The organism is Bradyrhizobium sp. JR4.1, from assembly GCF_040548605.1.
In the GTDB taxonomy this organism is placed as follows: Bacteria; Pseudomonadota; Alphaproteobacteria; order Rhizobiales; family Xanthobacteraceae; genus Bradyrhizobium; species Bradyrhizobium canariense.
In genome coordinates this window covers 747,906-975,553 of the sequence record NZ_JBEPRY010000001.1, presented here as the reverse complement: position 1 = coordinate 975,553, position 227,648 = coordinate 747,906, and the positions used below count along the sequence as shown (strand labels likewise).

Here is a 227,648-nt window from a genome sequence, read left to right as displayed (position 1 = left end):
GCACCACGGCCGAGGCCGTCGCACGCCGGCTCGGCATCGCCGATGTCGAGGCCGAGGTGCTGCCGGATCAGAAGAGCGCGGTGGTGACAAAGTTGCAGAAGGCCGGCCGCAGCGTCGCGATGGCCGGCGACGGCGTCAACGACGCGCCGGCGCTGGCCGCAGCCGAAGTCGGCATCGCCATGGGCACCGGCACGGACGTGGCGATGGAGAGCGCCGGCGTCACGCTGCTGAAGGGCGATCTCACCGGCATCGTGCGGGCGCGAAAACTGTCGCAGGCGACGATGAGCAACATCCGGCAAAACCTGTTCTTCGCCTTCATCTACAACGCCGCCGGCATTCCGATCGCGGCCGGCATCCTCTATCCGACCTTCGGCGTGCTGCTCTCGCCGATCATCGCCGCGGCCGCGATGGCGCTGTCCTCGGTCAGCGTCGTTGGAAATGCGCTGCGGCTGCGGGCAACGCGGCTGTGAGCGAGCGCCCTCTCTCTCGCACCGTTCACGAAACGAGGTAAGATGCGCGTAGCCCGGATGGAGCGGAGCGAAATCCGGGATCTGTCCACGTATCGAAGCCGCCACGGATTGCGCTTCGCTCCATCCGGGCTACCACATCATCGCCGAACGCGGCGTGCGTTATGGCCGCGTGGTGATGATCCCGACGGGGACAGCAAGCAGGCGAAGGCACGGAAGCAGGCGCACCGGCATGAGTAGATTTGCCGCGCAGGCGGTGCGTTCCCCTCTCCCCTTGTGGGAGAGGGTGGCTCGCCGCGAAGCGGCGAGACGGGTGAGGGGTATGTGTCCGCGACTACTCCTCTTCGAGCTCGCGGAGAGCCACCCCTCATCCGGCGCTTCGCGCCACCTTCTCCCACAAGGGGAGAAGGGAAGAGCGTTCCACCCTGCGGATTTAAGCCGCCTTCGCCGCGCTCCCACCCGGCAATCCCGCCCGGGCGAGGCCGCCGTAGAGCTGCTCATTCGGCATTTCCTCGCGCAGGATCCTGCGCACCGCGATCAATTTCTCCAAATCGATGCCGGTCGCAAAGCCCTTGCTCTCGCACAGGAACACGAGATCCTCGAACACGACATTGCCGGTCGCGCCGGGAGCGAAGGGGCAGCCGCCGAGGCCGCCGAGCGAGCCGTCGAGGATACGCGCGCCTTCGTCGAGCGCCGCGGCCGCGTTCGCGATGCCCATGCCGCGGGTGTCGTGGAGATGGATGCAGATCGGCTTTGACCCCGCGAGCTTCACCGCGGCGCGCGTCAGCTCCGCCACCTGCTTCGGCCCGGCATAGCCGACGGTGTCGGCGATGCCGACGAAATCGACACCGGCCTCCAGGCATTTGTCGACCAGCCGCAGCACTTCTGCAGGGTCGACCGCCCCGGTGATCGAGCAGCCCAGCGCCATCGAGATCGCCGCGTTGACCAGCGGCTTGTGGCTGGTGCCATCGCGCATCTCGCACAGGCGTTTCAGATTGGCGATCGCGGACTCGCGCGAGCGGTGCGCATTGGCCTGGCTGTGCTCTTCCGTTGCCGAGACCACGGAGGCGATTTCGCCGACGCCGGATTCCAGCGCCTCGTTCACGCCGCGTTCGTTGAGCGCAAGCGCGATGCCATGCGCGCCGGGCAATGAAGCGACGGTCGCGACGACGTCGCGAACATCGACGAATTGCGGAAACGTCTTTGCCGGCAGGAACGAGCCGACCTCGAAATGCCGCACACCGGCGGCATATTCCTCGCGCACCCAGCGTTGCTTGGCTTCGGTCGACGGAATTTTCTTCACGAGCTGGAGCCCGTCGCGCAGGCCGACTTCGCGCAGGCTGACGCGTTCTGCGGGGTAAATCTCCTGAATCCGGCTCATGCGCGCCTCCCTGTTGTTTTTGACGTGGCGTCTTCATTTTCGGTGTTGATCTCGGCGCGAACGGTCGCGGTGTCGCCCCCGAGCGGCGCGACCCTCAGGCCTTCGCCGATATGGCTGCCGTTCCACTCGATCGGCAGCGCCGGCACCCGGAACGGCTTGCCGTCGGCGGTGACATTGTTGACGAGGCCGCCCGGCCGCAGCACATGCGGATCGGTGAAGAGATCCTCGGGCCGGTTGATCGGAGAAAAGCAGATGTTGAGCGCATCGAGCCTCTGCGACAGTCTTGCCACGTCCCACTGCCTGATGATCCCGGCCGCGCGCGGAATGATCCGCGCACGCGCCAGAATGCGATCGGTCGTGGTGCGCAAGGCGGGATCATCGAGGAATTCAGTCAGGCCGAACTCGCGGCAAAAGCTCTGCCAATGGCCTTCGGTGACGACGCCGATGAAGATGCGCTCGCCGCCGGCGGTCTCGAAGATGTCGTAGATCGGCCACGCATGCTCGCGCTCCGGCATCGAGCGCGGCTTGTTGCCGGTCATCTCGTATTCGACCATGTGCTGGGCAACCAGAAACAGGCAGTTCTCGAACAGGCCGATGCGGATGTCGGCGCCGTCGCGTTGTCCCCCGCGCTTCTGATAGAGCGCAGCGAGGATCGCGATCACACCGAACATGCCGCCCATGATGTCGTTGGCGGACGAGCCGACACGCTGGGGCTTTTCGCTGGTGCCGGTCATGGCGGCAAGCCCCGCCATCATCTGCACGACCTCGTCGAGCGCGGGGCGGTGCTCGTAGGGACCGGAGAGGAAACCCTTGTGGCCGGCGATGATCAGCTCCGGATGCCGGCGGCGCAGTTCGTCGGCGCCAAGCCCCTGCTTCGCGAGCTGGCCGTCGCGAAAATTCTCCAGGAACACGTCGGCCGTCGCCAGCAGCCGGTGCATGGTGTCGAGATCCTCAGGCTTCTCGAAATCCAGCACCACGCTGCGCTTGCCGCGGTTGAACAACGGGAAGAAAGCGGTGCCCATGCCTCCCAGGCTCCGGGTCTTGTCGCCCGCGGGCGGCTCGACCTTGATCACGTCGGCTCCGAGCTGCGCCAGGATCATGCCGCAGGTCGGGCCCATGACCATGTGGGTCATCTCGATGACGCGCACGCCTGCAAGCGGCAATCCGGCCACCGATTCTTCCGTCGCCATATGCGCCTGTTCCTTTGCCCGGCTGGTTCCGCTTGTTGTCAAGCGGGTTGGTGAAGCAACGGTCTTGCCGAATTCATCGTGGCTTCGTTGATGCGGGCGGTCAATCCGGCCATAAGCGGTGCCGCCGATCTCCCTTGCCGAAGTGGCCCGGGGTGTCTACCTCTCGCGGGTGATTTCGTGAGAGGTACTCCCATGCTGGATGCCGCCGTCAAGGCGCTGTCGCAAATGATCTCGCCGCCGATGCGCTCGATCCTGTGGCGGTCGATCGGCGTCGCACTGGTGCTGATCATCGTGCTGGCGATCGGCTTGCAGCGGCTCCTGAGCTGGTTTGCGACCTATGGCGAGGCCTGGCTGGAAGGCCTGCTCGGTCCGGGCTGGCACTCATCGCTCGAGGTGTTGTCCTGGATCATTTCGATCGCCGCGGGCTTCGGCGTCGTGTTCGGGGCTGTGTTCCTGATGCCCGCCATCACCTCGCTGGTGGCGAGCCTGTTCGTCGACGACGTCGCCGACATCGTCGAGCGCGAGCACTATCCGGCGGAGCGGCCGGGCGTCGCGCTGCCGTTCAGCCAGGCGATCTACGAGGGCGTCAAGACCGCGCTGCTGACGATCCTGGTCTACCTGATCGCGTTGCCGCTGGTGCTGTTCGCCGGCGCCGGTTTCCTGGTCTTCTTCCTCGCCACGGCCTGGCTGCTCGGCCGCGAATATTTCGAGCTCGCGGCGATGCGGTTTCGCTCGCCGGAGGAAGCCAAGGCGATGCGGCGCGACAATGCCGCGACCATCTTCACCGCGGGCCTGTTCATCGCAGCCTTCGTCTCGATCCCGATCGTCAATCTGGCGACGCCGATCTTCGCCATGGCCTTCATGGTCCACATGCATAAGCGGCTCTCAGGCCCGCGGCCCGAGCTGATCGAGCCGGCGCGACAGATGCGGTGAGGGGACGCTCCCTCTCCCGCTTGCGGGAGAGGTGACCAACCCCGTCGCGCGATCGGGCGAACCAACCATCGTCGCATTCAGGCGACCTTCACTCCGCATCTGCGCAACAGCATCCTGGCGAAGCCGAACGGCGCCGGCGTGAACGGGCCGGGCGGGGCACGGGTAACAAGCGCGACGACGCCGAGCGCGGCCATCGCCACCCAGAAGCACAGCCAGAAGCCGTCGATATAGGCGAGCACATTGGCCTCGCGCTGGACGAAGCCCGCGAGCGTACCGACCGCGCGTGCCTGTGCCGAGCCGGCACCATGGGCCGCAAAATGGTCGGCGAGCTGTTTCAGCATGCGGACCACATCGACGTCGCCGACGCCGAGATTCTGGCCGAGATAGAAGGAATGGATCTGCTCGCGGACGCGCAGCCACGTCCCCATCAACGCCACGCCGATCTCGGCACCGCCGAGCCGCATGATCTGGATATAGGCGGCAAACGAGGTCGCACGGCTCGGATCGGAATTGGACAGCAGCGTGATGATCAGCGGCAGCAAGGTCAACGACTGCCCGATCGCCTGGAGCAGCACGATGCCGGCGAAATCCTCACGCGCCCAATCATGACTGAGCTGCGTGCCCCAGAGATTGGCGGCGGCGAAGCAGGCAAATCCCACGACCACCACTGTCCGCGTATCGAAATGCCGCAGCAGCCAGATCGAGAGCGGCACCAGCACGAACATCGGCAACGCGCCGTAGGTGAGCAGCAGCAAGCCACTCTGCTCCGGCCTGAGCAGGGCGATGGTGGCGAGGAAGTTCGGCACCAGCGACGCGTTGGACAGGCTGGTCAGCGTGTAGAGCAGGATCAGGACCAGCCCCAGGCCGATATTGCGCGAGAACAGGACGTTCACATGCGCCCAAGGCTGCCGCACCAGGGATTCGTTGACGAGAAAACCCGCGACCAGCACCGCGCCGGCAATGATCAACGCCATCACGGTCCCCGATCCCAGCCAGTCCAGCCGATTGCCCTGGTCGAGCCCGGCATAGATCATCGAGACGCCGGCGCCGAGCAGCAGCATGCCACCCCAATCGGCCTCGCGCAGCAAAGCGCGATTCACCGGTTCGTTCGGCGTGCCCCAATAAACCATCAGGCCCATCAGGGGCGCGATCAGCACGCTCTGCCAGTACAGCCATTGCCAGCCGAGATGGTCGACATAGAAGCCGACCAGCGCGCTCGAGGTATCCAGCGCGAAGCCGACGCGGATCGAATAGATCGAGATCGCTGGGAGCCACCAGCGGATCGGCAAATTGCGGAACACGATCATCAACGTCGCCGGCACGAAGGTGCCGAGCAGGAGGCCATGCACGACGCTGAGCGCGAGCAATGTCGGATAGTCGTGCACGAACGGGATGATCAGCGAGACCGCGGCATAGACGAGGCTCGGGATACCGAGCACGCGGCGCAGGCCGAACACGGTGGCAAGCCAGGCCACCGCGGGCGCGATGAAGATCTGCGAGCCGATGCCTGCTGTGGAGAGCCAGGCGCCCTCGTCGAACGAGAGCGAGAACGCGCCGCGCAGGTCCGGCAGGCCTATTGTGGTCAGGCGGCTGTCGAAATTGGCGAGGAACGAGCCGAGCAGCACCGCCGCCACCGCAAACAAGGGCTGCGGCGCGACGCCGCCGCGCGAGAGCGGTCCGCGACTGGAATCGTCATTTTCCGCCATTGCCGGCCTTGGTGTCGATGCTGGTGACGACCGACATGCCCGGCACCAGCCGCGCCAGCAGTGGCTGGTTGTCGTCGAACTGGATGCGCACGGGAATGCGCTGCACGACTTTGGTGAAGTTACCGGTTGCGTTGTCCGGCGGCAGCAGCGCGACCTGCGCGCCGGTCGCGGGCGCAATGCGCTCGACCCTGCCGCGCAGCTTCTCGCGCGGGAAACTGTCGACAGTGATCTCGACTGGCTGGCCCGGTGCGACGTGCGTCAGCTGGGTCTCCTTGTAGTTCGCGATCACGTAGACCTTCGGCAACGGCACAACGTTGATGAGATTGGTGCCGATGTTGACGTAGTCGCCAGGCTGGACCTGCCGCTCGCCGACGACGCCGTCGAACGGTGCCGATATCTTGGTGTAGCCGAGCTTGAGCTTCGCACTCGCCAGTGTTGCCTTGGTCGCTTCGAGATCGGCGGCGCGCTGCTTCCTGGTGCCTTGCAGGACCTCGAGCTGGTGCTGCTGGGCCGCGATCACGGCGCGGCTCGCGCGCACATCGGCCTGCGCCTTGGCATAGCCTGCGACCGCCTGCTCGAACCGCTGCCGCGTGCCGGATTCGGTCTGCGACAGCGACTGCTGGCGCTCCTGCTCCTGCCGCGCCTCGACCTCCACGGCTTCGGCCGAGAGCCGCGCGGCCTGCGCCTGTGCAATCGTCGCATATTGCAGCTCGATCTGATTGGCCAGATTGTCGAGCACGGCTTGCGCGGCGGCGACCGCCGCTTCGGACTGCGCGACTTGCGCCTCATAGTCGGCAGGATCGATCTGGATCATGAGATCGCCGGCCTTGACGCGTTGGAAATCGGTGACCCCGACGGTCAGCACTTCGCCGGAGACGCGACTGGCAAGCCGCGTCAGCTCGGCCCGCACATAGGCGTCGTTGGTGGTCTGGACCGCCGAATTGCCGACCCATTCGTCGAAGCGCTGCGTTGCCAGCGCGACGAAGCCGAGCGCGACGATCACCGCGAACAGCGGAATCGCGAGCCGGCTCCACAGTGAACTCGCCGGTCGCTGCGTTGGCTTCGGTGGCGGCGCCGGTGTAGCAGGAGGTGGTGACGGCGAGATTTGTTCCTGCTGACTCACGCTAGACTCCAAAAACCACTTTCCCGAACGCTATTTTCAGACCGTCTTTTCCGGCCACCGGCAGAGATCGTTGATCAGGCAAACCTCGCAGCGCGGCTTGCGCGCGAGGCAAGTATAGCGGCCATGCAGGATCAGCCAATGATGGGCATGCAGCATGAACTCGGCCGGGATCACCTTTTCGAGACCGAGCTCGACCTCCAGCGGCGTCTTGCCCGGCGCAAGTCCGGTCCGGTTGCCGACGCGGAAGACATGCGTGTCGACCGCCATGGTGTGCTCGCCGTAGGCCATGTTGAGCACGACATTGGCGGTCTTGCGCCCGGCGCCCGGCAGCGACTCGATCCCGGCGCGCGTGCGCGGCACCTCGCCGCCGAATTCGCTGAGCAGCTTCGCGGACAGCGCAATGACGTTCCTGGCCTTGGTGCGGTAGAGGCCGATGGTCTTGATGTACTCACGCAGGCGCTCTTCGCCGAGGTCGAGCATCTTCTGCGGCGTGTCGGCGATCGCAAACAGCGCGCGCGTCGCCTTGTTGACGCCGGCGTCAGTCGCCTGTGCCGACAGCACCACGGCGACCAGCAGCGTGAACGGATTGACGTGCTCGAGCTCGCCTTTCGGCTCCGGGTTGGCCTTGCGGAAACGGCTGAAGACCTCGTGCACCTCGGGCGGCGTCCAGGGTTTCATGGCCTTGAGGGATTTCTTGCCGGGGACCTTGGGCTTCGCGGCGGCCGCCTTCGCCTTTTTCTTCGGCACGGACGTTTTGCGCGGGGCCGTCTTGCGGGTGATTTTCGCCATGATCGGGATATACTGAGGGACGATGAGCACAGGCAACGAAATTGAGCGCGAACGATCGGGAAGCGAGGCCGAGCCTCAGATCTTTTCCGCGCGCCTGACGCCGCACCGCTCGCTGAACCGCACCGGCTTCCTCGCGGTGATGCTGTTCCTGAGCGCCGTCAGCTTCGTCACCGGCCTCGTCTTCCTGATGATGGGCGCGTGGCCGGTGTTCGGTTTCTTCGGCCTCGACGTGCTGGTGATCTGGTGGGCCTTCAAGGCCAATTTCCGCGCGGCGCGGGCCAGCGAGGAGATCGTGGTCACGCCATCTGAATTACGCGTGCGGCGCATCAGCCAGCACGGCCAAATCGTCGAGTGGACCTTCAATCCGCTCTGGGTCCGGCTGGACATGGAAATCGACGAGGATTTTGGCATCGAGCACCTCTATCTGATCTCGCGAGGTCACCAGATCCAGATCGCCCGCTTCCTCGGACCGGATGAAAAAACAAGTTTTTACAAGGGTTTGGTTGAGGCATTAAATGCCGCCAGGCGCGGTCCGACCTACAATCCGGTGACCTGATTTGCGGATCGGAAATCGGGTGGTTTCGCACCCTGCCCTCTCCTACATTTGTCGTCATGATGACACTCGCGATACATGACCAGCGCCTGGCCGGGCCGGGCTCCCAGAACGCCGCGATGCGCGACTATGATTCCGTGCGCCGGGCGATCGCCTTCATTTCGGAAAACTGGCGCGCGCAGCCGACCATCGAGGCGATGGCGGATGCGGCCGGCGTCACCCCGGACGAACTGCACCATTTGTTCCGCCGCTGGGCCTCGATCACGCCGAAGGCGTTTATGCAGGCGCTCACGCTCGATCACGCCAAGGGCTTGCTCAGGGATTCCGCGAGCATCCTCGATGCGGCGCTCGACTCGGGCCTGTCGGGTCCGGGGCGCTTGCACGATCTCTTCGTCACGCACGAAGCGATGTCGCCGGGCGAATGGAAGAACGGCGGCGCGGGGCTGATCTTGCGCTATGGCTTTCATCACTCGCCGTTCGGCGCTGCGATCGTGATCGCGACCGATCGCGGATTATCGGGACTTGCTTTCGCCGATCCCGGTGAGGAACAGGTGGCGCTTGCCGATATGACGCGGCGATGGCGGAACGCAACTTACGTCGAGGATCACGAAGGCACCGCACCGCTGGCGCAGCGCATCTTCGACACAAAGCTCTGGCGGCCGGACCAGCCGCTGCGCGTGGTGATGATCGGCACCGATTTCGAGGTCCGGGTGTGGGAGACGTTGCTGAAGATCCCGATGGGCCGCGCGGTGTCCTATTCGGACATCGCCTGCAACATCAACAGCCCGAAAGCCTCACGCGCCGTCGGCGCCGCCGTCGGCAAGAACCCCGTGTCCTTTGTCGTGCCCTGCCACCGCGCTCTCGGCAAGAGCGGTACGCTCACCGGCTACCACTGGGGCATCACCCGCAAGCAGGCGATGCTGGGCTGGGAGGCCGGGCAGCTGGGGATGCAGTAAGACTGTCATCGGCAAAGTTTCGTAGGGTGGGCAAAGGCACGCACTTCGCGCGCCGTGCCCACCATCGTTCCGCAATCGCTGCTGCATGGTGGGCACGCTACGCTTTGCCCACCCTACAATTCTGCGTGCTTAGCGCGGCCTAGCCGCCCCTCATCTTTACCCCGCCAGATCCAGCTTCGAGGCCACCGTCGAATCCGCATTGAGACGGTAGATGATCGGCACGCCGGTGGCGAGCTCGCGCTTCAAAATGCCTTCGGGCGAGAGCTTTTCCAGCACCATGATCAGCGCGCGCAGCGAATTGCCGTGGGCGGCGACCAATGTGCGCTTGCCGTTGAGCACGCCGGGCAGGATCTCCTGCACGTAATAGGGCAATGCGCGCGCGAGCGTGTCCTTCAGGCTTTCACCGCCGGGCGGTGGCACGTCGTAGGAGCGGCGCCAGATCAGCACCTGGTCCTCGCCCCATTTCTTGCGGGCGTCGTCCTTGTTGAGCCCCGAGAGATCGCCATAGTCGCGCTCGTTCAGCGCGAGGTTCTTCGTCGTCGGCAGGCCCTTCTGGTCGAGCTCGCCGAGAATGAGATCGAGCGTGTGCTGTGCGCGCGTCAACACCGAGGTGTAGGCGACGTCGAACACGAGGCCCTGCGCCTTCAGCTTGCGGCCGGCTTCCGAGGCTTCCTTCACGCCGAGCTCGGTGAGATCAGGGTCCTTCCAGCCCGTGAACAGGTTCTTCAGATTCCATTCGCTCTGACCGTGCCGCACCAGCACGAGAAGACGTTCGCTCATTGATTGCTTTCCGTTTAGTTCAAATGTCAGACAGGCCGAGCACGTCGGCCATGGAATAGTGCCCCGGCTTCTTGCCGTGCGCCCAGAGCGCGGCCTTCAGCGCGCCGTGGGCGAACAGCATGCGATCCTCCGCGTGATGCGACAGCGTCAGGCGTTCGAACGGGCCGAGGAAGCTCACGCTGTGATCGCCGGCCGCGGTGCCGCCGCGCAACGACGCAAAGCCGATATCGCCGGGCTTGCGCGCGCCGGTGATGCCGTCGCGGCCGCGATCTGCATGCTCGTCGAGCGCGATGCCGCGGCCGGTCGCCGCCGCCTGGCCCAGCATCAGCGCCGTGCCCGAGGGCGCATCGATCTTCATGCGGTGATGGGTTTCGACGATCTCGATGTCGAAGCTCTCGTCGAGCGCCTTGGCGACGCGCTTGACCACGGCGGCGAGCAGATTGACACCCAGGCTCATATTGCCGGACTGCACCACGACGGCGCGGTTGGTGACGCTCTTGATCACGGCGTTGTCGGAGCCCGACAGGCCGGTCGTTCCGACCACGTGCACGAGGCCGCGCTCGGCGGCGATCGCGACATTGGCCAGCGTCGCCGCCGGCACGGTGAAATCCAGAATGCCGTCGGCGTCCTTCGACAATGCCCAGAGATCGCCGGACAGTTTGACGCCATTGGCCGGCAGGCCTGCGAGCACGCCGGCATCCTTGCCGAGCAGCTCCGATCCCGGCGCCTCCAGCGCACCGGCCAGCACCGCGCCTTTGGTCTCGGCAATCGCCCGAGTCAGCGCCCGGCCCATCCGGCCGCCGGCTCCAGCAACGATCAAGCGCATGTCGGACATGGTGCGATCCTCTCGCGGTTGTTGTAGCGGGGGGATGCAGTTCCGGCAACCAAGGGGGATTGGGGGCAGGCGGGCTTCCACCCTCCCCTGGAGCGCGGTCGCTTGCGGCCATCCTTCGAGACGCCCGCCTACGGCGGGCCCTCAGGATGAGGTTGGAATCCGTGGCAACAAATTCGACGGGCGCCGATACTGCTTAGCCTCATCCTGAGGAGACCGCGGAGCGGTCGTCTCGAAGGACGAGGCGCGCGCAGACCCAGCCTCAGCCGTCCGACGGCTGCGGGCCGTCATAGCCCTCGATGATGATGAGGTCGGCGACGGAGTGCGGCTGGCGCACCTTGATGTTGGCCTGGTATTCCGGCGAGTTGTAGCAAGCGATCGCGGTCTCGTAGTCCGGGAATTCGATCACGACGTTGCGGGTGCGGCTGGCGCCTTCGACCGTGGTGAACTTGCCCGCGCGGACGACGAAGCGGCCACCCCATTTCTTGAAGATCGGACCATTGGCGACGGCATAGGGCTTGTAGCCCTCGTCACTGCTCACGTCGACGCGTCCGATCCAGTAGCCTTTTGCCATTGTTCTTCTCCCTGTGTTGTTGGGCTTCTATTTGAGCATGATCTGATCGGAAAACCGCTGCACACTTTGCGCTAACGCGGCCCTTCGGGTCCGGATCATGCTCCGAGTGCCTCGGCGATCTCGCTCTGGATCGCCTCCGCGATCGCCTTGGGGTCCGTGGCTTCCACCACCGGCCGCCCGACGACGAGATAGTCCGCGCCGGCCGCAATCGCGCGGCCCGGCGTCATGATGCGTTTCTGATCGCCGCTCGCCGCGCCCGCCGGCCGGATGCCGGGGGTGACGAGGCTCATCTGGTGGCCGACGATCTTGCGCAAGGCTCCAACTTCCTCGGGCGACGACACCAGCCCGTCGATGCCGAGCACCTGCGCCTGCTGGGCGCGCGCTTCGACGAGCTCGGAGACGCCGAGCCGGAAGCCTGCCGCGTGCAGATCGTCCTCGTTGTAGGAGGTCAGAACAGTGACGGCGAGGATCTTCAGGTTCGAGCTGCCGCGACCTTCGACGGCACCTTTCATGGTCTGCGGATAAGCGTGCACGGTGAGGAAGGTCGCGCCGAGCCTGGTGATGCTGTCGACGCCCTGCGCCACGGTGTTGCCGATGTCGTGCAGCTTGAGATCGAGAAAGACCTTCTTGCCCTTGTCGGCGAGCTTGCCCACCAGCGGCAAGCCGCCGGCATAAGCCAGCCGATAGCCGATCTTGTAGAAGGTGACGCTGTCGCCGAGCCGGTTGACCATCGCTTCCGCGGCGTCAACGCCGGGCAGATCGAGCGCGACGATCAGGCGGTCTTTCGGGGCGATCTCGGCTGGCGTCATGTCACCTCACATCATGCGTTGGGAAAAATCGATCAACTGCCGCACCAGGTCCTTCAACGCGGCGATATCGCCCTCGTGCTTCAGCCTGTCCATATCGTCATAGGCCTGGTCGGCAAAGGCGAGCGTCAGCTGGCTGGCAATCACATTGGCGTGGCAGGAGGTCAGGATCAGACGCAACGCTTGCAGCGCGCGAGCCGCGCCGAGCCGGCTCTGCGAGGCGCCGGCGAGCGCGAAGACGCGGTTGCGGAACACCTCGCCGCGCGGCTCGTGCAGCTCATGCACGCGACTGACCCAGTCGATCGCGTTCTTCAGCAGCGGCGGCACCGAGGCATTGTATTCGGGCGAGACGATCAGCACGCCATGATGCGCGCCGATCATGCGCTTGAGATTGATCGCGTGCTTGGGCACACCGGACTTGGCCTGCAGGTCGCCGTCATAGATCGGCAGCGGAAAATCGGCGAGCGAGACGCGGGTGACGTCGACGCCGGCCTGGTCGAATGCATAGGCGGCGACCGCTGCCAGCTTCGCATTGTGCGAGCCGGTGCGCAGGGAGCCGGGAATGATCAGAATTTTCGGTGCGGACATCCGCTTCCATGCGTTCGGCGAAACGAGCCCGCCACGCAAACAGCAATGCCGGCGGAATTAGTCCTTGCGATACACCCAGACGCGGGCCGGCGGAAGGTTCATCCAGATCCGTTCGGAGGCCTCTGTGGACACGCCGGGCAGCGATTTCGGAATCGGCGGCACCACCGCGTAGGTGAACTGGACGAAGGGCGCACCGGGCGCCAGGGCCGTGAAGGCGTCGCGGATCAGCCGCAGCCGCGTCAGCATCGGTTTTGTAACCAGCGGCAGGCCCGAGACGACCGCGGAGGCCGGCGCGCTCAGCACGTTCCACAGCGTGTCGCGCAGGCGATAGGCATCGCCCTGCACCACCTTGGCCTGCGGATAGCGGTCGCGCAGCAGGGCGCAGAAGCCCGGATTGTATTCGACGAGGACGAGACGCTTCTGGTCGACGCCGCGCTCGACCAGGGCCGAGGTGATGGCGCCGGTGCCGGGGCCGAGCTCAACCACCGGTGCGTCCGAATTGACGTCGACGTAATGGGCCATGGTCCGGGCCAGCAGCTTGCCCGACGGCATCACCGCACCCATGTGGAGGGGCTTTTCGATCCATGACCGGAGAAAACGCACCTCGTCATCGAGACGGGGCTTCTTCAACGCACGCGCGGACGATGGCAATGGCATGTCGGGACCGGCCGGGACCGCGTGACCGCGGCGTGTCAGAAAATGGTCATAAAGACGTATAGGCCGAAGGCGGCACGGTCAAGACGCGTCAACTCGCCCGATTACCGAAGAAATCCTTGACCTTGGTGAAGAAACCCTCGGATTCCGGCTGGGTGTTGCCGGAGGAGAGCTTGTCGAACTCGGCCAGCAATTCCTGCTGCTTTTTGGTGAGGTTCTGCGGGGTCTCGACCACGACCTGAACGTACATGTCGCCCATTTGGCGCGAGCGCAGCACCGGCATGCCTTTTGATGCGATGCGGAATCGGCGGCTGGACTGGGTCCCGGCTGGGACCTTCACCTTGGTCTTGCCCTTCTCGATGGTCGGCACCTCGAACTCGCCACCAAGCGCCGCCGTTACCATCGAGATCGGCACACGACAATGCAGATCGGCGCCGTCGCGCTGGAAGAACTGGTGCTGGGCCAGCGACAGGAAGATGTAGAGGTCGCCGGGCGGGCCGCCGCGGACCCCGGCCTCGCCCTCGCCGGCGAGCCTGATCCTGGTGCCGTCCTCGACTCCAGGGGGAATGTTGACCGACAGATTCCGCTCGCGGGTGACGCGCCCCTGACCCGAGCAGGACGGGCAGGCGTCCTCGATCATCTGGCCGCGCCCCTGGCAGCCCGGACAGGTCCGCTCCAGCGTGAAGAAGCCTTGCGACTGCCGTACGCGTCCGGCGCCGCCGCAGGTCGAGCAGGTCTTCGGCTTGGTGCCGGCCTTGGCCCCGATGCCCGAACAGGCTTCGCAAGTGACCGAGACCGGAATCTCGATCTGCGCGGTCTTGCCGCCAAAAGCTTCCTCGAGCGTGATTTCCATGTTGTAGCGAAGGTCGGCGCCGCGCTCGCGGCCGCCACGGCCGCCGCGCTGTCCGGCCATGCCGAACAAATCTTCGAAAATGTCGGAAAAGGAGGAGGCGAAGCCCGCGCCGAAACCGGCGCCGCCACCGCCGCCCTGCTCGAAGGCGGCATGGCCGTAACGGTCATAGGCGGCGCGCTTGTCCTTGTCTTTCAGGACCTCGTAGGCCTCGTTGATTTCCTTGAACTTGACTTCGCTGGTGTTGTCCCCGGGATTACGGTCGGGGTGAAACTTCATCGCCAGCTTGCGGAACGACGATTTCAGGACGGAATCGTCGGCATCGCGTTCGACTTCGAGGGTTTCGTAGTAGCAGCGCTTGGTGGACGTGGACATGATGAGCTCAGTCTATCCGATCGCGATTCAAGTCGGAGCGAAGCAACGTCGCCATGCAACGATATAGGCAGCCTTCCGCCTCGCGACAGAGGATTGCATGGCAGTGTTCAGAATAACGGCTGGGAATTGATCGATCGTAACGGGCCCAAATTTAAAGCCTTGGTCCGTCGAGCCCGACACGATGGCCTCCCCCGCGAGGGAGGAGGCCGTTGGCGCGTGTGGGGTCCAAGCCGTCCGCATCATCACCCTCGCGGGGTTCAGGCGGACTTCTTGTTGGTCTTGTCGTCGTCGACTTCGGTGAATTCCGCGTCGACGACGTCGTCCTTGGCCGCGTCCTTCTTGGCGTCGGCCTCGGCCTGCTGCTTGTACATGGCCTCGCCGAGCTTCATCGATGCCTGGGCCAGCGTTTGGGTCTTGGCCTTGATCGCTTCGGCATCGTCGCCCTTCAGCGCTTCCTTGAGGTCGCTGACGGCATCCTCGATGGCGCGGCGCTCAGTCTCGGCGACCTTCGAACCGTGCTCGGCCAGTGCCTTCTCGGTCGAATGCACAAGTCCGTCCGCGTCGTTCTTGGCAGTCACGGCCTCGCGGCGCTTCTTGTCCGCCTCAGCATTGGCCTCGGCGTCCTTGACCATCTTCTCGATGTCGGCTTCCGACAGACCGCCAGAGGCCTGGATGCGGATCTGCTGCTCCTTGGACGTGGCCTTGTCCTTGGCCGAGACGTTGACGATGCCGTTGGCGTCGATGTCGAAGGTCACCTCGATCTGCGGCATGCCGCGCGGAGCCGGCGGAATGCCCATCAGGTCGAACTGGCCGAGCATCTTGTTGTCGGCCGCCATTTCACGCTCGCCCTGGAAGACGCGGATGGTGACCGCGTTCTGGCTGTCCTCGGCGGTCGAGAACACCTGGCTCTTCTTGGTCGGGATCGTGGTGTTGCGGTCGATGATGCGGGTGAACACGCCGCCCAGCGTCTCGATGCCCAGCGACAGCGGGGTCACGTCGAGCAGCAGCACGTCCTTGACGTCGCCCTGGAGCACGCCGGCCTGGATCGCGGCGCCGATCGCCACGACTTCGTCCGGGTTGACGCCCTTGTGCGGCTCCTTGCCGAACAGTTGCTTCACGACTTCCTGGACCTTCGGCATGCGGGACATGCCGCCGACCAGCACCACTTCGCCGATCTCGGCGGCGGTGAGGCCGGCATCCTTCAGCGCCTTGCGGCAGGGCTCGACGGTCTTCTGGACGAGGTCATCGACCAGCGCCTCGAACTTGGCGCGGGTGAGCTTCATCGTCAGATGCTTCGGGCCGGTCTGGTCCGCGGTGATGAAGGGCAGGTTGATCTCGGTCTGCGTCGTCGACGACAGCTCGATCTTGGCCTTTTCAGCGGCTTCCTTCAGGCGCTGCAACGCGAGCTTGTCGTTGCGCAGGTTGATGCCCTGCTCCTTCTGGAATTCGTCGGCGAGATAGCCGACGAGGCGCATGTCGAAGTCTTCGCCGCCGAGGAAGGTGTCGCCGTTGGTCGACTTCACCTCGAACACGCCGTCGCCGATTTCGAGAATCGAGATATCGAACGTGCCGCCGCCGAGATCGTACACGGCGATCGTGCCGGCCTTGGTCTTGTCGAGGCCGTAGGCGAGCGCGGCCGCGGTCGGCTCGTTGATGATGCGCAGCACTTCAAGGCCGGCGATCTTGCCGGCGTCCTTGGTCGCCTGGCGCTGGGCGTCGTTGAAGTAGGCGGGCACGGTGATGACGGCCTGGTCGACCTTCTGGCCCAGATGGGCTTCCGCGGTCTCCTTCATCTTCTGCAAGATGAACGCCGAGACCTGCGAGGGCGAGTAGGTCTGGCCGTCGGCCTCGACCCAGGCGTCGCCGTTGGAAGCCTTCACGATCTTGTACGGAACGAGCTTCTTGTCCTTCTCGACCATCGGGTCGTCGTAGCGGCGGCCGATCAGGCGCTTCACTGCGAAGAACGTGCGCTCGGGATTGGTGACCGCCTGGCGCTTGGCCGGCTGGCCGACGAGGCGCTCACCGTCGTCCGTCACGGCGACGATCGAAGGCGTCGTGCGCATGCCTTCGGAATTCTCGATGACTTTGGCGTTCTTGCCATCCATTACGGCGACGCACGAATTCGTGGTACCGAGGTCGATCCCGATGACCTTTCCCATGGTCCTATATCCTTGTTTTTGCGGCAGGCTGGCTGGGCCCAGAAGGCACCCGAACCGAAACCCCCTAAGATCAAACATTCGCGATATTGCGATGGTTGGGGGTCATATAGGAGGGGGGGAGGTGCCTGCAAGGACCGAACGCAAGTTTCGGCCGTGAAAACATTGGGTTTTGGAAGAACATATCCGGGCTGCACCGCCCTTGCGGGTGAGGAAATATTAACAGGTCCCGCGATCGGCCCGCATCCGTCACAGCATCCCGCCCCGCCCTGTTGCGGCCAGACCAAAACCGCTAAAAGGCGGGCAGCCGGCCGGGCTCGTCATCAGGCCGCCTCGCGCGACAAAACGGCCGGCCGGCCACCATCGAACGGCCTCAATGTGAACCAATCAGAGTGCCCATGAAGCTGATCCGCCCCCTCGCCGCGCTCGTCCTCCTCGTCGCCTCTGCGCTTCCGGCTCTGGCTGCCGACGCCGTTTTCCCACCTGGCTTGCGCCTCGGCATGGTGCCATTGGTCGGCCTTAACACGGCCAAGACTTTTCCCGGCTTCGAGAGCGAGGACGGCAGCGTCAAGGTGCTGATCACAGAGCTGCCGCCGGCGGCCTATGGCGAGGTCGTGAGCGCCTTCAACTCCAATCCGGCCGGAGCCAACGGCGTCAAGCAGGACAAGATCGAGACGCCCGCGGGACTTGCCTATTTCACCACCGAGAGCGGCAAGGCCGGCGAGACCCCGGTGCGGCGCTATTCGATGATCGTGCCGGGCGCCGGCTTCTCCGGCTATGTCGCGGTGCAGATTCCCGAGAATGCGGTCAAGATCTACACCGACGAGGCGGTGCGGCAGATGTTTGCGAGCGTCGTCACCCGCAAGCAGGTCTCGGCCGACGAGCAGATCGCGCTGATGCCGTTCAAGATCACCGATCTCGCCGACTTCAAGGACGTTCGCACGCTGGCGCCGGGCTCGAGCATCATCCTGGCCGACGGCGACGAGAGCTCCGGCTATGAATCGAAGCCGTTCATCATCCTCGGCGTGATCGGCGCCACCCCGCAAGCCGCCGACGACCGCGCCCGCTTCGCCCAGGAGGCGGCGCTCCAGATCCCCGGCGTGCGCGAGTCGCGCGTCACCATGTCCGAGCCGATCCGCATCAGCGGCCAGCAGGGGTTCGAGACCCGGATCGACGGCGTCAGCGGCAAGGACAAGACGCCGGTGACCGTGGTGCAGTGGATCCGCTTCAGCAGCGGCGGCGCCTCGCTGCGCATCATCGCCAGCGCCCCGCGCGAGCAATGGCCGACTGCCTTCACCCGCTTCCGCGCGGTCCGCGACGGCATCCAGCCAAAGGGCTAGCAGCATCTGCGCATGAGATGCGCTCCCTCCCCCGCTTGCGGGGGGCTGGGGAGAGGGTGTCGCCGCAAGGGGACAATCCCCCAGAGGATAGAACCCTCACCCGCCGCGCTCTACGAGCGCAGCGACCTCTCCCGCAAGCGGGCGAGGTGCACCGAACCCGCGGCTCAAGCCCAACGACTCACCAAAGCCGGCTGCATTTTCGGGCTTCTGTTCGTATACGAACGGAACTAGGCTCCCCTTCCGTTGAGTTCATCCTGGAGGGAGGCGAATGATGCTGGATCGGCGACAAGTCTTGGCAGCGCTCGGGACGAGCGCGCTCGTGGCGCTCGCGCCAACCGCAATTCTGGCAGCGGCATCGATCAAGCCGGACGATGCATCCGCGCTGCTCGTGATCGACGTGCAGAACTGCTTCCTGCCCGGCGGCAGCCTCGCCGTGAAGGAAGGCGAGCAGGTGGTGCCCGTCATCAACAAGATCTCGAAAGCATTTTCGAACGTGGTGATGACGCAGGACTGGCACACGCAAGGCCATGTTTCCTTTGCGTCAGTCCACGCCGGGAAGAAGCCGTTCGAGACCGTCGATCTTCCCTACGGCAAGCAGGTGCTGTGGCCGGACCATTGCGTGCAGGGCACCGATGGCGCCGCGCTGTCGAAAGACCTTGCGATCCCGCAGGCCGAGCTCATCATCCGCAAGGGTTTTCACAAGGACGTCGACAGCTATTCGGCCTTCCTCGAAGCCGACGGCAAGACCTCGACCGGCCTTGCCGGCTATCTTAAGGCCCGCAAGATCAAGCGCGTCTTCGTAGTCGGGCTGGCGACGGATTTCTGCGTGGCCTGGACCGCGCTCGACGCGCGCAAGGCGGGCTTCGAGGTCTATGTGGTGGAAGACGCCTGCCGCGGCATCGACAATCAGGGTTCGCTCGCAAAAGCCTGGGCCGACATGGCCAAGGCCGGCGTGAAGCGGATTCAGTCCGCAGATATCGCCGCGAGCGCGTAAGAGACGCAACCGAACTGCCAGACCCTCATCCTGAGGAGCGCGCTTCTTGGCGCGCGTCTCGAAGGATGAAGGCCCCCGCTGCAGCAGCTCGGCCTGCATGGTTCGAGACGGCGCTGACGCGCCTCCTCACCATGAGGATCGATCAGTTCGCAGCGCCGTTCGGCTCGTTGCTGTTGGCGGGCGCGGCCTTGGCGCCGCCCTTGGCGACACCGACCAAGGCGGGACGCAGCACGCGCTCGCCGATGGTGTAGCCGGCCTGCATGACCTGCACGACGGTGCCCGCGGGTACCGACGCATCGGGCACCTCGAACATCGCCTGCTGGAAGTTCGGGTCGAACTTCTGGCCCAAGGGATCGAACTTCTTCACGCCGTGTTTTTCCAGCGCGCTCAGTAGCGAGCGCTCGGTCAGTTCGACGCCCTCGATCAGCGAGGCGAGGCCTGCATCGGCCGCCGCACGGGCTTCGGCCGGAACGGCATCGAGCGCGCGCTGGAGGTTGTCGGCGATGTCGAGCACGTCGCGGGCAAAGCCCGTGACGCCGTAGAGCTTGGAGTCAGCGACCTCCTTGGCGGTGCGCTTGCGCAGATTCTCCATCTCGGCCAGCGTCCGCAGCATGCGGTCGCGCGCCTCGGCGGCTTCCTTCTGCAGGAGCTCGACCGAGCCCGGCTCGGGATCGTCGGGCATGATGTAGGGTTTTGACACCACGGGCTCGCCGGCCGCAGCACTCGTGTCTTCGGGTTGCCGGTCTCGATCGGTCATCGGCTCTCTTTTCGCATTCGTCTCAGGGGGTTTCTGGCCCGCATATCGTGCTTCGGACGCCGAAAATCAAGCGCCCGTGATCGGGAGAGACGCAGGTCAGCCCCCCAGGAGCCGGCTGACGATGCGGGCAGCATAGTCCACGGTCGGGATCACACGGGCATAATTCAGCCGCGTCGGCCCGATCACGCCCAAAACGCCGACGATATGGCCGGCGGCATCCCGATAGGGCGAGATGATGGTGGACGAGCCCGACAGCGAGAACAGCTTGTTCTCACTGCCGATAAAGATCCGCACGCCTTCCGCAGTCTCGGCCCGCCCGAGCAGGTCGATGACCCCGCGCTTGGTCTCGAGATCGTCGAACAGCAGGCGAACGCGCTCGAGATCCTCCAGCGCATGCAAATCCTCGAGCAGATTGGCGTGGCCGCGGACGATGAGCTGGCGGTCCTCGTTCTCGCCGCCGGACCAGCTGGCGATGCCGGCCGAGATCACCTTGTGCGTCAGCTGATCGAGCTCGGTGCGCGCCTCTCCGAGCGCGGTTTCGAGCTCCAGCCGGGCCTCGGCCAGGGTCCGGCCCCGGATACGGGCATTGAGGAAGTTCCCGGCTTCGGTCAACGCCGAGGATGGAACCCCCGGTGGCAGCGTCAACACGCGGTTTTCGACCTGCCCGTCCTCGCCGACCAGGATCACCAATGCCTTTTCCGGTTCCAAGCGGACGAATTCGATATGTTTCAGCCGCGCATTGGATTTCGGCGTCAGCACGACGGCGGCTGCGCGGGTCAGGCCGGAGAGCCGCGTCAATGCCTCTTCGAGCGCAGCCTCCACCGATTGCGCGTGGCCGACGGAGGTCAACTGGCTCTGAATCGCCTGCCGTTCGCTGTCATTGAGATCGCCGACCTGCATCAGGGCATCGACGAAGAACCGCAGGCCGAGTTCCGTCGGCAACCGGCCGGCGGAGGTGTGCGGGGCGTAGATCAAGCCGAGCTGTTCCAGGTCGGCCATGACGTTGCGGACCGACGCGGGCGACAGCGGCATGGCGATCAGGCGCGAAATATTGCGTGAGCCCACCGGCTCCCCGGTCGCGAGATAGCTTTCGACGATTTGACGAAAGATGTCGCGAGAACGCTCGTTGAGCTGGGCGAGGCCCGCGCGCGGCGCGATCAGATGGATCGGATCGTGATGGGCCACAGACCGTAACTCCTCTCAGATACAGCTAATTTGTCTATCCCTGGGGCTTCTGACAAGCGTGGCGTTCGCGGATTGAAAATCCGGGGTGAATAAGGCCTCGATCTTCCCCCTTGCCGCCCACCCTCACCCAACCTACAAGCACCGCCAACAGCCCTTTTTCGAGAGTTTTGGAGGATTTCCCATGCGGCCAAGCCGCCGTGCGCCCGACGAATTGCGCCCCGTGACGCTGGAGCGCGGCGTGGTCAAATATGCGGAAGGCTCGTGCCTGGTGAAATTCGGCGACACCCACGTGCTGGTCACCGCCACGCTGGAAGACCGCCTGCCGCCATGGCTCAAGGGCCAGGGCCGCGGCTGGGTCACCGCCGAATACGGCATGCTGCCGCGCGCGACCTCGGAACGCACCCGCCGCGAGGCCTCCGCCGGAAAGCAGAGCGGCCGCACCGTCGAAATTCAGCGCCTGATCGGCCGCTCGCTTCGCACCATCATCAATCTCGAAGCACTCGGTGAGCGCCAGATCACGGTCGATTGCGACGTCCTCCAGGCCGACGGCGGCACCCGCACGGCCTCGATCACCGGTGCCTGGGTCGCGCTCGCCGATTGCGTCAGCTGGATGAAGGCGCGCAACATGGTCAAGGCCAACGTGTTGCGCGACAACGTCGCCGCGATCTCCTGCGGCATCTACAAGGGCACGCCCGTGCTCGACCTCGACTATGCCGAGGACTCCGAAGCCGATACCGACGCCAATTTCGTCATGACGGGCGATGGCCGCATCATCGAAGTCCAGGGCACCGCGGAACGCGAGCCGTTCACGGAAGCCGAGTTCCTGGCGTTGATGGCGCTTGCGCGCAAGGGCGTCGCGCGTCTCGTGGACTTGCAGAAACTGGCGGTAGCGTAGTCAATAGGCCGATGCATCGCCGAATCACCGGAAAGCTGGTCATCGCGACCCATAATCCCGGCAAGCTCGCCGAGATGAAGGAGCTGCTCGCGCCTTACGGCATCGATGCGGTGTCGGCCGGCGAGCTCGGCCTTGCCGAGCCGGACGAGACCGGAAACGATTTCCGCAGCAACGCCGCGATCAAGGCAATCGCGGCAGCGCAGGCGACGAAGCTTCCGTCTTTCGCCGATGATTCCGGCATCGTGGTCGACGCGCTCGACGGCGCGCCCGGCATCTACTCGGCGCGCTGGGCCGGGCCGAACAAGGATTTTGCCGCGGCGATGGCGCAGATCGAACGGCTGTTGCAGGAGCGCGGCGCGACCACGCCCGCCAAGCGCAAGGCCCATTTCGTTTCCGCGCTGTGCGTTGCATGGCCCGACGATCATCTCGAAGAGGTCGAGGCGCGCGTCGACGGCACGCTGGTGTGGCCGCCGCGCGGCACCGCCGGCTTTGGCTACGACCCGATATTTTTGCCCGACGGCCACAGCCGCACCTTCGGCGAAATGGAAAGCATCGAGAAGCACGGCCTGCCGCCGCTCGGTCTTGGCCTGTCGCACCGTGCCCGCGCCTTCGTGAAACTGGCGGAGATCTGCCTTGAGCCGCGCTAAGGAAGCCTTCGGCGTCTACGTGCACTGGCCGTTCTGCCTGTCGAAGTGCCCCTATTGCGACTTCAACAGTCATGTCCGTCACGCCGCGATCGACGAAGCGCGTTTTGCGTCAGCATTCGCGCGTGAGATCGCGACGACCGCCGAGCGCTCGCCCGGCCGCGAAGTCACCTCGATCTTTCTCGGCGGCGGCACGCCCTCGCTCATGCAGCCTGCAACCGTCGGCGCTGTGCTCGACGCCATCGGCAAGCACTGGACTGTAGCGAAAGACGTTGAAGTCACGCTGGAGGCAAACCCGACCAGCGTCGAGGCCACGCGCTTCGCCGGTTATCGCGCCGCCGGCGTCAATCGCGTCTCGCTCGGCGTGCAGGCGCTCGACGATGCCTCGCTGAAAGCGCTCGGCCGCATGCACAGCGCGCGCGAGGCCCTCGATGCCGTCGCCATCGCGCGCCGCTCGTTCGATCGTTATTCGTTCGACCTGATCTACGCCCGTCCCGACCAGACGCCGGCGATGTGGGCCGATGAATTGCGTCTCGCGATCGGCGAGGCGGCCGAGCATCTGTCGCTCTATCAATTGACGATCGAAGAAGGCACGCCGTTCTTCGGCCTGCATCAAGCCGGCAAGCTGAAGACGCCGGATGAAGCGGTCGCACGCGCGCTCTACGACGTCACACAGGAAACCTGCGACAAGCTCGGCCTGCCCGCCTACGAGATTTCAAATCACGCGCGGCGGGGCGCCGAGTGCCGGCACAATCTGGTCTACTGGCGCGGCGAGGAATATGCCGGCATCGGCCCCGGTGCCCATGGCCGGCTCGACATCGACGGCATCAGGCACGCGACCGCTACCGAGAAGCGTCCCGAAGCCTGGGTGATGCGGGTCGAGACCAACGGGCACGGCGTCGTCACCGACGATCTCCTCAACAGCGAAGAGCGCGCCGACGAATTTTTGCTGATGGGGTTGCGCCTCGTCGAGGGCATCGACCCCGAGCGCTACCGCGCGCTGTCAGGCCGCTCGCTCGATCCCAAGCGCATCACGCTGCTGCGCGAAGAAGGCGCGATCACGGTGGATGCAACGGGACGGCTGCGCGTGACCAGCAGCGGTTTTCCGGTGCTGGACGCGGTGGTCGCGGATCTGGCGGCGTAGCGAGCTGTCGTAGGGTGGGCAAAGCGAAGCGTGCCCACCATTTTTACCACATGTGCAGAAAGATGGTGGGCACGGCGCGCAAAGCGCGCCTTTGCCCACCCTACGGCACCGTCATCTTGAACTACGCCCCAAAACTCTTCGGCGAGCCCGCCACGGCCACGCCGCCGCCCGTCGTGACCTTCATCACCGCGAGGCCGCGCTCGTTGGTGCCGTCGGCGCGGAAGCGGAACAGGCCGTCAATGCCGGCAAAGCCGGACGGATTGGTGAGCACGTCGGATGAGAAGCGCGTCGTGCCTTGCGTGCGCGCCAGCGCGGCGACCAGGGCGACGGCGTCATAGGCGAGCGTCGCGGTGCGCACGGGCTCCGCGCCATATTTGGTGCGATAGCGGCCGGAGAAGGCGCGGAAGCCGGCCGGGTCCGGCGCGGCGTAGAGGCCGCCTTGCAAGCTGGAGCTGGCATAGACGCGCGGACTGTCCCACAGGCCAGTACCGAGCAGCTGGATATTGCGCAGATTCGCCCCCGCCGCGCTCATCGCATCGGCGACCGCGACGACGGCATCGCCATCATCGGCGATGAACAGCGCATCGGCGCTGCCGAGCTGCTGCGCCACGGTCCGGGCCGGCGTGGCGCGATCGGCGCCGTATTTCTCGAACGCGACGATGCGCCCGCCGCGGCGCGGCACCGCCGCCTTCACCGCGGCCTCGACCACGTTGCCATAAGCATTGTCGGGCACGAGCACAGCGACGGAGCGCTTTCCGATGCTGGCGGAATATTCGACGATGCGGTTGACGTCGGACTCCGGCAGGAAGCTCAGCAGATAGACACCGCGGCCGGCAATGCTGGAATCGGTCGAGAACGCCATCACCGGGATCCCGCGCGTGCGCGCGATCTGCGCCACCGCAGGCACCGATTGCGCGAACAGCGGCCCCAGGATGATCTCGGCGCCCTCGTCCACCGCCTGCTGCGCACTGGCCTGCGCGCCCTGCGGGCTGCCATTGTCGTCCTTGATCAGGAGCTGGATGTTGGGATTCTGGAACTCGGCCAGCGCCATCTCGGCGGCGTTGCGCATCGACTGCGCGGCGAGGCCGGCATTGCCGGATGCCGAGAGCGGCAGGATCACGGCAACCTTCACCCCGCCGGTGCCGGCGGTCGTCGCCTGTTGCGGCGGGCCGGCCGGCTGGGCCGGAGGCGGGGAGGAGCTGCTGAACGGATTGGAGAACTGGCTCAGGCTCTGCTGCACGCCGGCGCAGGCCGACAGCAGCGGCGCGCCGAGCAACAGACCGAGCGCGCTTCGCCGGGTCGCCCCTGACATCAGGGGCCCCTGAACGGGAGACTCCTCCGAAAAGGAGGATCTGGGATCACGTGGGCCCGTCATGACAGTTTCTCTTCCGACCGACCGTCGCCAGCCGGTCACGACATTCTTTCCACGACACCGGCCATGGATTCAGGCATATTGTCGGCAAATAGTTAACTCAAACAAAAGGATAATGCCCGCTTAACGCGGCTTCCTCTCAAGTTCTGGCTAGCTGTCCGCCGTCCGTCACCCAGCATCAAGGCGGCGTTTCCGCCACGAATATGGCGCTGACGCTTCATTCCCTGCGGTATGTGATGCCGAATGGATCACATTCCAGTCCTTTGTCGCCCCTTGCCCAGGCACGATCTTTTTTCGGGGACCGGTTCCCAGCTCCGGGGATCATGCCTAAGTTCGTTTGATTATGCGCGCAAAGCCGTCCCCGATAAATACACCCGAGATGACGGAGCCCGCCTCGCGCGGTTTCTCCATCGACGCCCATCGGCTTGTCGCGCCGAAGGCCGCGCCGGGCCTGCACCTGGTCGCGACCCCCATCGGCAATCTCGGCGACATCACGCTGCGGGCGCTGCAGACCCTCGCCGGGGTCGATGTCATCGCCTGCGAGGACACCCGAATCACGCGGCGTCTGACCGAGCGCTACGATATCTCCGCGCAGCTCAAACAATATCACGAGCATAATGCGGAAGCGGCCCGCCCAAAAATCCTGGAGCGGCTTTCGCAGGGTGGCTCGATCGCGCTGGTGTCGGATGCCGGCACGCCGCTGATCTCGGACCCCGGCTACAAGCTGGTGCGCGAGGTCTGCGCCGCCGGCCACGCGGTCTACGCGCTCCCCGGTCCGTCCTCGGTGCTGGCGGCGCTGTCGGTCGCCGCGCTGCCGACCGACCGCTTCTTTTTCGAAGGGTTTTTGCCGGCCAAATCGGCGGCGCGACGATCTCGCCTGACTGAGCTTGCGCGCATCGATGCGACGCTGGTGATGTTCGATTCCGGCAACCGCGTGCAGGACACGCTCGCCGAGCTTGCCGAGATCATGGGGAGCCGCGAAGCCGCGATCTGCCGCGAGCTGACGAAACTGCACGAGCAGATTTCGCGCGCCACGTTGCGTGAGCTCGCGCGCGGCGCCGACACGCTGGAGACGCGCGGAGAATTCGTGCTGGTGATCGCTCCGCCTGCGGCGGATGCCGAGATGCTGACATCGGATGCGCTCGACGGTGTCCTGCGCGAGCAGCTCGCCGCGAACAGCGTCAAGGATGCGGTGGCGCATGCGGTCGCGCTCTCGGGCCGGCCGCGCCGCGAGGTCTATGCCCGCGCGCTCGAGCTTGCCAAGGAGTTGCGGGGCGGCGATGGCGAAGGCTGAGGTCCCGACGGAACCGAAAATCGCCTCGCCCGAGCGCGTCGCCGCGTTTCGCACCGGCATCTCCGCGGAAAGCCGCGCCGCGGCCTATCTCATGGCCAAGGGCTATCGCATCCTCGCCAAACGCTACCGCACGCCGCATGGCGAGATCGACATCGTGGCGCGCCGCCGCAATTTGATCGCCTTCGTCGAGGTCAAGGCGCGCGCGACGCTGGACGACGCCGCCTTCGCGGTGACGCCGCGCCAGCAGCAGCGCATCATCGATGCCGCGCAAGGCTGGCTCGTCGCGCATCCCGAGCATGCGGAATTTGAAATGCGATTCGATGCCATGCTGATTGCGCCGCGGTCACTTCCACGCCATGTGTTGGCGGCATTCGACGCCTCGACCTGAAAGGCAGACCATGAAACTGAACGTCGCCGTCCAGATGGACCCCATCGCCCGCATCAACATCAAGGGCGATTCCACCTTTGCGCTGCTCCTGGAGGCGCAGAAGCGCGGCCACGGCCTGTCCTATTACACGCCCGACAAGCTCTCGATGGTCGGCGAGGAGATCGTCGCTCCGGTTCAGCTCCTCACCGTGCGCGACGAGCCCGGCAATCATTTCACCCTGGGCGAACCCAGGCGCGAGGCGCTCAACGGCTTCGACGTGGTGCTGCTCCGCCAGGATCCGCCGTTCGACCTCGCCTATATCACCTCGACGCACCTTCTCGAACGCATCCATCCGAAGACGCTCGTCGTCAACGACCCCGCCTCGGTGCGCAACGCGCCGGAAAAGCTGTTCGTGATGAACTTCCCGCAGCTGATGCCGCCGACGCTGATCTCGCGCGACCTCGACGAGATCAACGCGTTTCGCGACAAGCATGGCGCCGTCGTGATGAAGCCCTTGCACGGCCATGGCGGCGCGGCGGTGTTCCGCGTGATGCCGCAGGACATGAATTTCGGCTCGCTGTTCGACATGTTCTCGGTGACCTTCAAGGAAGCCTGGGTGATCCAGCAGTTCATCCCCGAGGTCAAGCACGGCGACAAGCGCATCATCCTGATCAACGGCGAGTTCGCCGGCGCGGTGAATCGCGTGCCGGCCGCCGACGACCTCCGCTCCAACATGGTGCGCGGCGGCGCAGCGCAGGAGACCGAGCTTACGCCGCGCGAGCGCGAGATCTGCGCCACCGTGGGCCCGGCGCTGCGCGAGCGCGGGCTGTTGTTCGTCGGCATCGACGTCATCAACGGCAATCTCACCGAGATCAACGTGACCTCGCCGACCGGCATCCGCGCCATCGCGCGGCTCGGCGGACCGGACGTTGCCGCAAAGCTCTGGGACGTGATCGAGCAGAAGCGGGCGAGGTAGGCATCGGCTTGTAGCCTCAATGTCGTCCTGGCTTTCGCCAGGACGACAGCGGTGATGTGGCGCGTTGCTTCCATCTCACTGCATGCCGGCACCAAGCATCACCCCACCCATCACTAACCACCCATTCACCACGACGCGGCGGCGCATCGTTCGAATGCATGGGCCGCGACTGCGTGAAACTACGGGGCCAGTGGCCGACCGGCTAACGCGACGTTCACCATCTGCCGAAAGACCACAGCGCGGCCGTCGATCACATTCGGCCTCGCAACACCGCTTATACTTTTACTGCCTACTCATCGACACGGGGAACCCGCCAGGTGCGGTTCGAGTGCCCCGCGTAAGAGTAGAAGCGTATGAACACCGCACGCATTGTCGTTCTCGTCATCGCACTGGGCGCCGGCGGCGTCGCTGCGTATCTGGCGAGCGGCTATGACAACAAGCCCGCGCCCGTTCTTCCTGTCGCCGAAAAGCTGCCGACGGTCGAGGTCCTGGTCGCCAAGAACGACATCCAGCTCGGTCAGGCCGTAAAGCCCGAGGACCTGCAATGGCAGGTCTGGCCGGCGGCGACCGCGAGCAGCGCCTTCATCCGCCGCGACAACAGGCCCGAGGCGCAGATCCAGATCGCAGGCTCGATCGCACGCGTGCCGTTGATGCAGGGCGAGCCGATCCGCGAGCAGAAGCTGGTCAAGGCCGACGGCTCCGGCTTCATGGCCGCGATCCTGCCGTCGGGCATGCGCGCGGTCTCCACCGAGATTTCAGCCGAGACTGCCGCCGGCGGCTTCATCCTGCCGAATGACCGCGTCGACATCGTGCTGACCCGCCGCTTGAAGAATCCTGACGGGGCCGGCGGTAACGACCTCATCCTGTCCGAAGCGATCCTGACCAATATCCGCGTGCTCGCGATCGACCAGGCGCCGAAGGAAAAGGACGGCCAGAACGCCGTCGTCGGCAGGACCGTCACGCTCGAGCTCAAACCCGACCAGGTCGCCGCGCTATCGGCAGCGCGCCAGGGCGGCACGCTGACACTCGCGCTGCGCAGCATCGTCGATGCCAACTCGGTCGACAGTACGCCCGAGGACCAGGCGAGCAAGCGGTCCGCCGGGATCAACGTGATCCGCTACGGCGTACAGGCGCGGCAACTGACGTCACAGAAGTGATGGGGACATGATGAACTACGGGGATGATCGGACGGGCATGCGCATTCGGGGGAATTGCGCGCGCTCGTTCTGGACGGGGACGATGCTGATCCTGGGGCTCCTCGCAGCCCCCGATGTCGTCAGCGCTGCAGAAGCGCCGGTCGGCGACCAGGCGCCGATGCAGGCAGCGGATCTCGATGTGTCGCCGGTCGGGACGATCGTGCCGGCGAAGACGCGCTTCCTGTCGCTCGGCGTCGGCAAGTCCGCCGTCATCGACCTGCCGCGCGACGTCAAGGACGTGCTGGTCGCCGATCCCAAGATCGCCAATGCCGTGATCCGCTCGGCCCAACGCGCCTATATCATCGGCGGACAGGTCGGCCAGACCAACGTCGTGTTCTTCGCTGCCGACGGCCAGCAGGTGGCCGCCTACGACATCGCGGTGAAGCGCGATCTCAACGGCATGCGCACGGCGCTGCGTCAGGCGCTGCCGGGCGTGCAGATCGAAGGCGTCGGCGACAGCGTGATGCTGACCGGCTCGGTGTCTAGCCCGGTCGAGGCCCAGCAGGCCGGCGACGTCGCCGCCAAACTGGTCGGCGGCTCCGAGAAGGTGGTCAACAACATCGTCGTGCGCGGCCGCGACCAGGTGATGCTCAAGGTCGTCGTCGGCGAAGTGCGCCGCGATATCGTCAAGCAGCTGGGCGTCGATCTCAGTGCCAGCCTGAACGCCGGCACCGCGGTGGTGAACTTCAACAATTCCAACCCGTTCTCGGTCAGCGGCGGACCGATCGTCAGCAACAACGGATTAGGTGTGGCCGGCATCACCAAGGGCTTCGCGACCGTCAGCGCCACGATGCGCGCGATGGAAAGCGCCGGTGTCATGCGCACGCTCGCCGAGCCGAGCCTGACCGCGATCTCCGGCGAATCCGCCACCTTCATCGCCGGCGGCGAATTCCCCATTCCGTCGGGCTACGCCTGCGATCCCGTCACCCACGTTTGTACCACCCAGATCACCTACAAGAAGTTCGGCATCTCCCTGAACTTTACCCCCGTCGTACTGAGCGAGGGCCGGATCAGCCTGCGCGTGATGACCGAGGTGTCGGAGCTGTCGAACCAGAGCGCCATCACGGTGACCCAGGCGCTGTCCTCGAGCTCGAGCAACTCGATCACCATCCCCTCGATCCAGACCCGCCGCGCCGAAACGACGCTGGAAATTCCCTCGGGCGGTTCGATGGCGATGGCCGGCCTGATCCAGCAGCAGACCAAACAGGCGATCAACGGCCTGCCTGGCGTCGACCAGGTGCCGATCATCGGTGCGCTGTTCCGCAGCCAGGACTTCGTCAACAACGAGACCGAGCTGATGGTGATCGTGACGCCCTATGTGGTGCGCGCGGTGGCTCAGAAGGAACTGTCCCGGCCCGACGACGGCTTCGCGCCGGCCTCTGACGCCCAGACGGCGCTGCTCGGCCGCATGAACCGCCTCTATGGCATCGCGCGCCGCGTCGATCCGATCGCGGGCACGCCCGGTGATTTCGGCTTCATCATCGACTGATGACGAACGGACGACTTGGGGCAAGCGGCAGAGACGGGCGAGAGACGGGGCACGAGGGGATGAAGCGATGACGAAGACCATGGCCGATCGACGTCGCAGGTTGAGCGTCGCGCTGGCGCTGACGGGGCTCTCCGTCATGTTGGGCGCCTGCAACACCACCGGCGAGATCGTCACCCAGACGGTGCCGACCGACTATCGCCAGCGTCACCCGATCGCGGTCGAGGAAGCCAAGAAGTCGATCGTGATCTTCGTCGGCAAGGCTCGCGGCGGCCTCTCGGCCGCGCAGCACGCGGACGTCGCCGGCATTGCCCGGGACTGGGTGCGCGAAGGCACCGGCTCGGTGGTCGTCGACGTCCCCGCCAACGCCGCGAATTCGCGGGCGGCGGCAGCGACCTATCACGAGATCCGTTCCGTGCTCGCATCCGTCGGCGTGCCCTCGCGTGCCATCGTCCAGCATCCCTATCGGCCGGAGGATCCCGGACTACTGCCCACCATCCGCCTGAGCTATTCCCGGATCGCCGCAGTCGCCGGCCCCTGCGGGCTGTGGCCGGAAGATATCGGCCCCTCCATCCTCGACCCCGGCTACAACGAGAACCAGCCTTATTTCAATCTGGGCTGCGCCAGCCAGCGCAACCTCGCGGCAATGATCGACAATCCAGCCGACCTCGAGCAGCCGCGGTCCGAGACGCCAGCCTATAACGCACGGCGTGACATCGCCTTCGAGCGCTATCGCAAGGGCATGCCGATCGCGACCACCAATTCAGACGCCGACAAGGCCAAACTCAGCGATACAGGCAGATGACACGCGTCCACGACGAAGAAGCGGACGATCCGCAGCACCCCGAGGAACACATTGCGCCGGTTCCTCGCATCTCCGTGCAAGCCTTTTGCGAGACCGAGCAGACGCTCGCCGCGGTGACCGCGGCCGGGCAGGATCGCCGTCTCGCCAAGGCGCATCTCACCGCCAAGGACGGCGGCCTCGCTGCGGCCATCGAAGTCTATGAAACGATGCCGACGCCGAACGTCATCGTGATCGAATCCGACGGCACGCGCGACATTCTCGAGGGCCTCGACGACCTCGCCGGTGTCTGCGATCCCGGCACTCGTGTGGTGGTGATCGGCAATCCCAGCGACACCGCGCCCTATCGCGAGCTGGTCCGCCGCGGCGTCAACGACTATGTGGTGGGACCGGTCGAAACGCTCGACGTCGTCCGCTCGATCTGCAGCCTGTTCTCGGCGTCCGAAACCATCATCACCGGCCGCGTCATCGCGGTGGTCGGCGCCAAGGGCGGTGTCGGTGCCTCTACCGTCGCGCACAATGTGGCCTGGACCATCGCCCGCGACCTCGCGCTCGATTCCGTCGTGATCGATCTCGACCTCGCCTTCGGCACCGCGGGCCTCGACTACAATCAGGACCCGGTGCAGGGCATCGCCAATGCGGTGCTGTCGCAGGATCGGCCGGACACGGCCCTGATGGAGCGTCTGCTCTCCAAATGCACCGAGCGTCTCAGCCTGCTTGCTGCGCCTGCCACCCTTGACCGCGTCTACGATTTCGGCGCGGAGGCCTTCGATGCGGTGTTCGACACGCTGCGCATGACGACGCCCTGCATCGTGCTCGACGTTCCCCACCAATGGTCGGGTTGGACGCGGCGTGCGCTGGTCAACGCGGACGACATCGTGATCGTGGCCGAGCCCGATCTTGCGAACCTGCGCAACACCAAGAACATGCTGAACGTGTTGAAGGCGGCGCGGCCGAACGACCGGCCACCGCTCTACTGCATCAACCAGGTCGGCATGCCCAAGCGGGCGGAGATCGAGGTCAAGGCATTCGCCAAGACCATGGAGAGCCAGCCGATCGCGGTGATCCCGTTCGATTCAAAGCTGTTCTCGACCGCGGCCAACAACGGCCAGATGATCGCGGAGGTCTCCAAGAGCCACCGCACCACCGAGCTGTTCCAGAACATGGCGAACCGCCTCGCCGGGCGCGGCGAGGTGAAGAAGCCGAAGCGCTCGCTGCTCGGGCCGCTGCTGAAGAAGCTGAAGGGCAGGTCGGGGCGCGCGTCAGCCCCGCATCGCAAGGCGTCGTAGGGACAAGAGCTGAGCTCTCTCCGTTCCCTCCCCCCTTGTGGGGGAGGGGCAGGGAGGGGGTGCTACACGGGGACTCTTTCCGTCGCGCACCCATTCGATGCATCGTCACCAATCAGCACTTTTTCCTGGGCTACCCCTCTCCCTAGCCCTCCCCCACAAGGGGGGAGGGAACGCACCTCCCTCGGTGCGCTCGGCGAGGCTCAATCTGTCGAGCTCAGGAATGAGCGGGTTACTTCTCCGCCCGCTGCTGCTTCTTCACCAGCAACTGCCGCAGCGCTGTGACTTTTGCCGCCGCTTGATCCGGCGGCAGGTCCGCCTTCACGATGGTTTCGGCCTCGGCCTGCTTTCCTTCCAGTCCCAGCACGAGCGCGAGATTGGCGCGCACCCGGAGATCGGCGGGATTGCGCTCGTGCGCGCGGCGCATCGTTTCCTCTGCCCGCGGCAGATTGTTCTGCAGCATGTAGGACAGTCCGAGATTGGACAGCACCGACGGTTCGTCCGGCACGATTTTCAGTGCGGCGGCGTAGTATTGCTGCGCCTCCTCGTTGCGACCGAGCTGATCGAGCGCGGCGCCCTGCGCCGACAGGATATGCCAGTCGGGATCCTCGGGCGAATGCGCGCGACCGAGGACGTCGAACGCCTGCTGGAAACTGCCGCTGTCGGCGAGCGCGCGGCCATAGCCGGCGAGCAGCGCCTTGTTGCTGGAATGGGCGAGCACGGCCTGCTCCAGCACCGCGAGCGCCTGCGCGCGCTGGCCGGTCTGGCGCAACGCCTTGCCATATTCGAGCGCGACGTTGGGATCGCCAGGCTTGGCACGATAGCGCTCGCGCAGCGCGTCCATGTCCGGCCTCACGTCTGGCTTGGCCTCGGCCCTGACAGCCGAGTCCGACTTTCCGCCGAGCGCGCCGGTGATGTCCTCGATGCCGGTGGTCTGACAGCCGCCCAGGGCCAGGATCAGAAGCGCGGAAAACAGATATCTCGCCGGAGGAGAGGCGACGGACAAACGCTTGGACATACTCTGATCACTCGGCGACTGATCAGAGATGCTTACCGATTAACGCTAAAGTCCCGTTAAGGCGGGGCGCTTCCGAAAGCTCAGTCGGTGAATTCAGCGCCGAACTCGCAGCCGATGCGCCAGCGCAGGCGGCACTGCCGGGAATAGTCGGGCGCGAAGATGATGGTGAATTGCGGCGGCACTTCCAGAAATTCCGCCACCACTTTCACGCCGCCATCCGAAATATCCGTGATCGTGCAGTCCCGCGGCAGCGAACCCGCGCCAAAATGAATCTTGGCGAGCCGCGTGCACATCCGTCGTTCGCTTCTCCGGCGATTTGCAAGCATCTGAATTGTTCACCCGTTAGACCACGGCCCATCCCGCAGCCTAGGAGTAGCGGACATTCGTTGGAATGTGCTGAGCAGAGCAGCTTGCATTCGAGGCGTAGTGTCTTCGACGTGTTTACGATCGGTTAGGGCCTTCCGGCCCTCTCGACCCGTTCCCGTATTGTTCTTGCAAGAACTGGCCCGCTCTGCTACCCCTAATTGTGCAAAAGGGCAGGCTGGTTCGGGCATGGTTCAGCGGGTTTCTACCGTCGCCTTTGAGGGGATCGAGGCCCGTGCGGTCGACGTGCAGGTGCAGGTCGCGCCCGGTCTGCCGGCCTTCGCGATCGTCGGTCTCCCGGACAAGGCGGTGTCGGAGGCGCGCGAGCGGGTCCGCTCGGCGCTGATCGCCTCTGGGCTGGCGCTGCCGGCGCGCAGGATCACCGTCAATCTCGCGCCCGCCGATCTGCCCAAGGAGGGCAGCCATTATGACCTGCCGATCGCGCTCGGGCTGATGGGGGCGATCGGCGCGATCCCCCCGGATGCGCTGACCGGCTTCACGGTTCTGGGCGAGCTTGGCCTCGACGGATCGATCGCACCGGTGGCCGGTGTCCTTCCCGCCGCGATCGGCGCCAATGTGCGCGAGGAGGGGCTGATCTGTCCGGCGGCTTGCGGCTCGGAAGCGGCATGGGCGAGCCCGGACATCCAGATCATCGCCGCAAGTTCGCTGATCCAGATCGCCAACCATTTCAAGGGAACGCAGGTGCTGTCGCGGCCGGTGCCGAAGGTACACGAAGCCGCCGCCTCGCCGCTCGACCTGCGCGACATCAAGGGCCAGGAGAGCGCCAAGCGGGCGCTGGAGATCGCGGCCGCCGGCGGTCATCACCTGCTCATGATCGGCGCGCCCGGCGCCGGCAAATCGATGCTGGCGGCACGCCTGCCCTCGATCCTGCCGCCGCTGTCACCGGGCGAGTTGCTCGAAGTCTCGATGATCGCCTCTGTCGCCGGCGAGATCGAGGGCGGCGCACTGACGGCGCGGCGGCCGTTTCGATCGCCGCATCATTCCGCCAGCATGGCCGCGCTCACTGGCGGCGGCATGCGCGCACGGCCAGGCGAGATCTCCCTCGCGCATCAGGGCGTGCTGTTCCTCGACGAGCTCCCCGAATTCGATCCGCGCGTGCTGGATTCGCTGCGCCAGCCGCTGGAGAACGGCGAGGTCTCGGTGTCCCGCGCCAATCACCGCGTCACCTATCCCGCACGCTTCATGCTGGTCGCGGCGATGAATCCGTGCCGCTGCGGCAATGCGTTCGAGCCCGGCTATGCCTGCAAGCGCGGCCGCATCGATCGCTGCACCGGCGACTACCAGGCCCGCATCTCGGGGCCGCTGATGGACCGTATCGACCTGCGCATCGAGGTTCCCGCCGTGACCGCGGCCGATTTGATCCTGCCGCCGCCGGCGGAGGGCTCGGCCGAAGTCGCCGCGCGCGTGGCCGCCGCGCGTGACATCCAGCTCGCGCGCTACGCGGACGCCGGCCTGCCGAAGGTTCGCACCAATGCCGAAGCGCCGGCCTCGGTGCTGGAGGAGATCGCCAAGCCGGATGCGCAAGGCCAGAAGCTGCTGCGCGACGCCGCCGAGACCATGCGGCTGTCGGCGCGCGGCTATCACCGCGTGCTGCGGGTGGCGCGCACGCTGGCCGATCTCGATCGTGCCGACAAGATCGGCCGGCTGCATCTGGCCGAAGCGCTGTCCTACCGCGCACTCGCGGAGGATGTGCGCCAGTTGGCCTGAGCAATGCGCCGCCGCAGCTTTCTCGACAACATCACCATGCCCGAGATTGAACCATGACCGACGTCAATGCCTGCACCATCAGATTTGTCCGCCCGTCCCAATATGCCGATCGGCTGAGGTCGTACGAGTTGTGGGTCAACGGGACCAGCGTTGGGAAGCTTGCGCGCAATGACGCGTTGGAGGTCACGCTGCCGGCCGGTGCCTGCACGATCGAGGCGACCATTGATTGGGGCAGGAGCCAGCCGCTCATCGTTCGCACCACGCCTGGCCAAATCGTCGAGATTGAGGTCAGGAACAGGTGGGGCGCCTGGGCAGCGCTGTGGGCGATCAGCTTCGGCAAGAACAGCTATTTGGTTCTCACTGAAGTCGAGCGAAAAACGAATAGAAGCGCTTAACCGACTGAGATTCTCATCCCCAGATACCGGCATCAACCCGGCGGTAACGAGTTTCCTTTACGCTCTGCAAACCATAAGGCCCATCAGTTCCCCGTACAGGGCCTGGCGAGTAGCGTGTCATGTTGCGTTTCAAGATCCTGGCCTCGGTTGTTCCCCTGTTGGCGGCCGCGGTGTTCGCGCGCAGCGAGATCGGATCGGTCTCGCATCCCTGCATCGCCCTCGGCGACACCTCGGTCGAGCTGACGTCGCTGTTCTGGACCGCCGGCGTGCATGTCGCCTTCACCGACGATCCCGCGCGCGCCACGGTGCGGGTTCAGATCACCGAGGATGCGGACGCTGCCGATTTCGCCGTTGTCGACGACGGCCCCGGTTCGGAATCGGAGTCCTGTCAGGCCAACCCTTCGACTCGCCTGATCTCGATTGCCGCACAGCCCGTCGACGGCGGTCAGGTGGTCTATCTCTCCACCGAGGGGCCGGCGGATTACCGGGTCTATGTGCGCTCGAAAACCTTCTCGCAGCGCGAGGCGGCGGCGCTGATCGTCGGCGCCCGCGGCGGCCACCGCCATCTCCAGGCGGCCTCGCTTTGAGCCGCCTCGCTTTGCGCCGTTAACGTCTCGTCAACCCTGTTTGGAGGCGGTCGCAGGGCCTCAAACTGTTCGCAAGGTCGGCGGCACATCGTCGTTTACAGCGAGCACAGGTTTTTACGAAAAGAGTCGGGTCGGTGGCGATGGATCGGACGTTCCGGATCAAGGTGCGCATGCGTCGCTTCAGGCGACAGTACCCACGAATCGCCTTCGCGATCCGCTCCTTCATGATCTTCTCGGCGACCTTCGGCGGCGCCTATGGGTTTGTCTCCGGCAGCCGGTCCGAGACGTCCGGCTACGATCCCAATGCGTTTGCGATCGGCGTCAGCTTCCTGTTCGCGCTCGCCTGCCTCGGCCTCGCCACGCTGAGCATGCGCCTGCGCTTCGTCAACAAGCGGATGCGTGCGCTGGCTGCCCACAACGAAACGCTGATCGACCGCAATTGGGAGCTGAAGGAGGCCGAGGAGCGCGCTCGCAGCCTGTTCGAACAGCAGGGCGATCTGATCGTGCTGCGCGACACAGGCGGCCGCATCACCTTCGCCAACGACGCCTATTGCGCGCTTGCCGCACAGGCGCGCGGCGCGCTGGTCGGCACGCGCTTTGATTTCGACGTGCTGGAGCAGGGCGACAGCGCCCGCGAGAGCAACGGCACGCGGATTCACGACCAGAAGATCGCAACTCCGCTCGGCGCGCGCTGGATCGCCTGGCGCGAAGGCTATGTCCGCCTCGACGCCGGCCAGCCCGCCGAATTGCAGAGCGTCGGACGCGACGTCACCGACCGCACCGAGACCGAGCGGGCGCTGTCCGAGGCCCGCGATCAGGCCGACGCCGCCAACCGGGCCAAATCGCGCTTCCTGGCGATGGCGTCGCACGAGATCCGCACGCCGCTCAACGGCATCATCGGTATGGGCGGGCTGCTGCTCGACACCACGCTGACGCCGGAGCAGTCGACCTACGCCAGGGCCGTGAAGACCTCCGGCGAAGCGCTGATGGCGCTGATCGAGGAGTTGCTCGACTATTCTAAGATCGAGGCCGGCAAGCTCGATCTCGAGCAGCGTCCCTTCGCGCTCTCGGCCCTGATCGAGGACATCACCGAGCTGCTCGCGCCGCGCGCGCAGGCGAAACAGCTCGAGATCGCCGCTTATGTCGACGAGCGGCTGCCGCTCGAAGTGGTCGGCGACGCCGCGCGGCTGCGCCAGGTGCTGCTCAACCTCGCCGGCAACGCCATCAAGTTCACGGCGAGCGGCGGCGTCGCGCTGATCGTCGAGCCCGGCATCTGGCCGAACGAAATCAGCTTTCTGGTGCGCGACACCGGGATCGGCATCGCAGCCGACGCGCAACAGCGCATCTTCCGCGAATTCGAGCAGGCCGACGAACGCGTCGCCCGCACCTATGGCGGCACCGGCCTCGGTCTCGCCATCAGCGAGCGCATCGTCAAGCGCATGGGCGGCCGCATCACGCTCACGAGCGAGCCGGGCAAGGGTTCCACCTTCGAGGTCGCGGTACCGCTGGCGTCATCCCCTGTCGGCACGAAAGAAACGGCGTTCCCGAGTCCCGACCTCACAGGCAAGTCGATCCTGCTGATTGCCGACGGCATCGAGGCGTCACTGATTGCGCGGCGGCTGGAGCGCTGGGGCGGCCAGACCTGCATGGTGACGGACGCCGCGGTGGCGGAAGCGCTGCTGCCGGAACGCTCATGGCATTCGGTGCTCATCGATCGCGCGCTCGGCGCTGCCATTGCCGACCGCCTCGGCGAAGCCGCACGCAGCCATGCGACGCAACGCCTCGTGCTGCTGACGTCCGGCTCGCGCCACGAGAAAATCTCGCCGGCCTTCACCGGCTTCCTGGTGAAGCCGCTGCGCGCGGCCTCACTCGCCGCACGCCTCGCGCTGCCCCCGGAGGTCGCCTCGCCCGATCTCGCGCCGGAGCCATCTGCCCCATCCACCGGCGCGGTACCGGCGAAAGGCCTCTCGGTTCTCGTCGCCGAGGACAACGAGATCAATGCGCTGTTGATGCGCTCGCTACTGACGAAACTCGGTCACCGCGTCATCATCGCGATCAATGGCGAGGCCGCGCTGGAATCCTGGCTCGGCGCGTCCTCGGCCGGCACGCCCTATGATCTCGTGCTGATGGACATCCAGATGCCGCAGCTCGACGGCATCGAAACGACAAAACGCATCCGTGCGCATGAGGCGGCCAAAGGCGGCCACCACACGCCGATCCTCGCGCTCACCGCCAATACGCTGGTGGAAGATCGCTACGCCTGCTTTGAAGCGGGCATGAACGGGTTTCTGATCAAGCCGCTCGATCGCGAGAAGCTGGAAGAGGCGCTGGCCGGACTGGCGGCGGCGCGGCAGCTGACGGTTTGATCCGGATTCCATAGGAACCCGATCTCGGACGGCAATCGACAATTGAAATCGAGCGCTTCGCGCGTCACCATCCTCTGGGGCATTTTAAGCAGAGGATTTCGCATGAACATGCTTTGCCGCCTCGCCTTCGTGATCCTTCTCTGTGGTTCCACTCAAGCCACCGCGGCCGATAGCTCGCAACTGATCGCCTCGCTCAAGCAAGGCGGTTACGTGTTGGTGTTTCGCCACACGGCCACCGACGACAGCCAAAAGGATGTCTACCCTTTCAAGTTCGACGACATGAGCGCCCAGCGTCAGCTCAGTGAAAAGGGCCGCGACATGGCGCGCCAGATCGGGACGGCCATCAAGGAACTCGCGATCCCGATCGGCGATGTCTACACCAGCAAGCTGAACCGCGCGATCGAGGCGGGCAGACTGATCTCCGGTCGCGAGCTCAAGCCAGTCGACGCGTTGACGGACAGCAGCAACGCGAGTGCGTCGGGCATGGCAAATCCGACCGGTGCAAATGCAAAAGCGGGCCAGGCCGTGCGGCAGCTCGTCGATGCGCCGCCCAAGGCGGGCACCAACACCGTCCTGGTCACCCACAAGACCAACATCGCCGATGCCTTCGGCAAGGATGCCGGGGACGTGCAGGAAGGCGAAGCTTTCGTCTACCGGGCAAGCACCACCGGTGCGGCGGCTTTCGCAGGGCGCATCAAGCCTGCGGATTGGATCGCGAAGGCCGGCAAGTGAGCCGCTTGCCGGCGACGCACGTCAGCTTGGGTGCGGCGCAGGCTGGGCGCCCAGCATCGCAGCGCGCTCCGGCGGGATGAACCGTTATGCGGCGTGAGCAGCAAACCGCGGCGCGGACAGCTTGGCCGTCGGCGCTGGCGTGCCCTTGAATTTGGTGTCTGCCTGGGCCGCGCGCTTGCAATGCGGACACACGAAAAGATGCGCGATGATCGGAGTCGGCTCGTCCGCCAGCAGTTCGGAACGGAACCACTTCATCTCGATATGGCAGTCCGGGCAGGTCGGTGCTTCCAGCTGCTCGGCGGCGTTTCTGAGACGATCAACCATGGGTCCCTCGCGTTTACGAAGGTCATAGCGGAATACCCTTTGCCGGTCTGCAACAAAAGACACTCTGCGCGCGGGCTAGACTCGTCGACCGCAGCGATTACAGCCTGCGCAGCGCCACGCTCGCCACCGTGTGGTCGGCGCCCTTCTTCAGAATCAGGGTCGCGCGGGGGCGGGTCGGCAGGATGTTGTCCTCGAGATTTGCGAGGTTGGTGCGTTCCCAGATCGCGATCGCGGTGGCGGTGGCTTCCTCGTCCGACAACAGCGCGTAGCGGTTGAAGTAGGATTTTGGATTGGTGAACGCGGTGTCGCGCAGCGACAGGAAGCGCCTGATGTACCACTGCCGCAGCGCGGCCTCGTCGGCGTCGATATAGACCGAGAAATCGAAGAAGTCGGACACCACGGGCACGGCCTTGCCGTCACGCGGCAGTTTGCCGGTCTGCAGCACGTTGACGCCCTCGACGATCAGGATGTCGGGCTGGTCGATCTCGGCCCACTGGTTCGGCACGATGTCGTAGGTCAAATGCGAATAGACCGGCGCGCGCACATGGCGGCGGCCGGCCTTGATGTCGGAGAGGAAGCTGAGCAGCAGCGGCAGGTCGTAGCTTTCCGGAAAACCCTTCTTCTGCATGATGCCCTGCCGCTCCAGCACGGCGTTGGGATACAGAAATCCGTCGGTGGTGATCAGCTCGACTTTTGGACGCGGCGACCAGCGCGCCAGCAGCGCCTGAAGCACGCGGGCCGTGGTGGATTTTCCAACCGCGACCGAACCGGCGACGCCGATGATGTAGGGCATCTTGCGGTCGCGGATGTTGAGGAACTGGCGCTCCGCGTAATAAAGCCGCTGCATCGCATCGACATAGATCGACAGCAGGCGCGACAGCGGCAGGTAGATGTCCTCGACCTCCTGCAAGTCGAGGCGGTCGTGCAGCGAGCGCAGCCGGTCGAACTCGCCCGGCTCCAGCGTCATCGGCGTGTCGTCGCGCAGTCGCGACCACTCCTCACGCGTATAGACGCGGTAAGGATTATACTGCTGCTCGGGTGCGCGGATATCCATGACGCGACTCTCCACCTCGGCTAGCTGCCGCCCTTGCGCGACGCCTTTTCTTCCAACCCTGACATATTGGTCCGCTTGTCCAATGCGGCCTCGACCTCTTCCAGCTTTACGCCGCGGGCCTTGAGCAGCACAAGGAAATGATAGAGCAGGTCGGCGCCTTCGGCGATCAGATGCGCGCGATCGTTTTCGACTGCTGCGATTACGGTTTCGACTGCTTCCTCACCGAACTTCTTGGCGCAATGTTCGGCGCCCTTGTCGAGGAGCTTGCGGGTATAGGACGCCTCGCCACCCGCTGCCGCGCGGGCGTCGATGGTCTCGGCCAGATCGTGGATCGTGAAACGCGGCATACAAATACCCGGAAAACGCGCCTTGGCCGGTATTGGCTGTCTATCCGGCGGGATAAGCCGGTTCCTGCCGATGATGTAGCATTTTTAGGGATGGGAGTCGTCAGGCATCGAGGCGCATGGGCAGCCCGCGCCGGGACATGTGCTCCTTAGCTTCGCGGATGGTGAATTCCCCGAAATGGAAGATCGAGGCGGCCAGCACGGCGGTGGCGTGGCCGTCGCGAATACCGTCGACGAGGTGGTCGAGATTGCCGACGCCGCCCGAGGCGATCACGGGAACGGGAATGCTGTCGGCGATCGCCCGGGTCAGCGGGATGTCAAAACCCTGCCTGGTGCCGTCGCGGTCCATCGAGGTGAGCAGGATTTCACCGGCGCCGAGCGAGACCACCTCCTGGGCGTATTCGATCGCGTCGATCCCCGTCGAGTTGCGGCCGCCATGGGTGAAGATTTCCCAGCGCTCTCCGCCACCGGCGCGCTTGACCCGCTTGGCGTCGATCGCGACCACCACGCACTGCCCGCCGAATTTTTCGGCAGCTTCCTTGACGAACTCGCGCCGCGACACCGCGGCGCTGTTGATCGAGACCTTGTCGGCGCCCGCGCGCAGGAGGGTCTTGATGTCGTTGACCTCACGCACGCCGCCGCCCACGGTGACGGGCATGAAGCAGGCTTCCGCGGTGCGCCGGACCACGTCCAGCATGATGCCGCGATTCTCATGGGTCGCGGTGATGTCGAGGAAAGTGAGCTCGTCGGCGCCGGCAGCGTCGTAGGCGATCGCCGCTTCGACGGGGTCACCGGCATCACGCAGGTCGACGAAGTTGACGCCCTTGACGACCCGGCCGTCCTTGACGTCGAGGCAGGGGATCACGCGCACCTTGAACATCGGATGTCTCCTAGGCCGCGGCGCGGATCAGGGTGAGGGCGGCTGAGGGATCGAGCCGGCCATCGTAAAGCGCGCGACCGGCGATCGCGCCGGCGAGCTTTTTCGCGCGCGGCGTCAGCATCGCCTTGACGTCCTCGATCGAGGCGAGGCCGCCGGAGGCGATCACGGGAATCGAAATCGCATCCGCCAGCGCAATGGTCGCATCGAGATTCAGGCCCTTGAGCAGGCCGTCGCGCGCGATGTCGGTGAAGATGATGGCGGCGACGCCGGCATCCTCGAACCGTTGCGCGATCTCCAGCACCGTCACCTGCGAGGTCTCGGCCCAGCCTTCGACCGCGACCTTGCCGTCACGTGCGTCGAGCCCGACCGCGACGCGGCCGGGGAATTTTTTTGCAGCCGCCTTCACCAATTCGGGGTCGCGCACCGCGGCGGTGCCGATGATGACACGGGTGACGCCCTTTTCGAGCCAGGCTTCCACGGTCGCGAGATCGCGAATGCCGCCACCGAGCTGCACCGGAATCGTGATCGTCTTCAGCATCGTCTCGACCGCCTGCGCATTCACGGGCTTGCCGGCAAACGCGCCGTCGAGATCGACGACGTGGAGATACTCAAAGCCCTGCGCGACGAAGCTCTCGGCCTGCGCGGCGGGATTGAGGTTGAACACGGTCGCGCGCGCCATGTCGCCCTGTTCGAGGCGCACGCATTGGCCGTTCTTGAGGTCGATCGCAGGAAAGAGAATCATGATTGAGCCAGGATTTTTCTGCGCGCACGGTGCGCTCCCTCCCCCCTTGTGGGGGAGGGCTGGGGAGAGGGGTAAGCCACGGGCACCACCGTTGCGGCTACCCCCCTCCCGAATGCTTCGCATTCGACCTCCCCCACAAGGGGGGAGGTAACAAGAGCAGCGGCCATCACGGTTTCCATCGCAAGAAGTTCGAGATCAGGGCCAGACCAAAGCGCTGGCTCTTCTCGGGGTGAAACTGCGTCCCGATCGCCGTGTCCTTGCCGACGATCGCGGTGACGGGCCCGCCGTAATCGGCGCGCGCAAGCACGTCCGCCTCGTTGGCGGCTTTGAGGTGGTAGGAGTGCACGAAATAGGCGTGCTGGCCCTTGGGGCCGAGCGGCAGCCCGTCCAGCACCGGATGCTCGCGCAGCACATCGAGCGTATTCCAACCCATGTGCGGGATCTTGAGGCTCTCGTCGCGCGGCGTGATCTTCTCGACGTCGCCGCCGATCCAGTTCAGGCCTTGCGTGATCACGTGCTCTTTGCCGCGGGTGGCGAACAGCTGCATGCCGACGCAGATGCCGAACATCGGCCGCGCCTTGACGCGCACCGCCTCGGTGATCGCCTCGACCATGCCGTTGACGGCATCGAGCCCACGCCGGCAATCGGCGAAGGCGCCGACGCCCGGCAGCACCAGGCGGTCGGCGCCGTAGGCCTGGTCCGGATCGCTGGTGACGAACACCTTTTGCGGATTGTCCATGCTGCGCGCGGCGCGCTCGAACGCCTTGGCGGCCGAATGCAGATTGCCGGAACCGTAATCGATGATGGCGACGCTCATCTTGACCCTCCCGGTTCTGGAAACAAACCAATGATGCCACCGGCCGGCATCGGCGGCGGGTTGGAGAATTGCTGACCCGGCACGTTGCGGGTCGGCGGCGGGCCGCCGCGATCGACGGCCCATTGATCGTTGACGATGCCGCGCTGCTTTTGGCTCCAGCGCTCGAAGAAACGGCGCTCGGCGGTGTCCTCGTCGTCGGAAATCACAACGTCGAGCTGCCGCCATTTGCCGCGCGACAGCGTCCAGCGGCGCAGGCTCGAGGCCTCGAATCCCATCAGCAGCGCGACGATGATGTCGGCGAAGAAGATCGACGAACGGCCGACGCCGAGGCTGGACAGCCCGACGTTGAACGCGGCAACGAAGATCACCCAACCGATCAGCGCCAGCCACAGCCGATTCCACAGCAGCCAGAGCGGGCCGAAGATCATCGCCCAGAAATGGAAGCCGTCGCGCACGAAGACGAACTTGTCGGTCGCGCGCAGATCCGCTCCGGCAGGGGAGGGAGCATGAACTGTGTAGACGGACATGGCGATGCCCCGTTCCCAAGAATTCAGTGATACCGCAAACGGCGCGTGCCGCGGGCCGAAAGATGTCAGCCGCCGAGCGAGCCCTTGGTGGACGGGATTTCGCCCACCGCCTTCGGATCGATCGCGACGGCGGTGCGCAGCGCCCGTGCCAGACCCTTGAAGCAGGACTCGGCGATATGGTGGCTGTTATCGCCATATAGGGTCTCGACGTGAAGAGTCACGCCGGCGTTCATGGCAAAGGCCTGGAACCACTCGCGCACCAGCTCGGTGTCGAACTCGCCGATCTTGTCGCGAGGGAAGTCGGCCTTGAACACCAGGAAAGGGCGGCCCGAGATGTCGATGACCACGCGTGACAGCGTCTCGTCCATGGGCATGTGCACGCCAGCATAGCGGGTGATGCCCGCCATGTTGCCGAGCGCCTGCTTAATGGCCTGGCCGAGCGCGATGCCGGTGTCTTCGGTGGTATGGTGATGATCAATGTGCAAATCGCCGACCGCCTTGACCGTGAGGTCGATGCGGGAATGGCGGGCGAGGAGATCGAGCATATGGTCGAAAAAGCCGATGCCGGTCGCGATATTGGACACGCCGGTGCCATCGAGGTTCACGGTGACCTCGATGTCGGTTTCCTTGGTCTTGCGCTTGATCGTCGCGGTGCGCATCAAAACTAGCTTTCATCCTCGTTCGGGGCCGAAAACGCCGGTCTTTTAACAGCCAAATGACGCCTTCGCTACTGCGGGAACGGCTGGCCGGGCCTCTACTTCTGCCTATGGTGAGCGAAATTGGTCCCGGGGCGGCCCGTTGTGCCCCCGCTCCCGACCGCCTAAATCAGCCCGGACAATGAGGATCATTCATGCAGGACTCCCCAAACAGCTCGCCGGGCTGGCACGGCACCACGATTTTGACGGTCCGCAAGGGCGGCACGGTGGTGGTCGGCGGCGACGGCCAGGTCTCGATCGGCCAGACCGTGATCAAGCACAACGCCAGGAAGGTCCGGAAACTCGGCAAGGGCGACGTCATCGGCGGCTTTGCCGGCGCAACGGCCGACGCCTTCACGCTGTTCGAGCGCTTGGAAGCCAAACTCGAGCAATATCCGGGGCAATTGACCCGGGCCGCCGTCGAGCTCGCCAAGGACTGGCGCACCGACCGTTATTTGCGACGGCTGGAGGCCATGATGATCGTTGCCGACAAGGACGTCTCCCTGGTGCTGACAGGCACCGGCGACGTGCTGGAGCCCGAAGCCGGCGTCATGGCGATCGGCTCGGGCGGGAATTACGCGCTGGCGGCGGCCCGCGCCCTGCTCGACACCGACAAGGACGCCGAGACCATCGTCCGCCGCTCCCTCGATATCGCCGCCGACATCTGCGTCTACACCAACCGCAATGTCACCGTCGAAGCGCTGTCCGCCGGGTAGGGCCTATCTGTGGCTGGACAATGTAGCTCCGGACTGGCTGCAACCTCACCCGCTTGCGGGAGAGGTCGCGCCGAAGGCGCGGGTGAGGGCTCTGTCCTCTTGGGGGCTGTCCCATTGCGGACGCACCCTCTCCCCAACCCTCTCCCGTAGACGGGAGAGGGAGCGCAGCACCGCTAGATGACCCTCGCCTACACCTTCCGCCCGATGACCGCGGCCGATCTGCCGTTGATCCGGCGATGGCTCCGCGAGGTACATGTGCGGGAATGGTGGGGCGATCCGGACGAGCAGTTCGCGCTCGTGAGCGGCGATCTTGATGAGCCGGCAATGGACCAGTTCATCGTGTTGGCCGGCGACAAGCCGTTCGGCTATCTTCAATGCTACCGCCTGACAGCCTGGAATACGGGTCTTGGGCCGCAACCGGAGGCCACCCGTGGCATCGACCAGTTCATCGGCGAAAGTGACATGATCGGGCGCGGGCACGGTTCGACATTCATCCGCCAGTTCGCCGAGGAGCAGTTGCGGCAAGGGCTGCCCCGCATCGTCACTGATCCTGATCCGCTCAACGCGCGCGCCGTGCGTGCCTATGAGAAGGCCGGCTTTGTCCCCGACCGCATGGTCGAGACGCCCGACGGAGCGGCGCTGCTGATGGTGCGCGAGCCATGACGCTGGCAACCACGCATGAGAGCAGGGCCGCGTTTCCACCGCTCGCCTGGGTCGGCATCGCGCTGCTGCTGCTGGCGACGCAGGCCTCGATCCTGCTCGCGATGGGACGGGTGCCGATCTGCACCTGCGGTTACGTCAAGCTGTGGCATGGCGTGGTGAGCAGCTCGGAAAATTCGCAGCACATCGCCGACTGGTACAGTTTCTCGCACATCCTGCACGGCTTCCTGTTCTATGGACTGACCTGGCTGCTGTTCGCGCGGCTGCCGTTCGTGTCGCTGTCCTGGCCCGCGCGCCTGATCGTCGCGATGCTGATCGAGGGTGCCTGGGAGATCGTCGAGAACTCGCCGTTCATCATCGAACGCTACCGCGCCGGCACGATCTCGCTGGATTATTTCGGCGACAGCATCGTCAATTCGGTTTCTGACAATTTGTCCATGATGCTGGGCTTCCTCGCCGCGCGCCTGCTGCCTGTATCGGTGACCGTCCTGCTCGGGCTCGCCTTTGAAATCATGCTGGCGCTGCATATTCGCGACAATCTGACGCTCAATATCCTGATGCTGATCCACCCGGTCGAGGCCGTGAAACAATGGCAATCGGGTCCGCCGATCATCTGATGGCAAAAAAGCGGCTTGTCCCGTCCCGCATCTGATCCTAGCTAAGGTCCCATGACAGACTTCTCCCCCCGCGAAATCGTTTCCGAACTCGACCGTTTCATCGTCGGCCAGGCCGATGCCAAGCGCGCCGTCTCGATCGCGCTGCGCAACCGCTGGCGGCGGCAGCAGCTCGAAGGCTCCTTGCGCGAAGAAGTGCTGCCGAAGAACATCCTGATGATCGGCCCGACCGGCGTCGGCAAGACCGAGATCGCGCGGCGGCTCGCCAAGCTCGCCAACGCGCCGTTCCTGAAGGTCGAGGCGACGAAATTCACCGAGGTCGGCTATGTCGGGCGCGACGTCGAGCAGATCGTGCGCGATCTCGTCGAGGTCGCGATCGCCCAGGTCCGCGAGCGCAAGCGCAAAGACGTGCAGGCACGTGCGCAGCTCGCCGCCGAGGAGCGCGTGCTCGATGCGCTGGTCGGCGCCAATTCCAGCGCGGCGACGCGGGACTCCTTCCGCAAGAAGCTGCGCGCGGGCGAGCTCAACGACAAGGAGATCGAGATCGAGACGCAAGGCGGCGGCAGCGGCTTTCCGATGTTCGAGATCCCGGGCATGCCTGGCGCGCAGATGGGCGCGGTTTCGATCGGCGACATCTTCGGCAAGCTCGGCGGACGCAGCAAGACGCGGCGGCTGACGGTGGAGAGCTCGCACGAGATCCTCATCAACGAGGAATCCGACAAGCTGCTCGACAGCGATCAGTTGACGATGGAGGCGATCAGCGCGGTCGAGAACAACGGCATCGTGTTCCTGGACGAGATCGACAAGATCTGCGCCCGCGAAGGCCGCGCCGGCGGCGACGTCTCGCGCGAGGGCGTGCAGCGCGACCTGCTGCCGCTGATCGAGGGCACCACGGTCTCGACCAAGCACGGCGCGGTGAAGACCGACCACATCCTGTTCATTGCCTCCGGCGCCTTCCATGTCGCCAAGCCGTCCGACCTGTTGCCGGAATTGCAGGGCCGCCTGCCGATCCGCGTCGAGTTGCAGGCGTTGACCCGTGACGACATGCGCCGCATCCTGACCGAGCCCGAGGCCTCGCTGATCAAGCAATATGTTGCGTTGATGCAGACCGAGGGCGTCACGCTCGACATCACCGACAACGCCATCGACGCACTTGCGGACGTCGCGGTCGCCGTGAATTCCACCGTCGAGAACATCGGCGCGCGGCGGCTGCAGACCGTGATGGAGCGGGTGCTGGACGAGATCTCCTTCACCGCCCCCGACCGCAGCGGTGAGACCGTCAGGGTCGACGCCGATTTCGTCCAGAAGCACGTCGGCGACCTCGCCAAGAACGCGGATTTGAGCCGGTTCATTTTGTAATTCCGGGCGGCCGCGCTATGGATGCGGCGTGACCGCACGCATCCTGCAAAACCCCTGGCGCGTCCTGCTCGCGATCAACGCGGCGGTCATCGTCGGCGTCTTCGTTCACAAGATCCAGCTGCCGCCTTACGTCCCCTACATCCACCTCCTCGTCGACTATCATTTCGGCTTCATCAAGCGCGCGCTGATCGGGGCGATCGTCGCGCTGTTCACCGACAAGGTGCCGGTATGGCTGGTGTTCGCGCTCGGCGGCGCGACATGGCTGGTGACGCTGGGACTGTACGCAAGACTATTTCAGAAGACGTTCGGCTTCACCACGAAGACATTGCCGCTGTTCGTCTTCATCGCGGGCTCGCCGTTCTTCCTCAAGAACTTCATGCACACGCTCGGCCATTTCGACATCTATGGCTGCGCGCTGGCGATCATCCTGCTGCTGGTGCCGGCCGGCTCGCTGCTGTTCGTGGCGCTGGCTGCGCTGTTCTCGATCGTTCTCGTCCTGATCCACCACATCCATCTCCTGATGTATGTGCCGACGATCATCACCATCGTCGTGATCAGGCACTATCTGACGCAGGGCTGCGATCGCACCAATGTCGCGTTCGGCGTCGTTGCCCTGCTTGCCGTCTCCACGCTGTTCTTCGCCGCGCAGTTTTGGGGAACGATGCCGATCGCGGAGGCGGATTTCGTTGCCTACCTGAAGAGCCGGATGGCCGATCCGTCGCGGACCGATATGTTGCAGTTTGCCTACATCTGGTATCAGCCGCTGACGAAGGAGATTTCCGACACCTGGGGCCGCCTGCCCCACAACATCCTTGGCGTGCCCGTGTTCTTGCTGCTGATCTGGCTGCACATACCGCTGTGGCGTTATTTTGCAAACCTTATCGGCGCGCTGGCAAACGACACGCATCGCCGTCTTGTGATCGCGGCGCTTGCCGGCGTCAGCCTCGCCTGCCTCGTGATGTTCGCGATGGTGTTCGACTATTCGCGCTGGATCTCGAACTGGGCGGTCTGCATGTTCCTGATCCTGCACGCGGTGAAGATGCTGCCCGCCGCACGCGAGACGCCGCTGATTCGGGCGGAGGATCAGAAGACGAATATCTTCGGCCTGATCCTTACGCTGATCCCGCGCGTCGGAATCGTCCGGCCGTTTTAGACGGTGAAGCTCGATCTTCGTCTTATCTCAGCGCTTGCGCTCGGGTCCGCAGACCGTGCCCTGCTCGACCATCGCGTCGATCTCGGACCTGGAGTAGCCGAACTCGCCCAGCACCTCGGCGGCGTGCTGGCTGAATTTCGGCGGCAGGCGACGTAGGCTCGGCTTGCTGCGATCGAGCCGGATCGGGGATGCCACGCCCTTGTACCAATCCTTCTCGATGATATCGCCGCGCGCGATCGTGTGCGGGTTGGTCAACGCTTGGTCGATCCTCTGCACGGGGCCTGCGGGCAGGCCCGCAGCGAGCAGGCGATTGCACAGCGGCTCGGCCTCGTGCTGGCTGAACACGGCGGCGAGCTCGGCCCGCAGCGCCTCGCGATTGGCGATGCGGTCCTTGTTGCGCGCAAAGCGCGGATCGGTGCCGAGCTCGGGCTTGCCGATCTCCTTGGCGAGCTTGCGGAAGGTGCCGTCATTACCGACGCCGATGAAGATGTTGTCGGTCTTGGTCGGGAAGATCGCATAGGGCACGAGGTTGGGATGCTCGTTGCCGGTGAGCGCCGGCGGCTTGCCATGCATGAAATAATTCGCGGTGTGCGGATGCATGATGGCAAGGCCGGTCTCGTACAGCGTGGTCTCCAGGAACTGGCCCTGGCCCGAGCGCTGCCGCTCCGACAACGCCATCAAGATGCCGATCGCCGCATAGAGGCCGGTGCCGATGTCGACCAGCGGCACGCCGATCCGCATCGGCCCGCTCTCGGGCGAGCCGGTCGCCGCGATCATGCCGGTCATGGCCTGGATGATGGCGTCATAGCCGGGATTGCCGCCGCGGGGACCGTCGGCGCCGAAGCCGCAGATCCGGCAATGCACGAGGCGCGGAAATTTTTCGCGCAGCACCTCGTTGCCGATGCCCCATTTCTCCAGCGTGCCCGGCTTGAAATTCTCGATCAGGACGTCGGCGCTCTCCAGCATCTTGAGCAGCACGGTCCGGCCGCCCTCGGAGGCGAGATCGAGACCGATCGAGCGCTTGTTGCGGTTGATGCCGATGAAATAGGCTGCGTCTTCGTCGTGGAAGGGAGGGCCCCAGTCGCGCACCTCGTCGCCTGCGGGCGGCTCGACCTTGATCACGTCGGCGCCATGGTCGGCGAGGATCTGGGTGCAATAGGGCCCGCCGAGCACGCGCGTGAGATCGATGACGCGCAGGCCGCTCATTGCGCCCGTGGCGGCTCCAGAACTGGCGGCTTCAGTCATGCCTTCGCGTCCCCTGTGTCGATGTGATCACAGGCCTAACGAGGTTCGTCCGAGCCGGCAATGGCTTCCCGCGTAGGGCGTCATGCAGGCGGTCGCCGCAATCCCGCGGGATGGCAAATCAAGGGAAGCGGCTGGCCTGAGAGGGATCCCGGGTCAGCCGCTTCACCGAACCGATCAGACGACCGTCAGGCGAACGTCGACATTGCCGCGCGTCGCGTTGGAATACGGGCACACCTGGTGCGCCTTCTCGACCAGCGCCTCGGCTTCCGCGCGGGCGAGGCCCGGCAACGAGACGGCAAGGTCGATGTCGAGACCGAAGCCGCCGGCCGCGCGCGGGCCGATGCCGACGGTCGAGGTCACGGAGGCGTCGGCCGGAACCTTGGGGCCGCCCTGCGAAGACACGAACTTCATCGCGCCGATGAAGCAGGCGGCATAGCCCGCCGCAAACAGCTGCTCGGGATTGTTGCCCGCGCCGCCTCCGCCGCCGAGCTCCTTCGGCGTGGTGAGCTTGACGTCGAGCGCGCCGTCGAGGGTCGCAGCATGGCCGTCGCGGCCGCCGGTGGCCTTTGCGCTGGTCTTGTAGAGGACGTTCACTGACATTTTCGTCTCCCTGTGTGTTCGGGTGGGGTGCGATCCTTATTGCAAACAATTAGATTGCGCGCAATTGAAATTATGGCGCCTCACATTTAATTGTTCGCAATTGAATGTGGCGACGGCCGGCCCCAGAATGGAAGCAAGTCCTGTGAGATTCTCCATGCCCCGGAAACATTCGGCAGCGGACGCGCCGCTGCGCCTCGACAACCAGATCTGCTTCGCGGTCTATTCGGCCGCGCACGCCTTCAACCGCGTCTACAAGCCGCTGCTGGACCGGCTCGGCCTGACCTATCCGCAATATCTGGTGATGCTGGTACTGTGGGAGCGCGACGACGTGCCGGTCAAGGACATCGGCGAAAAGCTGCACCTGGATTCGGGCACGCTGACGCCGCTGCTCAAGCGGCTGGAGGCGGCCCACCTTGTCAAGCGCACGCGCTCGAGCGAAGACGAACGTCAGGTGCTGATCGCGTTGACGCCGCAGGGCCAGGCCCTGAAGGACAAGGCGCGCGCCGTGCCGCAATCGATCCTGGCGGCGTCGGACTGCTCGGTCTCGGAACTGGTCGCGATGAAGGATGAAATCGTGGCGTTGCGCGATCGGTTGAACGCGGTGATCGGGGAGTAGGGGAAGAGGTGCGCTCTTAGGACAGCCGCTTCTTTGTGAAGGCCCGGCCGGAGTGAGACTTCAGGTACGCTTCAAAAGCGAGCGCTTTGTACTTGTCACGGAAGGCGCAGTACCAGATCAGCTTCCAAGGCTTGAACTTGGCGGTGTGGGTGGATTTGCCAGCATTGTGCTCTGGAATCCGGCGCTTCAGATTTTCCGTGGCCCCAACGTATTCCTGCTCGGGAAATTCGATGCTGCGGAGGATGTAGACGTACCACATTGACGATTATCGCCTGGGCAGCCGCTGCGTGGGAATCTCACCAGTCCGTCTTCGCCCTTCGGGCTTCGCCGGACACCACGCTTCGCCCTTCGGGCTTCGCCGGACACCACGCTTCGCCCTTCGGGCTGTGCGCGGCTGCGCCACGCGTAGCCCGAAGGGCGAAGCGTGGTGGAGCCAGGCGGGATCGAACCGCCGACCTCTTGCATGCCATGCAAGCGCTCTCCCAGCTGAGCTATGGCCCCTTAACCGTCCGACGCGCCTTGGGCGACGCGTCGGGAAAGACCCAGAACCACAGTTCTGGAATTATCTCAAGTCTCTTCGTCACCGCCGACATCACCAATGATGTCGGTGACGTCCTCATCGCCCTCTTCGTCGTCGGCGATAAAGGTCGAATCATCGTCGTCATCGTCCTCGATGGTCTCATCGACTTCGATGTCGTCCTCGGATTCGGGCACGACGGCCTTGACCTTGCCGGTGTTCTCCTCGGCATCGGCCTCCTCGAGCGAGACCTCCTCGACCTCCGCCGGCTCCGGCGTGGCGTCGGCGGCAGCGGCTGCGTGGCGGGCTTCGGCGCCGCGGGGCGCGCGCGCCGGCGCGATGGGCGCGATCGGCACGACTTCTCCGGTATAGGGCGAGATCACCGGATTCTTGTTGAGGTCATAGAACTTTTTGCCCGTGGTCGGGCAAATACGTTTAGTTCCGAGTTCGGACTTGGCCACGGCAGAGGAATCCTGGAAATGTCTGAAAAGCGGTGCTTCACTTGGCTAGTTGGCGGCCCGCTGTCAATAGCGCATTACGGGAGAACGACATGCCCGTGACGGCGGGGAGACCGTGTGGTACCTGCCCCGCGAGTCCCGCAGGGACGTTTCGGGCCTATCCAAGGACACAAACTTGACCGATTCCGACAAGCCGACGCCGCTCCAGTCGCGCGCCAGCGGTCCCCTGACCGGGAAAGTACGGGTGCCCGGAGACAAGTCGATCTCCCACCGTGCCCTCATCCTCGGCGCGCTCGCGGTCGGAGAGACACGGATTTCGGGCCTCCTGGAGGGCGAGGACGTCCTTAACACCGCCAAATCCATGCAGGCGCTTGGCGCCAGGGTCGAGCGCACCGGAGATTTCGCCTGGAAAGTCGACGGCGTGGGTGTCGCAGGCTTCGCGGAGCCCAAAGCGCCGCTGGATTTCGGCAACTCCGGCACCGGCTGCCGGCTCGTCATGGGCGCCGTCGCCGGCTGCCCGATCTCTGCGATTTTCGACGGCGATGCCTCGCTGCGCACCCGGCCCATGCGCCGGATTCTGGACCCGCTGGAAAAGATGGGCGCGAAGGTCGTCGCCGGCGGCGAGGGCGGCCGTCTGCCGTTGACGGTCCAGGGTGCGCGCGATCCGCTGCCGATCACCTACAAGACCCCGGTCGCCTCGGCGCAGATCAAATCCGCCGTGCTGCTCGCGGGCCTGGCCGCGCCCGGCATCACCACGGTCATCGAGACCGAGGCCAGCCGCGACCACACCGAGCTGATGCTCAAGCATTTCGGCGCCGAGATCACCTCGGTGCGGGAAGGTCAGCACGGCCGCCGTATCACGCTCGTGGGGCAGCCGGAGTTACATGGCGCCAATGTCGTCGTGCCCGCCGATCCCTCATCGGCGGCGTTCCCCATCGTTGCCGCGCTGATCGTCGAAGGTTCCGAAATCGTTCTGTCCGACGTCATGACCAATCCGCTGCGCACCGGTCTTTTCACCACGCTGCGCGAAATGGGTGCCTCGATTGAGGAAAGTGAAGTTCGCAGCGACGCCGGCGAGCCGATGGCGAAGCTGCGCGTACGCGCCTCGAAATTGCGCGGTGTCGAGGTGCCGCCGGAGCGCGCACCGTCGATGATCGACGAATATCTGGTGCTGGCGGTGGCGGCCGCCTTCGCCGAGGGCACGACCATCATGCGCGGCCTCCAGGAGCTGCGCGTCAAGGAATCCGACCGTCTTGAAGCCACCGCCGCCATGCTCCGCGTCAACGGCGTCAAGGTCGAGGTCTCCGGCGACGATTTGATCGTCGAAGGCCGCGGCCACGTTCCCGGCGGCGGCGTTGTGGCCACCCACATGGACCATCGCATCGCGATGTCCGCGCTGGTGATGGGCTGCGCGTCCGACCAGCCGGTGACCGTCGACGACACCGCCTTCATTGCCACCAGTTTTCCGGATTTCATTCCGATGATGCGTTCGCTTGGGGCCGATTTTTCATGATCATCGCCATCGACGGGCCCGCGGCGTCGGGCAAGGGCACGCTCGGCAAGCGCCTCGCCCACCATTACGGCTACCGTCATCTTGATACCGGCGTGATCTATCGCGCGGTGGCCTATTCCCTGATGCAGTCCGGTCATGATCTCCGGGACGAGGCGGCGGCGGTCGCTGCGGCGCTGGAACTCGATCCCGAGAAGTTCGGCAATCCCGCCCTGAAGACCCAGAAGGCCGGCGAGGGCGCCTCCATCGTCTCGGCGATCCCAAGGGTGCGCGAAGCCCTGATCAGTTTTCAGCGGCAATTCGCCGCCGATCCGCCGGGCGCCGTGCTCGATGGGCGGGATATTGGAACCGTGATCTGCCCCCATGCCGACGTGAAGATCTTCGTCGTCGCCGACCCCAAAGTCCGCGCCCGCCGCCGGACCATGGAGGCCAAGGCGAGGGGTGAGGAGGCCGATGAGGCCGCCGTACTCGCCGACATCATCCAGCGCGACGAACGCGACAAGAACCGGGCGATCGCGCCCCTGAAGCCGGCCGCGGATGCTTACTTGCTAGATAACTCCCAACTGGATATAGAAGGCGGCGTCCGGGCCGCCATCGACATTATCGAGGCCGTCCGAGCGGGCCGGTCGCGGGGTTAAGCCGCTGCCGTCATTGGAGGAAGCGCCCGCTCCCGCTCTTTGAGGTCGATACTCTCGGTCCCTGCTTGGGGCCGACGCGATCCAGGCTCCGGACAAAAGATTTCCACGTATCGTACGCGCGGGCCTCAGCCGGCCCGCTTCCGCTGTTCCGCCCTCCAGGTCGGAGCAGCGAGCGGTCGCTCGAAGGTTCTGCGGACCTTCCGACACTGCGCGTACGATGCGCCCAAGAACCCAACGGCCGGCATGACATCCGCAACTGGAGAACAAATGGCTTCGACTTCTGCTGATACCTATAGCCCGTCGCGCGACGATTTCGCCGCGATGCTCGACGAGTCCTTCGCAGGCGGCAACCTGCAGGAAAGCTCAGTCATCAAGGGCAAGGTTGTTGCAATCGAAAAGGACATGGCCGTCATCGACGTCGGCCTGAAGACCGAGGGCCGCGTTGCCCTCCGCGAATTTTCCGGCCCCGGCCGTGACAGCGAGCTCAAGGTCGGCGACGAGGTGGAAGTGTTCCTCGACCGGATCGAGAACGCCCTCGGCGAAGCCGTGCTGTCGCGCGACAAGGCGCGCCGCGAAGAGAGCTGGGGCAAGCTCGAGAAGGCCTTCCAGAACAACGAGAAGGTCAACGGCGTCATCTTCAACCAGGTCAAGGGCGGCTTCACCGTCGACCTCGACGGTGCCGTGGCCTTCCTGCCGCGTTCGCAGGTCGACATCCGTCCGATCCGCGACGTTGCGCCGCTGATGAACAACTCGCAGCCGTTCCAGATCCTCAAGATGGACCGCCGCCGCGGCAACATCGTCGTGTCCCGCCGCACGGTTCTCGAAGAGACCCGCGCCGAGCAGCGCCAGGAGCTGGTGCAGAACCTCGAAGAGGGTCAGGTCATCGACGGCGTGGTCAAGAACATCACCGATTACGGTGCGTTCGTTGATCTCGGCGGCATCGACGGTCTGCTGCACGTCACCGATATCGCGTGGCGCCGCGTCAACCATCCGACCGAGGTGCTCTCGATCGGCCAGACCGTGAAGGTCAAGATCATCAAGATCAACCACGAGACGCACCGCATCTCGCTGGGCATGAAGCAGCTGTTGGACGATCCGTGGCAGGGCATCGAAGCCAAGTACCCGCTGGGTGCCCGCTTCACCGGTCGCGTCACCAACATCACCGACTACGGCGCGTTCGTCGAGCTCGAGCCGGGCATCGAAGGCCTGATCCACGTCTCCGAGATGTCGTGGACCAAGAAGAACATGCACCCCGGCAAGATCGTTTCGACCTCGCAGGAAGTCGAAGTGCAGGTGCTCGAAGTCGATTCCGTCAAGCGCCGCATCTCGCTCGGCCTCAAGCAGACCATGCGCAACCCGTGGGAGGTCTTCGTCGAAGGTCACCCGACCGGTTCGACGGTCGAGGGCGAAGTCAAGAACAAGACCGAGTTCGGTCTGTTCCTGGGCCTCGAGGGCGACGTCGACGGCATGGTCCATCTCTCCGACCTCGACTGGAAGCAGCCGGGCGAGCAGGTGATCGACAACTACAAGAAGGGCGACATGGTGAAGGCCGTGGTGCTCGATGTGGACGTCGAGAAGGAGCGCATCTCGCTTGGCATCAAGCAGCTCGAAGGCGACCCCTTCGCCGAGCCGGGCGATGTCAAGAAGGGCGCTGTCGTGACCTGCGAAGTGATCGACGTGAAGGAGAGCGGCATCGAGGTGAAGATCACCGGTACCGACTTCACCACGTTCGTGAAGCGCTCGGAGCTCGCCCGTGACCGCAACGATCAGCGCGCCGAACGCTTTGCCGTCGGCGAGAAGGTCGATGCCCGCGTGATCCAGTTCGACAAGAAGGCCCGCAAGGTCCAGGTGTCGATCAAGGCCCTCGAAGTCGCCGAAGAGAAGGAAGCCATCGCGCAGTACGGCTCCTCCGATTCGGGGGCGACGCTCGGCGACATCCTCGGCACCGCGCTCAAGAACCGCGACACCAAGTAAGCGAAACGCAGGTTTCGCTGCATCAAAGCCCCGGCGCAAGCCGGGGCTTTTTTGTTGTTGAGGTCGTAGCCCGGATGGAGCGAAGCGCAATCCGGGAAAGCCTCTCCGTGAGGCGAGAACCCCGGATTACGTTTGCGCTCCATCCGGGCTACGCCGCTACCGGCCTTGTTTTCTTCTAATTGCGCCGCAATTGATGTATCCAGATAAGCCAATGGTCACGCTGCGACGGCACAACGCGCCCGGCCTTTCATCTGGAGATACTGAGATGTCGCTCGATTCGGACATCATCGTCGATCGCCGCAGGATCCGCCGCAAGCTGACGTTCTGGCGCGTCTTGGCCGCGCTGATCGCGATCGCGGCGATCGCTGGCTTCGCACTGGTCGCGACGCCGGGTGCGCGCGGCACGTTCGCGTCCGCCGGCTCGATCGCGCGGGTCCAGATCGACGGCCTGATCCGCAGCGATTCCGATCGCACGCAGGCGCTCGAGCGGCTGGAGAATTCGCAGGCTGCTGCCGTCATCGTCCACATCAACTCGCCGGGCGGCACCACCGCCGGCTCCGAGCAGCTCTACGATTCCCTTGTGAGTCTGAAGGCGAAGAAGCCTCTCGTCGTGGTCGTCGAAGGCCTCGCCGCCTCCGGCGGCTACATCACCGCGATCGCCAGCGATCACATCATCGCCCAGCAGAGCTCGCTGGTCGGCTCGATCGGCGTGCTGTTCCAGTTTCCGAACGTCTCGGAGCTGTTGAAGACCGTCGGCGTCAAGGTCGAGGAGGTAAAGTCCACGCCGCTGAAGGCCGCGCCCAACGGTTTTGAGCCAACCAGCCCCGAGGCACGGGCGGCGCTCGATGCGCTGGTGAAGGATTCCTATGCCTGGTTCAAGGGATTGGTGAAGGACCGGCGTGGCATGGATGACACGCAGCTCGAGAAAGTGGTTGATGGCCGTGTCTTCACCGGACGCCAGGCGATCGACCTCAAGCTGATCGACCAGATTGGCGACGAGAAGACTGCCGTGACCTGGCTGGTCGAGCAGAAGGGCGTCAAGAAGGGACTCTCCGTGCGCGATTACAAGCTGCAGCCGCGCTTCAGCGATCTGCCGTTCCTCAAGACGGCGGCCGCAGTGACGCTGGAAGCACTGGGTTTAGGCTCGATTGCGCATCAAATCGGACAAACCGGCGTCGCACAGGCGGTCGATCGGCTCGGAATGGATGGAATGCTCGCCTTGTGGCAGCCGGCGGCGTCGAACTGACGGAACCGGGCGAGCCCCGGAGGTTTTTCCCGTTCGGCGCGTGCAGGGCCAGCCTGCTTTTTTGGCATTTGTCACGTATTTTCACGACGCTCAACCTTCATTTAGCGTCTTGACAGATCACGGTATTTTCACGGAAATGGTCGTCCGCACGCTCCCGGGTCCTATCTCTCGATGATCAAATCCGAACTTGTTCAGCGTATCGCCGAGCACAACCCGCATCTGTACCAGCGGGATGTCGAGAACATTGTGAATGCGATTCTCGAAGAGATCGTAGCGGCTCTCGCGCGCGGTGACCGCGTCGAGTTGCGCGGCTTCGGTGCCTTCTCGGTCAAGCATCGCCCTGCACGCGCAGGGCGCAATCCGCGCACCGGCGCCCATGTGCCTGTCGATCAGAAGAGCGTTCCGTTCTTCAAGACCGGCAAGGAAATGCGCGAACGGCTGAATCGCGACCATCCGGATCCAGGCGCGCCAGACTGAGGTCCACCTCAGGGTTTCCGGCGGTCGCCACCGATGCGGCCGCAACTTTGATTCAAGGCGAGCGAGCCGAGATGCGAAAATTCCTGACCGCGCTGGTCGTGATTCCGCTGGGCCTGATCCTGATGATCTTTGCCGTCGCCAACCGGCATTTCGTCACGGTCTCGTTCGATCCCTTCGTGTCCAACGACCCGTCATTCTCGGTCACGCTGCCGCTGTTCCTGCTCCTGATCGTGGTGGCCGCGCTCGGGGTTCTCGCGGGCGGTTGTGCCGTCTGGTTCGGCCAGCGGCACTGGCGGCGTGCGGCGCGCCGGCATGACGCGGATGCCCGGGCCGCGCGAGGCGAGCTGGCAGATCTGCGGGCCCAGGCGGCCGCAGCAAGGCCCGAGTCCCAGCGCCTCCCCGTTCCCTCCGGGGTGGGGCTTTACGGGCCCGTCGGGCGAGACAAGCAGCGCGCGACGTTGTAGAAGCGGCCGCGACCGAAAAGCCCGTTTTCCGGCCGCGGACCTGCGGCCTCCATTTGCTTTGAGCCCATATCCGTCGAGAACATGTCCCTGCTCGTCAAAATCTGCGGCCTGTCCACGCCCGAGACGCTCGAAACGGCGCTCGAGGCGGGTGCCGACATGGTGGGCTTTGTGTTCTTCCCGCCGTCCCCGCGGCATTTGTCGCTGGAAGCCGGCCGGGGGCTCGGCCGGCAGGTGAAGCGGCGCGCGCTCAAGGTCGCCCTCACCGTCGATGCCGACGACGCCACGCTCGACAACATCATGGACGCGCTGTCGCCGGACATTTTCCAGCTTCATGGCACGGAAAGCGTGGCCCGGCTGCGCGACATCAAGCAGCGGTTCGGTCGCCCGGTGATGAAGGTCGTGCCGGTCGCAACGTCAGCCGATCTCGCCGTGCTGCCCGGCTACGCAGAGGTGGCCGAACGCATCCTGTTCGATGCGCGCGCGCCGAAGGACGCGACGCGGCCGGGCGGCCTCGGTGCACCGTTCGATTGGCATCTGCTCGGAAACCTGGAGCTGAACGTGCCGTATATGGTTTCGGGCGGGCTAGATGCAGGGAACGTCGCCGAAGCCGTTCGCGTCACCCGCGCCGGTGGTGTGGACGTCTCCTCCGGTGTCGAGAGCGCCCCGGGCGTGAAGGATCCCGGGATGATCAAGGCCTTCATTCGCGCCGCGCGCGCAAGCCAAGATGCAAATCAAGAGTTGAGCGTCCGATGAATGTTGTAAAACCCAATTCCTATCGCAGCGGCCCCGACGAGCGCGGCCATTTCGGCATATTCGGCGGACGCTTCGTTGCCGAAACCCTGATGCCGCTGATCCTCGATCTGGAGAAAGCCTACACCGATGCCAAGGCCGATCCGGCCTTCCAGATCGAGATGAACGGCTATCTCAAGAATTACGTCGGCCGGCCCTCGCCGCTTTATTTTGCCGAGCGTCTGACCGAACATCTCGGCGGCGCCAAAATCTATCTCAAGCGCGAAGAGCTCAACCACACCGGCTCGCACAAGGTGAACAACGTGCTCGGCCAGATCATGCTGGCGCGGCGGATGGGCAAGAAGCGCATCATCGCCGAGACCGGTGCCGGCCAGCACGGTGTCGCCACCGCGACGCTGTGCGCGCGCTTCGGCCTGGAATGTATCGTCTATATGGGCGCCGTCGACGTCGAGCGGCAGCAGCCCAACGTCATCCGCATGGAGATGCTGGGCGCAACGGTGGTCCCGGTGCAGTCGGGCACGCGCACGCTGAAGGACGCCATGAACGAGGCGCTGCGCGATTGGGTCACCAACGTGCACAACACGTTCTACTGCATCGGCACGGTCGCAGGGCCCCATCCCTATCCGACGCTGGTGCGCGACTTCCAGTCGATCATCGGCAATGAGACCAAGGTGCAGATGCAGGAGATCGAAGGCCGCCTGCCGGATTCGCTGGTCGCCTGCATCGGCGGCGGCTCCAACGCGATGGGCCTGTTTCATCCGTTCCTTGACGATTCCTCGGTCGAGATCTTCGGCGTCGAAGCTGCGGGCCACGGGCTGACGCAACTGCATGCGGCATCGATCGCGGGCGGCCGTCCCGGCGTGCTGCACGGCAACCGCACCTATCTCCTGATGGACGCGGACGGCCAGATCCAGGACGCGCATTCGATCTCCGCCGGCCTCGACTATCCCGGCATCGGCCCCGAGCACTCCTGGCTGCACGAGATCGGCCGCGTGAACTATCTCTCCGCGACCGACGACGAGGCGCTCGCAGCGTTCCAGCTGCTGTCAAAGCTGGAAGGCATCATCCCCGCGCTCGAACCGGCACATGCCATCGCCAAGGTGATGGAGCTCGCGCCGAAGCGGACAAAAGATCACCTGATGGTCGTCAACCTCTCCGGCCGCGGCGACAAGGACGTCCCGCAGGTCGGCGACATCCTGAGGGGCAAGCGCAAGTGACCACGCGTATCGACACCCGTTTCGCAGAGCTGAAGAAAGCCGGCCGCTCGGCCTTCGTCACCTTCGTGATGGCCGGCGATCCCGATCCGGCGACCTCGCTCGAGATCATCAAGGCGCTGCCGAAAGCGGGCGCCGACGTGATCGAACTCGGCATGCCCTTCACCGATCCGATGGCCGACGGTCCCTCGATCCAGGCGGCAGGCCTGCGCGCGCTCAAGGCCGGCATGACGCTGAAGAAGACGCTCGATCTCGTGCGCGGCTTCCGCAAGGACGACAACACGACGCCGATCGTGCTGATGGGCTACTACAACCCGATCTACATCTACGGCGTCGACAAATTCCTGGTCGATGCGAAAGCCGCCGGCATCGACGGCCTCATCATCGTCGATTTGCCGCCGGAGGAGGACGACGAGCTCTGCCTGCCCGCGATGAAGGCCGGCCTCAATTTCATCCGCCTGGCGACGCCGACTACCGACGACAAGCGCCTGCCGGTCGTGCTCGCCAATACCTCGGGCTTTGTCTATTACGTCGCGATTACCGGCATCACCGGCGCGGCGGCTGCAGATGCCTCCGCCGTCGGCGAGGCCGTTATCCGCATCAAGCGGCACACCGAGCTGCCGGTCTGCGTCGGATTCGGTATCCGCACGCCGGAGAATGCCCGCGCAATCGCCTCGCATGCCAATGGCGCCGTGGTCGGTACCGCGCTGGTCGATGCGCTCAAGAACAGCCTCGATGCGGACGGGCGCGCCACCGGCAAGACCGTCAACGCCGTCGCTGAGCTGACGGCGGCACTCGCGCAGGGCGTCAAAGGCGCGCAACAGGCGGCGGAATAGGCCACAATTCCGCTGCCAAGTCCGGCGAGCAAGTCCGACGAGCAAGGCCGACGATATGGCGGCTTGCCGGGCCGGGTCCCGGCCGCCATATATCTCTTCAGGCGGTCCCCAGGCGGGATCGCACATCGGAGCAAACCATGAACTGGCTTACCAATGTGGTCCGGCCGAAGATCCGCAACATGCTGCGGCGGGAGACGCCGGAGAATCTGTGGATCAAGTGCCCGGATTCCGGACAGCTCGTGTTCTACAAGGACGTCGAGGCCAACCAGTTCGTCATCCCCGGCTCGAACTATCATATGCGCATGAACGCGGTGGCGCGTCTGAAGTCGATTTTCGACAACGAGACCTGGTACGACGTCGCGCTGCCTGACGTCACGCCCGATCCGCTCAAGTTCCGTGACGAGAAGAAGTACGTGGATCGCATCAAGGATGCGCGCGCGCGAACCAACCTCAACGACGCGATCAAGGTCGGCTACGGCAAACTCGAAGGTGCCGCCGTCGTCGTCGCCGTGCAGGATTTCGACTTCATGGGCGGCTCGCTCGGCATGGCCGCGGGCGAAGCCATCGTGCGCGGGCTCGAGCTTGCGGTCGAGAAGAAATCACCCTTCATCGTGTTCGCCGCCAGTGGTGGCGCGCGCATGCAGGAAGGCATCCTGTCACTGATGCAGATGCCGCGAACCACGGTCGCGGTGCAGATGCTGCGTGAAGCAAAACAGCCCTACATCGTCGTGCTGACCAACCCGACCACCGGCGGCGTCACCGCGTCCTATGCGATGCTCGGCGACGTGCAGATCGCCGAGCCCGGTGCACTGATCGGTTTTGCCGGCGCGCGCGTGATCGAGCAGACCATTCGCGAAAAACTCCCCGAGGGTTTTCAGCGCGCCGAATATCTCAAGGAGCACGGCATGGTCGACATGGTCGTGCATCGCCACGAATTGCGCCCGACCCTGGCGCGGCTCTGCCGTCTGTTGACCAGGGCGCCGGCGCTGGAGAGTGGATCCAAACCGGTGCAGCCGGTCGTGAGCCCGGCGCAGATCGTATCGGCTCCCGAAACGGCGCCGGCCGCGCCGCACGCGTGAACGCTTCCTCTGACAGCGCAAAGCCGCCGCTCGGCGAATTGATCGGGCGGCTGTCGGCCCTGCATCAGAAACGCATCGATCTCGGGCTGGATCGGATGCACCGCCTGCTCGAGCGGCTCGGTCACCCCGAGCGCAAGCTGCCGCCGGTGATCCACATCGCCGGTACCAACGGCAAGGGCTCGACGCTGGCTTATCTGCGCGCGACGCTGGAAGCCGCAGGCCTGCGCGTCCACGCCTACACATCGCCCTATCTCGTTCGCATCAACGAATGTTTCCGGCTCGGCCGCGTCGGCGGCGGCGTGCTGGTCGATGACGACGAGTTGCGCGCGGCACTGGAAGAGGTCGAGCGTGTCAATGCCGGCGAGCCGGCCACACTGTTCGAGCTCAAGACGGCGGCTGCATTTCACCTGTTCGCGCAGAACCCGGCCGATGTGGTTCTGCTAGAGGTCGGCCTTGGGGGCCGGCTTGATTCAACCAATGTGGTTGACGCGCCGGCGGCCTGCGTGATCACGCCTATCAGCATGGACCACATGGATTTCCTCGGCGATACTTTGACGTCGATCGCCGGCGAAAAGGCTGCAATCATCAAGCAGGGCGTGCCCGTGGTGTGCGCCGAGCAGCCGGGTGAGGCGATGGCCGTGGTCGAGGCGCAGGCCAAGCGCATGCGGGCGCCGTTGTTTGCCGCGGGCGAGAGCTGGCATGTCAACGTCGAGAACGGGCGGCTGGTCTATTCTGACGAGCGCGGCTTGATGGATCTCACGGCGCCTCGCCTGTTCGGCCGCCACCAGTTCGACAATGCCGGTCTCGCCATCGCAACGCTGCGGGCCACCAACGCCTTCAAGATCAACCAAGCGGCGTTCGAGGCCGGGATCGTCGGTGCGGAATGGCCGGCACGGATGCAGCGCATCGCTTCGGGCGAGTTGCTCGCTCTCGGCCCGCAGGGCTCGGAGATCTGGCTCGACGGCGGCCACAATGCGGAAGGCGGCCGCGTTGCGGCGGCCGCGCTCGGCGATCTCGAAGAGCGGGTGTCGCGGCCGCTGGTCGTGATCGCGGGCATGATGGCCAACAAGGACGCGCAGGGTTTTCTCGCCAATTTCGCCGGTCTGACCCGTCACATCATCGCGGTGCCGATTCCCGACACCGACAACGCCATGCCGGTCGACCGCCTCACGGATGCCGCCCGCAGCCTCGGCATGCGGGTCGAGCCCGCGCCCGGCGTCGAGGCCGCACTGCGCGCCTTGGCGAAGCTCGCCTACGAAGTGCCGCCGCGCATCCTGATCACCGGCTCGCTCTATCTCGCCGGCCACGTGCTCGCTATCAACGGCACGCCTCCTGCATAGAGTTTGGGTAGCCCGGATGGAGCGAAGCGCAATCCGGGATTGTACCAAAAGCGACAAAGGCCCCGGATTACGCTTCACTCCATCCGGGCTACAGGAAGACCCATGCGTTTTGCAGCGATTGCCGACGTCCACGGAAATTACCTCGCGCTGGAAGCTGTGCTCGCCGACATCCGCGCGCAAGGCGTCTCCGACATCGTCGATCTCGGCGACATGCTGAGCGGCCCGCTCGATGCGCGCCGCACCGTCGAGGTCATGATGCGACTCGATGCCGTGCACGTGCTCGGTAATCACGATCGCTATCTGCTCGATCGTCCGCCGGAGAAGATGGGCTCGTGGGATCGCCCCGCCCATGCGCAACTCAACGCCGCGCAACTCGACTGGCTGCGTGCGCAGCCGATGACGCGCGTCTTTCGCGAGCAGGTGTTCCTCTGCCACGCGACGCCCGACAGTGACGAAGTCTATTGGCTCGATACGGTGCATCCGGATGGCGCGGTGGCGCTGTCGCCGCTCGATCGCATCGAGCAATTTGCGCAAGGCATCACGCAATCGCTGATCCTGTGCGCCCACACCCATCTCGCCCGTGCCGTGCGACTTCGAGATGGAAGGCTGATCGTCAATCCCGGCAGCGTCGGCAGCCCCGGCTATCGCGACAAGCATCCGTTCCCGCATGTCGTGGAGGCCGGTACGCCGCACGCGCGCTATGCGATTCTCGAGCTAACCGATGGTGCCTGGCAGCTCACGTTCCGCCAAGTCGTCTACGATCACGAGACGATGGCCGCGCTTGCTCGCCGCAACGGCCAGCCGGAGCTGGCGAACGCGCTGGCGACGGGATGGATTGCCTAGCGCCGTCGCCTCGTAGCCTGGATGGAGCGAAGCGCAATCCAGGAATCGTGCCACAAATGACGACGGCCCCGGATTACGCTGCGCTCCATCCGGGCTACCGGTTACGGCTGTTTCAACAGCTTCATCGGATCGGCCACCTTCTGCTTCAGCTGCTCGAAGCTGCATTGCCGCGGGGCCTTGTCGGGACGCCAGCGCAGAATCGAGGTGCCGTGGCGAAAGCGCTCGCCGCTGAAATGGTCGTAGCAAACCTCGATCACCAACTTCGGCTTGAGCGGACACCACTTGGCCGAGCGCTCGGTGGACCAGCGGCTCGGCCCGCCCGGCGCGTTGCCGGTGAAGCCCGGCTCGCCGATCAGCGCCTCCAGCCGATCGGTCAGATCGGGCTTGTCCGTCGCCTTGATCGCCGAGGTGAAGCCGACATGATGCAGGAGACCTTCGTCGTCATAGAGTCCGAGTAGCAGCGATCCCACCACCTTCCGGCCGGCGATCTTGTTGGTGGCATAGCGGAAGCCGCCGACCACGCAATCGGCGCTGCGGAATTTCTTGATCTTCTGCATGCCGTCGCGATTTCCCGCCTGGTAGGGCAGGTCGATGCGCTTGGCGATGACGCCGTCCGAGCCGCCGCCGGATTGCGCCAGCCATTTCCTCGCAATGGCGTAGCTCGTGGTCGCCGGTGAGAGGCGGAAGATGCTGCCTTTCAGATGGGCCTTGGCAAACGCTTCCAGCGCCGGCCGTCGTTCGCTCAGCGGCTGCTCGGCAAGTTGTTTCTCCCGGGCCGTCGCAAGCAGATCGAACGCGAGATAGAGCGCCGGCGTCTCCTCCGAGAGCTTGTTCACGCGGCTCGCTGCAGGGTGGATGCGTTGCAGCAGAGCGTCGAAGGAAAACCCCTTGCCGTGCGGCACGACGATCTCGCCGTCGAGCGTGAAGCGATCCGCCTTCAGCTTCAGCGCCGTCGCGACAATCTCGGGGAAATAGCGTGCGAGGTCCTCGCCGGATTTCGAACGCAGATCAATACTGCCGCCGTCGCGCGACAGCAGGCAGCGGAAGCCATCCCATTTCGGCTCGTATTGCCACTCCTTGCCGCGCGGGATCTCGTCGACCGAGCGCGCCTCCATCGCCACGAGGGACGTCGACTTTCGCGCGCGCTTTGCGGGAGGGGGAGGCAACAGGCGGGACTCATCATACGCTGGACATGTCCCATCAACGCAAAACGGCCGGCTTTCGCCGGCCGCTTCCAAAAATATTCTTCCGCGAGGCGGATCAGACCGCGGAGGTGATCCACTGCTGCAGCTTCGCCTTCGGCGCCGCGCCAACCTGGCGGGAGGCCATCTCGCCGCCCTTGAAGATCATCAGGGTCGGGATCGACATCACGCCGTATTTCGACGCGGTCTTCGGGCTCTCGTCGACATTGAGCTTCACGATCTTGACCTTGTCGCCCATCGCACCGGCGATCTCGTCGAGCGCGGGTGCGATCATGCGGCAGGGGCCGCACCATTCGGCCCAGAAATCGACGACCACGGGGCCGTTTGCCTTGAGCACTTCGGCTTCGAAATCGGTGTCAGAAACCTTACCAACGGCCATGGGAGTACCTCGTACCTGAGAGAAGGGCGCGACGGGAATCGCGCCCGAGATCATGGCGTCAACCTATGAATGGCTCCTTGCCGGGTCAAGGACGCTCACACCGAGATGAAGAGATGCCAGCGCCGCGTCCAGCGCGGGAGCCGAAATCTCCATATATTCAAGGGCCTCGGTCCAGAGCAGGACGGCGCGGATCGGCTTTTGGGGATAAAGCCGCGATAGCACCGCCCGATATAGCGCCAGCTGGCGGACATAGGCGGCGGGCGCCGCATGGGCGCTCTTGGAAGCCGCCTGATTGGTCTTGAAATCGACGATCAAGACCTCATCCGGCCGAACGACCAGCCGGTCGATCTGGCCGGACACCAGCGCGGGAGCGTGGCCCGGCCGTTCCAGCCTGCCGACAATCGCGACCTCCGCCCGGCTGCCGGCGGCAAACACGGGGGCAAACCGTGGTTCGGCGATCAAGGCGAGCACCTTGTCGGCCAGCGCGGCCCGGTCGGCCTCCGCCCAGTCCGCGGCATTGCGCGCCATGAAGCCGAGCGCGGCCTCGCGCCGACGCTCGGTGGGGATGTCGGGGAGCGATTGCAGCAGCCGGTGCACCAGCGTGCCGCGTTGCAGCGCGAGCGCGCGGGACTGCACTGATTCGCCCGACAGCACGGTGCGGCCTTCCCCGGACGGCTGGCCGGAGGGGCGCACCGGATCGTCTTCGATGGTCTCGGGCGGTACCGGCGTCCGCAGCCAGACCGGGAGCGCGGTCGTCTGGTCCAACGAGATCGCGGGCGTGCCCAGCGCCACGACATCCTCCGGTCGGGAGAAGCGCGTTACCTTTCCCAGCGGCGTCTCGATCGTCTCTTTCGCCAGGCCCGAGCCGGCGAGCCCGGTGTCGACCAGATCGTACCAGCTCAGCTTGCGGACCGTCTTCATGTTGCCGGGCATGCAGCCGCCGACGATGAGCCGGTCGGCGGCGCGCGTCATCGCGACGTAGAGCAGGCGGCGGTATTCGTCCTCGGTCTCCTCGAGCATCGCCTTGCGGGCGTCGGCGACGGGCTTGGGATCGTCCGCCTTGCGTCCGGCCCAGACCACCACCTCGCCGCCATTGCCGCGCGGGACCTGGATCAGCCGGAGCCGCTGCGAATCCGCGGGCGACGATGTGGTGTCGACCATGAACACGACCGAGGCCTCCAGGCCCTTGGCGCCGTGCACGGTCATCACCCGCACCTCGTCGCGCGAGATCTCCATGTCGCGCTTCACCTCAGTATCGGCCGAGCGCAGCCAGGCCATGAAACCCTGCAGCGAGGCCGGCGCCTTGCGCTCGTAATTCAGCGCCAGCTCCAGGAACTCATCGAGCGCGTCATTGGCCTCATGGCCGAGCCGGCGCAGCATGCGCGCGCGTCCGCCGTCGCCCCCGAGCAACCAGGCGTAAAAGGCGAACGGCGTCTCCTCGCGGGCTCGGGTTTCGCAGGCTTCGAGGCGTCGCAACGCCGCAGTGAATGTCTCGCTTGTCGGGGCATGTTCGCCGAGCGCGCGGCGCAGCGATCCCTTGCGGTCATGGGCCAGCTGGAACAGATCGTCGTCATCGAGCCCGAACAGCGGGCTCTTCAGCGCCACCGCGAGCGCGAGATCGTCCTGCGGCAGCAGCAGCGCGTCCGCAAGATTCATTAGGTCGATGATTCCGATGTGCTCAGTGAGCTTGAGCCGATCGGCGCCGGCGACCGGAACGTTGGCGTGCTTCAGCGCCTGGATCACTGCATCGAACGCGTTGCCGCGGCGGCGCACCAGGATCAGCATGTCGCCATAACGCAGGGGACGCCGCTCGCCCTCGTGGCCCGTCAGCGTGCCGCTCTCGACCAGCCGCTTGATCTCGGTCTGGATCCGGCGCGCGAGCTTCACCTCGGGGCTGGTGGCGGCGACGCCGTCGAACGGCGCGCGCCAGCCCTCGATCTCCTGCCTGTCGTCGGCTTCCGCAAGGTCCCAGAGCTCGATCACGCTGGGACCTGCATCGCCGAGAGCGTTGTGCAGGGGATGACCGGTCTCGAGCGAATGGATGCTCTTGTAGATCGCGGGCTCGCGGAAGACGTGGTCCACCGAATGCAGGATCGCGGCGCCGGAGCGGAACGAATAGGTGAAGGCGACCGGATCGAATTTCAGTCCGGCCGCCGTGAACTTGCGGTGCAGCTCGCGTCGGCGTGCGTCGAACTCCCGGGGCTGAGCACCCTGAAAGGAGAAAATCGACTGCTTCTCGTCGCCGACAGCGAAGACGGTGCGATTCAGGCCTTCGCGCGCACCTTCGCCGGCGGTGAATTCCGAGATGATGTGCGCGACGATGTCCCATTGCCGCGGGCTGGTGTCCTGGGCTTCGTCGATCAGCACGTGATCGACGCCGCGGTCGAGCTTGTAATGCACCCAGCCCGAGGAAACGCGGTCGAGCATCGCCAGCGTCTTGTCGATCAAATCGTCATAGTCGAGCAGGCCGCGCTCCTGCTTCTCGTGACGGTAGTTTGCGGCGGCGGCGGTTGCGATATGCAGCAGGGCCGCGCTGCGGTCGCGCATGGTCACCGTGCGGCGCTTCTCGATCAATCCTGCCAGGCGTTGCGCCTCGTTCTCGAACAGGCGGGCGACGGATGGTTTCTGCTCGCCGAACTTCTTGGTCAGCACCGCCTTGCGCGGCAGCTTTTCGTCGGTCAGGAAGACGCAGAGATAGGCATCGACCTGCGCGGCACCGGAAAACGCCTTTGCTTCGCGGAGCCGGCTGGCCTGGTCGTTGTCGGACTTGCTGCCGTCTTCCAGCGCGAAGGCGATGTCGTCCCAGCGCGATCGCGGCAGATACGGGCCGTCGAGAATCTCCGTCTCGACATCCTCGATGCGGTCGTTTGCGTCCACGCCCAGCACGGCCGCCATCTGCGCAGCAGCGGCCTCGGCGTTGCCGGCCTCATCGGTCCAGGCCATGAAGTGGTCGCGGCTGAGACATGCCTCGCGCACGACCTCCTTGAAGGTGACGTCGGCGGCGCTCGCCATCGCGGTCTGCAGCGCGCGGCCGGTGATGCTTTCAGGGTCGCGCGCGGCCTCCAGCAGCACCTTCAGATTGGCGCGCTCCATCATGTCGGTCTGGTCGCGCTCGTCGATCACGGCAAAGCGCGCGGGGACATTGGCCTCGAACGGAAACTGCTGGAGCAGGCGCGTGCACAGCGCGTGGATGGTCTGCACCTTCAACCCGCCCGGCGTCTCCAGCGCGCAGGCGAACAGCTTGCGCGCTTCGCGCCGCAGTTTTCGGTCCGGATGGGGAATGCCGACGTCACGGATCGCCGCATCGAGCGCGGTGTCGTCGAGCGTCACCCAATGCCCGAGCGTGGTGAACACGCGCTCGGCCATGTTGGCGGCAGCCGCCTTGGTGAAGGTGATGCAGAGGATCTTTTCCGGCGGCACGCCCGAGAGCAGCAGGCGGATCACGCGCTGCACCAGCACATGCGTTTTGCCCGAGCCGGCATTGGCCGACACGAAGGCCGACGCGGTCGGATCCGATGCGCGCGCCTGTCGCGCGCGCAACTCATCCGGGATGGGGCGCGGTGCCTTCACCATTCCTCGATCCCCAATCCACCGGCCGCGGACCATTCCTTGATCCGGGCGAGATCGTCATAGGCGCCGTAGCGGTTGGTCCACATCGGCAGGTTCAAGGAGGTATAGGGCTGGTTCTCGTCGTCGAAGGCGCGAATCAGCGCCTCGAGCTTGGCCCTGGCCTCAGCAGCCGCGGTGTCCGGCGGCTGCGGCTCGTCGCCTTGCCTATACTTGAGCTCGAGAACGCGCTCCTCGCCCGGCGGATTGTTGCCGCTCAGGCGAACATAGACGAGCTGGCTCACGGACGCACCAGCATCGATGTCGGGAAAACCGCCCTCGCGCAGGATCGCGGCTTCCAGCGTGAGCTGCGGCGACAGGCCCATGCGGACCTGCTTGCCGGTCGGTGGCTGGCCGGTCTTGTAGTCGAGGATAGCGTAGCCGCCGCCTTGGCGCCGTTCGATGCGGTCGGCGCGAGCGGAGAGACGGAAGCTGCGCCCATGGTCGAGCGGGATCGAGATTTCGCCGCGGGTTTCCGCGGTGATCACCTCGATCGCGCCGCGCCGCGCCGTCTCCCATTCGCCGAACCAGCGCGCGATGCGCTGGAAGCGCGGCCACCACAGCGCCCGCGCCTCGGGTCGCTCCATCAATGGCGCAAAGTATTTTTCGCCGATCGCGCGCAGCACGCGTGAGGGATCATCTGGCAGATCGGTGGCGTAGCGTTCCGTGAACTCGCCGAGCGCATCATGGATTGCCGAGCCGCGGTCGGCGGCCGACAGCGGCATGTCGACGGGATCGAGCGCGTCGAGCCGCAAAATGTGTTTTGCGTAGATCGTATAGGGATCGCGCAGCCAGTCCTCGATCCCGGTCACAGACATCCTGAGCGGCCGGGTCGCGCGGGGCGGTCGCGGCTCGGGCTGCTTGATCGGTCTCACCTCGTCGGGCTGGTCCAGCGCGGCTGCGAACCGCACGTATTTCTCGCCCGCGCGAATCGCGGCCTTCCAGTGCGCATCGCCCGCGACCGCCTCTAACCGATGCAGGAAGCGCGAGGCGACCGCCGGCGCACCGCCGGCCTTGGCGGAGTGGGTGAGGATGACCTCGTCGCCACCGAGCAGTTGCGCAAAATCGTGGGCGGAGAGGCCGATGCGGCGTTCCGGCAGATCGAGGCCGAGCTGGTGCCGCATCGGTCGGCTCAGCCACGGATCGATCCGCGGCGCCGGTGGCCAGACCCCCTCGATCAGGCCGCCAACGATGATGCGGTCGGCCTGCATCAGGCGCGATTCCAGCGGGCCGTAGATCTGCAAGCGCGCGCCCGGCCTGTCCCGCCGCCGCACCGCGCGATCGCTGAACGCGGTCTGGAAGACGTCTGCGTAGTCGGGCAGCGTGACCATCAATCCGCTGGTCGTGCCGCCGCGCAGGAGATCGTCGAAGGCGCTCGCGAGCGCGAGGCCTTCGCGCTCCTCGAACGCCAGCGGGATGCCCTGCTCGTCGCGCGACAGCTCGATCATGATCTCGCGATGCCGATGCGCGAGTTCGGCGAAGTCATATGGTCTTGATGATGCAAGACTCTCGATCGGCGCCAAGGCTTGTCGTAAGCCATCGATCAGCACCTGAATGCGATCGAGGTCTTCGGCCTTGAGACGTGCACGCGGCTCGGCCTTGTGCAGCGCGGAGACCTCGCTGCGCCACAGCTTTGCCAGTTCCTCGCGAAAGCGATTGAATTCGCGCAACAGGCCGGCGGTGCCCGCGGGCGGGCGCGTGCCGCGCAACAAAGCGAGCTCCAGGTCTTCGATCGCCGCCTTCCATGCACCAGACGCCCGGCCGATCCGGCATAGCGGATGCTTCAGCATCGCCAGCAGCGTCGGCGGCTCCAATCCCTTGGTCGCAGCCTCCGCTGTCAGTCGCGCAAAGACGCCGGCGGCGGTTTCCATCAGGACATCGCCGCCGGAATCATCGAATGCGAGATCCCATCGTGTCAGCGCAGCCATCACCCGCCGCGCCAGCGCGCGATCGGGCGTGACCAGCGCCGCGGATTTGTCGAGGTGCCGCGCCTCGCGCATCGCGATGGCGATGGCGAGCGCTTCCATTTCCGGGTTGGGGGCTTCGACAACCGCGAGGTTCTTCATGCCGCCGGTGATCTTCGCGGCCACATCCGGCTGCTTCAGCCGGTCGTGCCATATCTCGGTCTTGGCCGAGGGCCGCATCGATTCCGACGCCAGCAGATCGCGACCGCCTTCCGCCGGTGGCTGGAGACTATCGACGTCGCTGCGCTTGATGCCAAACCGATCCAGCAGCGCGTGCATGGCATATTGCGGATGGTTCGAGACCGGGTGCTCAGCGAACTTGCCGAGCGAATCGCGTACGCCGCCGATGCTGCGCCATGCATCGTCGTCGAGATCAGTGTCGAGGCCGGGCAGCACCACGGCGCCATGCGGCAGCGAGGCGACTGTATGGAGAAATCTTGCCGTGGCCGGCATCGAGCCGGTCGAACCGGCCGCGATCACGGGGCCTTGGTGATGCGCGGTCAGCCGCTTGGCTTCGGCATCGATCAGGAGGTCGCGGCGGGCAGCGGGCTCGATGCGTTTGATTTCGGCGAGATGACCCGGCCAAGCGATGCGCGCGATACGCAAAAATTCAAGCGAGTGCTGCCAGTACCGGTCGAGCATATCAGGTACGAGGCCATCGAGCGCGCTCCAGTCGACGCCGCGCGTGACCATGTCGTCGATCAGACGCGCGAGATCGGAAGCCAGCGCCAGCGTCGAGGCGGGGCCCCCGACGACCAGCGGAGACAGCACCGGGCCCTTGGCCCAGGCCGCGACGAGCTGCGCCAGTGTCAGCCGCCGTTCGAGCTCGCCGAGCCGCGGCGGAATGTCGAGCGGCGTTGCGCCGGAAAACTGTTCGCCCTCATCGGCGAAAGCGAGCTCATCCTCGTCGATGTCGCCGAGCGCGACGATGCGCGGCAGCACGACCGCATCCGCCTTCATCTCGTCGAGGAAGATCTCGCGGACGACGCGCATGGCGCGCCGTGTCGGCAGGTACAGCGTGGCGTCCGCCAGCCGCGCCGGTTCCTTGCGCGCCTCAAAGCCCTCGACCAGCCGGCCGTCGAGCAGGCTGGAGACGACGGTGCGCAGGAACGGAACTGAGATGGGAACGCTGAAAACGCGCATGAGCTGCCTGATTCGGGAATCAGGCGCCAATATAGGGAGGCGGACTCAAATGGATATGGGTGGAGGGAGATAGTCCCCGCTGTTCGCCGGACCAGAACAGGTGCCGTAGGGTGGGCAAAGGCGCAACGCGCCGTGCCCACCATGTTTCCGCGAATTTCAGCTTAGATGGTGGGCACGCTTCGCTTTGCCCACCCTACGGCACCGTGCGCGAGAGCGGCCCTACGCCACGCTCTCCAGAAACGCCTCTTCGGCCGCGTGGACGGCATCAGGCGTGCCGACATGCATCCAGACGCCGTCGAGGCGAAGGCCGAACAGCCGCTCCTGCTCGTTGGCACGGTCGAACATCTTGGTCAGCGAGAACTCGCCCGTGGGGGCATCGGCGAAGATCGACGGCGACAGGATCGCCGCGCCGGCATAGACGAACGGAACGACCTCTTTTTCCTTGCGCTTGCGCAGGGCGCCGTCCGCCAGCATGCCGTAATCGCCGCGGCCGCTATAGCCGATGCTGGTCGCCGTCGGCGCCATCAGCAGCAAAATGTCCATGCGCTCAGGGTCGAAGTTTTCGGCGAGCCGCGTCAGGTTCGAGCGCACGCCGTCGATCCACAGCGTGTCGGAATTGACGTGAAAGAACGGTGCGTCCCCGAGCAGCGGCAGTGCCTTGACCACGCCGCCACCGGTGCCGAGCACCTGGTTGCGCTCGTCCGAGATGGTCACGCGCGGATGCTGGCGGGATGCGGTGTGATCGATGATCTGGTCCGGCAGATAGTGCACGTTGACCACCGCCTCGCTCACTCCGGCGTGGGCGAGCTTGTCGAGCACGTGGTCGAGCAGCGGCTGGCCGGCCACCGGAACCATCGGTTTCGGCATCTTGTCCGTCAACGGACGCATGCGCAGGCCGAACCCTGCGGCGAGCACCATGGCTTTGGTCGGTTTGACGGACATCCTTCGCTTTCTCAGACCTACTGATTTCGCGTTCGCAGCAATCCTAACACGAGGTTCGACTGACCGCACCGCGTCTTAATCGCCTTAACCACCTGCCGTGACGCTTGTACGACGGGTGTTGCCGTTACGCCCCGATGGATGTGGAACGCGTCTTTTTCTTCTTGTCGCCGAGCTTGAGAAAGTTGACGCCGATCTGGTCGCCATTGACCCAGGCGAGCTCGCAGCGTCGGTACGCAAGTCCGGTGGACGACAGCAGCAGAAAAAACTCCTTCAGATGCAAGCCTTCGACTGAGCCGTCGATGGTCAGCTTGGCGCCGCTGTCGGAGACGTCCTCCATGGTGCAATCGCGCCGCCAGGTGCCGTCGATACCCATCATCTGGGCTGCGATCCCGCGTTCGAAAACAACCCGGCTGTTGCCGCGCTGGTCCGTCTTCACCGCCATCTGCCCTGCTCCAGCCCCGTAATCATCCGGCTGCCTCGCCGCTAGATTACCGGTGTCTTGGCTAACAGCCGGTAAATCGGGCCCCGAATCAGCCTTTTCCGCCCCTGCTAGCCTTTTCAGCCTTGGGCCTCAGCCTTGGGCCGGCCTTCGGGGTGGCGGGACATTGGCGAGATACCAGTCGCGCAGATGGGCGAGCGCGGGATGCGCCAGCGAGCGCTGGAGATAGGTCCAGATCCGCGGCTGGTGACGCAGATAATGCGGCTTGCCGTCGCGGCGGTTGAGGCGGGCGAAGGTGCCGAGCAGACGCGTGTTCCGCTGCGCCGACATGATGGCGTAGAGCTCCGCGAAGCCGGCCGCGTCGAAGCTCGCGGCGCTGGCGCGGCGCGCCTTGATGTAGCGCGACAGCAGCGTCAGTTCGATCGCCTCGGGCACATCGATGCGGGCGTCCTGGAGCAGCGACACCACGTCGTAGGATTGCGGCCCCAGCACGGTGTCCTGGAAATCGATCACGCCGACGCGTTCGATGCCGGTGCGATTCCCGAGCCAGATCAGGTTCGGGGAGTGATAGTCGCGGATGATCCACGTCTTCGGCGAGGCCTGCGGCTTCTGCAGCAGCTCGCGCCACATCGCGAAAAATTCGGCGCGCTTCCCGTCGTCCAGCGGCGCGTTGCGATCGGGCAGGTACCATTCCGGCATCAACCCAATTTCGGTCAGCAGTGCCTCGGTATCGAAGACGGGAATGGCGTAGGTCTGCCCCCCGAGCGGCAGCGTCTCCGGCAGCGTCTTGCCGTGCAGCACGGCTAGCAAATCGACGGCGGCTTCGTAGCGTTCGGTGATCGGGCGGGGCGGATCGCCCTCGATCACGCCTTCGCTGCCGAAGTCTTCGCTGATCAGGAATCCGTGGTCGAGGTCGGAATGATGGATCGCGGGCGCGGAGATTCCCTGCGCGCGCAGGCCCTCATCGATGGCGACGAAGGGTTTGATGTTTTCGGCGAGATGCACCGCGGCGCTGTAGGATTTTCCGTTGTACATCGCAGCGCCATCCGGGCGCTGCGGCGAGTTCATGAGGATGACGATCTCGTCGTCGCGCAGCAGCCGCGCATAGGAGCGCGTCGAGGCGTCGCCTGCCATCCGCTTGCGCGTTGCCTCCATGTAGCCGGATGCATCGAGGAATTCTCGCAGCGCCTTTAGCCGCGCGACGATGGCGGCAGCCTTGCCATGGCCGGTGATGTCGGCGGCGCGTGCGTTCGAGCCCAGTGCCGGCCGGTGCGTCAGCGCGATGTCGATGCGGTCTTGAGGCATCGCCGAGGGCGCGCGCTCCGGCCATTCGATCAGGACGAGGGTTGCTTCCGGCAGCGGCGACAGCCCGATCTCTTCGAGCTCGCTCTCGTCCTCGACGCGGTAGAGGTCGGCATGCATCACCGGGAATGGCGGCAGCTCGTAGCCCTGCACCAGCGTGAAGGTCGGGCTCGGCACTTCCAGTGCATCGTCGCCGGCGAGGTAGCGGATCATGGCTCGCGCCGCCGCGGTCTTGCCGGCCCCGAGATCGCCGGTGAGCGTGATGACATCGCCGGGGCCGACCAGCAGCGCGAGGTCGGCCATCAATTGCGCAGTGGCCGTCTCGTTGTGGAGCGCGACGGAGAATGTGGCTGGCGCAGTCATTCGGCGGCGTCGCGATGCGCCGCCTGGTCGGTCGGGAAATCACAGATCACGACCGTGCCCCTGCCCACGATCGAATCGACCCGGATGTTGCCGCCATGCAGCTCGACGAAGGAGCGCACCAGCGACAGGCCGAGCCCGGCGCCGCGATGACGCGAGCCCTGCGAGCGGCTCTCGAACCAGTTGAACACCTTGTCCTTCATGTCGGCAGGTATTCCAGGCCCGGAATCTGTCACCGTGAAGACCACACTGCGTTCGGTGCGGCGGGCGCTGATGCCGACGGTGGAATCCGGTGGAGAAAACCCGACGGCATTGGCAAGGAGGTTATAGAGCACCTGCACCACGCGCTTCTCGTCGCCGGTGAAGCTGCCGACATCGGGCGCGATCTCGACCTTGAGGCGGATGCGGTCGGTGGCGAGCCGGTCCTGGAGACCCTCGGCGGCGAGCTCGATGGTCTTGCTGACGTCGACCGGGCCGAGTTCCAGCTTCATGGCGCCGGCGTCGATGGTGGCGAGATCCAGGATGTTGTTGGTCAGCGCCAGCAGCGCATTGGTCGATTTGGTGACGTAGTCGAGATATTCGGCCTGTTTCGGCGTCAGCGGCCCGGTCGAGGGATCGCTGAGGAAATGCGCGAAGCCGATGATGGTGGTGAGCGGCGAGCGCAGCTCGTAGGAGACATGGTGGACGAAATCCACCTTCATCTGGTCGGCGGCCTCCAGCGCCTCGTTGCGCTCGCGCAGCGCGCGCTCGACGTTCTCGGTGTCGGTGATGTCCTGGAACGTCAGCATCGTTGCGCCGTCGTGCAGGGGCCGGATCATGCCGTCGAGCACGCTGCCGTCCTTGCGCTCCAGCTTCAGCGGAACGTCGGCGCGGCTCTCGATCGAGGTGACGGCCTCGCGGATCTGCCGCCAGACGATCGCGTCATCGAACAGCTGATGGCACCAGCCCTCGACGGTCTGGATGTGCGGCTCGTCGCGCATGGCGTCAGCGGACAGCTTCCACATCCGGACGAAGGCCGGGTTGAACAGCTGCGCCTTGCCGTTGCTGCCGAACACCGCGACGCCCTCGGCGAGGCTGTCCAGCGTCTCGCGCTGGACCCGGATCATGCCGTCGAAGCGGCGGGCAAGCTCGAGGCTCTCGGTGACGTCGTCGAACAGATAAGTGACGCCGCCTTCGGGGTTCGGCGTGGTGACGACGGAGAGCGCGCGGCCGTCGGGCAGGTACCAGGTGTCCTTGGCAGCCTCGACCGCCCGATAGGCCTCGTGCAGCTTCGCCTTCCAGGCGCGGAAGTCCGGCTGCTCCGGCAATTTGCGCGCGGCGCGGAGCTTGTCGAGCACGCTGGAATCGTCAGGGTTGGCGTCGAGGAAGGTGCGGTCGAGGTCCCACAGCTGGCGGTAGGAATCATTGTAGAAGGCAAGCCGGCGCTGGCCGTCGAACACGGCAACGCCGGAGGAGAGCTGGTCGAGCGTGCGGCGATGCGCTTCCGCCATCCGCACCAGCGCCGAGCTCAAGGCATCCGCTTCGCTGGCATCAATGGCAACGCCGACATTGCCGCCGCCGACATTGACGGCGCGCACGTCGTAGATGCGCCGCTCGCCGCCGATCACGATCGGCAGGCGCGAGGTGAAATTGGCCGTTTCCTTCAGCCCCCGCTCCATCGCGGTGCGGTCGGCGCTGTCGAGCAGCTCGAGCTTGCGCTCCTGGGCGTCGGTGATGCTGGCCGCCTCGGTCGCACGGACATAGGCGGGGTTGGCGTAAGCCAGCGCGCCGTTCTCGCCCTTGGCCCAGATCGGCCAGGGTGCGGCGGTCGCGAAGCCGCGCAGCATTTCCGTCTCGTCGGAGAGGGCCTTGTAACGCAGATTGGTCTCGGCCAGATCGCGGCGGAGCCCTGAGAGCTCGCGAATCCTGACGATGGCCTGGCCGCCGATGGCGCGGCCGATCGCCTCCAGCGTGTGGCCATGCGCGGTGGTGAGCGTCAGCTGGAACCCGTCGCCGCGGTCGCGCAGCGCATCGACCGCGTGATCCATCCGGAGCGCCGGTTCCGGCGGCAACCAGGTTCCAAACGCGAGCACGCGCTGTGGAGAGGAGTCGCGCGGCAGCACCATGGAGATGTCACCGGAGATCTGCGCGCGATTGTCGCCGGCCGGCCAGGAGATCAGGATCTGCGGCTCGGCGAACAGCAGTGCGCCGAAGCGGTCGGCCTGGAGCTGGAGTTCCCCGATCCGGGCGCGCAGCCGCGCCTCATTCTTCGCCGTGCGCACGCGCGTGCGCATCAGGAGGATCGCGGCGACCACCGAGAAGCCGAGCAAGGCCAGCGCGGTGGCCAGCACCGCGAGTTCCTGCCGGTTGAAATCCAGCAATGCTGAGAGTGTGTCGACGAGGTCGGCGGCCTCAGCCGGCGCAGCCGGCAGCAGCGCTGCGAGAGCGCTTCCCAACAAGCCGTTGCGCACGAGCGATGTGCACGACAGCAGCGTCCGACGCATCGACACGATCACGCCTGACATAGTTGCCCCAAGATCGCACGAATTTGCGCGCGGCGACCCCCGTCGCGCGCGAATCAAACGACAATACCCTCACCGTGACTCCACCGGTAAGAGTCCAGACCGTGAACGCAACGGCGACCCCAAAAAAATGCGGGGCGCGGTGTTCCGGGCCGCGTCGTTCGTCGGGATGATTCGGTTGGGATTGTCGTGCGCGAGCGACCAATGAGATGAGACTCGATTGGCGCTCCAACGGAGGTGCGTTCCCTCCCCCCCTTGTGGGGGAGGGCTAGGGAGGGGGGTAGCCTAGGAAAAGGTGCCAGTTGTCGATGATGCAATGAGAATGGGTACGCTCTCGATAGAGTCCCCGAGCGGCACCCCCCTCCCTGCCCCTCCCCCACAAGGGGGGAGGGAACGGAGAGAGCGCCGATGTCGGACTCGATTCGACTTCAGCGCGTCACCGCGCCTAGCGACCGGTCGAGCCGAATCCGCCGGCACCGCGGTCGGTCGCGGACAGGGTCGCCACGGGAACCAGCGCGGCCTGCACCATTGGCGCGATCACCATCTGTGCGATGCGCTCGCCGCGCTTGACCACGAAGGCGGTCTGGCCGTGGTTGATCAGGATCACCTTGATCTCGCCGCGATAGTCCGCGTCGATCGTGCCCGGTGAGTTCAGCACGGTGACGCCGTGCTTGGCGGCAAGGCCGGAACGCGGCCGCACCTGCGCCTCGTACCCGGGCGGCAACGCTATCGCGAGGCCCGTCGGCACCAGCGCGTATTGGCAGGGCGCGAGCGTCAGCGGCTCGTTCTCGGGCACCGCCGCCATGAGGTCGAGACCGGCGGCATCATTGGTCTGGTAGGCCGGCAGCGGCAGCCCTTCCGCATGGGGCAGGCGCTGCAGTTCGACGGTGACTTTGGTGCTCAAGATGCGGGCTCCCGGGATTTGCCGGTCACGCTCTTTGCGATATGCGCGACCAGTTCAATGGCGACCTGTTCCTTGGTCATCGCCGGCCAGGAATCAACTGCAATCTCGCCGTTATCGGCACCATTGTTGCGGCTGATGAGGTGCACGGTGTTGCGGTCCCCGCCCATCACGCCGGTTGCGGGAGAGACGTCGTTGGCGACAATCCAATCGCAGCCCTTGCGGGCAAGCTTCGACTTCGCGTTGTCGATGAGGTGCTCGGTCTCGGCGGCAAAGCCGATCACCAGTGGCGGACGCTTGTCGGTCAGTTTCGAGATCGTCGCGAGGATATCGGGGTTCTCGACCAGCTGGAGCGGCGGCATGCCGGCCGAGGTCTTCTTCAGCTTCTGCTCGCCTTCATTGACGACCCGCCAGTCGGCGACTGCGGCGGCGAAGATCGCGATGTCAGCGGGAAGCGCGGCCTGCACCTGCTCCAGCATCTGCCGCGCCGATTCCACATGCTTGACCGTCACGCCCTGGGGATCGCTGAGATCGACCGGGCCGCTGACCAGGATCACCTCGGCGCCCGCGGCCTGTGCGGCGGCGGCGATCGCAAAGCCCTGCTTGCCGGAGGATCGGTTGGCGATGTAGCGCACCGGGTCGATCGGCTCGTGGGTCGGGCCTGCGGTGATGAGCACGCGCTTGCCGGCGAGTGGGCGCGGCACCGGCGGCCGCAGCAGCCGCTCGGCGGCGGTCGCAATCTCGATCGCTTCGGACATGCGGCCGATGCCGGCTTCACCTGCTTCCGCCATCTCGCCGGAATTCGGCCCGATCAACATCACGCCGTCGCGTTGAAGCTGCGCGACATTGCGCCGCGTCGCCGCGTTGTTCCACATCAGCGGATTCATGGCCGGCGCGAGCAGGACCTTGCGGTTGGTCGCGAGCAGGATGGCGCTGGCGAGATCGTCGGCATGGCCGTTGGCCATCTTGGCCATCAAATCCGCGGTCGCAGGCGCCACCACGATCAGGTCGCACTCCCGCGCCAGCCGGATATGACCGGCGTCGAACTCGCTCTGGGGATCGAACAGGTCGGTGTAGACGCGCTCGTGCGAGAGCGCGCTCACGGCCAGCGCGGTGACGAATTGCTGCGCCGCCTTGGTCAGCACGCAGCGGACCTCGATCCGCCGCTCCTTGAGCCTTCGGATCAGGTCGAGCGATTTGTACGCCGCGATCCCGCCGCCGATGATCAGGGTGACGCTGGCTTCTGGAACGGCGCCGGTGCGTTGAGGAATCGGGGTGGTGAAGGCCGCGGGCGGCGCCGTGAACGGCGTCAGGGGCTCCTCACGGCCTTCGATCAGCTCCCCGAGGATGACCCGGACCTCTTCCTCGACCGACCTGCGGTTCTTGGCCGAGCGCAGCCTGAGGTAAGTTTTGATGCCTTCGTCGAGCTTGCGAATGGTCAGGCTCGCCATGACGCCCCTCCAGCACAAATGATAGCGATGCTATCATTTGTGTGATTGCACTGCAATCAAAGATTCCGGACGGCGATCAGGATGCCGATGAAGGTCGCGGCAATGATCCAGAGCGCCACGGTGCGCCAACGGTTCTTGCGGCCCTCGCTGCGGCCCATCGCCGCGATGCTCTCCGGCGACAGCCGGATGCCCTCCCGGGTCATGGTCTCCAGCTGTTCGAGCACCGCAACCGAGCGCTCGGCGATGTCAGGCAGACGCATCAGGATGCGCGCGAGATCGCCGGTCCCGGAGATCGCGCCCTGGACCCGGCCGATCGGGCCGAGATTGCGCTCGATCCATTCCCGCACCACGGGGTCGGCGACCTTCCAGATGTCGAGCTTGGGATCGAAGCCGCGTGCCACGCCCTCGACCACCACCATGGTTTTCTGGAGCAGGATCAGCTCGGGCCGCGTGGTCATGTCGAACAGGCCGGTGACCTCGAGCAGCAGCGTCAGCAGCCGCGCCATCGAGATCTCTTCCGCCGTGCGGTTGTGAATGGGCTCGCCGATGGCGCGGATCGCTTGCGCGAAGTTCTCGACCGAGTGATGCGCGGGCACATAGCCCGCCTCGAAATGCACTTCCGCGACGCGACGATAGTCGCGGGTGATGAAGCCGAGCAGGATTTCGGCGAGGAAGCGCCGCTCCTTCATGCCGAGCCGGCCCATGATGCCGAAATCAACCGCGACGAGGCGACCCGCGTCATCCAGGAACAGATTGCCCGGGTGCATGTCGGCATGGAAGAAGCCGTCGCGCAGCGCGTGGCGCAGGAAGCTCTGAATCACCTTGCGGCCGAGATCGGGCAGGTCGACCTGCGATTCTGCCAGGCGCTTGTGATCGTTCAGCGCGATGCCGTCGATCCATTCCATCGTCAGCACGTTATGCGTGGTACGGTCCCAATCGACGGTCGGTACGCGGAAATCAGGATCGTCGCGCGTGTTCTCCGCCATCTCCGACAGCGCCGCGGCCTCGAGGCGCAGGTCCATCTCCATCGCGACCGAACGCGACATGGTGTTGATGACTTCGATGAGGCGCAGGCGCCGCGCCTCGGACGAATAGGATTCGGCCTTGTATGCGACGAAGAAGAAGTCGGAGAGGTCGCGGCGGAAGCGTGCGGCCACGTTCGGCCGCAGCACTTTCACGGCGACCGCCTTGCGGATGCCGTCGCGCAGGACCTCGCCGCGATGTACCTGTGCGATCGAGGCGGCTGCGACCGGCGCACTAAGGCTCGCGAACACATCGGTCAGCGGCCGTTCCAGCGAGGTCGCGATCACGGCTTCCGCTTCGGCTTGCGAGAACGGCGGCAGGCGGTCCTGAAGGCTTTCGAGATCGCGCGCCATGATGACGCCGACGACGTCGGGGCGGGTCGCCAGAAATTGTCCAAGCTTGAGATAGGCCGGGCCCATCCGGGTCAGCGCACGCGACAGCCGCGGGCCGTGCTTCGGACCGCGCCGCTCGATGATGCGCGCAAGCTTCAGCGCGAGTTGCCCGGGCGGCGGCACCAGGCTCGGATCGACGGCGCCGAACACGCCCTCGCGCGCAAAGACGAACGCGGCGCGCATCAGGCGCGCACTATGGGTTATGGCAGAGATCACAAACGCCAGCCCGAATGCAGTGCGACGATGCCGCCGGACAATATCTGCCAGTTCACGCGGGCGAAGCCGGCGTCACGGATCATGTCGGCGAAGGCGTTGGGTCTTGGAAACTTGCGGATCGACTCGACCAGATATTGGTAGGACTCGGCGTCACCCGTGATCATGCGCCCGAGCGGCGGGATCACCTTGAACGAGAACAGGTCATAAAGGCGATCCAGCCCGGGCATCTCGACGGTGGAGAATTCCAGGCAGAGGAAGCGGCTGCCTGGCTTGAGCACGCGATAGGCTTCGGCCAACGCGAGATCGATCCGCGGCACATTGCGAATGCCGAAAGCGATCGTATATGCGTCGAAGCTGCGGTCGGCGAAAGCGAGCGCTTCGGCATTGCCTTCGACGAAATCGACCTGGGTCTCGAGATGCCGCTTGGCGGCGCGCTCGCGGCCTACCTCCAGCATCCCGGAATTGATGTCGCAGACGGTGGCATGGAAGCCGGGGCCTGCGGCGTTGGCGGCGCGGAAGGAGATGTCGCCGGTGCCGCCGGCGACGTCGAGCAGCGCGAACGGCCGGTCGCCTCGCGGCGGGTCGAGCGCGGTGATCATGATGTCCTTCCAGACCCGATGCAGGCCGCCGGACATCAAATCGTTCATCAAATCATAGCGCGACGCCACGCTGTGAAACACATCGTTCACCAGCGTCTGCTTGTCGCCCAGGGGCACGTCCCTGAAGCCAAAATGCGTGGTTTCGCCCGGCCGATCCATTACTCTACTCCACGAGGCGGACCATAGCGCGCCCGCCGCAATGGCGCTATCACACCGCCCTCATAAGGTGAATGCCTGACCATGCCCGAATTGCCCGAAGTCGAGACCGTCCGCCGCGGCCTTCAGCCTGTCATGGAGGGCGCAAAAATCCTGGTCGCGGAGGCCCGCAGGCCCGATTTGCGCTTTCCCTTCCAGCCGGATTTCGTGGCCCGACTGAAGGGGCAGGTCGTCACGGGGCTCGGTCGCCGTGCAAAATATCTCATGGCCGATCTCGCCTCCGGCGACGTGCTGTTGATGCATCTGGGCATGTCGGGCTCGTTTCGCGTCATCAAGCCGGACAACGAGGTAGCGCCCGGCGAGTTTCACTATCCGCGAGCCAAGGACTCCACGCACGATCACGTGCTGTTTCGGATGTCCTCCGGCGCCGACATCATCTTCAACGATCCGCGCCGCTTCGGTTACATGAAAGTGATCGCGCGCAGTGCGCTCGACGACGAGCCACTGCTGCGCGGGCTCGGCCCCGAGCCGCTCGGCAACGAATTCGACGCTGCGATGCTGGCGCGATCCTGCGCAGGCAAGACCACGAGCCTGAAAGCCGCGTTGCTCGATCAGCGCGTGGTCGCCGGGCTCGGTAATATCTATGTCTGCGAAGCCCTGCATCGCTCGCATCTGTCGCCGCGCCGGATCGCGGCGACACTCTCGACCAAGAAGGGCGAGACGACGGACCACGCAAAGCGATTGGTCGGCGCGATCCACACCGTGCTGAACGATGCGATCAAAGCCGGCGGATCGTCATTGCGCGACCACCGCCAGACCTCGGGCGAGCTCGGCTATTTCCAGCACTCGTTCAAGGTCTATGACCGCGAGGGCGAGAAATGCACCACGCCGCGATGCGGCGGCATCGTCAAGCGTTTCACGCAGAACGGCCGGTCGACCTTCTGGTGTCCGAAATGTCAGAAATAGCTACTCATGCAGACGCCGCAACTTGAAACCGAACGGCTGATCCTGCGTCCGCTCGCGCTATCCGACGCGCCGGCGATCCAGCGCCATTTCGACAACTGGAATATCATTCGGCATCTCTCCACCGTCGTACCCTGGCCGTATCCAGCCGATGGCGCAGAAGCTTTCGTCCAGCTGCAGTTCGACAAGGTCTCAGCCGGAGAGGAGATTTATCTCTGGGTGCTGGATGATGAGGCGATTGGAAACATTCATTTCCGGCCCCGTGCCGAAGGCCTGAAAGGCCATCGCGGCTTTTGGCTGGCCGAGCCTTACTGGCGCCGCGGGTTGATGACGGAAGCGGTCGCCGCGGTGAACGACTTCGCCTTCATTACACTGGGCCTCGATCATTTCTACGTCTGCAACGCGGCCACCAACGAGGCCTCACGCCGGGTCAAGCAGAAGACCGGTGCAGAGTTCGTCGGCTTCGTCGAGCTCGCGCATCACGGCGGACAGTCGAAAGCAGAGAAATGGATCGTGCGGCGTGAAGCCTGGCTGCGCGATAAAGGCAATGTGCGGTTAGATTGAGCCAAAGGGGCGCGATGGTGCGATCCATCCAGGCTACGAAAGCGAATTCGTTGTGCTCGCAATGCCGATGGATGGAGTCCTCTCAAAAACGCGAAGCGAAGCAATCCAGCCGGGCTGGTGGCCGGATTGCTCCGTCGCTGGGGCCCTTCCGGATGGTGAAGGGCCGGCTGGCGTCTGAGCGATTGCCCCGCTCAGGACGCCAGTGTCGTGGTCTCGTCGGCCGCTAGCTCGGCGGCCACGTGCAACATTCCGTCCGCGGCCGCGATGACCTGGTCGATCAGGACATTGGTGGTGGCGGCGAGCTCGAGCCGGGTCTCGATCCAATGCCAGAGGCCGCGGATCTCCTCGGTCGACTTGCCGTTCGGCGCGAATTCGCTCACCGCAAGGCCGCTCGCGAGCGAGTCCTGGTGGTCGTTGCGCATCCCGATCAGCGGGCGCGCGAGCACCTCGGCGAGATCGAGCGCTGCTTCCTCGGCGAGGGTGTTGGCGGCATTGTCGATGCGCTGACCGCGGATCGGAGTCTGGTTCAGGACGAAGCTGTAAGGCCGCTTCCAGGCACGCGCGACGCTCAGCGTCGAAACGGTCGCCTCGATGTCGGCGACGCTTGGGCGGGCCGGGATCAGGCAGAGATCAGAATGGCGGATCGCGGCGGTGGTCGCGGCGCTGAGGCCGGCGGCGGTATCGACGATCGCGAGCTGGAGGCCGCTGTCGGCCAGCATCTTCAGGCGCGGCTCGATGTCGGCGGCGTGATAGATCGGCTCGACGACGAGATCGTCGGTGGTGCGGCGGCGCTGCCAGTTGGACAGTGTGCCCTGCGGGTCGGTTTCGATGAGGCGAACGGTGAAGCCGGCCTGCTTGGCTGCCAGCGCGAGGCCGATGGCGAGCGTGCTCTTGCCGCTGCCGCCCTTTTGGGTGGCCAGTACGATCGTGTGCATTGAAGATCCTTTGGAGTGCTCGGGTCAGGGAAGCGCCACGCGAACGTGCATCGATCTCGATGCTGAGCTCTTCTCGCTCAGGACGTGCCGGCCCGATCCAAAGGGGATCGCGGAGGTCCGAATCAGCAGTCACGATGATGGCGGAATCGGGAATTCCAGCGAATCCGTACCATTACTGGACCCGTACTCGTACGTGTGCTGTGTGCGCTGACGAGTTGATCGCGTGCCCCGGACACAGCGCAGCGGCATCTCATGCCGCACCGCGCCCGTGACACGAGAGTTACTTGCGCACGCAGATCACGCGCACAACGGCGGCTGTCGCATCTGTGGACGTGCCGTTCGCCGCGACACCATTCGCTTTCAGGAAATCACGCACCGTCTCCGCGGAGACCATCACCGCCTGCGACGCCGGCACCGCTGTCGCGGGTCCTGCGACCATCGCCGGCTTCAACAGCGCGATGCCGCCGAATTTGCCGTCGCCGTCGATGGCGGGGCTGCCGGAGAAGCCGACAGCCGGCGGCGGTGAGAGCGGGGAATCGCCGCCACCGACAGATGCCAGCGCAGCCTTGAGGCTTGACACACCGGCGGCTCCGCCCTGGCTCTGCGGATCAGCGATACCGATGACATCGATACTCGTCTTTGCCGCGCCGGCGGCGAGGCTGAAGGGCTTCAGGCCGCGGGCACCGTAGATATGCAGCAGCGCGAGGTCGTGTTCCCGGTCCTCGGCGAGCCGGTCGGCGCTGCCATAGCCGGCGATCGTGATCGCGAGACAGGAATCGGTGACGAGGCGGTCGGTGACGATCGCGCCATCGTCGCTGACGACGAGACCGGTGCCATACTCGACGGTCTTGCGCGGCGGCGGCCCGGCTTGCGGCCCTGACGGAAACGCGTTGAACGCGCTCGACATCGCGATCACGACCGGCTCGACCGTGTTCTCGGTCGCCTGATCGTAGAGGATCGTCATGATGCGGACTTCATCACCCCGAGAAGTGCCGCGCATGTAAAATTTCTTCAGGCCCTGCAGACCCGACAGCACGAAGAAGTCGGGCTTGACCACGGTGTAGTCGACCTTGCGACCCGGCTCCTTCTTCTCCGCTTCGGCAAGCTTGGCTGTGGTCGGGCTCGCCTCCTTGCGGCGGCTGAGCAGCACCTGCACCGTGCCATTGGGCGAGGTCCATTTCGAGCCGTTGGCGTCGGTCGCCTGCTGCGGCACCAGCTTTGAGGGAATGCCAAGCCGCGCGCCGCTGGTCATTTCCGTAACGATCTTCCAGCCGACGCTGTCCTGCTTCCGCCGCGCCGTCTCGGCGAGCGCGGCGCGTTCCTGCGGATTGAGTACGCCGGTCGGCTTGCCGCCCTTGGCTTTCTGGTACTCCTTGATCGCCTCGACCAGGCGCGCGCTGACGTCACCGGTGATGGCGCCGTTGTACTGGCCAACCCAGGCAAGGTCGGACTGCAGCGACAGCCGCTCCGCCTGCGCCATGGCATCGGCCGTCGCAGCCGGCGTCTGCAATGCAGGAGGCCGGATCGGAACGGTCTGGACCGGCTTCGGCTTGGTGCCGGGCATCTGCGGTGTCGTCATCTGGGCGTTCGCGCCTGTCGCAGCCGCAAACATCAGTGTTGCCGCAAGCATCGATCTCATGACAAATCCAGCCAGCCCATTGAACGCAATGCCATTGAAGCACATCTCGTTGGTCGCGAACAATGTTGCGGTGGTTCAGGCCGGCGATAGAAGCCGTGGACTCAGGCCCTCATCCTGAGGAGCGGCCTCAAGGCCGCGTCTCGAAGGATCGCCCGCGGCGATAGCAGGGCCTGCATGGTTCGAGACGCGCGTTCCGCGCTCCTCACCATGAGGATCGACAGCGAGAGCGTAGTAGGAGAGGCGTAGGACGATGCTGAGCCCGGACGAACTCGAACGCTATGCCCGCCATATCGTGCTGCGCGATGTCGGTGGTCCCGGCCAGGCTGCGCTGAAGCGGGCCTCCGTGCTGGTGATCGGCGCCGGCGGGCTCGGTGCGCCCGCGTTGATGTATCTGGCGGCCGCCGGCATCGGTACGCTCGGCGTGGTCGATGACGATGTGGTGTCGCTGTCGAACCTCCAGCGCCAGGTCATTCACACCACGCCCGATATCGGCCGGCACAAGGTCGAGAGCGCGGCCGAACGGATCACGGCGCTCAATCCGCATGTCCGCTTCGTCGGCCACGCCACCTGGCTCAATGCCGACAATGCGCTGGCGCTGATCGGCGACTATGACCTCGTGCTTGACGGCTCCGACAATTTCTCGACCCGCTATCTGGCCTCGGACGCCTGCTTCTTCGCCAAGAGGCCGCTGATCACGGCGGCGCTCGGCACCTTCGATGGCTCGCTGACCACCATCCGTGCGCATGAGAAGAACGAGCGGGGCGAATTCAATCCGACCTATCGCTGCCTGTTCCCGGAGGCGCCGCCGCCCGGGACCGTACCGGCCTGCGCCGAAGCCGGCGTCATGGGCGCGCTCGCGGGCGTGATGGGCTCGATGATGGCGCTGGAGGCGATCCGCGAGCTCGTCGGCTTTGGCGACGGCCTGGTTGGCCGTCTCCTCATGATCGATGCGCGCGCGATGCGCTTCGAGACGCTGCGTTACGCGCGCGATCCGGCCAATCCGCTCAATGGCGATGGGCCTGTGATCACCGATCTCAGCGCCCATCGCACCTGATCGCAGCCGCTACGCTGTGGCCGGCTTCTCGCTGTCGAGATGCGCCATCTGCTCGGCGGCGTAGCGCGTACCGGCGGCGACATCGGGCGGGAAGGCCGTTGCCAGCATCGCGAGATGAGCTGGCGTCAGCGTGACCTTGGCCGCACCAAGTGCCTCGCTGAGGCGGTTACGGGTGCGGGCGCCGACCAGCGGCACGATCTCCTTCGCTTGCGCCGCCACCCAGGCGATCGCGACCTGTGCCGGCGTCGCGCCAATCTCGGCGGCGATGGTGCGCAGCTGCTCCACCAGAGCCAGATTGACCTCGAGATTCGATCCCTGGAAGCGCGGCGTCATCAGCCGGTAATCCTTGCCTGCCTTGCCGGAGTCCTTCGACCAATGACCGCTGATGAGGCCGCGCGCCAACACGCCGTAAGCCGTGATGCCGATGCCGAGCTCGCGGCAGGTCGTCAGGATGTCGCGTTCGATGCCACGCTCGATCAGCGAATATTCGATCTGGAGATCGGCGATCGGGTGCACGGCATGCGCGCGGCGGATGGTGTCGGAGCCGACCTCGGACAGGCCGATATGTTTGATGTAGCCGGCCTTCACGAGATCGGCGATGCCGCCGATGGTTTCCTCGATCGGAATGTTGGGATCGAGCCGCGCCGGACGGTAGATGTCGATGTAGTCGGTGCCGAGCCGCTGCAGTGAATAGGCCAGGAAGTTCCTCGTTGCGGCCGGCCGCGTGTCCATGCCGGTGAATTCGCCGGCAGGACCGCGCAGCGCACCGAACTTGACGCTGATCTGCACCCTGTCGCGCGGCACGTCCTTGAGCGCTTCGCGCACCAGCATTTCATTGTGGCCCATGGCGTAGAAATCGCCGGTGTCGACCAGGGTGATGCCGGCATCCAGCGCCGCGTGGATCGTGGCGATGCTCTCGCCGCGATCGGCGGGGCCGTAGACCTCGGACATGCCCATGCAGCCGAGGCCGAGGCTTGAGACGGTGGGGCCGGTTGAACCGAGTTTGCGCTGTTCCATGATGGCTCTCCTCGAAAAGGCGCTGACTGCGCCGCGTGACGAGGCCAGATATGCGCCTGATCGATTACGCCGATAAGCTGGACAATCGAGAATGGCTTGTTCACAGTGGCGAACAATGGCCGAGCCCGACCTGCGTGATCTCGACGTCTTCGTGGCGGTCGCCCGCACCCGCAATTTCCGGCGTGCGGCGATCGATATTCGCGTGTCGGTGTCGAGCCTTAGCCAGCGATTGCGGGACCTGGAGGAGCGCCTCGGCGTCCGCCTGATGAACCGCACGACCCGTAGCGTCGCCCTGACCGAGGCGGGTGAGTTGCTGCTGTCGCGCGTGGCGCCGGCGCTGCGCGATGTCGGCGACGCCCTGGATCAGGTCCGGGGCCTGCGCGAGGTGGCCTCGGGCCGGCTGCGCATCAACGCGCCGCCGCCTGCGGTCGATCTCGTGCTGGCGCCGATGGTCGGGCCGTTCCTCAAGGCCTATCCGCAGGTCGACCTCGACATCGTCTCCGAGAGCGGGTTCGTCGATATCGTCAGCGCGGGCTTCGATGCCGGCGTGCGTTATGGCGAGCATCTCGCGCAGGACATGGTGGCGATCCCGCTGAGCGGCCCGCAGAGCTATGTCGTGGTCGCTTCGCCCGATTACCTCGCACGCCGCGGCAAGCCTGAGCATCCGAAGGATCTACTCGACCACGATTGCATCCGCGCCCGCTACTCCAGCGGTGTCATGCATGATCTGGAGTTCGAGAAGGCCGGTCAGCTGGTGAAGGTCGACCCGCCGGCAAAGCTGATCTCGACCAACATGGGCCTCTCCATGCGCGCGGCGCTCGACGGAGCCGGCATCTGGGCGACGCTTGATGGTTACGTCGGCGAAGCCCTGAAGTCGGGCGCGCTGGTCAGGCTGCTTGAAGACTGGTGCGAGCCGTTTTCCGGACCGTTCCTGTACTATCCAAGCCGGCGCCAGACGCCGCCGGCGCTGCGGGCCTTCATCGATTTCGTCGCCGACTGGCGCAAGCGAAACGCCCGAGGATAGCAGACCCTCATGGTGAGGAGCGCGGAACGCGCGTCTCGAACCATGAAGGCCCGGATCTCGCCTGCGGCAATCCTTCGAGACGACCGCTACGCGGTCTCCTCAGGATGAGGCAGGAGAGCTTATCGCGCAGAAAGTTGAACTCAGAGCATGCTCGGCAGCACGCGATCCGGCGGCTTGTGCGCGTCGAGGAAGGTGCGGATGTTGATGATCACCTTCTCGCCCATCTCGACGCGGCCCTCGATCGTGGCCGAGCCCATATGCGGCAGCAGCGTCACCTTGCCGGCCTTGGCGAGCCGCACCAGCTTCGGGTTCACCGCGGGCTCGTGCTCGTAGACGTCGAGGCCGGCGCCGCCGATCTCGCCGCCTTCGATCAGCTTGATCAGCGTGTCCTCGTCAGTGACCCCGCCGCGCGCGGTGTTGACGATGTAGGCGTCCTTGCGGATCAGCTTCAGCCGGCGCGCCGACAGCAGATGGTAGGTCGCCGGCGTGTGCGGACAGTTCACCGAGATGATGTCCATTCGAGCCAGCATCTGGTCGAGGCTTTCCCAATAGGTCGCGCCCAGCTCTTCGGCGATCTTCGGCGCCACCGGCCGGCGGTTGTGATAGTGGATCTGCAAGCCGAAGGCGCGGGCGCGGCGTGCGACCGCCTGGCCGATGCGGCCCATGCCGATGATGCCGAGGCGCTTTCCGCCGATGCGATGGCCGAGCATCCAGGTCGGCGACCAGCCCGGCCAGGGTTTTCCTTCCGTCAGGATCGAGGCGCCTTCGATCATCCGCCTGGGCACGGCGAGGATCAGTGCCATGGTCATGTCGGCGGTGTCTTCGGTCAGAACCTTCGGTGTGTTGGTGACGGTGATGCCGCGGGCATGCGCGGCCTCGACATCGATGTTGTCGACGCCGTTGCCGAAATTCGCGATCAGTTTCAGCCTGCAGTCGGGCTGGTTGACGATGTCGGCGGAGATGTGATCGGTCACGGTTGGGACCAGCACATCGGCCGTGCGGGCGGCTTCCGCGATCTGCTCGGGCGACATCGGCGCGTCGTCGAGATTGATCCGCGCGTCGAATAGCTCGCGCATCCGGGTCTCGATCGAGTCCGGAAGCTTGCGCGTCACGACGACGAGGGGCTTTTTCTTCACCGACATGTCCTGCCCTCATGAGGCGTTGCGAGCCGCCTCTGTCGCCAAAGGCCGGCCGTTGAGGCCTCATTAACCCGGTTGTTCGACACTGCAACTGCCGTGTCGTCCCCGGCGTTTCCTTCAAGCTCTCCCGACATTTCCGGCCGGAAAATCGGGACAAACCGGTTGTTCAGATGCCCGTCCTCTCTAGCAGAAGGCCGGGCCAAGACAAGAACCACGGGTAAAGGGCTCGGGAACACCCGCATAGGCGGGTCACAGGGACGGCAGCGGCCTGGTTTTGGAATTTTGGGGCGAGGGCCCGGCTCGGCCGGACCTTCGACAGGAGACGGGTTGATGGCGTTGGGGCGTTTTTGTTCGGTGATGGCGCTCGTTTGCACCTGGTTGAGCGCTTCGGTCAGCCCGGGGCATTCGGCAAAGGACAGCACACCCCAGACTGCCTCGGGCCTCCCGGTGCCGCGCTACGTCAGCCTGAAATCGGATCACGTCAACGTCCGCGCCGGCCCGACCAAGGACAACGACGTCGCCTGGGTCTACACCCGCTCCGGCCTGCCGGTCGAAATCACCGCCGAGTTCGAGAACTGGCGCCGGGTCCGCGATTCCGAGGGCGCCGAGGGCTGGGTCTATCACTCGCTGCTGTCGGGCCGCCGTACCGCCGTCGTCACCATGAAGCACAAGGACGAGCTTGCGCCGATCTATGACCGCGCCGATCCCGACAGCGCGGTGGCCGCAAAGCTCCAGGCCGGCGTCGTCACGCAGGTGAAAAAGTGCACCACAAATTGGTGCCACGTCACCGGCAACGGCTTTGACGGCTGGATTCAGCAGGAGCGCCTCTGGGGCGTCTACTCGGACGAGCAGGTGAACTGACCCAACGGGTCATCCCGGGGCGATGCACAGCATCGAACCCGGGATCTCGAGATTCCGGGCTCGGTGCTGCGTACCGCCCCGGAATGACGGCGTAAAACAATATGGCCGGGAAATCCCGGCCATGAAAATCAAATCAGTGATGTAAGACGATCTCAGCGCTTCTTGCGCAGCCGTACGACCATGTCGATGCGGGCGATCTCGTAACCCGCGGGCACCTCCGGCATCTTGGACAGCGCCAGATGCGGATCCTCGATGTCGACCAGCTCGTGGCTGTTCTCGAGATAATAGTGATGGTGGGTCGTGACGTTGGTGTCGAAATAGGTCTTGGTGCCGTCAACGCTGACCTGACGCAGCAGACCGGCGTCGGTGAGCTGGTTCAGCGTGTTGTAGACGGTGGCCAGTGAGACCGGCACCTTGGCCAACGTCGCTTCCTCGTAAAGCATTTCAGCCGTGAGGTGTCGCGCACCCTTGCCGAACAGGAGCCAGCCGAGCGCCATACGCTGGCGCGTCGGGCGAAGCCCGGCGGATTGGAGCATTTCGTTGACGTCGTGCCACGGGCAACCGGTCAAAGCCGGCTGGCGGCCCGACATAAGAGCCGCCGCGTGAGCCTCGTCGTCGCGATGGGGCGCGTTATTTTCGTTCATTTCCAGCTTCGGGCACGCGTGAACACTGTGATCTCCAACATATATGGAGAGATAGATGCAGATGCAAGTTTCTCGCAACTAGAGTGGTTCTAATTAGCGCGGGAACCGGTCCGGCGGCCCGTCATTTTACCTTCATGAGAGCGCTTTGCTACCCGAAATGGCCTGTGTTAGAGAGCCCGCGGTTCCGCTTAACCGATTTTGGCGCGACCCGGCATTGAAGGCCGTTCGCTATCCATCCGGGGTCCTTCGTTATTCTCGTGTGACAATGGCAACAGCTGTTGCTTTTCGAACAGGATGGGGCCCATTTTCGCCGGAAACGCCGCTCAGTCGGGGTTAGAACACAAAGGCTTCCGCATGCTGAACAGGCGCAACGGTTACGAATATGAAGATCTGCTGGCATGTGCCCGCGGCGAGATGTTCGGCCCTGGCAATGCGCAATTGCCGCTGCCGCCGATGCTCATGTTCGACCGCATTTCGGACATCAGCGAGACCGGCGGCGAATTCGGCAAGGGGGTAGTGCGTGCCGAACTCGACGTGAAGCCCGACCTCTGGTTCTTCGGCTGCCACTTCAAGAACGATCCGGTGATGCCCGGCTGCCTCGGCCTCGATGCGCTGTGGCAAATGGTCGGCTTTTATCTGGGCTGGAGCGGCGGTGAAGGTCGCGGTCGCGCGCTTGGCCTGAACGAGCTGAAGTTCAGCGGCCAGGTGCTGCCGGAGGCCCGCAAGGTTGTGTACAACATCGATATCAAGCGCGTGATGCGTTCAAAGCTGGTGCTCGGTATCGCCGACGGATGGCTTTCGGTCGATGACCAGATTATCTATCGCGCGAAGGATTTGAAGGTCGGCCTGTTCAAGCAGGGCACGAGCCTGGGCTGAGCGCATCACCACGAAGATAACGATTGAGGCGAGGCTGTCATGAGGCGGGTTGTGGTCACCGGGATGGGCATTGTCTCTTCCATCGGAAACAACACCCAGGAAGTGCTTGCGAGCCTTCACGAGGCGAAGTCGGGCATTTCGCGGGCTGAGAAATATGCCGAGCTCGGCTTCCGTTCGCAGGTGCAGGGTGCGCCGACGCTCGATCCCTCGACGGTGGTCGACCGCCGCGCCATGCGTTTCCTCGGTCAGGGCGCGGCGTGGAATCACGTCGCAATGGAACAGGCGATCCAGGATTCCGGTCTTTCGCCTGACGAAATTTCCAATATTCGCACTGGCATCATCATGGGCTCCGGCGGCCCGTCTGCGCGCACCATCGTCGAAGCCGCCGACATCACCCGCACCAAGGGACCAAAGCGTGTCGGGCCGTTTGCAGTGCCGAAGGCGATGTCCTCCACGGCCTCCGCGACGCTTGCAACCTGGTTCAAGATCAAGGGCGTGAACTATTCGATTTCGTCGGCCTGCGCCACGTCGAACCATTGCGTCGGCAACGCCTATGAGACGATCCAGATCGGCAAGCAGGACGTCATCTTCGCCGGCGGCTGCGAGGAGCTGGACTGGTCGCTGTCGGTGCTGTTCGACGCCATGGGCGCGATGTCGTCGAAGTACAACGACACGCCCTCCACGGCCTCGCGTCCCTACGACGTCAACCGCGACGGCTTCGTGATTGCCGGCGGCGCCGGCGTGCTGGTGCTGGAAGAGCTCGAGCATGCCAAGGCGCGCGGCGCGCGCATTTACGGCGAGATCGTCGGCTACGGCGCGACATCCGACGGCTACGACATGGTCGCACCATCAGGCGAGGGCGCCGAGCGCTGCATGCGCATGGCGATGTCGACCGTGAAGACCAAGGTCGACTATATCAATCCGCACGCGACATCGACGCCGGCCGGCGATCCGCCGGAGATCGACGCGCTCCGCAGGGTGTTCGGAAGCGGCGAGAAGTGCCCGCCGATCTCGGCGACCAAGGCGCTGACCGGCCACTCCCTGGGCGCAACCGGCGTGCAGGAAGCGATCTATTCGCTGCTGATGATGAACAATGGTTTCATCTGCGAGAGCGCCCACATCCAGGAGCTCGACCCCGCGTTCGCCGACATGCCGATCGTGCGCAAGCGCATCGACAACGTCAAGATCGGCACCGTGCTGTCGAACTCCTTCGGCTTCGGCGGCACCAACGCCACGCTGGTGTTCAGCCGGCTGGATGCGTGAGGTCCTTGCGGACGCGCTGGTAATTTTCTCGTCATGGCCGGGCTTGTCCCGGCCATCCACGTCTTTGCTCACGTCTTGGCCTCCGGCTTCGAAGGGCGTGGATGCCCGGGACAAGCCCGGGCATGACGAAAGCGGAAAGTGAAAGGTGACCGTGAAATGGAAGGTTTGATGAAAGGCAAGCGCGGTCTGATCATGGGCATCGCCAATGATCATTCGATCGCCTGGGGCATGGCGAAGACGCTGCATGCCCATGGCGCCGAGCTTGCCTTCACCTTCCAGGGCGAGGCCTTGGGCAAGCGCGTCAAGCCGTTGGCGGAGCAGCTTGGCGTCGACATGGTGCTGCCCTGCGACGTCGAGGACATCGCCAGCGTCGATGCCACCTTCGATGTGCTCCGCGAAAAATGGGGCAAGCTCGACTTCGTCATCCACGCGATCGGCTTCGCCGACAAGAACGAGCTCAAGGGCCGCTACGCCGACACCAGCCGCGAGAATTTTTCGCGCACCATGGTGATCTCCTGCTTCTCCTTCACGGAAGTGGCAAAACGCGCCGCCGAGCTGATGACGGAGGGCGGCAGCATGATCACGCTGACCTTCGGCGCTTCGGAACGCGCGATGCCGAACTACAACGTGATGGGCGTGGCCAAGGCGGCGCTGGAAGCCTCGGTGCGCTATCTCGCCTCCGACTTCGGACCGCGCGGCATCCGCGTCAACGCGATCTCCGCCGGCCCGATCCGCACGCTCGCCGGCTCCGGCATCGGCGAGGCGCGCGCGATGTTCGCCTTCATGCAAAAGCATTCCCCGCTCCGCCGCGGCGTCACGCTCGACGAGCTCGGCGGCTCGGCGCTGTATCTGTTGTCGGATCTCTCCGGCGGCGTGACCGGCGAGATCCACTATGTCGATAGCGGCTACAACATCGTCCTGATGCCGAGGCCGGATGATATGAAGACGGATGACTGAAGTGTGAGCATGACCTTTTCGGAAAACCGCTGCACACTTTTCCGGATCATGCTCTAACCGGCCGCGATCTGCTCCGCGCGCGCTGGAACGCCGGCCGTGCCATGCAGCGGGTGAGATAGGCCTCGAAGGCCGGGCGCGACGGCACCATCTTGAACAGGCGCACCGCGAAGTTCAGGCCCGAGCCGATCGTGATGTCGGCGGCGGAAAATTCCTCCCCGAGGACCCACGGCCCCTTGGCAAGCGCGGCTTCCAGCACGTCGAAGACCTGCGTTGCGCTGCCCCAGGCCGCGGTCGATGTCGGGATCTCGATCTTCGTGAAGATCTGGATGATGGCGGGTTCGATGCAGCCCGGCGAGAAGAACAGCCATTGCAGGTAACGCGCACGGCGCGGGTCCGTCACGGCTGGGGCTAGCCTGGTCTCGGGATAGCGATCGGCAATGTAGGCGCAGATGGCGGCGGCTTCGCCGAGCGCGGCATCGCCGTCGGTCAGCGCCGGAATCTTGCCCATCGGATTGACCTTCAGGTAGTCCGGCGCCTTCTGTGCGCCGGTCGAGATGTCCGTCAGCACGCGCTCATACGGCAGGCCACTCTCTTCCATCAGCCAGAGCGTCGTGAATGAGCGCGAACGGGGCGACCAATAGAGCTTGATCATGGAAGCGGACCTTTCATCGGTGGCAGCCGAACAGCGCGCAATTTCATGGCGCGTCCGCAGCGAATCCGCAATGCACTACGCCAGGTATGGAATGCTCCGGCTCAATCTTCCTTGAGATAGCCGGGGAGTCCGCGGTCGAGCCTGTCTGCGACGAGTGTTCGTGTCCTCTCGCGCAGCGTCGCGTTGGCTGAAGCTGCCGCGGGCGGCTCGGGGAACAGCGAGTTGTCGAGCTTGGTGAGCGGGTCTTCGGTCAGCCGCAGACTTGCGGCGAAGTTCGCGCCGAAATTCACAAAGGGGCGCTTGATTTCCTCATAGCTTCTGCCGTCGATCAGGTTGATCGAGATGTTGGCGAACAAATGCGAATGCCGGATCAGATTTCCGAGCCCCTGATTGAATGTGCCGATGCCGTTTAACATCAGGCGGGTGCCCGGCAGTTCTCCCTTGTACGTGGTCGCAACCAGATAGCGAGCGCAGCTCCCGTTCGGAGTGATGCCGCGCACGATCGCTGGCAGGCGTTCGTTGGGATCGGGAATGAATCGCGATTTCGGATTGTAGAAGGGTTCGAAGGCCCCCTTGGGGTAGGCGATCCTGCGAACACCGGGATCGCCACCCGTTGCGGCTTTAACCCGCGCAAACACGAGATCGTCGAGACCCCAGTCGATGGGAATCTCGGTCTCCTCGCTCTCGAAAATGGTCAGCCCGAATTTCTGGACGGAATAGCGCTCGCCAATCACCGAGATCACGCCAAGCCGGCACGGGCCGCTCTCGACCGCGACCGGCTGCTTCGCCACCGGTTTGGCCTTCGGCGCGGCCTTCTTGGCAGCTGGTTTTGCCGGTGCGGGAGATGCGGTGGTTGCGGAAGGGGTTTGCGCTACTGCCGGAGCCAGAAAGGACAGCAGGACGAGCAATGAGGCAGCAGATCGAAACATGGATTCCAGGGGAGCAGCGGCAGGAGGACATCGGAGATGCCACACTAAGTTGGGATCGTGACAACCGCAAGATGCATCAGAAGATCGTTGTCTATGCGGAGGGCCGCTGCCGCTTCCATCTATAATACTTCATCACGAACCCGTTCGAGGGCTCGACCGCTTGCTTCTCGAACACAAAGCCCTCGCGCTCGTACCAGCGCCAGGCTTTCTCGTTCTCGCGGACGCAGCGCAGATACATCTCGTCCGGCATTTGCGTGCGCGTGAAGGCGAGCAATTGGCGGCCGAGCGATTGGCCCTGATAGGCGGGCGCGACGAACAGCATGTCGAGATAGAGTTTTGGCAAATGCAGCGCCAGCATTGCGGCGATCGTGCCGTCGTCGTCGGCGACGAACAGGCTCCAACCGTCCTCGATCTCGCGCCGGACGCGTGCACGCAGGTTTGCGAGCAGGAATTCACTCGTCTCGCCGAGCCCGGTCGAGACCCAGCTCTCCATCCAGACGCGGCCGATCTCGTCGTATTCGTCCGCGCGGGCCGGGCGGATGATGGGATGCGACATCGAGGGCTCAAATCGGCTTGCTGCGCACGGATGGGCGCGCGCGCACCTTGCCCGCCGACAGGCACACCACCTCGGAGATTTGCAGGAGTTGCCGCGCCAGCGGGCTGGTCTTGCGCCAGACCATGCCGATGGTGCGTGACGGCTGCGGGTCGCGGAAGCGCGCGAGCGAGACCGAAGCCGATCGCGTCTCCACCGACACGGCCATCTCTGGGATCAAGGTGACGCCGATGCCGGCGCTGACCATCTGGACCAGCGTCGACAGCGAATTGGCATCCAGCATCTCGCGCGGCGGCGCCGATTGCATGTTGCAGAATGACAGCGCCTGATCGCGGAAGCAGTGCCCCTCTTCGAGCAGCAGCAGCCGCATCTCGCGCATCATCTCCCGCGACGGTGCCGGCGTTCCCTCATCTGCGCTCGGCCGCACCAGCAGGAATTTTTCCTCGAACAAGGCGACCTCGGTGAGCGAGGGCTCGGACACCGGCAACGCAACGATGGCGGTATCGAGCCGGCCTTCCACCAGTTCCTGGATCAGCCGCGGCGTCATCGTCTCGCGCACGCGGATGTCGAGCTCCGGATGCATGCGCGTCAAATTCTTGGTGATCGTCGGCAGCAGATAGGGCGCGATCGTCGGAATCATGCCGATGCGCAGCCGTCCGGAGAACCGGTCCTGCGAGGCGCGGGCGAAATCGCCGAGTTCGTCGACCGAGCGCAAAATGTCGCGGACGCGCTGCGCGAGCTCCTCGCCAAATCGGGTCAGCGCCACCTGCCGAGCGCTGCGCTCCAGCAGCAGGCCGCCGAGCGCCTCCTCCAGCTCCTTGATCTGCATTGACAGGGCCGGCTGCGAGATCGAACAGGACTCAGCCGCGCGGCCGAAATGACTGTGACGCGCCAGGGCGTCGAAATACCGGAGCTGGCGCAGCGTGAGATTTAGCATCAGAAAATCTTATCGCTGCGATCATTAAAGTCAACTTCCCCTGATCGAACGTGAAGCCTAGAGTGCTTCTACCTGGTCAATGGCGCGAGTTCGACGCCACCAGAGGAGGTATTCATGGACGACACTTCAAAGTGCCCGTTTTCGGGTGGAAAACGTGTGCCGGCGAACCGCGATTGGTGGCCGACCCAGCTCAGCATCGAGATGCTGCACAAGAATTCGGCCAAGTCCGACCCGATGGACAAGGACTTCGACTACACCAAGGAATTCAAGTCGCTCGACCTGAACGCGGTCATCAAGGACCTGACCGCTCTGATGACCGAATCGCAGGAATGGTGGCCCGCTGACTTCGGTCACTACGGCGGCCTCATGATCCGCATGGCTTGGCACAGCGCGGGCACCTACCGCATCACCGACGGTCGCGGTGGCGCCGGCGCCGGACAGCAGCGTTTCGCGCCGCTCAACAGCTGGCCCGACAACGCCAATCTCGACAAGGCACGCCGTCTGCTCTGGCCGATCAAGCAGAAATACGGCCGCAAGATTTCCTGGGCCGATCTGATGGTGCTGGCCGGCAACGTCGCGCTGGAGTCGATGGGCTTCAAGACCTTCGGCTTCGCCGGTGGCCGCGCCGACGTGTGGGAGCCGGAAGAGCTCTATTGGGGTCCCGAAGGCACGTGGCTGGGCGATGAGCGCTACAGCGGCGAACGTCAGCTCGCCGAGCCGCTCGGCGCGGTGCAGATGGGCCTCATCTACGTCAATCCGGAAGGCCCGAACGGCAAGCCGGATCCGATCGCCGCGGCAAAGGACATCCGCGAGACGTTCGCCCGCATGGCGATGAACGACGAGGAAACCGTCGCGCTGATCGCCGGCGGCCACACCTTCGGCAAGACCCATGGTGCCGGCGATCCGTCGCTGGTCGGACCGGAGCCGGAAGCGGGCGCGCTCGAGGATCAGGGCCTCGGCTGGAAGAGCAAGCACGCTTCGGGCATTGGCGGCGATTCCATCACCAGCGGCCTCGAGGTGACCTGGACGACGACACCGACGAAGTGGAGCAACAACTTCTTCGAGAACCTGTTCAAGTACGAATGGGAGCTGACGAAGAGCCCGGGCGGTGCGCAGCAGTGGACGGCCAAGGGCGCCGAGGCGATCATTCCCGACGCCTTCGACAAGTCCAAGAAGCATCGGCCGACGATGCTGACGACCGATCTGTCGCTGCGTATGGATCCGGCCTATGAGAAGATCTCGCGCCGCTTCCTGGAGAATCCGGACCAGTTTGCGGACGCCTTTGCCCGCGCTTGGTTCAAGCTCACCCATCGCGACATGGGCCCGGTCCAACGCTATCTCGGCCCCTTGGTGCCGAAGGAAACGCTGATCTGGCAGGATCCGATCCCGGCCGTGAATCACGAGCTCGCCAGCGAGCAGGATATCGCCTCGCTGAAGACCAAGATCCTTGCCTCGGGTCTGTCGGTGTCGGAGCTGGTCTCGACCGCCTGGGCGTCGGCCTCGACGTTCCGCGGCTCGGACAAGCGCGGCGGCGCCAATGGCGCGCGCATCCGCCTCGCCCCGCAGAAGGATTGGGAAGTGAACGAGCCGGCTCAGCTCTCGAAGGTTCTGGGCAAGCTCGAAGCGATCCAGAAGGACTTCAACGCGTCATCCGGTGCGAAGAAGGTCTCGCTGGCGGACCTCATCGTGCTCGGCGGCACCGCCGCGGTCGAGAAGGCCGCCAAGGATGCCGGCGTCGACGTCAAGGTCGGCTTCACGCCGGGCCGCATGGATGCCTCGCAGGAGCAGACCGACGCCGCTTCGTTTGCTCCGCTGGAGCCGCGGGCCGATGGCTTCCGCAACTTCATCGGCAAGCGGCAGCAGTTCATGATGCCCGAGGAAGCTCTGGTCGATCGTGCGCAGCTGCTCCGGCTTACCGGTCCGGAGATGACGGTGCTCGTCGGCGGTCTGCGCGTACTCGGTGCCAATGCGAACGGTTCGAAGAACGGCGTCCTCACCTCGAAGGTGGGAACGCTGAGCAACGACTTCTTCGTCAACCTGCTCGACATGAGCACGCAGTGGACGCCGGCCGGCACCGACGGCACCTATGAGGCCCGCGACCGCAAGACCAACGCGGTCAAGTGGACCGGCACGCGCGTCGACCTGATCTTCGGCGCACACTCGCAGCTTCGCGCATACGCGGAGGTCTATGCCACGTCGGATTCCAAGGAGCAGTTCGTCAAGGACTTCGCCAAGGCCTGGACCAAGGTGATGAACCTCGACCGCTACGACATCGCGGCTTGAGGTGTTTGACCTCTCCCGCTTGCGGGTGAGGGCTCTCTCCTCATTGGGAGTCTCTCTGCGGAAGCAACCCTCTCCCCGACCCTCTCCCGCAAGCGGGAGAGGGAGCGCAGATCGGCCGGAGCGGGCACAAACGAACACAAACAAAAAGGGCGGCCGCGAGGCCGCCCTTCGTGTTTCTGGCAGGTAGCGAGATTTACTCGCCGGCTGCTTCGCGCGCGGGCTGCTGGCTCTCGCCCTTGCCCTCGAGGTCTTCGCCGGTCTCCTGGTCGACCACCTTCATCGACAGGCGGGTCTTGCCGCGGTCGTCGAAGCCGAGCAGCTTGACCTTGACCTTGTCGCCTTCCTTGACGACGTCGGAGGTCTTCTGCACGCGCGCCGAGGCGAGCTGGCTGATGTGGACGAGACCGTCCTTGGAACCGAAGAAGTTCACGAAAGCGCCGAACTCCATCACCTTGACGACGGTGCCGTCATAGATCTGGCCGACTTCCGGATCGGAGGCGATCGACTTGATCCACTTGATCGCGGCCTTCATGGCCTCGCCGTCGTTGGAGGCGACCTTCACGGTGCCGTCGTCCTCGATGTTGACCTTGGCGCCGGTCTTCTCGACGATCTCGCGGATCACCTTGCCACCGGTGCCGATCACTTCGCGGATCTTGTCGGTGGCGATCTTGAAGGTCTCGATGCGCGGCGCGTATTCGCCGAGCTCGGCACGGGCGTTGGTCAGCGCCTTCGACATCTCGCCGAGGATGTAGATACGCCCATCCTTGGCCTGGCCGAGCGCGACCTTCATGATCTCTTCGGTGATGCCCTCGATCTTGATGTCCATCTGGAGCGAGGTGATGCCCTGCTCGGTACCGGCGACCTTGAAGTCCATGTCGCCGAGATGGTCCTCGTCACCGAGGATGTCCGAGAGAACCGCGAAGCGCTTGTCTTCGAGGATCAGCCCCATCGCGATGCCCGCGGTCGGCCGCTTCAACGGCACGCCGGCGTCCATCAGCGCGAGCGAGGCGCCGCAGACCGAAGCCATCGACGAGGAGCCGTTGGATTCGGTGATCTCCGATACCACGCGCGTGGTGTAGGGGAATTCGTGGTGCGGCGGCAGCACCGGGTGGATCGCGCGCCACGCGAGCTTGCCGTGGCCGATCTCGCGGCGCTTGGTGCCGCCGAGGCGGCCGGTCTCACCGACCGAGTAGGGAGGGAAGTTGTAGTGCAGCAGGAACGTCTCTTTGTACGTTCCCGACAGCGCGTCGATGTACTGCTCGTCCTCGCCGGTGCCGAGCGTGGTCACGACCAGCGCCTGGGTCTCGCCGCGGGTGAACAGGGCCGAGCCGTGGGCGCGGGGCAGCACGCCGACTTCGGCGACGATGTTGCGCACGGTCTTGGAATCGCGGCCGTCGATGCGCTTGCCGGTGTCGAGGATGTTCCAGCGAACGATCTTGGCTTCGAGCTCCTTGAACACGCCGCCGATGCGCAGCTTGTCGTATTTCGGCTCCTGGCCTTCCGGGAAGTAGTGCGCGATCACCTTTTCCTTGACCTTGCCGACCGCGGCGTAGCGATCCTGCTTGACCGGAATGGCGTAGGCGGCGCGCAGTTCCTGCTCGACCATGCCGAGCATTTCCTTTTCGAGCGCCGAATTGTCGATCGTGGTGACCTCGCGCGGCTCCTTCGCGGCCTTTTCGGCGAGCTCGATGATCGCGTTGATCACCGGCTGGAAGTGGCGGTGACCGAACATCACGGCGCCGAGCATGATCTCTTCGTTCAGCTCCTTGGCTTCCGATTCGACCATCAGCACGGCGTCTGCGGTGCCGGCGACGACGAGGTCGAGCTGGGTGTCGACCATCTCGTCGAGCGTCGGGTTGAGGATGAACTCGTCATTGGCGAAGCCGACGCGCGCGGCGCCGATCGGGCCCTTGAAGGGAGCGCCCGACAGGGTCAGCGCAGCCGACGAGGCCACCAGCGCGACGATATCGGGATCGTTCTCCATGTCGTGCGAGAGCACGGTGACGATCACCTGGGTCTCGTTGCGCCAGCCGTCGACGAACAGCGGACGGATCGGGCGGTCGATCAGGCGGGAGACCAGCGTTTCCTTCTCGGTCGGACGACCTTCGCGCTTGAAATAGCCGCCGGGAATGCGGCCGGCTGCGTAGGTCTTCTCCTGGTAGTCGACGGTCAGCGGCAGGAAGTCGACGCCTTCGCGCGGTGACTTCGCGGCAACGACGGTGGCGAGCACCACGGTCTCGCCGTAGGTCGCGACGACGGCGCCGTCGGCCTGGCGGGCGATCTTGCCGGTTTCGAGCTTGAGAGGGCGTCCACCCCAGTCGATCTCGACTGAATGCTTATTGAACATAGAGGTCTTCTTTCATGGGTTCTCGAAAGAAGGACGGGTCGAAAAACAAAAACCATGCGCAAGATTGCGGGACGTTGATCGAAGCGGGCGATCAGCGTCCTGCGATCCTGCCATGGTTTTTGGATTTCGGATGGCGTCCATCCCTTCGGGTCATACGGGCGCCTTGCCCGTTGTGCCCAGCCGCCGGATTGCTGCTGGACTGTCAGTCGGCACGAACGCGAACACCGAAGCGCGGTGTTCGCCCATCATGCCCGGATGCTCGCCGTCAACGGCTCGCATCCGACGCGCACGCAGCCTCGACGAAAAACCTTTAAACAAACGCTTTCGTTCGAAATCACGCGCGAAAACGCGCGCCGGTTGGCGCGCGCAAGAACTCTTAACGACGAATGTTGTGCTTCTCGAGCAGCGCCTTGTAACGCGCCTCGTCCTTCTTCTTCACATAGTCGAGGAGCGAGCGGCGGGTCGAGACCAGCTTCAAGAGGCCGCGACGCGAATGGTTGTCCTTCACGTGGGTCTTGAAATGGTTGGTGAGGTTGGCGATGCGTTCCGACAGGATCGCGACCTGAACCTCTGGCGAGCCGGTATCGCCGGCCTTGTTGGCATTCGTCTTGATGACTTCCGCTTTGCGTTCTGCGGCAATCGACATCGGTCAATTTCTCTCGTTGCGATCGGCGCTGGCAGTCAGGCCGGTCAGGTTGAACACACGCTTGGGGATGATTTCGCCATTGCCGACTTCGGCAAGCGCGAGAAGCCGGCCTGCCACCGTGACATAGACTGTGCCGCTACAAGTGGGCGCATCCCGTCCGCGCAACAAAACGGCTTGGCCCCGATGGAGCCTTGCCGCATCAGCCCGAGTGACGGCCAGTGCCGGGATGTCGTCCAGCGCGGTCTCAACGGGCATAAGCGCGTCGGCGAGGCTACCCTCGCCGGACGCGGCTCTATCGCACAAAGCCTCCAACTGATCCAGCGGAATCATGTCGTTCTCGCCAAATGGGCCGACCAGGGTCCGCCGCAGCGCGCAGATATGGCCGTAAGTGCCGAGAATCCGGCCCATATCGCGGGCCAGCGCGCGGACATAGGTGCCCTTGCCGCACTCGGCCTCGAACACGGCCCGGTCACTATCCGGTTGATCTACAAGGCTTAAACGGTGAATCTCGACGGGGCGGGGGGCCAGTTCCACGATCTCGCCGTCGCGGGCGAGGTCGTAGGCGCGCTCGCCCTGGACCTTGATCGCGGAATAGCGCGGCGGGATCTGCTGGATTACCCCGGTGAAACGGGGCAGCAGGGCCTCGATGGCCTCCCGGGTCGGGCGCTGGTCCGAGGTTGCGGTCGCCCGGCCCTCGATGTCGTCGGTGTCGCGCTCCTCGCCCCAGCACACCGTGAACCGGTAGCGCTTGCGGCCGTCCATGACGAAGGGGACGGTCTTGGTGGCCTCACCGAGCGCGATCGGCAGGCCGCCGGAGGCGAGCGGATCGAGCGTGCCGGCATGGCCGGCGCGCTTGGCGTTGAACAGGCGCTTGAGCACGGCAACAGCCTGCGTCGAGGTCATGCCGATCGGCTTGTCGAGCACGACCCAGCCATGGACGTCGCGGCGATCGCGGCGCGGCTGGTTGCCCTTCTGCTTGTTGGCGCGCGGATCGTTGTTGACGCGGCGCGGCTCCTGGTGCGGCTGAGAATTGCCGCTCACATCCGCAAAATTATTTTTCTGCACGTCGAGCTGATCGGCCTCTTCGCCGCCGATCGTGCCGTGAGCCGGGTCCATCGTCATCGTTCTTCTTCCCGATCCGTATCCGGATCCTGTTCCAGGTCCTTCTGCACCGCGGGTGTTCGCAAAAGCTTCTCGATCCGTTCCGCTTCGTCGAATCGTTCGTCGACGCGGAAGCGAAGGTCAGGTGCAAATTTCAGGTTAACGCGCCGCGCGACCTCGCCGCGCAGGAATTTCTTGTTGCGCTCGAGCGCAGCGAGGACGACCTCGGTGTCGCGGCCACCGAGCGGCATCACGTAGACTGTCGCGAGCTTCAGGTCGGGCGACATCCGCACCTCCGGCACGGTGATGATGTGGCCTTCGAGGTCAGCATCATGCACGCTGCCTTGCGCCAGAATCTCGGCTATCGCATGGCGAACCTGCTCGCCGACCCGCAACTGACGTTGCGAGCCGCCGGACGCGGAACTCTTTTTCTGATGATGGCGGGGCATGGTCTGAAAATCACCTCGTCATGCCCGCTTTTGGGACACGGGCATTGTCATTTGTCTTGCTGAAACGAAGAGGGGTGGATGGCCGGAAAAAATCCGGCCATCGCACTCCCGCAATTCAGTTCAAAAAAGATCCAGGCGCTTCGGTAAGATTTGGACTTACAGGGAGCGCTGGATCGTCTCCACGCGGTAACACTCGATGACGTCACCGGCGCGCATGTCGTGATAGTTCTCGAAGGCCATGCCGCATTCCTGGCCGGACTGGACTTCCTTCACTTCGTCCTTGAAGCGCTTCAGCGTCGACAGCTTGCCTTCGTGCACGACGACGTTGTCGCGGATCAGACGCACATTGGCGCCACGTTCCACGGTGCCGTCGGTGACGCGGCAGCCAGCGACCTTGCCGACCTTGGAGATGTTGAAGATCTCCAGGATCGCGGCATTGCCGAGCATGGTTTCCCGCAGGGTCGGCGCGAGCAGGCCGCTCATGGCCTTCTTCACGTCGTCCACGAGGTCGTAGATGATGTTGTAGTAGCGGATCTCGATGCCGTTGCGCTTGGCGGCCGCAGCGGCCTCCTTGTTCGCACGAACCGAGAAGCCGATGATCGCGGCGTTGAAGCCTTCCGCGAGCGTCACGTCCGATTCCGAGATGCCGCCGACACCGGCATGCAGGATACGCGCGGCGACTTCGTCGGTGCCGAGCTTCTCCAGCGAGCCGAGGATCGCTTCCAGCGAGCCCTGCACGTCGGCCTTGATGATCAGCGGGAATTCCTTGCGGCCCGCCGTCTTCAGCTGCGACATCATCTGCTCGAGCGAGCCGCGCATGCCGGAGATCGAGGCAGCCGCGTTCTCGCGCTTCTGGTGCGCGCGGTAGCTGGTGACCTGGCGGGCGCGGGCTTCGTTCTCGACCACGGCGAGACGATCGCCGGCTTCCGGCGGACCGTTGAAGCCGAGCACCTCGACCGGCACTGACGGACCTGCCTCCTGCACCGTCTCGCCCTGATCCGAGATCAGCGCGCGGACGCGGCCCATTTCAGCGCCGGCGACGATGATGTCACCGACACGGAGCGTGCCGCGCTGGACCAGAACGGTCGCGACCGGACCGCGGCCACGATCGAGCTTGGCTTCGATCACGGTGCCTTCGGCCGGGCGATCCGAATTGGTCTTGAGGTCGAGGATGTCGGCCTGGAGCGCGATCATCTCGAGCAGCTTGTCGAGATTGGTCTTGTTCTTCGCCGACACTTCGACGTCGACGACTTCGCCGCCGAAGGATTCCACCTGCACCTCGTGCTGGAGCAGCTCGGTGCGCACGCGCTCGGGCTTGGCGTCGGGCTTGTCGATCTTGTTGATCGCAACAATGATCGGCACCCGCGCCGCCTTGGCGTGGTTGATGGCTTCGATCGTCTGCGGCATCACGCCGTCGTCGGCCGCAACCACCAGCACGACAATGTCGGTGACCTTGGCGCCGCGGGCGCGCATCGCGGTGAACGCGGCGTGGCCGGGCGTGTCGATGAAGGTGATCTTCTTGCCGCTTTCGGGCGACAGCACCTGATAGGCGCCGATATGCTGGGTGATGCCGCCGGCTTCGCCGGAGACGACATTGGCATGACGGAGCGCGTCGAGCAGCGAGGTCTTGCCGTGGTCGACGTGACCCATCACGGTCACCACCGGCGAGCGCGGCTCGGTGTCGGTGGAATCGTCGATGGCGTCGAACAGGCCTTCTTCAACGTCGGACGCGGCAACGCGCTTGACGGTGTGACCAAGCTCCTCGGCGATCAGTTGCGCAGTGTCGGCATCGATCACGTCGGTGATCTTGTGGATCGCGCCCTGCTTCATCAGCATGCGGATGATTTCCACCGCGCGCTCCGACATGCGGTTGGCGAGCTCCTGGATGGTGATCGCTTCCGGAATGACCACCTCGCGGATGAGCTTTTCCTTCGGCTCGTTCGCGGCATGGCCCTTCAGGCGCTGGGTGCGGCGGCGGAACGAGGCGATCGAGCGCTCGCGGACGTCGTCGGCATTGAAGGCGGTGACGACCGTCAGGCGGCCGCGCTCCTTCTGCGGGCCGGGCTTGTGGGTGGGCTTGGGAGCGACCACAGGCCGCGCAGCGCCGCCGGGGCCGCGACGGATCTGGCGCGGACCTTCGTCCTCGTCCGGTCCGGCTGCGACAGCGGGGGCGCGGCCCACCGGGCCTCCCGGCCGCTGTGTGGTCGTTCCGGGCCGCGCGGTCGTTGTTCCCGGGCGTGCCGTGGTGGTTGTGCCGGGTCGCGCCATCGGCGCGCCGGGGCGCGCTGCAGGAGCGGCCGAGGTCGCCGTTGCGGGGCGCGCCGCGGATTGCGGCTGCTCGCCTTCGCCAAAACGCTTCTTGGCCTCGGTTTCGGCCTTCCGCTTGGCTTCCTCTTCGTGGCGGTGACGCTCCTCTTCGGCCTTGCGGCGGGCTTCGGCGGCCTCGCGATCGGCACGCTCGGCGCTTTCGCGGACCGCGCGGCGCTGGGCCTCTTCCTCGGCATGGCGGCGCTCTTCGACTTCGCGCACCTTGGCATCGGCCAGCGCGCTGGCGCGGGCGGAACGTTCGTCTTCGGTCAGCGTGCGCAGCACCACGCCGGAGCCGGCGTTGCGCGGCGGCGCGGGGCGGGCCGGAGCAGGCTTGGGCGCGGCGGCGGCCGGCGCGGGCTTCGCCACCTCGGCCACCTGCGGCTCGGGGCTGCCGTCGACACGGCGCTTGCCACGCTTCTCGACCACGACCTGCTTGCTACGGCCATGACTGAAGCTCTGGCGCACGGTGCCCGTTTCGACGCGCGGCTTGAGCGATAGCGTCTTGCTCGGAACGCTCAGCTTCTTGTCGCCAGGGGTCTTGGTATCAACCATTAAGCAGTCCTAATCCTGATCTTGTTGTCTTGTGCGTTGCCGCACCGTGCTATCGGGTGGTCGTTGTCTCTCAGAAATCCTGGCCGGGCTTTTCGGCAGTCCTGTCAGCGTCCGCCATCCGGTATCGGACCAGCATCTGGCTACGTGACAGGAATGACTTGCTCGCCGGGCCCGCGAGCAGGGCAGCATGTATCACATTTGACCGGGTAAGTGCCAAATCCAATTCTGTCGATTTTAGTGCGGTGACGACGGGAATCGGCGGCTTGGCGCCGCGATTTCCCTCATTTTGACGCGCCAGCATGTCCAATTTGCGGATTCCGTCCGCGGCCCCGTCGCTGGCATGGATCAGGACCTCGACCGTACCTTCCCGAAGCGCGCTTTCGACCTTGCCGAAACCGGCGACGATCTGGCGCGCCTTGGCCGCAATCCCAAGGGCTTCGACCACGCTCCGGACCAGGAGCGCCTCGATCTCGGCGGGAAGCGTCTGAGGGATGCGCAGCTCGCGCTTGAAGGCTTTGGTAAAATGGTGACGCCGAACGGCTTCCGCAACCACCTCGCGCGAGGCGGTGACCCACATGCCGCGTCCGGGCAGCTTGCGCTTGAGATCGGGAACTATGTGCCCTTGGGGCGAGACGACGAAGCGGATCAGCTCGTCGATCGGCCGGACCTCGCGGCTGACCGCACACATCCGCATGGTCGCGGACCTTTCGGTCCGCGGTCCATGGTCGAGTTCGGGGTCAGTATCGGCGAGCATCCGGGTGACATCCTCCTTCGCCCTAAGCCGGCTGATCTTCGGTCGCCTCGGCCTCTTCAGCGGGCTTGGCGAGATCGGCCTCGGTAATCCAGCCGGCCTTGACGCGGGCCTGCATGATCATCGCTTCAGCATCGTCACGCGAGATATCGAGGCCATCGAGCGCACCCGGATATTTGGTCTGTTCGCCGCCTTCCTTGCGCTCGGTCCAGCCGACCAGATCGTCCGTGGCGCAGCCTGCGAGATCGTCGACCGTCTTGATGTCGTTCTCGCCGAACTTCACCAGCATCTTCGAGGTGACGCCGGGCACGTCCTTGACGGCGTCCTCGACCCCGAGCTCCTTGCGCCTGGCCTCGAGCTCGGCTTCCAGCTGTTCGAGATATTCACGGGCGCGGTTCTGGAGCTCCTGCGCGGTCTCCTCGTCGAAACCTTCGATGCCGGCGAGTTCCTTGACGTCCACCATCGCGAGTTCCTCGACCGACGTGAAGCCTTCCGACGCCAGCAATTGGCCGACCACTTCGTCGACATTGAGAGATTCCATGAAGACGCGGGTGGAGTTCTCGAAATCGGCCTGGCGGCGCTCCGATTCCTCCTGCTCGGTCAGGATGTCGATGTCCCAGCCGGTGAGCTGCGAGGCCAGTCGCACATTCTGGCCGCGGCGGCCGATCGCCAGCGAGAGCTGGTTGTTGGTGTCGGGCACGACGACCTCGATGCGCTCGCGGTCTTCGTCGATGACGACCTTGGAGACTTCGGCCGGCGCCAGCGCGTTGACCACGAAGGTCGCGATGTCGGGCGACCAGGGGATGATGTCGATCTTCTCGCCCTGCAATTCGTTCACCACCGCCTGCACGCGCGAACCGCGCATACCGACGCAGGCGCCGACCGGATCGACCGAGGAATCACGGGAAATCACGCCGATTTTCGCGCGCGAGCCTGGATCGCGGGCAACCGCCTTGATCTCGACGATGCCGTCATAGATCTCGGGCACTTCCTGCGCGAACAGTTTGGCCATGAACTGCGGATGGGTGCGGGAGAGGAAGATCTGCGGCCCGCGGGTCTCGCGGCGGACGTCGAAGATGTAGGCGCGGACGCGGTCGCCGTTGCGGAACACTTCGCGCGGTAGCATCTCGTCGCGGCGGATGATGGCCTCGCCGCGGCCGAGATCGACGATGACGCTGCCGTATTCGACGCGCTTGACGACGCCGTTGACGATGTCGCCGATGCGGTCCTTGAATTCCATATATTGCCGGTCGCGCTCGGCTTCGCGCACCTTTTGCACGATCACCTGCTTGGCCGACTGCGCGGCGATGCGGCCATATTCCAGCGGCGGCAGGGTGTCGGCGATGGTGTCGCCGACCTGGGCACCGGGATTGGCGCGCTGCGCATCCACCAGCGAGATCTGGTTGGAATGGTTTTCGACCGTCTCGACCACCAGCATGTGGCGCGACAGCCGAAGCTCGCCCTTCTTCGGGTCGATCTCGGCGTGAACGTCGGTCTCGCTGCCGTAACGGGCCCGCGCCGCCTTGGCGATGGCATCCTCCATCGCCGCGATGACGATGCCGCGGTCGATCGATTTCTCGCGCGCAACGGCGTCGGCGATCTGAAGCAATTCAAGTCGATTGGCGCTGACTGCCATGGCTAGTCTCCTTCGTCAGGATCGATCTCGCCCCGCCGCGCGCGTTCGGCGGCCAGGCGATGTTTCTTGGTATTGGTCGGAGCCGGCTTTTTCGTCGCGGCCGGCGCCGGCTTCTTGGTCGGTTTGGTGTTCTTGGTCGTTTTTTCGCTGATGCTGGCGTGCGGCGCCGCCGGCGGCTCGAGGCCGAGATTGCGGCGCATCTCGCGTGCCTGGGCCTTGCCGCGGCGCATGGATTCCGCAATCAGCTCGTCGGTCAGCACCAGCCGGGCCTCGGCGATGTCTTCCATCGTCAGGAGAACGTCGGCAGTCTCGCCCGCCTTGACGTCGTCGCGATGCAGATGCACGCGGTCGCCTTCGACGGGGCCGATCGTGCCGCGGAACCGCTTTCGGCCCTCATGGGCGACCGCCATCTCGACCTTCACCAGATGGCCGACATAACGCTCGAAATCGGAGCGGCGCACCAGCGGGCGGTCGATCCCCGGTGAGGAGATTTCCAGCCGATAGGCGCGATCGACGGGATCGGCGACGTCGAGCACGGGCGACAGCGCCCGCGAGATCGCCTCGCAATCCTCGATCTGCATGGAGCCGTCCGGCCGCTCGGCCATAACCTGCACGGTGCAGCCGGATTCCCCGGAAATGCGGATCCGCACCAAGCGGTAGCCCATGCCTTCGAGCACCGGTCCGGCGACCGCGGACACCCGTGCCGCCACGCCCGGCTCGACTACGAGCCTCGGCTCGGCCAGCAATTCGGCATCCGTGGAACCAGGGTTCGGTTCGGTCATGGCAGAGGTCAAGGCGCTCGATATGGTTAAGGCTTGGTTTAAGATCTCAAAGCTCGCTTCGGAACTCTCCCGACAGATCGCCGGGCCGCACATCTTTCACCAAGCCGCGTTCAGGTAATAAAAAAGAGCGGGTCCTTTCGGGCCCACTCTCACTACGCGGATCGTATGAGAAGATGAATTGGCGCTGATATAGCCCTTTCCGTCTTCCCGGACAAGGCCCATGCAGGGCAGGCTGGGCTTTTTGCGCCCTGCCTGCGGCCCCGCGCAACGCTTCCTTCACCTCCGAGGCCTAAATTCCCTGCTTGTGGGGCGGCTTGGACCAAGGGCGCACCCGCGGCGTGCCCCGTACGAGTTTGCGTTTTCATGACCGTTGCCACGTCGCTCATTCCCGGACTGGACGATATCGTCAAACGCGGCGACCCGCGGCGTCGCGGCGAGATCGCGCACGCCATCTCCCAATTGTTCTTTCAGGACGCCGAGAACCTCCGTCCCGATGTCATCGATCTCTTCGACAATCTGCTGATCGATCTCGTCCCGCATGCCGAGCTTGCCTCGCGCGTCGATCTCGCCGAACGCTTCTCACGCCTGAGCAACGCGCCCCGGCATCTCGTGAGTCAGCTCGCGCGCGAAAACGAAATCGCGGTGGCGGGTCCCGTGCTGCGCCATTCCCCCGTGCTCGACGACGATGCTCTCGTCGAGATCGCGCGACTGAAGGGCCAGGGCCATCTGCTGGCGATGAGCGAGCGCCCCACGCTGTCGGCTGTCATCACCGACGTGCTGGTCGAGCGCGGCGATCGCGACGTGGTGCGCCGCGCCGCCGGCAATTCCGGCGCGGAGTTCTCGCCTGGCAGCTATTCCGAGTTGATCAAGCGTGCCGCGCAGGATGGCGTGCTGACGCTCAGGATCGGCCAGCGTAGCGATCTTTCGGGCGAGAACCTGAAACAGCTTCTTGACGGTACGCTCGACGTCATCCGCCGTCGCCTCTCGAGCGTGGTCAATCCCGTGCGCCAGGTCGAGATCAAGCGCGCCATGGCGGCCATCGAGGAAGCCACGCTGCCGCCGGGCCCGCGTCGCGATTTCTCGGGAGCGCAACGTACGATTCTGGCCTTGCATCGCGGGGGCCATCTTGGCGAGAGCGCGCTGTTTGGCTTCGCGAAGGCCCACAAATACGAGGAGGCGATCGCGTCGCTCTCGGCGATGTCCGGCGTCCGCCTCTCTGTCCTCGACCGCCTGATCACGGGTGACCGCTACGATCCAATTCTGGTTCTGGCACGTGTGCTGAATGTCAGCTGGCCGACGGTGCGGGAGCTGATCCTGATGTGGTACGGCCCGAATCGCACGCCAGCCGATGCCGACCTTGAGCAGGCGCGCGCGAACTTTACTCGGCTGATGCCGACGACCGCAGAGCGCGTCGTGAATTTCTGGCGCAACCGGCAGACGATCTAGACCCGCCTGAATCGCAGATACGCCGCCTTGCGGCCTTCGCGCGTGGCCTTTCGGCCGTAGCGCGTCATCGTGTATCCGTCCCACGGCAGGCGAAAATCATCGGCGCGCTCCGCGAGCCAGACAAAGTCCTGCGAACGCGACAGATGCGACAGCGTCCAGGCGCAGTAATCGTCGATGTCGCAGACGAAACGAAATTCGCCGCCGGCTTTCAGCACGCGCGCCATCGCGGCGATGGTCCGGTCCTGCACGAAGCGCCGCTTCCAGTGCCGCCGTTTCGGCCAGGGATCGGGATGGATCAGGTCGATCCGCGACAGCGAAGCCTTCGGCAGCCAGGCCAGGAGCTCGGCGGCATCGCCTGCGAACAGGCGGATGTTGCCGATCTCGGCGGCCTCGATCTGCGCGAGGATCTTCGCCATGCCGTTGACGTAAGGCTCGCAGCCGATGAAGCCGGTTGTGGCGAAGTTTTGCGCTTCTGCCGCAAGATGCTCGCCGCCGCCGAAGCCGATCTCAAGCCGCAAATCGTCGACGGCGGGGCCGAAGAGCTCGCGGGCATCCGCCGGTGCTTCGCGGTCGATGGCGAGCGCAAGGCGCGGCAGCAGATGATCGATCAGCTCGGCTTGGTGCTGCCTGAGCTTGTGGCCCTTGCGGCGTCCGAAGAAGGCGCGCTCGCTGTCCTCGCGATCGGGATCTGATTTGCGCTCACTCATCGTAGCGTCTGGTACAGGCGATGGAGCAGCCGCGCGCGCGGTTCGAGCGACGAGACATAGAGCTGCTCGTAATGGGTGTGCGCGCCCTTGCCGTCGACGCCGAGCCCGTCGAGCGTCGCGGTGTGGGCGGCGGTGAAATTACCGTCCGAGCCGCCGCCGGTGTGAACGTCGAGCAGCTCGAAACCGATCTCCGTGGCAACGGTCTTTGCATGTTCGTACAGCGAGGCGCCTGCATTGCTCTTCTCGTAAGGCGGACGATTGAGCCCGCCCGTGACCTTGACGGTGACGCCATCCGTCTTCGATGTCAGGGCGAGGATCCTGCCGACGAATTCATCCGCGTCCTTGAAGCTCGGCACGCGCAGATCGATTTCGGCATGGGCTTCTTCCGGCGTCACGTTGGGCCGCGTGCCGCCGCGCACCACCCCGACATTGACGGTGACGCCGCGCGCCAGATCGTTCATCGCTTCCAGCGCCAGGATGACATTGGCGAGCTCGCGGATCGCGCTGCGGCCATCCTGGGGCCGCGTGCCGGCATGCGCGGGCACGCCCTTGATGAACACTTCGAATCGCCCGACGCCCTTGCGGCCGGTGACGATCTTGCCACCGTCGCGGGCCGGCTCCGTCACCAGCACGTATTTCGCCTTGCGCCCTTCGGTCTCGATGAGTGCGCGAGAGGTGGGGCTGCCGATCTCCTCGTCGGAGGTGAACAGATGGGTGATGCCGAGCGGCGGGCGATCGGCCGTGGCACAAAGCGCGCGAAAGGCGTGATGGGCGATGTAGGCGCCGCCCTTCATGTCGTAGATGCCGGGACCGAACGCGCTGTCGCCTTCGACCTTGAACGGCAGGCGCTCGATGAATCCCATGGGATGAACGGTATCGAGGTGGCTCAGCACCAGGATGCCGGGCCGGTCCTGGCCCCAGGTCGAGCGCGCCACGAGATGATCGCCGCAGCCGTCGACGCCGGCGATGCGCTCCAGCGAGACAGGGAGATCGCGGTATTGCTCCGCGACCATCGAGACCAGCTTGTTGACCTGTTCAGGTGCGTCCGTTGGCGTCTCGACCTCCACCCAGCGGCGGATGCCATCGAGAATAGTTTGGGAATCGAACCAATTGGAGCTGGCCATGAGCGCATCTGTGCCTTTGAATCGCATCATCGAGGAGGACGCGCATCAAAGCGCGGCCGCAAATGACGACATAGGCCAGATTTGACGCAGTCTCAAATCGGATTGAGAGGGCGCGTCAGCGCTTGTCGGGGCCTTCGCGGGCCGCGATCTGCTCGACGAGATCGACGATCGAGCGGCGCATCTTCGAATCCGTGATTCGGGTGAACGCTTTGGTCAAAGCGAGTCCTTCGGAAGTTGCGAGGAAATCCGAGACGTAAGACGGCGATGCGCCTTCCGCGAAGCCGTCCGGCCCCGCCACGCCGCTCGGACCGCCCTCGAACAGGAAGGACACCGGCACCTGGAGAATTTCGGCAATTTGCTGGATGCGGCTCGCGCCGACCCGGTTTGTGCCCTTCTCGTATTTCTGCACTTGTTGGAAAGTCAGGCCCAAAGCTTCACCGAGCTTTTCCTGGCTCATGCCCAACATGATGCGGCGCATCCGCACGCGACTGCCGACATATTTGTCAACAGGGTTGGGCGCTTTCGACATTTCCTCAGCCCTCCAAACATCACCTTCGGCGCAATCAGGAATGCCTCAGGTGTAAGCAACGTCAAAATCAGACCCTGTTATTGGAAAACATTGCGGAGAAATTTAGCAATGCCCACTGTCTTTTGCAGCCGGTGCAGAATGAGGAGGCCGCGTGCAGTCTGTCAACCGTGGGACTACGGTTGTCAAAAGTTATCGGCCGCGGCTGCGTGATCAGGGGCGCCGCTTGGCAACACGTCGGCGGACCGCCAGAAACACGGCGAGCGCGACGAGCATGGCCGCGGGGACATCGCCCACGCGCGCATAGATGGTCGGCGGGATCGCGGCGGGCAGATTTGCATCCAAAACGCCTTCGATCCCGAGACCGAGGCTGGCGACGATGCGTCCCACCGGATCGATCACTGCGGAAACGCCGGTATTGGCGGAGCGAACCAGCGGCAATCCGAGCTCGATCGCGCGCATCCGCGCCTGTTCGAGGTGTTGGTAGGGGCCGGTCGAGATTCCGAACCAGCCGTCATTGGTGAGGTTCACGATCCAGCCCGGACGCTCATTGCGTCCAGCCACCTCGCCGGGAAAGATTGCTTCGTAGCAGATCAGCGGCAGCGCGGAGGGCGCGCCGGGGACCGCCAGCGCATGCCGCACGGTGCCGGGAATGAAGCCGCCGCGCACACGCGTGAGTTGCTCGAAACCGAGCTTCTCCATCAGACCCTGGTAGGGAAGAAACTCGCCGAACGGCACCAAATGCAGCTTGTCGTACATAGAGAGCACGCTGCCGTCGTGATCGATCACATAGATCGAATTATAGGCGCGGGTGATCGGCGTGCCCCGCGGCAGGTCGGGCGCGCGGACCGAGCCCGTGATCAGCACCGTGCCCTTGGGCAGAAGCTCCGCGATTTGCGCCATCGCATCGGCTTCGCGAGTGAGGAAGAACGGAAAGGCGGATTCCGGCCAGATCAGGATGGTGGCATCACGCACGCCGGTCGATCGCGGTCCGGAGGCGCGGTCCGACAAGGCCAGATATTTCTTCATCACCTCCGCCTTGGCGGCGTAGTTGAATTTCGCGTCCTGCTGGAGATCCGGCTGCATCAGGCGCAACTTGGTGCCGGCGACCATCGTGGTCGGATGCAGCGACAGGCGGATCGCGCCGAAGATACCCATGACAAGCAGGAGCGCCAGGGCCGCGGCCGGTGCGCGCCACGCCAGGCGGCGATCGGGCGTGCGGTCGATCAGCGCCGCGGGGCTCGCGAAGATCGCAACCGTCAGGAACGTCATGCCCCACAGGCCGATCAGCGACGCCGTTTGTGCCAGCGGCAGCGGCTCGGACAGCGCATAGCCGAACGCGTTCCAGGGAAAGCCGGTCAGGGCATGACCGCGCAGCCATTCGGTGATGGTGAGGCTTGCCGCGAGCGCAAGCACGCGCGTCGCGTTCTTGGTCCAGAGCAGGCGGGCGAGCGCAAAGCCCATTGCCGTGAAGATGGACAGATAGGCCGGCAGGCCCAGCACGGCGAACGGCGTCAGCCAGGCGAAGACATCGGCGTCGACGAAGAAGGCATAGCCGATCCAGTAGAGGCCGGGCACGAAATAGCCGAGCCCGAACCAGTACCCGGTCAGCGCCGCGGCGGGGACGCCGCGATATCGTCCCGCGCCGGCGCCGTCGATCAGCCAGACCAGCACCGGGAAGGTGATGAACAGCACCGGGAAGGCGTTGAACGGCGCCAGCGCCAGCACCGAGAGCGCACCGGCAGCCATCGCGACGAGCGCGCGCTTCCATCCCCAGGTCAGGATGATGGCAAGCGCGATCTGGCGAAATCGCTGGAAAGGGCTCACTGCGGACCGGTCCCGTCGCTGGGCGGCGGGGTGGGGGTGTCGCTGGCCGCCGGCTGGCTGCCATCCGGCGCGGCCTCGCGGCGCCGGCTCTCGCGCTGGGTGCGCGGTGCGGGACGCTCCTTCCGCGTCGAGATCCGCAGTCGCTTGACCCGGCGCGGATCGGCATCGAGCACCTCGATCTCGTAATGGCCGGGGCCCGAGATCACCTCGCCGCGCACCGGCAGGCGCCCGACGAAACTGACGAGATAGCCGCCCAGCGTCTCCACTTCCTCGCCGGCCTCGCCGGTGACGAAATCTTCGCCGATCACGGTGCGGACGTCGTCGAGGCTGGCGCGGGCATCCGCGATGAAGGCGTTGTCGGGCAGCCGCACGATCGAGGGCGGCTCGTCGCTGTCATGCTCGTCGTCGATCTCGCCGACGATCTGCTCGACGATGTCCTCGAGTGAGACCAGCCCGTCGCTGCCGCCATATTCGTCGACCACCAGCGCCAGATGGATGCGAGTGGCCTGCATCTGCGCGAGCAGGTCGATCGCCCGCATCGACGGCGGCACGTAGAGCAGCTTGCGGATGATGCGCGCTTCCTCGAGCGGCAGCGCGAGATCGACCGTACGCAGATCGAGCCCGGCCGGCAGCGGTTTCTTGCGCTTGGTTTTCGTGACCCCCGACACGCGCGCACGCGCGGTCATGAAGGCAAGCAGATCGCGGATATGGACGATGCCGACGGGATCGTCGAGCGTCTCGTTGTAGACCACAAGGCGCGAATGGCCGGCGCTCTCGAAGCGGTCCATCAACTCGCCGAGCGGGATGTCGCGCTTCACCGCGATGATGTCGGCGCGATGCACCATGACATCGGCGATGCGACGCTCGTGCAGGCCGAGGATGTTGCGCAGCATGGTGCGCTCGACCGTCGAGAAGCCGGTGTCGTCGGGCGTCGTGGCGTCGAGCACGACCTGGAGGTCGTCGCGTACCGAACCCGCCTTCCAGCCGAACAGGCTGCGAATGGCACGCAGCAGCCAGCCTTCCGCGGTCGGGCGCATCACCTCGCCTGAGGTCACCACGACCGGTAAATTGGCCGTGTTGCGCGGATTGTCGTGAATCGGGTCCGAATCCGGCATCTCAATGCGTCCCTGGGCGGTCGGCATAGGGATCGGGAATGCCGAGATGAGCCAGGATCTCTCGTTCGAGCGCTTCCATTTCCTCGGCGTCGTCTTCGTTTTCGTGGTCGTAGCCGACCAGATGCAGGAAACCGTGCACGGCGAGATGGCTCAAATGATGATCGAACGGCTTTTGTTCCTCGTCCGCCTCACGCCGCATGGTCTCGTAGGCGATCGCGATGTCGCCGAGCATGCGCGGCGCATCGCCCGGTTTCCATTCGCCTTCCGGCTGCAGCGCGGGAAACGACAGCACGTTGGTCGGCTTGTCGATGCCGCGCCAGTTGCTGTTCAGCGTGCGGATGCCGGCATCATCGGTCAGCATCACCGCCACTTCCGCCTCCGCAACGTCTTCGTCGACATTCTCGGCGGCGGCCGCCACGGCGCGCTGGATCACGGCTTCGGATTCGGGCTCCCGCTGCCAGCAATCGGCGACGACGAGGACCTCGGTGATGGGAAGATTGGGGTGTGACATTGTCCTTGTTCCGAACGAAGGGGCGCCGTGTCCGCGCCCATATGGTCCGGTTGCTGCCTCGTCAGGATTTACCGGCGGCCGGCCGCTGCGGCGCCCCTTCGTAGGCGGAGACGATCCGCGCCACGAGCTCGTGGCGGATCACGTCTTCGGCCTTGAAATGAACTTGCGCAATGCCTTCGACGCCGCTCAGCAGGCGCGTCGCTTCGGCGAGGCCCGAGGTCTGGCCGTTCGGCAAATCGATCTGCGAGGGATCGCCTGTCACGATCATGCGGCTATTCTCGCCGAGGCGGGTCAAAAACATCTTCATCTGCATCGACGTGGTGTTCTGCGCCTCGTCCAGGATGATGGCCGCGTTGGTCAGCGTGCGGCCGCGCATGAAGGCGAGCGGCGCGATCTCGATCTCGCCGGTCTGCAGCGCGCGCTCGACGATGCGCGCGTCCATCAGGTCATAGAGCGCGTCGTAGATCGGGCGAAGATAAGGATCGACCTTCTCGCGGAGATCGCCGGGCAAAAAGCCGAGCCGCTCGCCGGCTTCCACCGCCGGGCGGGACAGGATGATCTTGTCGACTTCCTTGCGCTCGAACAGTTGCGCGGCATGCGCGACCGCGAGCCAGGTCTTGCCGGTGCCGGCGGGGCCGATGCCGAACACCAGCTCGTGGCGCTTCAGCGCGCGGATGTAGGAATCCTGCGCCGCCGTGCGCGCGCGCACCGGGCGCTTGCGCAAATTGATGCTGTCGAAGGTGGATTTGGCTGACTTGGCGTCGAACTCGAACAGCGAGCCCTGCGCGATCACGGCACGGATCGCGCCCTCGACCTCGCCCTGGTCGAGGTCCTGTCCCTTCACGGCCTGGGCGTAGAGCGTCTCCAGCACGCGGCGCGCGGCATCGCAGCCGTCACGCGAGCCGCCGATGGTGATGTGATTGCCCTTGGAATCGACGACGACACCGAGCCGCCGTTCGATCTGTGCCAGATGCTGGCCGTAAGGGCCGACCAACGCGGATGCGGCGCGGTTGTCGTCGAAGTCGATGACGACCTGGGTCTCGGGCGGAACCTGCATGTCGCGGTCAAATTTGCGGCTGGGAGCGATGGAAGAAGGCGAATCCGATGCGCTTTTGGGCAAGGGTTCAGGCTCCAGTGGCGATGGGCGATAAAGCGGGCTCGTGCGCCATGGCGAGCTCGCCGAGGAAGCTGTAGCGTTCGAGGCTGTCGATCCGGACCGGCAGGATTTGTCCGATGATGTCGGGCGAGGCCATCACATGCGCGGGCTGGAGGAAGGCGGTCCGGCCGACGATCTGGCCATCCCTGCGGGCCGGACGCTCGAACAGCACATCGACGGTTGAGCCAATCGCAGCCTTGTTGAAGGCCGATTGCTGGCTGTCGATCAGTTCCTGGAGCCGCTCCAATCGCTGGTCCATCTCGGAGGGGGACACCGTCTCCTGCATATCCGCGGCCGGCGTTCCCGGCCGGGCGGAGTATTTGAACGAATACGCAGCAGCGTAGCCGATTTGCGTGACAAGCGCGAGGGTCGCGAGAAAATCTTGCTCGCTCTCGCCCGGGAAGCCGACGATGAAATCTGATGAGAAAGCAATGTCTTGGCGTGCGGACCGGAAACGGTCGATGACATCAAGATAATCATCGGCGGTATGTTTCCGGTTCATGGCGGCCAAAATCCGGTCCGAGCCCGACTGCACCGGCAGGTGCACGAACGGCATCAAGGCATCGAGATCGCGATGGGCTGCAATCAGACTGTCATCTACATCGCGGGGATGGCTGGTTGAATAGCGTAGCCGCGCGACGCCCGGAAGCGCCGCGAGGTGCTCCAGCAGCCTGCCGAGCGGCCAGCTTTTTCCGTCCGGCCCCTCGCCATGATAGGCGTTGACGTTCTGCCCGATCAGCGTGAGCTCGCGCACGCCGTTCTCAGTGAGCCGCTTTACGTCATCGACGATCTTTGCCACCGGCCGCGAGACTTCCGAGCCACGCGTGTAAGGCACGACGCAGAAGGTGCAGAACTTGTCGCAGCCTTCCTGCACCGTGACGAAAGCGGAAATGCCGCGGGCGCGGATCGCGCCGGGCTTGGGCTGCGCGAGGAAGCCGAACTTGTCCTCCGCAGGGAATTCGGTCTCGATGGCGCGGCCTTCATTGCCGGCGCGCTTCAGCAGCTGCGGCAAATGATGATAGCTCTGCGGTCCCACCACGACGTCGACCGCGGGCGCACGGCGCACGATCTCCTCGCCTTCGGCCTGTGCCACGCAGCCCGCGACCGCTATCTGCATGGTGCGCCCATCGCGCGCGGCGGCGTCCTTGGCGACGCGCAGGCGGCCGAGCTCCGAATAGACCTTTTCCGAGGCCTTCTCGCGGATATGGCAGGTATTGAGGATGACGAGGTCGGCGTCGTCAGCGCTGGCCGTCTCCACGAATCCTTCCGGGGCCAGCGTGTCCACCATGCGCTGGGCATCGTAGACGTTCATCTGGCAGCCATATGATTTGATGTGCAGCTTGCGCGGCGGCGTCATGGAACCCGGAAATGAGGTGGGAGGACCGCCCTCAGATATAGGCTGGGGCTGCGGAAATCCAGCGATTGGGGTCTTTTTGGTCGCATTCCGGGGCGCGGCGCAGTCGCGAACCCGGAATCCAGAGGTTTTGGCACGAGATTCCGAGTTCGATGCTGGCGCATCGCCCCGGAATGACGCCGAGAGGAGGGATTCAGCTCGCCAGGGTGTCCGCCGCGACCTGCCGGACCAGCTCCGGCAATTGCCGCATATCGTCGAACGTCAATCCGGCCCCGGCGGCTCGTAGTCTTTCCGCATGGCCTGGCGGGCAATGGCTACCACCGTGAAAGCCCAGCACGGTCATCCCGGCGGCATGCGCGCCGGTCACCCCGGGGACGCTGTCCTCGATCACAAGACACCGCTCCGGCGCGACATTCATCTGCGCGGCGGCGAACAGAAAGAGATCGGGCGCGGGCTTGCCGCGTGCGACCTGGCTCGCGGAAAAGATGTTCGGAGCGAGCAGATCGTAGAGACCGGCGCAGGTCAGGCCGTGGTGGATCTTCTCCGGCGTGCCGCTCGACGCAACGCATTTGGGCAAATCGATTGCGCCAATCGCTGCGGCCACATGGGTGATCGGCTGCAAATCGCTGGCATAGAATTGCAGCGTCGCCGCATTCACTTGGCTTTCGAGATCGTCGGGAAGATTGCGGCCGATCTCCTGTTCGACCATTCGCCGTGCGTCTTTCTCGGATACGCCGAGAAAGCGGACCAGCACCTGCTCCGATGTGATCGGATAGCCGTGCCTGGACAGCACATCCGCATGCGCGCGACAGGAGATCACCTCGCTGTCCACGAGCACGCCATCGCAATCGAAGATGACGAGATCGATCGCCACTTAACTTGTGGGTTTGTCGTCGTCGAGCGGGACGCAATAGAGCTCGAGCCGATGATCGACCAACTTGTAACCGAGCTTGCGGGCGATCTCCGCCTGGAGCTTCTCGATCTCCTCGGAGGTGAACTCGATCACCTTGCCGTCGCGCAGGTTGATGAGGTGGTCGTGATGGCTGTCGCGCATCTGCTCGTAGCGCGCGCGGCCTTCGCGGAAATCATGGCGCTCGATGATGCCCGCATCCTCGAACAGTTTGACGGTACGATACACCGTCGAGATCGAGATCTTGTCGTCGACCGCGACACAGCGGCGGTACAGTTCCTCGACGTCGGGATGATCGACCGCCTCCGCGAGCACGCGGGCGATGACACGGCGCTGCTCGGTCATGCGCATGCCGGTGGCGGCACAGCGCGCCTCGATGCCGGACGCCTTGGAAGCGGGGGAAGGTTTAAGACCAGTCATGTGATGTCCGCCTGACGGGGCGCTTTCTGCCATCAATGTTACGACAAGTCACGTCGCATCAGAAGTGCGTTCAATTGTTCCCCGTTCGGCTGCTTATAGTAGCGTTCGCGGCGTCCGACCACCATGAATCCGGTTCGGTCGTAGAGCCGCCGCGCCGGCTGGTTGTTTTCTTCGACTTCGAGAAATATTGTGCGGACGCCGCGTCCTGCCAGGTGGCCGAGATGGGTCATCAGCAGTGTGCGAGAGAGGCCGCGTCCGCGATGGGCCTGGTCGACCGCGATCGAGAGGATCTCCGCTTCGTCCGCGCCGATCCGCGACACCGCGAAGCCCACGGTGTTGCGGCCGAGGCGCAACCGGTGCACCAGCGTGTTGCGCTCGCTGAGCATGCTCTCGAACTCGCCTTCGCCCCAACCGCGCGCGAAGGAGGCGCCGTGGAGCTGCGCGAGCCGTGCAACGTCGCGCGCGACAGCCGGCTCGACGACGGGCGTCCCGCCGCGCCACCATTCCGAGAACCATTTCATCATGAGCTTGCGGCTTGTGCTGCAAGCGGCAGTTGTGCGGACGGCTTCGCGTCGGGCGCCCGCAGATAGAACGGCCGCGCCGGATTTGTCGCGGGATCGGCCGCGGCGCCAAGCCATGCGACCCAGCCGATGTCGGGCGCGGGCTGCGCGCCCACCGCGACCGGCTGCGGCATATCTTTAGGCCAGCGCTCGGCGAGGATGTTTGCGGCATTGCCGACCAGATGCGGCGCGCCGAATTGCGAAGCCGCGATCGCTTCGTCGATGGGAGCGACGCCCGGCCGCACCAGCTGACTGCCGTCACCGGCCACGATCTGGAAATAGACGTGGTCGTGCCGCGCGTCGATCGCCGAGATCACCGGCGCCGCTCCGCTCTGGCCGACGACGGCGGCGGCATAGGCCGACAAGGTGGTCAGGCCGACGGCGGGCCGCTTCGCAGCGAGCGCAAGGCCGCGGGCCGCCGAAATGCCGACGCGCAGGCCGGTGAAACTTCCGGGGCCCATGGTGACCGCGATGCGGTCGAGCGCGGTGAAGGCGAGATTGGCTGACTGCATCACGCGCGCGATCATCGGCATCAGCGCTTCGGCGTGGCCGCGCTTCATCAGAAGCTGCTCCTGTGCGAGGAGCTGGCCGGAATCGGTGTCGAGAACGGCAACCGCGCACGCTTCCAGCGCGGTATCGATGGCGAGGATCAGCATGGAACGATCGTAGCACCATCTGTCATGGAATACTCGCCATCATGGCCGGGCTTGTCCCGGCCATCCACGCCTTTGCGGACCAGCCTACATCGGTCGGACTTCGACCACGTCGGGGACGAAGTGCTTGAGCAGGTTCTGGATGCCGTGCTGGAGCGTCGCGGTCGATGACGGGCAGCCGGCGCAGGAGCCCTTCATGTTGAGATAGACGATACCGTCCTTGAAGCCGCGGAAAGTGATGTCGCCGCCGTCATTGGCGACCGCGGGGCGCACGCGGGTCTCGATCAGATCCTTGATCATGTCGACCGTCTCGGCATCGGCCTCGTCGAAGAATTCGTCCTCGTCGTCGAGATCGACATCGCTCGCGGCAGCACCGTCGGCGAGCAGCGGCGCGCCGGACATATAGTGCTCCATGATGGCGCCGAGGATCGCGGGCTTGAGCTGTTGCCATTCACCGTTCGCCTTGGTCACGGTGATGAAGTCCGATCCGTAGAACACGCCGGTCACACCGGGGACCTCGAACAGCTTTTCGGCGAGCGGCGAGCGTGCGGCCGATTCGCGGTTGGCAAATTCCATCGGTCCGCCGTCGACCACGACGCGGCCGGGAATGAACTTCAGCGTGGCGGGATTGGGAGTGGCTTCGGTTTGAATGAACATGGTTTTCTCCAGACGTCGCCGGTTCAAGGCCGGCGCGTGCTCTATCCACTAGCAGATGGCGACGGCGAACGCACGGTCAAGGGGTAAGCTGGCCGTTCACCTGTTATATCAGCGGGTTAGGGTGCCCGCTTCTCCCTCCGCAGACCAACGAGGCGAGGTGAAGGGCAACAGCCTAAGACAGCGAATCCACGCTCTGGTCGCTCAGCGCGCCGGAAATGACCGTCACCGGCACCGGGAACGTGCCGAGCGCGTGCGCGAGCAGCGAGACCAATGGCCCCGGGCCCTCCGCGCCCGGGTTCGCGGCGAGCACCAGCATGGCGATGTCGGGATCCTCGTCGATCACCGCCAGCAGCTGTTCCATGGCGGCGCCTTCCCGGATCACCCGTTCCGGGGTGATCGCGGCGATGCCGTTGGCGCGGCCGGCGGCACGGTCGAGCGCGGCTTCTGCCGCCTCCTGCGCCTCGGCGCGCATGATGTCGGCGACCCCCAGCCATTCCTGGCTCTGCTGTTCGGGCTCGATGATGCGGAGCATCACCACACCGCCGCCGGCGCGGATCGCCCAGCGGCTGGCGTAATAGACCGCGCGATCCCATTCGGCGGTGTCGTCGACGATGACGAGGCATTTGGGCTTGTGACCCGGCTCGAAGCAAAGTCGCTTGCTGGTCATGCATGTCCCGGAATGTGCACGACCTGCATGCTGCCACACTCCCTCTCGCTTTGGGAGGGGGAAGCGGCCGGCGTCGTGGCGCCGGCCAAGTTTCGCGAACGCGCCTTAGCGTGGGCGAATGAAGCCGACGATGTCCTTCGAGAGCTTCATGGTTTCGTCGGCGATGGCGCGGGCCCGGTCGGCACCATCGTTCAAGGTCGCGTCGATATGGTCGGGATCGGCGACGAGGCGCTTCATCTCGCCGGCGATTGGCGCGAGTTTCGTCACGCACAGCTCCGCCAGCGCGTTCTTGAAGCTGGAGAACTGGCCGCCGCCGAACTCGCGCAGCACGTCGGCCTTGGCGCGGCCCGAGAGCGCGGCAAAGATGCCGACGAGATTATCGGCCTCGGGGCGACCTTTCAGGCCCTTTTCCTCAGACGGCAGCGGTTCCGGATCGGTCTTCGCCTTGCGGATCTTCTGCGCGATGGTGTCAGCATCGTCGGTCAGGTTGATGCGCGAATTGTCGGAAGCATCCGACTTCGACATCTTCTTGGTGCCGTCGCGCAAGCTCATCACGCGCGTCGCCGGGCCCGTGATCAAGGGTTCCGGCAGCGGGAAGAACAGACCGTCATTGGCCCCCTGCGCGCGGATGGAATCGCCGAAATCATTGTTGAACTTCTGCGCGATGTCGCGCGAGAGCTCGAGATGCTGCTTCTGGTCCTCGCCGACCGGAACGTGGGTGGCGCGGTAAAGCAGGATGTCGGCGGCCATCAACACCGGATAGTCGAACAGCCCGACGGACGCGTTCTCGCGGTCCTTGCCGGCCTTCTCCTTGAACTGGGTCATGCGGCCCAGCCAGCCCATGCGCGCGACGCAGTTGAAGATCCAGGCGAGCTCGGCGTGGCCCGAGACCTGGCTCTGGTTGAACACGATGTGCTTCTTCGGATCGATGCCGCTGGCGATGAACGCCGCGGTCACCTCGCGGGTGTTGCGCGCGAGCTCGACCGGTCCACCCCAGACATCCACGCCCTGCGTGATCGCGTGCATGTCGACGACGCAATAGATGCAGTTGTGGGTTTCCTGCATCTTCACGAAGTTGACGATCGCGCCGAGGTAATTGCCGAGGTGCAGATTGCCCGTCGGCTGGACGCCCGAAAAAACCCGTTCAACGAATGGCATGGTTAGCTGTCCTGGCAAGCTTTCCTGGAGATAATCGGGCGTCGTTTCCAACAGCGGCGCTGCCCCGTCAAGGGGATTTCGCTGACCTCAGGCGCCGGGATCGGGCTGGGCGGGGCGCTTCAAGGCAGCGGCCGCCTCGCGCCAGGACGCGACGCCGAGGATTTGCAGGAGCAAGCCATAGACGAGAATTCCGGCGGCGATCTGTGATCCCAGCGCAATGAAGCGGATGAGCCCATGGGCCTCCGAAGGCAAGAGGCCCGCCGTCAGCCACAGCAGGCCGGCCATGACGAGCGCGGCGAGCACGATCCGCGGCAGCCGGTTGCGGGCGGCGGCATCGACCGAGAAGCCGAATTCACTGTTGCCTTTCCGGAGCAGCGAGATCGCACTGCTCCAGGCGCCGGCGGCAATGCTGGCAGCGATCCCGCTCGCGCCGAAGAAATGACCGAGCAGGACCGCGAGCGCGACCGCGACCACGAACCCTTTGGCAGTCGCAAGCAGCGGCGTCATCGTGTCGCCGCGGGCAAAATAGGCTGGCGAGAGCGCCTTGATCAGCACATGCGCCGGCAGTCCCAGCGCCAGCCACATCAGGGCGCACGCCGTGGCCGCACTGTCCTCCGCGCCAAAGGCGCCATGCTCGAACAGCAGCCGCACGATCGGCTCCGCCAGCACGATCAGGCCGAGCGTCGCCGGTAATGCCAGCCCGGTCGCGAGTTCCAGCGCGCGCGATTCGGCATGCGCAACCGCGTCACGGTCACCGCTCCTCACCGCGTGCGTCAGCTCCGGCACCAGCACCGTACCCATGGCGACGCCGACAATACCAAGCGGCAGCTCGATCAGGCGGTTGGCGAAATAGAGCCAGGAGACCGCGGCGGGCGTGGCGGAGGCGATGATCGCACCGGCCACCATCAGCCATTGCGGGCCGGAGCTCGCGATCATGCCCGGGATCGCCTTGGCGAAGAAGCCGCGCATGTCCTTGTCGAAGCTCACGCGCAGCGGGTTCGCCAGACGCGCACTTCGCTGCGACAGCAGCATCAGGAGCTGCAGCAGGCCGGCGATGCCGACGGTGGCCGCCAGCATCCACGCGGCGAAGGTTGCATCGGCGTGCCCCAGCAGGAGTGCTGCGATCGCGGCGATCAGCGCGATGTTGAACAGCAGCGGTGAGAACGCGGTGAGTGCGAAGCGCCCCTGCGCGTTGAGCAGGCCCATCAGTACCGTGACGGGTCCCGCGAAGGCGAGATAGGGCAGCATCAGCCGCGCATTCTGGACGGCGAGATCGAGCGATGCGCTGCCGACGAAGCCCGGCGCGATGATCATGATGATCAGCGGCATCAGAAGTGCAATCACGACCGAGATTGCGATCAGGCCCGCGCTCACGGTGCCGAGCACGCGTCCCGCGAACGCCGCCGCAGCCGCCTCGCCTTCGCGGTCACGAACGCGCAGCCAGGCCGGGATCAGTGCCGCATTCAAGGCGCCCTCGCTGAGCAGGCGCCGCACCACATTGACGAGCTGAAATGCCGCCAGAAACGCGTCCGCCACGGCACCGGTGCCGAGCAGCGCCGCGATCAGGGAATCGCGTGCAAAGCCCAGCAGCCGTGAAGCCAGTGTCCCCGTCGAGACGGTCAGGAAGGAGCGGATCATCGGAACTGCATAATACCGTTGCTTGCCCGCGGAGGGCCGGCCGTGATAGGCCGCGAGCCAGATTTCAGACCGACAGGAAGCGGATTTCCGCGGGTATCGCAATCCGCCAAACAGGATCAAGGTGAATGGCTGACGTGAAATATGACGTTCTCGGCATCGGCAACGCGCTGTTCGACGTGCTGGTCAAGACCGACGAAGCCTTTCTGGGCAAGCACGGCATGACCAAGGGCAGCATGTCCCTGATCGACGAGGCGCGGGCCGCCGCCATCTACAAGGACATGGGCCCGGCGACGGAAGTTTCCGGCGGTTCGGCTGCCAACACCATCGTCGGCATCGGCAGCCTTGGCGCGCGTGCCGCCTATGTCGGCAAGGTCAAGGACGACCAGATCGGCAAGCTCTACGTCCACGACATCCGCGCGGCCGGCGTCGCCTTCAACACGCCCGCGGCGAAGGACGGCCCTGCGACCGGCTGCTCCTACATCCTGGTGACCGATGACGGCGAGCGCACCATGAACACCTATCTCGGCGCCGCGCAGGATTTGTCGCCCGCCGACATCGACCCGGCCGAGATCGCCGCGGCCGGCATCGTCTACCTCGAGGGCTATCTCTGGGACCCCAAGAACGCCAAGGACGCCTTCGTCAAGGCGGCCAAGATCGCCCATGATGCCAGGCGCAAGGTGGCGCTGACATTATCGGATTCCTTCTGCGTCGATCGTTATCGCGACGAATTCCTGGGGCTGATGCGCAACGGCACCGTCGATATCGTGTTCGCCAACGAGTCCGAGCTGCATTCGCTCTACCAGACCTCGGACTTCGACACGGCGCTCAAGCAATTGCGCAACGACGTCAATCTCGGCGTGGTCACCCGCAGCGAAAAGGGCTGCATGGTGGTTTCGGCTGAAGACGCCGTCGCAGCGCCGGCGTCTCCGATCGCGAAACTCGTGGACACCACCGGCGCCGGCGACCTCTTCGCTGCCGGCTTCCTGTTCGGTCTGGCGCGCAACCTGCCCTACAAGCAGTGCGGCGAGCTCGGCGCGCTCGCGGCCGCCGAAGTGATTCAGCACATCGGCGCGCGTCCGCAGGTGTCGCTGAAGGAACTGGCTGAGCAGCGCGGGTTGACTGTTTAAGGTGGACTCTCTCTCTCACCCGTCATTGCGAGGAGCGCAGCGACGAAGCAATCCAGACTGCCTCTGCGGAAAGATTCTGGATTGCTTCGCTGCGCTCGCAATGACGATTGAGTTGGCAACCTACGCAGTCTTCGCGGCCTTCAGTCCAAGCCGTTGCTCCACCTCGTCGCGCATCAGGAATTTCTGGATCTTTCCGGTCACGGTCATCGGAAACTCGTCGACGAATTCCACGTATCGCGGAATCTTGTTGTGGGCGATCTGGCCGTCGCAGAAGGCGCGCACCTCTTCCATCGTCAGCGTCTCGCCGGACCTGACCCGGATCCAGGCGCAGAGCTCCTCGCCATAGCGGGTATCCGCAACGCCGAAGATCTGCACGTCCTGAATCTTGGGGTGCCGATAGAGAAATTCCTCGATCTCGCGTGGATAGAGGTTCTCGCCGCCGCGGATCACCATGTCCTTGATGCGGCCGACGATGTTGCAATAACCCTCGTCGTCGATGATGGCGATGTCGCCGGTATGCATCCAGCCATTGGCGTCGAGCACATCCGCGGTCTTCTCCGGCTCCTCCCAATAGCCCAGCATCACGCTGTAGCCACGGGTGCAGAGCTCGCCCCGTTCGCCGCGCTTGACGATCTTGCCGTCGAGATCGACGACCTTGACCTCGACATGCGGATGGATTCGCCCGACCGTCGAGACGCGGCGATCGAGCGGATCGTCGACGGCGCTCTGGAAGCTGACCGGGCTCGTCTCGGTCATGCCATAGGCGATCGTGACCTCGCCCATGTTCATCTCGCTATTGACGCGCTTCATCACCTCGATCGGGCAGGGTGCACCGGCCATGATGCCGGTGCGCAACGATGTCAGATTGAAGTTCGAGAATTCGCTGTGGTCGAGTTCGGCGATGAACATCGTCGGCACACCGTACAGCGCGGTGCATTTTTCCTGCTCGATCGTCCGCAGCGTCGCGAGCGGATCAAACCCCTCGCCGGGATAGACCATGGTCGCGCCGAGCGTGACGGAGGCGAGATTGCCCATCACCATGCCGAAGCAATGATAGAGCGGCACCGGAATGCAGATGCGGTCCGCTTCGGTCAGGCGCATGGCGCGCCCGACGAAATAGCCGTTGTTGAGAATGTTGTGATGGGTCAGCGTCACGCCCTTGGGCGATCCCGTCGTTCCACTGGTGAACTGGATGTTGACGGCATCGTCGAATTGCAGGGAGGCCCCGAGCGCGGCGAGTTGCTCGCGGTGCAGCGTTCCGCCCATGCCGGCGACCTCGTCGAACGGGATCGTGCCCGGGCAGGCGGGGCCGCCGATCTGGATCACGATGCGCAAGGCCGGCAGCCGCGCGGCGCGCAATTGCCCGGGCTTGGCGCTCGCAAGCTCCGGCAACAGCGTGTTGAGCATGTCCATGTAGTTGCTGGTCTTGAACGCCGTCGCGGTGACGATGGCGCTGCATCCGACCTTGTGAAGCGCGAATTCCAGCTCGCTCAGCCGGTAGGCCGGATTGATCGTCACCAGGATGAGGCCCGCCTTGGCGGCGGCGAATTGGGTCAGCGTCCATTCCGGCCGGTTCAGCGACCAGATGCCGATCCGTGCGCCGCGTTCGAGGCCGAGCGCGACAAAGCCGGCGGCGAGCGCGTCGACCCGCGCGGCAAGTTCCTTCCATGTCCACCTCACGCCGTGGCTGGGCGAGACCAGCGCCTCGCGATCGCCCCAGCGCCGCGCGGCCTGGTCGAGGCTGCGGCCGATCGTGTCGCCGAGCAGCGGCGTGTCGGAGATGCCGCAAACGTAACTGTCGGCTTTGTCTGCCAAGATCATGTCCTCCAGTCAGGTGCGCGGACGGCCGGGACAACAAGCCCGGCCGTGACGCGTCGTGAGAATAAGGCGCGCCTCAGGCCGCCTTCTGCCCGCTGCCGGCATCGAGCCCGGCATAGACGCCGCGCTCGAAGCCGGCAAAAGCCTCGAGACACTTTGCGTCGGCGAATGGCAGCAGCTGCATCAGGATCACGCCGGTGACGTCGCGCGCCGGGTCGATCCAGTAATAGGTGTTGGCGAGGCCCGCCCAGGCGAGGCTGCCCGCGCTGCGGCCCTCGGCGGTCTTGGCGGTGTTGATCATGAAGCTGAGGCCCCACTTCTTCACCTGCTCCGGATAGAGATCGACGTCATTGGTGTACATCGGCGCCGCCGTGGTCATCTTGCCCATGGCGAGATCGCCGATGTGGTTCTGCCCCATCGTCGCGATGGTCTCGGCCTTCAGCACCTGATTGCCGTTGCCGCGGCCCTTGTTGAGGATCATCTGGGTAAACCTGATATAATCGGCCGCGGTCGAATAAAGGCCGCCGCCACCCATATGGAATTCCGGCTCCTGTTCGAGCTCGAACGGGATCGCGGCGAGCTGGCCATCCTCGCCACGCGCATGCATGCCGACCAGGCGCTTGCGCATGTCGGCGGTGATCTTGAAAGCGGTATCGCTCATGCCGAGCGGTGCGAACAGATTGTCGCGCAGATAGGCATCGAGGCGCTTGCCGCTGACGGCTTCCACCGCCTTGCCGACGAAATCGATATTGGTGCCGTATTCCCAGCGCGTGCCGGGGTCGGTCGTAATAGGCGTCTTCAATGCCGCGTTCTGGCAGGTGGTGATGGCGGGGATGCCGTTCTTGTCCAGATAGACCGCGAGATCGCCGTTCCACATGTTGTAGCAGAAGCCTGCCGTGTGGGTCATGAGCTGGCGCAGCGTGATCGGCCCCTTGGCCGGCCGCAGCTTGGCCTCGCCCCTGGCGTCAAAGCCTTCGAGCACCTGCGGCTTGGCGAGATCAGGCAACACCTCGCCGATCGGCGCATCCAGCGACAGCTTGCCCTGTTCGACGAGCTGCATCGCGCCCGCTGATGTCACCGCCTTCGTCATCGATGCGATCCAGAACACGCTGTCGGCGGTCATCGCATCCGGCTTGGACAGGTCGCGTTTGCCGAACGCGCCCTGATACAGCACGTCGGTACCGCTGGCAGCAATGGCGACGACGCCGGGAATCTCTCCGGCTTCGCTCTTCTGGCGCAGAATCTGATCGATCTCAGCTTTGCCTTGCATACGCGTTTCCTCCGGTTTGATTATTGTTGGAAGCGATCGATTGTCCTCCCGCGTCCGCCGCCCGGCAAGCACATCCGCGTACCTGCCGCGGTCGCGATGTCGTGACTTGACGGTCCGTCACCCACGCAGGACGACAATAGGCCGAACCGCAACACGCAGTCACAATCTTCGGTGGATGTCCGCAACCAGCCGTGCCCTTGGATGGGCCTGGGCGAAATGTTTCGAAAGTTTTCGAGCACTTGAAACATTTTGTGAGTTGTGGCGTTCAGCACCGGGCCCAATCGCGGGCAAACGTTAAGACTTGATGCAAATTTGGCGGCCGCCCACCGGCCGCCAGGGGGACCTCAGATGATTTCGACCTGGAGCGAATGGAAGCGCTATCCCCGTGCCGGACGGGGCGAAAACCTGGAAGCGCCGATCGCGCCTGGGATCTATGAGGTCCGCATCGCCGGCACCGGTGCGCTCTATTCGTTCGGCGCGGTCGACAATCTGGCGCAGGCGCTTGCGCTGCTGCCGGTCGGCTCGAAGTCCTGGTTCGGCCGCCGCAACGCGTCCGACGTCCCCGATCTCGAATACCGGACCTGCGCGACCTCCTCCAAGGCCGACGCCAAGGCGGCCGCCGAGCGCATGATCGGGCGGCGCGAGACCTATCTGAGCGGCGCGGCGTAAGGACGCGCCGCTCCTAGCCTGGCTCCCAGCAGATGTGCGTTGCGGGACGGTGCATTGCGCGCCGCTTCTCCCTATATTCCGGCCGAACCGGAACAGCCCGCAAAAGCCCCGCAGGAGCAACGCCATGACCCCGTCCGCCGCCGCACGTGCCCAGCACGCCACGTCCAATTTGCGCGACCGGTTGAAGGACCCGTCGCTTCTGAAGGAGGCCTGCTACATCGACGGCGCCTGGGTCGGCTCGCCGGTCTTCGCGGTCAACAATCCCGCCACCGGCGTCGAGCTTGCAAAGGTTCCGCAGCTCTCCGCGGATGATGCCACCAGGGCCGTCGAAGCAGCCGAACGCGCCTTCCCGGGCTGGGCCAAGCACACCGCCAAGCAGCGCTCCAATATCTTGCGCAAATGGTTCGAGCTGATCATCGCCAATCGCGAGGACCTCGCGCTGATCCTCACCTCTGAGCAGGGCAAGCCGCTCAGTGAAGCGCTCGGCGAGGTCGACATCGGCGGCGCCTATGTCGAATTTTTCGCCGAGGAAGCCCGCCGCGTCTATGGCGAGACCATTCCGACGCAGCGGCCGGATGCGCGCTTGCTCGCGATCAAGCAGCCGATCGGCGTCTGCGGCGCGATCACGCCGTGGAATTTCCCGAACTCGATGATCACACGAAAGGTTTCGCCGGCGCTTGCGGCCGGCTGCACCGTGGTGCTCAAGCCCGCCAATGAAACGCCGCTGTCGGCGCTGGCGCTTGCCGCGCTCGCGGAGAAAGCCGGCGTGCCCAAGGGGGTGTTCAACATCATCACCGGCGATGCCGCGCCGATCGGCAAGGTGCTGTGCGAGCATCCGGCCGTGCGTTTCGTCGGCTTCACCGGCTCGACTGCGGTCGGCAAGATTCTCTACCGGCAGGCCTCCGTCGGCGTGAAGCGGCTCGGCCTCGAGCTCGGCGGCAACGCGCCGTTCATCGTGTTCGACGACGCCGATATCGATGCGGCGGTCGAAGGCGCCATCGTCTCGAAATACCGTAACATGGGCCAGACCTGCGTCTGCGCCAACCGCATCTACGCCCAGGACAAGATCTACGACGAGTTCGTGCAGAAGCTGTCGAAGAAGGTCGCGGCGATGAAGATCGGCGACGGTACGGAAACCGGCGTCACGCAAGGCCCGCTGATCAATTTGAAAGCGGTCGACAAGGTCGAGCGCCACATTGCGGACGCCGTGAAGCGCGGCGCCAAGGTCGTCACCGGCGGCAAGCGCAGCGAGCTCGGACGCTCGTTCTTCGAGCCGACGGTGCTCTCCGACGTCAAGCCGGACTCGCTGGTGGCGCAAGAGGAAACCTTCGGCCCGCTCGCGCCGGTGATCCGCTTCAAGGACGAGGCCGACGTGATCGCGATGTGCAACGCCTCGCCGTTCGGGCTCGCCTCCTACTTCTACTCCCGCGATCTCGGCCGCGTCTGGCGCGTCGCCGAAGCGCTGGAGTCGGGCATGGTCGGCGTCAACACCGGCCTGATCACGACCGAAGTCGCGCCCTTCGGCGGCGTCAAGGAAAGCGGCCTCGGCCGCGAAGGCTCGCATCACGGCATGGAAGAATATGTCGAGATCAAATACGTGATGATGGCGGGGGTGTAAGGGCTCGCCATCATTCCTCCACGTCATTGCGAGCGAAGCGAAGCAATCCAGAATCTTTCCACCGAGACAGTCTGGATTGCTTCGTCGCAAGAGCTCCTCGCAATGACGAAGCTACGCGCTAATCACCGCCTCAACACCGCGATCGTCCGGTTCGCAAAGGTCAGCCGCTCGGCCATCACCGAAACGAAATAGGTCAGCAGCTTGTGGCTGAGTGCGGGATCCTCGACCTTGATCGCGTCGAACTGGTGCGTATTCAGCACGTAGAGCACGCTGTCGACTTCGGCCTGGATGGTGGCGCTGCGCGGTGTCTGTGACACCAGCCCCATCTCGCCGATCGTGGTGTAACGGCCGAGGCTGCGCACGCGCGTGGTGCGGTCGTCGTCGGCAGGAATCATGATACCGACGCGGCCCTCGAGGATGAAATGCATGGAATCGGCGGGATCGCCGGCTTGCACGATGACCTCGCCGGCTTCGACCTCGATGCGCTGGCAGCGGCGGATCAGTTCGTCGGCGCCATCCTCGCTGCCAAGCATTCGCGTGAACCAGTCGCGCAGGCTGGCTTCTTCCTGCGCCAGCTCCTGATGCTGCGAGATGAGCTCGTTCTCGCACCATTCCAGCGCGCGATCGAGCTCGGGGATGATGGTGACGCCCTCGCCGACGAAGTCGCTGGAGCGCAGCACCTTCTCGGCCGCAGCCGACAGATGCACCAGGATCAGCTCGACGCCGAGTTCGCCAGCGCTGCGCTTGATCTGGGCGAAGCTATAGGCAGCCGATGAATCGACGCCGGTGACGAGCTTGAAGTCGAACAGCAGATAGCGACATTCGGGGCGCTCCTGAAGCAGCCGCTTGACGTGCTGGTAGAGCCGGTTGGCGGAGCCGAAGAACAGATAGCTCTGGAGATTGAGTCCCTGGATCTTGCCGCCATGGGCCAGCAGCACGTCCTGATCGTCGCGCGAGCGGTCGAGCGAGGAGCGGTACTCCGAGCCGTCGAAACTGTACTTGATCGATTCGACCCGCGCGGCGCTGAACGCAAACGTCGCGCAGCCGATGATGACCCCGATCAGGATGCCCGGCACAAAACCCCAGGCGACGATGATCGCGATGATGGTGATCAGCGACAGATATTCCAGCTTCGACAGCCGCTTGCGCGACTCGACGATCCATTTGTGCAGCTGGTCGGCGCCGAGATAGAGCAACAGGCCGCCGAGCACGAATTTGGGGATGAAGCCAAGCAGCTCGGGTGCGACGGCGAGCACCAGCAGCGACAGCGCTGCGGCCGTGAGGCCGGACAGGCGCCCGCGGCCGCCGCTGGAGAAATTAAGCATCGAGCGGCTGGTCGAGCTGCAGCCGGGATAGCCGCCCAGCATGCCGGTCAGGATATTGGCGGCGCCGGTGACGTTCAGCTCAGATTCCAGATTGGCTTCGCGATGCGTGGCCACCTCGATGCCGGTGGTGTTGAACAGCGTGCTCGAGGCCGTGACGAAGATGACGGCGACGACATTGCCAAGCAGGTCCGGGATGGCAAACCAGGGATATCGGGCGAGATCGTCGCTGTGCCAGGGCAGCATGAAGACCGCTTGCGGCGGGGACTGAAAGGTCCAGCCCAACGTGCGCGCGTCGTCGAAGGAAACGCCGGTGATCCAGAATGCCAGATGCGCGGTGAGCACGCCGCCGACCAGGATGATCGGCAGTCCGAACGGGCTGCGCGAGCGGTGCCAGGTGAGATACAGCACCAGGGCCATCGCGCAGGCGGCACCCAGCTCCAGCAGGATGGTGCGGTTGGCGAAGTGCGACAGTGTCGCGAATTGCAGGGGATGGTCGGTGATCACCCGGACCGCACCCATGACGATGAGAAGTCCGGTTGCGCCGAGGAAGCCGCCGACCACCGGATAAGGCACGTAGCGGATGGCGCGGCCAAGCCGGGTCAGGCCCAGTCCACACAGCACCAATCCTGTCAGCATCGTCGACAGGCCGAGCGTGATCAGGACCGGGGACAGCAACGGCGCTGACAGGTTCGCCGTCTCGATGCGTTCGACCACGGAGGCCGCCAGGATACCCGTCACCGCCGCGGTCGAGCTGTCGGGGGCTGCAATCGCGAAGGGCAGGGAGCTGCCGAGCGCGACGACGGCCGCAAGCACCGCAGAGCTGACGAAGGTTGCCGTGATGCCGTAGGACAGATAGGGCGACAACGGCCCCGCGAAGATCAGCAGCGAGTAGGACAGTCCGAATGTGACGGTCAGGACGCTGGCGGCGCTCCCGCCCAATATATCATTCAGCGCGCGCTTGAGAGCCGGATTAAGCCCGGTCGACGGAGTGAAGCCAATCGCTGGATCTGTCACGCCGTGACACTCGCTCGTGAATATTCCCCTCCGAGAGGTAGACGACTGCGAGCCTGGCGCAACAGGATTCTTGCAAGCCGGATGGAAGAAACCGAGGCGCCTACCATTCGGCGTCGTCCTGGCGAAAGCCCGGACCCATTACCCCAGGGAGCAGTTTGGCGAAGACTGTGCGTTCGGGATTTGCACCGAACGCACGCGATAGACCTCGCGGTATGGGTCCTGGCTTTCGCCAGGACGACGCCGGGAGGCATCGAGCCGGCCGGCAATGAGGGAGCGAGAGGCGCCGAGTGGGGCTAGATCTTCAAATCCTGCCCCGTCACCCGGCGATATGCTTCCAGATATCGCTTGCTGGTCGCGTCCACCACGCTTGCCGGCAAAGGCGGCGGCGGGGCGTCGCCATTCCAGCGGCCGGCGCGGCGTTCGACGTCGAGATAGTCGCGCAGCGGCTGCTTGTCGAAGCTCGCCTGCGGCTGGCCGGGCTTGTAGGCGTCGACGGCCCAGAATCGCGAGGAGTCCGGCGTCATGACTTCGTCGATCAGGATGATGCGGCCGTCCTTGTCGCGGCCGAATTCGAACTTGGTGTCGGCGATGATGATGCCCTGCTCGCGGGCGAGCTCCTCGCCGAGCGTGTAGATCGCGCGCGTCATGCTCTCGAGCGTGTAGGCCGTCTCATCGCCGACGACCTCGCGCATCTTCGCGATGGTGATGTTCTCGTCATGGCCGGTCTCGGCTTTGGTCGCCGGGCTGAAGATCGAAGGCTCCAGCTTCTCGCTTTCGACAAGGCCTGCTTTCAGCTTCTCGCCGGCCAGCGTCCCGCTTGCTGCATATTCCTTCCAGGCCGAGCCCGAGAGATAACCGCGGATCACGCATTCGATCGGAAATACCGTAGTGCGGCGGCACAGCATGGCGCGGCCGAGAATTTCGGCGCGATGCGGCTTCAAGGCCGGCACAGCGGCGATGATCTCGTCGGTGTCGGCGCTGATCATGTGATGCGGCACCACGCCTTCGAGCTCGCCAAACCAGAAGGCGCTGATTTGCGTCAGCACCGCGCCCTTCATCGGAATGGTCTCGCCCATCACGACGTCGAAGGCGCTGATGCGGTCGGTGGTGACGAGCAGCAGGCGGTCGTCGTCGACGGCGTAGATATCGCGCACCTTGCCGCGCCCGATCTTAGGCAGGGGCAGGTCGCTGGAGAGCATGGCGGTCATCGGCAGAACTTTCGGAGCAAGGCCTTGCGACAGGATATCCGGCCGCGCCTGATCGCGCGACCGGAAACCGGGATAGCCTATTCCGGCAGCGGAATGAACTCATGTTCCTGCGGAACCGCGGCGAAGCGGCCGGTTTTCCAGTCCTGCTTGGCCTGCTCGATCCGCTCCTTGCTGGAGGAGACGAAATTCCACCAGATGTGGCGCGGGCCCTCCAGGGCGTCGCCGCCCAGAAACATCATCCGCGTGGCCTTGAGCGCCCTCACCGTGATGCGGTCGCCCGGACGGAAGATTAGCAGTCGCGGCCCCTCATAGCGCTCGTTCGCGATCTCGACCTCGCCATCGACGACGTAGATGGCGCGCTCCTCGTGATCGGGATCGAGCGGCACGATCGCGCCCGCGACCGCCGTGACCTCGGTATAGAACCAGGGCGACACCATCGAAACAGGCGAGGTGACGCCGAAGGCCGAGCCCGCGATCACCTTCGCGGTGAAGTCGCGCTCGGAGACCATCGGCAGGTCACCCGCGCCGTAGTGCTGGAACGACGGTGCGATCTCTTCCGATCCGGCCGGCAGCGCGATCCAGCTTTGCAGGCCCAGCATCTTCTGCCCCGAGGCGCGCTGCACATCCGGCGTGCGCTCGGAATGCGCGATGCCGCGGCCGGCTGTCATCAAATTCATCGCGCCGGGCTGGATCTCCTGGATGTTGCCCTCGCTGTCGCGATGCATGATCGCGCCGTCGAACAGATAGGTGACGGTAGCAAGCCCGATATGCGGGTGCGGCCGTACGTCCATGCCCTTGCCGGAGACGAATTGCACCGGCCCGAAATGATCGAAGAAGATGAAGGGTCCGACCATCTGCCGCTTGCCGTGCGGCAGCGCGCGCCGCACCGCGAAGCCGTCGCCGAGATCGCGCGTGCGCGGCACGATGACGAGATCGAGCGCATCGCAGGACATGGGATCGCCGAGCACGGGATCGTTCGAGGGTTGCCAGCTCATGGTAGGGCTCCTTTTGGCTTTTTCGAGCTAAATCGTAGCAGGATTTCGTGCGGCCGTCGCGGCTAAGCCTGGGCCACACACTCCGCCGTCATCGCCCGCGAAAGCGGGCGATCCAGTACGCCGCGGCCTATCGGTTCGATCACTGCCGTCTCGGCGTACTGGATCGTCCGGTCAAGCCGGACGATGACAGCTGTGGTGCGGATGGTGCTTGAAAACATACGCCTGACGAAGGATGTTTGGCTGATGTCAACCGCGACCCATCGCATCACCCGATGACCCTTGCCGCAACCGAGCTCGCCTTTCGCGCCGCCGCCGTGGCGCTGCTGCTGGTGCTGGCAGCGTCATTGCTCTCGGATTTCCGCAATGTGCTGGCAGCCCGGCTCGGTGCAGCCTTTGCGCTCGGCTCGGCCGCGCATGCTGTGAGCTATTCCGTCGGAACTTCATCGCTGGTCCCGGCATGGCATGCGCCGCTGATCGCGGTGTCGACCGGCAATATCGTGGTGTTCTGGCTGTTCACGCGCGCATTGTTCGACGATGAGTTTCGCCTGCGCCGGTGGCACGGATTGACCTGGGGGTTGGTGACAGCGTTCAGCTTCGTCAGTTGTCTCTGGATCGCACCCGGCGGACATGTCCGGTTCGCCGTCACCGCGGTGAACCTGATTGTGCTCGGCTTCATTGCGCTCGCGATCATGCAGACCATCGGCTCATGGTCGGCCGATCTGGTCGAGCGCCGCCGCCGTGTTCGCATCTTCATCGTCTGTGCTGCCGCGCTCTATGGCGGATTGAACGCGCTGCTCCAGATCCTCGTCGTCGGCAGCGACGTCGGCGATGTCGCCAACACCGTCAATACAGGCGTGCTCGCCAGCATCGTCGCGGCCATCGTCTATGCGATGATGCGGGTGGACGGCGCCGACCTGTTTCCAGCCGCCGCGGAGGCTGCGCCGGCGATCGCGGCGAGCCAGCCTGTGGGCGAGGACGCCGCCGCCGACCAAAAGCTGATCGACGCCCTGATGCGGCTGATGGCGCACGAGCGGATCTATCGCCAGGAGAACATCAGCATCGGCGTGCTCGCGGGCCGGCTGAAAATTCCCGAATACCGGCTCCGTCGGCTGATCAACCAGGGGCTCGGCTACCGAAATTTCAATGTGTTCCTGAACAACCACCGGATCGAGGAGGCCAAGGCAGCCCTCGCCGATCCCGCTCAGGCCGAGGTCCCCGTCATCACCATCGCGATGGACTCTGGCTTCCAGTCGCTCGGCCCTTTCAACCGCGCCTTCAAGGCCGTGACCGGCGTGACGCCGACGGAATACCGGCGGCTCAAGGTGAATGCTGTCTAGGCCTTAGTGCACTGAAATATCTAGAGTATCTCAGAATCGGCGAGCGTCTCGCGGTTTCCAGCTACGCCGTTTTCCAAATTCGGCGAGCGGGCATCGCGTGAATGCCGCTTCGTCTCCGGCACACGCCTCAAGCCGGAGCAAGCCCGTGACCCGCCGCAAGATTGTCCTTCTCACCGCCACCATCGTCTTTGCCGGCCTCGCGCTCGGCGCGGTTCGCGCCCATGACGTGCCCAAGGTCGCCACCGGCTTCATCGCCGACGTGCTCTGTTCCGAGACGTTTGTCTCGGGCCTCGATGTCAGGCGTAATTTGACGGAGACCATTGATGCGATGCCGGGCGCCGGTTTGCTCACCTGGGCGATGGACTATCAGGTCGATCGCGCGCGCAAGGACGTTACGGTGACGCTGTTCGGCATTGGCCGCAGCCATGCCGTGTATCGCGAGGGCCTCGGCTGCACGCTTGAGCACGGTGCGGAGATTGCCGACGTCCGGCTGCCGCCTGATGACAGGCAGCCGGCGTTGTTGCCCGAGATCGCCGGCCCCGCAATCGTGTCGCCGCAAAGCCCGGAGCTGTCAGCCGCGCTCGATCGCGCCTTCGCTGAGCCGACATCGCCGCCATTCCGCCGCACCCGCGCAATCGTCGTCATGAAATCGGGTCGCGTCATCGCCGAGCGCTATGCGGACGGCATCGGACCGGAGACGCCGCTGCTCGGCTTCTCCATGACCAAGTCCGTGATCTCGGCTCTCACCGGGATTCTCGTGCGCCAGGGCAGACTGAAGCTGGACGGGCCCGCACCGGTCGCCGCCTGGACAAATCCGGACGATCCGCGTCACGCCATCACCCTCGATCAATTGCTGCGCCACACCGCCGGCCTGGCGCTCGGCAGCTCGCTGCAGGCCTCGCTCGGCTCGGCGTTCGAGCCGGTCAATCGCATGAAATTCGTGGAGGCCGACATGGCCGCCTTTGCCGCGAGCATGCCGCTTGCGACCGCGCCGGGCACCGTGTGGAATTATCACGATGGCAACACCATCATGCTCGCGCATCTGATCCGCAAGGCCGCCGGCGGCAATTCCGAAGGAGCGCTTGCCTTCGCGCACCACGAATTGTTCGTGCCGCTCGGCATGCGCCACGTCACGCTCCAGCTCGACGGCGCCGGCACGATCAAGGGGTCGAGCGAGATGCTCGCATCCGCGCGCGACTGGGCGCGGTTCGGCCAGCTCTATCTCAACGACGGCGTCGCCGGCGGCAAGCGCATCCTGCCCGAGGGCTGGGTGAATTATTCGGTGTCGGCGACGCCCAATGCCTGGGTCGGTATCGGCGCCGGCTTCTGGACCAACCAGGGCGACAGCTTTGGCGCGACCTTCCGCGTCGAGCACGGCTGGCCGCGCGATGCCTTCTTCGCCAAGGGCACCATCGGTCAGTACACGATCGTGATTCCGTCGGAACGACTCGTGATCGTGCGGTTAGGCCGTTCGCCGAACGCGCCGCCGGAAGCCGACGGTGTGTTCGATCTGGTGCGCGACGTGGTTGCGGTTACGCGCGAGAAGGGAAAGCTGGCGGGGGTGAATTGAGGTGCTTCACCTCCCCAGCTCCGTCGCCTTCGCCACGCGATCGAACCGCTCCAGCGTCATGATCGCGTCCGCGAATTTCTCCGCGCGCGCGTTCAGCACCGGGCGGGCCAGCGTCAAAAACTTCTGCTGCATCGCCCGCGCATCGGGGAAGGAGGTCGGCTCTCCCGAGGGATCGGCATAGAGCCGCTCGTGCACGCCGTCGTCCGTCGTGATACTCACGCGCGCGCCAAAGGGGTGAGTGCGGCCGACTTCGAGACGATCGTCCTGTACCACGTCGAACTTGTCGGCGAGCGCGTCGATGGCTGCGTCCCCAAGGCGGGTGTAGTCGTCCCAGCCAAATGACCCCTGATCGAGCGCGAGCGCGCCGGTGAAGAACATCGAGAACTGGCCGCCGACGATCGAGGTCGGGTGCCGCTTGGTCGCGGCGTCGCCGGTGAGCGTGATGCCGTTGCGATGCAGGCCGATCTCCACCCGCTTGACCTGATCGGGTGTCAGATTGTGCTCGCGCCGCATCGCGATCAGCGCGTCGATCGCGGCGTGGGTATAGCGGCAGCTCGGATACGGTTTGACGCCGATCTTCATGGTCTCGTAGGTCTTGCCGAGCTCGGCGACCGCCTTGTCGGGATGCGCATCGTCGGTGTAGCCGGCGAGCAGGCCATGCTTGCCCTCGACGGATTCCGTCGCGCCGACGAAATCGTTGCGCGCCAGCGTCGCGGCGATCACGCCATTCATCGCGGCGGCGCCGACCTGGTAGCGTTTGTTCCAGGCGCCATTGACCAGGAATTGCAGCGAGCCCGCGGCTTGGCTGCCGGCGACTCCGAAGGCGGCGATGAGCTGTTGCTCGGAGAGGCCGAACAGTTTGCCGGCGGCCGCGGCTGCGCCATAGGTGCCGGCGGTGGCGGTCGGATGGAAGCCGCGGGCATAATGCGAGGTCGGGTCGAGCGCGTTGCCGAGCCGGCAGCAGACCTCATAGCCCGCCACGATCGCGGTCAGCACGTCGCGGCCCGACGCGCCGACCATCTCGCCGACGGCGAAGGCGGCCGGAACCACCGGCGCGCTCGGATGCAGCGAGGAATCCGCATGCGTGTCGTCGAAGTCGAGCGAATGGCCGAGGGCGCCGTTGAGCAGCGCCGCGACCGCCGGCGTCCAGGTCTTGGTGTCGCCGAACACGGTGGATTCGCCCTTGGTATCGAGCGCAAGCGCCTCCAGCATCTTCAGGATCGAGGGGGTGGATTCCGCTTCGCTGCGGGCGCGGATGGCGCTGCCGAGGAAGTCCAGCGTCAGGACTTTTGTCCGATCCAGCACTTCCGCCGGAATATCCTGGAATTTCAGGTTGGCGACATAGGCGGCGAGCGTTGCGGTTTCGTGAGCCATCGTGTTTCCTCGTTTTGGCGCGCAAGTTAGGCGGGCTGATTTGGCCTTTCAAGCGGCCTCGGGGCTGCGGGCATCAGCTATGCTTTTGGCTGGCTTACGAGGGTTGGACGGGGATACGCGACCATGGCATTCGCAGGAGAGCTGTTCGACCGGGTCTGGTCGCGAAAGACCCAATTGGGGCTGGCGGTCCGGGTCACGGTGGCGGCCACCGGCGCCTACGCGCTCGCCACCGCGCTGCATCTCTTGTTGCCGCTCTGGGCCGTCCTCACGTCCATCATCGTGACCCAGATGAGCGTCGGGCGCTCGCTGAAGGCGACGCGCGACTACATGCTCGGCACCATCGGCGGCGCGATCTATGGCGGCGCCATCGCAATCCTGATCCCCTATTCCGGTGAACTGGGCTTGCTGGGTCTGCTGGTGCTGGCCGTGGCGCCGCTTGCCTTTGTCGCATCGATCTATCCGAATCTGAGCTCTGCAACGGTGACGGCCGTGATCGTGCTCGTGCTTCCCTCGATGCATCATGCCGATCCCATGGCCTCTGCGATCGATCGCGTCAGCGAAGTCGCGGTCGGCGCGGTGACGGGGCTGCTCGTCTCCTTCCTGGTGCTGCCCTCGCGCGCGGTGCGGCAAATCCGCGCCAGCGCGGCAAAACTGCTCGAATTGATCGCGGAGGCCTTCACCGAATTGCTCGCGGGCCTGACGCGCGGCCGCGACAATGACGCGCTGCATCGGATTCAGGACGGTATCGGCACCGCAATGGTGGGCATGAATACCATTGGCGCCGAAGCCGAGCGCGAGCGCTCGGCGCGATTGTCGAGCGGGCCGGACACCGGCCCGTTGTTGCGCACGATCTTGCGGCTGCGCCATGACGTTGTGATGATCGGCCGCTCGACCGTGGTGCCGTTGCCGGCCGAGGTGCAGACACGGCTTGCCGCGCCGCTGACGGACGTCTCGACCGTGATCGCGCGCTTCCTGCGTTCGGCGGCCGCAGCCTTGCGCGAGGGCGCCGGCGCGCCGCCGATCCACCCCGTGCATGTCGCGCTTCAGCACTATGCCGAGGCAGTCGCCGCCGTGCGTCAGGATGGCCTGATCCGCGGCCAGCCCAGCGACACCGCGGAGCGCTTCTTCGCGCTCGGCTTTTCGCTGGAGCAGATGCACCAGAATCTCTGCGATCTCGATCGCGTCGTCGGCGAATGGTCGGAGGCCGCGACCGACAAGCCCGCGCGCGTGGCGGAGTGAGCTAGCGCCGCGTCAGGCCCTTGTCCTGCATGCGCCAGACCAGCAAATCGATGCGGTCCTGGCCGAAGAACGGCTCGTTCTCGAACACGAAGGTCGGCACGCCCCAATGGCCGGAGGCGGCGTGGTCCTTCTCGTTCTCCGTGATCACCTGCTCGTAGCGATCCGGGTCGGCGGTGATCGCGGCATCCATCGCGGCGAGATCGAAGCCGGCCTTGTCGGCGGCGCGCGCAAGATGATCGCCTTCGTTCCAGCCCGCCACCGAGCCGTCCCACAGCACGCGGGCGATCGCGTCGGTGAATGCGAGCGAGCGTCCCTCGAGCTGCGCCATGGCACCAAGCCGGGTCAGGCGGTGGATGTAGGGTTGCTCGGCCGCGACGTCGAATGTTGTCTTGTCCTGGACGATCGGATCCGGCCTCGGAAAGCGGAACGGAATGCCCTCGTGCTGCGCCACGCGCGTGCTGTCGAGCACCACATAGCGAATGAAGTTCGGGCTGGCCTTCTTGAAAAACCCGGGCACTCGGGCTGCGAGCGGATAGACCGGCCGCAAATTCACCGCCAGATCGTAGTCTTCGACGAGCTTCAGCGTCTTGGGCAGCGCCAGATAGCTGAACGGGCTGCGAAAGGAGTAGAAGAGGTCGACGGAGAGCGTCACCGGGCCGGCTCCGCAATCCGCCCCATCATGCTGCGGGCCACAAGCTTGTGGAAGGGCGTGATGAGCGCGAGGTAGGCGCGGCCCAGCCGATTGTTGGTCCGCACCAGCGTGGTCAAGGTGACGTGGCGCGGCACCGCTTCGCCGGCCACATCGACCACGATGCGGAAGTCGAGATGATAATCATTGAACCCGGCGACCAGCTGCTCCGGCGTTTCGCTCAGCACCGGAAACAAGCCGATCAAACCGCCCGGCGCTGGCGTGCCCTCGCCCGATGTCTTCAATCCAAATGGCGTCACCAGAATGTTGCGCAGGCGTGTCAGTGCACCGATCCAGCGCGGTCCCTGCAACACCATCCTGGTGCAGGCCTCGCGGGCATTCACCGGTGCTGTGCCGATCTCTACGCGAAAGGCGTCGATGAACTGCGCACCGGCCAGCAGCGTGCCGGCGTCAACATCGGGGGTAACTTCGCGGACAGTCCCGTTCATCCCGCCAGTCTGCGCGTCAGCATCCGGAAGCGCAAGATCAGAAGTCCGGCATAGACGAACGATCCGATCGACAGTCCGATCCAGACACCGACCGCGCCGAGATCGGCGTGAAAGGCAAGCCACCAGGCGATGGGAAAGCCCACGCACCAATAGCCGATCGCGGCGAATACCAACGTCATCCTAGTGTCATTGATGCCGCGCAGCGCGCCGCCCATGATGGTCTGGATGGCATCGGCAATGAAGAAGGTCGCGCCGACCAGCAGCAGCGTTGCGGTCAGCTCCACGGTCGCCATGCTGGCTTCGCTGCTGCCGAAGAACAGCCGTCCCAGCTGATAGCGGCCGAGAATGATCGCAACGGTCAGCGCCGAGACGAACGCGATCCCGATCACGGCGGCGACGAGACCTGCGCGCTTCACTGCGGCCGGGTGGCCGCGGCCGAAGGCGTGGCCGACCCGCACGGTGGCCGCCATGCCGATGCCGAGTGGGACCATGAACAGCACGGCGGTGACCTGGAGCGCGATCTGATGCGCCGCGAGCGCAGTGATCGAGATCAACCCCATCAGCAGCGCCGCCGAAGAGAACAGGCCATATTCCAGCAGCAGCGAGAACGAGATCGGGGCGCCGATCGCGATGAGTTTGCGCATCAGGGGCCAGTCGATTCGCCAGAGATGGGCAAGCGGACGATAGTCCGCGAACGGCTTGCGCAGCCCCGCAATGGCGAGCGTGGCGACGAACGTGCCGAGATTGACGATGGTGGTCGCAAGCCCCGCGCCGAACAGGCCGAGCTCCGGCAGGCCGAACAGGCCGTGGATCAGGGCGTAGACCAATGCGGCATTGACGGGGATCGCCGCGAGCGTGATCCACAGCGGGGCCTGCGGCCGGTTCACCGCGCTCATCATGCTGCGCAGCGCGATGAAGCCGAGCGCCGGCGCGATGCCCCAGGCGAGGCCATTCAGATAACGCTGGGCGAGCGCGGCCGAGTGCGGCGCCTGACCGAGTGCGACCAGGATGTGCTCGCCATAGAGCGGCGAGGCCATCATCGGCAGCGAGATCAGCAACGCGACCCACAAGCCGACGCGCAAGGAGCGGCGGATGCGCCTGACGTCGCCGGCGCCAAAGGCCTGCGCGACCAGCGGCGACACCGCCGCCATCAATCCGAGCCCGAAGGTGAAGCTGACGAAATAGACCGTATGCGCCAGCGCCGCTGCTGCCACTGCGCTCTCGCCGAGCCGCCCGATCAGCGCGAGATCGGTCGTGATCATCGCGATCTGCCCGAGCTGCGTCAGCATCATCGGTACGGCCAGCCGCAGCGTCTCGACGAATTCGTCGGCGAGAGGATTTGGCGGCACGCCGGCTTGCGGCTGCGAACGAGGCTGGACGGTGTCGAGCATGGCCGGGTCAATAGCACAGCCGGGCGACGAAAACATGGCCTCGCGCGTGTCCCGGACGCGCTGCAGCGCGAAGCGATGCTGCGCAGAGCCGGGACCCAGAAAATCGCGAGCGCAGTTCTCGGCCGCATGGGCCCCGGCTCAGCAGCGCATCACTGGCGTGCTGCGCTGCGTCCGGGGCACGAGACCATTCTTCGATCTCGAGCCGGAAAGCGCCTCACCCCTTCCGCTCGGGCACGCGCCTGATCTTCGCGCCGAGCGCATTCAGCCGTTCGTCGATGCGCTCGTAGCCGCGCTCGATCTGGTCGGCGTTGTTGATGGTCGAGGTGCCCTCGGCACAGACGGCCGCGAGCAGCATGGCCATGCCGGCGCGAATGTCCGGTGAGGTCATCGTCGCGCCGTGCAGCCGGCTTGGACCGGCGATGATGGCGCGATGCGGATCGCACAGCACGATGCGCGCGCCCATCGCGATCAGCTTGTCGACGAAGAACATCCGCGATTCGAACATTTTTTCGAACATCAGGATCACGCCCTCGCATTGCGTGGCGGTGACGATCGCGATCGACATCAGATCGGCCGGGAAGGCCGGCCAGGGCTGGTCTTCCAGCTTCGGCACGTGGCCGCCAAAATCGTCCTGGATCTTCAGCGTCTGGTTCGAGGGCACGATGAGATCGTCGCCCTCGATGCGGCAGACGATGCCGAGCCGCTCGAATCCCATGCGGATCGAGCGCAGATGCTCGACGCCGGCGCGCACGATGCGAAGCGGCGAACGCGTCACGGCGGCAAGCCCGATCAGCGAGCCGACCTCGATATGGTCGGGCTGGATCCGGTAGGTCGCGCCGCCCAGCGTCGCCGGACCGCGCACAATCATGGTGTTGGTGCCGATGCCCTCGATCTCAGCGCCGAGCGCGACCAGGAAGTTGGCGAGGTCCTGCACATGCGGCTCGGACGCGGCGTTGCGCAAATAGGTGGTGCCTTCGGCGGCGACGGCCGCGACCAGCGCGTTCTCGGTCGCGGTCACGCTGGGCTCGTCCAGGAACACGTCGGCGCCGGTCAGCTTCGAAGCGCGGAATTCGAGCCGGTCGGTCGCGGTGACCTTGGCTCCCAATTGCTCGAGTGCGAGGACATGCGTGTCGAGCCTGCGGCGGCCGATGACGTCGCCGCCGGGCGGCGGCAGCATCACTTCGCCGCAGCGGGCGAGCAGGGGGCCCGCGAGCAGGATCGAGGCGCGGATGCGGACGCACAAGTCCGGATCGAGATCGGCGGAGCGGATGCTCTTGGCGTGAATATGAAGCGTATTGCGGGCGGTCCATTCCGCGGCAGCGCCGACCGAGCGGATCAGTTCGACCAGCGTCTCGGTGTCACGGATCCGCGGCACGTTTTCCAGCGTCACCGGATGCTCGGTGAGCAGGGCTGCCGCGATGATCGGCAGCGCGGAATTCTTGTTGCCGGACGGCTCGATCGAGCCCGAGAGCCGGTGACCGCCCTCGACGATGTACTGGATGGGCGCCACGTGGTCTCTCGCTGTGTTTTTGGGTGGGGCGGCTGGTTTGGAGGCGGAAACTACCGAGAATTGAGCGCGGGAGCAATTCTGCACTTGTCGCGGCTCGATCGCTTCGCAGCCCCGACACAGGTGCGCTCCCTCTCCCGCTTGCGGGGGAGGGCTGGGGAGGGGGTGCTTCAGCGATGGGATTGTCGAAGTTTACGGAGCGTATCCCGGCGAGGAGAAAGCCCCCACCCGGCGCTTCGCGCCGACCTCCCCCGCAAGCGGGAGAGGTTGCAGCGAGCGCTTGGCCAGCAGTTCGAAATCCAAAAGCCAGCGGCCTCAGATATCGATCGTCGCGCTCAGCGAATGTTCCTGGATGAAGTCGCGGCGCGGCTCGACCACGTCGCCCATCAGCTTGGTGAAGATGTCGTCGGCCTCGTCGACCTCCTTGACCTTCACCTGGAGCAGTGATCGCGCATTGACGTCCAGCGTCGTCTGCCAGAGCTGCTCCGGATTCATCTCGCCCAGCCCTTTGTAACGCTGCAGCGAGACGCCCTTGCGGCCGGCGTCGGTGACCGCTTCGAACAGATCGACCGGGCCGTAGACCATGTGCTCGGCGTCCTTGCGCCGCAGCTTGCCGGGGCGGGCATAAACGTCCTGGAGCTTGAGCGTATACTCGTCGAGCTTGCGGGCTTCGACCGAGCCCAGAAACGCGTCGTCGATGAGGGCGACGTCCTTGACGCCGCGCACCGTGCGCTCGAACTGGAAGCCATGGCCTTCCAAATATTGACCGACCCAGCCGCGCTCGACCTCGTCGGCGAGCGTGTCGAGGCGGGCGGCGATGTATTGCGCGGCCGCGGCGGCTTTCTCCGGATCGCCGTAGATCGCCTTGTTGAGCACGCCGGTGATGGCGGCCTGCTCGATCACCTTGCGATTGTAGCGGGTGTGCAGGCTGCGCAGAACGCCGCGGACGGCGCGGGCGTCGTCGACCAAAGAGCGCAGGTCGCGGCCGGTACGATCGCCGCCAGTGCCGGGAATATAGACGCAGTCGTCGAGCCCGGTATCGATCAGATAGTCTTCCAGCGCCCGCTCGTCCTTCAAATATTGCTCGGACTTGCCGCGGTTGACCTTATAGAGCGGCGGCTGGGCAATGTAGAGATAGCCGCCGTCGATGATCTCGCGCATCTGCCGGTAGAAGAAAGTGAGCAGCAGCGTGCGGATGTGGGCGCCGTCGACGTCGGCGTCCGTCATCACGATGATCTTGTGATAGCGCAGCTTCTCGATCGAGAATTCGTCGCTGATGCCGGTGCCGAGCGCGGTGATCAGCGTGCCGATCTGCTCGCTGTGCAGCATTTTGTCGGGACGCACACGTTCGACATTGAGGATCTTGCCGCGCAGCGGCAGCACGGCCTGGAATTCGCGGTTGCGGCCCTGCTTGGCGCTGCCGCCTGCCGAGTCACCCTCGACGATGAAGAGCTCGGATTTCGCCGGGTCCTTCTCCTGGCAGTCGGCGAGCTTGCCGGGCAGCGAAGAGACCGACAGCGGGCTCTTGCGCGTCAGCTCGCGCGCTTTTCGCGCGGCTTCGCGGGCGGCCGCCGCCTGGATCACCTTGCCGACGATCATCTTGGCTTCGGAAGGGTGCTCCTCGAACCAGGCCTGCAGCGCCTCGTTGAGCACGTTCTCGACCACGGGACGCACTTCCGAGGACACCAGCTTGTCCTTGGTCTGCGACGAAAATTTTGGATCCGGCACCTTCACCGACAGCACGGCGGTGAGGCCTTCGCGGCAATCATCGCCGGTCAGCGCGATCTTTTCCTTTTTCGCGTTGGCCTCGGCATAGCCGTTGACCTGGCGCGTCAGCGCGCCGCGGAAACCGGCGAGATGGGTGCCGCCGTCGCGCTGCGGGATGTTGTTGGTGAAGCACAGCACGTTCTCATGGTAGCTGTCGTTCCACCACAATGCGGCCTCGACACCGATGCCGTTGGATTCCGCGCGTACCATGATCGGCGCCGGCACGATCGCCTTCTTGTTGCGGTCGAGATATTTGACGAATTCCTCGACGCCGCCGGAATAGTGCATCTCCTCCCGCTTCTCGACCGCGTGACGCATGTCGGAGAGGGCGATGTTAACGCCGGAATTGAGGAAGGCGAGCTCGCGCAGCCGGTGCTCCAGCGTGGCGAAATCATACTCGATGTTCTTGAAGGTTTCCGTCGAGGCCTGGAACGTCACCTCGGTGCCGCGCCTGCCGGGCGCGTCGCCGACCACCTTGAGCGGCGCGACCGCATCGCCATGGGCGAATTCGATGTAGTGTTCCTTGTTGTCGCGCCAGATGCGCAAGCCGAGCTTGCTCGACAGCGCGTTGACGACGGAGACGCCGACGCCGTGCAGGCCGCCGGAAACCTTGTAGGAATTCTGGTCGAACTTTCCGCCGGCATGGAGCTGGGTCATGATGACCTCGGCCGCCGAGATGCCTTCGCCCTTATGGATGTCGACGGGAATGCCGCGGCCGTCGTCGCGCACGGTGACAGAATTGTCGGCGTTGAGGATCACGTCCACGCGCGTGGCGTGGCCCGCGAGCGCCTCGTCGATCGCATTGTCCACGACTTCGTAGACCATATGATGCAGGCCCGAGCCGTCATCGGTGTCGCCGATATACATGCCCGGGCGCTTGCGGACGGCGTCGAGACCCTTGAGCACGCGGATCGATTCCGCCCCGTAGTCGCTCGGATTTGAGGGTTCGTTTTCGGCAGGCGTCTGCCGAGCAGGTTCTGTCATGAGAGGCCTTCGAGATGTCGCCCGAATCAGCCGCGCAAAAGGCGCTGATATGCGGGCTATTTGTGCCACGAAAGACGGATTGCGCCTAGCGCAAAGTATCCCCCGGCAAGTCTTTGATTAGATGGGATTTTTTGGCCGGTTTTCAAGGCTTTCGAAGGCCGATTCGAGGCGCTGAAAAAAGCGCGATTCGAGAGGCCGTTCCGGGTCGCTGAAAGGCGTGGATATTGCGGGGACGAAGGGTGTTCCGAGGCGCTTGGAACGCCCCGGAACGGCCTTGCAGGCTCAATACATCTGCAGCGGCAGCACGTCGCCGTTCGGCCCCACGAGGAGGCCCCAGGCATCGCCGGCGGCCACGGTGAGGGTTTCGGTGCGGGCAGGGCGCCCCGGCAGACGCAGCGCGTACTGGTACTTGCCGGGCGGCAGATCGAGCATCGGGCCTTTCGGCGATTGCGGTCCGCCGGCACCAGCCGCGATCTTCACCGTTTGATTGTTGATCGTCAGCGATGCTTCCTTCGGCCCCATATTGCCGAGCATCAGCCTGGCCTGTCCCGCCTTCGGCATGATGTCGGCCTTTGCCGCGGCCTGCGGATTCCGCTGCACCAGACTGACCGTCGTCTCGTCCCTGGCGCGGCCGAGCTTCAGCACGGCCGGTCCCTCCGGCGAGGTGAACGCGAGCTCCGCCCGCTCGGCCGTTACGATTGCGCCGTCGGCCTTCTCCTGCCAGCCGCGGTTGGTCAGCTCCGCGCGATAGAAGGCGAGGACCTCGCCAAGTTCGGCGGGGATGCTGGCTTCGAGCTCGGTCCGGAACGACTGCTCGCTGCCGGGGAATTTCGTGGAGCTGATGCCGGTCGAGCTGTGCTGCGTCGGCACCGGCAGGGCCGAATCGGGATCGGGCGTGAGCGGCTCCCTCGATTTGGTCTGGACCACCTTGGCTTGCCTCGATTTGGCCTCGACGGGCTTCGCCGCGGCGATAACAAGACCGGAGCCGTTGGCGCTAACGTTTACCTTCGGCCCCATCTGCATCACGGTCATCGAGATCGACTTCCCGCTCTTGGAGAATTCCATCATCGCCATGTTGGGCTGGTTGATGACGGAGGGCTGCTCCTTCCAGCCCGCGGGCTTCAGCGATGCGCGATAAAACGCAGTGAGCGCCTTCACGCTCGAGATCGAGGAGAATTCGAGCCTGCCCTCGCCGCCTTCGAAGTTCACGCCTTCGGCGTTTTCAGGCAGCGGCACCGGGGTCTTGCTGTCGGCGAGCGCGTTGAGCGGCGCGTCCGACAATGCGGCCGCCTGCACCTTGCGTCTGGCTTCGTCGGCGGTGATGAGCTGCTTGGCCGCGCCTAGCGCATCCCCAAGGAACTTGTCGTCGGCCTCTTTCTTCGCCTTGGCGCGGGCGGCAAGCGCGGAGTCCTTCACCTGCGCCGTCAGGCTGACCATGGTGAAATCGTATTTGCGGCCAAGCCGCAGCACGCCGGTTTCCTCCGCGGAAGAGATCTTGATCGCGACCTCGTCGCCGGGCGCGAGCGGTGCGCTGCCGTCCTCATGCCAGCCGCGCGCGGCGAGCTCGCGGTGATAGAAGGCGAGTACCGCGGGCAGCTCGGCCATCACGGCGGCCGACATCTCGCGCTTGTTGTCGCTCGCGCTGCCGAGGCCCATGGCCGTCTTGGTCGGGCTCGGCCGCGGCAGGCCGGCCAGATCGCTATCGGCTTTGAGCTCGCCGGGCAGCGCGAAGGGCGCGACCCGGATATCGACATGGGTGCGGCCATCGTCGCGGCGCGTCAGCGTCAACATCACGGGCTTCTGCTGGTAGAAGCCGGTCTCCTTGCTATCGGCATGCGCGTAGAACGCGCGCAGGCCGTTGGGAACGGTTTCATCAAGGCCCCTCGTCCAGCGCGCGGCGGTTTCCGGCGTGAGCTTCTGCCAACCGATCGCAGCCATCTGGCTGCTGTAGAAATCCGACGTTGCATCGAGCGGCGTCGGCGCAATACAGCCGAGATAGGGCCGCGTCCCGTCAAACACGATGTCGCTTGCGCCTTCCGGAAACGGCACGTTCCCGTAGATCCGGTCGGTTGTGTAGTAAACTACGGACTGGTCGGGCCGGCCGAGCGCCTGCGTGAAATGAACGGAAAGGCCCTGTCGTCCCTTCCTAAACTTCAGCAGGCTGCTTTTCTCCTCCAGCGGCATCACATAGGGCACCCAGCCGTTGTCGCTCAGGAGCTTTTGGACCGCGGGCAGTGTCACGGCCTGCCGCGTCGGTACGCGATATTCGACGCTATAGGGATCGGGGCGCGAGGTGTCTTCCACCGCACCTTCGAGCTGCGGCAGCGCGTGGACGTCGACGATGCCCTCGTCGGCGCCGGCCGCGATCGAGCAGCTCGCCATCAGGAAGAGACCGCATGCAAGCAGCCGCCATCGTGCCGGGACTTGCATCCCGCGCGGGATCATCGCCATCGTTACGTCTCCAGGATGCCGCGCGGCGCTTGGGCGCGCGCGATTGCAACGGCTGCAACACCGTCGGCGGGGCCTCAGACCAGAAGTCGCGGCAGGAACCGGGCAGGTTCAAAGCTCCCGGACTAGTCAATACAGTTGGAGTGGCGACCATGCCTCGCCGTCGCGCCCGACGGTGAGCTCCCAGGCGTCGCCGGCCGCGACGGTGAGGATGTTGCTGTGGGCCAGACGGCCGGGGACGTTCAGTTCGTAGGAATATTTGCCGGGCGCCAGATCCAGCGATACGGCGTTAGCGCCGGCGGCGCGCTTGATGATCCGCGCGTCGATCCCGAGCACGGCTTCCGTCTCGCCGATGTTGCTGAACACCAGCTTCGCCTGGCCCGGTTCGGGCATGACGTTCGCCCGGATTGCTGTATCCGAGTTCTTCTGCACGAGATGGACCGAGGTGCTGCTGTCTTTGCGGCCGAGCTCCAGCATGGCCGGTCCGAGCGGAGAGACGAACGCGAGCTGGGCGTGATCGGCGGAGACGACGGCGCCATCGTGCTGCTCCTGCCAGCCGAGCTTTCCGAGCTCCCTGCGGTAGAAAGCGAGGACGTCGCCGAGTTCGGCGGGCACGGTGGCTTCGAGCTTGACGCGAAGCGGCGCTTCGACGCCCCGCATCAGGGTGGTGTGGATACCTCTAAAGCTGTAGCGGGTCGGTGCGGGCAGCCTGGCATCGGGATCCGGCGCGAGATCGGCCGAAAACAGCGGCTGCGGCATCCAGGCGCCGGCGCTTGCCGCGAGCATGCACGTCGCGAGCAAGACGAGGCCGCACGCAAACGCCCGCCATCGTGCCGAAGCTTGCGCCCCGGACCTTGCCGTCCGCATCTCACTCTCCAGGGTATCGCGCGTCCAGGGTCTCGCGCGTGATGTCATTGCGCGATTGCAACCGGCTGCGTCACCGTCGGCGCCGCCTCCGGCAACTAGTCGCGGCGGAAATGGGGCCGGTTCAACGGCGGCGACTAGCGCCGGGCCGATACCTGTCCGCTTTCGACGTCAAAGATCTCGCCCCCGGCGCCGATCTCGGCGAAGGCAGCGGGATCTGCGCCGGTCAGCCACACCTGCGCGCCGAGCTTGCGCAGCTCGTCGAACAGCGCCGCGCGCCTGCCGGGATCGAGATGCGCGACGACCTCGTCGAGCAGCAGCAACGGCACGATGCCGGTCATCTCGGCGACCAGGCTCGCATGCGCCAGCACCAGCCCGATCAGCAGCGCTTTCTGCTCGCCGGTCGAGGCATCGCGCGCCGGCATGCTTTTCGGCGCGTAGATCACCTGCAGGTCGGTGAGATGCGGACCATCCGTGGTGCGGCCGGCGATGGCGTCACGCGGACGATTGTCGCGCAGGATCTGGCGGTAGCGGTCCTCGACCGACGTCGCGGTCTCCGTCAGCAGCGCGTTCTCCATCCAGCCGTCGAGCGCGATCTGCGCCGAGGGGAAGGCGGAGGCCTGCGCGCGTGCATTCAACATGCCGGTCAGCCGCGCCGCGGTCTGGCCGCGGGTGGCGGCGACCGCGACCGCAAGCTCCGCGGTCTCGCGTTCGATCGCGTCACACCAATGGTCGTCGTAATTGCGCGTCTCGAGCAGGCGGTTGCGCGAGCGCAGGGAGCGTTCGAGCGCGGAGATGCGGCTGGAATGGTCGCTGTCGATGGCAAGCACCAGGCGGTCGAAGAAGCGCCGCCGCTCGGACGCCGCGCCCATGAACAGCCCGTCCATCGCCGGCGTCAGCCACACCATGCGGATGTGGTCGCCGAACGACGCCGCCGAATTGACCGGTTCGCGGTCGATGCGGCAGCGCCGGCTGACCGGGCTATCTGCGCGCGGCGGATCGATGCCGGTGCCGAGCGTGGCAAGGCCCAGCGCGCCCTCGACCTGTGCCGACACCGCCCAGGAGCCGTCGCCCTGGTTGTCGGCGACGTCGTCCAGCGTCGCGCGCCGCAGGCCGCGTCCCGGCGACAGGAACGAGATCGCCTCGATGCAATTGGTCTTGCCTGCTCCGTTCGGCCCGACCAGCGCCACCATATCAGCCTTAGCCTCGAGCCCCGCCGCCCGGTAATTACGAAAATGCGTCAGCGTCAGGCGATGAATGCGGGAGGGGGTCATTGTCTTTGTCGTTGCCGGGCATCCACGTTTGGGTCCTCCAAAGACGTGGATGGCCGGGACAAGCCCGGCCATGACGGATGTAGTCGATGCGAAGGGGCGCCGGTAGCCCTCACACCCGCATCGGCATCAGCACGTAGAGCGCGCTCTTGTCGTCGCGGTCTTGCACCAGGGTCGGTGAGCCCGGGTCGGCGAGCCGGAGCGTTGCGACGTCGCCTTCGATCTGGGCGGCGATGTCGAGCAGATAGCGGGAGTTGAAGCCGATATCGAGGGCGTCGGAAGCGTATTCGACTTCGAGCTCTTCGGTCGCACTGCCGGAATCCGGATTGGTCACTGACAGCACCAGCTTGCCCGGCGACAGCGAGAGTTTCACGGCGCGCCCGCGCTCGCTGGAAATCGTCGAGACGCGGTCGACCGCGTTCTCGAAATCCTTCTTGTCGACGACGAGCTCCTTGTCGTTGCCCTGCGGGATGACGCGGCCGTAATCGGGGAAGGTGCCGTCGATCAGCTTCGAGGTCAGCACCACATTGCCGATGGTGAAGCGGATCTTGGCCTGCGACAGCTCGATCGTGACCTCGGCCTCGTTGTCCTCGATCAGGCGCTGCACCTCGCCGACGGTCTTGCGCGGCACGATCACGCCGGGCATGCCCTCGGCGCCTTTGGGCTGGACCAGGTCGAGCTGGGCGAGGCGGTGGCCGTCGGTGGCGACGCCACGCAGGGTGGCGGCTTTGGCGGAGCCCGCGGCATGCAGATAGATGCCGTTGAGATAGTAGCGGGTCTCCTCCGTGGAGATCGCGAACTGGGTGCGGTCGATCAGCCGCTTGACGTCCTTGGCGGCGAGGCTGAACGAATGCGACATGTCGCCGGCGGCGAGATCCGGAAAATCATTCTCCGGCAGGGTCTGCAGGGTGAAGCGGGAGCGGCCGGCGCGGATCGCCAGCACGGCGCGGTCGCCGTCGGCTTCGAGCACAATCTGCGAACCGTCCGGTAGCTTGCGCACGATGTCGTAGAACATGTGCGCCGGCACGGTGGTGGAGCCCGCGGTCGCGGTTTCCGCCGCGAGCGTTTCGGTGACCTCGAGGTCGAGGTCGGTCGCCTTCAGCGACAATTTCGCATTCTCGGCCCTAACAAGCACGTTGCCGAGGATCGGAATCGTATTGCGGCGCTCGACCACGCGGTGGACGTGGCCCAGCGACTTCAGGAGTTGCGCGCGTTCGACCGTAACCTTCATTGCACTACTCGCCCGATCCCCAAGGAAACACAAATCTGGAAAAGCCGGGCGGCGGGACGCGCGCCACGGCACCGAAGACCCCGGAAAGCCGGATCATCCAGCCGATATGACCAAAGCCGTCAGGGTCGCGCAAGGTGGCGCGTAAAGTCATCCGTTTCAAGGGATTGCGCGATGGTTCCCCACGATTTACCCGCAAAGACGGGGCCCGCCGCCCAGGCAGAGGAAGGCCGCCGCCCAGGCAGGGCCGGGGCGGCGGGAAGGAAGGAGAAGGCCTAGGCGTTTATTCCTGAAGCTGGCGCTTGAGCGATTCGACCTCGTCCGACAGCGCCGTGTCCTTGGAAACCAGGGCCTCGATCTTGCGCACCGCGTGCAGCACCGTGGTGTGGTCGCGCCCGCCGAAGCGGCGGCCGATTTCCGGCAGCGATCGCAGGGTCAGCGTCTTGGCGAGATACATCGCCACCTGGCGCGGACGAACCACGTTGGCGGTCCGGCGCGAGGACAAGAGGTCGGAGCGGCTGACATTATACTGCCGTGCCACCACGCGCTGGATGTCCTCGATCTTGATCCGCTTCGGCTCCTGCGGCCGGATCAGGTCGCGCACCTCGTGCTCCGCCATCTCCAGCGTCACCGGCCGGTTGTTGAGCTTCGAGTGTGCGAGCAGGCGGTTGATCGCGCCTTCGAGATCCCGGCCGTTATGGGTGATGGCGCGGGCCAGATAGGTCAGCACCTCCTCCGGCACCTCGAAGGTCGCATGATGGGCGCGGGCCGCGGCGACGCGCGACTTGAGAATACCGTGCCGCAGCTCCTCGCCAAGCGAGGCCATCTCGACCACGAGGCCGCCGGCCAGCCGCGAGCGCACGCGGTCGTCGAGGCTTTCGAGATCGGACGGCGGACGGTCGGCCGCGATCACGACCTGGCGGCCGGCATCGATCAACGCATTCAGCGTGTGGCAGAACTCGGCCTGGGTCGATTTGCCCTGCAGGAACTGGAGATCGTCGATCACGAGCACGTCGATGCCGCGCAGCGCTTCCTTGAAGGCGAGCGCCGTCTGCGTCTTCAGCGCGGCGACGAAGCCGTACATGAATTTCTCTGCAGTGAGATAAAGCACCTTGCGCTCGTTGCCGGAATTGCCGGCCCAGGTCACCGCCTGCAGGAGATGCGTCTTGCCGAGGCCGACGCCTGCATGAATGTAGAGCGGATTGAACATGACGGGATCGCCGCGACGACCCTCGGCGACCTGACGCGCAGCCGCATGCGCCAGCGTGTTGGAGCGGCCGACGACGAAGCTTGCAAACGTCAGGCGCGGATCGAGCGGCGAGCCGCCGAGCGCATCATGATTGGCGGAGACCGGCGCGGTCGCGGTCGAACGCAGCTCCGGCGCAGGCGAGCGGCGCGTTTCGACCGGCGCGGGCGCTTCCTTCTGCTGCATCACGGGGCGCACGGCCGTGCGAACGGTGAGATCGATGCGATGCACTTCGGGCATCTCGGCCTGCCAGCACGACAGCACGCGCTCGGCATAATGGGCCTGGATCCAGCTCTTCAGGAAGCGGGTCGGCACCGACAGACGCACGCTCTCGTCCTGGACGCCTTCCAGATCCATGCGCGCAAACCAGCTCGTATAGACGTCCTCGCCAACGTTCGAGCGCAGCCGACTCTTCACGCGTGACCAGCGATCCTGTTCCGGGGTTGTCATCATTTGAGAACTTTTCTTGAGAGATAAGGTTGCGTGGTGAGCGCCATGCAGAGTTCCTGCCAGGGATACCTGCCGGGATATTTGCAATGGCGGGACCTCAAGCGATTTCACCTGCAGGCATGGCTCGACCGTTCGGCGGAAACGCCGCGTCCGATCAGCAATGTCTAGAGATGGAGGGGTCGCGAGGTCAGCGCGTACTCGGCGCTCCGTGACACGCGGGAGGCTTGGTGTCCGACGAATCTAAAACGGCATCGCTGGAAGTCGAAATGCTGGAAGTCGAAATGTGTTTCAATACCGCGTTGAGTTCGTAAGACATGATACCTCCCCATCCTGCCGTGATTGCTCGCGACAAGGTCCTGCGTGTCCAAACGACACCCGCGCCTTCATCGGATGCCCGCCCGTGTACTCGTCGTCCGCTCGGCCTCGCCATCATGCCTGTCGGGGCAGCTTTCAAGATGTCTCTTAAGCGCGAGAGAAAGATCCCGCTTGGAGACATTCAGACAAAGAGCTACCGTTCCCACATTGCTGTGGGTTTTGATCCGACAATCGCTTGTTGAAGCGCCGCCTACGTGCACATCGCCGCCGATTTGCACGCTCGCCCCGTTTCCGATACCGCGCTGGTCTCAAGATCGTGGGCGCCGCTGACGCCTTAAGGAATACACTATGCGGAAAGACTCGCAACGGAATTGATTCAGACTTGAGGCATCAAAAATCTTGATCTGCGTTAACGCCACGCGGACTTGTGCACAGGCTTCAGAGCAAGTTTTTGGATTCGTGCACAGAATCGAAGATGCCGCGTTTGATGTGACAATTCTCCGTCACCGCCAAAAATTTTTTACAAAAGCGTCACGCGCGCGACGCGCGGGCGAGTTTTCCAAATGCTTGGCGTCACTATGTCGATAAGTTGTTAGCGAGACATCGTTTTTTGAGTCTCGTTTCACAGGGTAACTCCATTGCGTCTCGCGATCCGGGGAAACTACGGTGTGCAGAACTCGCAGGCGCGCGAATTCAACTTGTGCCCACCTCGCAAGGACTTTTTGCACCGCGGTGGAAGTTTCCGCTGTTGCAAAACCATTCGCAGGTAAAACTACGGGCGCATCATGGTGCAAACGTCGCAATCCTCCGATCGAAGGTCGCTCGCAGCGTGACTACTTGCGTGAATATGACAGGCAACAAAAAAGCCCGGCGCGATGCCGGGCTGTTTGACGTGTGCGATGTGCGGCCGGATCGTCCGATCGAACGACGCGATCGGACGGCGTGCCAGAACGCTCGCGAGCTTACTTGGCGAGCTTGGCGATCTGCGCGGTAAGCCGCGAGACTTTGCGGCTGGCATTGTTCTTATGAATGATGTTTCGCTGCGCGGCGCGCATCAAGGCGGGCTCGGCATTCGCCAGCGCCGTCACGGCAGCGGCGCGGTCGCCGGTCTTGATGGCTTCTTCGACGTTACGCACGGCACCGCGCATCTGGGTGCGGCGCGACTTGTTGACGGCGGTGCGGCGGGCGATCTTGCGCGTCGCTTTCTTGGCGGAAGTGGTATTGGCCATGGTCTCAATGTCCTTTGCGGGTACCGGTCGCGTCTTGGTCGGGTAGCGCCGGCTTGCTTGACCGCGTAATCGACGCTCGGAATTAGGGTGTTCGGTTGCTAGGCTGTTCCCGGAACGTGAGCGACAGCCTTGCGGGCCGTCTCTGAGGCCCAGGGAGCCTCTCAGCCCAAGGAGCCTGCATCTGCTCAAAGAACAGCGGCGGCAGGATTGCGCCCGCCGCCAGTTGGCGCCCTTATAGAGAGGGTCTTTGGCACCGTCAACGCTTTCCCGGGCTGGACAAGCAGCCCCTCAGGCCAGGGATGAGTGCCGTAACGCCCTGAAGAGGTTGAATTTCTGCCGTCTCCCTTGTATTGGCTGGCGGCGTTCCGAGGGTCGTCCGATCGGACGACTATAGAGGGTGAGGCATGATCCGCGGCTTTTTCCGACTGATTGGGCTGTTGCTGCTCGCCGGCGGGTTCATCTTCATGGTCTATGACGGCGCCCGCTGGGTGGCCGACCAGACCCTGCGGTTCACCCGCTTCGGCCAGTTCTGGAACGACATCAATCAGGCCAGCCAGACGGCGTTCCGGACCTGGGTCGAGGCCAAGGCGCCCTGGCTCTGGACCTCGGTGATCCGCCTGGTGCTGGATCAGCCGGTTTTCGCCGTCCTCGGCATTCTCGGTATCCTCCTGATGATCCTGTTCCGCCCGCGCAAGCCGTTGATCGGCTATTCCCGGGATTGAGCTTTCAATTCCCGGGATTGAGCTTTCAATTCGCGCGACTGAAGCGGCCGCGCGCGGCGTAACAGGGCTGCCCCTTTGCGCGTAAAGACCTATATTCCCACCTGATCGCGAGCACGCCGCCTGAGCGCTTGGCTCATCGCCTTGTCTCAATAGCTTGTCCTGGGCGACGGACAGCTCGTTCCCGGAGATCCGTCCATGCTGTTCATGCGCAAGACCACCGCATTGCCGAGCGCCAATGAAGCGCTGCCGGGCCGTGCGCAAGCCATTCCGACCGCGACCACCCATTTCGTCAACGGCACGAAGTTGCAGCCGCCTTATCCAGCAGGTCTCGAGCAGGCGGTGTTCGGGCTCGGCTGCTTCTGGGGCGCCGAGCGCAAGTTCTGGGAGCTTGGCGACGGCGTTTACACCACCGCCGTCGGCTATGCCGGCGGCCACACGCCGAACCCGACCTATGAAGAGACCTGCTCGGGCCGCACCGGTCACACCGAAGTGGTGCTGGTCGTGTTCGATCCGACCAAGGTGTCCTACGAGAAGCTGTTGAAGACGTTCTGGGAGAGCCACAACCCGACGCAGGGCATGCGTCAGGGCAACGACGTCGGCACGCAGTACCGAAGCGCGATCTACACCTATTCAGACGCGCAGAAAAAAGCGGCCGATCAATCGAAGGCGCTCTATCAGAAAGCGCTTGCTGCAAAAGGTCTCGGCACCATCACCACCGAGATCGCACCCGCCGGCCAATTCTACTTTGCCGAGGACTATCATCAGCAATATCTGGCCAAGAATCCCGCCGGTTATTGCGGCCTTGGCGGCACCGGCGTGTCCTGCCCGATCGGCGTCGGTGTGAGCGCGTAAGCCAGCCGCGAAGGTGGTGCACCTCTCCCGCTTGCGGGAGAGGTCGGCGCATTTGAGAGCAGTTTCCTGTGGCCCATCCTTCGAGATGCCCGCTTTAGGCGGGCTCCTCAGGATGAGGACGGCGTCTGCGGCAATAGTGCCAGCAGGCACCGATGCCGATTAGCCTCATCCTGAGGAGACCGCGGAGCGGTCGTCTCGAAGGACGAGGCGCTTGTTCAGCTTGGCCCAAAAGGCCATATGCGCTAGCCGCGCCCGCAAGCGAGAGGGAGCGCACTGCGCCGTAGCCGCATCGTCGCGCCGCCCGCCCCCTCAACGCTTTATTAACCATAACCGGTGCATCACTGGATCTGTCTCGTTTCGAGGGATAAGTCCGGTGCCGGTTGCACGCGCGTTTCGATGGTCGATCTTGGCAGCGTCCCTGGCAGCGTCCGCCGCGCTTGGCCTTGGCGGCTGCATGCAGACCGCCGGCCCCGTCGCGGTGATGCAGCCGCGCGCCGATCTCGACTCCATGGCCTATGGCCAGCCCTATTACGCGCCTCAGCCGGTCGTCGTCGGCGACGGTGGCGGCGCCATCGGGGCGTTGCGCAATTCCTTTGCCTCTTCGCCCGCGCCCATGCCGGTCGGTTATGCCGCGCCGATGGCGGCGCCGGTCCGCTACGATTCCTCCTACCATCTCGACGCCGGCGACAGGCTGCGCGTCGTGGTCTACGGCCAGGAAGGTCTCACCAACAGCTACGCGATCGACGCCGGCGGTTCCATCACGATGCCGCTGATCGGCGGCGTGCCGGCACGCGGCCGCACGCCGGCGGGTCTGGCCGGCGAGATCGCCGCACGGCTGCGCAACGGCTACATCCGCGAGCCCTCGGTCGCCGTCGAGATCGAGGCCTATCGCCCGTTCTTCATTCTCGGCGAAGTCTCCGCGCCCGGCCAGTATCCGTACGTGCCGAACATGACGGTCGAAAGCGCCGTGGCAATCGCGGGCGGCTTCTCGCCACGCGCCAAGCGCGATGTGGTCACCGTCACGCATACCGAAGCCGGCGGCGCCATGCGCGCCGTGGTGCCGCTCGGCACCCCACTGGCGCCGGGCGACACCGTATTTGTCGGCGAGCGCTGGTTCTAGAGCGTTTTCGAGCGAAGTGGATACCGGTTCGCGTGAAGAAAACGCGTCAAAAAAGAATCTAGAGCCTCGGTTCTGATGCAATCAGAACCGAAGCTCTAGCTCACCTTCTGAAATCCAGCCGCCCGTTCGGAAAACATCCATCGATGCGCGCGGCATCGACCACGCGCCCGATCCATGGCCGCGTGATCGCGGGATTGGTTAGGTTGATGTATTTCCCGACTAGGCGCGCGCCCTCGCGCGCAGCATCGATCAGCCCGTGCCGTCGGCCGTGATCCCAATCGAAGCGCAGATAGATGCGTCCGCCTGCGACCCGCACCTCCGCGCGCCCGTCTTTCCACGTCTCCGGCGTATCGCCGGCGATGGTCGGATCGGCGCCGCCATTCCAGCGGCTGGCCCACGGGCCTTCCAGAGGATCGGACGGCGCCTGAATGTCTGCCCAATGCGCCGCGTTGACGTCGGCCGCATCGCCCGAAAGTAAGGCGGTTGCGGCATAGTCCATGACCTCGCGATCGTCAGGACCGGGAACGTCCATGGTGCCGAACGGATTGCGGATGACGATGTTCGTATTGGCCTGCTGCATCACGATCTCCCGGCGTGAGTTGGCTTGATCAGCCAGCTCTATCGCCGCCCGGCAGGATGCAGCCACCCGATTCCTGCTCTCCGCCCTCGTCATTCCGGAGCGCGAGCCCGGAATGACGGTGGAGAGATCAGCCGCGCTATTGCAAATGCTTCGCGAAAAATTCCATGCTGCGCGGCCAGGCGATGTCGGCGCTGGCCTTGTCGTAGCTCGCCCGCTCGTCGCAATGGAAGCCGTGCTGCGCGCCCGGATAGACGAAGATTTCCACGTCCGGCCGCTTCGTCTTGATGGTCTCGACGTCGGTCAGGGGAATGCCGGCATCCTTTTCGCCAAAATGCAGCTGTGTCGGAACTTTTGGTGTTTCGTCGGCAAAGCGCACGACGGCGCCGCCGTAATAGCCGATCGCGGCCTTCAGGCCCGACAGCCGCGTCGCCGCGACGAAGGCGACGCTGCCGCCCAGGCAAAAGCCGATGATGCCGACCGGGCCGACGCTCTTCACCGCATCGATCGCGGCTTGCGTGTCGCGCAGCATCGCGTCCCAGTCGGGATTGGCGACGAATTTGCGCGCTTCGGCGATCTCGTCAGGCGTGTAGCCCGACTGGAAGCCCGGCGAGGTCCGGTCGAAGATCGACGGCGCGATCGCGACATAGCCTTCCCCGGCGAGGCGATCGCAGACCGAGCGGATGTGATGGTTGACCCCAAAAATCTCCTGGATCACCACCACCGCGCCCTTCGGGGGGCCTGCGGGATCAGCGCGATAGGCGCCGAGCTGGAAATTATCGGAGGCGGTCAGTCTGATGTCTTGTCCCACGCGGGTTGTCCTTCTTGTTGATCGTCGATCACGAACTCCGCTCTCTCTCCTCATCCTGAGGAGCGCGCTCTTCGCGCGCGTCTCGAAGGATAGAGGCCGAGATGCAGCAGCGGGGCCTTCATCCTTCGAGACGCTTGCTTTGCAAGCTCCTCAGGATGAGGGGAGGCGGTTGCGCGCCCACCTCACTCCCACATCCAGTTCTCGCCGTAATCCTCCTTCCATCCCGCCAGCCTTCCGTGGCGGAATTGCAGGAACAGGCGGTGACGGTTGGAGATCAGTCCGCTGCCGCCGATGTTGCGAAGCGCGAGATAGATCTCGTTGCCGGGGCGTCCGCGCACATATTGCAGAGGCTGGCCGAGGGCGCGCGCGGTTTGCCCTGCATCCATGCCGAAGGCGAGCGGCGTGTTGTTCGACAACGTCGCGACGAAGGGCAGGCGGGGCGGTGTCCCGCCGAATTGCTCGGCCTGCGCGGATACCGACAGCAACACCGCGCCCGCAGCCAACATCGCTCGCTTCATTGCCGTGTTCCCGTCCGATCGTCCTATTCCGGCAAGTTCTTCAGGAAAGGCAGCACCGCGTCAATAAAAGCCTTGGGCTGGTCGATGTTGACGGCGTGTCCGGCGGCGGGGATCACGACCTTTTGTGCGCCGGGAATTTTCGCGGCCATGTAGTCCGACGCGGCGAGGAACGGTGTGTCGTCGGCGCCGACCACGACCAGACTGGGCACCTTGATCTCCGGCAGCAGCTCGATCACCTTCGCATCGCGCTGGGTCAGCATGCCGCGTGCGGCGAGCGCCAATCCCTTGGCATTGCGATGGCTCGCGGTGGCGCGCTCGCGCGTTGCGGCCTTCAGCACGTCGAGCCCTTCGCGATCGAGCTTGTCGGCAGTGGCGAGCGCCCGCGCGTTCCAGGCCTCGCGTGCATCGTCCTTCTTGAATCCCGGTCCGGTGTCGATGATCAGCAGCGCGCGAACGCGCATTGGATGCGCGCGAGCGAAGGCAAGCGACATATAGCCGCCGAGCGACAGCCCGCCGATGATGGCGCGCTCAGTGCCGACCGCATCCAGGATCGCCGCGATGTCGCCGACCGTGAGCGCTTCGCTATAAGCGGCGGGATCGTCGGGATAATCGGACTGGCCGTGACCGCGCATGTCCCACAAGATCAGCTTGTGGTCCCTGGCAAGCGCCTCGACCTGCCCATGCCACATCGCCGAGGTCGATGAGTAACCGTGAGTCAGCAGCAGCGGCGGGCCTTCGCCATGGATCTCGTAATAGATTCCGACGCCGTCTCGATCGATCCTCGGCATTGTTTCCACCCTTTTTGTTTTCTTATTCTCTCTCACGACGCCGAAGCCGTGAAGGGCGTGATGAAGACGTAAGTCTAGCGTGCTGAACAAGATGATCCGCCGGAGGTCAACCTCCGGCGGATTAGTTTGCATTTTCAGGCGGCCATGACGGAGAAATTCCCCTTTGTCATCAATGGCCCGCCTACTGTGCATGGGGTTGTTTTCGCCCTTTTTGCGCCATTCCTGCCATGGAACCCGAGATCCCTAAAATTGCACTCAATTCCGGAAGGCTCCATTGAGCACGCCTCTTAAGGGCCGGAGAACCTGATCCGGCTTAGGCTTCTGCCCGAAACACGCCCGTGCTCTTGGGGAAGCCATGAACGCCTCAGCCAAACCCGCCGCCAAACGCCGGCTCCTGCTCGCCTCCGACCGGAGCGACGAGAGCAGCGAACTCGCCAGCATCCTCAAGGCCGTCGGCGACGTTGCGACAGTGACGACGCAGGAACTCCCCGAGCAGCCCTCGCGCGATCTCTCCGGCCTCGTGGTCGACATCAATCTGCGCTCGCCCGAGAGCGTGCAACGGGTGCGCAACAAGCTGCGCGGCGATGCCTATCGTTCGATGCCTCGTCTGTTCGTGCTTGCGGACGCTCTGCATCACGGCACCATGCAGGCCTGGGCGCTGGGCGCCACCGACACCATCTCGCGGCCGCTTCAGCCCGAGGACATCCTGCAGCGCATCCGCGCAGCCTTCCCCGACACCGCCGTCTATGACGCGACCGATCGCGGCAAGACGCTCAACCGCGGCGTCGAGGCCGCGCATGCGGTGCTGAAGAAGATGTTCGAGAAGCTGCCGCTCGGCGTGCCCCTGACCTTCGACGACGTCATCGCCGCCGAGAGCAAGATCCTGAAGGCGATCAAGCACTCCTCGCTGCGCGAGTGGCTCACCACGGTGGGCTGCCACCATGTCGGCAGCTATCGGCACTGCCTGTTCGTGACCGGATTTGCGGTCTCCTTTGCCCAGCATCTCGGCATGCGCGAGGACGACCAACGCCGGCTGACCCGCGCCGCGCTGCTGCACGACGTCGGCAAGGCCTTCGTTCCCTCCGCGCTGCTCGACAAGCCCGGCAAGCTCACCGACGAGGAGATGGCCGAAGTCCGCCAGCATCCGCGCCGCGGCTATGACGCGCTCGCGGCTCAAGGCGGCTTCCCGCCGGAGATGCTCGACGTCGTGCTGCATCACCACGAATTCCTCGACGGCTCCGGCTATCCCAACAATCTCTCGTCGAACCAGATCAGCGATATCGTGCGGGTCACGACGATCGTCGACATCTACGCGGCACTCGTGGAGAAGCGCGCCTATCGCATGCCCTTCACCCACTCGCGCGCGTTTACGATGATGGAAGGCATGGGCGGCAAGCTGGACCAGCAGCTATTGCAGGCGTTCCGCCCGGTGGCGCTGGGGTCGTTCTGAGCTCCCGTGTCGTAGCCGTAGGGTGGGTTAGCGTAGCGTAACCCACCATGCTTCCACATTTGCCGGACGAAGTTGGTGGGTTACGCCTTCGGCTAACCCACCCTACTTTACGCCTCACCCCACCATCTTCCTCAGCTCCGCCTTCGCCACCTTCTCCAGCGTCGAGCGCGGCATGTCGTCGACAAAGCGGATCTCGCGCGGCACCTTGAAGTCGGCGAGGCTCTTGCGGCAGGCAGCCATCACGTTGTCATGCAGATCGGGCCGCGCAGCGGCGACGCCACCCCGCGGGATGATGAAGACGACCGGCACCTCGTCCAGCATCGGATGCGTCTTCGCCACCACGGCGGCCTCGCGCACGCCGGGGACGATTGCGATCACCTGCTCGATCTCGGACGCCGCGACGTTCTCGCCGCCGACCTTGAGCATGTCCTTGCTGCGATCCCCGAAGCGGATATAGCCGTTCTCCAGCCGCACCACGCGATCACCGGTGAGGAAGAAGCCGTGCTCGTCAAAGCTCTCGCGCGTCGCCTTCTCGTTGTGCAGATATTCGGCGAACAGCGACAGGCCGACAATGCCCTTGATCGAGAGGTTGCCGGTGTCGCCGACCTCGGTCGCCCGTCCGTCATCGTCGGTGATGCGGATCTGGTATTCGCTCGCGGCGCGGCCGATCGACATCGGGATGTTGGGCTGGTCGATCTCGCCGACGATGCCGTGGGTGATGGTCTCTGTCATGCCCCACCAGCCGATGATCTTGACGCCGAAGGCGGCGAAGGCCGGCGGTTCGTTGATCGCGGTGCCCCACAGGCGGAATTTGTGATCCCTCGGGATCTCCTGCTCGAGCAGCGCCTTCATGCAGAACGGAATCGTCGAGGTCCAGGTCGACCCGTGCTCGCGCGCGGCGCCCCAGAACCGGCTGGCGGAAAAGCGCGGCTGGATCACGCAGGTGGCACCGACCCATAGCGTCGCCAACATCGAATAGGCCAGCGCGTTGGTGTGGAACAGCGGCAGATAGGCCTGGTGCACGTCGCCGGCGTGCAGGTCCTCATGCGCGGCGTTGATCTTGGCGCCCCACAGCGCGTTGGCGTGGGTCCACAGCACCGCCTTGGGGCGCGATGTCGTGCCCGAGGTGTATTGCACGCTGCACGGCGCGAGCGGATCGGTCGCACGCCTGGGACGGTCGGCGCTGTCGGCGAACAGCGATTCGAAACTATCGCCGCGCGAGACCGATTTTGCGGGCGCCGTGCCGGAATCATGCGAGGTCACCGCCATCCAGCGGATGTTGCGGCAGTTCTGCGCGACGATCTCGGCATAGGCCGGCTGCGTTATCGCGGCGACCGCGCCGCAATGATCGGCAAAATAGTCGAGCTCGGCCGGTGCCGAGCGCGTGTTGGTGGTCACCGCGATCGCGCCCAACTCGACACAGGCGAACCAGGCCAGCAGCGCCTCGATGCAATTGTCGAGATGGATGAGCACATATTCGCCCGGCTTCACGCCGCGCTTCGCCAGTCCCGCCGCGAGCGCGCCGACCCGCTCGTGAAACTCGCCATAGCTCCAGCGCCGCGCGGGCGCGTCGAACGGCGCCCAGATCAGGAACGGATGTGAGCTGCGCACCTCGGCCCGCATCTTCAGCAGCCAGGGCACGTCGAGCCCGTCGAATGGGCCGACGATTCCGGCGGCGGCTTGCGAATTCGGCATATGTCCTCCCGTGCAGCCTGCATCTTGCTCGCGGCTGCGTTTTGATGATTGCGTCTTCCTGCTCTTTCGGCCGTCTTGCGAGCGTAGCGAAGCAATCCAGAATCCCTCCCCGGAGAGAGTCTGGATTGCTTCGTCGCAGGGCTCCTTGCAATGACGGTGCGTGGGGCAGGCGGCTTGGCCTTACCGGCCGCCGTCCTCGTATGACGAAATTTCGATCAGGCTGCCATCCGGATCCCTGCAATAGACCGAGCGCAGCGTGCCGCGGGCGCCCTGCTTGAGAACCGGGCCTTGTTCGATCGCGACGCCATGTGCCTTCAAATGCGCCACCACCTCGTCGGGGCTTGCTGAGGTGAGGAAGCACAGATCCTCGCTGCCGGCGGTCTGGTGGTCCGCGGTGAACCACTCCACCTTGTCGGCATCGCGCGGCCGGACGTTGATCTTCTGGTTACCGAATTGAAGAGAAGTCCGCGGCGCTTTGCCGCCGCCGGGGTCGAACACCTTGACTTCCATGCCGAGAATCTTGCCGTACCACTCGGCGGTCACTGCGACGTCCGCGACATTGATCACGAGATGATCGAGGGCTTCGACCTTGATCGCCATGCCTTATCCTTTCGTCGTGATGCGCCCCGTGCACTTTCCGCCTGCGGCAAGCTTTGTTACAACCGCGCCGACGCCATTTTCAAGCTGTCTGGCTTCAAGAACAACACGTTGGGAGAACCCTTGAAATGATCACTCGCCGTACCGCGCTGAGCCTGCTCGCCGCCAGTCCGCTTGCAGCCAGCCCGCTGTCGAAGGCCCTTGCCGCCGATTACCCGACCCACCCGGTGAAATGGGTGGTCGGCTATCCGCCGGGCGGGGCGACCGACATCCTGGCGCGGCTGATCGGTCAGCGGCTGTCGGAGAAGTTCGGCCAGCAATTCGTGATCGAGAACAAGCCGGGTGCCGGCAACAATATCGCGACCGAATCGGTCGTCAACGCCGAGCCCGACGGCTACACGTTGCAACTGGTCAATCCGGCCAATTACATCAACGCCTCGCTCTACACCAACCTGAAGTTCAACTTCGTGCGCGACATCGCGCCAGTCGCCTCGTTCCAGCGCGTGCCGAACGTGATGACCGTCAACAAGGACGTGCCGGCCAAGACCGTCGCCGAGTTCATCGAATACGTGAAGGCCAATCCCGGCAAGGTCAACATGGCCTCCTCGGGCAACGGCACCTCGGTGCATCTGTCCGGCGAGATGTTCATGGCGCTGACGGGCTGCAAGATGCAGCACGTGCCCTATCGCGGCGCCGCGCCGGCGATCACCGACATGCTCGGCGGCCAGGTGCAGGTGATCTTCGACAACATGCCCTCGATCATCCAGCACATCCGGTCCGGCTCGCTCCGCGCCATCGGCGTCACCACGGCGGAGCGCTCGCCGCAGCTGCCCGACGTGCCGGCGATCGGCGAGACCGTGAAGGATTACGAGGCGAGCGCGCTGTTCGGCATGGGGGCACCGAAGAACACGCCCAAGGAGATCATTGCCAAGCTCAACAGCGAGATCAACACGCTGATAAAGGAGCCGGACATGGCCAAACGCCTGGTCGAGCTCGGCGGCGAGCCGCGGGCACAGACGCCCGAGGCGTTCGGCGAGGAGATCAAGGCCGAGACCGAGAAATGGAAGAAGGTCGTCGAGTTCGCCGGCCTGAAGGTCGAGTAGCGATCTTGTGATGTCCGTGATCGGAGCCCTGCCCGTTCGGCAGGGCTTTTTTCTTGCGTATCAAGGTTTCTTGCGTGTCAGCGCCCGTCGATCTGGAATAAAACGGCGTGGCGAAACCTGATGTTATATGGCGCGTATCTCGCGCTGTGAGGATAGGAGTTGGGATCATGCGCAAGACGCAATTGGCACTGCTGGGCCTCGGCGCGACACTCCTTGCCGGCTTCTCCGCCGTCACGCCGGCAGCGGCGCACGACTATCCCTGGTGTGCCCAGGGCGGCGGGTACGAGTATCCCGGCGATTGCACCTACAGCACCTATGGACAATGTCAGGCCAGTGTGTCGGGCCGGCTCATGGCCTGCGGGCCCAACCCGCTCGTCGCCTACGGTCAATCGTCCCTGCCGCAACCGCGGCAGTCGCGGCGCACGCGGCCCGTGGCGCCGTATTAAGGAACTCTCGGTTTGACTGGTAGCCCGGATCGCGTTCGCGCCATCCGCGGCCGCGCAGACGCCGCCTGCCTTGCCGCTACCGCTTCGCCTCAGCCTGCTCCGTGCCGTTGCACGAGATCAGCATCGTATAGGGCCGCGCATTGCCGGCGATGTCGGTGGTCTTGATCTCGCCCTTCGGTTCGGCAGTCTGGTAGGGCACCACGGAGTTGTCGAGGAAGTCGCGCAGCGCGCCGGTCTTGATCGCGAAGTTGATGTTCTCGGGGATGTTGCCGGTCGCAGCGGCGACCCGTAACCCGTCCAGCTTTCCTGTGACGACGCCGACGATCTGCCCGGCGGTGTCGAACAGCGGGCCGCCGCTATTGCCGGGCTGCACCGGCGCACTGATTTGCAGGAAACGCGAATCGTTGCGCATGCCGCTGAGCGAGCTGACGATGCCAGTCGTCACGGTGAAATCCGAAGTCAGCAATCCATGGAACGGAAAGCCGATCGCGACGACGGAATCGCCGGAGCGGATCGAGCGGTCGCGGATCCTGGCGAACTCCTTGAACGCGGTCGTCGACGGCGCCTGCAACAGAGCGAGATCGTTGTTGGCATCGCTCGACACGACGCGCAGCACCATCGAGGCGTCGCCGGTGAGATTGCCCTTGATGTCGCCGACGCAGCCATCGATGACATGGTTGTTGGTGACGATGTGTCCGCCGGCGCTCACGACAAAGCCGGTGCCGCTCTTGGCTCTGGCAGGTTTGCTGCCGTTGGCTGGCGGTGCCTGCTTGTCCGGCGTGGCCTGCGGCTTGGCGGCAACCTTTGTGAAATCGCCGGCCTTGCTCAGCCCGTCGGCTTTGACCTTGGTGACGCAATTGGCCAATGCCGCAATCACGGGCCCGGCCGAGGTCAGGTCGAAATTCAGCACGGTGCGGCCGCTCGTCGCGACCATCAGGCTCGCCTTCTGAAACGTTCGGACCACGTTCGCAGGCATGACGGAGCTGAGCATGTTCGTCTGGTTGGCCGTGGCGAACAGTCTGGCCTGCTCCTGTCCGTCAAAGATGACGTCGATCGCGGTGTTCTCGCCCTTGGTGAAGCGGTAGCTGGGACTCGCAAAGCTCAATATCCACGAGCCCCCAGAATTCTGGCCGACGACGAGAATGACTCCGTTGGCATAAGGCGCCGTCGCGGCACAATGCGAGAAGGCTCCCGTTTCGTCGTTGCTGAACGCACCGCCGACCCAGTTGCCGATTTTGACGCTGCCGAACGGCCCGGCCGCATGCGCTGCGATGACGACGCTCAGCTGCAATAAAGACGCAACGATGAATGACTTAAGCCACATACTTTTCCCCCAGAACGCATTCGCGCGCATCTTATCTGCGGGAGGAGGTGTCGCGCAACCGGCAGTTGTCTGGCGAGGACAGGTCTTCTCGGGCGACGTTCGGGGCTTGCCTTTACTTTGCGATTCGATATACTTTGCGGTACAAAGTAACCGGACCGATAGTCCCGGCAAGCATGGGCGGAACGAGGTTTTGGCGTTGCCAATGCGCGATCTCGACAAGGCACTGGCCGACATCGTGGCGATCCGCAGCCAGATTGCGGCCGGCACGGCGTTCCGCGGCTACGGCCCGGCGACGATGGCTGCGACCGGCGCGGTCGCGCTTCTCACCGCGATCCTGCAATTCTGGCTGCTCGGCGATCCCACCGGCGAGCCGCTCGACTTCTTCTTCGGCTGGTTCATTGCCGCCGCACTCTCCGGCCTGATCATCGGCATCGAGATGCGCGCGCGTTCGCGCCGCCATCATTCGGGACTCGCCGATGCGATGATCCACCAAGCGGTCGAGCAGTTCCTGCCTGCAGGCGTTGCCGGTGTGCTGCTTGCGGTGGTGATGTGGAAGTTCGCGGGCGAAACGCTGTGGCTGCTGCCAGGCTTGTGGCAGATCCTGGTGTCGCTCGGCATTTTCGCCTCGGTCCGTTCGCTGCCACGCACCGTGGCGCTCGCCGGCGCATGGTATTTCATGTCCGGTTTTGCGGTGGTGGTGCTCGCGAGCCAAACCCATACGCTGTCGCCCTGGACCATGGGCCTGCCGTTCGTAATCGGGCAGTCGGTGATGGCGGGCATTCTGCATTTCGCATCCGGAGACCATGATGTCGAAGACTGACAGCGCACCCTTCTCTTATGAAGGACTGGACCGCGTGATCCACGAGAAGGCGAGGCTCGGACTTCTGACCTCGCTGATGGCGCATCCGAAGGGTCTGGCGTTCGCCGATCTCAAGCAGCTCTGCGGCCTCACCGACGGCAATCTTAGCCGGCATCTCGCCGTGCTCCAGGAAGCCGGCCTCGTCGAGGTGACCAAGGGCTATGAGGGCAATCGCCCGCACACGACCTGCCGCCTGACCAAGGCCGGCCGCCGCCGCTTCCTCGACTATCTCGCCGTGCTCGAACGCCTGGTGCGCGACGCCGCCAAGGCTGCCGGCCGCGAAGCGGCACCGCTCGGCCGCCTCGGTATCGTCTCGACCTGATCCTCCCCCTTTTTTGACCGGAGACTTTGCAATGCAAAGTGACCTTGTGTCCCGCAACGAGAAGCTTCACGTCGGCATCATCATGGACGGCAACGGCAGATGGGCGACGCGGCGCGGCCTGTCGCGCCTGCGCGGCCATGAGGCCGGCGTCGAGACGATCCGCCGCATCGTCGAAGCCGCGCCCAAGCAGGGCATCGGCACGCTGACGCTCTACGCCTTCTCCACCGACAATTGGCGGAGGCCGAAGGCCGAGGTCGCCGCGCTGATGACGCTTCTGCGCTTCTATCTCGCCAACGAGGTGCAGAGCCTGGTCAAGAACGGCGTTCGCCTCACCGTGATCGGCCGTCGCGACCGCTTGCCCGACGGCATTGCCAATGCGATTTCGCGTGCGGAAGATGCCACCGCGCACGGAAGCTCGCTTCATTTGCGCATCGCCGTCGACTATTCCGCGCGCGATGCCATCCTCAACGCGGCGGCAAAGGCGGCGGCGCTGACGAGTCTCACCCGCGAGGCGTTTTCGCAGCTCGTCACCGGCGAGGCGGGTTTGCGCGACGTCGATCTCATCATCCGCACCTCGGGTGAGAAACGGCTGTCGGACTTCCTGCTCTGGGAAGGTGCCTATGCCGAGCTGCACTTCACCGAGCGGATGTGGCCCGAATTCGACGCAAGCGATCTCGCCGCGGCCCTGGCCTCCTTCCACGGCCGCGAGCGTCGCTTCGGCGGCCTGCAGGCGATCGTGCCGGAGGAGGTGCCTTCACTCTCTCGCGTGTGACGCTCGGCACCGAGGAACGAACTGTTCGTTTTCGGCCGCAAGATTGGCAGCACCGTCCAAGCGGTCAGCGCGTGGTCTCGGCTAGGTGTGCATTCGATGCAACCTGCCGAGAGCCTCGCGCATGTTACGCTTATTGCTGGATGCCATTGTCGAGTCCGCCGAAGCGAACGCCACGGTCCGTATCAGGCCGGCCAGCGCGTTCGATGTCGAGGGCCTCTCGATCTATTTCACGAGCCTCTCCACGACATCGCGCAACAAGCGCTTCATGGGCGCGCGCGCGGACTTTGCAATGGTCGCGGCCGAATGCGTCGCCAGGATCAGCCATCCCGGTCATTTCACCCTGCTCGCCGAGATCAGGCAGGAAGGGCAAGGCACGATCATCGGCGAAACCAGATACGCCTACGATGTGGCTGCACGGCATGGTGATTTCGCCATCTCCGTTGCCGACGTCTTTCAGCGCAAGGGCGTCGGCCTCCGCATGATGACAGCCATGGAGAAGCACGCGAGCGATCTCGGTCACGAGATGATTGCGGCCGAGACCGCGCGTGTGAACGCGGAGATGCGCGGCCTTGCGAAAAAGGCAGGGTTCGAGGACACTGGTCTCGGAGACTGGCAGTCGGTCCATCTTGCGAAGCATCTGTCGCGGGTGCGGGGCTTGCCACAAATTTGAGCAAGCGCGCGACGCCGATCGTGCCCTAGTATCTCCCTGCGACGGGAGCTTGGTCGGATGCGTGGAGTTCTGGATTATTGCACCGGTGGGACGGAGCGGCAGGTTGCGGCCGGCACGACTATCGTGGCCGAGGGCGGCACCACCGGTCATCTCTATGTGCTGATGCAGGGCAAGCTCGAAGTGCTCAAGGGCGAGATGGTGGTCGCCACGGTGGCCGAGCCCGGCGCGGTGCTGGGCGAAATGTCGGTGCTGCTGGGGCAGCCGCACACTGCGACCGTACGGGCCTGCTCTGACTCCGTCGTCTACGAATTCGAGGATGCCGCCTCGTTCCTCAAGCAGGAGGCGGGCGTGGCACTCCTGATCGCCAAGATGCTGGCGCAGCGGCTCAATGTCGCCAACACCTATCTCGCCGATCTCAAGCAGCAATACGCCGGCCACGGCACGCATCTGGCCATGGTCGGCGAGGTGCTCCAGAGCATGATCAACCTGCCGCCGCTCGAGGTCTCGCCAGGCTCGGATCGGCAATCCGATCCAAGAATGTGAGCCAGTCGGGCGGCGTCTCGATCGGAGCGGCGGGCCGATTCAGCGGCGCGCCAAGATCGATCCATTGCGCCTCGCCGGCCGCAAGCCAGAACGCCCTGTCCGCATCGAGGTCCAGCACGATATACGTTGGCGGTCGGCCCGGCTGCAGGCCCGCGTTGAACACCCAGGTCTGGCCGAGCCGGTCGAACCACGAACCATCGGTAATGAACGGCGATTGATGCACATGCCCCGAGATCACCATCGAGGGCTGATACTGCATGATCCATTGCACCAGCTCGACGTCGCCGAAGAAGCGTTTGCCGCCCCAGCTCGTCGGTGAATCCGCCGGCGGCGCATGATGGATCCAGATCCAGCGCCGTGGCCGGCCGGCCGCGGCCGCGCCGAGCTGCGCGACGAGGCGTTGCTTGACTAGAGGCCCATCCCACCATGGGCACACCGTGAACAGCGTGTCGCCGACGGTGAGGCCGTCGCCGTCGCAGGCAATGCCCAACTCGCGCACCTCCGAGATCCAGCGCGAGATCTTTTCGCCTTCCGCATTGCGCTCGTCGAGATCGTGATTGCCGGAGCAGAGGATCACGCGGGTCTTCGCTGCGAGCAGCGCGAGGTACTTCTTCACCACCACGATCTGCGCGCGAAAATCCACCATCGAGCCGATGTCGAGCGCATCGCCGGCGAAGATCACGAGGTCGAATTGCGGAGCGGCGCTGACGAGCCAGTCGAGCTGAGGCAGCGAATAGTGCAGGTCGGCCACGACCAGACAGCGCATTGGAAATCCAGGGGTGAGACGTCAAGAATGCTCGGGATTGCAAAATATCCGAACGCAAGAAGCAGACCAGCCGCGTCTCTCGCCAATTCAACGCGGGCAGTATGCTGCGGCTCATCCGCGGCTGCAAGTATCGAAGCGTCGCCGGGCTGGACCGGATCATCGAATTCTGATGTCGTGGCGTATCCTCAACAGCTCGTCTCCCCAACAGCTCGTCTCCCAATGACCTCCTTCAAGACCATTCGTGCTCGCGCTGAAAAGCGCAAGGGCGGGCCCAAGGCGCTCGAAAAGCTGATGCCCGAAAACCCCGACCTGAAGGGCCTCGCCAAACGCGGCGACGACCGCATCCTCGCAGAGATGACCAGGCGTGTGTTTTGCGCGGGCTTTGCCTGGAGCGTGATCGAGACGAAATGGGACGGGTTTGAAGAGGCCTTCCTGCGTTTCCAGCCGGCCAAGCTCACCTTCCAGCCGGAGGATTATTGGGAGGGCCTGCTGCGCGACGCGCGCATCGTGCGCAACGGTGCCAAGATCAGGTCAGTGCGCGACAACGCGGCCTTCGTCCAGGAGATCGCAAGAGAGCACGGCAGCTTCGGCAGGTTTCTGGCGAAGTGGCCGCCATCCGACCAGATCGGCCTGCTCGATCTCCTGAGCAAGCGCGGCAGCCGCTTGGGCGGCAACACCGGCCAGATGCTGCTGCGGTTCGTCGGCTGGGACGGCTTTGTGACGTCCAGGGACGTCGTGGCGTGCCTGCGCGATGCGGGTCTCGACATTGCCGAAGAGGTCAAGTCGAAGGGCGATCTCGCCAAGGTACAGGCGCAGTTCAACGCCTGGGCCGAGGAGACCGGGCTGTCCTACACATATCTGTCACGCATCTGCGCGCTGTCCGTCGGCGAGAACAGAAGCGAGTAGCGAATTCGGCTCTTGGATTCGGCTCTGGGGATGCCGAATCATGTGCGTCCTGTGGCGATCTCGTGCCGCAAGCGCGGCAGGGCGCAACCCGTGATCACGAAATGCATTTTTCGGGAACATTTGTGCGGAGCAGCTGTTCGGGAGATAGGCCAGGCGAACATCGGCGCAGGGAACGCCCGGTCTGGCTCAGCTCAATGAAACCGACGTGACAGAAACGGAGCAGCTCATGAAGCTCACATCCGAACAGGTGAAGCAGACCGTCAACCAGCTCGGCGCTCAGGTGCTGCCCGACGAGCATCCCGCCATGCCGCAGCTCAACAGCATGTTCGGCGAACACACTTTCTTCGTCGATGAGACAGGGCTGAAGGTCGTCGAGCCCACGGCGCCCCCCGGCACCGAGCGCCAGAGCGGCGAAGTCGTCAGCCTCGCCGATTGGGGCGATTCCGAGCTGACACGCCTGATGGCGCACGAGCCCGAGCCGACCGGCGTGATCGTCGTGTTCGAGCACGTGAGGCATTGATCGGGCCCAGGGGATCGACCTTCGGTGGCGAGTCTGAAAACCCGCCACCGTAGATTCGCGTGGCGAGCGCGCTCTACGTGGCTGTCTGCGTCCGCGGAAAGCCCGTCAGTTTGGTTCAGATGCCGAGAGTCAGTTGCGGCGGCTCCGCATCGTCCCCGGCCTGGAGGGAAGACAGCGAGACTCCCAGGAGCCTGACGCTCTTCGGCAGCGGCATCTCGCCTTCGAGCAGACCGCAAGCCAGCCGCTCAAGATCGTCCCGGCCTGCAACCGGCGAAAGAGCGGACCTGCTGCGCGTGATGATCTCGAAATCGGCAAACTTGATCTTCAAGGTGACGGTGCGGCCGCGGCTGCCCGTCGCCTCGCAATGGCGCCACACCTTGTCGACGAGCGGCTTGAGCTCGGCGACCAGCGTGTCGAATTCGGTGAGATCGCTTGAGAACGTGGTCTCCGCGCCGATGGACTTGCGGACCCGGTTGGCCCGGACCGGCCGTTCGTCGACACCGCGCGAGATCCAGTAGTAATAGGCGCCCGACTTGCCGAAATTCGCATTCATGAACTCCAGCGTCTGACGACGAATATCGAGACCGGTGAACATGCCGAGCGCGTTCATCTTCGCGCCCGTGGCCGGGCCTATCCCATGGAATTTGCCGACGGGCAGCGTCTCGACGAAGGCGGGTCCCATCTCCGGTGAGATCACGAACTGACCGTTGGGCTTGCGATGATCGGAGGCGAGCTTGGCCAGGAACTTGTTGTAGGAGATGCCGGCCGACGCGTTGAGACCCGTCTCGGCCTTGATCCTCTCGCGGATCTTGAGTGCAATGTCGCGTGCCAGCGGAATGCCTTGCAGGTTTTCGGTCACGTCGAGATAGGCCTCGTCGAGCGACAACGGCTCGATGATCGGAGTATGCTCCGCGAAGATGTCGCGGATCTGCCTGGAGATCGCCTTGTAGACCTCGAAGCGCGGCTTGACGAAGATCAGATCGGGACATTGTCGCTTCGCCGTCACGGACGGCATGGCGGAGCGAACGCCGAACTCGCGGGCCTCATAGCTGGCGGCGGCGACGACGCCACGTTCCGCGGAGCCTCCGACCGCGACCGGCTTTCCGCGCAGCTCCGGATGATCGCGTTGTTCCACGGACGCGTAGAAGGCATCCATGTCGATATGGATGATCTTGCGGACGGGCGAGGTCTCGCCGGTCACCGTGTCGGATTCGCTCATGGCAAGATGATACAATTGAGCCGCGCGAAGCGCGAGGTGAGGTGTGATTCACAGAGCAATCTCAGGCTTGTGAGTGGCAAGCATGGGCATGCGCTCTAATATGAGCCGCCGGAGGACAGTCCATGCAATACAGCTCCGAACTCATTCGAACCATGCGTCAGGCGCTGGAGGCCGTGATGGCGAGCGTGCCGCCCGATCAGTCGGTCTTCGGTCTGAAAGCGGCCGTAGCCGAATGCATCCTGAAGGCGGCCGCACACGGCCAGACGTCGTACGACGGACTGGTCACGTCGGCTTCCGACCAGGTCCAGGCGATCATCTCGATGCTGAATTGAGCTTGCGCTGAGCCGGCGATGACTTGAGCGCGGGCGGTAACAAGGCCACTCGGGTGGGGGCTCCAGCGCGGACTGGAAGAGACTGGCGCACCCGACACGATTCGAACGTGTGACCTTTGCCTTCGGAGGGCAACGCTCTATCCAGCTGAGCTACGGGTGCTAGTCGAGGTTCATTTAGCCGATTGGCGGGGGCCGGGCAACCGCTTCCGCCGTCTCCTGCCAGGCTGATTCGGGCTAGGCTGATTTTCTGGCGACGCGGCCCGGAACCGGCACGCCGTCCCGCCCGAGCTTGGCGAACTCGGCGAGCAGCCGTTCGGCGCAGATGATCCGGTTGCGGCCGAGCCGTTTGGCCGCATAGAGCGCCTCGTCGGCCGCGGCCAGCAGACGGTCGGGGCTGCCGTCGGTTTCGCCGGGAATGTGGCTGGCGACGCCGACGCTGAGGGTGACGTGGTCACCGGCCCCGGTGGCGCCATGGGTGATCCGCAAGGCCATCACGGCGCAGCGGATCTCGTCGGCGATGACGCAGGCGGCACCGCAATCCATGTCCGGCAGGATCAGCGCGAATTCCTCGCCGCCATAGCGGCTGGCGAGATCGAGCGGGCGCACGGCATGCCGGCTGACGACGGACGCGACCGCGCGCAGGCATTCGTCGCCGCTCTGGTGGCCGTGGCGGTCGTTGAACAGCTTGAAATGATCGACGTCGACGAACAGCAGCGCCATCGCCTTCTGCGTCCGCTGGGCGCGGGCCCATTCGCTCATCAGCATCTGGTCGAACGCACGGCGGTTCGACAGGCCGGTCAGCCCGTCCTTGGTGGCAAGCTCCTTCAGGGCCATCTCGGCGCGCTTCTGGTCGGTGAGGTCGCGCAGCGTCTCCACCACCGCGATCAGATGGCCGGCCTCGTCGTGGATAGGACCGGCGTCGATCGCGAGGTAGAGCTGGCTGCCGAGCTTCGGCATCACGCACCAGTTTTCGGCGCTGAAGCCGAGCCCGTTATGGCCGCGCGCGGCATATTCGGAATAGAACTCCGGCAGCTGCTCCGGGCGGTCGAGCGCGACGAGGTCGGCAAGGCAAGGGCGCCTGGTCTCGTAGAAGGCCTGCCAGTGTTTATTGGTGCCGATCACCTCGGAGGCGGCAACGCCGGTCAGCCGCTCGCAGGCTCTGTTCCAGATCACGACGCGGCGTTTCGGGTCGACCACGAAGGTCGGCACCACCAGATGCTGCATCAGCCGCACGGCGTAGGAATCCGCAACGTCGACCGTCTTGGCTGACGTTTTCCCCGGCTTCGCCATGTCAGGCCACCGCCGCCACCGGCAAGGCATGGTTTGGGCCGAACAGCTTTCGCACTTCGCTGGCCGGCTTCGGTCTGCTGAAGAGATAGCCCTGCATCTCCGTGCAGCCGAGCGCGCGCAGCATCTCGCGCTGCGCCTCGGTTTCGACGCCCTCCGCGACCGTGGTCATGTTGCTGGCGGCGGCGATGTTCACCACCGCCTGCACGATCACGGGCGCGCCGCTCGTCTCGGCGATATCAGCGACGAAGCAGCGGTCGATCTTGATCTTGTCGAACGGGAAGCGCTTGAGATAGCTGAGCGAGGAGTAGCCGGTGCCGAAATCGTCGAGCGCGATGCGCACCCCGATGGCGCGGAGCTGGTGCAGGATCGAGAGCGCCGCCTCGTCGTCGCGGATCAGCACGGCCTCGGTGATCTCGAGCTCGAGCCGGCACGGGGCAAGTCCGGAATCCGCGAGCGCGCCGGCGATCCGCAGTGCCAGCGTCTCGCATTTGAGCTGCACCGGCGAGACGTTGACCGCGACACGCACATGCGCCGGCCAGGTCGCGGCCTCGTTGCAGGCCATGCGCAGCACCCAGTCGCCGAGCTCGTTGATCAAGCCGGTGTCCTCGGCAATCGGGATGAACTCCGCCGGCGACACCATGCCGCGCTCGGGATGCCGCCAGCGCAGCAGCGCCTCGCATCCCGAGACTTCGTTGGTGCGCAGGTCGACCAGCGGCTGATAGTGGATCTCGAAACCGCCGTTCACCAGGGCTTGGCGCAGATCCTGCTCCAGGCTCAGGCGCGCCTTGGCGCTCGCATCCATCTCCGGCTCGAAGAAACGGTGAGTGCGGCGTCCTTCGGCCTTGGCGCCGTACATCGCGAGATCAGCATTCTTGATGAGCTGGTCGAGATCGGTGCCGTCCTGCGGTGCCATGGCGATGCCGATGCTGGCGTCGGTGGAGAGCTGATGGCCGAAGCAATGATAGGGCCGGCGGATCGCCTCGAAGATCCGCGTCACGAATGACACCACGTCGGCGGATGATTTGATCCCGGTCTGGACCACCGCGAATTCGTCGCCGCCGAGCCGCGCGATCAGGTCGCCCGGTCCGAGGCAGCTGCGGATGCGGGCCGCGATTCCCTTCAACAGCTCGTCGCCGACGTGATGACCGAGCGAATCGTTGATGCCCTTGAACTCGTCGACGTCGATATAGAGCAGCGCAAACTGGCTGCCGCCGCCGACCTTCTCCAGTTCGCGCTCGATCTGCTCGCGGAACAGCGCCCGGTTGGGCAGGTCGGTCAGCGCATCGTAATGCGCCATATGCGCGATCTTCTCGTCGGCGCGCCGCCGTTCGGTGACATCTTCGACGACGTTGATGAGGTAACGCGGCTCGCCGGATTCGTCGCGGATTCCGATCCGGGTCGAGGTGATGTAGCGCATCCCCTTGGCCTGGCTCTGCCAGGCATGCTCGTCCTTGAACAATCTCTCGCCCGACTTCAGCGCCTTGCTGTCATCGTCGGTGACGACTCGGGCGGAGGCATCCGGGTATATGTCGAAGGGAGTCTTGCCAACGATGTTTTCACTCGATTGGCCGAATTGCTCTTCGGCGGTCCGGTTGACCAGCAGATATTGCCGCGTTTGAGCATCCTTCACGGTGATCTGCGACGGGATGTGGTCGATGATCTCGCGCAGGAACATGTAGTTGCGGTCGCGTTCCTGCTCCAGCTTGCGCCGCTCGGTGATGTCTTCGATCGTGGCCACCCATCCGCCCTGCGCGAGCGGAGTGTTGATGACCTGGAAAGCTCGGCCACTCGGCAAGTGATGGCTTCTCGTGGAGACCGTGCCCTCCGCGACGATCCTCATGACGTCGGCGCAAAATGCCTCGACATCGCCTTCGAACGCGCCGCGCTCCTTGCGATGATACATCGCCTCGCGGATGTGACAGCCGGGCTTGATGACATCGTGAGAGAGGCCGAACATATCGGCGTAGCGGCGGTTGCAGGTGACGATGTATCCGGCGGCATCGTACAGGATCAACCCTTGCGACATGTTGTTCAAGGCGGTGTCGAGCCGCCCGCGCTCCGCTTCCAGCCGTTGCTGCGCCTCACGGTTCTGCCGGTTGATCTGGCGAACGATCAGGAACAGGATCAGCGCAATCACGGTGGCCGAAAGCGCAGCGGTGGTGACCATGAAACCGGTCTGCTGCCGCCAGTCGGCCAGCGCGGCTCTCGTGGTGTTGGTCGCGACGATGACCAGCGGGAAGTGCGACAGCGAGGCCCCGGAGCCGAGGCGCTCGTCGCCGTCGATCGGGCCCCTGACGCGCAGGGTGTGCCGGCCACCTTCGGCCAGCATCTTGCGCATCAGCGGTGCGTCCTTGAAGTCCCTGCCGATCAGCTCTTCGACATGCGGGTAGCGCGACAGCATCTTGCCATTGCGGTCGAACAGCGAGATCGCCGTGCCCTCCGCAAGCGCAACGGACGCGAAATAGTTCTGGTAGCTGTCCGGATCGATCCGGCGGACCATCGTGCCGAGGAAGCTGCCGTCCGCGCCGCTCAGCCGACGCGCGACAATCGTGGTCCATTTTCCGATGATGAAGCTGCGGACCGACTCCAGCGCCACCGGTTCGGCCATCGGATTCGATTTGAAGGTCTGAAAATAGGCCCGTGAGGAGATGTTGATCTTGGGCAGCGGCTGGGGCCGCGACCAGTTGATCAGTTCGCCGTCGGCATCGTAGATCGCGATGTCGCCGAGGTAGGACACCGGGCCGATCTTGCTCCGCAGCATCTGGTTCGTCGCGGGTCCGGACATGCGCTCGCGGAACATCGCGGCCGAACTGATCTCCGGCAGATTCATCTGCCCGATCACATCGGCGGCGACGATGTCGGAATCTTCAAATTGCTGATCGAAGTGCCGCGCGATCAGCTGCACCGTATTTTCCAGCTCGCGCTCGCGGTTGGTCAGGGTACGTTCGCGAAATTCGCCGACGGCCATGGCGGTCACCGCGAAGATCCCCGCGACCAGCAACACGCCGCACAAAGTGAGCCACAGCACCGGTCCGCGCCGAATGGCTGCCTCCCAGCCGTGCTTCGCGGCTAGGAACATTCCGGCTGCAATTCCTGCAAAGACCTGGCGCATTCCCCCTCCCTGGAGGGACAGGAATACAGCACACAAATGGCGTAAAGCTTAGGAAAGCCAGTTACCTGAGCGTTAATCTCGTTGCGTGATCGCAGTCGTGTCCAGCGAGCCGCCGCGCTGCATCATGAATCGCGCGTTAATGCGAGCTGCCCGCGCTCTTGTCGCTGCCGAGATTACGCAGCCGCCCGACCACGCCCGTCGGAAAGAAGTAGACGCTGGCGATGAAGAGCAGCCCGAGCCACAGCAGCCATCGGTCGGGATGCAACAGTCCGGGCAGCAGCGGCAGGCCGGCTTCCGACGCCGCCTTGGAGGCGACGCCCATCAGCGACTGCAGATAGTTCTGGGCGAGGATGAAGATGGTGGCGCCGATGATCGCGCCGTAGATTGTGCCCATGCCGCCGATCACGACCATCAGCAGGATGTCCAGCATGATCGAGAAGCTGAGCGAGGTATCGGGGCCGGCATAGCGCAGCCACAGTGCATTGAGAATGCCGGCGCCGGCGGCGACCAGTGCGGCGATGCAGTTGGCGTAGCTCAGGTGGAAGACGGTGCGGAAGCCGAGCGCCTCGGCGCGGAAGCGGTTCTCGCGGATCGCCTGCAGCACGCGCCCGAACGGCGAGTTCACCACCCGCAGCAGAGCGAGGATCATCAGGGCCGAGACGGCGAACACCAGATAGTACGTCAGGATGCGGCCGTTGAACTCGAATCCGAGCACGTTCTTGGAGATCAGCACCGTGCCGGGCCTGAGCAGCTCGGGCAGCTGAAAGCTGCGTCCGTCCTCGCCGCCGGTCAGCCAGGACAGCTGCGAGGCCAGCACCTGGAAGGCGGATGCGACCGCGAGCGTGATCATGGCAAAGAAGATCGCAGCCACCCGCAGCGAGAACAGCCCGATCGCAAGCGCAAGCAGCGCGGCAAGCGGCAGGCCGACCACGATGCCGGTTGCAACCGCACCCCAATTCGGGCCCATCCCGTACAGCGCGATCGCGATCGCGTAGCTGCCGATCCCGTAGAACATGGTGTGTGCGAACGACACCGAGCCGGTATAGCCGAGCAGCAGATCGTAGGAGGCGACCAGCGCGGCGAAGACGCAGATCTTGGCCGCGACGTTCAGCGCCTTCGCCCCGGGGAACAGGAACGGCGTCGTCACCAGCGCCAGGATGATGAGGACGAGAACGAGCGTGAGCACGCGGTTGCGCGGCGGGTCGCCTGACAGGATCATCATCGGCTGGTCACCGCATAGAGGCCGCGCGGCCGCCACATCAGAATGGCGACCATCAGCAGGATGTTGGAGACGAGGGCGAGCTTTGGCACCAGGAAGCCGCCGTAATTGGCAATCATCGCCACCAGGATCGCGCCGATGAAGCAGCCGCCGATCGAGCCGAGGCCGCCGATGATGACGACGATGAAGATCAAGACGGTGAGGTCGTCGCTCATGGAGGCGTGGACCTGCTCGCGATACAGTGCCCACATCACGCCGCCGAGGCCGGCCAGCGCTGATCCCGTCATGAACACGCCGAGGAACAGGCGGCGAATGCGATAGCCGAGCGCCTCGACCATCTCGCGGTTCTCGACGCCGGCGCGGATCAGAAGCCCGAGCTTGGTTCGGTTGAGCACGAGCTGAATCGCGATGAAGACGGCAAGGCCGATCAGCGTCGCCAGCACGCGGTATTTCGCGATCGCGACGTCGCCGAGGATGAAGGAGCCGCGCAGCGACGTCGGCAGCGGCGTCGGGATGATCTGCGGTCCCCACACTGCATAGAGCGTCTGCTCGGCGACGATCAAACCGCCCGTCGTCATCAGGATCTGCTTCAGATGCTGGCCGTAGACGGGCAGGATCAGCACCCGCTCGACAATCAGGCCGAGCGCGCCGGAGACCGCCATCGACAGCAATGCCGCCGGCGCCAGCACTGCGAGGTTCATCCACAGCGAATCCACCTGGAGCGAGGTCGCGAACGGCGCCAGCACCAGGGTCGCGACATAGGCCCCGACCGCGATGAAGGCGCCATGGCCGAAATTGAGCACGTCCATCAGGCCGAACACGAGCGTGAGGCCGGAGGCCATGATGAAGATCATCATGCCCATCGCGAGGCTCGCGGCCGTCAGCGTCAGCCAGGTGCTGGGCGAGCCGATCAGCGGGATCATCACGAGGGCGACGGCGATCGGCAGCAGGATCGGCGCGATGTCGCGCTTTGGCTTCGGCAGCGGATCATTTGCGGCGAGCTCGGTCATTGATGAGTCTCCAGGCTCAGGCCGAGCAGCCGCTCCTGCAGCGGCACGTCGGAGGCCAAGGCTGCCATCTCGCCGCGATGAACGATGGTGCCGTTGTCCATCACCAGCACGTCGTCGCCGAGCTCGCGGGCCGCAAAGAAATTCTGCTCGACCATCAGGATGGTAGCGCCCTTGCGCTTGATCTCCTTCAGACACTCGATCAGCGCCATCACGATCGCGGGCGCCAGCCCCTTGGTCGGCTCGTCGATCAGCAGGAGCTTGCGCGGTTCGATGATGGCGCGGGCAATCGACAACATCTGCTTCTGTCCGCCCGAGAGACTTCCCGCGCGCGACAGCCAGAACCGGCGCAGCGTGGGGAAGAAGCCGAAGATCCAGTCGAGCTGGGTGTCGTCGAGCGGCCCGTCGCGCGCCGCCAGCACCAGATTTTCCTTCACCGTGAGATCCGAAAACACCGCCATGCTCTCCGGCACGTAGCCGACGCCGAGCCGCGCGATGTCGGGCGTCGCGCGGCTCTCGATGCGCTCGCCGGCGAGTCTGATCTCGCCGGAGGAGGCCTGCCAGAGGCCCATGATGGTGCGCAACGTCGTGGTCTTGCCGGCGCCGTTGCGGCCGAGCAGCATCGTTGTCTGCCCCTGCGCGACAGCGAGATCGATGCCCTGGAGGATGTGATAGCGGCCGATATGAGTGTGCACACCGGAGAGCTTCAACAGATCGGTCATGCTGCGCTCCCTCTAACTTTATTGGGCGCGACGCCGAGATAGGCTTCCTGCACGATCGGTGATGCGATCACCTCGGCCGGAGGGCCGTCCGCAACAAGCTGCCCGTTATGCAGCACGATGATGCGGTCGGCGAGCGATCGCACCACGTCCATCTTGTGCTCGACGAGGAGGATGATCCTGCTCTTGTCCTGCTTGAGCTGCGCGATCAGGTTCAGCACGACCGGCACCTCGTCGATGCTCATGCCTGCGGTCGGCTCGTCGAACATGAACACCTTTGGTTCGAGCGCCATCATCAGCGCGACCTCGAGCTTGCGTTGGTCGCCATGCGACAGTGCGGTGGCGGCGACGCCGCGGCGGCCGCCGAGCGCGACCTGATCCAGGATCGTATCGGCGCGCGCAATCAGATCACGGCGGACCATCCAGGGTCGCAGCATGTCGTAGTGAGTGCCGTCAGCGGCCTGCACGGCGAGGCGGACGTTTTCCTCCACCGATAGATTCGGAAAGAGATTGGTGAGCTGGAAGGCGCGCCCCAGGCCTGCGCGCGTCCGCATCGGCGCGGAATGCTGGGTGATGTCGGTGCCGTCGAACAGGATGCTGCCGCTCGATGCGCGGAGCTGACCGGAGATCAGGTTGAAATAAGTGGTCTTGCCGGCGCCGTTCGGGCCGACGATGGCGGTGAGCTCGCCCGGCCGGAAGCTGCAGGTGACGTTGTTGACCGCGACATGGCCGCCGAAGCGGATGGTGAGGTCGCGGGTTTCGAGGGAGAGCGTCATCGAAACTTTCGATCGGGTTTGGTTGGAAGTGTATCCGCGATCACGCTGCGCCCCCTCCCCCGCAAGCGGGGGAGGTGAAGGAAGAAAGATCAGCGCTTGTTCTTGATCGGAACGTCCATGTCCTCGATCTTCAGCTCGCGCACCGGCTCGAGCACGGCCCAGGCGACATTCGGATCGACCCTGACCTTGAAGTGATACATGCTCTGGAGCGCCTGATGGTCTTCCTTGCGGAACATCATCTTGCCCTTCGGCGTGTCGAACTCCAGGCCTTCCATGGCCGTGATCAGCTTCTCGGTGTCGGTCGACTTCGCCTTGGTGACGGCGGCCACGACAGACATCGCGGCGGCGAAACCGCCCGCGGTGAAGAAGTCCGGCGGCGCGTTGAAGCGCTTCTGGTGTTCGGCGACCAGCCAGTCGTTCACCGGGTTCTTCGGGATCGAATAGAAGTAATAGGTGGCACCTTCCATGCCGGGCAGACCCTTATAGGCGGCGAGCGCCGGCAGGATGTTGCCGCCGGTGGACAGCTCGATGCCGTAGCGCTTCGGATCCATGTCCTGGAGTTTCGCCAGCGGATTGCCGGCGCCGGCCCAGATCACCCAGATCACCTTGCGGCCCGGCTTGTCCTTTAGCGCGTCGAACAGGCGCTGGCCGACCGCGGTGAAGTCGGTGGTCGAGGTCGGGGCATATTCTTCGGCGGCGAGCGTCGCGCCGGTCTTGCCGAGCGCCTCCTTGAAGGCGGCGACGCCGTCGCGGCCGAAGGCGTAGTCCTGCGCCAGCGTCGCGACGGTGACGCCCTGCTTGCCGATCGCGACCGCGTTCGAGATCGCGTCCTGCGACGAGTTACGCGCGGTGCGGAAGATGTAGCGATTCCACTTCTCGCCGGTAATCTGGTCCGCGACCGCGGGCTCGACGATCAGGATCTTCTTGTTCTCCTCGGCGACCGGCAGGATCGCGAGTGCGGCGGCCGACGAGGTCGTGCCGATCGCGATGTCGGCCTTGTCGTCCTGATAGGCTTCCGCGAGCGCGGCCTTGGAGAGATCGGGCTTGCCCTGGTCGTCCTTGGTGATGATGACGATCTTGCGCCCGTCGAGCGTCATGGTGCCCTTGGTGGCGTATTCAAACCCCATCTGCAGGCCGGTCTCGGTCTGCTTGGCATAGGCCTCGAGCGGACCGGTCTTGCCATAGATCAGCGCGACCTTGAGATCGTCGGCCTGTGCGGAGGTGCCCGCGGCGAGGGCGAGGATGGTGGTTGCCATGACGAGTGATCGACGCACGGTGGTCCCTCCTGATGAAATGCTTTGGTCATAGCGATTTGCACAACCGTGCGGACATTGCAATTCCACCTTCCGGCGGACCACGCGACGGGCATGTGTGACATTGTCCCGGCCCGGCCGCGCCGGATCGCTTCCGCCGAGGAAATCGGCAGATGCAATTGTTGACCTCACCCCCGGAACGGGCTGCTCAGGCTTTGCAAAGTAACCAAAGGCGCGGGGTTACCGCCGGTATCCGTTCGCCCGGGAATAGCCCTGCCGGTTCTGTTGCGTCGAGCGGTTTGTGACACTGGCGCGTGCTTCGCTGGAGATCGGCGTTGCGAGCTTCAGCTCCTCCAGGAAGATCGGCCGGGAGAAATAATAGCCCTGCGCGTAGCGGATCTTGGTCGCAGCCTGCAGGTAGGCGAGCTCCTCGTAGGATTCGATGCCTTCGGCGATCACGGTCATGCCGAGCGCTTCGCTCAGGGATTCGATCGCGCGCAGGATTCCCTGGTTGCGTGGGCGCTTATGGATATCGGTAATGAAGGAGCGGTCGATCTTGATCTCGTCCGCGGTGATGTCGGCCAGCGCCGACAGTGAGGAATAGCCGGTGCCGAAATCGTCGATCGAGATGGCGACGCCGAGCTTGCGGAACATCGGCAGGATCTCGGCCTGGAAATGATTCTTGGCGACGAAGGCGTCTTCCGTAACCTCGATCATGAAGCGCTGCGGAAAGCTGGTGTCGTCGAGCGCCTGGGCAAAGCTGCGCATGAATTCGGGGTTGCCGGCCTGCTTGGCCGCGACGTTGATGCTGATGGTCGCTTCCGCACCGAACGTCTCGTTGATCAGGTCGATTGACTTGACGATCTCGGCGAGCACGAGATGGGTCAGCTCGTCGATCAGCCCGAGTTCGGTGGCAAGATTGATGAACGAGCCCGGCGCCTGGATCACGCCCTCGTCGTCGCGCAGCCGAACCAGGGCCTCGATGCCCTTCACCTCCTGCGTGCGGATGTCGACCTTGGACTGGAAGGCGCAGCAGAAGCGCTTCTCCAGGATGGCCTGCCGCAGCGACTGCTCGATTTTCATCCGCGCCAGCGCCTCGCGCTCCATGCTGGAGTCGAAGAAGGCCGCCGATCCCTTGCCGTCGTTCTTGATGCGGTACATCGCGATGTCGGCGTTCTGGCGCAGTGTCTCGAAGCTGCTTCCGTGATCGGGGTACAGGCTGATGCCGACGGAGGTTGAGGCGAACACTTCCGAATTGTCGATGAAGAACGGCGCCGTCAGCCGCTCCAGCGTCGATTGCATGAATTCGGCGACTTCCTCCTGATTCTTGATCGGCGACAGCAGCAGCAGAAATTCGTCGCCGGAGATGCGCGACAGCATGTCCGAATCGCGCAGGCCGCGTCCAAGCCGCTTTGACAGTTCGACCAGCAGGGCATCGCCCACGGTGTGACCGTAATAGTCGTTGATGTGCTTGAAATTGTCGACGTCGAGAAAGGCGAGCGCAAAGCGCTCGCCGGCGCGACCCTGCGCGAGCAGGCTGGTGGCGCGATGTTCGATCACCCGCCGCGAGGGCAGGCCGGTCAGCTCGTCGAAATAGGCCGAGCGGAACAGCTGGTCCTCGAAATTCTTCTGCTCGGTGATGTCGGAGGAGGCCGAGATCAGCAGCTCACGTCCGTCAAGGCGGATCGGACGATGGGTGGTCAGCAGCACCTGGCGTGCGGCTCCGTCGTGGAGCGCTTCCTCGGCGACCACCGCCTGACCGGAGCTCAGGGCCTGCCGGCAGGCTTTCTGGCGCGGCGCGAGATCGCGCGAGGGGCGGCTGCCGTCCATGCCGAGCTGGGCGGCCGCGACATCGTTGACCAGGAGAAGTTCGCCTTGCGCGTCCTGCACGGTCAGGCCGGCAGGCAGCATTCTAACGATTTCCTTGAGGAATCCGAGTTCGGCTTCGCTCGCGCCGGAATATTTGTTGTCGTTCATAGAAGTCATGAATCTTGTTGTTTCAGCGCGCCTTTGCAATGGGCGCGATCTTGCGCGGTTCCCTCTTAAGTTTGGTTAAGGGGCCCGGAGAATTACGGTGGTGTTTTGCGTCGATGCGACGCGCGCAGCCCATCGTCATTAACGGGGCGTCAACGCGTCCGGCGAAACCGCGAACGACGCACGCGAACGGATTTCGTTTGCGCCGTGTCTAACCGTCTTTGGGGATACGGCATTGCATGGTGCAATGAAGTCCGGTCCTGAGATAGGAGACCTCCGTCTTGCCGTCGAAGGCCGACAGCGCCGACTTCAACAGCTTGGTGCCGAAACCCGGCTCGGAGATCTTGTCGACACTCGGGCCCTCGGTTTCATCCCAGGTCACGGTCAGACGGTCGTCGCTGACGGTCCATGACACCTGCAACAACCCGCGCGGCGCGGAGAACGCGCCATATTTCCCCGCGTTGGTGGCGAGCTCGTGAAACATCAGGGACAGCGTGACCGCAAGCTTCGGCGGCAGGAACAGCCGGTCGCCGTTGAGCGTGAAGCGGACATGGCCGTAAGGGCCGAGCTCGGAGATCAGCAGGTCGCGGATGTCGCAGCCGGCCTTGTCGATCCGCGAAATCAAATCGTCGGTCGCTGCAAGCGACCGCAGCCGCGGATCGATCCGGGCCCAGATTTGCGGCTGATCGTGCAGCACCTGATGCAGCACGGCATGCACTGTCGACAGCTTGTTCTTCAGCCGGTGCTGGAGTTCGTCGACCAGCAGCTTGCGGTAGTCTTCTTCCTCGATCAGGCGCCTGGAAATCCGGCGCTGCTCGACGAGTAGCGAGCGATAGTGCTCGACGCCCCAGATGGTGAGCGCGCAGACCGCCCAATAGAGTGCCAGCAGGGCGAATCGCGCGTTATCGGCAAGCGCATCGCCAAAGTTCACGACGACGCCGAGCACACCGCCGACCAGCGCCGTGATGATGCCGATGCGGAAGCCGCCGAACGCGGCCGCAAAGAACACGGCCGGGAAATACGGCGTGAAATAGACGTCGGGCCGCACATGGGCGAGAGCCCAGCGCGCCAGCGTCGCAACCAGCAGGCAGGCGACCGCAAACGCAAGGCTGAGGCCGAGCGATGGCGGTGCCACGCCCTGCCAGCCCTTGCGGAATTCGTCGATCAGCTTCGCCATGCGCAGTCCGGTCGCGATATGCGTTCGACAATCGAGCGGTCGCCAGGAATGTTACGCATGTCGCCGGCCCCAAGCAAAGCTTGCCTTGTCGGAAGCCGGCAGGAATAGTGCCTGCTGCGGCGCCGACCGTCGCGGCGCCGTCGTCGATCGGTGTCCGCCATTTGGCGTCAAGGGGTTCGAAAACAGGGACATTCCATGGGCAGGCTGGATGGCAAGGTCGCGGTGATCACGGGCGCGACGAGCGGGATCGGGTTGCGGACTGCAGAAGTCTTCGTTGCCGAAGGTGCCAAAATTGTGATCGCGGGGCGGCGTGTACCGGAAGGCGAGGCGCTGGCGAAGCAGCTCGGGTCGAATTGCGTCTTCCGCCAGACGGATGTGACGGCGGAAGCGCAGATGCAGGCGTTGATCGCGCTCGCGATCGAAAAATTCGGCCGCATCGACTGCCTGTTCAACAATGCCGGCGGCCCGGCGCAGACTGGCGGCATCGAAGGCCTCGAGGTCGAGCGCTTCGATGCGGCGATGGCGACCCTGCTGCGCAGCGTCATGCTCGGCATGAAACACGCCGCACCCCACATGAAGAAGCAGGGATTTGGCAGCATCATCAACAATGGCAGCATCGCCGGCCGTCTCGCCGGCTTCTCGTCCTCGATGGTCTATGGTGCGGCCAAGGCGGCGGTGATCCATCTCACCAAATGCGTGGCGATGGAGCTCGGCGAATCCAATGTCCGCGTCAACTCGATCTCGCCCGGCGCCATCGCGACCGGCATTTTCGGCAAGGCGCTCGGGCTTTCGACCGATGCGGCGGAGAAGACGCCGGCGGTGATGCGCGAGATCTACAAGACCGCGCAGCCAATCCCGCGCGCCGGGCTTCCCGATGACATCGCCCATGCAGCGGTGTTCCTGGCCAGCGACGAATCCAGCTTCATCAACGGCCATGACCTCGTCATCGACGGCGCGATGACCGGCGGCCGCAACTGGAGCCAGCAGCAGCAGGGCTACGTGGCCCTGCGCAAGGCGTTCGATCAGGGGGCCGGATAGTTTTCGTCATTGCGAGGAGCGAAGCGACGAAGCAATGCAGGCTGCTTCCGCGGACGCAGTCTGGATTGCTTCGCTTCGCTCGCAATGACGACTGCAATGCTCACACCGCCTTCACCCGCACCCGCAATCCGTCGCGCGGCTTCGGGATCGGCCACATCTGCCAGTCCGGCTTGTAGCCAGGCTCCAGCGATACCTCGATGTTCTGCAAGAAGTGCCGCGCGAAGCATTTGGCCTGCATGTAGGCGAAGTGCAGGCCGAGGCACATATGCGCGCCGCCGCCGAACGGCACCCAGGCGAAGCGGTGGCGGTTGCGCTGGGCCTCCTCGGTGAAACGCAGCGGATCGAAGCGGTCCGGCTCCGGCCAGATGTCCTTCATGTGGTGCGTGTAGAGCGGATTGACGCCGATCGCGGTGCCGGCGGGAATCGAAAAACCCTTGAAGGTGAAATCGCGCATGGCGCGGCGCGGCATCGAGGGCACCGGCGGCTTGATCCGCAGCGCTTCCTTGAACGCCATCTCTGACAGCGGCATCTTTTCGAGATCGTCGAAACTGCTCGGCGCGTCAGGGGCGAGCCCCAGTGCCATGACTTCCGCGCGAAGCTTGTCCTGCCAGCCGGGATTTGCCGCGAGCTCGCCGATGAACGACGTCAGCGACGAGGTCAGCGTGTCGTGCGCCGCCATCATCAGAAAGCTCATGTGGTCGATGATGTCCTGTTCCGAGAGCAGGGCGCCGTCCTCGTGGGTTGCGCGGCAGAGCTGCGAGAACAGGTCATCGCCGCCGTGATTGCCGCGTCGCAGCGGAATCTGCTCGCGGAAATAAGCGACGATGCGCTTGCGCCCCCTGACGCCGGCCGCCATCTGCGTGCCGGGCAGCGGTCGGCGGATCGGGGCGACGGCCGCGGCGACCATATCGATGAAGGCGCGGTTGATCTCGTCGACCTCCGGCCCGATATCGGCGCCGAGAAAGGATGCGGCGGCGAGATCAAGCGTGAGCTGCTTCATCGCCGGATAAAGCTGCATCTCGCCGGGTTTCGCCTTCCACTGCGTGACGCGGGCGGCGATGCCGCGGTCGAGATCGCTCAGATACGACTTCATCGGGCCGGACTTGAACGCGACCGACAGCGCCTTGCGATGCAGCCGGTGCTCCTCGAAATCCAGCAGCATCAATCCGCGCGGGAACAACAGGCCGAGCACCTTGTTCCAGCCATGGGTCGAGGAGAACAGCTTTTGCTGGTCGAACAGCACGAGCTCGTTGGCCTCGGGGCCGAGCAGCACGACATTGGTCTCGCCGAAGAAATGCGTGCGATAGACCAGGCCGTATTTGGCGCCGTTCGACTCGATGTGCCCCTTGGGGTCGGCGAGGACCTGAAAGGTCTTGCCGATGATCGGCCAGCCTTCGTCGCCGGGGATATGTGTCAGCTCGTTGCGCTTGGGCGGAGTGAAGCCGAGCGCAGGGGCGGCCACATTCTGCATCGACATGACGATTGCTCCGGTTGGCTGGACCCGGCCAACATAGCACAATTCGGTGACGATGATTCCGCGCTTACCGCTTCGCCGCTTCCTTCTGCAAATCCGGGGCATTGACGGCCGGAATCGCAACGCGGCCCGCGCCGGTCACCTTCAAAGCCTCGGCGGCCTTCTCGTTTTCCATGATCTTGGCCATCACGGCCTGTCCCGCACGCTCGAAGATCGCGCGGTTCTCGATCACGAATTTTTGCGACTTGCGCAAGCCGTCGATGTAGCCGTTGATCTCGGGCACGACATAGCGCGCGACAAGGTCCCAGCTCCGGCGCGTGTTCTCCGGGTTGGCCCAGTCGTGCACGAAGCCGATGACGGCGCCGACGCCGCTGGAGACCTGCATCACGTTCTTGATCATCTTGACGAGATCGTCGGGCGTGCCGATGACGGAGGCCGCGCCATCGACGAACGCGGTCTTGTCCACGGCCTCGTCGGGTGAGGCGAACGCCGTCAGACCCGGCCGCTGCAGCGTGCCGACATTATATTCGTTGTGCCAGCGCATCAGCCCGGCGCCGGCCTCGCGACGCGCCTGCTCGCGGGTCTCGGCGATGTGCCAGGTCAGCAGCACGCGCCAGTTCGCACGATCGACCTTGGTGCCGTGCTTTTTCGCCGCGTCCTCGGCGAACTGCCATTGCTGCTGCAGCGACATCAGCCCCTGCGTCGTCATCGAACCCAGCGAGATGATGCCGATGCCATATTTGCCGGCGAGCGTCATGCCGGAGGGCGAGATCTGCGAGGCCACCACAAACGGCATCTCTTCCTGCAGCGGCAGGAGCTGCAGCGCGGCGTCGTTCATGGTGAACCAGTCGCTCTTCGCGGTGACGCGCTCGCCATTGAAGAGGCGGCGGATCACGCCGATCGCCTCGTCCTGGCGGTCGCGCTGCGTCATCGGATCGATGCCGAGCGTATGCGCGTCGGAGGCGAGCGCGCCGGGGCCGGAGCCGAAGATGGCGCGGCCGCCGGTCATGTGGTCGAGCTGCACCATGCGCTGCGCGACGTTGTAGGGATGGTGGTAGGGCAGCGACACCACGCCGGTGCCGAGTTTGATCCGCTTGGTGCGCTCGCCGGCCGCAGCCAGGAACATCTCCGGCGAGGCGATCATCTCCCAGCCGGAGGAATGATGCTCGCCGCACCAGAACTCGTCATAGCCGAGTGCATCGAGCTGCTCGACCAGATCGAGATCGCGCCGGAACTGGAGCATCGGATGCTCCCCGATCGGATGATGCGGGGCAAGGAAGGCTCCGAACTTCAGGCGCGCCATGGCGTTCTCTCCAGCTTACATTTTTTGTTTGTTTGTGGCGCGAAGCTACGTGCTGGAGGCAGCGAACGCAATCGCGCGATGTCCCGCACGGCGGAATGCAGCCATGCATGTGTCGTCTCCCTCTCGCGGGCACGCGGAGAGAGGCGGAGCGCGCGAGGATCCTACCTTCGAGGTAATCGCGGCGCCGCATTGGGCCTGCGATGATCGGCAAGGACATCCGAAGGGTCGCGCGCCGATGCACCAAACCGTCACAAAGCAGGTCGATACGTCCCGTCGCTGGTGGGTGCTGGCGATCGTCGTGGCCGCCCAGTTCATGTTCGGCGTCGATGCCTTCGTGGTCAACGTCGCCATTCCGACCATCGCGGTCGAGTTGAAGGCGTCGCCGGCGCAGATCGAATCCGTCATCGCGATCTACCTGATCGCCTATGCCACGCTGGTCGTCACCGGCGGCCGGCTTGGCGACATTCACGGCACCAGGAACGTGTTCCTGGCTGGCCTGCTCGGCTTCACCCTGACGTCGCTGTGGTGCGGACTAGCGCGATCCGGTGCGGAGTTGATCGTGGCGCGGTTGACGCAGGGTGCCTCCGCCGCGCTGATGGTGCCGCAGGTGCTGGCAACGCTGCATCTCCTGTTCACCGATGAACAGCGCAGCCGCGCCTTCGCCATCTACGGCATCGTGCTGGGGCTCGCGGGTGCCGCGGGCTTTCTGCTCGGCGGTCTCCTGGTCACGATTGATCTCGCCGGCACCGGCTGGCGCTCGGTGTTCTTCGTCAATGTGCCGTGCGGTCTCGTCATCGCGGTGGCGGCTTGGCGCATCATGCCCTCAGTGCCGCACCGCGCCGGCACGCGGCTGGATATCACGGGCAGCATCGTCCTGTTTGCCGGATTGCTGTGCATGATCGGTCCGCTGCTGCTCGGTCACGATGTCGGCTGGGCACCGTGGTTGTGGCTGGTGATGGCGATCGGCGCCGTGATCCTCCTGGCGTTCCCGAAACTGGAGCATGCGGTGGCACGCGCCGGCGGCATGCCGCTGATTGATCTCTCCCTGCTGGCGGACGCCGCTTTCCTGCGCGGTCTCGGCGCCGCGTTCTTTTTCTTCTTCGCCAATCTCTCGTTCTATCTGGTCATGACGCTGTTCATGCAGCGAGGGCTGAAAATCCCGCCGCTCGCGGCCGGCATAGCCTTCATTCCGCTCGCGCTCGCTTTCGTCGTGGCCTCGCGCCATAGCGGCGCACGGGCGCGCCATCGCGGCACCAGGGTCTTGATCGAAGGTTGCGCGCTTCAGATCGCGGGCCTCGCGGCGCTTGCGCTTGTCGCGTTCTCTGTCGATGCGCCGTCCGCGCTCCTGCTCGCGCTCACCATGATCGTGTTCGGCTACGGTCAGGGGCTGGTGATGGCGCCGCTCTCCGGCGCGGTGCTCTCGACGGTGAAGCCCGTGGCCGCAGGTTCTGCCTCCGGCATTTACGGCACCACGGCGCAGATTGGAAATGCGGCCGGAGTGGCCGCAATCGGCGCGGTGTTCTTCGCCGTCGAAGCCGTGCAATCAGCGCGCGCAGGATTTCTCGTCTCGCTCGCGCTGTTTGTGACGTTAATCATGATCTGCGCCGCATTCCTGGCGTGGATGCGCCGTGTATCTGCACGAAGTTGAGGCATTGCGGTTAATACGTGCGGATTTCTGCAGGTTTTCCTGCGATTTACTCGTCATTGACAGCACACGGTCTTTTTATTTTGCGCTGCAGCAACTATTTGGTTTGGGTGGACGTTGGGACGTCGCCTGCCAGGAGCTGCCGTGTCGTTAACCAGAAATGTCGACCTCTTGAGACGTCTGCCAAAGCTGGACGGATTGCGCTTCGCCGAGTTTGGCCGGAGCGCCGATGCCTCGAGTCCGTTGCAAGAGGTTACGGGCTTCGGTGACAATCCCGGCAATCTGCGCCTGTTCGCGTTCGTGCCGCCGCAACTGCAGAAGCCGCGCGCGCTCGTCGTCGTGCTGCACGGCTGCGGCCAGACGGCGGCAAGCTACGATCTCGGTGCCGGATGGTCGACGCTCGCCGAGCACTACGGCTTCGCGCTGTTGATGCCCGAGCAGCAGCGCGTCAACAACAGCAACACCTGCTTCAACTGGTTCAATCCGGAAGACACGGCACGGGACAGCGGCGAGGCGTGCTCGATTCGCGAGATGATCGCGCACATGATCGAAACGCATCGCGTCGATCCCAAGCGCATCTTCATCACGGGCCTGTCGGCCGGCGGCGGCATGACATCGGTGATGCTCGCGACCTACCCTGAAGTCTTCGCGGCCGGGGCGGTCATCGCGGGACTTCCCTACGGCATTGCGACGAATCTGCGCGAGGCGCTCGACGGCATGTTTCATTCCCCGGAGCGGCCGGCGCGCGAACTTGGCGATCTGGTGCGGCGGGCCTCGAATCATCGCGGGCCCTGGCCCAGGATCTCGGTGTGGCACGGCAGCGCCGATCGCACCGTCAATCCCGGCAATGCCAACGAGATCGTCAAGCAATGGCTCGACCTGCACGATCTGCCTGACGCGCCGATGGCAGAAACCAACATCGACGGCTATCCGCGCCAGGCCTGGTGGAACAAGGACGGCGAGACTCTCGTCGAATCCTACGCCATCACCGACATGGCCCACGGCACGCCGCTCGGCCTTGCCGACAACGACCAGCGCTATGGCGTGGAAGGCGCGTTCCTGATCGAGGCCGGCATCTCCTCGTCCTATCACATCGCCAAATTCTTCGGCCTCACCGGCTGGATTCCCGACGCGGCGAAGAAGGCCGAACCAAAGCCGACGCCGGCCCGCTCGCCCGCGCCGCATCTGGCACGCTCGATCCGCGCCGCGGTCGCCGAAGAGACGGCCGAGTCGAAGCGCGAGGAGGCCCGCGGCTTCGATCTCGGCCAGATCATCACGCGCGCGCTCACGGCCGCGGGATTGATGAAGTAACTCAGGCCGTCGCGCCGATAAGGCAAGAGTTTTGTGCCCGTCGTCGCTGCGATCCGCGAATGGGGCGACCGCAACCTGAACCAGCCCGCGGCGTTCGCAGACGCCGCGGAATAGAGCATGATCCGGAAAAGTGTGAAGCGGTTTTCCGAACAGATCATGCTCAAACAAAAGCTACATCTCGCCGGTGATGAACGGATTGGTCATCCGCTCCTGGCCGATGCTCGAGCCGGCGCCGTGGCCGCAGATGAAGCCGACATCGTCGCCAAGCGGCAGCAGCTTGGTCTTGATCGAGTCGATCAGGGTCGCGTGACTGCCGCCGGGCAGATCGGTGCGACCGACCGAGCCCGCGAACAGGACGTCGCCGACATGGGCGAAGCGCAGATCCTTGTTGAAGAACACCACGCTGCCGGGCGAGTGGCCGGGGCAATGATAGATCTCGAACTGGAGATCGCCGATCGCCACGCTGTCGCCTTCGTCGAGCCAGCGGTCCGGTTCGAAATTGCGCACCCCCGTCATGCCGAACCGCGCGCCGCTCTCGACCACGTTGTCGAGCAGGAATTTGTCCGCGACATGCGGGCCCTCGATCGGCACCTTCAGCGCGTCGCGCAGTTCAGCCGCGCCGCCGACATGGTCGATATGGCCGTGAGTCAGCCAGATCTTCTCCACGGTGACGCCGGTCTGTTTGATGGCGTCGAGGATCTTCGGCACGTCGCCGCCGGGATCGATCACCACGGCCTTCTTGGAAGGCTCGTCCCAGATGATAGTGCAATTCTGCTCGAACAGCGTCACGGGGACGATGATCGCGCCCGCTTTCGCGCCTGCCTCGGCTTGTGTCTCGTTTTGCTCTGTCATGGTGTCACAATGCCGATTTTTGCCATGCCGCCAAGCAAAAGATTTGTCCCCGGGGCACGGGAACAGCCGCGGACATCGTCACACGGCGGTCTCAATTCGCCTGCTGTTTTGAACCGGGGCGCTCCTTCCGCGTTCTCCCGCGCGAGAAGCAGTTTTTGGATGGATTTCCCGCATGACTCAGGGCGGCAGCAATTGGTGGCGCGACGGCATCTTCTATCAGGTCTACCCGCGCTCCTTTCAGGATTCAAACAGTGACGGTGTCGGCGATCTCGCCGGCATTTTGCAGCGGCTGCCCTATGTGAAATCGCTCGGCGTCGACGCGATCTGGCTGTCGCCGATTTTCCCCTCGCCAATGGCCGATTTCGGTTACGACATCTCCGACTACACCGGCATCGAGCCGCTGTTCGGCACGATGGTGGATTTCGATGCGCTTCTTGCCGCCGCGCATGACAACGGCCTCAAGCTGATCCTCGACCTCGTGCCGAACCACACCTCGGACCAGCATCCCTGGTTCGTGGAGAGCCGTTCCTCACGGGACAATCCCAAACGTGACTGGTACATCTGGCGCGACCCGGGCGAGGGTGGCGGCGTGCCGAACAATTGGCTGTCCGAGTTCGGCGGCAGCGCGTGGCAGTTCGACGAGACCACCGGTCAATACTACTATCACGCCTTCCTCGCTCAACAGCCGGATCTCAACTGGCGCAATCCCGATGTCCGCGCCGCGATCTACGACGTGATGCGGTTCTGGCTGGAGAAGGGCGTCGACGGCTTTCGTGTCGACGTGATCTGGCATCTGATCAAGGACGCCGAGTTCCGCGACAACCCGCCCAATCCGCATTATGTCGAGAGCCGGCCGCCGAACGAAAAGATCCTCACGCAATATTCCACCGACCAGCCCGAGGTGCACGACGTCATCGCCGAGATGCGCCGCGTCACGGATGCCTATGATGCCCGCGTCCTGATCGGCGAGATCTATCTGCCGCTGCATCGCCTGATGGCCTATTACGGCAACGACCTCACCGGCGCGCAGATGCCGTTCAATTTCGCGCTGCTCTCGACCTTCTGGAGCGCGCGCTCGATCGAGAAAATCGTCGAGGACTACGAGAAGGCGCTGCCGAAGGGCGCCTGGCCGAACTGGGTGCTCGGCAACCACGATCGCCCACGCGTCGCAAGCCGCGTCGGGCCGGAGCAGGCCCGCATCGCCGCCATGCTGCTGCTGACGCTGCGCGGCACGCCGACGCTGTATTACGGCGACGAGATTGGCATGCATCAGCTCGCGATCGCGCCTGAGGACGTGCGCGACCCCTTCGAGAAGAACGTGCCCGGCATTGGTGTCGGCCGCGACGGCTGCCGCACGCCGATGCAGTGGGATTCGTCCAACTTCGCCGGTTTCTCGGAGGTCAGGCCATGGCTGCCGCTGCCGGAGGATCACATCCGCAACAATGTCGTCGATCTCGAGGCCGATTCACGTTCGATCCTGACGCTCTACAAGCGCCTGATCGCGTTGCGAAAGGGGTGTCCGCCGCTGGTCGCGGGCGACTATCATCCGGTCTCGGCCCAAGGCGATCTCCTGGTCTATCGCCGCGAGGCCGAGGGCAGGGCGGTGATCGTGGTGCTCAATCTCGGCCCCGAGCCGATCGCGGTCACCACCAGCGCGATCAAGTTCGGCAGCGAGGTTCTGCTGTCGACATTCCTGGATCGCGAGGGGGAGCGGCTCGAAGGCGTGCTGGATTTGCGCGGCAATGAGGGCGTGATCATCACGCCGCCCTGACCGTCGTCCTGGACAAGCGAAGCGCAGATCCAGGACCCATTACCCCAGGAGTAGTTTGGCGAAGATCGTGGTTATCACTTCGTACGACAATCACCTATTGGGGTAATGGGTCCTGGCTTTCGCCAGGACGACAACGGAGTGTGTGGTCGCACCTCCTATCCCGGATGCTTGTTACGCCGCAACGTCTTGTCGATATCACTCCTCTTCAACAGATAATCCAATCCACCGACGCGATACCAGCGATACCCATAAGGCTCCAGCACGACGCGATGCTGGCCGCGCTTGTCGGCGTGGCTGTGGTCCTCCGCGAGCAGATTGATGAGGTGCGCGCCGGCCTCGCCCGGCAGCCCCACCGAGAACGCAGTCTCGCGCGGCTTCTCGTCGAGATTATGCACGAACAGCACGGAATTGTTGCGCCAGTCGTAGCGCATGATGAACACGGCGGGATCGCGCGTCGCGATGATCGAAAAATCGCCCCAGCCGATCTCCGGCACCTCCTTGCGCATCCGGACGATGCGCTCGGTCCAGTTCAGCATCGAGTTGGGATCGCGCCGCTGCTTGGCGACGTTGACGTGCGGATAGCCGTACGGTCCTTCGTCGATGACGGGCAAGGCCGGCTTGTCGCTGGTGGTGAAGCCGCCATGCGGCTCGGTCGACCATTGCATCGGCGTGCGCGCGCAATTGCGTTCCGGCAGCGACAGATCATCGCCCATCGCGATCTCGTCGCCATAGCGGATCACCGGCGTCCCCGGCAGCGTGCACATCAAGCTGTAGGCGAGCTCGAGCCGCCTGCGGTCGCCACCCAGCATCGGAGCCAGGCGACGGCGAATGCCGCGGTCGTAGAGCTGCATGTCCTTGTCGGGACCGAAGCTTTTGAACACGGTGTCGCGCTGCGCCGGGGTCAATCGCCCGAGATCGAGCTCGTCATGATTGCGCAGGAACAGGCCCCATTGCGCCGAGGCGGGCCGCGGCCTGGTCGCCTTCAGCGCTTTCCCCAGCGGGCGGGAATCGGACGAGGCCAGCGCATAGAACAGATGCTGGTTGACCTGGAAATTGAACATCATATGCATGCGGTCGGCATCGCGGCCGAAATATTCCATGTCCGTCTTTGGCAGCACGTTAGCCTCGGCGAGGATGATGGCATCGCCCTGCCGCCATTGCAGGAATTCACGAAACGTCCGCAGCATGTCGTACTGCTCGGCCGGTTTCTTCACCTTGGCGCCTTTGGTCGCGATGACGAAAGGCACGGCATCCATGCGAAAACCCGAGACCCCGAGCTGGATCCAGAAGCCCATGATCTTCAAGATCTCGGTCTGCACACGTGGGTTCGAGGTGTTGAGATCGGGCTGGAAATCGTAGAAGCGGTGGAAGTACCAGGCGCCGGCTTCCTTGTCGCGCGTCCAGGTCGATTTCTGCACGCCGGGAAACACCATGCCCTGATTGGCGTTGGCCGGCTTCTTGTCGGACCAGACATACCAGTCGCGATAGGGCGAATTCCTGTCGCTCCGCGCCGCCTTGAACCAGGGATGCTGGTCGGAGGTGTGGTTGACGACGAGATCGATGATGACGCGAATGCCGCGCTGTTTGCAGCCATGGGTGAACTCGACGAAATCGCCGAGCGTGCCGTAGCGGGCATCGACACTGTAGTAGTCGGCGACATCGTAGCCATCGTCGCGGCCGGGCGAGGTCTGGAACGGCATCAGCCAGATCGTGGTGATGCCGAGGCCGTGCAGATAATCGAGCCGGCGCAACAGGCCCTTGAAATCGCCGATGCCATCGCCGTTGGCGTCCATATAGGTGCCGACGGACAGGCAATAGATGATGGCGTTCTTGTACCAGAGATCGTCGATCATGCGCGCGCAGCCTCGGTGGTTCCGCCGAGGTGCGGCGGCTGCGTGATAAGTGTTAAGAGCGAGAGCGGTTCCGTACTCCGCCGTCGTCCTGGACAAGCGAAGCGCAGATCCAGGACCCATTGCCACAGGCCAAAATTTGACGAGGACTGGTGGTTATCAGCTCGTGCACCAACGAACTCTTGGGGTAATGGGTCCTGGCTTTCGCCAGGACGACGACGGAGGAATCGGTTATCCTCTCCCCATGGACAATCCCGCCCGCATTGCCCTCGTGCCACCACCCGACCGCCGTCAATCCGAGAGGGCGCTGGCGATCGCGCGCGGCACGGCGCGGTTGCTGCGCTCGCTCGGCTTCACCTGCATCAGCGAATTGCCGCTGCCCTCGGGGCGGCGCGCCGATCTCGTCGCGCTGAACGAGCGCGGCGAGATCTGGATCGTCGAGATCAAATCGTCGGTGGAGGATTTGCGCGCCGATCAGAAATGGCACGAATACCGGGCGCATTGCGACCGGCTGTTCTTCGCCTTCACGCAGGACCTGCCTTGCGAGATCTTTCCGCAAGACACCGGCCTGATCATCGCGGATGCCTATGGTGCGCACCTGCAGTGCGAGGCGCCCGAGCACAAGCTCGCCGCGGCCACGCGCAAGCAGATGACGGTGCGATTTGGCATGGCTGCGGCGTTGCGGATCAACCGGCTGGTCGATCCGCAGGGGCATGCGGAGTTTTGGGAGTAGCGGCGCCGCGCGCGGGATGTCGTAGGGTGGGCAAAGCGTAGCGTGCCCACCATCCAGGTCAAAGATTGAAGCAGGCACGGTGGGCACGGCGCTTTGCGCCTTTGCCCACCCTACGACACCGTTATCGCGGCGCGCGCTTCGCCAGAATGCGCTGCAGCGTGCGCCGGTGCATGTTGAGGCGCCGTGCCGTCTCGGAGACGTTGCGGTTGCACATCTCGTAGATGCGCTGGATGTGTTCCCAGCGCACGCGGTCGGCCGACATCGGGTTCGCCGGCAATTCGGACTTGTCCGAGCCGGTCGACAGCAGCGCTGCGACGACGTCGTCGGCGTCCGCGGGCTTTGAGAGATAATCGACCGCGCCCATCTTCACCGCGGTGACGGCGGTGGCGATGTTGCCATAGCCGGTCAGCACGATTGCGCGGGCGTCGGGGCGCTTCTTCTTCAGCGCCGAGACCACGTCGAGACCGTTGCCGTCACCGAGCCGGAGATCGACCACGGCAAATGCCGGCGCCGCCTTGCCGATCTGCGCCAGGCCGTCCGAGACGGTGTCGCATGACGTCACCGCAAAACCGCGCGTTTCCATGGCGCGCGACAGCCGCTCCAGGAACGGCTTGTCGTCCTCCACGATCAGAAGCGAGCGGTCGGTCTGTTCGTTCAGTTCGGCGATGGCGTTCAAGGTGTCGTCCTCTCTCCAGCGCGTCTACATATGGCGGCGCAATCGGGCGGTGCCAAGGGCGCCAATAGTCGATCGACCCCGTCGTGCGACGCAAGGTCGCGGCCTATCCTATTGTTTCTTCGAAGGTCTCGATAGCCTCAAAACGCTCTCTCGGCCACGTGATCTGGACCACTGCGCCGTGGTCGGGAAAGGTTCGGTTGGTAAACGAGACCTTGGCGCCGGTGCGCTCCAGCAAGGTGCGCGCGATGAACACGCCGAGCCCGAGGCCGCCGCCTTCGTCCTGGTTGCGCCGCCGCGACAAATAGGGCTCGCCGATCCGGTTCAGGATGTCAGGCGGAATGCCGGGACCGTCATCGGAGATCACGAGCTCGATCGTGTCCTTGTTCCACCACGCATTTACTTCAACAGTGGTGCGGGCAAAATCGACCGCGTTCTCGACGATGTTGCCGACGCCGTAGAGGATCGCCGGATTGCGCGAGCCGACCGGCTCGGCCACGATGGCGACGGCGATGCGCACCTTGATATCGACGCCGAAATCGCGGTGCGGCGCCACCACCTCCTCGATCAGCTCCGACAGTTTCATGCGGTCGAACGGCGCGCCGGTGGAGGAGAGCTGGGTGATCTTGCTCAATATGTCGCGGCAACGCTGCGTCTGCTCGCGCAGGGTCTTCAGGTCGGCGGCAAAGTTCGGTTCCTTCACCGTCTTCTCGAGCTCGCGCGAGATCAGGAAGATCGTCGCGAGCGGCGTGCCGAGCTCGTGCGCCGCGGCCGCCGCCAGGCCGTCGAGCTGGGTCAGATGCTGCTCGCGCGTCAGCACGAGCTCGGTCGCGGCCAGTGCGTCGGCGAGCTTGCGCGCCTCCTCGGTGACCTGGAACGAGTAGAGGCTGGTGACGCCGATCGCGAGCGCGATCGAGAGCCAGACGCCGACGAGATAGATCGGCGGCAGCACCAGCGGATCGTCGGAATCCCAAGGCAGTGGCAGATGGAAGAAAAACAGGACCGAGGCGCAGGCGACAGCCAGCACGCCGAGGCCGAAGGTGAAGCGGGCCGGCAGCGCGGTCGCCGAGATCAGCACGGGCGCGAGGAACAGGAACGAGAACGGGTTCTGGAGTCCGCCGGTGAAGAACAGGAGACCCGCCAGCTCCACGATGTTGAGCGCGAGCAGTCCGGCCGCCTGCATCGGCTCCAGCCGCTGCAGCGGATTGGACACGGTCTGGAGTGCCAGATTGAGCGCCGCCGACAGGGCGATGATGCTGACGCAGGGGACGATCTCGACGTTGAATTCCAGCCCCTGCGCCACGATGAAGATCGCGGCGAGCTGGCCCAGCACCGCGAGCCAGCGCAGCCGCAGGATCGTATCCAGGCGGATATGCCGCTGCGCGGGGCGAAAGTCGGAAGCGGCAAGTTCGGTCATTTCGGCCAAGGGGGCGGTGCCTTCTCGATCACAAGCGCGCGGCTCACGGAACCACCGGATTACAAGCCTTGCGCTCTCCGCTGCAATAGCAGAAGAACGCCCAGCATGACCGAGAATGACCAGGGTTCAAGCTGGCCGACTGTCGCGGATCGCAGCCTCTCCGCGGCCATCGCGGTCGATCACCTCGTCAAGGTCTACAAGCAGACCCGCGCCGTCGACGACATCTCCTTTTCGCTTCCGCGCGGCAGCATCACCGGGCTGCTGGGCGGCAACGGCGCAGGCAAGACCACGACCATCGCGACGATCATGGGCCTCGTGCTGCCGACCTTCGGCCGCGTGCAGGTGCTCGGGCATCGGATGCCGGAGGACAGCGCTTCCGTGCTGGGACGGATGAATTTCGAGAGCCCCTATGTCGACATGCCGATGCGGCTCACGGTGCGTCAGAACCTCACCGTGTTCGGCAAGCTCTATGCGGTGAAGAACCTCTCCGACCGCATCGCTGAGCTGGCCTGCGATCTCGATCTCACCGAGTTCATCGACCGCGCCAACGGCAAGCTCTCCGCAGGACAAAAGACGCGCGTTGCGCTTGCCAAGGCGCTGATCAACCAGCCCGAGCTGCTGCTGCTGGACGAGCCGACCGCCTCGCTGGATCCCGACACCGCCGACTGGGTCCGGGGTCATCTGGAGCGTTATCGCAAGGCGAACAACGCCACCATCTTGCTGGCCTCGCACAACATGCTCGAAGTCGAGCGGCTCTGCGACCGCGTCATCATCATGAAGCGCGGCCGTATCGAGGACGACGATACGCCCGAAGCCATCATGGCGCGCTACAACCGCACCACGCTGGAAGAGGTGTTTCTGGACGTCGCGCGCGGAAGGGTGAACGGCGCACAGGAGGCGGCACGATGAGAAGGCCGTATGTTGCGAACGTAGCCCGGGTGAGCGAAGCGATACCCGGGAACGCCGCCAGCAAGGTCCCGGATGTCGCTTCGCTCATCCGGGCTACGGGAGTGCGCGATGAGTGAGGCCTCCCTCCACCGCGGCATCTCCCTCCATCGCATCGGCGCGATGATCCTGCGCTATTGGTACCTCCTGCTGTCGTCCTGGCCGCGGCTGCTCGAGCTGCTCTACTGGCCGGCGCTGCAGGTCATCACCTGGGGCTTTCTTCAGCTTTATATCGCGCAGAATGCAAACTTCTTCGCACGTGCCGGCGGCACCCTGATCGGCGCCGTCATCCTCTGGGACATCCTGTTTCGCGGGCAGCTTGGCTTTTCGATCTCGTTTCTGGAAGAGATGTGGGCGCGCAACCTCGGCAATCTCATGATGAGCCCGTTGAAGCCGATCGAATTTCTGCTGTCGCTGATGATCATGAGCCTGATCAGGCTCGCGATCGGCGTCATCCCGATGACGCTGCTTGCGCTGTTCCTGTTTCACTTCAACGTTTATGCGCTCGGTGTGCCGCTGATCGCGTTCTTCTGCAACCTGATCTTCACGAGCTGGTCGGTCGGCATCTTCGTCTCCGGCCTGGTGCTGCGAAACGGTCTCGGTGCCGAGAGCATCGTCTGGACCTTGATGTTCGGCATCATGCCGCTCGCCTGCGTCTACTATCCCGTCAGCGTGCTGCCGGTCTGGCTGCAGTATATTGCCTGGACGCTGCCGCCGACCTACGTGTTCGAAGGAATGCGCGCGCTGCTGATCGAAAACACCTTCAGGACCGATCTGATGCTGAGCGCGTTGGCCATCAATGCGGTGCTGTTGATTGCATCTTTTGGGGCATTCCTTGCCCTTTTGCGCAGCGCCAGGATGCAGGGCTCGCTGCTGTCAGGCGGCGAATAACGTAACTTTCTCGTGGATTCAGCCCGGTTTGGGCGACTGGGCCACGTAAATGTACGGAACCATGCATTGACGCAATATTACGCATTCGGCAGTATGCTGCGATGCGAAGAGGAATATAGCGATGCCGATTGGCGAGTTTGGCGGCGCGCCACCCCTGGTGGCCGAAGGCAGTCCGGTCCTGACGACGCCGATGTACTGGATGTACGAGATGGGGCAAGCCTCTCTCAATCCGGCGCGTGCGATCACGGACGCGACCAAGCTGCTGTTTCAGAATCCCCTCAATCCATGGGCACGCACCGAGGTCGGCAAGTCGGTTGCCGCGGCCTGCGAATTGTTCGAACGCACCACGCGCCGTTACGGCAAGCCGGAATGGGGCCTCAACGACACCGAGGTCAACGGCATCCGCGTTCCCGTCGAGGTCCGCTCGGTCTGGGAAAAGCCGTTCTGCCGCCTGCTCTACTTCGATCGCAAGTTCACCCGTCCGCTGCGCAGCCCGCAGCCGCGCGTGCTGATCGTAGCGCCGATGTCCGGCCATTACGCGACGCTGCTCCGCGGTACGGTCGAGGCTTTCCTGCCGGGGCATGAGGTCTACATCACCGATTGGGCCGATGCCCGCATGGTGCCGCTCAGCGACGGCCGTTTCGATCTCGACGACTACATCGACTACGTCATCGAGATGCTGCATGTCCTCGGCGGCAACACGCATGTGCTGGCGGTGTGCCAGCCCTCGGTTCCCGTTGTCGCTGCTGTTTCGATCATGGAAGCGCTGCGTGATCCCTTCGTGCCGACCTCGATGACGCTGATGGGCGGCCCGATCGACACCCGGCGCAATCCGACCGCGGTGAACAACCTCGCCCAGGAGCGCGGTATCGACTGGTTCCGCAACCACGTCATCACCAAGGTGCCGTTCCCGCATCCGGGCATGATGCGCGACGTCTATCCGGGATTCCTGCAGCTCAACGGCTTCATCAGCATGAATCTCGACCGGCATATGGATGCCCACAAGCAGCTGTTCGCCAATCTGGTGAAGGGCGACGGCGACCTCGTCGACAAGCATCGCGACTTCTACGACGAATATCTCGCGGTGATGGATCTCTCCGCCGAGTATTACCTGCAGACCGTCGACACCGTGTTCGTGAAGCATTCGCTGCCGAAGGGCGAGATGACCCATCGTGGAACACGCGTCGATCCCTCCAAGGTCACGCGCGTCGCGTTGATGACGGTCGAAGGCGAGAACGACGACATCTCCGGCATCGGTCAGACCGAAGCAACGCACACATTGTGCAGCTCGATTCCCGATCACCGCCGCGTTCATTACGTCCAGAAGGGCGTCGGACATTACGGCGTGTTCAATGGCTCGCGCTTCAAATCGGAAATCGTGCCGCGCATCCATGACTTCATGGTCTCGGCGGCGAATCCGAGCTCATTGCAGGCACTCGCGGCCGAATAATCGCGTATTTCGGCTTTCCCGCTGAAAATCGACGCCCTGTCGGAGGCTCCGACAGGGGCGAGTTCCCGCCAGATTCGCGGTATTTAGGTAGCTTTGTAGGAGTGAGTCCAACCTCACCCCTTGGGGGTGCCGCATGCGCCTGACGGGGGCGAAAAAAGCCGGTTCCAACCCCAGTCTGTAGGGTCTCCCGGACGCCAGACCCCTGTATATTGGGCAAATGATTTGTTTTTGCGCCGAGCGCTTTCCCTGGCGGCGGTTATGGCAGAATCCGGGCGCCCTCCTGCCCCCCGGACTGACAGACATGGCCACTCGCGCACTCCTCTATCGGCGGCCCCACGAGCCGAAGACCCTCCTGATCACCCACGGATCGCAATATTTTGCGATTCGACTGCGCCGGCATCGCCGCGCGCGCCGTTACACGCTCAGAATTCATCCGAGCGATCGCGAAGCCATCCTCACCATGCCGCCGCGCGGCACGCTCGCCGAAGCAAAAGACTTCGCGCAGCGCCACGGCGCATGGATCGCGGCACGTCTCGGCCGTTTGCCGAAGGCCGCACCGTTTCAGCCTGGCACAGTGATACCGCTTCGCGGCGTTTCTCATCGCATCGTTCATCGCGCCGGCACGCGCGGTACGGTGTGGACGGAAGTGCGCGATAGCGGTGAACGCATTCTCTGCGTCGCCGGTGGCGTCGAGCATGCGGACCGTCGCATCAGCGACTTCCTCAAGCGCGAGGCTCGCCGCGACCTTCAGCGTGCCGCGGAATCCTATGCCGGCGAGCTCGGCGTCAAGGTCAAGCGGCTCTCGATCCGCGATCAATCGAGCCGCTGGGGCTCCTGCACCTCGGCCGGGTCGCTGTCGTTCTCCTGGCGCCTGATCCTCGCGCCGCCCTACGTGCTCGACTATCTCGCCGCGCACGAGGTCGCCCATCTCGTCGAGATGAACCACTCGGCGCGGTTCTGGCGCGTCTGCGGCAAGGTCTGCCCGTCGATGGAGCGCGCCAAGAAGTGGCTCGATACGTATGGGAACGATTTGCACCGGTACGGGGTCGAGGATTAGGTCCTCGCTGCCAGCCTCCATCTGCCGCTGTCATCGCCCGGCTCGACCGGGCGATCCAGTATTCCGAGGCGGTTGTTGTTGAACCGAGAGGCCACGGCGTACTGGATTCCCGCGTTCGCGGGAATGACAGTTGAGAATGCGGCGAGGTCCGCGCGAACTCAATTCATCCCTCTGCTCAGGCGCTGACATCCGCGCTTGTCCCCGGCTGCGTGCGCGAGGCGAGATAGGATGACTGCAATTGCGCGGCCGCCTTCTGGCCCTCGGCCAGCATCGCCTGGAAGGCCGCATCGAGTTGATCGCGGCTATAGGTTGCGGAGCTGCTTTCACGCGGGGTCCATTGCGATTGCGTGATCGCGGTGGAAGCTTTTTCAACGGTGCCACCGAGCCGCTCGGCATAGCTATCGGCCCGCCACTGCGCCAGATCCGGTCCACTCAGACCGGGTGGATCCTCCAGCTTGCCGATCTTTGCAGCCGCCTCGTTGGTCATCGTCGAGGACCCGCCATTGTACAGGGTGGCGACCACCTTGCCGTCGACCTTCACCTGAGCATAGGTATTCTCCGGTGCACCGTCCGAGACGGCCGATTGAGTCGCGCTCGTATCATGGGTCATCAGCCAGTTCGTTGCCATGAGGTCGCGCAGGTGAGGATTGTCCGCCGCGGATATCGACTTGGCGCCTGTCAGGGGCTTGACCTGCGAGACGTCGATCCGAAAGCCGTCGGTCGCAGCATCAGTCGCATCCGGTCCCGCCGGCTGAAGACTCGATGTCCTATTCGAAGCGGACGTTGATGCGGGCCGCAGATGAGGCAACGCCGCGCTGGATACACCTGACATGATGGAACGCTCTCCGATACTTGCTCAACCTATGAGAGCAAATCCCGGGCCGCCGCCCCGAGCTTGAAGAGACTGGTTTTTTTGCGTTCCGGGAGCTGCGGGGATCGGTCGATTTCGCCATGGTAGGCAGGACTTGCCGAAGACGAGACCGGTGGCGAACAGGGATAGCCGAGATAGTTGCCCCGTTCGGGATGATGGCGGGACGGTTCTGTTTTGCCCGACGTGTCAAATGGCCTTGCTGCCAGAATCAGCCGTCTTGCGACTCGCGTAAGCCGTTGATTCCGCTATCACTGGCTACTGTGCATGGGGTTGTTTTCGCGATTTTGTTTTGAGGCCACAAGGACCCACGCAGAACCTAGCGATTTCCGCCAAACAGCCGGTCCATCAGCCAGCCATCGAGTCCTGCGGCTGCTTCCGGTCGCGCATTGGCGCGCGTCGGCGGCGGCCGATAGCCGCCGTTGCTGGCCGGTGCCGGTACGGGCGCTGCCGCTGTTGGCGGGGACACCTGCGACGTCGCCTGCGCGAGGTTCGACAGGCCCCAGCTGCCTTGCGAGCTCGGCAAGGCTGCCACCGGCACGCCCTCGTGCGCCGTCTTCATGAAGCGGGACCAGACTTCGACCGGCAAGCCGCCGCCGGTCGCCTTCTTGGTCGGCGAGTTGTCGTCATTGCCGAGCCACACGCCGGTGACGAGGTTGGCGGTGTAGCCGATGAACCAGGCATCGCGGTAGTCCTGGCTGGTGCCGGTCTTGCCGGCCGCCGGCCAGCCCGGGATCTCCGCCTTCTTGGCGGTGCCGCTGATCAGCGTTTCCCGCATCATCGCGTTCATCATGCCGACATAGCGCGGATCGACCACCTGGTTGTGCTCGTCCGCCTGGCGCATGTAGAGCAGCTTGCCACTGAGCGTCCTGATCCGCGTGACGACATGCGGCGTCGCCATGAAGCCGCCATTGGCGAAAGGTGCGTAGGCGCCGACCAGCTCGACCATCGAGACTTCGGAGGTGCCGAGCGCGATCGAGGCGTTGGGCTCGAGTTTCGACGAGATGCCGAGCCGGTGCGCGGTGCGCACCACGTTCTTCGGACCGACCTCGAGGCCGAGGCGGATGGCGACTGTGTTGAGCGACATCGCGAGCGCCTGGGTCAGCGTCACCGCGCCGAAATATTCGTGGGTGTAGTTCTCAGGTTTCCAGCCCTTGACCTCGATCGGCGCATCCTGGCGGAGCGTGTCGGGCGTCAGCCCCTGCTCGAGCGCGGTCAGGTACACGAATGGCTTGAACGAGGAGCCCGGCTGGCGCCTGGCGGTGACGGCGCGGTTGTACTGGCTCTCGGAATAATTCCGCCCGCCGACCATGGCGCGAACCGCGCCGTCCGGCGTCATCGCCACCAGCGCGCCCTGGCTGACATTGAATTTCACGCTCTTGGCCGCGAGCTCGTCGATGATGGCGGCTTCCGCCACGCTCTGGAGCTTCGGATCGATCGTGGTCTCGACCTTGATGCTCTCGTCGATCTGGCCGACCAGATCGTCCAGCACCTCGCCGATCCAGTCGGCGACGTAGTTGACCGTGCCGGCGCCGACCGGCTTCACATTGTAGGAGGGTTGGCCGATCGAGGCCTGCGCCTGCGCTTCGGTGATGAATTTGGCATCCGCCATCGCCGTGAGCACGATTTTCGCGCGCGCTTCCGCGCCCTCGGGGTTGCGGTTCGGCGCGAGCCGCGAAGGCGATTTGACGAGGCCGGCCAGCATCGCGGCCTCCGCGATGGTGACGTTCTTGGCCGACTTGCCGAAATAGCGCTGCGCGGCGGCTTCGACGCCATAGGCGCCGGAGCCGAAATAGACGCGGTTGAGATAGAGCTCCAAGATCTCGTTCTTGGAATGCTTGCGCTCCAGCCAGATCGCGAGCTCCGCTTCCTGCAGCTTGCGCGCCATGGTGCGCTCCTGGGTCAGGAACAGGTTCTTCGCCAATTGCTGCGTCAGCGTCGAGCCACCCTGCGACACGCCACGATGGAGCACGTTGGTGACGAGCGCGCGCAGGATGCCTACGGGATCGATGCCGAAATGCGAATAGAAGCGGCGATCCTCGATGGCGATGAACGCCTTGGGCAGATATTGCGGCAGATCCTTCAGCGAGACGTTGGCGCCGGCCATCTCGCCGCGTTGCGCCAGCATGCTGCCGTCGATGCCGACGATCTGGATCGTCGGCGGCCGCTTGGGGATCTCGAGCGACTGGATCGGCGGCAGATGAGCGCCGACCCAGATCACGACGCCGATCACGGCGATCGCGCCCCACAGACCCAGCACCGCGCCCCAATAGACCAGGCGGCCAAGGTTCGCGCCGATGCGTGACTTGGATCGCCGCTTGGCACTGCCGCGACCGGCCGGCGCCTTCCGCTCGCGCGGCGGCTCGTCGCCGGCATCCTCGCTCTTGCGTTTGGCGGATGATTTCGTCGATTTCTTCGGCTTGTCATCGCCGCCGGGAATGCGGTCGGCCGCGGTCAGGCGCAGATCGGCGAGTGCCGCAGGCAAGCCGAACAACGGCTCCTTCCGCCCACCCTTTTTCTTTCCCAACCCCATACGCAAACGCCCGGTCAGCCCGCCCCGCCGCACGCTAGCGGTCGCTGTTTAAGGCCCGGTTACCCAGAGCTTAACGCGCGATTAGGAGGTGCGGCATTCGCTGGCCGCAGTTCCGCTGGTTTGCCGGCGGAGCTAGGATCGCCGGCATAAACAAGAGGGAGCACGCATGGGCCACATCGATCCGACCAAGGAGATTTTTTCGCAGTTCCGGGAGAACGACCGCCCCGGCCCGATCCACATGCTCAACCTGGTGCGCTTGCGCAAGGAGGCGGCCTATCCGGACGGCCGCAAGACGAGCGGCGCGGAAGCCTATGCGGCCTATGGCCGCGAGAGCGGCCCGGTGTTCGAACGCCTCGGCGGCCGCATCGTCTGGCAGGGCAAATTCGAGCTGATGCTGATCGGCCCCGAGACCGAGCGCTGGGACCATTGCTTCATCGCCGAATACCCAAGCGTCGCCGCCTTCGTCGAGATGATCCGCGACCCCGTCTATCGCGAAGCGGTGAAGCACCGGCAGGCCGCGGTGGAGGACTCACGGCTCATTCGGCACGCGGTGCTGCCGGTGGGGAAGAACTTTGGAGAGATACCGGATTGATTTTCCGTCATGGCCGGGCTGGCCCGGCCATGACGGCGTTGAGGCAGTTGCTTCCGAGAACTAACCCGCCGGACTCGCATCCTCAATGATCGGGCCGAACAGCTCCCAGCGTTCGCCGTTGAACTTCATCATCTGAAGCTGCTTGTTGACCCGGTAGTCGGTCGGTGAGGTATTGGCCTTGATGCCGGGCAGCGCGGTGTCGCTGGTCACGTCCTTCAGCGAGGCGGCCTGCTTCATGACGTTCTCGCGCGTCAGGTCGTCGCCGCACTGCTTCAGCACATGGACCAGCAGCTGCGCCGTGCTGTAGCCGTAGGTGTTGAAGTTCGAGTCCTTGTCGCCATCCGGATAATACTTGGCCATGAAGTCGAAATACCTCTTAAGGCCGGCATCGTCCTTCCAGGTCGGATCGAGTGGTTCCTTGCCGTAATTGACGCTGATCAGGCCCTTGGCGGCGTCGAGGCCGGCCGGCTTCAGCACCGCGCCGACCGAGGTGGCGTTGATGTCGACGATCTGCACCGGATGCCAGCCCATCTCGGCGATTTTCTTGATCGCCTGGGCCGCCTGCTTCGGCGTGGTGGCGCTGAAGAACAGATCGGCGCCGGCGTCCTTGATCTTGAGGATCTGCGAATCGACAGTCGGATCGGAGACTTCGTAGGAAGCTTCAGTCACGATCATCTTGGCAGCTTTGTCGCCGAGACCGGCCTTGATGCCGTTCAGATAGTCCTTGCCGAGGTCGTCGTTCTGATAGAGCACGCCGATCTTGGCGTTCGGATGCTCCTTCAGGATGTACTGTCCGTAGATGCGGCCTTCGACGAAGTAGTTGGGGTTGAAGCCCATCGTCCACGGAAAGTTCTTCGGATCCGTGAACCTCGAGGCTCCGGTCGCCGCGAACAGTTGCGGCACCTTCTTCGAGTTGAGATATTTCTGCACGGCTGCGTTCACCGGCGTGCCGATGATCTGGAAGGTCAGCAGGACCTCGTCACTCTCGACCAGCTTGCGAATCTGCTCCACGGCTTTCGGCGGCGAGTAGGCGTCGTCATACTGGATCAGATTGATCTTGCGGCCGTTGACGCCGCCCTGGTCGTTGATCATCTTGAAATAGGCGGCTTGGGTCTTGCCGATCGACGAATAGGCCGACGCCGGTCCAGAAAACGGCATCGTCTGGCCGACCTTGATCTCGGTATCGCTGGCGCCCGGATCATATTTCTTCTGGGCATTGGCCGCCGGCATCGACAGCGCCAGGGTTAGCGCCGTTGCAGTGGCCAGATGCAGAATTCCATTCCTCATTCGCATTTCCTCATTGTTTATTGCCGGTGATCAATCGGGTGCGCTCATGCGCACCTGATGTCACCGCTGAGGGCGAGTGTGGATGAGGCGTTGTTGCAACGCAAGTTGGGCGTGCGCCCGCAGTTCGTAGGATACGCAACGTCTCAGTTCGTAGGGTGGGTTAGCCTTGCGGCTGCGCAAAGCGCAGTCCGCTGGGCGTAACCCACCACTTCTGTTTCCGCGGAAATCAAAAAGGTCGGTTACGCTGCGCTAACCCACCCTACCCAGTAACTAACCCGCTGGACCCGCATCCTCCATGATCGGGCCGAACAGCTCCCAGCGTTCGCCGTTGAACTTCATCATCTGCATCTGCTTGTTGACGCGGTAGTCGTTCGGCCCGGTGTTGATCTTGATGCCGGGCAGCGCGAAGCTCGGGGTGAAGTCCTTGATGTTGGCGACCTGCTTCATCACGTTCTCACGTGACAGGTCGTCGCCGCACTGTTTCAGCACTTGCGTCAGCAATTCGGCGACGGAATAAGCATAGGTGTTGACGGTATTGAGCTTGTCGCCTTCGGGGAAATACTTGTCCATGAAGGCGAAGAAGGCTTTCACGCCCGGATCGTCCTTCCACTGGGGATCGCCGGGCTCCTTGCCGTATTGGGTCGAGATGATGCCCTTGGAGATATCGAGGCCGGCCGGCTTCAGCGTCGCCGAGATCGGGCTAGCATTGATGTCGAGAATGTGCACCGGCGTCCAGCCGAGCTCGGCGACTTTCTTGATCGCCTGCGCCGCGAACTTGGGTGTCGAGGCATCATAGAAAAGATCGGCGCCCAACGACTTCAGCTTGACCACCTGCGAGTCCACCGTCGGATCGGTGACTTCGTAGGAGACTTCGCCGACGATCATGCCGGCGGCCTTGTCACCGAGACCGCTCTTGAGGCCGGCGAGATAGTCGCGGCCCATATCGTCGTTCTGGTAGAGCACGCCGATCTTGGCGTTCGGATGCTCCTTGAGGATGTACTTGGCGTAGATGCGTCCCTCGGACACGTAGTTGGGATTATAGGCGATGGTCCAGGGATAGTTCTGCGGATCGTTGAAGCGCGCGGCGCCGGTCGAGGCCAGCAGCTGCGGGATCTTCTTGCCGTTGAGATATTTTTGCACGGCGGCGTTCGCGGCGGTGCCGATGATCTGGAAGGTGAACAGCACCTCGTCGCCTTCGACGAGCTTGCGCACCTGCTCGACCGTCTTCGGCGGCGAATAGGCATCGTCATACTGGATCAGATTGATCTTGCGGCCGTTGATGCCGCCCTGATCGTTGATCATCTTGAAGTAGGCGGCCTGGGTCTTGCCGATATTGGCGTAGACGGAATAGGGCCCGGAGAACGGCACGGTCTGGCCGATCTTGATCTCGGTGTCGCTCGCGCCGGTGTCGTATTTCTTCTGGGCGAGAGCTTGGTTGGCGGAGAACGCGAAGGCGAGCGCCGCCGTGGCAGTGATGAAGGCTCTGCGATTGCTCATGTGGGGTTGTTCCTCCTGACGGAATTTCCGACCGACGGTCTTGTCCCGTTGATTGCCAACGGTCGCCATCGCTGTCGCAGATTGTGGAGGAACGGCAGGCGACGCGCAAGGATCGCGGCGCCGCGCTATGGCGTCTCAGGTCAGGAACAAGACTGACAGTGCGAGCGCCGCCGGCAGCGCCTGCACCATCAGGATGCGCGTGCTGACGGTCGCTGCGCCATAAGCGCCGGCCACGATCACGCAGAGCAGGAAAAACGCCTTGATCTGGAACGCGAAGGCCGGATTGCCGTGCACCAGCCCCCATACCAGGCCTGCGGCCAGGAAGCCGTTATAGAGCCCCTGGTTGGCGGCCAGCACCTTTGTGATTGCTGCCTTCTCCGGCGTGTTGCGGAAGACCTTCAAGCCCTGCGGCTTGTCCCAGAGAAACATCTCCAGGATCAGGAAGTAAGCGTGCAGTGCGGCGACCAGCGCCACCAAAATATTCGCGATCCAGATCAAGTTGAGCTCCCCCAGCGTCAGCTTTCGGGTGGACGTTAGCACGGTGGGCGTGGCAAGTGCGATGGCGTGTTTCGATGCCATGGTGCTGCAATGCCCGCGCGACCGACCAACCCACCTGTAACCTTCGGCCTCGATCGGCTGGCGACGCCGATCGGGATTGCGCTGCTGGTCACCGACGCCGCGGGCGCCTTGCGCGCGCTCGACTGGGAGGATTACGAGCACCGCATGCGCGAGCTCTTGCGCCTGCATTACGGTGTGGTGGATCTGAGTGACCAACCCGCGCCCGCGGCCATGCGGACCGCGCTGTCGGGCTATTTCGACGGCGACCTCGGCCAGCTCTCAGGCATCGCCTGGCGCATCGCCGGCACGTCGTTCCAGCAGAAGGTCTGGAATGCGTTGACGCAAATCCCTGCCGGCACCACGATGAGTTACGGCGCGCTCGCTGCCAGGATCGACATGCCCAAAGCCATTCGCGCCGTCGGCCATGCCAACGGCTCCAACCCGATCAGCGTGGTGCTGCCGTGCCACCGTCTGATCGGCGCCGATGGTTCTCTGGTGAAGTATGGCGGCGGCCTCGCGCGCAAGCGTTGGTTGCTCCGGCATGAAGGCGTGGCGGTTTAGATATCCGCCTGTGGTCATTCCGGGGCGTGCGTAGCGCGAACCCGGAATCCATTTCTCCGCGTCACCAGTGGCACGATGGATTCCGGGTTCGCCGCTGCGCGACGCCCCGGAACGACGCGAGGAGAGAGGTGCGCAGCCGCCCTCACGCCGCCGGCTGAACCTGCTTGTCGCCGGCCATCACGTGGGTCAGCGCGCTCTTGATCGCGGCCTGGCGTGTCGGTGCGCTGATCTGTGCGCCCAGGAGATCGGTGACATAGAACACGTCGCGGGCGCGCTCGCCGAAGGTCGCGACATGGGCCGAGGCGATATTGAGGTTGAGCTTCGAGATCGCGGTGGTCAGCTCGTAGAGCAGGCCGGGCCGGTCGAGGCCGGACATTTCGATCACCGTGTAGCGGTCGGACCATTGGTTGTTGATCGTCACTTCCGGCTCGATCACGAACGGCCGCGCCTTGCCGCGCACGGTGCGCCGCGCCACCACCTCGGGCAGACGCAGCTTGCCTTCCAGAACGTCCTCGATCATCTCGCCGATGCGCGTCGCACGCCTGCCCTCGTCCTCGTCTCGATCGTATTCCCTGGAGATCGAGATGGTGTCGAGCGCGCGACCGTCGGTCGTGGTGTAGATCTGGGCATCGACGATGTTGGCGCCGGCCGAGGCACAGGCGCCCGCGATGATCGACAGCAGCCAGGGATGGTCGGCGGCGAAGATGGTCAGCTCGGTGACGCCACGCACCTCGTCGAAGCCGACATTGATCGCAAGCTTGTGGCCGGCCTGCTCGCTGGCACGGACGAAGCGCGCATGGCGGATCTTGCGCGGCAGCTCGACCTTGAGCCAATAGGCCGGATAGTGCCGGCCGATATAGGCGTCGAGCTCTTCCGCCGGCCATTCCGCGAAGGCGTTACGGAATTCGGCGTAAGCGGCCGTGAGGCGCTTGCCGCGGTCAACCTCCGAGAAGCCGCCCGTCAGCACCGGTTCGGTCTCGTAGTAGAGGGAGCGCAAGAGCTGCGCCTTCCAGCCGTTCCACACGCCCGGGCCGACGCCGCGGATGTCCGCGGTGGTCAGGATCGTCAAGAGCTTCATCTGTTCGACCGACTGCACCACGGCGGCGAAATTCTCGATGGTCTTGCGGTCGGAGAGATCGCGCGATTGTGCGACCGTGGACATCGTCAGATGCTCCTCGATCAGCCAGGCCACGAGCTCGGTGTCGGCCGGGCTGAAGCCGAGCCGCGGGCAGAGCCGTCGCGCCACCTTGGCGCCGGCGATCGAGTGGTCCTCGGGCCGGCCCTTGGCGACGTCGTGCAGCAGCGTCGCGATGTAGATCACGGAGCGATGCTCCGGCCGGATCTTGCGCATCAGGTCGCTCGCCACCGCGAATTCCTCGATGCCGCCGCGTTCGATGTCCTGAAGGAAGCCGACGCAGCGGATCAAATGCTCGTCGACGGTGTAGTGATGATACATGTTGAACTGCATCATCGAGACGATCTTGCCAAAGGCGCGGATGAAATGGCCGAGCACGCCGGTCTCGTTCATCCGCCGCAGCACGATCTCCGCGTTGTCGGACGTCAGGATCTCCATGAACAGCCGGTTGGCCTCGGGATTCTCGCGCATCTGCGCGTTGATCAGGCCAAGCGAACGCGTCACGTCGCGCATCGCGTCCGGATGGAAGGCGAGATTGTTCTTCTGCGCCAGGCGGAAGATCCGGATCAAATTGACCGGATCGTGCTTGAACACGTCGGGCGCCGCAACGTTGATGCGGTTGTTGTCGACGATGAAATCGTCGCTGTCGGGCACCCGCCGCTTCGCCGCGGTGGGGCGCAGCCGCGCCATCATCCGGCTCAGCACCGGCGCGGGCTTGGCCTGCTGGTCCTCGAGCTTGGCGCAGAGGATGGCAGTGAGGTTGCCGACTTCCTTGGCGACCAGGAAGTAGTGCTTCATGAAGCGCTCGACGTCCTGCATGCCGGGGTGCGAGGTGTAGCCGAGCCGGACCGCGATCTCGCGCTGAAGGTCGAAGGAGAGGCGCTCTTCGGCGCGGCCGGAGTAAAAGTGAAGATTGCAGCGTACCGACCAGAGGAAGTCGGCGCAGCGGCGGAAGGTGCGGTATTCCTGCGCGTCGAACACGCCGCGGTCGACCAGCTCGTCGGTGTCGCTCACGCGGTAGACGTATTTTGCGATCCAGAACAGCGTGTGCAGGTCGCGGAGCGCACCTTTGCCGTCCTTGACGTTGGGTTCGACCAGATAACGCGATTGACCGCCGCGGCGATGCCGCTCCTCACGCTCGGCGAGTTTGGCGGTGACGAACTCCGACGCAGTGCCTTGCACGACCTCCTTGTCGAAGCGGGCGACCAGCTCGTCATAGAGCGGCCGGTCGCCGGTAAGAAAGCGCGTCTCCAGGATCGCGGTGCGGATGGTCATGTCGCCTCGCGCCTGCCGGATCGACTCGTCGACCGAGCGGGTGGCGTGACCGACCTTCAGCCCCATGTCCCAAAGACAATAGAGGATGGCCTCGGCGACCTGCTCGCCCCAGGCGGTCTGCTTGTAGGGCAGGATGAAGAGCAGATCGATGTCGGACTCGGGAGCCATCAGGCCGCGGCCATAGCCGCCGGTCGCCACCACCGCCATGCGCTCGGCACCGCTCGGGATCGGCGAGCGGTAGAGATGGCGGGTCGCGGCCGAATACAGGATGCGGATGATCTCGTCCTGCACGTGGCACAGCCGCTCGGCGCAGCGCCGGCCGTGACGGTCCTTCAGCAGGATCGTCTGTGCCGCGGCGCGCGACGCAATCAGCTCGGCCTTGAGCAGTTGCGCCATGGCCGTGCGGAATGCGTCCTCGCGTCCCTGGTGCTTCTCGGCAAGCGCATCGACCGCGGCGGTGATCCGCGCGGTGTCGAAGCGATCGTCCACCTCGGCCTTGTGCTCAGTCGCGACGCTGTCCATGTCTCACCGGATATAAGAGGCGGCAGGCGCTGTCACCCGCCATTCTCTCGCAATAGTCGTTCCATGCTGGAAAGGTGCGGCTTTGGGTAAAGCTGTTCTCGGCCGGCGCGCTTTCGAGGGGCGGATTTTCTCGTTGACCTCTAGATGTAACTCATTGAAAAACAATGAAGTTTCGAGGAGACCGGGCATGACCAGGATTGCACGACGCATACTGCTGGCGGGAGCGGTCGCTCTTGCCGTGTCCCCCGCGGCGCGGGCGGCGGATCCACTCAAGGAAATCCGTATCGATTGGGCGACCTATAATCCGGTGTCGATGGTCCTGAAGCAGAAGGGGCTCCTGGAAAAGGAGTTCGCCAAGGACGGCATCACCGTCACCTGGGTGCAGTCGGCCGGCTCCAACAAGGCGCTCGAATTCCTCAATGCGGGCTCGATCGATTTCGGCTCGACCGCGGGCTCGGCGGCGCTGGTCGCACGTATCAACGGCAACCCGATCAAGTCGATCTACGTCTATTCGCGTCCCGAATGGACGGCGTTGGTGACATCAAAGGATTCCAAGATCGCCGATGTGGCCGGCCTCAAGGGCAAGCGCGTCGCGGTGACGCGCGGCACCGATCCGCATATTTTCCTGGTGCGCGCGCTGCTTGGCGCAGGTCTCACCGAAAAGGACATCACGCCGGTGCTGCTCCAGCACGCCGACGGCAAGACCGCGCTGATCCGCGGCGACGTCGATGCGTGGGCCGGGCTGGATCCGATGATGGCGCAGGCCGAGGTCGAGGATGGCGCGAAACTGTTCTACCGCAAGGCCGAGGCCAACACTTGGGGCATCCTCAATGTGCGCGAGCAGTTTTTGAAGGACTATCCGGACGCCGCCCGCCGCGTGCTCGCCGTTTACGAAGAGGCGCGCAAATATTCGCTGGCGAATTACGACGAGCTCAAGAAGACCTTCATCGCCGTGACCAAGCTGCCGGAGCCTGTCGTCGACAAGCAGCTCAAGGAGCGCACCGAGCTCACTCACAGCCGCATCGGCGCGCCCCAGCGTGAATCGATCCTCGCCGCGGGCCTCGCACTGCAACAGGCCGGCGTCGTCGACGCCAAGGTCGATGTGAAGGCGACGCTGGATGCGTTGATCGACGATCAGGTCCCGCTGCCGACGAATTGAGGGGCTCTTTCCCTCCCCCCTTGTGGGGGAGGGTGCCTCGCGAAGCGAGGCGGGTGAGGGGTTCTTTCCTCACGATCAGTATTGCGAGCCGAGAGAACCCCTCATCCGGCGCTTCGCGCCACCTTCTCCCGCAAGGGGAGAAGGGAAAAGCAGCGGAGGGCATGGCAAGAGTAGTGTTGCAATCTCGCACAAGACGCGCTTCCTACCGGCCATGATCTCCGACGCGCGAGTCCTGCAACAGACTACGGAACCGGCCGAAAGCGCCGCTGCGCCTTCGTGGTTGTCGCGTTATGGGCGTCCATTGCTGGGTGTGTTGTTGCCGCTCACCCTCGCGCTCGGTTGGGAGTTCCTGGTCTGGCGCGGCTTGTCCAACGGCCGGCTGGTGCCGCCGCCCTCGCGCGTGTTCGCCACCATCGTTGATCTTGCCCGCTCCGGTGAGTTGGTCCGTCACATCGCCGCGACACTGTGGCGCGTCGGTCTTGGTTTTGCGTTCGGCGTGGTCGCGGGCACCTTGCTCGGCGCCATCTCCGGCTATTGGTCGCTGGCGCGGCGGCTGCTCGATCCGACCGTGCAGGCGCTGCGCGCAATTCCATCGCTGGCCTGGGTGCCGCTGTTCATCCTCTGGCTCGGCATCTTCGAGACCTCCAAGATTGCGCTGATCGCGGTCGGCGTGTTCTTCCCTGTGTATCTCGGCGTGATGGGCGCGATCCTCATGGTCGATCGCAAGATCGTCGAGGTCGGTCGCACCTTCCGTCTCTCCGGACCTGCCATGATCCGCCGCATCCTGCTGCCTGCGGTGCTGCCGGCCTATGTCGTGTCCTTGCGCGTCGGTCTTGGTCTGGGCTGGATGTTCGTGGTGGCGGCCGAGTTGATCGGCGCGTCCGAAGGGCTCGGCTATCTCCTGCTCGACGGCCAGCAGCTCGGCAAGCCCGCGCAGATCCTCGCCGCCATCGTGATCTTCGCGATCCTCGGCAAGCTCACGGATTGGTTGATCGAGATCGCGGCTGCGCCCTTCCTGCGCTGGCAGGACGCCTTCGGGCGTACGGTGGGAGCATAATGCGATGCTGGCGCTCGACCGGGTCAGCAAGACCTATCCCAACAGCGTGCAGGCGCTGGCGCGCTTCTCCGCCGAGATCAGGCAAGGCGAGATCGTCGCCATCATCGGCGGCTCGGGCTGTGGCAAGTCCACACTGCTGCGCGCCATTGCGGGCCTCGACCGCGCAAGCTCGGGCACGGTGACGCTCGACGGCGAGGCGATCGCCGCGCCGCATGCCAAGATCGGCATCATCTTCCAGGAGCCGCGGCTGCTGCCCTGGCTCAGCGTCGCCGACAATATCGGCTTTGGTCTTGCCGATGGGCCCGCGACCGAGCGGCGCGAGAAGGTGGCGCGTGCGCTCGATCGCGTCGGGCTCGCCGAGAAGGCGCAGGCCTGGCCGCGCGAGCTCTCGGGCGGGCAGGCACAGCGCGTCGCGATCGCCCGCGCCCTGGTGCCGCAGCCCGAGGTGCTCTTGCTCGACGAGCCGTTCTCGGCGCTCGATGCCTTCACCCGCAGGGACCTCCAGGATCATCTGCTCGATCTCTGGGCCGACACGCGGCCGACGCTCATCCTCGTCACGCATGACGTCGACGAGGCCGTGGTGCTGGCCGACCGCGTGCTGGTGATGCGACCGCGGCCGGGCCGGCTGTTTGATCAGATCGAGATCAATCTCGGCCGGCCACGCGACCGCAATGCGCCGCTGTTCGAGAATTTCAAGCGAAGTGTGCTGACGTCACTCGACCGCTCGCTCGACCGCAACGTGCCCGACCGTGACGCAACCCAGGGTCCCGGTCAGGCCATGTGGTGGTGACAATTTCTCTCTGAGCCGGTACATCGCAAGCCGGTACTTCGTAGAGACGATTTTTCCGGGAGAGAACAAGATGGACGCCGCAGAACTGCGCCAGATGCAGGCCCCGATCAAGGAGCGCTACAAGACCGATCCCAAGACCGCGATGATCACGCTGAAGGCCAAGGGCTCGACCGACAGCGAAGGCATCGCCTGCAAGGTCGAGACCGGCCGCGCCATCGCAATGGCCGGCCTGCATCCCGCAACCGGCGGCTCCGGCCTCGAGCTCTGCTCCGGCGACATGCTGCTCGAGGCGCTGGTCGCCTGCGCCGGCGTCACGCTGAAATCGGTCGCGACCGCGATCGAGGTGCCCTTGAAGACCGGCAACGTCTACGCTGAGGGCGATCTCGATTTCCGCGGCACGCTCGGCGTCGACAAGGAGACCCCGGTCGGCTTCGCCGAGATCCGTCTGCGCTTCGAGGTCGACACTGATGCGCCGCAAGACAAGCTCGACCTGCTGCTCAAGCTGACCGAACGCTATTGCGTGGTCTATCAGACCATCAAGAACGGCCCGAAGGTTTCGGTCTCGATGCAGCGGATGTAGCGAGCGAAGGCCGCTCGCCCCACAATTAGTGTCGTCTCGGCGAAGCCCGGGACGACAAAGAAAAAAATGTCCCCCGAGCTCCACTTCATCCTCATCCTCGTTCTGCGCATGATGGTCGCGGCGGCGTTCGTCGTGACGGCGTCGATCATCACCGAGCGCTCGGGGCCGGTGATCGGCGCGCTGGTCGCGACCTTGCCGGTCTCGGCCGGACCATCCTACGTCTTCCTCGCGCTCGACCACGATGCCGCCTTCATCGCGCAGGGCGCACTGTCGAGCTTGCCGGTCAATGCAGCGACGATCTTCATGTGCGTTACCTATGTGGTGCTGGCACAGCGGCGTAGCCTTCTGGTGAGTTGCGGAAGCGCGGTCGCAGTCTGGATCGTGTTCGCATCGATCATCAAGCAGTTCGATTGGCCGCTCACCGCCGGGCTCGCCGCCAATCTGATCGCGTTCGGCATCTGCATTCCGTTGCTCGCGGGCTATCGCCACGCGAAGATGCCGCTGGTGACGCGGCGCTGGTATGACGTGCCGATGCGGGCTGCGCTGGTCGCGACCCTGGTCGCGATCGTCGTCTCGACCTCGGGCTGGGTCGGTCCCCGGATCAGCGGCATCATCGCGCTGTACCCGGTGGTGTTCTCCAGCATCATGGTGATCCTGCATCCCCGCATCGGCGGCCCTCCGACTGCTGCCGTGCTCGCCAACTCCGCCTGGGGCCTGCTCGGATTCGGCATGGCGATCGCCACAATGCACGTGGCGGTGGAATGGTTCGGTTCGGCCATCGGTCTTGGGCTTGCACTCGCCACATGCATCGTTTGGAACCTTACGCTATGGGGGATCGGGCGCAGTACGTTGCACAAGGCGCGGCAAGCACCGTGACACTACGGACATGCGGCACGGAGTCGCCGGATTCTTCCGTAGCAAACTCGCCATGACCGATCACGAGACGCTTTCCTTCAAACCCCTGAAGGACCAAGGCCATTTCAATTCAGCGCGGACCGAGCAGCGTGTAAGGCGTGCCGTCGTACAGCTTTAGGCTGCTTTGTCGGCCATCGCCTTTCCCAGAATTCGTTAGCACTTTATTCGAGTCTTATAGGTATTGAATCATCTTGCGTACCCGCCTCGGTCTTCGCAACGCGAGTTTACCGGCGGAATTTTCGATTGGAATTCGGTGCGTGTGCCGCGCCGTCACGTCCCCTGATCCCGTCACGCAATTTCATGATTTTGGAGATTCACTGATGTTTGGTCGCAAGTCCCGCAACGACGCGGACGCTCAGCTCGCAGCCATCGGGCGCTCGCAGGCCATGATCGAGTTTGCCATGGACGGCACGATCCTTCACGCCAACGAAAATTTCTTGAATGCCCTCGGCTATTCCCTCGACGAAATCAAGGGGAAGAAGCACGCCATGTTCATGCCGGCCGATCAGCGCGATAGCGCCGAGTACAAGGCGTTCTGGGCCGCATTGAACCGCGGCGAGTATCAGGCAAGCGAGTTCAAGCGGATCGCGAAGGGCGGCCGCGAGATCTGGATCGAAGCATCCTACAATCCGGTGCTCGACGGCGACGGCAAGACGGTGATGGTCGCCAAGATTGCGACCGAAATCACCGAGAAGAAGATCCGGAGCATGACGGACGCTTCGAAGATCGCTGCTGTGGGCCGCGCCCAGGCCGTGATCGAGTTCAAGCTCGACGGCACCATCGTCACCGCGAACGAGAATTTCTGCAAGGCGCTCGGCTATTCGCTTGCCGAGATCCAGGGCAAGCATCACAGCCTGTTCGTGCCCCA

Annotated in this window: 208 protein-coding genes and 2 tRNA genes (2 of these 210 cut by a window edge); 86 read left to right on the top strand and 124 right to left on the bottom strand. The window is 64.7% G+C overall.

What is annotated here, in order from left to right; genetic code table 11:
* Positions 1–470: the 3' end of a heavy metal translocating P-type ATPase gene (locus tag ABIB90_RS04675; RefSeq protein ID WP_354200305.1), read on the top strand. 1,966 nt of this gene lie to the left of the window's left edge; 470 of the gene's 2,436 nt are visible here — the last part of the coding sequence; its start codon lies off the left edge, out of view; the stop codon is at positions 468–470.
* Positions 471–900: 430 nt separating this feature from the next.
* Here the strand turns inward: ABIB90_RS04675 and ABIB90_RS04670 are convergent, their stop codons facing one another.
* Positions 901–1,848, bottom strand: a complete 948-nt coding sequence (locus tag ABIB90_RS04670; RefSeq protein WP_354200304.1) for a hydroxymethylglutaryl-CoA lyase — start codon at positions 1,846–1,848, stop codon at positions 901–903.
* Positions 1,845–3,038 carry a CoA transferase gene (locus ABIB90_RS04665; protein ID WP_354200303.1) on the bottom strand — a complete coding sequence of 398 codons (1,194 nt, stop codon included), beginning with the start codon at positions 3,036–3,038 and terminating at the stop codon, positions 1,845–1,847. The genes ABIB90_RS04670 and ABIB90_RS04665 overlap by 4 nt, the downstream gene beginning before the upstream one ends.
* Positions 3,039–3,230: 192 nt before the next feature.
* Between ABIB90_RS04665 and ABIB90_RS04660 the strand changes: the two genes are divergently transcribed.
* Entirely contained in the window at positions 3,231–3,971 is a 741-nt protein-coding gene (locus ABIB90_RS04660; protein WP_007598514.1) for a sulfate transporter family protein, read from the top strand.
* A 77-nt stretch (positions 3,972–4,048) separates the two neighbouring features.
* On the opposite strand, the gene ABIB90_RS04655 is transcribed toward ABIB90_RS04660, so the two are convergent.
* The 3 genes from ABIB90_RS04655 to nth are packed head-to-tail and all read right to left on the bottom strand — an operon-like array spanning position 4,049 to position 7,589.
* Positions 4,049–5,677 carry an MFS transporter gene (locus ABIB90_RS04655; RefSeq protein ID WP_354200302.1) on the bottom strand — a complete coding sequence of 543 codons (1,629 nt, stop codon included), beginning with the start codon at positions 5,675–5,677 and terminating at the stop codon, positions 4,049–4,051.
* Entirely contained in the window at positions 5,664–6,800 is a 1,137-nt protein-coding gene (locus ABIB90_RS04650) for an HlyD family secretion protein (protein WP_354200301.1), read from the bottom strand. Before ABIB90_RS04650 ends, ABIB90_RS04655 begins: the two co-directional genes overlap by 14 nt.
* A 36-nt stretch (positions 6,801–6,836) precedes the next feature.
* Complete coding sequence (gene nth / locus ABIB90_RS04645) at positions 6,837–7,589, bottom strand: endonuclease III (RefSeq protein ID WP_354200300.1); 753 nt, start codon at positions 7,587–7,589, stop codon at positions 6,837–6,839.
* 22 nt (positions 7,590–7,611) lie between these two features.
* On the opposite strand from nth, the gene ABIB90_RS04640 reads away from it, so the two are divergent.
* On the top strand, positions 7,612–8,145 hold the full coding sequence (locus ABIB90_RS04640) for a DUF2244 domain-containing protein (protein WP_354200299.1): 534 nt from the start codon (positions 7,612–7,614) through the stop codon (positions 8,143–8,145).
* Positions 8,146–8,201: 56 nt separating this feature from the next.
* Positions 8,202–9,098, top strand: coding sequence for a methylated-DNA--[protein]-cysteine S-methyltransferase (locus ABIB90_RS04635; protein WP_354200298.1), 897 nt, complete (start codon positions 8,202–8,204; stop codon positions 9,096–9,098).
* Positions 9,099–9,254: 156 nt separating this feature from the next.
* Here ABIB90_RS04635 and ABIB90_RS04630 read toward each other — a convergent pair whose 3' ends face one another.
* The 8 genes from ABIB90_RS04630 to dnaK all read right to left on the bottom strand — a co-directional run bounded on the left by ABIB90_RS04630 (position 9,255) and on the right by dnaK (position 16,716).
* Positions 9,255–9,878: a 2,3-bisphosphoglycerate-dependent phosphoglycerate mutase gene (locus ABIB90_RS04630; protein WP_007598504.1), complete on the bottom strand. Its 624-nt coding sequence runs from the start codon at positions 9,876–9,878 to the stop codon at positions 9,255–9,257.
* A 19-nt stretch (positions 9,879–9,897) separates the two neighbouring features.
* The gene (gene dapB, locus ABIB90_RS04625) at positions 9,898–10,713 is read right to left on the bottom strand and encodes a 4-hydroxy-tetrahydrodipicolinate reductase (RefSeq protein ID WP_007598502.1); all 816 of its coding nucleotides are present in this window, start codon (positions 10,711–10,713) and stop codon (positions 9,898–9,900) included.
* A 259-nt stretch (positions 10,714–10,972) separates the two neighbouring features.
* On the bottom strand, positions 10,973–11,284 hold the full coding sequence (locus ABIB90_RS04620) for a DUF1330 domain-containing protein (protein WP_027566211.1): 312 nt from the start codon (positions 11,282–11,284) through the stop codon (positions 10,973–10,975).
* 95 nt (positions 11,285–11,379) lie between these two features.
* Entirely contained in the window at positions 11,380–12,093 is a 714-nt protein-coding gene (gene pyrF, locus ABIB90_RS04615) for an orotidine-5'-phosphate decarboxylase (RefSeq protein ID WP_007598498.1), read from the bottom strand.
* Positions 12,094–12,099: 6 nt separating this feature from the next.
* Positions 12,100–12,678 (bottom strand): NADPH-dependent FMN reductase, encoded by a 579-nt coding sequence (locus tag ABIB90_RS04610; protein WP_354200297.1) that lies wholly within the window; start codon positions 12,676–12,678, stop codon positions 12,100–12,102.
* 57 nt (positions 12,679–12,735) lie between these two features.
* Entirely contained in the window at positions 12,736–13,335 is a 600-nt protein-coding gene (locus tag ABIB90_RS04605; RefSeq protein ID WP_007598495.1) for a class I SAM-dependent methyltransferase, read from the bottom strand.
* Between the two features lie 88 nt (positions 13,336–13,423).
* Positions 13,424–14,557 carry a molecular chaperone DnaJ gene (gene dnaJ, locus ABIB90_RS04600; RefSeq protein WP_007598494.1) on the bottom strand — a complete coding sequence of 378 codons (1,134 nt, stop codon included), beginning with the start codon at positions 14,555–14,557 and terminating at the stop codon, positions 13,424–13,426.
* A gap of 257 nt (positions 14,558–14,814) precedes the next feature.
* The gene (gene dnaK / locus ABIB90_RS04595) at positions 14,815–16,716 is read right to left on the bottom strand and encodes a molecular chaperone DnaK (RefSeq protein ID WP_007598490.1); all 1,902 of its coding nucleotides are present in this window, start codon (positions 16,714–16,716) and stop codon (positions 14,815–14,817) included.
* Between the two features lie 395 nt (positions 16,717–17,111).
* On the opposite strand from dnaK, the gene ABIB90_RS04590 reads away from it, so the two are divergent.
* Both ABIB90_RS04590 and pncA read left to right on the top strand, forming a co-directional pair.
* Positions 17,112–18,053, top strand: a complete 942-nt coding sequence (locus ABIB90_RS04590) for a hypothetical protein (RefSeq protein WP_219681933.1) — start codon at positions 17,112–17,114, stop codon at positions 18,051–18,053.
* A 271-nt stretch (positions 18,054–18,324) separates the two neighbouring features.
* Complete coding sequence (gene pncA, locus ABIB90_RS04585) at positions 18,325–19,047, top strand: bifunctional nicotinamidase/pyrazinamidase (protein WP_219681965.1); 723 nt, start codon at positions 18,325–18,327, stop codon at positions 19,045–19,047.
* Between the two features lie 142 nt (positions 19,048–19,189).
* On the opposite strand, the gene grpE is transcribed toward pncA, so the two are convergent.
* Positions 19,190–19,804 (bottom strand): nucleotide exchange factor GrpE, encoded by a 615-nt coding sequence (gene grpE, locus ABIB90_RS04580; protein ID WP_275168934.1) that lies wholly within the window; start codon positions 19,802–19,804, stop codon positions 19,190–19,192.
* 96 nt (positions 19,805–19,900) lie between these two features.
* On the bottom strand, positions 19,901–20,989 hold the full coding sequence (gene hrcA / locus ABIB90_RS04575; RefSeq protein WP_007598483.1) for a heat-inducible transcriptional repressor HrcA: 1,089 nt from the start codon (positions 20,987–20,989) through the stop codon (positions 19,901–19,903).
* 181 nt (positions 20,990–21,170) lie between these two features.
* On the opposite strand from hrcA, the gene rph reads away from it, so the two are divergent.
* From rph to hemW, 3 genes are read left to right on the top strand one after another with little or no spacing between them, the layout of a single operon-like run.
* Positions 21,171–21,884 (top strand): ribonuclease PH, encoded by a 714-nt coding sequence (rph, locus tag ABIB90_RS04570; RefSeq protein WP_007598482.1) that lies wholly within the window; start codon positions 21,171–21,173, stop codon positions 21,882–21,884.
* An 11-nt stretch (positions 21,885–21,895) separates the two neighbouring features.
* The gene (rdgB, locus tag ABIB90_RS04565) at positions 21,896–22,531 is read left to right on the top strand and encodes an RdgB/HAM1 family non-canonical purine NTP pyrophosphatase (protein ID WP_354200296.1); all 636 of its coding nucleotides are present in this window, start codon (positions 21,896–21,898) and stop codon (positions 22,529–22,531) included.
* Positions 22,518–23,672 (top strand): radical SAM family heme chaperone HemW, encoded by a 1,155-nt coding sequence (gene hemW, locus ABIB90_RS04560; protein ID WP_354171993.1) that lies wholly within the window; start codon positions 22,518–22,520, stop codon positions 23,670–23,672. Before rdgB ends, hemW begins: the two co-directional genes overlap by 14 nt.
* A 121-nt stretch (positions 23,673–23,793) precedes the next feature.
* On the opposite strand, the gene ABIB90_RS04555 is transcribed toward hemW, so the two are convergent.
* Positions 23,794–25,047, bottom strand: a complete 1,254-nt coding sequence (locus ABIB90_RS04555; protein WP_371261329.1) for a penicillin-binding protein activator — start codon at positions 25,045–25,047, stop codon at positions 23,794–23,796.
* 340 nt (positions 25,048–25,387) lie between these two features.
* Here ABIB90_RS04555 and rsmI point away from each other — a divergent pair, with 340 nt between their 5' ends.
* The 7 genes from rsmI (at position 25,388) to ABIB90_RS04520 (ending at position 32,454) form a co-directional block, all read left to right on the top strand.
* Positions 25,388–26,338, top strand: a complete 951-nt coding sequence (gene rsmI / locus ABIB90_RS04550; protein WP_354200295.1) for a 16S rRNA (cytidine(1402)-2'-O)-methyltransferase — start codon at positions 25,388–25,390, stop codon at positions 26,336–26,338.
* Positions 26,325–26,726 (top strand): YraN family protein, encoded by a 402-nt coding sequence (locus ABIB90_RS04545; protein ID WP_007598474.1) that lies wholly within the window; start codon positions 26,325–26,327, stop codon positions 26,724–26,726. Before rsmI ends, ABIB90_RS04545 begins: the two co-directional genes overlap by 14 nt.
* Before the next feature lie 10 nt (positions 26,727–26,736).
* Positions 26,737–27,681 carry a glutathione synthase gene (gene gshB, locus ABIB90_RS04540; RefSeq protein WP_007598473.1) on the top strand — a complete coding sequence of 315 codons (945 nt, stop codon included), beginning with the start codon at positions 26,737–26,739 and terminating at the stop codon, positions 27,679–27,681.
* A 353-nt stretch (positions 27,682–28,034) separates the two neighbouring features.
* Positions 28,035–28,838: a Flp pilus assembly protein CpaB gene (cpaB, locus tag ABIB90_RS04535; RefSeq protein ID WP_007598472.1), complete on the top strand. Its 804-nt coding sequence runs from the start codon at positions 28,035–28,037 to the stop codon at positions 28,836–28,838.
* Between the two features lie 10 nt (positions 28,839–28,848).
* Positions 28,849–30,366 (top strand): type II and III secretion system protein family protein, encoded by a 1,518-nt coding sequence (locus ABIB90_RS04530; protein WP_354200389.1) that lies wholly within the window; start codon positions 28,849–28,851, stop codon positions 30,364–30,366.
* 67 nt (positions 30,367–30,433) lie between these two features.
* Positions 30,434–31,168, top strand: a complete 735-nt coding sequence (locus ABIB90_RS04525; protein ID WP_007598468.1) for a CpaD family pilus assembly protein — start codon at positions 30,434–30,436, stop codon at positions 31,166–31,168.
* Positions 31,165–32,454, top strand: coding sequence for a CpaE/TadZ family protein (locus ABIB90_RS04520; RefSeq protein ID WP_007598467.1), 1,290 nt, complete (start codon positions 31,165–31,167; stop codon positions 32,452–32,454). Before ABIB90_RS04525 ends, ABIB90_RS04520 begins: the two co-directional genes overlap by 4 nt.
* 229 nt (positions 32,455–32,683) lie before the next feature.
* On the opposite strand, the gene ABIB90_RS04515 is transcribed toward ABIB90_RS04520, so the two are convergent.
* Together ABIB90_RS04515 and ABIB90_RS04510 are read right to left on the bottom strand one after the other, a co-directional pair.
* Entirely contained in the window at positions 32,684–33,469 is a 786-nt protein-coding gene (locus tag ABIB90_RS04515; protein WP_354200294.1) for a tetratricopeptide repeat protein, read from the bottom strand.
* Positions 33,470–33,549: 80 nt separating this feature from the next.
* The gene (locus tag ABIB90_RS04510) at positions 33,550–33,795 is read right to left on the bottom strand and encodes a PilZ domain-containing protein (RefSeq protein WP_007598461.1); all 246 of its coding nucleotides are present in this window, start codon (positions 33,793–33,795) and stop codon (positions 33,550–33,552) included.
* Positions 33,796–34,021: 226 nt separating this feature from the next.
* Here ABIB90_RS04510 and ABIB90_RS04505 point away from each other — a divergent pair, with 226 nt between their 5' ends.
* The 5 genes from ABIB90_RS04505 (at position 34,022) to ABIB90_RS04485 (ending at position 39,640) form a co-directional block, all read left to right on the top strand.
* On the top strand, positions 34,022–35,560 hold the full coding sequence (locus ABIB90_RS04505) for a YifB family Mg chelatase-like AAA ATPase (RefSeq protein WP_354127085.1): 1,539 nt from the start codon (positions 34,022–34,024) through the stop codon (positions 35,558–35,560).
* Between the two features lie 53 nt (positions 35,561–35,613).
* Positions 35,614–35,955, top strand: a complete 342-nt coding sequence (locus ABIB90_RS04500) for a hypothetical protein (RefSeq protein ID WP_354127084.1) — start codon at positions 35,614–35,616, stop codon at positions 35,953–35,955.
* A 119-nt stretch (positions 35,956–36,074) separates the two neighbouring features.
* Positions 36,075–36,542: a hypothetical protein gene (locus tag ABIB90_RS04495; RefSeq protein WP_007598455.1), complete on the top strand. Its 468-nt coding sequence runs from the start codon at positions 36,075–36,077 to the stop codon at positions 36,540–36,542.
* 140 nt (positions 36,543–36,682) lie between these two features.
* Complete coding sequence (locus ABIB90_RS04490; RefSeq protein WP_354200388.1) at positions 36,683–38,908, top strand: ATP-binding protein; 2,226 nt, start codon at positions 36,683–36,685, stop codon at positions 38,906–38,908.
* A gap of 102 nt (positions 38,909–39,010) precedes the next feature.
* Positions 39,011–39,640, top strand: a complete 630-nt coding sequence (locus tag ABIB90_RS04485) for a histidine phosphatase family protein (RefSeq protein WP_354200293.1) — start codon at positions 39,011–39,013, stop codon at positions 39,638–39,640.
* Positions 39,641–39,724: 84 nt separating this feature from the next.
* Here the strand turns inward: ABIB90_RS04485 and ABIB90_RS04480 are convergent, their stop codons facing one another.
* The 8 genes from ABIB90_RS04480 to hisB form a co-directional block, all read right to left on the bottom strand.
* Complete coding sequence (locus ABIB90_RS04480) at positions 39,725–39,964, bottom strand: hypothetical protein (protein ID WP_354200292.1); 240 nt, start codon at positions 39,962–39,964, stop codon at positions 39,725–39,727.
* 97 nt (positions 39,965–40,061) lie between these two features.
* Positions 40,062–41,018 carry a type I pantothenate kinase gene (coaA, locus tag ABIB90_RS04475; RefSeq protein WP_007598451.1) on the bottom strand — a complete coding sequence of 319 codons (957 nt, stop codon included), beginning with the start codon at positions 41,016–41,018 and terminating at the stop codon, positions 40,062–40,064.
* A 20-nt stretch (positions 41,019–41,038) separates the two neighbouring features.
* The gene (locus tag ABIB90_RS04470; protein ID WP_007598445.1) at positions 41,039–41,365 is read right to left on the bottom strand and encodes a phosphoribosyl-ATP diphosphatase; all 327 of its coding nucleotides are present in this window, start codon (positions 41,363–41,365) and stop codon (positions 41,039–41,041) included.
* A gap of 100 nt (positions 41,366–41,465) precedes the next feature.
* Positions 41,466–42,242 carry an imidazole glycerol phosphate synthase subunit HisF gene (gene hisF, locus ABIB90_RS04465; RefSeq protein WP_007604055.1) on the bottom strand — a complete coding sequence of 259 codons (777 nt, stop codon included), beginning with the start codon at positions 42,240–42,242 and terminating at the stop codon, positions 41,466–41,468.
* Between the two features lie 10 nt (positions 42,243–42,252).
* On the bottom strand, positions 42,253–42,984 hold the full coding sequence (gene hisA / locus ABIB90_RS04460; RefSeq protein ID WP_354200291.1) for a 1-(5-phosphoribosyl)-5-[(5-phosphoribosylamino)methylideneamino]imidazole-4-carboxamide isomerase: 732 nt from the start codon (positions 42,982–42,984) through the stop codon (positions 42,253–42,255).
* Positions 42,985–43,150: 166 nt separating this feature from the next.
* A complete protein-coding gene (gene hisH, locus ABIB90_RS04455) occupies positions 43,151–43,801 on the bottom strand; it encodes an imidazole glycerol phosphate synthase subunit HisH (protein WP_007598439.1) in 651 nt (216 codons plus the stop codon).
* Positions 43,798–44,328 (bottom strand): DUF2628 domain-containing protein, encoded by a 531-nt coding sequence (locus ABIB90_RS04450; RefSeq protein ID WP_007598438.1) that lies wholly within the window; start codon positions 44,326–44,328, stop codon positions 43,798–43,800. Before ABIB90_RS04450 ends, hisH begins: the two co-directional genes overlap by 4 nt.
* 65 nt (positions 44,329–44,393) lie before the next feature.
* The gene (gene hisB, locus ABIB90_RS04445) at positions 44,394–44,987 is read right to left on the bottom strand and encodes an imidazoleglycerol-phosphate dehydratase HisB (protein ID WP_007598437.1); all 594 of its coding nucleotides are present in this window, start codon (positions 44,985–44,987) and stop codon (positions 44,394–44,396) included.
* A gap of 191 nt (positions 44,988–45,178) precedes the next feature.
* Here hisB and hslV point away from each other — a divergent pair, with 191 nt between their 5' ends.
* The 5 genes from hslV to ABIB90_RS04420 all read left to right on the top strand — a co-directional run bounded on the left by hslV (position 45,179) and on the right by ABIB90_RS04420 (position 49,525).
* The gene (hslV, locus tag ABIB90_RS04440) at positions 45,179–45,739 is read left to right on the top strand and encodes an ATP-dependent protease subunit HslV (RefSeq protein WP_007598435.1); all 561 of its coding nucleotides are present in this window, start codon (positions 45,179–45,181) and stop codon (positions 45,737–45,739) included.
* Between the two features lie 177 nt (positions 45,740–45,916).
* Positions 45,917–46,402, top strand: a complete 486-nt coding sequence (locus tag ABIB90_RS04435) for a GNAT family N-acetyltransferase (RefSeq protein ID WP_354200290.1) — start codon at positions 45,917–45,919, stop codon at positions 46,400–46,402.
* Positions 46,399–47,016 carry a DUF2585 domain-containing protein gene (locus tag ABIB90_RS04430; protein ID WP_219678799.1) on the top strand — a complete coding sequence of 206 codons (618 nt, stop codon included), beginning with the start codon at positions 46,399–46,401 and terminating at the stop codon, positions 47,014–47,016. Before ABIB90_RS04435 ends, ABIB90_RS04430 begins: the two co-directional genes overlap by 4 nt.
* A 51-nt stretch (positions 47,017–47,067) precedes the next feature.
* Positions 47,068–48,372, top strand: a complete 1,305-nt coding sequence (gene hslU, locus ABIB90_RS04425) for an ATP-dependent protease ATPase subunit HslU (protein WP_007598430.1) — start codon at positions 47,068–47,070, stop codon at positions 48,370–48,372.
* A gap of 28 nt (positions 48,373–48,400) precedes the next feature.
* Positions 48,401–49,525 carry a hypothetical protein gene (locus ABIB90_RS04420; protein WP_007598428.1) on the top strand — a complete coding sequence of 375 codons (1,125 nt, stop codon included), beginning with the start codon at positions 48,401–48,403 and terminating at the stop codon, positions 49,523–49,525.
* A gap of 27 nt (positions 49,526–49,552) precedes the next feature.
* Here the strand turns inward: ABIB90_RS04420 and ABIB90_RS04415 are convergent, their stop codons facing one another.
* Both ABIB90_RS04415 and ABIB90_RS04410 read right to left on the bottom strand, forming a co-directional pair.
* Complete coding sequence (locus tag ABIB90_RS04415; RefSeq protein ID WP_007598426.1) at positions 49,553–50,770, bottom strand: CaiB/BaiF CoA transferase family protein; 1,218 nt, start codon at positions 50,768–50,770, stop codon at positions 49,553–49,555.
* Positions 50,771–50,944: 174 nt separating this feature from the next.
* Positions 50,945–51,370, bottom strand: coding sequence for an organic hydroperoxide resistance protein (locus tag ABIB90_RS04410; protein ID WP_007598424.1), 426 nt, complete (start codon positions 51,368–51,370; stop codon positions 50,945–50,947).
* 154 nt (positions 51,371–51,524) lie between these two features.
* Here ABIB90_RS04410 and ABIB90_RS04405 point away from each other — a divergent pair, with 154 nt between their 5' ends.
* Complete coding sequence (locus ABIB90_RS04405; RefSeq protein ID WP_007598419.1) at positions 51,525–51,986, top strand: MarR family winged helix-turn-helix transcriptional regulator; 462 nt, start codon at positions 51,525–51,527, stop codon at positions 51,984–51,986.
* A gap of 16 nt (positions 51,987–52,002) precedes the next feature.
* On the opposite strand, the gene ABIB90_RS04400 is transcribed toward ABIB90_RS04405, so the two are convergent.
* The 3 genes from ABIB90_RS04400 to ABIB90_RS04390 form a co-directional block, all read right to left on the bottom strand.
* Positions 52,003–52,245 (bottom strand): GIY-YIG nuclease family protein, encoded by a 243-nt coding sequence (locus ABIB90_RS04400; protein WP_354200289.1) that lies wholly within the window; start codon positions 52,243–52,245, stop codon positions 52,003–52,005.
* 166 nt (positions 52,246–52,411) lie between these two features.
* A tRNA-Ala gene (locus tag ABIB90_RS04395) sits at positions 52,412–52,487 on the bottom strand.
* 66 nt (positions 52,488–52,553) lie between these two features.
* Positions 52,554–52,964, bottom strand: coding sequence for a TIGR02300 family protein (locus ABIB90_RS04390; protein ID WP_007598417.1), 411 nt, complete (start codon positions 52,962–52,964; stop codon positions 52,554–52,556).
* Positions 52,965–53,136: 172 nt separating this feature from the next.
* Here ABIB90_RS04390 and aroA point away from each other — a divergent pair, with 172 nt between their 5' ends.
* From aroA to ABIB90_RS04330, 12 genes are all read left to right on the top strand, one after another.
* Positions 53,137–54,474 carry a 3-phosphoshikimate 1-carboxyvinyltransferase gene (gene aroA / locus ABIB90_RS04385; protein ID WP_035993851.1) on the top strand — a complete coding sequence of 446 codons (1,338 nt, stop codon included), beginning with the start codon at positions 53,137–53,139 and terminating at the stop codon, positions 54,472–54,474.
* Complete coding sequence (cmk, locus tag ABIB90_RS04380; protein WP_007598415.1) at positions 54,471–55,109, top strand: (d)CMP kinase; 639 nt, start codon at positions 54,471–54,473, stop codon at positions 55,107–55,109. The genes aroA and cmk overlap by 4 nt, the downstream gene beginning before the upstream one ends.
* 267 nt (positions 55,110–55,376) lie before the next feature.
* Positions 55,377–57,083 carry a 30S ribosomal protein S1 gene (rpsA, locus tag ABIB90_RS04375; protein WP_007598413.1) on the top strand — a complete coding sequence of 569 codons (1,707 nt, stop codon included), beginning with the start codon at positions 55,377–55,379 and terminating at the stop codon, positions 57,081–57,083.
* A gap of 265 nt (positions 57,084–57,348) precedes the next feature.
* Entirely contained in the window at positions 57,349–58,329 is a 981-nt protein-coding gene (gene sppA, locus ABIB90_RS04370; RefSeq protein ID WP_007598412.1) for a signal peptide peptidase SppA, read from the top strand.
* A 171-nt stretch (positions 58,330–58,500) separates the two neighbouring features.
* A complete protein-coding gene (locus ABIB90_RS04365; RefSeq protein WP_007598410.1) occupies positions 58,501–58,806 on the top strand; it encodes an integration host factor subunit beta in 306 nt (101 codons plus the stop codon).
* A gap of 71 nt (positions 58,807–58,877) precedes the next feature.
* The gene (locus ABIB90_RS04360; protein ID WP_007598407.1) at positions 58,878–59,270 is read left to right on the top strand and encodes a lipopolysaccharide assembly protein LapA domain-containing protein; all 393 of its coding nucleotides are present in this window, start codon (positions 58,878–58,880) and stop codon (positions 59,268–59,270) included.
* An 81-nt stretch (positions 59,271–59,351) separates the two neighbouring features.
* A complete protein-coding gene (locus ABIB90_RS04355; protein ID WP_219678801.1) occupies positions 59,352–60,023 on the top strand; it encodes a phosphoribosylanthranilate isomerase in 672 nt (223 codons plus the stop codon).
* Positions 60,020–61,237 (top strand): tryptophan synthase subunit beta, encoded by a 1,218-nt coding sequence (gene trpB, locus ABIB90_RS04350; protein ID WP_354200288.1) that lies wholly within the window; start codon positions 60,020–60,022, stop codon positions 61,235–61,237. Before ABIB90_RS04355 ends, trpB begins: the two co-directional genes overlap by 4 nt.
* Positions 61,234–62,070, top strand: a complete 837-nt coding sequence (trpA, locus tag ABIB90_RS04345; RefSeq protein WP_354200287.1) for a tryptophan synthase subunit alpha — start codon at positions 61,234–61,236, stop codon at positions 62,068–62,070. Before trpB ends, trpA begins: the two co-directional genes overlap by 4 nt.
* Positions 62,071–62,207: 137 nt before the next feature.
* Complete coding sequence (accD, locus tag ABIB90_RS04340; protein ID WP_007598402.1) at positions 62,208–63,149, top strand: acetyl-CoA carboxylase, carboxyltransferase subunit beta; 942 nt, start codon at positions 62,208–62,210, stop codon at positions 63,147–63,149.
* On the top strand, positions 63,146–64,489 hold the full coding sequence (locus ABIB90_RS04335) for a bifunctional folylpolyglutamate synthase/dihydrofolate synthase (RefSeq protein WP_354200286.1): 1,344 nt from the start codon (positions 63,146–63,148) through the stop codon (positions 64,487–64,489). Before accD ends, ABIB90_RS04335 begins: the two co-directional genes overlap by 4 nt.
* 102 nt (positions 64,490–64,591) lie before the next feature.
* Entirely contained in the window at positions 64,592–65,332 is a 741-nt protein-coding gene (locus tag ABIB90_RS04330; RefSeq protein ID WP_354200285.1) for a metallophosphoesterase family protein, read from the top strand.
* A 101-nt stretch (positions 65,333–65,433) separates the two neighbouring features.
* Here the strand turns inward: ABIB90_RS04330 and ABIB90_RS04325 are convergent, their stop codons facing one another.
* From ABIB90_RS04325 to ubiE, 12 genes are all read right to left on the bottom strand, one after another.
* The gene (locus tag ABIB90_RS04325) at positions 65,434–66,447 is read right to left on the bottom strand and encodes an ATP-dependent DNA ligase (protein ID WP_354200387.1); all 1,014 of its coding nucleotides are present in this window, start codon (positions 66,445–66,447) and stop codon (positions 65,434–65,436) included.
* Between the two features lie 145 nt (positions 66,448–66,592).
* Entirely contained in the window at positions 66,593–66,913 is a 321-nt protein-coding gene (trxA, locus tag ABIB90_RS04320; protein WP_007598398.1) for a thioredoxin, read from the bottom strand.
* A 63-nt stretch (positions 66,914–66,976) separates the two neighbouring features.
* Positions 66,977–70,486 (bottom strand): double-strand break repair helicase AddA, encoded by a 3,510-nt coding sequence (gene addA, locus ABIB90_RS04315; RefSeq protein WP_354200284.1) that lies wholly within the window; start codon positions 70,484–70,486, stop codon positions 66,977–66,979.
* Positions 70,480–73,626, bottom strand: coding sequence for a double-strand break repair protein AddB (gene addB / locus ABIB90_RS04310; RefSeq protein ID WP_354200283.1), 3,147 nt, complete (start codon positions 73,624–73,626; stop codon positions 70,480–70,482). Before addB ends, addA begins: the two co-directional genes overlap by 7 nt.
* A 219-nt stretch (positions 73,627–73,845) precedes the next feature.
* Positions 73,846–74,568 (bottom strand): nucleotidyltransferase family protein, encoded by a 723-nt coding sequence (locus ABIB90_RS04305; RefSeq protein WP_007598395.1) that lies wholly within the window; start codon positions 74,566–74,568, stop codon positions 73,846–73,848.
* A 124-nt stretch (positions 74,569–74,692) separates the two neighbouring features.
* On the bottom strand, positions 74,693–75,010 hold the full coding sequence (locus ABIB90_RS04300; protein ID WP_007598394.1) for a PilZ domain-containing protein: 318 nt from the start codon (positions 75,008–75,010) through the stop codon (positions 74,693–74,695).
* 129 nt (positions 75,011–75,139) lie between these two features.
* A complete protein-coding gene (tsaE, locus tag ABIB90_RS04295) occupies positions 75,140–76,672 on the bottom strand; it encodes a tRNA (adenosine(37)-N6)-threonylcarbamoyltransferase complex ATPase subunit type 1 TsaE (protein ID WP_354200282.1) in 1,533 nt (510 codons plus the stop codon).
* A complete protein-coding gene (locus ABIB90_RS04290; RefSeq protein WP_354200281.1) occupies positions 76,669–79,173 on the bottom strand; it encodes a sensor histidine kinase in 2,505 nt (834 codons plus the stop codon). Before ABIB90_RS04290 ends, tsaE begins: the two co-directional genes overlap by 4 nt.
* Positions 79,174–79,615: 442 nt before the next feature.
* The gene (gene dut / locus ABIB90_RS04285) at positions 79,616–80,074 is read right to left on the bottom strand and encodes a dUTP diphosphatase (protein WP_219678826.1); all 459 of its coding nucleotides are present in this window, start codon (positions 80,072–80,074) and stop codon (positions 79,616–79,618) included.
* Positions 80,071–81,522 carry a bifunctional phosphopantothenoylcysteine decarboxylase/phosphopantothenate--cysteine ligase CoaBC gene (gene coaBC, locus ABIB90_RS04280; RefSeq protein ID WP_354200280.1) on the bottom strand — a complete coding sequence of 484 codons (1,452 nt, stop codon included), beginning with the start codon at positions 81,520–81,522 and terminating at the stop codon, positions 80,071–80,073. The genes dut and coaBC overlap by 4 nt, the downstream gene beginning before the upstream one ends.
* A 56-nt stretch (positions 81,523–81,578) precedes the next feature.
* Complete coding sequence (gene ubiB / locus ABIB90_RS04275; RefSeq protein WP_007598375.1) at positions 81,579–83,153, bottom strand: 2-polyprenylphenol 6-hydroxylase; 1,575 nt, start codon at positions 83,151–83,153, stop codon at positions 81,579–81,581.
* Complete coding sequence (ubiE, locus tag ABIB90_RS04270) at positions 83,150–83,911, bottom strand: bifunctional demethylmenaquinone methyltransferase/2-methoxy-6-polyprenyl-1,4-benzoquinol methylase UbiE (protein WP_007598374.1); 762 nt, start codon at positions 83,909–83,911, stop codon at positions 83,150–83,152. Before ubiE ends, ubiB begins: the two co-directional genes overlap by 4 nt.
* An 81-nt stretch (positions 83,912–83,992) precedes the next feature.
* Between ubiE and mutM the strand changes: the two genes are divergently transcribed.
* Positions 83,993–84,874: a bifunctional DNA-formamidopyrimidine glycosylase/DNA-(apurinic or apyrimidinic site) lyase gene (mutM, locus tag ABIB90_RS04265; RefSeq protein WP_007598373.1), complete on the top strand. Its 882-nt coding sequence runs from the start codon at positions 83,993–83,995 to the stop codon at positions 84,872–84,874.
* Between the two features lie 6 nt (positions 84,875–84,880).
* A complete protein-coding gene (locus ABIB90_RS04260) occupies positions 84,881–85,435 on the top strand; it encodes a GNAT family N-acetyltransferase (RefSeq protein WP_354200279.1) in 555 nt (184 codons plus the stop codon).
* Between the two features lie 191 nt (positions 85,436–85,626).
* Here the strand turns inward: ABIB90_RS04260 and ABIB90_RS04255 are convergent, their stop codons facing one another.
* Both ABIB90_RS04255 and ABIB90_RS04250 read right to left on the bottom strand, forming a co-directional pair.
* Complete coding sequence (locus ABIB90_RS04255; protein ID WP_007598370.1) at positions 85,627–86,370, bottom strand: nucleotide-binding protein; 744 nt, start codon at positions 86,368–86,370, stop codon at positions 85,627–85,629.
* Between the two features lie 280 nt (positions 86,371–86,650).
* A complete protein-coding gene (locus ABIB90_RS04250; RefSeq protein ID WP_219678839.1) occupies positions 86,651–88,009 on the bottom strand; it encodes a serine protease in 1,359 nt (452 codons plus the stop codon).
* A 250-nt stretch (positions 88,010–88,259) separates the two neighbouring features.
* On the opposite strand from ABIB90_RS04250, the gene ABIB90_RS04245 reads away from it, so the two are divergent.
* Positions 88,260–89,063, top strand: a complete 804-nt coding sequence (locus ABIB90_RS04245; protein ID WP_354200278.1) for a HesA/MoeB/ThiF family protein — start codon at positions 88,260–88,262, stop codon at positions 89,061–89,063.
* A 9-nt stretch (positions 89,064–89,072) separates the two neighbouring features.
* Here the strand turns inward: ABIB90_RS04245 and ABIB90_RS04240 are convergent, their stop codons facing one another.
* Entirely contained in the window at positions 89,073–90,080 is a 1,008-nt protein-coding gene (locus ABIB90_RS04240; protein WP_354200277.1) for an aldo/keto reductase, read from the bottom strand.
* Positions 90,081–90,195: 115 nt separating this feature from the next.
* Here ABIB90_RS04240 and ABIB90_RS04235 point away from each other — a divergent pair, with 115 nt between their 5' ends.
* Positions 90,196–91,104, top strand: coding sequence for a LysR family transcriptional regulator (locus ABIB90_RS04235; protein ID WP_354170418.1), 909 nt, complete (start codon positions 90,196–90,198; stop codon positions 91,102–91,104).
* Positions 91,105–91,244: 140 nt separating this feature from the next.
* Here ABIB90_RS04235 and ABIB90_RS04230 read toward each other — a convergent pair whose 3' ends face one another.
* Entirely contained in the window at positions 91,245–92,246 is a 1,002-nt protein-coding gene (locus ABIB90_RS04230; protein ID WP_007598360.1) for a 2-hydroxyacid dehydrogenase, read from the bottom strand.
* A gap of 327 nt (positions 92,247–92,573) precedes the next feature.
* Here ABIB90_RS04230 and ABIB90_RS04225 point away from each other — a divergent pair, with 327 nt between their 5' ends.
* Positions 92,574–93,104, top strand: a complete 531-nt coding sequence (locus ABIB90_RS04225; RefSeq protein WP_007598358.1) for an SH3 domain-containing protein — start codon at positions 92,574–92,576, stop codon at positions 93,102–93,104.
* Positions 93,105–93,256: 152 nt separating this feature from the next.
* Here the strand turns inward: ABIB90_RS04225 and irrA are convergent, their stop codons facing one another.
* A complete protein-coding gene (gene irrA / locus ABIB90_RS04220) occupies positions 93,257–93,748 on the bottom strand; it encodes an iron response transcriptional regulator IrrA (protein WP_007598357.1) in 492 nt (163 codons plus the stop codon).
* A gap of 354 nt (positions 93,749–94,102) precedes the next feature.
* Here irrA and fabA point away from each other — a divergent pair, with 354 nt between their 5' ends.
* From fabA to fabI, 3 genes are all read left to right on the top strand, one after another.
* Positions 94,103–94,624 carry a bifunctional 3-hydroxydecanoyl-ACP dehydratase/trans-2-decenoyl-ACP isomerase gene (gene fabA / locus ABIB90_RS04215; protein WP_007598355.1) on the top strand — a complete coding sequence of 174 codons (522 nt, stop codon included), beginning with the start codon at positions 94,103–94,105 and terminating at the stop codon, positions 94,622–94,624.
* 39 nt (positions 94,625–94,663) lie between these two features.
* The gene (gene fabB, locus ABIB90_RS04210) at positions 94,664–95,887 is read left to right on the top strand and encodes a beta-ketoacyl-ACP synthase I (RefSeq protein WP_219678846.1); all 1,224 of its coding nucleotides are present in this window, start codon (positions 94,664–94,666) and stop codon (positions 95,885–95,887) included.
* A 156-nt stretch (positions 95,888–96,043) separates the two neighbouring features.
* Positions 96,044–96,844, top strand: a complete 801-nt coding sequence (fabI, locus tag ABIB90_RS04205) for an enoyl-ACP reductase FabI (protein WP_354200276.1) — start codon at positions 96,044–96,046, stop codon at positions 96,842–96,844.
* 46 nt (positions 96,845–96,890) lie between these two features.
* Here fabI and ABIB90_RS04200 read toward each other — a convergent pair whose 3' ends face one another.
* From ABIB90_RS04200 to ABIB90_RS04185, 4 genes are all read right to left on the bottom strand, one after another.
* Positions 96,891–97,496, bottom strand: a complete 606-nt coding sequence (locus ABIB90_RS04200) for a glutathione S-transferase family protein (protein ID WP_354200275.1) — start codon at positions 97,494–97,496, stop codon at positions 96,891–96,893.
* Positions 97,497–97,597: 101 nt separating this feature from the next.
* On the bottom strand, positions 97,598–98,425 hold the full coding sequence (locus ABIB90_RS04195; RefSeq protein ID WP_354127080.1) for a hypothetical protein: 828 nt from the start codon (positions 98,423–98,425) through the stop codon (positions 97,598–97,600).
* A 91-nt stretch (positions 98,426–98,516) separates the two neighbouring features.
* Positions 98,517–98,981: a GNAT family N-acetyltransferase gene (locus tag ABIB90_RS04190; protein ID WP_354200274.1), complete on the bottom strand. Its 465-nt coding sequence runs from the start codon at positions 98,979–98,981 to the stop codon at positions 98,517–98,519.
* 7 nt (positions 98,982–98,988) lie between these two features.
* Complete coding sequence (locus tag ABIB90_RS04185) at positions 98,989–99,915, bottom strand: hydrogen peroxide-inducible genes activator (protein ID WP_027514694.1); 927 nt, start codon at positions 99,913–99,915, stop codon at positions 98,989–98,991.
* A 114-nt stretch (positions 99,916–100,029) separates the two neighbouring features.
* Between ABIB90_RS04185 and katG the strand changes: the two genes are divergently transcribed.
* Complete coding sequence (gene katG, locus ABIB90_RS04180) at positions 100,030–102,198, top strand: catalase/peroxidase HPI (RefSeq protein ID WP_354200273.1); 2,169 nt, start codon at positions 100,030–100,032, stop codon at positions 102,196–102,198.
* 193 nt (positions 102,199–102,391) lie between these two features.
* Here the strand turns inward: katG and pnp are convergent, their stop codons facing one another.
* From pnp to rimP, 8 genes are all read right to left on the bottom strand, one after another.
* Positions 102,392–104,545, bottom strand: coding sequence for a polyribonucleotide nucleotidyltransferase (gene pnp / locus ABIB90_RS04175; protein ID WP_007598347.1), 2,154 nt, complete (start codon positions 104,543–104,545; stop codon positions 102,392–102,394).
* A 376-nt stretch (positions 104,546–104,921) separates the two neighbouring features.
* Positions 104,922–105,191: a 30S ribosomal protein S15 gene (gene rpsO, locus ABIB90_RS04170; RefSeq protein ID WP_007598346.1), complete on the bottom strand. Its 270-nt coding sequence runs from the start codon at positions 105,189–105,191 to the stop codon at positions 104,922–104,924.
* A 3-nt stretch (positions 105,192–105,194) separates the two neighbouring features.
* Positions 105,195–106,313: a tRNA pseudouridine(55) synthase TruB gene (truB, locus tag ABIB90_RS04165; RefSeq protein WP_007598345.1), complete on the bottom strand. Its 1,119-nt coding sequence runs from the start codon at positions 106,311–106,313 to the stop codon at positions 105,195–105,197.
* On the bottom strand, positions 106,310–106,741 hold the full coding sequence (rbfA, locus tag ABIB90_RS04160) for a 30S ribosome-binding factor RbfA (RefSeq protein ID WP_007598344.1): 432 nt from the start codon (positions 106,739–106,741) through the stop codon (positions 106,310–106,312). The genes truB and rbfA overlap by 4 nt, the downstream gene beginning before the upstream one ends.
* A gap of 156 nt (positions 106,742–106,897) precedes the next feature.
* Complete coding sequence (gene infB, locus ABIB90_RS04155; protein ID WP_219678861.1) at positions 106,898–109,603, bottom strand: translation initiation factor IF-2; 2,706 nt, start codon at positions 109,601–109,603, stop codon at positions 106,898–106,900.
* A gap of 70 nt (positions 109,604–109,673) precedes the next feature.
* On the bottom strand, positions 109,674–110,357 hold the full coding sequence (locus ABIB90_RS04150; RefSeq protein WP_007598339.1) for an RNA-binding protein: 684 nt from the start codon (positions 110,355–110,357) through the stop codon (positions 109,674–109,676).
* Between the two features lie 22 nt (positions 110,358–110,379).
* Positions 110,380–111,990 carry a transcription termination factor NusA gene (gene nusA / locus ABIB90_RS04145; RefSeq protein WP_007598336.1) on the bottom strand — a complete coding sequence of 537 codons (1,611 nt, stop codon included), beginning with the start codon at positions 111,988–111,990 and terminating at the stop codon, positions 110,380–110,382.
* 2 nt (positions 111,991–111,992) lie between these two features.
* Positions 111,993–112,772, bottom strand: a complete 780-nt coding sequence (gene rimP / locus ABIB90_RS04140) for a ribosome maturation factor RimP (protein WP_035993842.1) — start codon at positions 112,770–112,772, stop codon at positions 111,993–111,995.
* A gap of 363 nt (positions 112,773–113,135) precedes the next feature.
* Here rimP and ABIB90_RS04135 point away from each other — a divergent pair, with 363 nt between their 5' ends.
* On the top strand, positions 113,136–114,218 hold the full coding sequence (locus ABIB90_RS04135) for a DUF2336 domain-containing protein (protein WP_007598332.1): 1,083 nt from the start codon (positions 113,136–113,138) through the stop codon (positions 114,216–114,218).
* Here ABIB90_RS04135 and trmB read toward each other — a convergent pair.
* The 16 genes from trmB to murJ all read right to left on the bottom strand — a co-directional run bounded on the left by trmB (position 114,215) and on the right by murJ (position 129,201).
* Positions 114,215–114,925 carry a tRNA (guanosine(46)-N7)-methyltransferase TrmB gene (gene trmB / locus ABIB90_RS04130; protein ID WP_219678871.1) on the bottom strand — a complete coding sequence of 237 codons (711 nt, stop codon included), beginning with the start codon at positions 114,923–114,925 and terminating at the stop codon, positions 114,215–114,217. The two genes, ABIB90_RS04135 and trmB, sit on opposite strands and share 4 nt — an antisense overlap.
* On the bottom strand, positions 114,922–116,079 hold the full coding sequence (locus ABIB90_RS04125) for a M20 family metallopeptidase (protein WP_354200272.1): 1,158 nt from the start codon (positions 116,077–116,079) through the stop codon (positions 114,922–114,924). The genes trmB and ABIB90_RS04125 overlap by 4 nt, the downstream gene beginning before the upstream one ends.
* Positions 116,080–116,164: 85 nt before the next feature.
* Positions 116,165–116,578: a helix-turn-helix domain-containing protein gene (locus tag ABIB90_RS04120; protein ID WP_007598327.1), complete on the bottom strand. Its 414-nt coding sequence runs from the start codon at positions 116,576–116,578 to the stop codon at positions 116,165–116,167.
* Positions 116,579–116,788: 210 nt separating this feature from the next.
* A complete protein-coding gene (gene lnt, locus ABIB90_RS04115; protein ID WP_007598326.1) occupies positions 116,789–118,402 on the bottom strand; it encodes an apolipoprotein N-acyltransferase in 1,614 nt (537 codons plus the stop codon).
* Positions 118,399–119,517 (bottom strand): hemolysin family protein, encoded by a 1,119-nt coding sequence (locus ABIB90_RS04110; protein WP_007598324.1) that lies wholly within the window; start codon positions 119,515–119,517, stop codon positions 118,399–118,401. The genes lnt and ABIB90_RS04110 overlap by 4 nt, the downstream gene beginning before the upstream one ends.
* Before the next feature lies 1 nt (position 119,518).
* Positions 119,519–120,028, bottom strand: a complete 510-nt coding sequence (gene ybeY, locus ABIB90_RS04105; RefSeq protein ID WP_007598322.1) for an rRNA maturation RNase YbeY — start codon at positions 120,026–120,028, stop codon at positions 119,519–119,521.
* A 61-nt stretch (positions 120,029–120,089) separates the two neighbouring features.
* Positions 120,090–121,148, bottom strand: a complete 1,059-nt coding sequence (locus ABIB90_RS04100) for a PhoH family protein (RefSeq protein WP_354200271.1) — start codon at positions 121,146–121,148, stop codon at positions 120,090–120,092.
* Between the two features lie 4 nt (positions 121,149–121,152).
* On the bottom strand, positions 121,153–122,541 hold the full coding sequence (gene miaB / locus ABIB90_RS04095; protein WP_354200270.1) for a tRNA (N6-isopentenyl adenosine(37)-C2)-methylthiotransferase MiaB: 1,389 nt from the start codon (positions 122,539–122,541) through the stop codon (positions 121,153–121,155).
* A gap of 190 nt (positions 122,542–122,731) precedes the next feature.
* Positions 122,732–123,412, bottom strand: a complete 681-nt coding sequence (locus tag ABIB90_RS04090; protein ID WP_354200269.1) for an HAD family hydrolase — start codon at positions 123,410–123,412, stop codon at positions 122,732–122,734.
* Positions 123,413–123,868 (bottom strand): Fur family transcriptional regulator, encoded by a 456-nt coding sequence (locus tag ABIB90_RS04085; protein ID WP_007598312.1) that lies wholly within the window; start codon positions 123,866–123,868, stop codon positions 123,413–123,415. It abuts the gene before it with no gap.
* A 38-nt stretch (positions 123,869–123,906) separates the two neighbouring features.
* Complete coding sequence (rimI, locus tag ABIB90_RS04080) at positions 123,907–124,392, bottom strand: ribosomal protein S18-alanine N-acetyltransferase (RefSeq protein WP_007598311.1); 486 nt, start codon at positions 124,390–124,392, stop codon at positions 123,907–123,909.
* On the bottom strand, positions 124,389–125,084 hold the full coding sequence (gene tsaB, locus ABIB90_RS04075; RefSeq protein ID WP_354200268.1) for a tRNA (adenosine(37)-N6)-threonylcarbamoyltransferase complex dimerization subunit type 1 TsaB: 696 nt from the start codon (positions 125,082–125,084) through the stop codon (positions 124,389–124,391). The genes rimI and tsaB overlap by 4 nt, the downstream gene beginning before the upstream one ends.
* Positions 125,085–125,168: 84 nt before the next feature.
* On the bottom strand, positions 125,169–125,738 hold the full coding sequence (locus ABIB90_RS04070) for a NifU family protein (RefSeq protein WP_354170455.1): 570 nt from the start codon (positions 125,736–125,738) through the stop codon (positions 125,169–125,171).
* A gap of 172 nt (positions 125,739–125,910) precedes the next feature.
* Positions 125,911–126,405 (bottom strand): universal stress protein, encoded by a 495-nt coding sequence (locus ABIB90_RS04065; RefSeq protein ID WP_007598307.1) that lies wholly within the window; start codon positions 126,403–126,405, stop codon positions 125,911–125,913.
* Between the two features lie 105 nt (positions 126,406–126,510).
* A complete protein-coding gene (gene trpS / locus ABIB90_RS04060; protein ID WP_354200267.1) occupies positions 126,511–127,563 on the bottom strand; it encodes a tryptophan--tRNA ligase in 1,053 nt (350 codons plus the stop codon).
* 87 nt (positions 127,564–127,650) lie between these two features.
* Entirely contained in the window at positions 127,651–129,201 is a 1,551-nt protein-coding gene (murJ, locus tag ABIB90_RS04055) for a murein biosynthesis integral membrane protein MurJ (RefSeq protein WP_354200266.1), read from the bottom strand.
* Positions 129,202–129,326: 125 nt separating this feature from the next.
* Here murJ and ABIB90_RS04050 point away from each other — a divergent pair, with 125 nt between their 5' ends.
* On the top strand, positions 129,327–130,328 hold the full coding sequence (locus tag ABIB90_RS04050; protein ID WP_007598303.1) for an adenosine kinase: 1,002 nt from the start codon (positions 129,327–129,329) through the stop codon (positions 130,326–130,328).
* 120 nt (positions 130,329–130,448) lie between these two features.
* Here the strand turns inward: ABIB90_RS04050 and ABIB90_RS04045 are convergent, their stop codons facing one another.
* Positions 130,449–132,143, bottom strand: a complete 1,695-nt coding sequence (locus tag ABIB90_RS04045) for an AMP-binding protein (protein ID WP_354200265.1) — start codon at positions 132,141–132,143, stop codon at positions 130,449–130,451.
* Positions 132,144–132,222: 79 nt separating this feature from the next.
* Entirely contained in the window at positions 132,223–133,416 is a 1,194-nt protein-coding gene (locus ABIB90_RS04040) for a serine hydrolase domain-containing protein (RefSeq protein ID WP_354200264.1), read from the bottom strand.
* A gap of 348 nt (positions 133,417–133,764) precedes the next feature.
* Here ABIB90_RS04040 and ABIB90_RS04035 point away from each other — a divergent pair, with 348 nt between their 5' ends.
* Together ABIB90_RS04035 and ABIB90_RS04030 are read left to right on the top strand one after the other, a co-directional pair.
* Entirely contained in the window at positions 133,765–134,085 is a 321-nt protein-coding gene (locus ABIB90_RS04035) for a hypothetical protein (RefSeq protein ID WP_007598300.1), read from the top strand.
* A gap of 124 nt (positions 134,086–134,209) precedes the next feature.
* Entirely contained in the window at positions 134,210–135,703 is a 1,494-nt protein-coding gene (locus ABIB90_RS04030; RefSeq protein WP_007598299.1) for an NAD-dependent succinate-semialdehyde dehydrogenase, read from the top strand.
* A gap of 122 nt (positions 135,704–135,825) precedes the next feature.
* Here the strand turns inward: ABIB90_RS04030 and ABIB90_RS04025 are convergent, their stop codons facing one another.
* The 3 genes from ABIB90_RS04025 to ABIB90_RS04015 form a co-directional block, all read right to left on the bottom strand.
* A complete protein-coding gene (locus tag ABIB90_RS04025; RefSeq protein WP_354200263.1) occupies positions 135,826–138,042 on the bottom strand; it encodes an SLC26A/SulP transporter family protein in 2,217 nt (738 codons plus the stop codon).
* Positions 138,043–138,335: 293 nt separating this feature from the next.
* On the bottom strand, positions 138,336–139,250 hold the full coding sequence (locus tag ABIB90_RS04020; RefSeq protein ID WP_354200262.1) for a phosphoribosylaminoimidazolesuccinocarboxamide synthase: 915 nt from the start codon (positions 139,248–139,250) through the stop codon (positions 138,336–138,338).
* A 77-nt stretch (positions 139,251–139,327) separates the two neighbouring features.
* On the bottom strand, positions 139,328–140,245 hold the full coding sequence (locus tag ABIB90_RS04015; protein WP_007598296.1) for a pirin family protein: 918 nt from the start codon (positions 140,243–140,245) through the stop codon (positions 139,328–139,330).
* Between the two features lie 272 nt (positions 140,246–140,517).
* Between ABIB90_RS04015 and ABIB90_RS04010 the strand changes: the two genes are divergently transcribed.
* Positions 140,518–141,582 carry a helix-turn-helix domain-containing protein gene (locus ABIB90_RS04010; protein ID WP_354200261.1) on the top strand — a complete coding sequence of 355 codons (1,065 nt, stop codon included), beginning with the start codon at positions 140,518–140,520 and terminating at the stop codon, positions 141,580–141,582.
* A gap of 145 nt (positions 141,583–141,727) precedes the next feature.
* Positions 141,728–143,152 (top strand): serine hydrolase domain-containing protein, encoded by a 1,425-nt coding sequence (locus ABIB90_RS04005; RefSeq protein ID WP_354200260.1) that lies wholly within the window; start codon positions 141,728–141,730, stop codon positions 143,150–143,152.
* Between the two features lie 6 nt (positions 143,153–143,158).
* Here ABIB90_RS04005 and ABIB90_RS04000 read toward each other — a convergent pair whose 3' ends face one another.
* A complete protein-coding gene (locus ABIB90_RS04000; RefSeq protein WP_219678925.1) occupies positions 143,159–144,526 on the bottom strand; it encodes an MmgE/PrpD family protein in 1,368 nt (455 codons plus the stop codon).
* A 123-nt stretch (positions 144,527–144,649) separates the two neighbouring features.
* On the opposite strand from ABIB90_RS04000, the gene ABIB90_RS03995 reads away from it, so the two are divergent.
* Complete coding sequence (locus tag ABIB90_RS03995) at positions 144,650–145,765, top strand: FUSC family protein (RefSeq protein WP_354200259.1); 1,116 nt, start codon at positions 144,650–144,652, stop codon at positions 145,763–145,765.
* Position 145,766: 1 nt separating this feature from the next.
* On the opposite strand, the gene ABIB90_RS03990 is transcribed toward ABIB90_RS03995, so the two are convergent.
* From ABIB90_RS03990 to rpsT, 11 genes are all read right to left on the bottom strand, one after another.
* Complete coding sequence (locus ABIB90_RS03990) at positions 145,767–146,417, bottom strand: 2-hydroxychromene-2-carboxylate isomerase (protein WP_354200258.1); 651 nt, start codon at positions 146,415–146,417, stop codon at positions 145,767–145,769.
* On the bottom strand, positions 146,414–146,902 hold the full coding sequence (locus ABIB90_RS03985) for a DUF2867 domain-containing protein (RefSeq protein WP_219678929.1): 489 nt from the start codon (positions 146,900–146,902) through the stop codon (positions 146,414–146,416). Before ABIB90_RS03985 ends, ABIB90_RS03990 begins: the two co-directional genes overlap by 4 nt.
* Positions 146,899–148,293, bottom strand: coding sequence for an MATE family efflux transporter (locus ABIB90_RS03980; protein WP_354200257.1), 1,395 nt, complete (start codon positions 148,291–148,293; stop codon positions 146,899–146,901). The genes ABIB90_RS03985 and ABIB90_RS03980 overlap by 4 nt, the downstream gene beginning before the upstream one ends.
* A 214-nt stretch (positions 148,294–148,507) precedes the next feature.
* Positions 148,508–149,803, bottom strand: coding sequence for a UDP-N-acetylglucosamine 1-carboxyvinyltransferase (gene murA, locus ABIB90_RS03975; RefSeq protein WP_354200256.1), 1,296 nt, complete (start codon positions 149,801–149,803; stop codon positions 148,508–148,510).
* Between the two features lie 312 nt (positions 149,804–150,115).
* Positions 150,116–152,551: a DNA topoisomerase (ATP-hydrolyzing) subunit B gene (gene gyrB, locus ABIB90_RS03970; RefSeq protein WP_219679906.1), complete on the bottom strand. Its 2,436-nt coding sequence runs from the start codon at positions 152,549–152,551 to the stop codon at positions 150,116–150,118.
* Positions 152,552–152,833: 282 nt separating this feature from the next.
* Complete coding sequence (locus ABIB90_RS03965) at positions 152,834–155,002, bottom strand: hypothetical protein (protein WP_354200255.1); 2,169 nt, start codon at positions 155,000–155,002, stop codon at positions 152,834–152,836.
* 126 nt (positions 155,003–155,128) lie between these two features.
* Complete coding sequence (locus tag ABIB90_RS03960; RefSeq protein WP_354200254.1) at positions 155,129–155,866, bottom strand: hypothetical protein; 738 nt, start codon at positions 155,864–155,866, stop codon at positions 155,129–155,131.
* A gap of 134 nt (positions 155,867–156,000) precedes the next feature.
* Positions 156,001–157,137 carry a DNA replication/repair protein RecF gene (gene recF, locus ABIB90_RS03955; protein ID WP_007598270.1) on the bottom strand — a complete coding sequence of 379 codons (1,137 nt, stop codon included), beginning with the start codon at positions 157,135–157,137 and terminating at the stop codon, positions 156,001–156,003.
* Positions 157,138–157,246: 109 nt separating this feature from the next.
* The gene (gene dnaN / locus ABIB90_RS03950; RefSeq protein WP_007598262.1) at positions 157,247–158,365 is read right to left on the bottom strand and encodes a DNA polymerase III subunit beta; all 1,119 of its coding nucleotides are present in this window, start codon (positions 158,363–158,365) and stop codon (positions 157,247–157,249) included.
* Between the two features lie 280 nt (positions 158,366–158,645).
* Entirely contained in the window at positions 158,646–160,058 is a 1,413-nt protein-coding gene (gene dnaA, locus ABIB90_RS03945; protein WP_035995355.1) for a chromosomal replication initiator protein DnaA, read from the bottom strand.
* A 1,277-nt stretch (positions 160,059–161,335) separates the two neighbouring features.
* Complete coding sequence (rpsT, locus tag ABIB90_RS03940; protein WP_007598259.1) at positions 161,336–161,602, bottom strand: 30S ribosomal protein S20; 267 nt, start codon at positions 161,600–161,602, stop codon at positions 161,336–161,338.
* Between the two features lie 404 nt (positions 161,603–162,006).
* Between rpsT and ABIB90_RS03935 the strand changes: the two genes are divergently transcribed.
* The 3 genes from ABIB90_RS03935 (at position 162,007) to ABIB90_RS03925 (ending at position 164,296) form a co-directional block, all read left to right on the top strand.
* On the top strand, positions 162,007–162,324 hold the full coding sequence (locus ABIB90_RS03935; RefSeq protein ID WP_007616084.1) for a hypothetical protein: 318 nt from the start codon (positions 162,007–162,009) through the stop codon (positions 162,322–162,324).
* A 195-nt stretch (positions 162,325–162,519) separates the two neighbouring features.
* Entirely contained in the window at positions 162,520–163,176 is a 657-nt protein-coding gene (msrA, locus tag ABIB90_RS03930) for a peptide-methionine (S)-S-oxide reductase MsrA (protein WP_007598255.1), read from the top strand.
* 373 nt (positions 163,177–163,549) lie between these two features.
* Entirely contained in the window at positions 163,550–164,296 is a 747-nt protein-coding gene (locus ABIB90_RS03925) for a polysaccharide biosynthesis/export family protein (RefSeq protein WP_035993830.1), read from the top strand.
* Positions 164,297–164,396: 100 nt separating this feature from the next.
* On the opposite strand, the gene ABIB90_RS03920 is transcribed toward ABIB90_RS03925, so the two are convergent.
* The 4 genes from ABIB90_RS03920 to ABIB90_RS03905 all read right to left on the bottom strand — a co-directional run bounded on the left by ABIB90_RS03920 (position 164,397) and on the right by ABIB90_RS03905 (position 166,990).
* The gene (locus tag ABIB90_RS03920) at positions 164,397–164,876 is read right to left on the bottom strand and encodes a hypothetical protein (RefSeq protein WP_007598251.1); all 480 of its coding nucleotides are present in this window, start codon (positions 164,874–164,876) and stop codon (positions 164,397–164,399) included.
* 136 nt (positions 164,877–165,012) lie between these two features.
* Positions 165,013–165,684: a dienelactone hydrolase family protein gene (locus ABIB90_RS03915; RefSeq protein ID WP_354200253.1), complete on the bottom strand. Its 672-nt coding sequence runs from the start codon at positions 165,682–165,684 to the stop codon at positions 165,013–165,015.
* Positions 165,685–165,866: 182 nt separating this feature from the next.
* Positions 165,867–166,202: a hypothetical protein gene (locus ABIB90_RS03910; protein ID WP_007598242.1), complete on the bottom strand. Its 336-nt coding sequence runs from the start codon at positions 166,200–166,202 to the stop codon at positions 165,867–165,869.
* Between the two features lie 23 nt (positions 166,203–166,225).
* Complete coding sequence (locus tag ABIB90_RS03905; protein WP_354200252.1) at positions 166,226–166,990, bottom strand: alpha/beta fold hydrolase; 765 nt, start codon at positions 166,988–166,990, stop codon at positions 166,226–166,228.
* 355 nt (positions 166,991–167,345) lie between these two features.
* Here ABIB90_RS03905 and ABIB90_RS03900 point away from each other — a divergent pair, with 355 nt between their 5' ends.
* Positions 167,346–168,440 (top strand): HD-GYP domain-containing protein, encoded by a 1,095-nt coding sequence (locus tag ABIB90_RS03900; protein ID WP_354200251.1) that lies wholly within the window; start codon positions 167,346–167,348, stop codon positions 168,438–168,440.
* Between the two features lie 114 nt (positions 168,441–168,554).
* Here ABIB90_RS03900 and ABIB90_RS03895 read toward each other — a convergent pair whose 3' ends face one another.
* On the bottom strand, positions 168,555–170,135 hold the full coding sequence (locus tag ABIB90_RS03895) for an ATP-dependent acyl-CoA ligase (RefSeq protein WP_354200250.1): 1,581 nt from the start codon (positions 170,133–170,135) through the stop codon (positions 168,555–168,557).
* 180 nt (positions 170,136–170,315) lie between these two features.
* On the bottom strand, positions 170,316–170,735 hold the full coding sequence (locus tag ABIB90_RS03890; RefSeq protein ID WP_007598236.1) for a VOC family protein: 420 nt from the start codon (positions 170,733–170,735) through the stop codon (positions 170,316–170,318).
* Between the two features lie 125 nt (positions 170,736–170,860).
* Here ABIB90_RS03890 and ABIB90_RS03885 point away from each other — a divergent pair, with 125 nt between their 5' ends.
* Positions 170,861–171,835 (top strand): Bug family tripartite tricarboxylate transporter substrate binding protein, encoded by a 975-nt coding sequence (locus ABIB90_RS03885; protein WP_354200249.1) that lies wholly within the window; start codon positions 170,861–170,863, stop codon positions 171,833–171,835.
* A gap of 167 nt (positions 171,836–172,002) precedes the next feature.
* Positions 172,003–172,281, top strand: coding sequence for a DUF3551 domain-containing protein (locus tag ABIB90_RS03880; protein WP_007598233.1), 279 nt, complete (start codon positions 172,003–172,005; stop codon positions 172,279–172,281).
* 76 nt (positions 172,282–172,357) lie between these two features.
* On the opposite strand, the gene ABIB90_RS03875 is transcribed toward ABIB90_RS03880, so the two are convergent.
* The gene (locus ABIB90_RS03875; RefSeq protein ID WP_354200248.1) at positions 172,358–173,605 is read right to left on the bottom strand and encodes a S1C family serine protease; all 1,248 of its coding nucleotides are present in this window, start codon (positions 173,603–173,605) and stop codon (positions 172,358–172,360) included.
* A gap of 202 nt (positions 173,606–173,807) precedes the next feature.
* Here ABIB90_RS03875 and ABIB90_RS03870 point away from each other — a divergent pair, with 202 nt between their 5' ends.
* The 5 genes from ABIB90_RS03870 (at position 173,808) to ABIB90_RS03850 (ending at position 176,771) form a co-directional block, all read left to right on the top strand.
* On the top strand, positions 173,808–174,425 hold the full coding sequence (locus ABIB90_RS03870; protein ID WP_354200247.1) for a hypothetical protein: 618 nt from the start codon (positions 173,808–173,810) through the stop codon (positions 174,423–174,425).
* Positions 174,412–174,786 carry a winged helix-turn-helix domain-containing protein gene (locus ABIB90_RS03865; RefSeq protein WP_007598229.1) on the top strand — a complete coding sequence of 125 codons (375 nt, stop codon included), beginning with the start codon at positions 174,412–174,414 and terminating at the stop codon, positions 174,784–174,786. The genes ABIB90_RS03870 and ABIB90_RS03865 overlap by 14 nt, the downstream gene beginning before the upstream one ends.
* 31 nt (positions 174,787–174,817) lie before the next feature.
* Positions 174,818–175,558 carry a di-trans,poly-cis-decaprenylcistransferase gene (locus tag ABIB90_RS03860; RefSeq protein WP_354200246.1) on the top strand — a complete coding sequence of 247 codons (741 nt, stop codon included), beginning with the start codon at positions 174,818–174,820 and terminating at the stop codon, positions 175,556–175,558.
* A gap of 121 nt (positions 175,559–175,679) precedes the next feature.
* Positions 175,680–176,228 (top strand): GNAT family N-acetyltransferase, encoded by a 549-nt coding sequence (locus ABIB90_RS03855; RefSeq protein ID WP_354200245.1) that lies wholly within the window; start codon positions 175,680–175,682, stop codon positions 176,226–176,228.
* Between the two features lie 57 nt (positions 176,229–176,285).
* Positions 176,286–176,771: a Crp/Fnr family transcriptional regulator gene (locus tag ABIB90_RS03850; protein WP_354200244.1), complete on the top strand. Its 486-nt coding sequence runs from the start codon at positions 176,286–176,288 to the stop codon at positions 176,769–176,771.
* Here the strand turns inward: ABIB90_RS03850 and ABIB90_RS03845 are convergent.
* Complete coding sequence (locus ABIB90_RS03845) at positions 176,710–177,537, bottom strand: metallophosphoesterase family protein (protein WP_354200243.1); 828 nt, start codon at positions 177,535–177,537, stop codon at positions 176,710–176,712. The genes ABIB90_RS03850 and ABIB90_RS03845 overlap by 62 nt on opposite strands.
* A 219-nt stretch (positions 177,538–177,756) precedes the next feature.
* On the opposite strand from ABIB90_RS03845, the gene ABIB90_RS03840 reads away from it, so the two are divergent.
* Together ABIB90_RS03840 and ABIB90_RS03835 are read left to right on the top strand one after the other, a co-directional pair.
* Positions 177,757–178,443: a DNA-3-methyladenine glycosylase I gene (locus ABIB90_RS03840; RefSeq protein ID WP_354200242.1), complete on the top strand. Its 687-nt coding sequence runs from the start codon at positions 177,757–177,759 to the stop codon at positions 178,441–178,443.
* Between the two features lie 226 nt (positions 178,444–178,669).
* A complete protein-coding gene (locus tag ABIB90_RS03835; protein WP_007598221.1) occupies positions 178,670–178,963 on the top strand; it encodes a hypothetical protein in 294 nt (97 codons plus the stop codon).
* Positions 178,964–179,078: 115 nt separating this feature from the next.
* Here ABIB90_RS03835 and dinB read toward each other — a convergent pair whose 3' ends face one another.
* Positions 179,079–180,182, bottom strand: coding sequence for a DNA polymerase IV (dinB, locus tag ABIB90_RS03830; RefSeq protein WP_354200241.1), 1,104 nt, complete (start codon positions 180,180–180,182; stop codon positions 179,079–179,081).
* Between the two features lie 122 nt (positions 180,183–180,304).
* Between dinB and ABIB90_RS03825 the strand changes: the two genes are divergently transcribed.
* Positions 180,305–180,514, top strand: a complete 210-nt coding sequence (locus tag ABIB90_RS03825; protein WP_007598219.1) for a hypothetical protein — start codon at positions 180,305–180,307, stop codon at positions 180,512–180,514.
* A gap of 83 nt (positions 180,515–180,597) precedes the next feature.
* Here ABIB90_RS03825 and ABIB90_RS03820 read toward each other — a convergent pair.
* From ABIB90_RS03820 to ABIB90_RS03775, 10 genes are all read right to left on the bottom strand, one after another.
* Positions 180,598–180,674 (bottom strand) — tRNA-Arg (locus ABIB90_RS03820).
* 74 nt (positions 180,675–180,748) lie between these two features.
* Entirely contained in the window at positions 180,749–181,804 is a 1,056-nt protein-coding gene (locus ABIB90_RS03815) for a sensor domain-containing diguanylate cyclase (protein WP_354200240.1), read from the bottom strand.
* 1 nt (position 181,805) lies between these two features.
* Complete coding sequence (locus ABIB90_RS03810) at positions 181,806–184,916, bottom strand: bifunctional diguanylate cyclase/phosphodiesterase (RefSeq protein WP_354200239.1); 3,111 nt, start codon at positions 184,914–184,916, stop codon at positions 181,806–181,808.
* 136 nt (positions 184,917–185,052) lie between these two features.
* Positions 185,053–186,138 carry a branched-chain amino acid ABC transporter permease gene (locus ABIB90_RS03805; RefSeq protein ID WP_354200238.1) on the bottom strand — a complete coding sequence of 362 codons (1,086 nt, stop codon included), beginning with the start codon at positions 186,136–186,138 and terminating at the stop codon, positions 185,053–185,055.
* Positions 186,135–187,145 carry a branched-chain amino acid ABC transporter permease gene (locus ABIB90_RS03800; protein WP_354200237.1) on the bottom strand — a complete coding sequence of 337 codons (1,011 nt, stop codon included), beginning with the start codon at positions 187,143–187,145 and terminating at the stop codon, positions 186,135–186,137. Before ABIB90_RS03800 ends, ABIB90_RS03805 begins: the two co-directional genes overlap by 4 nt.
* Positions 187,142–187,864, bottom strand: coding sequence for an ABC transporter ATP-binding protein (locus ABIB90_RS03795; RefSeq protein WP_354200236.1), 723 nt, complete (start codon positions 187,862–187,864; stop codon positions 187,142–187,144). The genes ABIB90_RS03800 and ABIB90_RS03795 overlap by 4 nt, the downstream gene beginning before the upstream one ends.
* Complete coding sequence (locus ABIB90_RS03790; protein ID WP_354200235.1) at positions 187,861–188,637, bottom strand: ABC transporter ATP-binding protein; 777 nt, start codon at positions 188,635–188,637, stop codon at positions 187,861–187,863. The genes ABIB90_RS03795 and ABIB90_RS03790 overlap by 4 nt, the downstream gene beginning before the upstream one ends.
* 89 nt (positions 188,638–188,726) lie before the next feature.
* Positions 188,727–189,893: a substrate-binding domain-containing protein gene (locus ABIB90_RS03785; RefSeq protein ID WP_246648586.1), complete on the bottom strand. Its 1,167-nt coding sequence runs from the start codon at positions 189,891–189,893 to the stop codon at positions 188,727–188,729.
* Between the two features lie 237 nt (positions 189,894–190,130).
* Positions 190,131–191,867 carry a putative bifunctional diguanylate cyclase/phosphodiesterase gene (locus ABIB90_RS03780; RefSeq protein ID WP_035993821.1) on the bottom strand — a complete coding sequence of 579 codons (1,737 nt, stop codon included), beginning with the start codon at positions 191,865–191,867 and terminating at the stop codon, positions 190,131–190,133.
* Positions 191,868–192,075: 208 nt separating this feature from the next.
* On the bottom strand, positions 192,076–193,041 hold the full coding sequence (locus ABIB90_RS03775; RefSeq protein WP_007598200.1) for a sensor histidine kinase: 966 nt from the start codon (positions 193,039–193,041) through the stop codon (positions 192,076–192,078).
* A gap of 195 nt (positions 193,042–193,236) precedes the next feature.
* Between ABIB90_RS03775 and ABIB90_RS03770 the strand changes: the two genes are divergently transcribed.
* A complete protein-coding gene (locus tag ABIB90_RS03770; protein ID WP_354166223.1) occupies positions 193,237–194,079 on the top strand; it encodes an SDR family NAD(P)-dependent oxidoreductase in 843 nt (280 codons plus the stop codon).
* 100 nt (positions 194,080–194,179) lie between these two features.
* On the opposite strand, the gene ABIB90_RS03765 is transcribed toward ABIB90_RS03770, so the two are convergent.
* Both ABIB90_RS03765 and ABIB90_RS03760 read right to left on the bottom strand, forming a co-directional pair.
* Positions 194,180–195,556, bottom strand: coding sequence for a cytochrome P450 (locus ABIB90_RS03765; RefSeq protein ID WP_354200234.1), 1,377 nt, complete (start codon positions 195,554–195,556; stop codon positions 194,180–194,182).
* Positions 195,557–195,620: 64 nt separating this feature from the next.
* A complete protein-coding gene (locus ABIB90_RS03760) occupies positions 195,621–196,856 on the bottom strand; it encodes an LLM class flavin-dependent oxidoreductase (RefSeq protein WP_354200233.1) in 1,236 nt (411 codons plus the stop codon).
* 235 nt (positions 196,857–197,091) lie between these two features.
* On the opposite strand from ABIB90_RS03760, the gene ABIB90_RS03755 reads away from it, so the two are divergent.
* Positions 197,092–198,504, top strand: coding sequence for an MFS transporter (locus ABIB90_RS03755; protein WP_354200232.1), 1,413 nt, complete (start codon positions 197,092–197,094; stop codon positions 198,502–198,504).
* 141 nt (positions 198,505–198,645) lie between these two features.
* The gene (locus ABIB90_RS03750) at positions 198,646–199,812 is read left to right on the top strand and encodes an extracellular catalytic domain type 1 short-chain-length polyhydroxyalkanoate depolymerase (protein ID WP_354200231.1); all 1,167 of its coding nucleotides are present in this window, start codon (positions 198,646–198,648) and stop codon (positions 199,810–199,812) included.
* A gap of 171 nt (positions 199,813–199,983) precedes the next feature.
* Here ABIB90_RS03750 and ABIB90_RS03745 read toward each other — a convergent pair whose 3' ends face one another.
* Positions 199,984–200,664 carry an MBL fold metallo-hydrolase gene (locus tag ABIB90_RS03745; RefSeq protein ID WP_007598186.1) on the bottom strand — a complete coding sequence of 227 codons (681 nt, stop codon included), beginning with the start codon at positions 200,662–200,664 and terminating at the stop codon, positions 199,984–199,986.
* 172 nt (positions 200,665–200,836) lie between these two features.
* On the opposite strand from ABIB90_RS03745, the gene ABIB90_RS03740 reads away from it, so the two are divergent.
* The gene (locus ABIB90_RS03740; RefSeq protein WP_219679821.1) at positions 200,837–202,435 is read left to right on the top strand and encodes an alpha-amylase family glycosyl hydrolase; all 1,599 of its coding nucleotides are present in this window, start codon (positions 200,837–200,839) and stop codon (positions 202,433–202,435) included.
* A 155-nt stretch (positions 202,436–202,590) separates the two neighbouring features.
* Here the strand turns inward: ABIB90_RS03740 and ABIB90_RS03735 are convergent, their stop codons facing one another.
* Positions 202,591–204,288, bottom strand: coding sequence for an alpha-amylase family protein (locus tag ABIB90_RS03735; protein WP_354200230.1), 1,698 nt, complete (start codon positions 204,286–204,288; stop codon positions 202,591–202,593).
* A gap of 241 nt (positions 204,289–204,529) precedes the next feature.
* Here ABIB90_RS03735 and ABIB90_RS03730 point away from each other — a divergent pair, with 241 nt between their 5' ends.
* Positions 204,530–205,018, top strand: coding sequence for an MmcB family DNA repair protein (locus ABIB90_RS03730; RefSeq protein ID WP_354200229.1), 489 nt, complete (start codon positions 204,530–204,532; stop codon positions 205,016–205,018).
* A 121-nt stretch (positions 205,019–205,139) separates the two neighbouring features.
* Here the strand turns inward: ABIB90_RS03730 and ABIB90_RS03725 are convergent, their stop codons facing one another.
* Positions 205,140–205,694, bottom strand: a complete 555-nt coding sequence (locus ABIB90_RS03725) for an ActR/PrrA/RegA family redox response regulator transcription factor (RefSeq protein WP_007598178.1) — start codon at positions 205,692–205,694, stop codon at positions 205,140–205,142.
* A 103-nt stretch (positions 205,695–205,797) separates the two neighbouring features.
* A complete protein-coding gene (locus ABIB90_RS03720) occupies positions 205,798–207,108 on the bottom strand; it encodes an ActS/PrrB/RegB family redox-sensitive histidine kinase (RefSeq protein WP_354200386.1) in 1,311 nt (436 codons plus the stop codon).
* A 105-nt stretch (positions 207,109–207,213) separates the two neighbouring features.
* On the opposite strand from ABIB90_RS03720, the gene ABIB90_RS03715 reads away from it, so the two are divergent.
* The 4 genes from ABIB90_RS03715 to ABIB90_RS03700 all read left to right on the top strand — a co-directional run bounded on the left by ABIB90_RS03715 (position 207,214) and on the right by ABIB90_RS03700 (position 211,451).
* Positions 207,214–208,017 (top strand): ABC transporter ATP-binding protein, encoded by an 804-nt coding sequence (locus ABIB90_RS03715; protein WP_354200228.1) that lies wholly within the window; start codon positions 207,214–207,216, stop codon positions 208,015–208,017.
* A gap of 108 nt (positions 208,018–208,125) precedes the next feature.
* Positions 208,126–208,944, top strand: a complete 819-nt coding sequence (locus tag ABIB90_RS03710; protein WP_219679809.1) for an ABC transporter permease — start codon at positions 208,126–208,128, stop codon at positions 208,942–208,944.
* Between the two features lie 121 nt (positions 208,945–209,065).
* Positions 209,066–210,394: a polyhydroxyalkanoate depolymerase gene (locus ABIB90_RS03705; protein ID WP_007598173.1), complete on the top strand. Its 1,329-nt coding sequence runs from the start codon at positions 209,066–209,068 to the stop codon at positions 210,392–210,394.
* Positions 210,395–210,611: 217 nt separating this feature from the next.
* Positions 210,612–211,451 carry a M48 family metallopeptidase gene (locus ABIB90_RS03700; protein WP_354200227.1) on the top strand — a complete coding sequence of 280 codons (840 nt, stop codon included), beginning with the start codon at positions 210,612–210,614 and terminating at the stop codon, positions 211,449–211,451.
* Between the two features lie 175 nt (positions 211,452–211,626).
* On the opposite strand, the gene ABIB90_RS03695 is transcribed toward ABIB90_RS03700, so the two are convergent.
* Together ABIB90_RS03695 and ABIB90_RS03690 are read right to left on the bottom strand one after the other, a co-directional pair.
* Entirely contained in the window at positions 211,627–212,286 is a 660-nt protein-coding gene (locus ABIB90_RS03695) for a hypothetical protein (RefSeq protein WP_035993812.1), read from the bottom strand.
* A gap of 352 nt (positions 212,287–212,638) precedes the next feature.
* Positions 212,639–214,852, bottom strand: coding sequence for a transglycosylase domain-containing protein (locus ABIB90_RS03690; RefSeq protein WP_354200226.1), 2,214 nt, complete (start codon positions 214,850–214,852; stop codon positions 212,639–212,641).
* A gap of 166 nt (positions 214,853–215,018) precedes the next feature.
* Here ABIB90_RS03690 and ABIB90_RS03685 point away from each other — a divergent pair, with 166 nt between their 5' ends.
* Entirely contained in the window at positions 215,019–215,444 is a 426-nt protein-coding gene (locus ABIB90_RS03685; protein WP_354200225.1) for a DUF1330 domain-containing protein, read from the top strand.
* Positions 215,445–215,504: 60 nt separating this feature from the next.
* On the opposite strand, the gene ABIB90_RS03680 is transcribed toward ABIB90_RS03685, so the two are convergent.
* From ABIB90_RS03680 to ABIB90_RS03670, 3 genes are all read right to left on the bottom strand, one after another.
* Positions 215,505–216,731: an ABC transporter substrate-binding protein gene (locus tag ABIB90_RS03680; RefSeq protein WP_007598165.1), complete on the bottom strand. Its 1,227-nt coding sequence runs from the start codon at positions 216,729–216,731 to the stop codon at positions 215,505–215,507.
* A gap of 270 nt (positions 216,732–217,001) precedes the next feature.
* Positions 217,002–218,228 (bottom strand): ABC transporter substrate-binding protein, encoded by a 1,227-nt coding sequence (locus tag ABIB90_RS03675; RefSeq protein WP_007598163.1) that lies wholly within the window; start codon positions 218,226–218,228, stop codon positions 217,002–217,004.
* Positions 218,229–218,363: 135 nt separating this feature from the next.
* Positions 218,364–218,807: a DUF1304 domain-containing protein gene (locus tag ABIB90_RS03670; RefSeq protein ID WP_007598162.1), complete on the bottom strand. Its 444-nt coding sequence runs from the start codon at positions 218,805–218,807 to the stop codon at positions 218,364–218,366.
* A gap of 9 nt (positions 218,808–218,816) precedes the next feature.
* Here ABIB90_RS03670 and ABIB90_RS03665 point away from each other — a divergent pair, with 9 nt between their 5' ends.
* Positions 218,817–219,347 (top strand): methylated-DNA--[protein]-cysteine S-methyltransferase, encoded by a 531-nt coding sequence (locus tag ABIB90_RS03665; RefSeq protein WP_007598160.1) that lies wholly within the window; start codon positions 218,817–218,819, stop codon positions 219,345–219,347.
* A gap of 142 nt (positions 219,348–219,489) precedes the next feature.
* On the opposite strand, the gene ABIB90_RS03660 is transcribed toward ABIB90_RS03665, so the two are convergent.
* Positions 219,490–222,279, bottom strand: coding sequence for a [protein-PII] uridylyltransferase (locus ABIB90_RS03660; protein WP_219679794.1), 2,790 nt, complete (start codon positions 222,277–222,279; stop codon positions 219,490–219,492).
* Between the two features lie 187 nt (positions 222,280–222,466).
* On the opposite strand from ABIB90_RS03660, the gene ABIB90_RS03655 reads away from it, so the two are divergent.
* The 6 genes from ABIB90_RS03655 to ABIB90_RS03630 form a co-directional block, all read left to right on the top strand.
* The gene (locus ABIB90_RS03655) at positions 222,467–223,438 is read left to right on the top strand and encodes an aliphatic sulfonate ABC transporter substrate-binding protein (RefSeq protein ID WP_354200224.1); all 972 of its coding nucleotides are present in this window, start codon (positions 222,467–222,469) and stop codon (positions 223,436–223,438) included.
* A 211-nt stretch (positions 223,439–223,649) separates the two neighbouring features.
* Positions 223,650–224,495 carry an ABC transporter permease gene (locus ABIB90_RS03650; protein WP_354200223.1) on the top strand — a complete coding sequence of 282 codons (846 nt, stop codon included), beginning with the start codon at positions 223,650–223,652 and terminating at the stop codon, positions 224,493–224,495.
* A gap of 4 nt (positions 224,496–224,499) precedes the next feature.
* Positions 224,500–225,285 carry an ABC transporter ATP-binding protein gene (locus ABIB90_RS03645; protein WP_354200222.1) on the top strand — a complete coding sequence of 262 codons (786 nt, stop codon included), beginning with the start codon at positions 224,500–224,502 and terminating at the stop codon, positions 225,283–225,285.
* Between the two features lie 70 nt (positions 225,286–225,355).
* A complete protein-coding gene (locus ABIB90_RS03640; RefSeq protein ID WP_212303282.1) occupies positions 225,356–225,865 on the top strand; it encodes an OsmC family protein in 510 nt (169 codons plus the stop codon).
* Positions 225,866–225,931: 66 nt separating this feature from the next.
* A complete protein-coding gene (locus tag ABIB90_RS03635; protein ID WP_354200221.1) occupies positions 225,932–226,741 on the top strand; it encodes a hypothetical protein in 810 nt (269 codons plus the stop codon).
* Positions 226,742–227,100: 359 nt separating this feature from the next.
* A protein-coding gene (locus tag ABIB90_RS03630; RefSeq protein WP_007598150.1) for a methyl-accepting chemotaxis protein crosses the window boundary here: on the top strand, positions 227,101–227,648 show its start. Its footprint extends 1,129 nt past the window's final position; the window shows 548 of its 1,677 coding nt (coding positions 1–548); it begins with the start codon at positions 227,101–227,103; its stop codon lies beyond the right edge, outside the window.

Bases quoted from the DNA above. Each gene is read 5' to 3' on its own strand.
- ABIB90_RS03770 (WP_354166223.1), top strand. From the start codon at position 193,237: ATGGGCAGGCTGGATGGCAAGGTCGCGGTGATCACGGGCGCGACGAGC.
- ABIB90_RS03765 (WP_354200234.1), bottom strand. From the start codon at position 195,556: ATGTCGATGCAGAATGTGGCCGCCCCTGCGCTCGGCTTCACTCCGCCC.
- ABIB90_RS03640 (WP_212303282.1), top strand. From the start codon at position 225,356: ATGGACGCCGCAGAACTGCGCCAGATGCAGGCCCCGATCAAGGAGCGC.
- ABIB90_RS04525 (WP_007598468.1), top strand. From the start codon at position 30,434: ATGACGAAGACCATGGCCGATCGACGTCGCAGGTTGAGCGTCGCGCTG.
- ABIB90_RS04355 (WP_219678801.1), top strand. From the start codon at position 59,352: ATGTCCCTGCTCGTCAAAATCTGCGGCCTGTCCACGCCCGAGACGCTC.
- trpB (WP_354200288.1), top strand. From the start codon at position 60,020: ATGAATGTTGTAAAACCCAATTCCTATCGCAGCGGCCCCGACGAGCGC.
- ABIB90_RS04480 (WP_354200292.1), bottom strand. From the start codon at position 39,964: ATGGTTGATCGTCTCAGAAACGCCGCCGAGCAGCTGGAAGCACCGACC.
- rimP (WP_035993842.1), bottom strand. From the start codon at position 112,772: ATGACCGAACCGAACCCTGGTTCCACGGATGCCGAATTGCTGGCCGAG.
- ABIB90_RS03700 (WP_354200227.1), top strand. From the start codon at position 210,612: ATGATTTGTTTTTGCGCCGAGCGCTTTCCCTGGCGGCGGTTATGGCAG.
- irrA (WP_007598357.1), bottom strand. From the start codon at position 93,748: ATGAACGAAAATAACGCGCCCCATCGCGACGACGAGGCTCACGCGGCG.
- ABIB90_RS04150 (WP_007598339.1), bottom strand. From the start codon at position 110,357: ATGCTCGCCGATACTGACCCCGAACTCGACCATGGACCGCGGACCGAA.
- accD (WP_007598402.1), top strand. From the start codon at position 62,208: ATGAACTGGCTTACCAATGTGGTCCGGCCGAAGATCCGCAACATGCTG.
- ABIB90_RS03645 (WP_354200222.1), top strand. From the start codon at position 224,500: ATGCTGGCGCTCGACCGGGTCAGCAAGACCTATCCCAACAGCGTGCAG.
- rimI (WP_007598311.1), bottom strand. From the start codon at position 124,392: ATGATGAAATGGTTCTCGGAATGGTGGCGCGGCGGGACGCCCGTCGTC.
- ABIB90_RS03875 (WP_354200248.1), bottom strand. From the start codon at position 173,605: ATGTGGCTTAAGTCATTCATCGTTGCGTCTTTATTGCAGCTGAGCGTC.
- hslV (WP_007598435.1), top strand. From the start codon at position 45,179: ATGCAGGACTCCCCAAACAGCTCGCCGGGCTGGCACGGCACCACGATT.
- miaB (WP_354200270.1), bottom strand. From the start codon at position 122,541: ATGACGCCGCCGCGCAAGCTGCACATCAAATCATATGGCTGCCAGATG.
- hslU (WP_007598430.1), top strand. From the start codon at position 47,068: ATGACAGACTTCTCCCCCCGCGAAATCGTTTCCGAACTCGACCGTTTC.
- ABIB90_RS04000 (WP_219678925.1), bottom strand. From the start codon at position 144,526: ATGGCTCACGAAACCGCAACGCTCGCCGCCTATGTCGCCAACCTGAAA.
- ABIB90_RS04015 (WP_007598296.1), bottom strand. From the start codon at position 140,245: ATGAGCTGGCAACCCTCGAACGATCCCGTGCTCGGCGATCCCATGTCC.
- rdgB (WP_354200296.1), top strand. From the start codon at position 21,896: ATGCATCGCCGAATCACCGGAAAGCTGGTCATCGCGACCCATAATCCC.
- ABIB90_RS04605 (WP_007598495.1), bottom strand. From the start codon at position 13,335: ATGCCATTGCCATCGTCCGCGCGTGCGTTGAAGAAGCCCCGTCTCGAT.
- hisA (WP_354200291.1), bottom strand. From the start codon at position 42,984: ATGATTCTCTTTCCTGCGATCGACCTCAAGAACGGCCAATGCGTGCGC.
- coaA (WP_007598451.1), bottom strand. From the start codon at position 41,018: ATGGATATCCGCGCACCCGAGCAGCAGTATAATCCTTACCGCGTCTAT.
- ABIB90_RS03780 (WP_035993821.1), bottom strand. From the start codon at position 191,867: ATGAACGACAACAAATATTCCGGCGCGAGCGAAGCCGAACTCGGATTC.
- sppA (WP_007598412.1), top strand. From the start codon at position 57,349: ATGTCGCTCGATTCGGACATCATCGTCGATCGCCGCAGGATCCGCCGC.
- rpsO (WP_007598346.1), bottom strand. From the start codon at position 105,191: ATGTCGATTGCCGCAGAACGCAAAGCGGAAGTCATCAAGACGAATGCC.
- ABIB90_RS03665 (WP_007598160.1), top strand. From the start codon at position 218,817: ATGCCCGCGCGACCGACCAACCCACCTGTAACCTTCGGCCTCGATCGG.
- ABIB90_RS03900 (WP_354200251.1), top strand. From the start codon at position 167,346: ATGAACGCCTCAGCCAAACCCGCCGCCAAACGCCGGCTCCTGCTCGCC.
- ABIB90_RS03845 (WP_354200243.1), bottom strand. From the start codon at position 177,537: ATGCGCTGTCTGGTCGTGGCCGACCTGCACTATTCGCTGCCTCAGCTC.
- ABIB90_RS04065 (WP_007598307.1), bottom strand. From the start codon at position 126,405: ATGACCAGCAAGCGACTTTGCTTCGAGCCGGGTCACAAGCCCAAATGC.
- cmk (WP_007598415.1), top strand. From the start codon at position 54,471: ATGATCATCGCCATCGACGGGCCCGCGGCGTCGGGCAAGGGCACGCTC.
- nth (WP_354200300.1), bottom strand. From the start codon at position 7,589: ATGGCGAAAATCACCCGCAAGACGGCCCCGCGCAAAACGTCCGTGCCG.
- ABIB90_RS03775 (WP_007598200.1), bottom strand. From the start codon at position 193,041: ATGGCGAAGCTGATCGACGAATTCCGCAAGGGCTGGCAGGGCGTGGCA.
- ABIB90_RS03860 (WP_354200246.1), top strand. From the start codon at position 174,818: ATGCAAAGTGACCTTGTGTCCCGCAACGAGAAGCTTCACGTCGGCATC.
- ABIB90_RS04665 (WP_354200303.1), bottom strand. From the start codon at position 3,038: ATGGCGACGGAAGAATCGGTGGCCGGATTGCCGCTTGCAGGCGTGCGC.
- ABIB90_RS03745 (WP_007598186.1), bottom strand. From the start codon at position 200,664: ATGACAGAGCAAAACGAGACACAAGCCGAGGCAGGCGCGAAAGCGGGC.
- ABIB90_RS03865 (WP_007598229.1), top strand. From the start codon at position 174,412: ATGTCGAAGACTGACAGCGCACCCTTCTCTTATGAAGGACTGGACCGC.
- ABIB90_RS04620 (WP_027566211.1), bottom strand. From the start codon at position 11,284: ATGGCAAAAGGCTACTGGATCGGACGCGTCGACGTGAGCAGTGACGAG.
- murJ (WP_354200266.1), bottom strand. From the start codon at position 129,201: ATGATCCGCTCCTTCCTGACCGTCTCGACGGGGACACTGGCTTCACGG.
- gyrB (WP_219679906.1), bottom strand. From the start codon at position 152,551: ATGACAGAACCTGCTCGGCAGACGCCTGCCGAAAACGAACCCTCAAAT.
- ABIB90_RS04495 (WP_007598455.1), top strand. From the start codon at position 36,075: ATGTTGCGTTTCAAGATCCTGGCCTCGGTTGTTCCCCTGTTGGCGGCC.
- ABIB90_RS03935 (WP_007616084.1), top strand. From the start codon at position 162,007: ATGATCCGCGGCTTTTTCCGACTGATTGGGCTGTTGCTGCTCGCCGGC.
- infB (WP_219678861.1), bottom strand. From the start codon at position 109,603: ATGGTTGATACCAAGACCCCTGGCGACAAGAAGCTGAGCGTTCCGAGC.
- ABIB90_RS03790 (WP_354200235.1), bottom strand. From the start codon at position 188,637: ATGACGCTCTCCCTCGAAACCCGCGACCTCACCATCCGCTTCGGCGGC.
- trxA (WP_007598398.1), bottom strand. From the start codon at position 66,913: ATGGCCGTTGGTAAGGTTTCTGACACCGATTTCGAAGCCGAAGTGCTC.
- dnaN (WP_007598262.1), bottom strand. From the start codon at position 158,365: ATGAAGGTTACGGTCGAACGCGCGCAACTCCTGAAGTCGCTGGGCCAC.
- addB (WP_354200283.1), bottom strand. From the start codon at position 73,626: ATGCGCGTTTTCAGCGTTCCCATCTCAGTTCCGTTCCTGCGCACCGTC.
- ABIB90_RS04240 (WP_354200277.1), bottom strand. From the start codon at position 90,080: ATGGAACAGCGCAAACTCGGTTCAACCGGCCCCACCGTCTCAAGCCTC.
- ABIB90_RS04120 (WP_007598327.1), bottom strand. From the start codon at position 116,578: ATGTCGAAAGCGCCCAACCCTGTTGACAAATATGTCGGCAGTCGCGTG.
- ABIB90_RS04410 (WP_007598424.1), bottom strand. From the start codon at position 51,370: ATGTCAGTGAACGTCCTCTACAAGACCAGCGCAAAGGCCACCGGCGGC.
- ABIB90_RS04325 (WP_354200387.1), bottom strand. From the start codon at position 66,447: ATGGAGGCGCGCTCGGTCGACGAGATCCCGCGCGGCAAGGAGTGGCAA.
- rph (WP_007598482.1), top strand. From the start codon at position 21,171: ATGCGGCCAAGCCGCCGTGCGCCCGACGAATTGCGCCCCGTGACGCTG.
- ABIB90_RS04520 (WP_007598467.1), top strand. From the start codon at position 31,165: ATGACACGCGTCCACGACGAAGAAGCGGACGATCCGCAGCACCCCGAG.
- ABIB90_RS03670 (WP_007598162.1), bottom strand. From the start codon at position 218,807: ATGGCATCGAAACACGCCATCGCACTTGCCACGCCCACCGTGCTAACG.
- ABIB90_RS04195 (WP_354127080.1), bottom strand. From the start codon at position 98,425: ATGTTTCGATCTGCTGCCTCATTGCTCGTCCTGCTGTCCTTTCTGGCT.
- ABIB90_RS03995 (WP_354200259.1), top strand. From the start codon at position 144,650: ATGGCATTCGCAGGAGAGCTGTTCGACCGGGTCTGGTCGCGAAAGACC.
- rpsT (WP_007598259.1), bottom strand. From the start codon at position 161,602: ATGGCCAATACCACTTCCGCCAAGAAAGCGACGCGCAAGATCGCCCGC.
- ABIB90_RS04255 (WP_007598370.1), bottom strand. From the start codon at position 86,370: ATGCACACGATCGTACTGGCCACCCAAAAGGGCGGCAGCGGCAAGAGC.
- ABIB90_RS04250 (WP_219678839.1), bottom strand. From the start codon at position 88,009: ATGAGATCGATGCTTGCGGCAACACTGATGTTTGCGGCTGCGACAGGC.
- ABIB90_RS04415 (WP_007598426.1), bottom strand. From the start codon at position 50,770: ATGACTGAAGCCGCCAGTTCTGGAGCCGCCACGGGCGCAATGAGCGGC.
- ABIB90_RS04400 (WP_354200289.1), bottom strand. From the start codon at position 52,245: ATGTGGTACGTCTACATCCTCCGCAGCATCGAATTTCCCGAGCAGGAA.
- ABIB90_RS04470 (WP_007598445.1), bottom strand. From the start codon at position 41,365: ATGCCGCGTTTCACGATCCACGATCTGGCCGAGACCATCGACGCCCGC.
- ABIB90_RS04635 (WP_354200298.1), top strand. From the start codon at position 8,202: ATGATGACACTCGCGATACATGACCAGCGCCTGGCCGGGCCGGGCTCC.
- ABIB90_RS04330 (WP_354200285.1), top strand. From the start codon at position 64,592: ATGCGTTTTGCAGCGATTGCCGACGTCCACGGAAATTACCTCGCGCTG.
- ABIB90_RS03890 (WP_007598236.1), bottom strand. From the start codon at position 170,735: ATGGCGATCAAGGTCGAAGCCCTCGATCATCTCGTGATCAATGTCGCG.
- dinB (WP_354200241.1), bottom strand. From the start codon at position 180,182: ATGAGCGAATCCGACACGGTGACCGGCGAGACCTCGCCCGTCCGCAAG.
- ABIB90_RS03675 (WP_007598163.1), bottom strand. From the start codon at position 218,228: ATGAGCAATCGCAGAGCCTTCATCACTGCCACGGCGGCGCTCGCCTTC.
- ABIB90_RS04670 (WP_354200304.1), bottom strand. From the start codon at position 1,848: ATGAGCCGGATTCAGGAGATTTACCCCGCAGAACGCGTCAGCCTGCGC.
- ABIB90_RS04020 (WP_354200262.1), bottom strand. From the start codon at position 139,250: ATGACCGCCATGCTCTCCAGCGACCTGCCCCTGCCTAAGATCGGGCGC.
- ABIB90_RS03835 (WP_007598221.1), top strand. From the start codon at position 178,670: ATGAAGCTCACATCCGAACAGGTGAAGCAGACCGTCAACCAGCTCGGC.
- ABIB90_RS04405 (WP_007598419.1), top strand. From the start codon at position 51,525: ATGCCCCGGAAACATTCGGCAGCGGACGCGCCGCTGCGCCTCGACAAC.
- ABIB90_RS04655 (WP_354200302.1), bottom strand. From the start codon at position 5,677: ATGGCGGAAAATGACGATTCCAGTCGCGGACCGCTCTCGCGCGGCGGC.
- ABIB90_RS03985 (WP_219678929.1), bottom strand. From the start codon at position 146,902: ATGAACGGGACTGTCCGCGAAGTTACCCCCGATGTTGACGCCGGCACG.
- ybeY (WP_007598322.1), bottom strand. From the start codon at position 120,028: ATGTCACACCCCAATCTTCCCATCACCGAGGTCCTCGTCGTCGCCGAT.
- dnaA (WP_035995355.1), bottom strand. From the start codon at position 160,058: ATGACAACCCCGGAACAGGATCGCTGGTCACGCGTGAAGAGTCGGCTG.
- fabA (WP_007598355.1), top strand. From the start codon at position 94,103: ATGCTGAACAGGCGCAACGGTTACGAATATGAAGATCTGCTGGCATGT.
- trpS (WP_354200267.1), bottom strand. From the start codon at position 127,563: ATGCCATTCGTTGAACGGGTTTTTTCGGGCGTCCAGCCGACGGGCAAT.
- gshB (WP_007598473.1), top strand. From the start codon at position 26,737: ATGAAACTGAACGTCGCCGTCCAGATGGACCCCATCGCCCGCATCAAC.
- ABIB90_RS04640 (WP_354200299.1), top strand. From the start codon at position 7,612: ATGAGCACAGGCAACGAAATTGAGCGCGAACGATCGGGAAGCGAGGCC.
- ABIB90_RS04260 (WP_354200279.1), top strand. From the start codon at position 84,881: ATGCAGACGCCGCAACTTGAAACCGAACGGCTGATCCTGCGTCCGCTC.
- ABIB90_RS04630 (WP_007598504.1), bottom strand. From the start codon at position 9,878: ATGAGCGAACGTCTTCTCGTGCTGGTGCGGCACGGTCAGAGCGAATGG.
- ABIB90_RS04235 (WP_354170418.1), top strand. From the start codon at position 90,196: ATGGCCGAGCCCGACCTGCGTGATCTCGACGTCTTCGTGGCGGTCGCC.
- ABIB90_RS04610 (WP_354200297.1), bottom strand. From the start codon at position 12,678: ATGTCCGCACCGAAAATTCTGATCATTCCCGGCTCCCTGCGCACCGGC.
- ABIB90_RS03825 (WP_007598219.1), top strand. From the start codon at position 180,305: ATGCAATACAGCTCCGAACTCATTCGAACCATGCGTCAGGCGCTGGAG.
- ABIB90_RS04200 (WP_354200275.1), bottom strand. From the start codon at position 97,496: ATGATCAAGCTCTATTGGTCGCCCCGTTCGCGCTCATTCACGACGCTC.
- ABIB90_RS03720 (WP_354200386.1), bottom strand. From the start codon at position 207,108: ATGACCGAACTTGCCGCTTCCGACTTTCGCCCCGCGCAGCGGCATATC.
- ABIB90_RS04545 (WP_007598474.1), top strand. From the start codon at position 26,325: ATGGCGAAGGCTGAGGTCCCGACGGAACCGAAAATCGCCTCGCCCGAG.
- ABIB90_RS03660 (WP_219679794.1), bottom strand. From the start codon at position 222,279: ATGGACAGCGTCGCGACTGAGCACAAGGCCGAGGTGGACGATCGCTTC.
- ABIB90_RS03795 (WP_354200236.1), bottom strand. From the start codon at position 187,864: ATGACCGATCTGTTGAAGCTCTCCGGTGTGCACACTCATATCGGCCGC.
- ABIB90_RS03850 (WP_354200244.1), top strand. From the start codon at position 176,286: ATGCGTGGAGTTCTGGATTATTGCACCGGTGGGACGGAGCGGCAGGTT.
- ABIB90_RS04125 (WP_354200272.1), bottom strand. From the start codon at position 116,079: ATGATGCGATTCAAAGGCACAGATGCGCTCATGGCCAGCTCCAATTGG.
- ABIB90_RS04225 (WP_007598358.1), top strand. From the start codon at position 92,574: ATGGCGTTGGGGCGTTTTTGTTCGGTGATGGCGCTCGTTTGCACCTGG.
- dapB (WP_007598502.1), bottom strand. From the start codon at position 10,713: ATGTCCGACATGCGCTTGATCGTTGCTGGAGCCGGCGGCCGGATGGGC.
- ABIB90_RS04070 (WP_354170455.1), bottom strand. From the start codon at position 125,738: ATGTTCATTCAAACCGAAGCCACTCCCAATCCCGCCACGCTGAAGTTC.
- ABIB90_RS03885 (WP_354200249.1), top strand. From the start codon at position 170,861: ATGATCACTCGCCGTACCGCGCTGAGCCTGCTCGCCGCCAGTCCGCTT.
- ABIB90_RS04035 (WP_007598300.1), top strand. From the start codon at position 133,765: ATGATTTCGACCTGGAGCGAATGGAAGCGCTATCCCCGTGCCGGACGG.
- ABIB90_RS03705 (WP_007598173.1), top strand. From the start codon at position 209,066: ATGCCGATTGGCGAGTTTGGCGGCGCGCCACCCCTGGTGGCCGAAGGC.
- fabI (WP_354200276.1), top strand. From the start codon at position 96,044: ATGGAAGGTTTGATGAAAGGCAAGCGCGGTCTGATCATGGGCATCGCC.
- hisF (WP_007604055.1), bottom strand. From the start codon at position 42,242: ATGTTCAAGGTGCGCGTGATCCCCTGCCTCGACGTCAAGGACGGCCGG.
- rpsA (WP_007598413.1), top strand. From the start codon at position 55,377: ATGGCTTCGACTTCTGCTGATACCTATAGCCCGTCGCGCGACGATTTC.
- pnp (WP_007598347.1), bottom strand. From the start codon at position 104,545: ATGTTCAATAAGCATTCAGTCGAGATCGACTGGGGTGGACGCCCTCTC.
- dnaJ (WP_007598494.1), bottom strand. From the start codon at position 14,557: ATGTCCACGTCCACCAAGCGCTGCTACTACGAAACCCTCGAAGTCGAA.
- ABIB90_RS03685 (WP_354200225.1), top strand. From the start codon at position 215,019: ATGGGCCACATCGATCCGACCAAGGAGATTTTTTCGCAGTTCCGGGAG.
- ABIB90_RS03880 (WP_007598233.1), top strand. From the start codon at position 172,003: ATGCGCAAGACGCAATTGGCACTGCTGGGCCTCGGCGCGACACTCCTT.
- truB (WP_007598345.1), bottom strand. From the start codon at position 106,313: ATGACGATGGACCCGGCTCACGGCACGATCGGCGGCGAAGAGGCCGAT.
- ABIB90_RS03805 (WP_354200238.1), bottom strand. From the start codon at position 186,138: ATGATGATCCTGTCAGGCGACCCGCCGCGCAACCGCGTGCTCACGCTC.
- fabB (WP_219678846.1), top strand. From the start codon at position 94,664: ATGAGGCGGGTTGTGGTCACCGGGATGGGCATTGTCTCTTCCATCGGA.
- ABIB90_RS03730 (WP_354200229.1), top strand. From the start codon at position 204,530: ATGGACAATCCCGCCCGCATTGCCCTCGTGCCACCACCCGACCGCCGT.
- ABIB90_RS04360 (WP_007598407.1), top strand. From the start codon at position 58,878: ATGCGAAAATTCCTGACCGCGCTGGTCGTGATTCCGCTGGGCCTGATC.
- msrA (WP_007598255.1), top strand. From the start codon at position 162,520: ATGCTGTTCATGCGCAAGACCACCGCATTGCCGAGCGCCAATGAAGCG.
- rsmI (WP_354200295.1), top strand. From the start codon at position 25,388: ATGCGCGCAAAGCCGTCCCCGATAAATACACCCGAGATGACGGAGCCC.
- ABIB90_RS03650 (WP_354200223.1), top strand. From the start codon at position 223,650: ATGATCTCCGACGCGCGAGTCCTGCAACAGACTACGGAACCGGCCGAA.
- katG (WP_354200273.1), top strand. From the start codon at position 100,030: ATGGACGACACTTCAAAGTGCCCGTTTTCGGGTGGAAAACGTGTGCCG.
- ABIB90_RS04590 (WP_219681933.1), top strand. From the start codon at position 17,112: ATGAAGCTGATCCGCCCCCTCGCCGCGCTCGTCCTCCTCGTCGCCTCT.
- ABIB90_RS04510 (WP_007598461.1), bottom strand. From the start codon at position 33,795: ATGCTTGCAAATCGCCGGAGAAGCGAACGACGGATGTGCACGCGGCTC.
- ABIB90_RS04040 (WP_354200264.1), bottom strand. From the start codon at position 133,416: ATGCAAGGCAAAGCTGAGATCGATCAGATTCTGCGCCAGAAGAGCGAA.
- ABIB90_RS03680 (WP_007598165.1), bottom strand. From the start codon at position 216,731: ATGAGGAATGGAATTCTGCATCTGGCCACTGCAACGGCGCTAACCCTG.
- ABIB90_RS03740 (WP_219679821.1), top strand. From the start codon at position 200,837: ATGACTCAGGGCGGCAGCAATTGGTGGCGCGACGGCATCTTCTATCAG.
- mutM (WP_007598373.1), top strand. From the start codon at position 83,993: ATGCCCGAATTGCCCGAAGTCGAGACCGTCCGCCGCGGCCTTCAGCCT.
- ABIB90_RS03810 (WP_354200239.1), bottom strand. From the start codon at position 184,916: ATGCGCCAGGTCTTTGCAGGAATTGCAGCCGGAATGTTCCTAGCCGCG.
- grpE (WP_275168934.1), bottom strand. From the start codon at position 19,804: ATGACCGATCGAGACCGGCAACCCGAAGACACGAGTGCTGCGGCCGGC.
- ABIB90_RS04030 (WP_007598299.1), top strand. From the start codon at position 134,210: ATGACCCCGTCCGCCGCCGCACGTGCCCAGCACGCCACGTCCAATTTG.
- ABIB90_RS03895 (WP_354200250.1), bottom strand. From the start codon at position 170,135: ATGCCGAATTCGCAAGCCGCCGCCGGAATCGTCGGCCCATTCGACGGG.
- ABIB90_RS03960 (WP_354200254.1), bottom strand. From the start codon at position 155,866: ATGCGGACGGCAAGGTCCGGGGCGCAAGCTTCGGCACGATGGCGGGCG.
- hisB (WP_007598437.1), bottom strand. From the start codon at position 44,987: ATGCGCACCGCGACGATCAAGCGCAAGACCAAGGAAACCGACATCGAG.
- ABIB90_RS03980 (WP_354200257.1), bottom strand. From the start codon at position 148,293: ATGCTCGACACCGTCCAGCCTCGTTCGCAGCCGCAAGCCGGCGTGCCG.
- cpaB (WP_007598472.1), top strand. From the start codon at position 28,035: ATGAACACCGCACGCATTGTCGTTCTCGTCATCGCACTGGGCGCCGGC.
- ABIB90_RS04505 (WP_354127085.1), top strand. From the start codon at position 34,022: ATGGTTCAGCGGGTTTCTACCGTCGCCTTTGAGGGGATCGAGGCCCGT.
- ABIB90_RS04515 (WP_354200294.1), bottom strand. From the start codon at position 33,469: ATGTCCAAGCGTTTGTCCGTCGCCTCTCCTCCGGCGAGATATCTGTTT.
- ABIB90_RS03840 (WP_354200242.1), top strand. From the start codon at position 177,757: ATGACCTCCTTCAAGACCATTCGTGCTCGCGCTGAAAAGCGCAAGGGC.
- ABIB90_RS04555 (WP_371261329.1), bottom strand. From the start codon at position 25,047: ATGACGGGCCCACGTGATCCCAGATCCTCCTTTTCGGAGGAGTCTCCC.
- ABIB90_RS03785 (WP_246648586.1), bottom strand. From the start codon at position 189,893: ATGGCAACCACCATCCTCGCCCTCGCCGCGGGCACCTCCGCACAGGCC.
- ABIB90_RS03905 (WP_354200252.1), bottom strand. From the start codon at position 166,990: ATGCCGAGGATCGATCGAGACGGCGTCGGAATCTATTACGAGATCCAT.
- nusA (WP_007598336.1), bottom strand. From the start codon at position 111,990: ATGGCAGTCAGCGCCAATCGACTTGAATTGCTTCAGATCGCCGACGCC.
- ABIB90_RS03710 (WP_219679809.1), top strand. From the start codon at position 208,126: ATGAGTGAGGCCTCCCTCCACCGCGGCATCTCCCTCCATCGCATCGGC.
- ABIB90_RS04190 (WP_354200274.1), bottom strand. From the start codon at position 98,981: ATGTCGCATCCCATCATCCGCCCGGCCCGCGCGGACGAATACGACGAG.
- ABIB90_RS03920 (WP_007598251.1), bottom strand. From the start codon at position 164,876: ATGCAGCAGGCCAATACGAACATCGTCATCCGCAATCCGTTCGGCACC.
- ABIB90_RS04430 (WP_219678799.1), top strand. From the start codon at position 46,399: ATGACGCTGGCAACCACGCATGAGAGCAGGGCCGCGTTTCCACCGCTC.
- ABIB90_RS03635 (WP_354200221.1), top strand. From the start codon at position 225,932: ATGTCCCCCGAGCTCCACTTCATCCTCATCCTCGTTCTGCGCATGATG.
- ABIB90_RS04135 (WP_007598332.1), top strand. From the start codon at position 113,136: ATGACCGTTGCCACGTCGCTCATTCCCGGACTGGACGATATCGTCAAA.
- ABIB90_RS03690 (WP_354200226.1), bottom strand. From the start codon at position 214,852: ATGGGGTTGGGAAAGAAAAAGGGTGGGCGGAAGGAGCCGTTGTTCGGC.
- ABIB90_RS04245 (WP_354200278.1), top strand. From the start codon at position 88,260: ATGCTGAGCCCGGACGAACTCGAACGCTATGCCCGCCATATCGTGCTG.
- ABIB90_RS03655 (WP_354200224.1), top strand. From the start codon at position 222,467: ATGACCAGGATTGCACGACGCATACTGCTGGCGGGAGCGGTCGCTCTT.
- ABIB90_RS04300 (WP_007598394.1), bottom strand. From the start codon at position 75,010: ATGGCGGTGAAGACGGACCAGCGCGGCAACAGCCGGGTTGTTTTCGAA.
- tsaE (WP_354200282.1), bottom strand. From the start codon at position 76,672: ATGACTGCGCCAGCCACATTCTCCGTCGCGCTCCACAACGAGACGGCC.
- rbfA (WP_007598344.1), bottom strand. From the start codon at position 106,741: ATGCCCCGCCATCATCAGAAAAAGAGTTCCGCGTCCGGCGGCTCGCAA.
- ABIB90_RS04450 (WP_007598438.1), bottom strand. From the start codon at position 44,328: ATGTCCGTCTACACAGTTCATGCTCCCTCCCCTGCCGGAGCGGATCTG.
- ABIB90_RS04185 (WP_027514694.1), bottom strand. From the start codon at position 99,915: ATGCTAAATCTCACGCTGCGCCAGCTCCGGTATTTCGACGCCCTGGCG.
- ubiE (WP_007598374.1), bottom strand. From the start codon at position 83,911: ATGGATCGGCCGGGCGAAACCACGCATTTTGGCTTCAGGGACGTGCCC.
- ABIB90_RS04290 (WP_354200281.1), bottom strand. From the start codon at position 79,173: ATGTCAGGCGTGATCGTGTCGATGCGTCGGACGCTGCTGTCGTGCACA.
- ABIB90_RS03735 (WP_354200230.1), bottom strand. From the start codon at position 204,288: ATGATCGACGATCTCTGGTACAAGAACGCCATCATCTATTGCCTGTCC.
- ABIB90_RS04660 (WP_007598514.1), top strand. From the start codon at position 3,231: ATGCTGGATGCCGCCGTCAAGGCGCTGTCGCAAATGATCTCGCCGCCG.
- ABIB90_RS04485 (WP_354200293.1), top strand. From the start codon at position 39,011: ATGAACATGCTTTGCCGCCTCGCCTTCGTGATCCTTCTCTGTGGTTCC.
- ABIB90_RS04230 (WP_007598360.1), bottom strand. From the start codon at position 92,246: ATGTCGGTGAAGAAAAAGCCCCTCGTCGTCGTGACGCGCAAGCTTCCG.
- ABIB90_RS04530 (WP_354200389.1), top strand. From the start codon at position 28,849: ATGAACTACGGGGATGATCGGACGGGCATGCGCATTCGGGGGAATTGC.
- ABIB90_RS03755 (WP_354200232.1), top strand. From the start codon at position 197,092: ATGCACCAAACCGTCACAAAGCAGGTCGATACGTCCCGTCGCTGGTGG.
- ABIB90_RS03760 (WP_354200233.1), bottom strand. From the start codon at position 196,856: ATGGCGCGCCTGAAGTTCGGAGCCTTCCTTGCCCCGCATCATCCGATC.
- hisH (WP_007598439.1), bottom strand. From the start codon at position 43,801: ATGAGCGTCGCCATCATCGATTACGGTTCCGGCAATCTGCATTCGGCC.
- ABIB90_RS04365 (WP_007598410.1), top strand. From the start codon at position 58,501: ATGATCAAATCCGAACTTGTTCAGCGTATCGCCGAGCACAACCCGCAT.
- addA (WP_354200284.1), bottom strand. From the start codon at position 70,486: ATGGTGAAGGCACCGCGCCCCATCCCGGATGAGTTGCGCGCGCGACAG.
- ABIB90_RS03815 (WP_354200240.1), bottom strand. From the start codon at position 181,804: ATGGCGAAGCCGGGGAAAACGTCAGCCAAGACGGTCGACGTTGCGGAT.
- ABIB90_RS03910 (WP_007598242.1), bottom strand. From the start codon at position 166,202: ATGAAGCGAGCGATGTTGGCTGCGGGCGCGGTGTTGCTGTCGGTATCC.
- ABIB90_RS03800 (WP_354200237.1), bottom strand. From the start codon at position 187,145: ATGACCGAGCTCGCCGCAAATGATCCGCTGCCGAAGCCAAAGCGCGAC.
- ABIB90_RS04110 (WP_007598324.1), bottom strand. From the start codon at position 119,517: ATGCCGGATTCGGACCCGATTCACGACAATCCGCGCAACACGGCCAAT.
- recF (WP_007598270.1), bottom strand. From the start codon at position 157,137: ATGACCCCCTCCCGCATTCATCGCCTGACGCTGACGCATTTTCGTAAT.
- ABIB90_RS03855 (WP_354200245.1), top strand. From the start codon at position 175,680: ATGTTACGCTTATTGCTGGATGCCATTGTCGAGTCCGCCGAAGCGAAC.
- ABIB90_RS03870 (WP_354200247.1), top strand. From the start codon at position 173,808: ATGCGCGATCTCGACAAGGCACTGGCCGACATCGTGGCGATCCGCAGC.
- pyrF (WP_007598498.1), bottom strand. From the start codon at position 12,093: ATGACGCCAGCCGAGATCGCCCCGAAAGACCGCCTGATCGTCGCGCTC.
- ABIB90_RS04010 (WP_354200261.1), top strand. From the start codon at position 140,518: ATGACCCTTGCCGCAACCGAGCTCGCCTTTCGCGCCGCCGCCGTGGCG.
- trmB (WP_219678871.1), bottom strand. From the start codon at position 114,925: ATGAGTGAGCGCAAATCAGATCCCGATCGCGAGGACAGCGAGCGCGCC.
- ABIB90_RS03965 (WP_354200255.1), bottom strand. From the start codon at position 155,002: ATGGCGATGATCCCGCGCGGGATGCAAGTCCCGGCACGATGGCGGCTG.
- coaBC (WP_354200280.1), bottom strand. From the start codon at position 81,522: ATGGCGAGCCTGACCATTCGCAAGCTCGACGAAGGCATCAAAACTTAC.
- ABIB90_RS04305 (WP_007598395.1), bottom strand. From the start codon at position 74,568: ATGTCCGTCAAACCGACCAAAGCCATGGTGCTCGCCGCAGGGTTCGGC.
- ABIB90_RS04085 (WP_007598312.1), bottom strand. From the start codon at position 123,868: ATGACTGGTCTTAAACCTTCCCCCGCTTCCAAGGCGTCCGGCATCGAG.
- ABIB90_RS04490 (WP_354200388.1), top strand. From the start codon at position 36,683: ATGGATCGGACGTTCCGGATCAAGGTGCGCATGCGTCGCTTCAGGCGA.
- ABIB90_RS03715 (WP_354200228.1), top strand. From the start codon at position 207,214: ATGACCGAGAATGACCAGGGTTCAAGCTGGCCGACTGTCGCGGATCGC.
- pncA (WP_219681965.1), top strand. From the start codon at position 18,325: ATGCTGGATCGGCGACAAGTCTTGGCAGCGCTCGGGACGAGCGCGCTC.
- ABIB90_RS04050 (WP_007598303.1), top strand. From the start codon at position 129,327: ATGGCTGACGTGAAATATGACGTTCTCGGCATCGGCAACGCGCTGTTC.
- ABIB90_RS04435 (WP_354200290.1), top strand. From the start codon at position 45,917: ATGACCCTCGCCTACACCTTCCGCCCGATGACCGCGGCCGATCTGCCG.
- ABIB90_RS04500 (WP_354127084.1), top strand. From the start codon at position 35,614: ATGACCGACGTCAATGCCTGCACCATCAGATTTGTCCGCCCGTCCCAA.
- tsaB (WP_354200268.1), bottom strand. From the start codon at position 125,084: ATGCTGATCCTCGCCATCGATACCGCGCTGGAAGCGTGCGCGGTTGCC.
- dnaK (WP_007598490.1), bottom strand. From the start codon at position 16,716: ATGGGAAAGGTCATCGGGATCGACCTCGGTACCACGAATTCGTGCGTC.